Genomic DNA, 217011 nt, shown 5'->3' with positions numbered 1-217011 from the left:
AAGGAGCGACAACCATGACCGGATAACGACCGACAATCATCCCGGTCGACCGGCCAAAATGATTGTCGGTAAACCGGCCGTGCTGCTTGACGCTATCCAAAATCGCTTTTTTGACACCTCACGGTCGGTAAAAAGCTCACTTGGAAGCGGTTGCGGTTGCGAGTGCGTTGGCGTCGGCATTCCAAATACCTCTCATGAACGTGGACTAGTAGCCACATGGCGTACCCGGCAATGCGCAAAAATTGGAACGTGATGCATGAGCGCACGCCTCGAATCTAAGCCCTCAGGGTATCGCAGGTTGTCGGTTCGTTACAGTACTCGCTGCGCGCGGCTGAATGGCTGCTGTGCTTTGGAATGTGCCACAGGAGTCACGACATGGTGGCCGGCCGCTCCGGGTCGATTTCGCCTTTTGGTCGGGAGGCGAACCGCTGTTCGCGATGACCGTAGTTGTGAACGACCGGTGTCGAGGGGTTGAAGAGCCGTCCCGCCGGCAAACGACGAACGTCCGCAAAGGCCGAATAGCAGACCCGACACAATGCGGAGTTTGTTCAAGCCGGAGACCGTCGCTCTACGTCGCGATAGTACGGCGCACCTCAATCCAACTTCAGCCCGAAGTATCCCGCAACGCCCCAGGCGGAACAACAACCTTCACCCGCCCCGTCTTAACGTCATAAACCACCCCCGAGACGACGAGCCTATCGTCAAGATCCATGTTCGCGCGGACCGCAGCGACATCAATCGCCACAGCCTCATACGGATCGGTGACAGCGAGTCCATCAAGCTTATCCGCGCCAACATCGAGATGCTTCGCCAGCAAAGCGGGCGCATGCTTATAGCACCCGATGATCCCGCAATCCGTATGTTGTAGCAGCACAAGATTCCGCGCCCCATCGGGCCGACCTGCGGCCTTCGATACGACTCTCAGCACCGCGAGTGTCTCTAGCAGGTTCTTATTGACCCGCCCACCGACATTACGAATCACAGCCGCCTCACCCTGCTTCAACCCAAGCACATACGCAGGATCCACCCGAGGGTCAACACAACCCACGACGATGGTCCCCGTCGAAGGCATCATCTTCAGCTCGGGTGCGAACTCGGCGCTTACAAATTCGGCATTGCGTTCCAGCATGACATCGTTGAAGTCCATCTTGCCTGCTCCTATAAGTGACTCAAATCACACTAAGCTCAAACAATCTCCGTCTCATCGCCCATCGCAAACCCCGACCTCTCCACAACATGCAACTTCGGCTCCCGATCGATGACGAGCCCGAGCACATCCGGCCGACTGTAATGTCCTCGTGAATCCATCATCCGTTTGCGCTTATCGATCTGCCAGAAGTCCAGATCCGCGATGACTTCCCCTTCACCCTCCCTCAACGGCGCGCCCCCCAAATACTCTCCTTCAGGCGAAACAATCGCGGTAAAGCATCCGCTGGAAATCGGCCCGACTTGAGTCGTATTGGTATCGCGCAAGATCTGCTGTTGCTGCTCAGAAGTGAGCCATGCCGTAGCATTGACGACGAACGCCCCAGCCTCCAGCGCATGCTGCCGGATATTCACCGAAATCTGCTCCGAAAAAAGATCCCCAGCAAACGACCCCGGATACATGGCCGAATGAATCTCTTCCCCATCGGCCATGAGCGCATAACGGGCGAGCGGGTTGTAGTGCTCCCAGCAGGCCAACTGTCCAACCCGCCCCACAGCCGTATCAACAGCCCGCAACCCCGACCCGTCGCCCATTCCCCATACCATTCGTTCGTGATAAGTCGGCGAGAGTTTCCGACGCCGCTGCACGAGCGTGCCATCGGCATCAAACAGCAGTTGAGTGTTGTAGAGCGTCCTACCGTCGCGCTCATTGACGCCGATGGACACCACCATCCCCGCCTGCCGCGCTGCCTCGCCGATGGCACGCGTCGTATCCGAAGGCACCGTCACCGCCTGCTCCAGCAGCTTGTAATGCTCCGCCCCCATCGCAAACGGCGATTCAAGAAAGGAAAAGTACGGATAATAGGGAACGACAGTCTCAGGAAACGTCGCGAACTGAACGCCTTGTTTACCGAGTTCCAGAATCTTCCTTATGACCTTATCAACGGTCCCTTCCCGGCTATAGAGAACAGGCGCGATCTGAACGGCGGCGGCCCGAATGATTTTCGACATGGCGGCGATCCTTGTTGCTGCGAAGCGGTGAGAGAAGTGCTTGTACCTTAGCGTCGCGAGCTATTACGATCCATGTCGTTGTTGCCACCTTTCATGACATCTCCAAGCCCCAAAACCGCAGAACCGCAGGATCAACCATGCACCGTGTTGGCTTCATAGTGCCGAAGAGATTCCAGATGATGAGCCTCGCCGCCCTGACGGTGTTCGAGGTCGCGAACCTGCCGCACGGAGGCCAGAGCTACGACGTCCACGTGTTGTCTGAACACGGTGGTCCTGTCGAGTCATCGGGCGGCATGAAGCTGGAGACTGAAGCGTTCGGCGATGCCGCGTTCGACACGGTCATCGTGGGCTCGATCACGGAGATGAGCATCCCGTCATCGGCTCCCGCCGTAGTGGCTTTCGTGCAAGAGGCAGCAAGAGCATCGAGACGGATCACATCGATATGCAGCGGCGCATTCGTCCTGGCCGAAGCCGGATTGCTGGACGGCCGGCGCGCCACCATGCACTGGGCGCATGCAGCAGAGTTCAGGGCAAGGTTTCCAGACGTCATTACGCAGGAAGACCGGATCTACATCAACGACGGCCCCATCTGGACGTCGGCCGGAATGACGGCGGGCATCGATCTCGCACTGGCATTGCTCGAAAACGACCTCGGTGCGGAGACCGCGAAGAGAGTGGCGCGACTCCTCGTCATGAATCAGCGTCGTCTCGGCGGGCAGATGCAGCACTCCGCGCTACTCGACATGACGCCCAAGTCCGACCGTATCGAACTGGTCCTCACGCACATTCGCCGCAACCTGCGCAATCCGCTCACCATCGAGGAACTGGCCGACGTGGCCAACCTCAGTCCTCGTCAGTTCAGCCGAGCCTTCGCTGCCGAGACGGGGCAATCACCGGCCAAAGCCGTGGAACAGCTTCGCCTGGAAGCAGCGCGATTCATGATCGAGCAAGGCCGGCACACGATCAACGTGGTGGCGCAGGAAACGGGTTTCGCGGACCGGGAAAGGATGCGCCGCGCGTTCCTTCGCACCTTTGGTGTGCCCGCAGACGTCCTGCGCAGAAGCGCCCGGCGGGAACCGGTCACAGACAGCTAGCGAGCGTTATCACATCAATGCGCCATGGCCGCACGAGAACCCTGTTCCCCCCGAACCAGCATCCATCCCATCCCGCGCACATTCCGAATGAGCGCACGCCCATACCGCTTGCGCATTGAGTGAATGAGCACGTCGAGCGCATTGCTCTCGACTTCCTTGCCCCACCCATAAATCCGCTCTTCCAGTTGCGAGCGCGAGAGAATCGCACCAGGCCGCTCAAACAACGCATGCATCAGCGCGAACTCCCGCGCCGACAGCAACGAAGCCGCCCCATCCCTCCACAGCGTCCGATGATCGAGATCGAGTCCGATCTGTTCATCGCCGATACGCGACGTCGCATATCCCGCCTGGCGCCGCAGAACAGCACGAATGCGGGCGAGCACTTCACGCACATCGAACGGCTTGATCACACAATCATCCGCGCCGCTATCGAGGCTGCGCACACGTGCATGCGGGTCACTTGACGTCGTGAAGGTCAGAACAGGCACCTTGTTACCCGCTTCACGAGAAGCACGCAGCAAATCAAGACCCCCGCCGCATTCGAGTCCAAGATCGAGCAGCACAAAAGCGTAATAAGCCGCATGAATCGCAAGACCGCCGGCGCGCGAATCGCGCACCCAGTCGACTTGATAATCCGCTTCCTTCAGCGCACGAAAAAGGCTTTGACCGACTTGCAGATCGTCTTCAATGAGTAACACGCGCATGATGTCCCTTCTTTCCTGGCGACGGTCCGTCGCAATCAATTCAAGGAGGCTGAACAGCATCCGTTCATTCGAGATCCGAACTATGGTGAACAGACGCTTCAGAAGATGAGCCCGGCGCCGCGTTTTATTGAGTGCGATCAGTCGAGCAAGTGCAGTGTAGATCGATCATTTGTTCATGTCTGTCCTATCGAAACAGGACAGACATGCGAGGTGCATCAACCGAGCAATGCCGTCAGCGCAACGAGTTCGCGCTGCGTCGCGATGCCAAGCTTGGCAAGCGCGCGTTGCTTGTACGTCACCACACTGGCCGGAGAGAGTTCGAGCATCGCGCCCACGGTCTTCGCGGTCTCACCGCTTCCGAGCAGCTTCGCGACACAGCGCTCGCGCTCCGATAAAGCCGTATGCCACTTCACCGACACTTCCCGTGGCACGCGAGGCGTGGCGCATAGCCGTGTGTGAATGGAAACGAGCGAAGCGAGCAACTCAGTGAAGGCCCAGATGCGTGCCTTGTCCTGATCCGTGAAACAGCCCATTTCCTTCGAGCGATAGAGGCTGAGATAAGAGGTGTGCTCCACATCGGGAACGACGATGGACAACTTGTCTACCAGACCCGGCTCCACGAAGAAGCGTTCGAAATAAGCTTCATTGAAAGTGTATGCGGGCATCAGGGACCGCATCGCCGGCGTGCATGAGGCATCTCCGGAGACAGAGAATTCGCGCACCAGCGGATCTTCCCGATAGCATCCGCCGATATAGGCCTCAGTCAGTCGCGCACCAACGCCCCTGCGGCGGCTCGCAAACGCCGCCATTGCCGCATGACGCGGCTTGACGTTCACCAGTGCGCAGTGATCGATCTCGACCAGTCCTCCAAGCGCACCAATCAAGCCGATGCCGAAGTCCTCGGTGCCAGCCGAGCGCACACAGTGAGAGAAGGGAAGAATGCCTGCACAGTCTCGCGGGTTCATAAGATTGCTCATAGCCTTGAAAACGATGCCGTAGGGATCGCGCTCGAGCACCATGAGCAGATAGTCGACTGAGCGCAGGTCGTCTATCACTGGAAATGCGCGGTGCGAGCACCGCATCACTCCGTCTGAACCCGCTGGAAGCTTACTAACCGCCATATGTCCACTTGAATACCAGTGGTTCAGTGGGCGCTATCTTAAGAACGCCAATCAGGCCAGTCTTGGCGCTCTGACCCAAGAAAAGCGACGATTTCAGCACAATTTCATGATTCGGTATTCGCACGATCGTGCAACTGGTCATGGAGATGTCGCATCGCAGCAATTCAATCCGAACGTTCGGGACGGCTCGTCGTTTTTCGGCATGTGCGTGTCGCGGGCTGGATGGTTTCCGATCCCTCCGCGTGGCTGGCGCCCAACCCTCGAGGCAACCGTCACACCCATAACTTTGCGCTAACAGATGCGGCCTACATTCATGACTGGACGCTGGTTCTCACCTGAGAAAGCAGATTGATCCAATTCACCTCACTTTGGAGAAGCATCATGAATGCAACTGTGAATCTGACCAACGAGCAAGTCATCAACGACCTCATCGCGCCGCAGGAACAAGCGTTCACGCTGCCCGAAGGCATCGTCGCCGACGGCACGGACTTCGTTCCCACTGTCCAGTACCTGATGTGACCGCACGCGGGGCGCGCAGTCGCTACGACGTCATGTAGCGGCTCGCCGCCCCGCGATTCTTCCGTTCATGCGGACGCGTCGAGCGTTCGCCAGTCCGATGAAAACCACTCCCCGAATTCTCCTTGAACCGGACCTGTGCCAAGACCTCGTGCTGCCATCCTCCGGACGCAGCACCCTCATACGGACCGCCTTGCAGGAGAACATGAAAGACTCTCTGCAAAAGGTTCTGCCGCCGATTGCTCGTTTGCTGCCGGATTCGGCTGCCGGTCTTGAGGATGAAGTCGAAGGACTGGACACCGCGCGCCGCTTTTCTCCGCGTCTGTACTTCGACTACTTCACGCTGCTTCAAGGCATGGCGCAGTCGGACGGTCGTGCCGTCGCCGCGCGCTGTGCAGCCTTGCGCAGGTGTCTGCACATGCCTTACGCGGATCGCTTTGAAGTTCGCGAACGGATGGATGAAATCGCGCTGTCTTTCATGCGCGCTCACCGGACCGCGACGCTGTCCGAAGCAAGTCATCTCGCGATCGACGCTCAAGAATCCGTTACGTACCCCGGATACACCGACAGCATTCCCCGCTGGACAGCCGCATCGGCGCGCCGTCATCTCGCGACGCTGCAAATGGCGCTCGCCGCGAGCGAGCCTCATCTCGCGGACGAGCTCTCCAGTCTGGTTTCCGTCGTGCAGTTGATGCCGCAGTCGTTTTCCGCCGAAGCCGCATCGAGTCTTGCGGCGTTCGGTACGGTCCTCGTGCGGCCGCCGATGGATTCGCCCGAGAAGTCCACGCAGTTCTTCTACTTCGATCGCATTGTTCACGAGTCAGCGCATATCTATCTGAACATGCTCTTGACCTTCGATCCGCTGCTGACGAATGGAGCGGCGCTTGCCGAGTCGCCTGCACGACAGACGCTGCGGCCCTTGAAGGGCGTTCTGCATGCGCATTTCGTGTTCTTCCGTCTGCTGCATGCCTATCGGCACGCGCCGGATGCTATCCGCAACACCGAGGCGCCCTGTCCGTCGCGTGCCGAGATGGATCGCATGAGCCTGTCCGCGCTGCCGCTGTCCTTTGCTGCACGAGAGGCGGTCTATCTCGACAAGTTCATTCAGGGAGACTCGATCCTCCGGTCATCGGCGGCATTCACGCCGTGCGGCCAGCGCTTTTTCGATGCAATGACGGAGACCCTGTGTCATGTGTGATCCTCCATTGCGCGTGCTCGAGCAACGTCTCGTCGAACGCCTGAGCCAGTTGAAGCCGTATCCCGACACGCTGCTGGAGATGGGATGCGGCGAAGGCCGTACGCTGCTTGCCCTGAAGCACGGGCACAACCTGCACGTCAGTGGCGTGGACGTTCACGAGCCTTCACTGTCCGCCCTGAAGCACGCCGGCGTCGATGCACGAGCGTGCGACATGCGCAGCCTCCCATTCGAAGACAACACCTTCGACTGGGTGCTGATCGCCAACTCGCTGCACCACATTGCCAATCCGAGGGACGCCATCCGGGAAGGCGCGCGCGTGGCCCGCCACGGTCTTGTCATTTGCGAGCCATGGCTCGACCAGACGATCGCCTCGCAGCGCACGACTTACACACTATGCGAGTGGTCGAACTCACTGCTGCAAAGCTTTGGCTTCTTTCATCGCGCCGGTCTTTCCGCTGGCGAGATTCTGGAATCGATCGACTTCGCCGCAGCGTCCGCCGAAGTGCATCAGGAACTGCACATTGCACGCTGGAACGTGCAGCAATGGCTGGCGGATCTCGAGCCCTGGATCGACAAGCTGTCCCACGATCATTACCTGCGCTGGCGCCTCAATCAATTGCTCAAGACCTTGCCCGTGAGCGCGGCGACCGAAGCCGGCCAGACGATCGTCGTCATCAAAAAGGCGCCCGCGCGCGCAGACTCCTTATCTTCGTAGAGGCACTTTCCGTGAAACTTCAAAGGCAAGTCATTGTTATCGTCGGTGCGGACCGCAAGGGTTTCTATATCGGGCCGACGTTGCATGGGCGTGGTTATCAATGCGTGCATGTGAGAACAGGTCCGATGGCAGCAGACGCCGCTTCAGCGTGCCCCGACTGGTGCAGCCGCGAGATCCAGCTGACGTCGCACGATGACGCGGCAATCCTCCAACTCGTCTCCGAGCTGAAGCCCTATCAGGTCAAGGCTATCGTCGTGGCGGGGGACAGCGGCGTCATTCCTGCGAACAAGCTGGCGCAGTTCTTCGACGTTCCGTGCAATCCTGCCGGAAGTGCACGCCTGCATCGTCACAAGTACCACATGGTCGAGGCGCTGCGCCTCAATGGTGTTCCGTGCGCGGCGCAATTTCATTCGCATGATCTCGACGCCATCCTGACATGGTATGAAACGTCCGGCTTCAGGCGCGTGGTCATGAAGCCCGCGCTCGGCGCGTACTCGGATGGCGTCGGCATCTGCGAAAGCAAGGCCGAGATTGCCGCGATCTTCGAGCGCAATATCGGCCGCCTGAATGTGGTGGGCGAGACCAAGGATGAATATGTCATCCAGGAATATCTCGAGGGCCGCCACTTCGTCGTGAATACCGTGTCGGTAGCAGGGCGGCACTTCGTGACGGATATCTGGCATGAAGTGAACCATCACCGGGGCACGCAGATCATCGACGAATACGCGGACTCGGTGCGCCGCGACGCCCCCGATTTTTCCGTTCTGTCGGCCTATGTGCACGACGTTCTCGATGCCTTGCAGATCCACAACGGCGCGGCTCACACCGAAGTCATGCTGACGGCAGACGGTCCTCGTCTGATCGAAACGGGTGCGAGGCTGGCGGGTGGCATCGACTACTCGGTCGTCGAGGAATGCCATGGCTATAGCCAGGTCTCGGTACTGGCGGACAGTGTGATCGCGCCTCATCTCTTCGAGGCGAGACAGGCGGCGTGCGTGACGGCGCCCGCGCGTCATGCCCGCTTCATCTACATGAATTCGCAGTTTGCCGGTACGGTGGCCGAACAGCCCCACCTCGCGCGCTTCCTGTCCGTGCCGGGCCTCATGAGCATCAAGCTGACATTCGCAAAGGGCGCAAGGCTCGAACGAACCGGGCAGACGTTCGGACATCCCGGTTACGCGATGCTCGTCGCGGATAGCCCGCAAGAACTGGCCCGCGACTACGCTCACTTCCGCGCGATGGAAACAAGCTTCTTTTGCGAAGCCACGAACGCCGGCGCAGACTCTGAATGGGAGCACGCAGCATGAACCACACTTTGTGGCTACGGGCCGAATACAGAACAAAGGAACGTCGGACCCCGCTGATTCCCGTTCATGCGGGCATTCTGGTCAAGAACGGTTTCACGGTATGCGTCGAATCATCGGAGAAACGCATCTATCCCGATTCCGCCTATTCGGACGTGGGATGCACGCTCGTCGAAAGCGGCAGCTGGCGTTTCTCCCATCGTGACACGCTGGTTCTCGGCCTCAAGGAATTGCCGGATGCAACGTTCCCGCTGCGGCATCGGCATATGTACTTCGCGCATGCCTTTGAACGGCAGCAGGGAGCGGCCAGTCTGCTCGCACGCTTCGAACGCGGCGGCGGCTTCCTGTACGACCTCGAACAGATCAAGGACAACTTCAGCGCGCAACTGGTCACGGGCGGCGCAGGTTTTGCCGGCATGGCCGCGGCAACGGCGTGCCTCGACATCTGGAAGCAAAAGCAAGGCGTTCGCGCCGGGCGCTACCATGTGCCGGAGCAATTCACGAGCGTGAATGAACTCGTGCGTTATGCACGAGCCCTTGTGCGCGATGATTTCCGCGCGCCGCGCACGCTGGTGATCGGACATCAGGGTAAATCCGGCAGCGGCGTGACGTGGCTGCTCGACGAACTCGGACTCGCGTACGATCGCTCACCGAAAATCACGCAGGATCATCCCGAACTTCGTGAACGGCTTCACGACTACGAACTCGTCTTCAATTGCATCAAGCTGGCCGCCGATACGCCGCTGTTCCTCAACGATGCAATGATCGGCCCGCATACGAAGATCAGGTTGATCGGCGACGTGAGTTGTGAAGCAACGCATCCGCGCAATCCCATTCCGCTGTATTCGGCCCCGACGAGTTTTGCCGAGCCGGTCTGCCGCGCGAAGTCGGGCATCGAGATCATGGCCATCGATAACATTACCGCGATGCTGCCAGTGGAATGCAGTCAGATGCTGAGCGAGCAAATCTTTCCTTATCTTTGCTATTTCATGCTTGCAAGAGACGTGCACGACGCTTCGCCTTTTCAGCGCGTGGCCAAGGCATTCCACGCCGCCTGCATCGATGCGAGACGCACTGAATCGACGGCTGCCTGACGCACTTCAATGCGACGACACATACTCCGCACCATCGAACGCCGCCGGTATGGCAAAACTCTCGCGCATGCGTCGGGTTTCCGCGGCCGGCGTCAGTCCGAACAAGCGCTTGAATTCGCGATTGAACTGCGAGGCGCTGACATAGCCCACGGCCATGCACGCGGCCTCCGCCGTCAGTTCCTCTCGCACCATCAGCAAGCGTGCCTGATGGAGGCGCGTCGACTTGACGTACTGCATCGGCGAGACCTGGGTGATGGTCTTGAAATGGCTATGGAAGCTCGGCACGCTCATTCCGGCTTCCTCGGCCAGTTGCGTGACGTCGAGCGCCTGCGCATATCCGGCATGGATCATCCGCAATGACTTGCCGATCCGCCCGAACTGTCCGCGCATGGCCAGCGCCTCGCGCATCGCGCTGCCTTGCGCGCCGGTGAGCACCCTGAAGTACAACTCGCGCAGCAGGCCCGGACCCAGCACGGCGGCGTCCAATGGCCTGTGCAGCGCTTCGAGGAAGCGCAGGACGGAGCCCTGCATTGCATCGTCCATGGGCGTGGACATCATGCTTTGCGGCGCCTGCACGGCCGCCGCGACGCCCGTGCGATCGATCTCCACCGCAAGCTCCGCTGCCAGCGTGAAGTCGAGATGGAGATAGAGTGCGAGCAGGGGGCGCTCGGCGCTTGCATCGGTTTCCATGCTGAACGGCACGGGCACGGACACCGCCAGATAATGATCCTCGTCGTACAAATACAGGCGTTCGCCGAAATAGCCGCGCTTGCGTCCCTGACACACGATCACGATGCCCGGGTCATACAGGACCGGCGTGCGTGCCAGCGGCCGGTCCGAGCGCAGGATGCGCACACTGGGCAAAGTAGTGAGGTTATAGCCTTCGTCGGGCGCGAGCGAGCGCAGCAGCGCAATCGTGCGTTTGCGGCCGGATGAGGACTGATTGCTCATAGTTTTAGGCAACATAAATAGCGATTTGTGGCTGATCCGTCTCGCCAAAGCATACTATTCTGCCTACTCCGAAACACATCACGGAGAAAATATTCCATGGCATCCACCCAGAAAACCCTGCTCATCACGGGCGTCAGCAGCGGCTTCGGCCGGGCGCTCGCAGTGGAGGCGCTGGCGGCGGGACACAAGGTCGTCGGTACCGTGAGAAGTGAAGAAGCGAAGCGTGAATTCGAGGCTTTGTCTTCGAACCACAGCGCCTTCGCGCGCGTGCTGGACGTGACCGACTTCGACGCCATCGAGCCTGCTGTCGCCGAGATCGAGCGCACCATCGGTCCTGTCGACGTGCTCGTGAACAACGCCGGCTATGGTCACGAAGGCGTCATGGAGGAATCGCCGCTGTCCGAGATGCGCAAGCAGTTCGACGTCAACGTGTTCGGCGCGGTCGCAATGATGAAGGCCGTCCTGCCCTTCATGCGCGAACGTCGGCGAGGCCACATCCTGAACATCACGTCGATGGGCGGCTTCATCACCATGCCCGGCATCACCTATTACTGCGGCAGCAAGTTCGCGCTGGAAGGCATCTCCGAAGCGCTCGGCAAGGAAGTGGCGTCGTTCGGCATCGCCGTGACCGCCGTTGCGCCCGGCTCCTTCCGCACCGACTGGGCGGGCCGTTCGATGCGTCGCACGCCACGTTCCATCGCGGATTACGATGCGGTCTTCGATCCGATCCGCCAGGCGCGCGAGGAGAAGAGCGGCAAGCAACTGGGCGATCCGCGCAAGGCGGCGCAGGCGATGCTCACCGCCATCGCGTCCGGCCATCCGCCTGCGCATCTCCTGCTCGGCAGCGATGCGCTCGGGCTCGTGAGAGGCAAGCTGTCCGCCATGGAGAGCGAGTTGCGCGAGTGGGAAACCGTGACGGTCTCGACGGACGGCTGAAGCAAGCGTCACTGCCTGCCCGGTCAAAGAAATAAAAAATAATCCGGGCACGCCACAATATCTCCGTCCCCGAAACGTCATCACGGGTATGGAAACGCCGCACACCCCGAGTCCACTGCCGGAACAGGATCGTGAAATCGCAGCTGCCGTCGCCCGTGAGCGGCCGCGGCTGCGCAACTTCATTCGCCGGCGGGTGATCGATCAGGACGACGCCGAGGACATTCTCCAGGACGTGTTCGAGGAACTGGTCGAGGCCTACAGGCTGACGGATCCGATCGAGCAGATGGGCGCATGGCTGTTCCGCGTCGCGCGCAACCGGATCATCGACCGGTTTCGCAAGAAGAAGGAAACACCGCTTCCCATCGACGACAACGAGACCGATGAAGACTACCGGCTCGACCTCGCGCTGCCTTCGCCGGAAGCGGGTCCCGAAGCCGCGTACGCACGCGCCGCGCTGCTTGCAGCGCTACAGGCCGCGCTGGACGAACTGCCTGCCACTCAGCGCGATGTCTTCATCGCCCATGAACTCGACGGCCGCAGCTTCAAGGACATTGCGGCTGCGACGGGCATCGGCATCAATACGCTACTGGCGCGCAAGCGTTATGCGGTGCTGCATCTGCGTGCCCGCTTGCAGGCGTCCCACGACGATTTCGAATCTTGAACGGAAGGAGAGATGACATGAGGTTTCGCCGCAAATTTTTCGCCAAGGCAGTGCTGTTCGTGCTTTTCATCGCGGCAGTGGGCTGGGTGGTCATGCGACTGTACAACTGGGTCGTGCCGGGGCTATTCGTCGATGCCCAGATGATCGACTATCCGCGCGCACTTGGCCTGCTGGTTCTGTGCCGCATCCTGTTCGGCGGCTTTCGGGCACGCGGCGGACGCGGCGGTTGTCACGGAGGCCGGCACTGGCAACGCTGGCAGCGCATGACGCCAGAAGAACGCGAGCAACTGCGCGACAAGATGAGCGCCGCTTCGCGCGGCAATCCGGAAAGCGGTCTGTGAATCCGTCACTCGATAGATTGATACCATCGGCTCATTCACCGCTCATTCCCGCTCATGTCATCTGCTGAAGCTTCCACCCGCCGTCTGGGTCCGCTCTTCGCGCTCGGTCCGTTCCTGCGCCCTTATGCCGGGCGCTGGGCGCTCGCGTTCCTGGCGCTGCTGACCTCGGCGGGCGCGACGCTCGCCTTGCCGATGGCCTTTCGCTATCTGATCGACCGCGGTTTCGCGAGCGGCAGCCGCGCGCATATCGATCGTTATTTCATTGCGCTCTTCATCGTCTCGCTGATTCTCGCGGGCGCGACGGCGCTGCGCTTTTACTGGGTGTCATGGCTCGGCGAACGCGTGACCGCCGACCTGCGCCGCGCGGTCTACGATCACATCATGCGCATGAGCCCGCAGTTCTTCGAGTTCACGCAAACCGGCGAAGTCCTCTCGCGCCTCACCACCGACACCACGCTGATCCAGACCGTGGTCGGCACCAGTCTCTCGCTCGGCTTGCGCAACGCGCTGCTGGCTGCGGGCGGCATCGGCATGCTGGTGCTGACGAGCCCGGTGCTGTCCGGCTACATCATTGCCGTGCTGATCGTGGTGGTCGCGCCCATCGTGTTCTTCGGGCGGCGTGTGCGCCGGCTGTCGCGCGCCAGTCAGGACACGGTCGCGAACGCCAGCGCGCTGGCCGGCGAAGTGCTCAACGCAATGCCGACCGTGCAGTCCTACACGCAGGAGACGGTCGAGTCGAAGCGCTTCGGCGCGGCTGTGGAAAGGGCCTTTCAGACCGCGCTGGCCCGCATCCGCGCGCGCGCCGCGCTGACCGCCGTGGTCATCGTGTTCGTCTTCGCGGCCATCGTGTTCGTGCTCTGGCTCGGCGCACAGGCGGTGCTGGCGGGACAGATGTCGGCGGGACAGTTGTCGCAGTTCATTCTCTATGCAGTGTTCACGGCGGGCGCCGTTGGCGCGCTTGCCGAGGTCTGGGGCGATCTCCAGCGCGCCGCCGGCGCCACCGACAGGCTCATGCAACTGCTCGCTGCGCGCTCGCCGGTCACGGAGCCGTCCACGCCCGTGCCGATGCCGTCCAAAGGCGAGGGCATCCGTTTCGATCAGGTGGGCTTCTCGTATCCGTCGCGTCCGGGCATCGAGGCGCTTTCAGCGTTCTCGCTCGCGGTGCGTCCCGGTGAACACGTCGCGCTGGTCGGGCCTTCCGGCGCGGGCAAGACGACGCTGTTCCAGCTGCTGCTGCGCTTCTACGATCCGCAGTCGGGCACCATCTCGATCAACGGCGTACCCACGCGGCATCTGTCGCTCGACACGTTGCGGCAGTCGATCGGCGTCGTGCTGCAGGACTCGGTGATCTTCTCTGGCAGCGTGCTCGACAATATCCGCTACGGCATGCCCGATGCGTCGTCCGAGCAGGTGCGCCGCGCGGCGGACATGGCGGCTGCGGCGGACTTCATCGAGCAGCTTCCGGAAGGCTATGACACCTTCCTCGGCGAGCGCGGCGTGCGGCTCTCGGGCGGGCAGCGGCAGCGCATTGCCATTGCACGCGCCATTCTTCGCAATCCGCCCATCCTGCTGCTCGACGAGGCCACCAGCGCCCTCGACGCCGCCAGCGAGCGGCTCGTGCAAACCGCACTCGATAACGCCGCGCAGAACCGCACGACGCTGGTCATCGCGCACCGGCTCGCCACTGTGCAGCAGGCCGACCGCATCGTGGTGATGGAGCATGGGCGGATCGTCGCGCAAGGACGTCACTCGGAACTGTTGCGCGACTCGCCCTTGTACGCCCAGCTTGCAGCGCTCCAGTTTGGTGCAATGGCCGCCAGCGACGCCGTTTAGAACATTCCGCTAAAACTCTGCCGCTCGCGTCTCAAGTTTCTCCTGACAGGGCCGTAATGTCTGAAAATAACTTTTCAGCAGGCACTTAAGGGGATACATGTTTTCGACCATTCGTTCGCGCGTCGTCACGGCCAGCATTGCTGTGCTGGTGATCGCGCTCATTGCCAACGCCGCGCTCAGCTATACGGTCGCACGTTCCTATAACAACAAGACGATCAGCGAGAACCTGTCCGCCGTGGCGAGCGGCCATGTCAGCGGGATCGGCGAATGGATTGCGTCGAAGAAGCAGATGATCGTGTCGATCCAGGATGCGGCGCTCTCGCCGGACCCGGTGCCGCTCTTCAAGCAGATTGCAGCGGCGGGCAATTTCGTCAACGTGCTCGCCGGCTACGAGGACAAGACTTCGCTCTTCTCCGAACCCACCAAGCTCCCGCCCGACTATGATCCGCGCACGCGCCCCTGGTACACGGCGGCGGTCAGCGCAGGTGGCCCGGTAGTCACGGCGCCGTACATGGATGTATCGACGGGCAAGCTGATCGTCGCGTTCACGCAGGCGCTGAAGCGTGACGGCAAGCTCGCGGGCGTGGTCTCGGGCGCGGTCGCGATGGACTCGGTCATCGACAACGTGCTCTCCGTGCACCCGACGCCCGCCAGCTTTGCCGTGCTCGTGGACGGCAAGGGTTCGATCGTCGCGCACGCGGACCGCAAGCTGACCGGCAAGCCGCTCACGGACCTGTTCCCGGACCTGTCGGGCACGGCGTTGAAGAACCTGATCGGCGCAGCCGAGCCGCTCGATACCCACGCCGGCACGCAGGACGTGCTCGCTCATGCGCGCGCGGTGCCCGGCACGGACTGGACCCTGATCATCGCGCTCGACAAGGCCGAAGCCACTGCCGGCATGCGCTCGATGATCGTCACGTCTGCCATCGCGCTGTTCGTGATCATTGCGCTCGGCGCGCTGATTGTCGGACTGGTGACGTCGATTGCGCTCAAGCGGCTCTCGTCGATTCGCGACGCGATGGATTCCATCGGCTCGGGCACGGGCGACCTCACGCAACGGCTGCCCGCCGACGGCAACGACGAAGTCGCGCAGATCGCGCGTGCCTTCAACACCTTCATCAAGAAGCTGCATGACGTGATGACGCGCGTGCGGGATTCGAGCGAATCGGTGCGGCTTGCATCGAGCGAGATCGCGGCGGGCAATCAGGACTTGTCGGGCCGCACGGAATCGGCGGCGGCGAGCTTGCAGCAGACGGCGGCGTCGGTGGAGGAAATCAGCTCGACCATTGCGCACTCCACCAAGGCCGCCAATCAGGCCAACGTGACGGCAGCATCGGCGGCGGCGACGGCGTCGGCGGGCGGTCAGGTGGTCGGCGAGGCGATCACCATGATGACCGAGATCGAGGATTCGTCGAACCAGATCGGCTCCATCATCGGCGTCATCGATGCCATCGCCTTCCAGACCAACATCCTTGCGTTGAACGCGGCCGTCGAAGCGGCGCGTGCCGGCGAACAGGGACGCGGCTTTGCGGTGGTGGCGTCGGAAGTGCGCGGGCTTGCTGCGCGCAGCGCTCAGGCGGCGAAGGAGATCAAGAGCCTCGTGACGTCGACGGTCGATGCCGTGGCGTCCGGTTCGACCCAGGTTCGCAGCGCGGGCGAGACGATGAACGAGATTGTCGGCAGTGTGGCGAATGTCTCGACCATCATGGCAGAGATAACGGATGCGGCGAACGAGCAGACCCGCGGCATCCAGGAAGTGAACAAGGCCGTGTCCCAGCTCGATCAGATGGTCCAGCAGAATGCGGCGCTCGTCGAGCAATCGGCGGCGGCGGCTTCGGCCTTGCAGACGCAGGCGATGGAACTGGCGATGGCCGTGAGCGAGTTCAAGCTGTCGTAGTTCTGACTGACGCGTGGCATGCCGGTTGCGTGAGTCCGGCTCATGACCCTCTGACAACCACTATCAGGAGCATGAGCCATGACTACATTGACCCTCGAACAAGTCGCCGAGAAGATGGCGGACATCGACTTCGCGATGCTCTCCACGCGCGCGCTGAATGGCAACATCGCCGTCCGGCCGATGAGCAACAACCGCGATGTCCGCTTCGACGGCGACAGCTACTACTTCACGTCGGAAGAGACGCACATGGTGAAGGAGATCAAGGCGGACGCGAAGGTTGGGCTGTCGTTCACGGGCGCGACGGGCGCGGGCGGGAAGCCGCAGTTGTTCGTGGCCGTTGAAGGCAACGCCGAACTGATCCGCGAGAAGCCCGCGATGAAGGAGCACTGGAACGAAGACATCGCGAAGTGGTTCTCGGATGGCTTTGCAACGCCGGGTATCGTGCTGATCAAGGTGAGCGCCGAGCGCGTGCATTACTGGCTCGGCGAGGAAGACGGCGAGATCGTGTTGTAATTTGCGATGCAACCGCGCCATCCTTGCTGATGGCGCGGTAATTACCTGCAGGCGTTCAAGGCGTCAGCACCACCTTGATGCAGCCATCCTCCTTGTCCCTGAACGTTTCATACATCTGCGGTCCGTCCTCGAGCTTCATGCGGTGCGTGATCACGAACGACGGATCGATCTGACCTTCCTCGATACGCTTCAGCAAGTCTTCGCTCCAGCGATTGACATGCGTCTGGCCCATGCGCCACGTCAACCCCTTGTTCATTGCAGCGCCAAAAGGAATCTTGTCGATCAGTCCGCCATAGACGCCGGGAACGGACAACACACCCGCCGGCCGGCAAACGTAGATCATCTCACGCAGCACATGCGGCCGGTCGCTTTCGAGCATGACGGCTTGCTTGACGCGGTCGTAGATGCCATCGAACGAGCGCGTTGCGTGCGATTCCATGCCGACCGCATCGATGCATTTTTCCGGTCCCTTGCCTTGGGTGAGGTCGCGCAACCGGTCGAGCACGCTTTCTTCCTTGAAGTTGATGGGAATTGCACCCGCTGCCTGCGCCATGGCCAGGCGCTCGGGAACCTGGTCGATGACCACCACCTGCTTCGCGCCCAGCAGCACAGCGCTGCGCACCGCCATCTGTCCGACGGGGCCCGCGCCCCATATCGCGACCGTATCAGTCGGCTCGATCTCGCAGTTCACCGCCGCCTGCCAGCCGGTCGGAAAGATGTCGCCGAGAAAGAGCACTTGCTCGTCGGTGAGTGCGTCCGGAATCTTGATGTGTGTCTTGTCCGCAAAGGGAATGCGCACGTACTCCGCTTGACCCCCGGCATAACCGCCCGTTAAATGGGTGTAGCCGAACAGGCCGGCAGTCGTGTGGCCGAATAACTTCTCCGCCGTGTCCTTGTTGCGATTGGAACGCTCGCACACGGAAAAATTGCCGCGCTTGCATTGATCGCACTCGCCGCACGTGATGGTGAACGGCACGACGATCCGCTCGCCAATCCTCAAAGCCGTGTTGTCGTGGCCCACTTCGACCACTTCTCCCATGAACTCGTGGCCCATGACGTCGCCGTGTTTCATGCCGGGCATGAAGCCGTCGAAGAGATGAAGGTCCGAGCCGCAGATGGCGCAGGTCGAGACCTTGATGATGGCGTCGCGCCCGTGTTCGATCTCCGGATCGGGAACCGTGTCGTAGCGAATGTCTTTCTTGCCATGCCAGACGAGTGCTTTCATGTCTACCTCCTGGCGCCTTGCTGTGGATGAGAAGACTGTGCAGGATCGGGTTCGAGATCCGGATCCTTGTGATCGTGCTCGGGCGTATAGGCGCCTTCTTCCGGATGATCCTTGCCCTTTGGAACCAGGCTCGCGTCCATGTTGCCGTGTTCGCGCTGCCGTATGGTTCCGTCGGGCTTTTCATCGACATCGCCGGCGCCGAGTTCCTCGCGCCGCTGGTCGGCCCGTTCGACGGGATCGGAAGGTTCGTTGTTCATGGTCGCTCCTTCGTGGCTGTGTAAAGAAGACGGCGCCCCTCAAGGCGTCAGGCGCTTCACCACTTCGCCTTCCGCATCGAGAATCACATTCGGGCGCGGCGCGTCGGCGGTATCACTGACGTCGTAGACGATCCGCGCGTGGTCGGTGCCGCGAGGCGTAACGAGCGTCGCCATGACGTCTGCCGCGGTGGCATGCAACGTCTCCATTGCTTCCGTCGCGTAGTTCAGCGCATAGCTCGGCCAGCGGGCAAACAACGCAGGTTGATCAGCTTCTCCGGCGAGTGCCGTGTCGATCGTCTTCCGGTTAAGTTCGCTGAACTGCCTCAGCGCGTCGTTCATTGTCAGCGACAAGCGCAGACAGGTCTCGACGTTGGCGCGGTAAAAGTCAAGGCTCGGCGGGTTGAGCGTAGGTGACAGCATGGCTACTCCTGAATAAGGTCGTCGAAGCAATGCCTCGGAGGCGGCACCCGCCTCCGAGGCGCACTCTTACACCTGGTTGGCCTTGCCCGCACCGAGATCCGCACCCGTGGTCGGATCCGCCGCCGGGTCCGACGCCGTGCGCGACGCCATGGCCTGAAGCGTCTCCACATCCTGCTCCGAGACATTCACGGTCGCCAGTCCATCGCCGCCATCCACGGCCGGCTGCGGGTCTTCGATGAAGCGCCAGTCGCCGCCTTCGTTCCACGGACCGCGCATGTCTTCGCCCTTGGACATGTTGTAGTAGACGCTCGTGAACTCTGGATTGCCGGGCAACTTGCCTTGCGGGAAGTTCGGTTGAATGGAATGCAGCGCCTTCTCGAAGGACTTCTGGTGCGCGATCTCACGCGTCATCAGGAAGCCCAGCGCTTCCTTGATGCCGGGGTCGTCAGTCACGTTGATGAGGCGTTCATAGACGATCTTCGCGCGCGCTTCGGCGGCGATGTTCGAACGCAGGTCGGCGGTCGGCTCGCCGATGGTGTCGATATAGGCCGAGGTCCAGGGCACGCCCGCCGAGTTCGTCAGCGGCGCGCCGCCGCCATAGAGAATCGACGTGATATGCGAGTCATTGCCCGCGCCGGTCAGCGAGCGATACATCTCTGCCTCGGATTCAACGCCCTCGGCCAGCTGGCCCTTGGCGCCCTTGTTCAGCATGGCGACAATTGAACCGATGATTTCGAGGTGACTGAGTTCTTCAGTGGCGATATCGAAGAGCAGGTCCTTGCGGCCCGGATCGTCCTCGGCCACGGCCTGAGTGAAATAGCGGCAAGCGGCGGCGAGTTCGCCTTGCGGCCCGCCGAACTGCTCGAGCAGCAGATTGGCCAGCCCCGGATTCGGGGAAGCAACGCGAACGGTGTATTGCAAACGCTTGTTGTGCACGAACATGGCGGAAGCTCCTTATCGTAGGGACGAGCGCAGTCCTTGCGCGGACTGCGCAAATGTCGAAGATGAAAAGTGGTGCTCGAAAAATTGACCGAGAGGAGCGCCATGGCGTCACTTGCAGTCTTGCTTTCCGAGTCTCAGCGCGACGAACGTGCGCTGGCGTGATGCGGCGAGCCGCTGTTCAACGAAGATGAGCCGAGCCTTGAGTGATCGATGCTCGGTTGCATGATCAGTCGAGCAACGGTTGTGCCCGCGGATCGAGCGACCATGCATATGACATCGGTCACGCCGGGCACACTCCGCTGACCGATTCGATCGGACGTGCACTTGGAAAGAAGTACACGTTACACTTTGAATATCGCGCCCCGATGACCTGAGGATGCCACTCAGGGCGAAACAGATTCCATCGATCGACAAAGCTATCGCTTCGAATCCATGACAGACCCGAAACCTCCCCGCATTTCTTCCGGCCTCACGGCCCTCGATGACATCCTGAACGGCGGCTGGCCCGCCAGCAGGCTCTATCTGATCGAGGGCGCGCCGGGCTCGGGGAAGACCACGCTGGGTCTGCAGTTCCTGCTGGACGGCGTGGCCGCCGGGGAGACCGTGCTCTTCATCACGCTCTCGGAAACTTCTCAGGAGCTGGATGAAGTGGCGAACGCGCACGGCTGGTCGATGGACGGCATCACCGTCTTCGAGATGGAAGAAGCCGAATTGAAGCTCGGCATCGACGGCGACCAGAGCATCCTGCATTCGTGGGAGATCGAACTCGGCGAGGTGATCCGCCATATCACGGAACACGTCGAGCGCGTCAAGCCGTCGCGCATCGTGTTCGACAGCTTGTCGGAATTGCGCCTGCTCGCGCAGGACCCGCTGCGCTTTCGGCGCCAGTTGCTGTCGCTCAAGCACTTCTTCAACAACAACGCCGCCACCGTCCTGCTGATGGACGACATGAGCGCGCGCGGCATGCATGACGTCGATCTGCACAGCCTCTGTCATGGCGTGCTGACGCTGGAGCGCCTCACGCTCGACTTCGGCGTCGCGCGGCGGCGCCTGCAAGTGCAGAAGCTTCGGGGAAGCGCGTTTCGGGAAGGTTTTCACGATTTCGCGATCCGCGAGGGCGGTCTGCAAATTTTTCCGCGCCTGGTTGCGCTGGAACATCACGCCGAATTCGTCGGGGACGTCCTGCCGAGCGGCTCGGCGGCGCTCGATGCATTGCTCGGCGGCGGCCCGCTGCGTGGCACAAGCACGCTGATCACGGGCCCCGCTGGTACCGGCAAGACTACGCTGTCCCTGAAATATGCGGCGCAGGCGTGCGCACGCGGCGAGCGCTGCGTCATCTACGAATTCGACGAACGTATCGGCACGCTGCTCGTGCGTTCGAGGGGCATCGGAATCGACTTGCAACCGCACATCGATGCCGGTCTGCTGGAAATCAGGCAGGTTGACCCGTCCGAGATCTCGCCCGGCGAGTTCACGAGCCTCGTGCGTTCGGAAGTCACCCACAACGATGCGCGGCTCATCATCATCGACAGCCTGAACGGCTATGTGGCCGCGATGCCGCAGGAAAAACAGCTCATCCTGCAACTACACGAGTTGCTGTCATTCCTGAACCAGCAGGGCGTCGCGACCTTCCTCGTCAATCCGCATCAGGGTTTGATCGGGAACATGCATTCGGGCTCGCTGAACATCAGCTATATCGCCGACGCCGTCATCCTGCTGCGTTTCTTTGAAGCCGAAGGGCGTGTGCGCAAGGCGCTCTCGGTGCTCAAGAATCGCGGCAGTCTGCACGAGAGTACGATTCGCGAACTGGTCATCAGCTCGCGCGGGCTGGAGTTGAGTGAACCGCTGACGCGCTTCAACGGCGTGCTGAGCGGCACGCCCACCTACATGGGCGGTGCGGCGGGACTCGGCAAGCAGCGCGATTCGGTCCAGTTTGGCGGCGAGAACGGCGTTCCCTTGGAATGAAGGCATTCTCGCGCCTTATCGTCATCTTCGCGCGCTTCGGACGCGACGCGCAGACAGCCGAAATGCTGCTGCGCAAGCGTGCAATCGCCACGACGACCGTGCACAGCTTCGACGCGTTCGTAGAGGCTATCGATCCCTACGTGGGCGGCGTGCTGCTCACCGACGAGTCGCTGTCCGGCGCGGACCTTTCCGTGCTGGCGAACAAGCTCGACGCGCAGCCGTCATGGTCCGACGTGCCATTCATCGTTCTGACGCAGCGCAGCCGGTACGAGAGTGCGCATCATCGGCGCCTCGCGGGGCGGCTGCCGGCGCGCATGACCAACCTCGTCTATATCGAGCGGCCCGCGAGCGCGCTTGCGTTGACGAGCGCCGTCGAGGCCGCGCTCTCCGGCCGCGAGCGACAGTTCCAGATTCGCGACGAACTGCGAGCAGCGGCGACCATGAACGAACGCCTGAGCGCCGCCGAAGAGCGGCTGGCGCGCAGTCATGCCGAGCTCGAACGGCAAGTTGCAGCCCGTACGCATGAACTGCGCGAGACGAATCGCAGGCTGACGGAAGAGGTGCAGGAGCGCACGCGCACGGAAGAGGCGCTGGCGCACGCGCAAAAGATGGAAGCGGTCGGCCGGCTGACGGGCGGCATCGCGCATGACTTCAATAACCTGCTGATGGCGCTGGTCGCCAATCTCGAACTCGCGCGCCGGAAGCTGGACAGCGATCACGCCGTCCTGCCGCTGTTGAACAATGCGCTGCGCGTGACGGAGCGCGGCTCGAAGCTATCCGGCCAGCTGCTTGCGTTCTCGCGCATCCAGAAGCTGGTCCTGCAGCCGGTGGACATCGACGCACGCATGCGCGACCTCATGGACCTGGCGCGTCACTCACTCGGTGTGTCGCATACGATCGAAGCGCATTTCGCGGCGGAGTCGCACTTCGTGATTGCGGATTCGAACCAGATCGAACTTGCCATACTGAATCTCGTGAACAACGCACGCGACGCCATGCCGGGCGGCGGCGTCATCACGCTGTCCACGTCTACACGCATGCTGGACGAGCCGGACGCGGACCTGCCTTCTGGCGAGTATGTCGAGATCAAGGTGTCGGATACGGGCACGGGCATCAGCGAAGAAGCGCGGCAACGTATCTTCGATCCGTTCTTCACCACCAAGCCGGTGGGCAAGGGCACCGGGCTCGGGCTCGCGCAGGTCTGGGGGATCGCTCACCAGTGCGGCGGCACGGTCAAGGTGGACAGCGAGTTCGGCAAGGGCGCGTCCTTTTCGATTCTTCTGCCCGTCGCCGGATCGGAAAGAGAAGAGCCGGCCGGGACCCTGCCCGTAGCGGACGGGACCGCGGGGGACGCAGCGGGCGCGGAAGGGACGTCTGTCCTCATCATCGATGACGACGACAACGTTCGCGAATCGCTGGTCGCCGGCCTCGAGATGGACGCATTCGAAGTACGCGATGCGCGCAGCGGCACCGAAGGGCTTGCGATGATCGGCGAGGACTTCCCGAACGTACTGGTCGTCGATTACGCCATGCCCGCGATGAACGGCGCGGAGGTGGCACGCGCTGCGCAGAAAATCCGGCCCGGCTTGCCCGTCGTCATGGTGACCGGCTATTCGGATACGGCGGCGCTGGATGGCGTGGCGAACGCGGAAGTGCTGCGCAAGCCGTTTTCGCTGGCTGAGCTGAGCCGGCATATCGCGAGGCTGCGGCGCTCCACGGCGCGACCGTCATCGTAGTCGAAGCGATCAGGGAGGAAGCATGAGCGAAGACGGGCGAGCGTGGCAAGCGCAGGTGATCCGCGAGTTGAACGTGGCGGCAAGCTTCGCTGTCGACAGCGAACGCGAGCGCCGCATCGGCTTCCTGTGCGATTACCTGATGTCGCACGGATTGCGGACCTATGTGCTGGGCATCAGCGGCGGGGTGGATTCATCGACGGCGGGGCGGCTCGCGCAACTGGCCGTCGAACGTCTGCGCGCGCAAGCGTATGAAGCACGCTTCGTCGCGGTCCGGCTGCCGTATGGCGTGCAGCGCGATGAAGACGACGCCCGGCGCGCGCTCGAATTCATACAGCCCGACGAGACGCTCGAAGTCAACGTCAAGGGCGCATCGGATGAGATGCTCGCGGCGCTCGAACTGGGCGGCGCGCAGTATGCCGATGACTTCCAGAAGGACTTCGTGCTCGGCAACATCAAGGCGCGCCAGCGCATGATCGCGCAATACGCGATAGCGGGCGCGCGAGCCGGCGTGGTGATCGGCACGGATCACGCCGCTGAATCGCTGATGGGCTTCTTCACCAAGTTCGGCGATGGCGGCGCGGATGTGCTGCCGCTTTCGGGTCTGACGAAGCGTCGCGTGCGCGCGCTGGCGATGTCGATGGGCGCTTCGACGCAACTCGCCATGAAGGTGCCGACGGCCGATCTCGAAACGCTCACGCCGCAGCGTCCGGACGAGGACAGCTACGGCATCACCTACGAAAACATCGATGACTTCCTGGAGGGCAGGGAAGTCAATGAAGCAATCCTGACGACGATCCGCCGCTTCTACCTGGCAACGCGTCACAAGCGCGCATTGCCGGTGGAAGTCGGCGCGTAACTTTCCTTTCAGCTTTCATGTCCTTACCGCCCATTGCCCCTGATCTTTTCATCAAGCAGATCAACGAGCTTCTACCGGATAAACAGGGTTATACGCCGGACCTCGTCGTCTTCCTGACGCCGCGCGGATGCCAGGAGCCCAAAGCAACAGGATGGGACTGGCAGCCTCACTCACCCGAGACAGATGCGGCCGTCAAACAGGCATTCGAGGACATCCGGCACCTGCACGGCTTCTAGAAGCATCACGCCTGCGGCGGCTGTCCGTTCGAGGCGCTGAGCCCGCCATCCACCGGCAAATTCACGCCGGTAACGAAGCGCGCGTCGTCGCTTGCGAGAAAGGCGATGACGGCCGCGATATCTTCAGGCGTCGCCACGCGGCCGAGCGGAATGCGCTCTTCGAACTTCGCCATCAGCTTTTCATTGCCGAGCATGTCTTGCGTCAGATCGGTCGCGGTCAGGCTAGGGCAGACCGCGTTCACGCGCACGCCATCGCGGCCATGATCCATGGCGAGGGCGCGCGTGAAGTTGGTCACGGCGCCCTTGGCCGCGTTGTAGAAACTCATGCCCCAGTCGCCTCCCAGTCCCGATACCGACGACACATTCACGATGCAGCCCCGCGAATCGATCAGATGCCGGATCGCCGCACGGCAGCAATAGAACACGCCGTCGAGATCGGTGGACATGACCGCGCGCCAGTCGTCGAGCGAGGCTTCGTCGATGCGCCCTGTCGGCGCCACGCCCGCGTTGTTGACGAGGACGTCGATGCGGCCAAAGCGGTCGATGGCCGCGTCGATCAATTGCTTTGCGTCGTCGGGCTTCGAGGCGTCGAATGTGTGCACGAGCGTGCGTGCCGGATCGAGATCGCGCGCGAGGCGGTCAAGCTTCTCGCGTGTGCGGCCGGCCAGCACAACCGAAGCGCCTTCGCTTGCAAAGCGCCGCGCCGTGCCTTCGCCGATACCCGAGCCTGCGCCCGTCACGATGACGGTTTTCGCTTCAAAGCGGGCGGTGTTGTTGAAGTCGTTCATGACGGATGTGGAGAGAGGGGTGATGGAGCCTGCGGTGCTGCAAGTGTCGTTCCACTTCCGTTTCGGGTTTATTCACGAGTGACGATGACGCCTCGGCGCGCTAAGCGCCCGACCGGACGTACACGAGAATGACCGAAAGCGTCACGAGCGAGGCAAGCGTGGTGAACAGGATCGTACGTGACGTCACCTGCGCTTCCCGTCGATAGAACTCCGCGAGCATGAATGGCCCGGTGCCCGTGGGCAATGCGGCGAGCACGAGCGTCATGTTGACCATCGGCGTCGGCATCGAGAAGACTCGCGCGGCGAGCCACCATGCAAGCGCGGGTTGCAGGAGCAGCTTGGTGCCCGTGAGCAGAAGCGCACTCCGTTGTGTAGCAACCGCGGCCCTGCGCTCGGCGAGAAACAGACCCAGGCTGACCAGCGCACACGGACTTGCGGCGCCGCTCAGGAGTTTGAGGAACGCGACCACGCTATCGGGCAGCGCAACATGCGCAGCCGAGAACAACACGCCGGCCAGCGGCGAGACGATCAACGGATTCCTGCCCAGCGAGACCAGCACCTTGCTCGCGAGTTTGTGCGGCCGCCGCTCGGCTTGCAGGCTCAGTTCAATCAACACGATCGCGACGGCGAACAGCACGCATGCAATCAGGATCGTGGCGATGGTGGTCGGCGTGAGACTCTCCGGGCCGAATGCCATGAGGCACAGCGGAAAGCCCACGTAACCGGTATTCGGATAAGCGCCCGCGATGGCGTCGATGCTCGCGTCCGCGAGGTGCAGGCCGTTGATCATCCGGTAGGCGAGGATCAGCAGGAAGGTCACGCCGCCGGCGATGCTGAAGACGGCGATGAACGCGGGCTGATCGAGCTGTTTCCACGTGGCATGCGCCATCGTGTTGAAGAGCAATGCCGGCAAGGCCAGCCAGACCACGAAGCGGTTGAGTTCGGAGGCGGCCGTGGGCCCGAGCACGCCGCGCCTGCGGCAGACAAAACCCGCCAGGATGAGCGCGAAGACGGGAAGCAGGATCCCAAGCGTCGAAAGCATGATGCAGTTATCGAGAAAGAAAGAACGGAGCAAGGGTAATCCCTAGGGGAGATACAATCCAATACCGTCTTCGACCCCTTTCGAAACCTTTTTTGCATCGATGATCGATTTCAAGCGCTTGCGCTACTTCGTGGTTCTCGCCGAGACGCGGCATTTCGGGCGCGCAGCGGCGCGGCTGCATCTGTCGCAGCCGCCGCTCAGCCGGCAGTTGATCGCGCTCGAAAAGGAACTGGGCGTGAAGCTGATCGAACGCGGGCCGCGTGGCGTGACGCTGACGGCCGCCGGCGAGCGCTTCCATATCGATGCGAAAGCCGTGCTAGCCGCGCTGGAGCAGGCGCAGACGAACTGCCGGGCGGCGGCGGCGGGAACGGCGGGCGCGTTGTCGCTGGGCTTCACGATGTGCGCCGCCTACAGCGTGGTGCCCGGTTATGCGCGGCGCTTCAGCGCGGCCTGTCCCGATGTCGATGTGAGTCTTCGCGAGGTCGTCTCGAACGATCTGTCGCAGCGGGTCGTCGACGGCAGCCTGGACGCGGCCATCATGTTTCCCGGCATCTTCGACAAGAGCCTCACGACCGAGACCATCTTCTCGGAGCCGTTGTGCGTGGCGCTGCCGCGCGGGCATCGGCTGGCGAAACAGCGGCGCATCAGGATCGCGCAACTTGCGGAAGAAACCTTCGTGCTCGCCATGGAAGAAGTGGCGCCCAAGTTCAGGGCCGTCATCGACCAGCATTGCCGCTCGGGCGGTTTTGAACCGGTCGTCGGCTTCGAGGTGCAGTTGCAGCAGACCGTGCTGAGCCTCGTCAACGAGGAAGCGGGCGTGGCGCTCGTGCCGCGGTCGATGAGCAAGGCGAGGCTGGCCGGCGTCGTGTTCCGCGAACTCGTCGATGCGCCGTGCGTCGAGCAGGTGCTCGTGTGGTCGCGCGCAAATCGCAATCCCTGCCTGAAGCAGTTCATCGAGCTGGTGCAAGGGGCGGAAGCTTGAAACGGTCGAGTCCAGCGGTATGCGGCTTGCTGTGCAAGAGCTACGTCAATTTCATGGAGGTCGATATGGCCGGAGATACCGCTTACAAGCCGGGCGAAATCGTGAAGGTCTCGGGAATCTATTCCGTGGTCCACGATGACGGCAAGAATACGTTCGAAGTCACCTGTGTCGAAGGCGAGCACTTCCCGCCGACGCGCAGTGGCAAAGGCGCGCATTTCGAACTGAAGTACGGGGCGACTCATTCGCACAAGCATGACGAGTTGAAGGGCACGGAAGCGCGCAGCTGATCAACGAAGTCAGCGCAGCGATGGGGGCGGCAGCGGCAGTAGAATGATCGCCCCGCATTCGGCCGGTGCGGCTGCCGCGTGCATGTTGCCGTGCATGCCATGCATGCCGTGCTTGCGCCGAGCGCGGGACAGGTGTCACGACCTATCCCACGCCCGAGGCCCCCATCATGCTTGCCGCCATCGCCACTCTGCTCGTCTTCCAGTGTCTCGGAGAAGGGCTCTCCTACCTCTTCAGCATTCCCGTTCCCGGTCCCGTCGTCGGCATGCTTCTGTTGCTTGCCTGGATGACGCTGCGTCCCGCGCAAGCCGCCGCACTCGAAGGCACTGCGCTTGAACTGCTCCGGCATCTGTCGCTGCTGTTCGTGCCGGCGGGCGTCGGCATCATGGTGTCGGCGAGCGCGTTGCGCGGCGACGTGCTGGCCGTCGCGCTCTCCGTCGCCATCAGCACGGCGCTGGCCATCACCGTCACCGCGCTCGTCATGCGCGCGATGCTGCGGCGTCAACGCCGCTTGTCTGATCCGACCGGAGGCCGCGCATGATCCCGGCTCCCCGTTTCGGCGCAATCTGGGTCTACCTCGCGGCCACGCCGCTGCTGGGACTCACCATCACGCTGCTCGCCTATCTGATCGCGCAGCGCATCTATGCCGCGTGCCGCTTCAATCCGCTCGCCAATCCGGTGCTGATTGCCGTGGCGATCGTCGTCGTCGTGCTGAAGACGAGCGCGACGCCCTACGACACCTACTTCGACGGCGCGCAGTTCGTGCACTTCCTGCTCGGACCCGCGACCGTCGCGCTGGCGCTGCCGCTCTATCGCCAGCTGCTGAATCTGAAGCGGCTGGCGATACCCATCGTCGTCAGTCTCGTCGCGGGTTCTTTGACGGCGATCGTCTCGGCGGTGGCCGTGGCGAAGCTGCTCGGCGCATCGCATCAGTCGATCGCCTCGCTGGCGCCCAAGTCGGCGACGACGCCCATCGCGATGGCGGTGGCGAAGGAAATCGGTGGCGTGCCTTCGTTGACGGCAGTGCTGGTCATCACGACGGGCGTGTTCGGCGCGGTGATTGCGCGGGGTCTGCTCAACCTGCTGCGCGTGACCGAGGTCGAGGCGCGCGGCTTTGCGCTGGGCGTGGCGTCGCATGGGATCGGCACGGCGCGCGCCTTTCAGGTCAGCGAGGAGATGGGCGCGTTTGCGGGACTCGGCATGGGGCTGAACGGCATCCTGACGGCGTTCGTCGTGCCGGTGCTGCTGCCGTTCCTGTCGCGGCTGTTTTAACGCGGGCAGGTCCGTACGTTGCTCGGCAGTGTTTGTCCCCGCTCCGGGACGTGACGTTGTTGATGGCTTGGCCCGCGGTGTTTCAGCGGGCTTTTTTTTCGCCGGCTACCAAGAGCAATGGAAGCAGGCAGGGCACAGGCGACGTGGCATTCGCATTGCTGTCGCATCAGGACCCATGTGAATGTCAACCGAGGAGACTCTCATGAAAGCCAGCCCCGCCCTGATGACCCTGTGTGCTTCCGCGCTGATCGGCATGACGCCGCTTGCCGCCATGGCGCAAACGCAGGCCGCGAGCACCACGCAGGCCAACGATCTGCCTGAAGTCGACAAGGCGTTCGTCCAGGCCGCCACCCAATCCAGCTCCACGGAGATCGATACCGCCAAGCTCGCGACAAGCCAGTCGCAGGACAAGGACGTGAAGAACTTCGCGCATCACATGATGATCGACCATACGAAGCTGACGTTGCAGCTCAAGATGGCCGCGCCGCATGGTGTCGCGGTGCCGAAGGACAACTCGGATACCTCGGTGATCGATGCCCTCAAGCCGCTGAAGGGCAAGGAGTTCGACAAGATGTATATCCAGAAGGTCGGCGTGGAAGGACATGAGAAGGCGGTTGCCGCGTTCCAGAAGGAAGCGCAGGAAGGCCAGAATGCCGATCTCAGGAAGGCCGCTCAGAAGGCGCTGCCCACCATCCAGAAGCACCTGAAGATGGCGCAGGATCTGGCGGCCATGAAGGGCGTGCAGTAAGTCGGAGCGGTAGCGGTGACGCGTCGATGCTAGAGTCCTGATCGACGCGTTCACCTTTCTCTCTTCGATGCACAGCACGCCTTCCTCTTCGGTTTCCACTGACGTCGCCGTCATCGGTGCAGGCATCGTCGGCCTGGCGGTCGCGCATCACGTGCGCAAACTGGGCCGCAGCGTCACGCTGATCGATCGCGCCGAGCCTGCATCGCAATGTTCCATGGGCAATGCGGGCGCGCTCTCTTACCATTCCGTCGCACCGCTGGCGATGCCGGGCGTGTTGAAGAACGCCATGTCGATGCTGCGCGACGAGGACGGCCCGCTCTATCTGCCGCCGTCCTACTTGCCGCATGCAGCGGGCTGGCTCTGGCGTTTCGTGCGATCGGCGGGCGAGAGCCGCGTGCGCGAGATCGCGAGCTCGCTGAGCGCTTTCTTCGACAGTGCCGAAGCGGATCACCGTGAACTCGCGGAAGAGGCCGGTTACGCGGCCGGCCTGCGGACGACGGGACAACTGCATCTTTACCGCTCGGATGCGCAACTGGCCAAGGACGCGCTTGGCTGGGCGCTCAAGACCGAACATGGCGCGAAGCTCACGCGTTTGTCGGGCGGCGCGATTCAGGACATGGAGCCCGACGTCTCACGGGACTACACGCTGGGCCTGTTCGTCGAGAACGATCACTCGGTGCTCAATCCACACGGCTATGCGCTTGCGATTGCGCGCGCCGTCATGCAGGCGGGCGTGAGCTTCAGGCGCGCGGAAGTGAAGGCATTGCGTCCGGAGGCGCAAGGCTGGGCGCTGACCCTCGCGGACGATTCGACCTTGTTCGCGCGCGACGTGATTGTGGCCGCGGGCGCCTGGTCCACGCATTTGCTCGCGCCGCTCGGCGTGCGTGTGCCGCTGGAATCGCAACGCGGTTATCACGTCCACGTGCCGGAGAGCGGCACGCGCCTGTCCCGCACCGTTGTGCTGACCGACCGCAAGGTCTTCATCACGCCGATGGACACCGGCTTGCGCATCGCGGGCACGGTGGAATTCGGCGGACTGGTGCGGCAAGCGAATCCGCGCCGCGCGGCGTTGCTGGCGCGGCATGCGAAGGAAGGCTTGCCCGCGCTCGATCTGCTCGGTGGATCGAGCACCTGGATGGGCCACCGGCCCTGCATGCCGGACTCCATGCCCGTGCTCGGCGCGGTGCCGCGTCACGCCGGGCTATGGCTTGCTTGCGGTCACGGGCATCTCGGGCTGACGGGTTCCGCGACTACCGGGCGTCTGCTGGCGAAGGCCATTCACGGCGAGGCTGTGCCCGAACTCGATCCGTTCTCGATGTCGCGCTTCGGCGGCTAGTGACGCACGGCCCGAAGCGAAGGTTCAAGCATAAGGCGGCCCGCCGCCATCCACATACAGCCGCGTGCCGGTGACGAAACGCGCTTCATCTGACAGCAGATAGGCTACCGCCGACGCGACGTCTTCCGGCGTGCCCGGTCCATCGAGCGCGGTGAGACGCGTGGGCTCCGCGTCGTTCTGGCCCGACGCCATCGACGCGAAACGCGGCGACTGGATCGGCCCCGGCGCGACGGCGTTGACGCGCACGCCATGCGGCCCGTACTTGCGCCCGAGTCCTTGCACGAGCAAGTCGAGGGCTGCATTCACGCTCGAACCCGGAAAGTGATTCGGCGGCGGCGCGATGCCGCCGCGTCCCGAGATCGCGACGACCGCCCCCTTGCCCTGCGCAATGAAGCGCGGCAGCGCGGCGCGTAGGGGCCGCACGGAGCCGAGCAGCTTCGCGTCGATGACGCGTTGCCAGTCGGCGTCGGTGAGATCGAGGAAATCGCCGAACGCGCCGACATTCGTGCTCAGCACGAGGCCGTCCAGACGCTGGAAGCGCTCTTCGATCTGCCTGAATGCTTCGCGCACGCGCGCATCGTCGGCGACATCCACCGATAAGGGCACGACGCGCGGCAAGTCGGCGAACAGCGTGTCGTCGACATTCCGCGACGACGCCACCACATGCGCGCCCGCCTCGGCGAGCCGCCGCACGGTGGCCGCGCCGAGCGCGCCGAAAGCGCCCGTGACCCAGTACACGCGGTCTTTGAAGTGTTCCTGATCCTGACTGGACATGGTTGAAGTCACCGTGGCTGAAAGCCTGCCATGGTGCTGCGTCGCGCGAACGGAACCAACGGATGATTTTGCGAAAGCTTCCGATCCTCGCATGGCTAAGTTATCCACCCGGCTTGCCATGCCCAATGCAGCCGCGGCGCGCTTTACTTAGCAGATGAACTTGGTTGGTCGCAGGCCCGCGCGCTCCTAGTCTGTATGGCTCCGAATTCGTCGGCGCTGACCGCTGACTGTTGACCGCAGGCCCGCACATGACCACACATCTGCATTTGAACGCGTTTCACATGAATGCCCCGGCGCATTCGTGGGCCGGATTCTGGCGGCATCCGCGCGACCGCTCCCTCGAACACAACACGCTCGGCTATTGGGTCGAGCTGGCGCAGACCGCCGAGCGCGGCCTGTTCGACGGCATGTTCCTCGCCGATGTCTTCGGCATCTACGATGTCCATGGCGGCGGCGTGGACGCCACGCTGTTCTCGGCTGCGCAATCGCCGTCGCACGATCCGCTATTGACCGTGCCCGCGATGGCGCATGCGACGAAGCACCTGGGCTTCGGCGTGACGGCGAACCTGACCTACGAGCATCCGTACCAGTTCGCGCGGCGTTTCTCGACGCTCGATCACCTGACCGGCGGACGCGCGGGATGGAACGTCGTCACTGGCTATCTGGAGAGCGCGGCGCGCGGCATGGGACTCGACAAGGCGCGCGAGCACGACGAACGCTATGCGGCCGGCGAAGACTTTCTGGAGGCCGTCTACAAGCTGTGGGAAGGAAGCTGGCTGGATGGCGCCGTGGTGCGCGACAGGCGCGCGGGCAAGCCGTACACGGACCCGTCGCGCATCCGCCGTGTGCAGCATGAAGGGCCGTATTTCCGCGTCGATGGCTTCAATCTCGTCGAGCCCTCGCCGCAACGCACGCCGGTGCTGTACCAGGCCGGTGCATCCGGACGCGGCAAGGCGTTCGCGGGCAAGCATGCCGAGTGCGTGTTCCTCGAAGGCCAGACGCCCGCCATAGTGGCGGCTGCGGCGCGCGACATCCGCGCGCATGCGGTCGATGCCGGCCGCGCCGCCGACGATCTGCTGCTCTATCTCGGTGCGACCGTGGTGGTGGCGCCCACGTCGCAGGAAGCACGCGAACTGCACGCTGAATACGCGGAATACGTCGATACGCTCGGGCAACTGGCGCTGGTATCGGGATGGACAGGCATCGACTTCGCGGCCATGGATCTTGACGAACCGATCCGCTATGTGAAGAGCAACGCGCTGCAATCGACCGTCGAGAATCTGACGAAACGGGCCGGGCGGCCCATCACGCCGCGCGACATGACGCGCTTCGACCAGACCGGCGGGCGTGGACCGTTCATCGTCGGCGGTCCCGCCGAGGTTGCTGATCAGCTGATCTCATGGGCCGATGAAACCGGCGTGGACGGCTTCAACCTCCGCCGCACCGTGATGCCGGAAAGCCTGCATGCCTTCGTCGATCTGGTCGTGCCCGAGTTGCAGAACCGGGGGCGTTATCGCACGGCTTATGCCGAGGGCACCTTGCGCGAAAAGCTGTTCGCGGGCCGCGGGCCGCATCTGCGCGACACCCATCCGGGCGCGCGTTATCGCTCCATTTGAACGCGGCTTGCGAAGAAGGATTCATCATGGCAACTGTCCAGCTGCACAACGTCGTCAAGCGCTATGGCGGCGCACCCGTCGTCGATTCGGTTTCGCTCTCCGTGCGCGACGGCGAATTCCTCACGCTGCTCGGCCCGAGCGGCTGCGGCAAGACCACCTGCCTGCGCATGGTCGCGGGCTTCGTGCAGCCGGATGCGGGGTCGGTGCATATCGGCGGCGAGGACGTGACACGCGTGCCCGCGCACCGGCGCAACACGGGCATGGTGTTCCAGCAGTACGCGCTGTTTCCGCACCTGACGGTGGCGCAGAATCTCGCGTTCGGCCTGCGCATCCGCAAGCTCGCGGGCAAGGAGATCAGGACACGCGTGGCCGAGGCGCTCGCGCTCGTGCGCCTGTCCGGCTATGCCGACCGCTATCCGGAGCAACTGTCGGGCGGACAGAAACAGCGTGTCGCGCTGGCGCGGGCGCTGGTCATCAATCCGCGCGTGCTGCTGCTCGACGAACCGCTCGGCGCGCTCGACCAGAAGCTGCGCGAGGAATTGCAGGCCGAGATCAAGCGCATTCAGCGCGAAGTCGGCATCACGACGATCTTCGTTACGCACGATCAGAACGAGGCGCTCAGTCTCTCGGATCGCATTGTGGTGATGCGGCAGGGCGTCATCGGCCAGATCGGTTCGCCGCAGGAGCTGTATGACCGGCCGGTGGATCGCCATGTCGCGAGTTTCATCGGCAAGATCAATCTGCTCGAAGTCGCGGCGTCGCACGTGGACGGCAACGGCCTCCTGCATGTGAGGGCCAGGTCCTCCGGAACCTTCGAGGTCGATCTCGAAGGCCGGCCCGCGCCCCGGCCCGGCGATCCGCTGCTGCTGGCGCTCAGGCCGGAACGCATCAGGATGGGCGAAGGCGCGGCGAACCGCGTGCAGGGCCGCGTCGAACTCGCGACCTATGCCGGCGACGGCTGGTATCTCGAAGTGCGCACATCTGCCGGCGATCCGCTCATCGTGCGCACCACCGGCCGCGCCGCGCCCGCGCCCGGCGAGCATGTCGCGCTGGGCTGGGAGCGCGGCGACGGCGTCCTGCTGCATGACGAGGTGTCCGCATGAGCGACGACACGCTGCTCGTCGCGACGGAGCTCGCCCGTGCACCTGCGCAGCCCTCCCTGGAACGGCGGCGGCAGGCGGTCTATGGCGCGCTCGCGTTGCCGGGACTCGCTTTCCTCGGCGTGTTCTTCGTGGCGCCGCTGGGCTATCTGCTGGTGCTGTCGCTGCATGGCGGCGGTTCGCTGGGACGGGTCGATGACGCCTGGACTCTCGCGAACTACGTGCGCTTCCTGTCGGACGCGTACTACCTGCATATCCTGCTCGATACGCTGGGCTTCGGCGCATTGACCGCGCTGATCTGCGCGGTGTGCGGCTTTCCGTTCAGCTACTGGCTGGCGCGCACACACTCACGCTGGCGCACGCCGATGCTCTTCGTCACCGTGCTGCCCTTGCTCATCAGCGCGGTGATCCGCAATCTCGGCTGGATTCCGGTGCTGACCGAGCACGGCATGCTCAACAGCGTGCTGCTCGCGCTCGGCGTCATCAAGACGCCGCTCGAATGGATCTTCAACTATATCGGCGCGCTGATCGGCATGGTGCACGTGGAGTTTCCCTTCATGGTGCTGATGCTGACCGGCGCGATCCGCAAGATCGATCCGGCGCTCGAAGAGGCCGCCATCAATCTCGGTGCGACGCCCGCGCAAGCCTTCGTGCGCGTGGTGCTGCCGCTGTGCCGGCCCGGACTCGCGGCGGGCGCGTCGATGGTCTTCATGGCCGCGATCAGCGCGCTGGTGACACCGGGAATACTCGGCGGGCATCGCGTGATGTTCATGGCGCTCTATATCGATCAACAGATGCATAACGTACTCAACTATCCGGTCGGCTCCACCGCGGCCATGCTCACGATGTTCGCCGCGCTCGCGTCGATGTGGCTCGCGCTGCGCGTGAGCGGAGCGCGCACATGAACGCCGTCGCTTCCTTCCTGCCGAAATGGCTTCTGCGCATCGCGATCTTCGCGGTGCCGGTGTTCCTGCTGCTGCCGTTCGTCGGCATTGTCGGCGCATCGTTTTCGAAGAGCGGCGCGCTCGCGTTTCCGCCGAGCGACTGGACCCTTGCCTGGTATCGCGGCATTGCGCCCGGCTGGTACGACGCGCTGCGCTACAGCGTCTGGCTCGGCGCGGCGACCACGGCGCTCGCTACTGCCGTCGGCGTGCCGCTCGCGCTGTCGATCGTACGCGGGCGCTTCGTGGGCCGCGGCCTCGTCAATGCGCTGTGTGTTGCGCCGCTCGGTGTGCCGACCATCGTCATCGCGGTGGCGGGCTTCAAGTTCTTCATGCTGGCCGCGCAGTTCCAGGACATCGGCCTGAACGGGAACACGGCCGCCATCGTGCTGATGCAGGCCGTCTTCACGTTTCCGCTCGTGGTCCGCGCCGTGATCGCCAGCTTCGCGCACTACGACAGCGCGCTCGACGAAGCCGCGCAGAGCCTCGGCGCCACGCCGTGGCAGGTGTTCTGGCGCATCACAGCGCCGCTCATCGCACCGGGTGTGATCGCGGGCATGTTGTTCGCGTTCGTCCTGTCCTTCGACGATGTCGTCGTCGCGTGGTTCATGGGCGACCCAGGCCGTCCGACAATGCCCGTCAAGCTCTTCAACGCGATGGAAGTCGAATTCGACAACGCCATCACCGCGCTGTCCACGCTGATCGTCGCCTTCTGGGCGGTGCTCGCGCTCGTGCTCAACCGCTTCTTCCATCTCGAACGCATGTTTTCCCGGCGCTGAGTGCGCTTCATCGATCCATCCGCTTCTCTACGAAAGGCTTATTTTGAAAGTACTCGGCAAACTCGCGTTGGCGCTGGTCGCCTCTCTCTTCACGTACGTCGCGCATGCGCAAGGCGCCGACCAGAAGGACGTCGTGTTGCGTGTGTCGTCTTGGGGCGGCAAGTCCACGCAGACGCAGATCAAGTATGCGGGCGACATCTTCACCAACAAGACCGGCGTGAAGGTGCAGTTCATCGACGGGGCGTCGATCGATCACGTCGCCAAGCTGATCGCCGCGAACGGCCGCAACGTGCCCTATGACGTCGTGCTGCTCGATGGCGACGTGCGCGCGCAGGCCATCAAGGCAGGCGTGCTGCAAAAGTTCGATCCCGCGAAGGTGCCGAATACGCGCTTCGCTTTCGACGAAGCGAAGAACGCGCAAGGCTATGGCCCGGACTTCGATTTCGTGTCGGCGATCTTCGTCTACAACGCGGACAAGTTCGCGCAGGCGGGCATTCCCGCGCCGACTTCGTGGAAGGACCTGTGGAACCCGAAGCTCGCGGGACACGTCGCGCTGCCCGATCTCGCGAACGGCGCGGGGCGCGCGTTGCTGATCGAAACTTCGCGACTCAATGGCGGCGACGAAGGCAATCTCGACAAGGCCGTCGCCGAGATTGCGAAGGTCAAGGCGCGTACTTTCTGGCAGACCTCGCAGCAGGCGGAACAGCTCATCAAATCGGGCGATATCTGGCTGACCGTCATCGCCGATGGCCGCGCCTATGCGCTGCAGGACGCCTATAAGCCCGCGCGCGCGGTGCGTCCGAAGGAAGGCTCGATTGCCTTTGCTTCGACGGCGGACATCGTGAAGGGCACGCCGCATCCCGAACTCGCCGCGCAGTTCCTCAACGAGATCCATGGCGCGCTGTATCAGCTGGGCAATGCGACGGACTTCTACTACGGCCCGACCAATCGCCTGCTGACGCCGGTCATCGACGGCGATCCGCAACTGGCCGCCAAGCTCATCTACAAGCCCGAGCAGGCCAAGACGCTCTATCACCCGAACTGGGACAAGTTCTGGGCCGCGCATGAACGTGCGCAGGACCTGTGGAACCGGACCATCGTGTCGGGCCGCTAACAGGACGAGGAGCATGGCGATGAACCAGATCGACCCGGCGCATGTCGACGATGTTCCCGCGCGCCTGCACCGCGCGCTCGACATTGCGACGCCACTGCTGAAGCAACGTGCGGCGCAAGTGGACGAAGCCGCGTCTTATCCGTACGAGCAGATTCGCACGCTGCATGAGGCCGGTTTGCTCACTGCGGGATTGTCGAGCGCACGCGGCGGTGCGGACTTCGGCCGCACGACGAGCTTCGCGCATTACTTCGATACCGTTACCGCGATAGCCCGTGCATGCAGCAACACGGCGCAGTTGTTCACCGTGCAGACGGGCGCGCTGTTCTCGCTCGAACTGCTGGGCGAAGCTACGCTGGTCGATGAAGTGGCGCAGGCGGTGCGCGAGCGAGGCGCGACCTTCTGCTTCACGGCCGCCGAACCGGACGAGCGCTTCACCTATGACAACAAGCGCATCAACATCAAGTCGAGCGCCGAACGTCTCGCCGACGGCCGCTGGCGCGTGAAGGCGGAGAAGGCGTTCGCGACAGGCTCGGTGGGTTGCGGCTTCGCGCTGTTCCAGTGCGCGACAGTGAGCGCGGACCCGAACCGACCGCCCGAGTCCGTGCTGGTGGTGCTGCCACGTGAGCATGAAGCGGTGCGCGTGCTGGATACGTGGGACGGCATCGGTCAGCGTTCGACGGCCAGCGGCAGATTGATTGTCGATGAAACTATCATTGAGGCGCGGCAGATTGTCGGCAATCCGGCCAGCGTGCCGGCGGCGGCCATCTTCGCGCCGTTCTATCAGCTCGGCTTCGCGGCGATTCTCGCGGGCATCGGCGAAGCGGCGCTCGACGACACGCTGCACTTCATCCATCACGTGCAGAAGCCGACCAACGGTTATGCGCGCGCGGCCGAAGAACCGGCGCTCCAGGCGCATGTCGCGGACGTGCGCATCGCGCTCTCGGCGAGCCGGGCGCTGATTGCCGAGGCGGCGCGCAAGATGGACGCCTTCACGCGCGGCGAAGCGGATATCGCCGATGTCTTCGTTGCCGTCTATCAGGCCAAGGTGCATGCGAGCGGCAGTTCGATCGAAGCGGGATCGCGCCTGTTCCAGATCGGCGGCGCGCGCTCGGCCACTCGCAGCGTGGCGGCGGACCGGCACTGGCGCAATGCGCGCACGCTCTCGCTGCACGATTCCGTCGACAAGCAGAAGGGCATCGTCGCGCGGCATGTGCTGGGCGTCGAGCGCCCCAACGTGTCCACGCGCTGACCAGGAGGCGAACCGTGCTGCTGGCTTTCTTTCTCTCGCATTCGGCGTCGCCGCATACGGTCGGGCAATGGCGGCTGCCGCGTTCGTTCCAGGGCTATCGTTATGATCGCGCGCCGTATTGGGAGCATGTCGCGCGCACGGCGGAACGCGGCGGCATCGACACGATCTTCCTGTCCGATTCCTACTCCATCTACGAGACCTATCGCGGCGACAGCGACGACACGCTGCGCTGGGCCGTGCAGTGTCCGCGTCACGATCCGTTGCCGCTGATTTCCATCATGGCGCGCGTGACGCAGCATGTCGGCCTCATCACGACCTTGAGCACCGCGTTCCTGCCGCCGTACTGGGTCGCGCGCCAGTTCGCGACGCTCGATCATCTGACCGAAGGTCGCGTTGGCTGGAATCTCGTCACGACAGCTGGCGAGCCGGAGGCGCGCCAGTTCGGCCAGGCGCTCGATGAACACGACACGCGTTATCGCCGTGCCGATGAATATCTGCGCCTGTGCCAGACCTTGTGGGACAGCTGGGAGCCGAATGCAATCGTCGCGGATCGTGCGTCGGGCGTGTTCGCGGACCCGTCGAAGGTCGCGAAGATCGACTTCGACGGAGAGTTCTTTTCGAGCCACGGACGCTTCACCGTGCCGCGCTCGCCGCAGGGCAGGCCGCTGATCGCGCAGGCGGGATCGTCGAGTGCGGGTGCGGCCTTCGCGGGCCGTCACGCGGATCTCGTGTTCGGCTTGCGGCATTCGGCGCGCGGCATGCGCGAATTCGTCGACAAGGTGAAGGGCGCAGCCACGCAAGCCGGACGCCACGCCGATGACGTGCGCATCCTGTGGGGCATCGTGCCGATCGTCGGGCAGACGCGCGAAGAAGCGTTGCAGAAGCAGCAGGCGATTCGCAGCAACGTGACGGTGGAAGCAGGCCTGACGATGCTTTCGGCCTTTCTCAACACGGACCTTTCACGCTTCGATGCGAATGCGCCGTTTCCGGATATCGGCGGGACGAGCGGCATACGCGGACATCTTGCGACCATCACCGAGGACTTCGCGCCGGAAACGCCGCTTGGCGAGATCGCGCGGCATTTCGCGGCGGGTCAGGGGCCGCATGTGGTCGGCACGGCGGCTGAGGTGGCGGATCAGCTGGAGAAGCTGCTGGACGAAGGCGGCGGCGATGGTTTCATCTGCATCACGCATGCGCTGCCGGCCTGCATGGACGAGTTCGTCGATCTCGTGGTGCCCGAGTTGAAGCGGCGCGGTCTGCGTCCGGAGGCCTACGAACACGCGACTTTGCGTGAACGCGTGCGCGCGGGATGATGTGGTTGTTGTTGCAATTACGCCGGCACTGCGCCGGCGTAATTGCATGGATCAGAAGTATGAGAGGTTGGGCAGCGGTGTGTCGTGCGTCGCCTGCCGGCCTATCGCGAGCGCCTTGTAGATCAGCGGATTGTGCGCGGTCACCGTGCGCAATGCGCGCCAGTGCCGGTCGAGCCGCTTGCCAATGCGCGTGCTCGATGCACCACCCACTTCGAATAGTTCCCCGGCGGCACGGATGGCCAGATCATCGATGACGACCTTGGACTTCGCCGTGCTCGCGGCTGCTTGCTCGAAGGCATGCGACGAGACATCGCCGGACGCTGCGCTAGAGAAGCCGCGTTCCAGCCATTGCGTCGCTTCCAGTACGCCGACGCGCGCCAGATGCGCGACGCTTTCGAGCCGTCCGATCACGCTCAGCAACAAGGGATCGTCGCCCGGCACTTCCGCGACCGCGTGATAGAAGTTGCGTTCGCGCGACTTGAGCAGCAGCGCGGCATCCTTGACCACGCGTTGCAGCACGCCCGCCACCACCGCCGAGAGATACAACTGCGCGAACGTCGCCACATAAGGAAGCTTCGTCACGTTCTCGTTGTCGATGATCTCGTCGGGCGTCACGCGCACGTCGGTGTAGGTGGTCGTTCCGCTCGCCGTGAACTGCTGGCCGAAGCCGTCCCAGTCATCCGCGATATGGACGCCTGCGCGTGTCGCCGGCACGACGACCTTGACCGGCTTGCCTTGCGCATTGACTGCATAGACATGGATATGGTCCGCGTACAGATTGCCGGTGCTGTAGAACTTTTGGCCGTTGAGGCGCAGGCCGTCTGCGCCTTGCGTCACGGCGGTTTCGTAGTCGAAGTTGCCGACGTTGCGCTTGCCCAGTTCCGTCGCCGATGAGCCGAACGTCTCGCCGCGAGCGACACGATCGATGAAGGTCTCATAGACCGGCACGCGTGCGCGATCGATCAACAGGCCTTCGACGAAGTTCAGCGGGTTGCGGAACGCATGCGCGACGTTCGGATCGGCGGCAGCCAGATCGATGACGAAGTCGAACAACTGTACGAGCGTGATGCCCGCGCCGCCACGGTCGCGCGGCAAGCGCAAGGCGCCCAGGCGCGCGTCTTTCAGGCGCTGCATCGTCGCCTTGAAGGCGGCGGTGTCGCGGTGCGGAGTGGCTTCCTGTTCGGCAACCCACGGCAGCAATGCGCGCAGGTCGCTCAGTTCGAGTTGGGCTGTAGTCACGGTTTCAAATGAGGTAAAGGAGCTTCAGGCGGTTTCAGCGGCCACGCCGAGCGCGGCCAGCAGACGTTCGCGCAAGGCGGCGAAGGCGGGATCAGTCGGACGTCGGGGACGCGGCAGATCGATCTCGATGTCGCTGCCAATGCGGCCATGCTCCAGCATCACCACACGGTCCGCGAGCAGCAGCGCTTCATCGACGTCATGCGTGACGAGCAGCACCGTCGCGTCGTGCGCCTTCGATACCTGCGCAATGAGCCGCTGCATCTGGATGCGGGTAAGCGCGTCGAGTGCGGCGAAGGGTTCGTCGAGCAGCCAGACTTTCGGATCGCGGACCAGCGCACGCGCGAGCGCGACGCGTTGCGCCTCGCCGCCCGACAGGGTCAGCGGCCACGCATCCAGCCGGTGCGCCACGCCGACTTCCTTCAGCGCCGCGGCAATCACGGCGCGTGCATCGGGTTTGCGCAGACCCAGCGCGAGATTCTGTTCGACCGTCTTCCACGGCACCAGACGCGGTTCCTGGAACACGACGGCGCGCTTGTCGGGCACCTGGACAGTGCCGGCGGGTGCGCTGTCGAGCCGGGCCAGCATGCGCAGCAAGGTGGACTTGCCGGAACCGGAGCGGCCCAGCAAGGCGACGAAGGCGCCGCGTTCGATGTCGAGATCCAGGCGGTCGAGCACGGTGTGTTCGCCGAAGCGGCGCGTCAATTGACGCACGCGGATCAGAGGTTCGGTTGGAGTGCAGGTCGCCATGACTCAGTCCTTGATGACTGCGGGCCGCCATGCCAGCAGGCGCCGTTCGGCGGCGCGCACGAGGGCGTCGGTGAAGAGACCGAGCAGCGCGTAGATCAGCAGGCACGCCATGATGATGTCGGTGCGCATGAAGTTCTGCGCGTTGATCGCGAGATAGCCGATGCCGCTCGACGCATTGATCTGCTCGCCCACCACCAGCGAGAGCCACGCGATGCTGAGCGAATAGCGCAGGCCGACGAGAAACGAAGGCAGCGCGCCCGGCAACACGATATGGACAATCTGTTCGGTGCGCGTGAGGCCGAGCGTGCCGGCCATTTCGATGATCTTCGCATCGGCGCCGCGAATGCCCGAGAACAGATTGAGATACACGGGGATCATGCAGCCGAGCGCGACGAGCGCAATCTTGGGCGTCTCGCCGATGCCGAACCACAGGATGAACAGCGGCACGAGCGCAAGGTGCGGCAGGGTGCGGGCCATTTGCAGGAGCGCATCGACGGCGTCTTCGCCGCGTCGCGAGAGCCCGGCCAGCAGCGCGAGCCCCACGCCGAGCGAGAGTCCGATGGCGAGTCCAGTGCCCGCGCGCGCCAGCGACGCGAGCAGATGCATGCCCAGCTCGCCGCTGGCTCCGAGTTGCCATAGCGTGGCGGCGATCTGCGAAGGCGACGAGAAGCGCCGCTCGCTGACGAAGCCGGTCGTGGCGGCAAGCTCCCATGCCAGAACCAGTACGGTGGGGACCGCGAAGCGCTGCCAGCGAACCCGTGGCCTGAGCCGTGCGAGCGGCGCGCGTGGCGCATCGACGGCGATCGTTGGATGAGACATGACGAATCTCCGTGAAGGTTCAGGCGGTGGTGGCGAGCTGTCCGTCGAAGGCCGCGCTGATATTGCCGATCGACTGCTTGATCATCCCGTAGCGATAGAAGCCGTCAGCCGACTGTTGCAGCGCGCGGCGTACGTCTGCGTTGAGCGGCGCGGGCGTCGGCTTGAAGTCGGCGAGCAGGGAGCGCGCGGTGGCGGGATCGAGCTTCGTGTCCTTGACGAGCGCGGCCGCTGCCGCATCGACGTTGGCGAGCGCCCAGCGTTGCGCACGTTCGCTGCGGGCGAGGAAGTCGCGGATCGCATCGCGCTTGTCGCGCGCCGCTTTCTCGTGAACCAGCAGGAAGTTGTTGCCGCTGAAGAGGTTCGGTACATCGCTCAGATTGGCGATCGGATACGCGCCGTTCTGCTGGATGGCGAGCGTGGAGTAGGGCGCCCACGTGAGCCATGCATCGACGGCGCCGGATGCGAACGCCGGCTTCGCTGCGGTGGGATCGAGGAATACGATATTCACGTCGCTGCGCTTGAGGCCCGCTTTGTCCAGCAGGCCGTAAGTCATCAGTTCGGGGCCGCCGCCTGCGTTCACCGCGAGCTTCCTGCCCTTCAGGTCAGCCACGCGCTTGATGCCTGAATCGCGTTGCGCGAGCAGCGGAATGAAGCTCGGCGCGAACGTGATGGCGCTGACCGCGCGAGCCGGGCAGCCGGCGGCGTAGGCGAAGAGAAACACGACATCGCCGGTCTGGCCGACATCGAGCGCGTCGGCATTGAAGGCTTGCAGTTCCTGCTGGCCCGCGGGGAACTTGCTCCATTCGATTTCATACGGCAGGTTTTTGGCCTCGCCGGAGGCTTCGAGAAACGCCTTCCAGCCGATGGAGTTCATGTCGCCCACGCGCAGCACCGTCGCGGCGCGCGCCGGGCCGCCGATCATGAAGCCCGCCGCGGCGGCGAGGCCGCCCGCCATGAGCTTGCGACGGTTGCGTGATGCAGGTCGATCGGGTCTGAATGTCATGCTGTCGTCGCTCAATGTTCATAGCCAGGGTTGTGTCGATCGACGAGCCGCTTGAGAGCCTCGAAATGTTCGACGTGATAGGGACGTCCGGACCACGCCGCGCCTTCGCGCGCGTGCTCGGTGTATTGACGATGCACCCGGTCCTGCTGCTCCTGCGACAGCAGCCGCAGCGGCTTGCCGGTGGAATACGCGAGGATCTGGAAGCGCGCCGCGCGTTCGAGCAGATACAGCCGGTCATAGGCTTGCGAGACGCTGCGACCGGTGACGATCACGCCGTGATTCGCGAGGAACAGAATGCTCCTGTCGCCCAGCCGCCGTGCGAGACGCCGGCCTTCGCCGATGTCGTAGGCGAGGCCGTTGTATTCGTCGTCATAGGCGATATGGCGCAGCAACAGCAACTCCGCCTGACCGATGGGCAGCAGACGCTGATCGGCCAGACGCGTGAGCGCGGTCGTGTAGGGCATGTGGGTGTGCAGCACGGCGGCGTGGCGTACGGGATCGGCCTGATGAATCGGCAGATGAATGCACAACGCGGACTGCTCGACCACGCCTTCGCCCGCGATGCGCTGCGCATCGTAGTCGAGCGTCAGGAAGTCGCTTGCCTTGATCTCGGACCAGTGACGTCCGAAGGGCGCGACCAGAAAGCGTCCGCGCGGATCGGGCAGCGACAGCGAGAAATGATTGGCAATGCCTTCGTGCAAGTCCTGCATCACCGCGATGCGATGCGCCGCGGCCAGATCGATGCGGCCAGTGCGTTCGACCTCGGCAAGGTCTGCTTCAGCCATGCGTGTGAACTCCCTGCAGTGACGGATCGTGCAGCCGCAGGCGCGGTGAAAGTGGCGCGCGGCACTGGCACGACCATAAGTCAGCCGAAGCAGCGTTCAAACGAATGGATTGTTCGATCTATATCAGGGCGTGCGCGTCGAGCTTATGACGCGAGGATCGAAGAGGCAGGCGAGGGGAGAGGCGCGGGCGTGACGCGATCGTCATACCCGCGCTGTGCTGCCTTACTGGTTTTCAGCGCGCGTCGGTTGGGCCGACGCGTGGATCGCCTTGCGTTCCTTCGCGACCTGCTCCACCGACACCGCCGGTGCATGATTGCCCCAGCTCGTGCGCACGAAGGTCAGCACGTCGGCGATATCGCGATCGGTGAGACGTTCGGCGAATCCGGGCATCGCGTAATGCGTCGGGGCTGCCTTGGTCCACGGCATGGCGCCGCCCTGAAGCACGATATGAATCAGCGAAGCGGGATCGTCGGAGTTGACGACGGTCGAGAGCGCGAGCGTCGGGAACGTCGCGTCATAACCGCTGCCGCTCGTGCGATGGCACGCCGCGCAGTTGTCGACGAAGGTCATTGCGCCATTGCCGCGATCCGTGCCCGCACGCAACGCATGCGCTGCATCGGCGTTCGCGGTCAGCGGCTGCGACGAGGCATCCACGGGCGCGAGCGTCTTCAGGTACGCGGCGATCGCGCCGAGATCGGCATCGCTCATGTGCTGCGTGCTGTTCTCGACCACTTCAGCCATGCCGCCGAACGCCGCCGTATGCGCGGTGCGTCCGCTCTTCAGGAACGCGACGATATCTGCATCGCTCCAGCTTCCGAGACCGTCCTTTTTGTCGCCGCGCAGGTTCTTCGCGAGATAGCCGTCGATCACGCCGCCCGACAGGAAGGTGTGGCCGTCATCGGTGAGCGCCTTCTCCTGCAGGCCGACGCCGCGCGGCGTATGGCATGCGCTGCAATGCGCGAGACCTTCGACGAGATAGCGTCCGCGCGCCACCGTATCGGCGGGCAACGGCGTATCGTCGGCGATTGCGTCCGGCGCGAAGGCCATGCGCCAGAAGCGCAGCGGCCAGCGCATCGACAGCGGCCAGACGATGTCCTCTGCGCGGTTCGCCTGATTCACCGGCTGCACGCCTTGCATGAAGTACGCGTAGAGCGCCTTCACGTCCGACGGCTTGACCTTCGCGTAGGAGACATAGGGCATCGCCGGATAGAGCGACGAACCGTTCTTCGCGACGCCATGACGCACGGCGTTGTCGAAGTCCTCGACCGAATAGTCACCGATGCCGGTTTGCTTGTCGGGCGTGATGTTGGTCGAGTAGATGCGGCCGATCGGCGAATCGATGCCGAGCCCGCCCGCGAACGGCTTTCCGCCCTTGGCCGTGTGACAGGCCACGCAGTCTGCTGCCGCCGCGAGATAGCGGCCTTTCTCGATCAGTGCGCGGTCGGCGTCGCTCGCTGCTTGCGCCTGCGGCTGCGCGACCTTCGTTTCGACGCGCGGCGCGGAAGCCGGTTGCTGCGCGAACGCGAGCGCGGCCCACGCGGCGCCCGCGACGATTGCCGACGACACTGCGGTCATCGTGAGTTGTTTCTTCGTCATCGCCGTGTCCTCAAGCCTGAACCAGCGGAGCGCCAGGGTTCTTCAGGTATTGCTCGCGGATCGCCTTCGCCGAGTGATAGGCGAGTGCGGCCACGATGCCCGTCGGGTTGTAGCCCATGTTCTGCGGGAACGCGGAGGCGCCCATCACGAACACGTTCGGCACGTCCCAGCTTTGCAGGTACTTGTTGACGACGCTCGTTTCCGGCGACGACCCCATCACCGCGCCGCCCGTCGTGTGCGTGGACTGATAGACGCGGGTGTCGTAGTGCTGTCCCTTCTTGCGGATCGCGCGGAAGTACTTCTCCGGATTCATCGCCTTCGCCACGTCTTCCATGCGCGTGCCGATGTAGTCGAGCATCGCGTATTCGTTGTCGTGCCAGTCGAAGGTCATGCGCAGCAGCGGCTGGCCGTACTTGTCGCGGTAGGTCGGATCGAGATCGAGACAGGCATCGCGATACGGCATCACCGAGCCCGAGATGCCGATGGTCATGTGGCGCTGATAGGCATCGGTGACGCCCGCTTTCCAGCCGCTGCCCCAGCTCGGCGTGCCCGGAATGGTGGGCGTCTGCTTGATCGGACGTCCGCCGTAACGGATATGCCGCACACTCGCGCCGCCGACGAAGCCGAGCGGGCCGTGATCGAACTGATCGCCGTTCAGGTCGTCCATGCCGACGCCGCCCGCGCCCGTGCCGATGAACGGATTGAGCTGCGTGCCCTTGGGCAGCATCACGTTGATGGCGCCATTCATCTGATACGCGTAGTTGCGGCCGACGGTGCCCGTGCCGGTGCGCGGATCGTACGGCTTGCCGATGCCCGACAACAGCAGCAGACGCACGTTGTGCATCTGGAACGCCGCGATGATGACGAGGTCGGCGGGCTGTTCGACTTCACGGCCTTGCGCGTCGATGTACTGCACGCCCGTCGCGGTCTTGCCGTCCGCGGCGAGCAGCACCTTGGTGACATGCGAGCGCGTGCGCAGTTCGAAGTTCGGCTTCTTGAGCAGCACCGGCAGGATGGTGGTCTGCGGCGAGGCCTTCGAATACATGTAGCAGCCGAAGTCTTCGCAGAAGCCGCAGAAGTTGCACGGCCCGAGGCGCACGCCATAGGGGTTCGTGTACGGCTGCGAGGTGTTCGCGGCGGGCGCCGGGTACGGATGGAAGCCCACTTCGCGCGCGGCCTTTTCGAACAACTGCGCGCCGAGGCTGTTCTTCAGCGGCGGCGTGGGGAATTCGGAGGTGCGCTTGCCTTCGAGGGCATTGCCGCCGGCCTGGATCTGGCCATTGAGATTGCCTGCCTTGCCGGACGTGCCGAAGACCTTCTCGGCGAAGTCGAAGAACGGTTCCATCTCGTCGTAGGTCACGCCGAAGTCCTGCACCTGCATGCCTTCAGGAATGAACTTCTTGCCGTAGCGCTCTTCATAGCGCGTGCGCAGTTGCAGTTCTTCCGGAAGCATGCGGTAGTGCATGCCGTTCCAGTGGAAGCCTGCGCCGCCGACGCCATTGCCCAGCAGGAACGAACCGTTCTGACGATACGGCGTGGCGAGATCGTCGACGCCATGACGGATCGTCACGGTTTCGCCCGAGAGGTCCTGGAACAGTTCGCCGCGCACGGCGTACTTGAGCTCGTCGATGACCTTCGGATAGTTGGCGTCCGTCGGCGTATCGCGCATTGCACCGCGTTCGAGTGCGACGACGTTGAGACCTTCATCGGTCAGTTCCTGGCCGAGAATTGCGCCGGTCCAGCCGAACCCGACGATCACGCAATCGACCTTGTCTTTCTTGATTGCCACCTGCTTACCCCCGCCTGCCGTCGATCGATACCGGGCCGTACGGATACTTCACGCCCGGCTGATCGATCCAGTCCATGAAATCCGCCCGGGCACCCGGGAAGCCGATCATCTTCCAGCCCACCATGTCCTTGTTGCCGCCGTAGATCGGATCGGCCAGGAAGCCTTCCTTGGTGTTGCCGAGGAGGTAGGAGAAGAAGGTGCGCGCGGGCACGACGTCGAATTCGATCTTCGCGTGCTCCATCTCGCCGAGGACCGTTTCCTGGGTCTTGTGATCGAGTTGCGCGAAGGTCTTGCCGCCGTACTGCTTGATGCAGTGGTCATCGCAGGACTTGATGCCGTGGCGGTAGAGGTCGCGCGGCGCGAGGTTCATCTGGTAGCCCATCTCGGGCGGCTGATCCGGATGGAACGGGCCCTGCATATACCACAGCTTGCCGTGGCCATAGGGCGTTTCCATCTGCCGGTCGATGTACTCGTGCACATTGGCTGCGAGCGCGCCGGGCCCGTGATCGTCAGCGGGGATCAGGCGATCGATGGCGGCCTGGATGAAGGCCCATTCGGCATCGGTGAAATAGGTGGGGGCGTAGGCCTTGGCGCTCGCGGCGGGCGTGGCGGGCGGCGTGGTGTTGCTGCTGCAGGCGCTCTGCGTGAGCGCCGCGCCCGGGACCACGGTGGCCGCGGGCACGATGGCCAGCACCTGCCGCAGAAAGCGACGGCGCGGCTCTTTGTCGTTCGACATGCTCTATCTCGTCTTGGTCGTCTGTGGGGGATGCGTGTGGGGTCAGCCGCTTCTTTGGCGGAAGCGACTCCACGTCAGGGCGGAGCGGGGACGCGCCCGGTTTCGCGAAGTGTCGTGGACGACTGTTTTGGCTTCGCGGTTTGGCGGGCGGACTGGAATGTGTGTAGCAGGAGCGAACGGTTCTTTGATGCCTTGTTGCCTTGTTGCCTTGTTGCTTTCCCCGATCCGGCGTTCGCTTCTTTGGCGCGAAGTTTAGACAGGTCGGATGAATAAATAAACTATATGATGCTATCTTGTGGAAGATAGATTTTGTTTTTTTCATGGCGCATCCGTCGCAGAGGGCGGCAGATGCGGGTTTGAAGCCTGGGTTCACTGCAGACGCGGGTCCTGTGACTGAGGAGCAGGTTGGCCCGGCCACGTCACCGGAATGTTCCGCTCCTTCAGAAGCTCAACAACGCCCGGCCAGGACTTCGGAATGGATGGCGGTAGGGGGCCGGGGTTGCCGTTCGGCGGAAGAGTGATCGTGGCTACCGGCCCAACGCTGGTGCGCGATGCGGGCAGCAAGATCGCGGAGATTGTGGGTTCGGTGCAGCGCGTGACGGGCGTGGTGAGCGAGATATCGTCGGCATCAGAAGAGCAACGGACTGGCATCGAACAAGCCAATATGGCCGTCATGCAGATGGACGAAGTCACGCAGCAGAACGCGGCGCTCGTCGAACAGGCGTCGGCCCAGGCGCTGGCTGAACAGGCGGGGGCCTTGCGCGATGCAGTCGCGGTCTTCAGGCTGCACCGTGATTCTGTCTCGGCTGCGTAAGCGGCAGGCGATTTCCGACGTTCACGAGCGGCCGACAGGAAACTTGCAGGCATCGACCGTGTATGGCAGGCGTCAGTTAGCGCGAAGTCCACGGTCGAGCTTCCGGAACGTGGTCGCATCCGCGTGCCTGTTTCGCGAAAGCGTGATGAATGGGGATCTCGCGGCCGCCGATACGAATGAGGGCTTTCGACCCACAAGCGACCTTCGTTCGTCCGCGTCGTATGTCCGCTTAGGAACCCATCGCCGCCACCAGGTACAGACTGATCTTGAGCGTTAGAGACTTGCGAGACCGCAAGAGGTGGTCAGGCAATGTCCCCTTCGATGATCACCAGCTCGCGCTGCGACGCGCGCACTGCGAATTGCTTGGCATCCTGATAAGCGCTGCCTTCGTAGCAGGCTTTTGCCGCTTCCAGCGACGGAAACTCGACCACCACGACGCGACTCGTTCCATTCGACTCTTTTAGCGTGCTTGCTGTATCCAACGCCTTCACCGTCGCTTGATACTTTTTGGCGATCGGTTTCCACAACGCGCCATATTGCTTCTGGGCGTCCTCGTCGGTGACGTCACCGACGAATATAATCCAGTAACCCTTCATGTAACCTCCAAAAAAAAGTCCGAACTCTATCGTCACGCGTCCTGCTGCTTACCGTTCGCCCCGGGCGATGAGAGATAACTCTCGGCAGCTGTCTCGAATGTCTGCCCTGCGCGGGTGTTCCATTGCACGCTCGAGCGCGCCTTGACCCCGGGTTTGAGCCGCTGCGTATCGTCATAGTCGCGCCATGGATGAAAAAATAGCGGTTCGTCCCGATCGAGGTTCTGCAGACGCAGCGCGTATTCGTCGAGATAGCTCGCCCGCGTTGAAGCAGACACTCTGGCGGGCATCCATGCGATGAAGGGCGGCAGGACCGTAAAGCCGGTGTACGCAAGAATGCCGTTGTGGATAGGCCAAAGCACGTGCAGCATGTCCCCGTCTATTCCGTTTGGCTCGTATAACGTGCTCGCAGTACCGGTCGTAATGGAGAGCATCGCACGCTTGCCCTTGAAATGCCCCGATCCGTACTTTCGTCCGGCCGAATACGCGAAGCCGCGGCTGAATACGCGATCGACCCATCCCTTGAGAATGGCGGGCATTGAGAACCACCACAACGGAAACTGGAAAACCATCAAATCTGCCCATTCCACTTTCACCTGTTCGGTGCGAACGGTTTCGCAAAGCGAACATGCAGCGAAAGCATGCTCCTGCTCGCGCGGCAGGTCGAGATAGCCGGCATCGGCGCGTCCGCCGGCGAAGTCACTTTCGCCGAGCGCTGGCGACCACCGCATGGCATACAGATCGCTGAATTGCACTTCATGACCGGCTGACGCCAGTGTGTGCGCCGCCGCGTCCTTGAGTGCTCCGTTGAACGAGCGTGGTTCCGGGTGAGCATAGACAATCAGGACATTCATCGGTGATCCGTTCTAGTTGAGGAGTGTTGGCCACGACGCCAGGAGCGCGGCAGCCAGGGTTCGATCCGCGTGTCGCCGTTCACCACGATCAAACCTGCGCAGACCAGCACCGCGCCCAGCGCAAATGCGGCGCTCGGTCTCTCGTTTAGCAGGATCACGCCCCACAGCACCCCGAACAGAGGGGTCATGAACGACAGCACACTGAGGCGCGAAGCCAGATATCGGCGCAACATCGCGAACCAGATCAGGAAACTGCCGAAGCAGACAAATACGGTCTGGAATGCGAGACTCGACCAGAGCACGAGCGACGCATGGAAGCGTGTCTGCCCGAGCACTATGGCCGCAGGCAGCAGAATCACGAACGCGCCGGACAACTGGTAGAACAGCGTCTGCGTGGCAGGGGCTTCGCTCATGCGACTTGTTCGTACCGCGATGGTCGTCATGCCCCAAGTCACGCCACCACAGAGGCCAAGCAGATCGCCCAGCATCCACAATGCGACCCGCCCATGCTCCGGTTCAAGCATTGCGGGCACGAGAAAGGCCAGCGCGATTCCAACGAAAGCCAGGCTCATTCCGCTCCACTGCAGCCGACTCAAGCGTTCATCGGGCAATCGCAGGTGCAAACCAAGCGCCGCAAAAAGAGGCGCCGTATACAGAAACACGACCATGTGTGAGGCGCTGGTCCAGTTCAAGCCTTGCGCTACAAGCAGGAACTCGAGTGCGAAGAGGGAGCCGACCGAAACTGCCGGTGTCAGGAGCCCGCCCTTGAGCCAGCGATCTCGCGCGACGATTCGCGCATACAGAAGAACCATCGCGGCGGCGACGCCGGAACGCAATGCAAGCTGGAAAACAGGTGCCGCGTCGGCTGCCGACGCCTTGAGCGCCACCTGCTGGAGACTCCATGTCATGCACAGTCCGACCATGACTAGAGCTGCCCGACTATCCACCGCCTTCCTCATCTGCAGTATCCGGAACCAAACAGTTCACAGTATTGACTGAAACATTTGGCACGATATAGTGTAAAACTGACAAACGATCCATCGAGGACGTCAGTTCATGCAACGCGGCATCCAGGTTCCAACAGCACATGTTCGACAACCGCCTTTTACTGACCAGCTGCCGGCCCCGGTCTTTTTTCGCACGGAACGCATGCCAGCGCATGCTACGTATCCGGTGCTGCGTCACGCATGGGGCGAGTTCGTCTATTCGTACAGCGGTGTTACAGAGGTTAAGGCCGGCAATGCTCACTTCATCGCGCCACCGCACCTCGGGCTATGGATCGCTCCCGAGGTAGAACACACGGGATTCAATCATCACGAGGCCGTGCATTGCTCGGTTTATATACGCCGTGATCTGTGTCACGGCATGCCCGATGTTTCATGCGCGGTGATGGTTACGCCGCTCGTCCGCTCAATACTCGAACACCTACGCGACCTGCCCGATGGAACTAGCAACGAGCCAGGCCGCGCGCGGCTCCTGCGCGTGCTGGTCGATCAGCTTTCGGTTTGCAGGGCAACCGGCAGCTTTGTGCCACACAGCGTCAACCCGGAACTCAACACGATTTTGCAACTGCTGCGCGATGATCCCGCTGATAACCGCACCATCATCGAACTTGCGGCCATGGTCAATTTGACTGAACGTACGCTGATGCGCCGATGCCAAACCGAACTTGGCATGTCGTTGACTGAGTGGCGACAGAGGCTGCGCTTTGTTGCGGCGTTGCCTATGCTCAGGGATGGCCGCAGCGTCGAATCGGTCGCATTTGATCTGGGTTATGCCTCATCGTCGGCATTTATCGCGATGTTTCGGCGCTTAACGGGATCGAGCCCGAAGCGCTTTGTTGCATGAGTGAGTATCGGCGCGTCTTTGAAAGGCTTGAATGCAATCGTGACATTCAGGATCGCTTCTGTGCCTGCAACCGGACGCTTCGTTGAATTTCACGAGCGGCAGCTCCTGGCCGACTTCTTCGTTACGTGCGCAGCGAGGGAATTCCGCGCGGCGTTCAAGACCAATCTTTGCGTATCCAACGAACCGAAGAGATGCGTGGCGCTACGGGGACTCACCGACAGTGCAGTTTTATTGTATTGAGTCATCGCCAGCAAACACTCTTGGCCTACGCAACGCCCATTTCCTGCTCATCATGGGTGACGGACCGTTCCTAACGGACCAATCATATCGATCGCGAACCCGGCGATCGGCTGTGTGCCGCGGATTTGTCGATGGCACGGCCCCGGCATTCTCCCGCGAGCATGTTTAAACTAGGCGGACTAACGACTTGTCCGTATCATCGATCACGCTGAAAGACCGACCCGAGATCGTGGCTCTGCCAATCGGGCTTCACTCCGCGCGGGCAAGTGCCGTGCGAAAACATCGAGCGGTGATGACCATGGCGCGACTACTATCGGTGAATGTCGGGCTTCCGCGCGACATCGAGTGGAAAGGCCGCACGGTGCATACCGGCATCTGGAAAAAACCCGTGCGCGGCCGGTGCCACGTCGGACGGCTGAACCTCGATGGCGACGGCCAAGGCGATCTGGCGGGCCACGGCGGCGAGCAGCGTGCCGTCTTCGTCTACCAGATCGAATCGTCGCGCTACTGGCAGGCGGAATTGAAGCGCAACGACCTTGCCTGCGGACAGTTCGGCGAAAATTTCACGATCGAAGGACTGCCCGATTCCGATGCGTGCATCGGCGACCGCTATCGGATCGGCGGCGCGCTGTTCGAAGTGACGCAGCCCCGTGTAACCTGCTATCGCGTCGGTATCCGCATGAACGATCCGCGGATGCCCGCCCTGCTCACATCGAGCGGACGACCCGGCTTCTACTTACGCGTCCTGCAGGAGGGCGACGTGGGCGCGGGCGACGAGATCGTGAAGATCGGTGAAGCCGAAGAGCGCATGAGCGTCACGCAGGTCAATGCGCTGCTTTACTCAGCTCATCATCCGCGCGATCAACTGGAGCGAGCGTTGCGGATCGAAGCGCTGTCGCCGGGGTGGCGGCGGTCTTTTGAGGCGCTTCTCAAGGACGGCGCGAAGGGCGGAAATCCCGGGCTCGCGGCGGCAGCCGCAGCGAATGCCGCCGCACCGGGTTTCCAGCCACTCAAGGTCTCGGCAGTCAAATTTGAATCCGCCGACGTGCTCTCGCTCAACTTCAAAAATGCGGATGGTCGTCCGCTGCCACCCGCTCTACCGGGGCAATTTCTGGTGTTGCGTCTGCAGCGAACGGCCGGCGGACCGCCGCTTTTCCGCAGTTATTCGATTTCAGGCGGGCCTTCACTGGAGAGCTACCGGATCAGCGTGAAGATCGAGCCGGGTGGCGCAGCCGGGTCATATCTCCAGCACGTGCGCGTTGGCGATACGATCGACGTCAGCGCGCCGCGCGGCAGCTTCCTTCTGCAGTCGGGCGACGGACCCGTGGTGCTGCTCAGCGCGGGCATCGGCGCGACGCCGGTTCTCTCGATGCTGCACGCGCTTTCGACGGCACGCTCGACGCGGCCGGTCTTGTGGATGCACGCCGCGCGCGACGGACAGCATCATCCGTTCGCCGCCGAAGCTCGCGGTCTGATATCCACGCTCGCCCACGGACGCAGCCACGTCTGTTACAGCAAGCCTGCCTCGGGCGATCGCGAGGGAGTTGATTTCGACGCGACCGGGCGCCTCTCGCACGCGGTTCTGAGCGGGGCTGGTATCACGCGCGACGCGGACATCTATGTTTGCGGACCGTTGCGCTTCATGGACGATGTGAAAGCGGCGCTCTCCGGCATGGGCGTGGGGCCGGAACGGATTCACGCCGAAATGTTCAACGGCGGCGAATCGCTGAATCCGGGCATCGTCGGAGCGGCGAAACGCAGTCCCCATGTGCCGAAGGACGATGCCGACACGGGGCCGCTGGTGTCGTTCGCAAGGAGCGGCATTACCGCGCACTGGGATCGGTCGGTTTACCAGAGCGTTCTCGAACTGGCTGAAGCCTGCGACGTTCCCGTGCGGTGGTCGTGCCGCACGGGTGTCTGTCACAACTGCGAAAGCGGTCTGGTGTCGGGCACGGTGGCCTATGAGGCAGAGCCGCTCGACCGACCCGCCGAAGGCAACCTGCTCATCTGCTGCGCGCAGCCGGTTCGGGACATCGTCGTCGATCTGTAAGCCATCGGCAATTCGACCCGCACGGCGGAAACTTGCGAGCAACATTCAGCGCTCAGTCCGCTCGTCGGTAAGCATGCTCGACAGCATGCCCGGCGACAATTCGACCTCGCGCTCGCTGAACGGAGAGCGCGACCACGCCTTGACGCAGCGCCGCGTGCCATCGCGATAGTGCAGTGAGGCCGGATCGTCCGACTCATAGTGCGCGAGCAGCGTATCGGCGTGCGGATCATCGGTGTGAATTCGACGACCTGCGGGTAGCTCTTGCCATGCGCATCGCGATCGAGCTTTAGCCCTTGCCTATTCAACTCGCGCAACGGGCACGCCACCGCGAAGTAGTCTCCTCGGACCGCAGCCGCCGTACCGCGGAGTTTTCTCGTCGCCATCGACCGAATCTCCGCCATGCATGTCGAGATGTTGCTCACTTAATTTCGTCCACCGGCGAACGACCAAAGCAGACAATCGCCCGGCAGCCATTCGTGCGCCTTTGTCTTGCGGGGTGCGCGTCATGGATCCGTAGCCGTTAAAGGTTATTCGATGCCTGTCATCGATCACAGGAATGTGACGGTGCCTCTGCGCGTGTTGGCAGGCGTTCGCCCGCGGCGACCGTCGACCGAACTGCTGGACCCGACCCCGAGACGCCGCTCGCGCTCCAGCGGCCTGAACGACCGGTATTGAGAAATGAACGCCCCTCATTCCGTCGCGCAAGCCGGTCAAAGTTCTACGGCGTTCTACCTTGTTCGTCGCGCGCGCTCGTCACGACAATCAACACTTCGGCGTCGCTGCCGAGGCTGTGAATGCGATGCCTGACCAAGCCCGGAAACTGGGCGAAGTCACCCTGGCGCAAGATGACGGACTGATCCGCCAGTTCGATCTCAATCGCGCCCGAGAGTACGAAAAAAATCTCGTCGCCCGAATGGAACGCGGCTTCCTTCAAGTCGGCGTCTGACGAAAATCGCACGAGCAACGCCGTTGGACCGTCGCCGTCATCACTGCCGTGAGCGCGGCTAAGCGGCGCGAAATCGTAGCCGGCGCCACCCTCACGGCTGAAATTCCTGTCGCCCCTCCGCACCACGTGCACCACGCCCTGGTCTGTCTTTTCGCCGAGCAGCGTTGCCGCGGACGTGGAAAGCGCCTGCGCCACCCGCATCAGCGCAGACACCGACACGCTCTTTTCGCCGCGCTCGAAACGCGACAGATGCCCCTTGCTGATCCCTGTGCGGCTCGCGAGTTCATCAAGGGTGAGACCGCGCCGCTGCCTGAGCGCGCGCGTCAGTTCGCCAGGGTGTTGGACCTCGGAGCCAGATGCGCGCTCCGCGGGCCGTACGGCCGCGCGCCCGCGCGATTTTGCAGTCAACAAACGTTGTCTCACCGATAAACGAGGGGCCCTGTCATGCCGCCCGAGAGCGTCTTTCGAATTTATTTTGACAGGGATTTCAACGGCGATTCTAAACGAATAGACTGGCAGCACCGTGGACAACTCTGTTGTCTAACGGGCAAACCTCAGGCAAACTTCGGGCAAAAAAGGCAGCACGACGCGACAGGGAGAGGCGATGGACACAGTTGAACAGAATGCGGCAAGTCCCGCGCGGGCCAGTGCGCCGGCGGATCGGCAGATGGTGCGGGTGGCAGCGGCCTCGATGGCGGGCACGGCCATCGAAGCGTTCGATTTTCTGGCCTACGGCACGGCCGCGGCACTCGTCTTCAACAAGCTGTTCTTTCCAAGTCTGGATCCGGCGACCGGCACGCTCGCCGCATTCGGCGCGTTCGCGGCGGGTCTCTTTGCACGGCCGCTCGGCGGCATCATCTTCGGCCATTTCGGCGACAAGATTGGCCGCAAATCCATACTGATCTGGAGTCTGGTGTTGATGGGCATCTGCACGACGCTCATCGGCCTGCTGCCCACCTACGAGTCCATCGGCATCTGGGCGGCGGTCCTGCTCGTGCTGCTGCGGATCGGCCAGGGCGTGTCGTTCGGCGGCGAACTGGGCGGCGCCGTGCTGATGGCCGTCGAGCACGCGCCGGCGGGCGCGAAGTCGTTCTATGGCAGCCTGCCGCAAGCCGGCGCGCCGATCGGCATCCTGCTGTCCACTGGCGCCTTCGCGCTGGTGAACATGCTGCCCAACGCGAGCTTCATGGCATGGGGCTGGCGCATCCCGTTTCTTGCGAGCGCCGCGCTCATCGCGATCGGCGTGTTCATTCGCATGAAGGTGGAAGAGACGCCCGATTTCAAGGCCGTCAAGACCCAGCACAGGGTGGCGTCGATTCCCGCCCGCGACGTGCTCGTCTCGCACATGCGGCCGCTGTTGCTGGCGATCGGCGGCAAGCTCGCGGAAGTGACGCTGGTGTACACGATCATCGTGTTCTCGATTTCCTATGCCACCGGCAATCTCGGCTTTACCCGCGCCAACGCACTGAATGCCGTGCTGCTCGGCTCGCTCGTGCAGATCTTCACCATTCCGCTGTTCGGCTGGCTGGGCGACAGGATCGGCGCGCGGCGGCTGTATATCATCGGCACGCTGTTGCTCGCCGTGATGGCCGTGCCGCTCTTCCACGCAATGGGCACCGGCTCGCTCACGCTGTATACGCTCGCGGCCATTACGGCGCTCGCGCTGAACTATGCGATCATCTTCGGACCGCAATCGAGCCTGTATGCCGCGCAGTTTCCGCCCGAGTTGCGCTACTCCGGCATTTCGATGGGCATTCAGGTTGCCGCTGCACTCGGCGGCGGCCTCGCGCCGCTGATCGCCGCCTCGCTCGTCAAGCATCTGGGCGGTATCGGCTCGGTCGGCATCTACCTGAGCGCGCTGGGACTGATCGGCGCGCTGAGTGCCTGGCTGATGAAACCCACCTCTTCCGACTAACCCGAATGCCACTCCGGAATCCATCGCGATGATGACACTCTACGACCATCCGCTGTCCGGCAACTGCCACAAGGTCCGGATGCTGCTTGCCATGACCGGTCTACCGTATCGCAGCGAATTCGTCGACGTGCCGAACGAAGCGCATCATGCGCCGTGGTTCGGCGACATCAACCCGTTACGGCAGATTCCCGCACTGGACGATGACGGCTACCTCGTCTGCGACAGCCAGTCGATCCTTACCTATCTCGCGCACCGTCACGCGCCGCAATGGCTCGGCGATACGTCTCGAACCCATGCGCGCGTCGCGCAATGGCTGTCGTTCGCGGCGAATGAAATCGGCAACAGCCTGCAACCGGCGCGGCTGTACTACCTGCTCGGCGAGAAGGTGGATATCGAAGCGGTGAGCGCGAAGGGCAAGCGCGTGCTGGGCGTGCTCGATGCCTATCTCGCGCAGCACGCATGGCTGGCGGCCGATCGGCCCACGATCGCGGACCTCGCGTGCATGCCGTATGTCGGCCTGTCGCGCGAAGGCCATTTGCCGCTCGATGATTATCCGAACGCGACCGCCTGGATCGAGCGCATCACCGCGCTGCCCGGTTATGTCACGATGAAAGGCTTGCCGCAGCCGGCAGGCCAGCGGGCGAACTGACCAGACGAATCCGCGTATGCTCGATCAGAGCCACGCGAATCCCTGTTGGAGACTGATGATGTTGACTGAAGCAAAGCAGGCAGTGACCGAACACGCCGTCAGCGAGATGGCCGCGCGGCTGGACACGGGCAACTGGACCGAGCGCGAGAAAGTGGTGCTGACGTGCCGCATGCTGGCGATGGAAAATCACTCGGAGACGCTGGCCGGACAGATCACCGTGCGCCGCGACGACGGCACCTATCTGACCACGCCGCTCGCGGTGGCGTTCGATGAAGTCGAACCGCGCCATGTCATGCATATCGACGAATCGCTGCGCGTGATCGAAGGCGTCGGCATGCCGAATCCGGCGGTGCGGTTTCATATGTGGGTGTATCGGCGCCGGCCGGATGTGAAAAGTATCGTTCACACGCATCCGCCCTATGTCTCCACGCTGTCGATGACCGGCCGCCCGTTGCGTGTCGCGCACATGGACGCCACGCCCTTCTTCGACGATTGCGCGTTCCTCAAGGAATGGCCGGGCTTGCCGATCGCGGACGATGAAGGCGAGATCATTTCGTCGGCGCTTGGCAGCCGCCGGTCGATCCTGCTCGCGCATCACGGCTTTCTGGCGGCGACGTCGTCGATCGAGGAGACCGCCTATCTCTCGCTGCTGATCGAGCGTGCCGCGCGCAACCAGATTCGCGCGGAAACACTTGGACCGATTGCGGAACTGAACCCGGTACTGGCGAAGGAATCGCATGATTTCCTGTTGCAGCCGAACGTGGTCAAGGCGAGTTTCGCGATGTTCGCGCGGCGGGTTCTGCGTCAGGATGTCGACGCACTGAAGGCGCGCTGACCCCTGGACGATACGCATGGCGCTTTGCACTTCGCGCCAAAGCTCGATACTCGGCCCCTTCGTATGACTCTTACGTAGGGTGACCGGCCGCTCGAATGACCGTGTCGGAGCGTTGCCAAACGGCCGGAGCTGGCCAGAACCCGCCACTCCGTGAACCAGGTAAATACGCACACGACGCTATCACACACCCCAAGCCACGGCATCACGCGGCATGCATGCCAACTCAAGAGCCTCTACAGCCCGACGCGCCAGATCGAGCGACGAGCGCGCCACCGCCGACCTGAAAGTCCATCTCCGCCACGCCCTCAAAACCGCATGACCATCCCCACCCCCACGACCATCAACCCCGTCCCAATCGCTCGCATCCACCCCAACGGATGCTCCGCGACCCCAATCAACCCAAAGTGATCGATCGCAACCGAAGCCACGAGGTTCGCGCAGATCGTCAACCCGTTGAGCGTCCCGACACCGACCTTCTGCACCAAGGTCAGTCCAGCAAACACCGCGACCGCCCCCACGATCCCGCCGAGCGGTGCCCACCATTTCATGCTGCGCAGGTCATCCAGCGTGGGCAATGGCACCGGCTGAATCCAGAACATGGCAATAGCCAGAAACGTCACAAGCAGAAACGACACACTCGACGCAAGCCACGGATTGACCAACGCGCCTTTGAGTTGCCCGTTGATCGGAGCGCCTGCAGCCTGAAGAATGCCGCCAAGGATGATGAAGGGATAAATCCATGCGCTGCTCATGTTTCATGTCTCCGTAGGCAAGGCAACGATCAATGTGCAAACAAGAGCCGACATCCAAGCGCCAGAGCAAGCGCCGGAACCATGACAGCAAACCCAACCTTCAGGAACTGCATGAAGCTCACTTCCTCGCCTTCGCGTCGAATCGACGACAGCCAGAGAATTGTCGCGAGCGAGCCGGTGATCGAAAGATTCGGTCCAAGATCGACGCCGATCAGCAGCGCATCGATGACGCGTTCCGGGCTGTGCGCCTGCAAGGCCGTCGCGCTCGCGATGAGTCCGGCGGGCAGGTTATTGATCGCGTTGCTGCCGAACGCGATGACAAGCCCCGATACCGCCGCGGCCATCGGCTGATTCTGCTGGCTTGCCTGTCGCAGTAGCGCCGAGAGTTCGCGTATGACGCCCGTATGATCGAGCACCTCGACCAATACGAAAAGCCCCGCGACGAGCGGCAATACGCTCCACGATATGTCGCTGACAAGTTCCACAGGTGACTGGCGTTCCTTGATCAACACGATCATCGTCGTGAGAATGCCGAGTACCGCAGTAGGCAGCCCGAGTTGCAGATCGAATGCCGAGACGACCAGCAGCGCAACCGCCGTCACACCCATGCTCGCCAGCGTGAGTTTGCCGTTCGTGCTGAGCGGTTCAACCGGCAGATCACGCGCGCACGAACCACTCAGATTCGCGCGCTGTGTCCACCGCAACATCACGAACGTAACGATGATCGACAACGCCGATGGCAACGCAAATCGCGCAACCCATAAACCAAGCGCCGGCGTGTGATTCGCATAAAGCACGAGGTTCGCGGGGTTGGATATCGGCAGGACGAAGCTCGCCGCATTCGCGATGAACGCGCATACGTACAGCAAGGGAAGCGGTTTCGTATTCGCCTTCTTTGCAGCCGCGAACACTGCAGGCGTGAGAACGACGGCCGCCGCGTCGTTCGACAGAAAGGTCGTCACCACCACGCCCACGAGATAGACCAGCAAGAACAGCTTGCGCGGCGATCCCTTTGCGTAATTGACGGCATGCACCGCCACCCAGTCGAACAAGCCTTCACGGCGTCCGAGTTCCGACAGCAGCATCATGCCGATGAGAAACAGATAAACGTCCGTACCCTTGCCGATCGCCTGCCAGGCAAGCTGCGCGGGAATCAGCCCGAGCACGACGAGCATGATCGCGCCGGCCACGGCCCAGACTGCTTCGGGCCAGCGGAACGGCCGCAGGATCACACCGGCAGTCGCGGCGAACGCGATGCCCCATGAAAGAAAAATCGGGTTCATGTGGTCAGAGGGGCGTCGTGTGTATCGTCGCGGACAAGGCCGCAGGCTTTTTTCAATGTCGTGCCGAAGAGGAGCCACAGCGCGAGCGACCCCGTCGATATAGCGCCAAGCACGAGAAAGGCGCTCGCATAGCCGAAGTGTTGAGCCAGCACGCCGCCCAGCGCAGGACTCAGCGCCGCGCCCGCGCCTTGCACCGTCATGACCACGCCCTGACCGGCATTCACCCGCCCCGTGCCTTGCAGCAGCCGCACCACCAGCGCGGGCACCGCGACGCTCTGCAAGCCCGCGCCGATGCCGTCGAGCGCCTGAACCGGCCACACGCCCCAGGCGGTGATGAACATCGCGGCGACCAAGCCGCGCAACGGCAGCGCGAGGAACGTGATCAGGATCACGCCCCAGTAACCGATTCGCTGAATGAGTCGGTTCGCGAAACAGGCCGCGACGACCATCACGAGTTGCGCGACGACGATCGTCTGCGCGGTGAAGGCGCTCGGATCGCCCTGATGCGCCGCGACGACCGCGAGGCCATAGAGCGGCAGCATCGCTGCATTGCCGAGATGGAACATCGCAAGCGACGCGGCGAGCAGCAGCAAGGGCCGGCACGTCAGCAGGACGCGAAAGCCGCTCGCATGCTCATGCTCAGGATTCGACGCTCCCAAGCCGCCGAGCCCCCGCGCGCTGTCGTGATCGATTGCATCGCGCCGGATGAGCAGCGTCGAGATGACCATCAGCACGGCAAACACGCCGGCCAGTCCGAACACCGCGCCGAATCCATAGCGCCATCCAAGCCAGCCCGACAGCGCCGCGCCGACCACGTTGCCCGCGTGATTCGCCACCTGGTTGCGGCCGAACTGCCGGTCGAAACCCTTCTCGCGCACGATTCCCAGCGTCACGCCGGCTACGGCCGGCCCGAGCGCGGCGCCTGTGACCGCAGTGAAGATCTGCGACGCCGCCACCATCCAGTAACCATGCGATACCCACAGCACGAGCGAGGCAAGCGTCGTCATCACGCCCGCGACAACAATGATGCCGCGCTTGTGATGCGTCGCATCGACCAGCGCACCCGCCGGAGAAGTCGCGAGCATGCCTGCGATACCGCCCAGCGTCATGACCGTGCCGATCGCCTCGGGAAGCCAGCCATGCGCCTGAAGAAAGACGCCCAGGAACGGCCCGATGCCCGCCTGCACATCGGCCATGAAGAAATTCAGTCCTTCGAGCGCGTACAGTGGATTCATGGCTCACCAATGGCGTCCGTTCTTGTTGGGCCCGAGCTGCGAGCCGACGATGCCGTGCTCCGGCCAGGGTTCGACGGCGTGCGCATCGGTGCCGAGCGCCGAGTGATGCTTGAGATGCCTGTCCGCGCGACCCGTCGCCGGAAGTGCGATGGAGTCTTCGCCGCTGCGTCCGTCGGCCGTGCGCGCCGTCACCGTCAAAGGCAGGCGATAGCTCGCGGTGACAGCGGGCAGGTGCGCCTGCCAGATCCCAACTTCGCCGGCGCGTGGAGCAAACTCGATGGGAATGCCTTCGAGACTGCCGGTGACGGACACGATCTCGTCATCGGACACCAGCACGCGCACACAATGCTCGTCGGTCGGGCGCGGCACCGAGCGGCTGCGATGCAACCGCCAGTCGGATGGACGCGTAATCATGACGAACGGCCACGCGGCATCCAGCGGTTGAAACTTCCAGCTCACCACACCGCCATCGACTGCCGCCACCGAAAACCCCGGGCGACCTGCGTCTTCCTCGATCTGCCCGGTGGAACGGGTCGCGGCATAGACCACCCAGCCGTCGTTGAGCAGCTCGTTGTAGTGCGTGTGGCCGGTGTCGACCATGGCCACGTTGGCGCGTGCGAACGCGTACGCCAGTGCGTGCCCGTCGGCGATGTCGCCGGGATAGGCGTGCATGAAGACGACGGGCGGTTCGAGGTCCTGCGCGGACGACGCAAGTTCTGCTTCGAGCCACCGATAGTCCGCACCCGACAGCCTGAAGTCCGGACCGCCGCGCCCCGCCGAGATGACATCGAGGAAGATGCACCGGTGGCCGTTCACGAGGCGCGACATCGGCAGGGGCGCATTGGCGAAGGCGTTGAACGCGTCGAGGTGGCCGGGCTCGTAGTCGTGATCGCCGGGAATGGCATGGAGCGGCGGCTTCAGCTTCGACACCTCAGCGAAGATGCGATGAAACTGCTCAGGCGTTCCGTTGTTGGCGTTGTCGCCCGGCAGGAAGGCGAAGTCGACACGGTCGGCCAGATGGCGATTGACCTGCTCGATCATCGCCTTCAGATGGTCGAGGCTTTCGTAGCGGTCGTCGTTCGACGCATGAAGGTCGCCGAAATGCACCCAGCTCAACATCGCACACGCTCCTTGAATGAGGCACGGCCTCGTCAGACGGCCTGCGGTGCATCGACGAGTTCGGCGATTTCATCGACCTCGATCGTGCGCCCGTGCCGGTTCTTCACGCCATGACCCCACGCGTGAACATGCGCGCCCGGCATCAGATAAGCGGCCAGTTCCGCGGCGGCATGAGGCGGCATGCGCAAGGACGTGCCGTCGTCCAGCAACGCGCCGCGCAATTCGCCTTTCGGACCGAACAGCGACAGCACCACTTCGCCGGACGCGTCCATCGGTTTGCGTTCGACGTCCGGCTTGTGATGCGGCTTGCCGTCGTGATGCGGGCCTTCGTCAAGAATCACGGCGCCGCTTCGGGTGGTCAGTGAAACGGCGGCGATCATGTCGGCATCGCGAGGCTTGACGCCGCGCACGCGAACAAGATCGCCGAGTGCGATGTGACGCGCGATCTGTTTCGACAGATGCGGAGGAACGTGAACCTGACGCAAGCCGACGACGAGACCGTCGACTTCACCGTGCGGGTTCAACAGAAAGCGCGTGACCTTGCCGCGCGTTTCCGGAAGGCTCGTGGGGTCGATCCAATGCATGTTCATGGTCCTCCAAGTTGTGATGGGTTTGCTTCAGGGCATCGGCGCGTTGCGGTCGTAGAGCGGAGTCAGCTTGCCCGGCGAGCCGAAGGCTGTTGCCTGTAGCGCGGTGCCGTATTGATTCTTCGTGCCATAGCCTTGCGCCGATACCGTCGCGCCCGTACGCACCAGTGTCGCGAACTGTTGCGCGACGGGTGGCGTGAGTTTGATGACGGTGCCGTCGGAGAGGATCACGCCGTCGGGTTCGCCGCGCGGCGCGGTCGTGATGTGCGCCACCTGTCCTTGCGCGCTCAGAGGCGAGAGTCCTGCTCCGCGCGCGGCCCGGGGCATCGGCGGTGCGCCGCGCATCGGCGGTTCGTCGATCACTTGACGGCCCGTCTGCGTGTCGGTGATGCGCTGGGCCGCAAAGCTGCCGCCTTCCTCGCGTTGTCCGCTCACTTGCACGAGATCGCCGCGACGCACCGCCGATGTCAGTTGCGCGCTCATGTGCGGTGGAAAGCGCACGAGGGTGCCGTCGTCGGTCATGAAGCCATCGACATCGCCATCCGGATTGGTCAGGAAGCGCGCGACCGTGCCTTGCGTGGTCGTAACTGAAGCCGCATCGGCGAGCGGAGGCGGGGGAGGCGGCGGCATCGGCGCTCCGGCGACGGGCGGCGGGTTCGGCGTTTCAGCAGGTTGTGCCGCACAGCCGGCGCTCGCTGCGAGCAAGGCCGTGAGCACAGCGATTCGCAACTGGGGGTACAAGGTCGATTGCATGATTCACTCCTTTCGCGTAGCGAGGAATCATTTGCAAGGGCCATGCCACTCGCGAAACGCCCGTGGCTCAAGGTGTTCGGCGATCGAGCCGGGTGGAGGTGTCAAGCAACCGGACAGCACCTGTCCGATTGCTTGACGCTTTACGCGGAAGCCTCCGACATGCCCAGCGCCGCCATGCGCGTATAAAGCGACTGGCGGCTGATGCCGAGCCGCCGCGCCGCCTCCGCGCGATTGCCGCCGGCCGCCGACAGCGCATGAACGATCAGCGCGCGCTCCAGTTGCGCCACCGCTTGCGGCAGGGGAAGCTCGAGCAGCGCGAGGGGAACCGCTTCATCCGCGCCGTCTCGCGTCGCGACCAGAAACGCGAAGTCATCGCGCGTCAGCACTTGTCCGGGCGCCAGCGCGCTGGCCCGTTCGATCGCATTGGCCAGCTCCCGCACATTGCCGGGCCAGGCGAACGTGGCGAGCAGGCGTTGTGCATCGGCTGAAAGATGCTTGCGCGCGATATCGGTCGATGCGCTCGCCAGGAAATGCTCGGCAAGCGGCAGGATATCGGCGACGCGCTCGCGCAGCGGCGGCATGTGCAACGGGATCACGTTCAGCCGGAACAGCAGGTCCTGCCGGAACGCGCCCGTCTCGACCATCGCGGCGAGATCGCGATGCGTGGCAGCGACCACCCGCACATCGACCGTCACGATCCGGTTGGTGCCCAGCGGCGTGACTTGCCGCTCCTGCAGCACGCGCAGGAGCTTGGCCTGCATGGGGAGCGGCATGTCGCCGATTTCATCGAGAAAGAGCGTGCCGCCGTGCGCCTCCTCGACGCGTCCTCGCCGGTCGCTGTGCGCGCCCGTGAACGCGCCCTTGCCGTGCCCGAAGAGTTCGCTTTCGAGCAGTTCGTCGGGGATGGCCGCGCAGTTCACCGCGACGAACGGACCGTTCGCACGCGCCGACGCACGGTGCAGCACGCGCGCCGCGATCTCTTTGCCGGTGCCCGTTTCGCCAGTGATCAGCACGGTCGAATTGCCGCTCGCCGCGCGGCCCAGGCGCTTCTGCACCTCACGCATGGTCTCGCTCACGCCGAGGAGTTGCGGCTCATGGGATCGCGCCTCGTCGGCGAATGCGCGCGCGGCGGGCGTGTCGACCCGCGCCGACAGAATGCGTTTCAGCAGTGCGGCGATCTCGTCCCGTCCGACCGGCTTGGTGAGGTGCTCGAACGCGCCGAGCCGCATCGCGCCAATGGTGTTGTCGCTGGTTGCGTGCGCGGTGAGCATCACGACCGGCACGGTCTCCAGCCCCGGCGTGTTGCGCAGCTGCTCCAGCACGGCGAGGCCGTCCGCGCCCGGCAAACGGAAGTCAAGAAAGATGCAGTCGGGCGCGGGTCGTCCGCGCAACTGCGCGAAGGCGTCGTCGCCGGAACGCGCCTCGGACGCCGCGTAGCCGAGGTCCTGCACGGTTTCCGCGAGGCCTTCGCGGAACGCGTCGTCGTCATCGATGATCAGGATGGTCGCCATGGCATGTCGATCACAAAGCGGGTCACGTTCGCATCGTCCGCGAGGAAGGCGCGGCCGCCATGTGCCGACGCAATTTCACGCACGACGGCAAGACCGAGCCCCGATCCGTCGGGGCGGCCCGTCACGAACGGCTCGAAGATCCGCTCGCGCTCGGCGGGGCGGACGCCGGGACCATTATCGATGACTTCGAGCCTGAGCCGTTCACCGCCGTCCGCCACGGCATGGGACGCGCGAATCATCACGTTCGATCCCGACGGCGTATGCCTGAGCGCGTTCACCAGAAAGTTGTCGAGCGCGCGCGCCAGTTGCGCGGGATCGAACACCGGCTGTGTCGGGCCGGGTGCGACTTCGGCGCCGAGCGTGACCTGCCTGCTTTCAGCGTGCGATTCGTGCGTATGAACGATATCGTCGAGCCACGCGCGCAGATCGACCTCACGGGCGTGGACCGTCACCGATTGCGTCAGCGCCAGCAGGCTCGTCACCTGCAATTCGATGCGTCCTACTTGCTCGATGATCGTCTTCAACGCGGCTTCCCGACGTGCAGCATCGCCGGCCAGCGCGTTCTCGGCCTTGAGCCGCATCGCGCCCGCCGGATTGCGAATCTCATGCGCGATCTGCGCCGCCATCTTTCCGAGCGTGCTGAAGCGCTCCGCCTGTGCGAGTTGCTGGTTCAACGCATCGGCATCGCGTTTGAGGCGCTCGGCGCGCTCGTCATAGCGGTTCAGCGCATCGACGATCGGGTCGAGATCGCGCTCGCCGAAACGTTCGAGCCGCTTGCCTTGCTCGAATGCGCCGTCGGGTGCGAGCGCACGTTCCAGCCGGGCGAGGTGCCGTCGCCAGCGCCTGAGCGTCAGCGCCAGGAACAGCGCCAGCACGACGATGACGGCGAGCACGCCCGCCAGAATCGCGCTGGCCCGCTCGCCGTAGGGTCCGAGCGGCGGGCGCGCGCGCGTCAGCGTCCAGGCGAACAGGTCCGCGTGACGCGGCACCGGACAGGCGATCGCGAGCACGGCGTCGCTGCCGCTCGACACGATGTCGGACTGCAACTGCCGGGCATTCGATGCGCTCTTCAGCGCACGCAGAATCAATGGCGTCTCGGCTTCGGGAATGTCGCGCTTGACGCCGCTGCCGCCATAGGTGGGGAAGGCGTACGCAATGAAGCCGTTCGATGCATTCGATGGCGGTTCACTGGTCCAGAAGCCGCCTTCGATGCCTTCGGTCTGGATCAGCACGAGATCGAGCACGGCGTGCATCAGGTCGACGTTGGTTTCGCCGGGTCGCTGCATCGACAGGTCGTAGCGCGAGGCAACCGCGGTACAGGCGGCCGCGGCTTGCTGCTTCGCGGTCACGACGCGCTCGCCCAGCGCCGACGACAACATGAGCCACACCGCGACACTCAGCAGGCCGCAGAGCACGGCGATGAGCGTCCAGAGCGTGAGCAGCTGAGTGGAAAACGACGGTCTCGGCATGAATGAATGGACGATGTGGGATCCGATGTGGCGGACTGTATAGCAAGTCTTCTGCCAAGCGTACGGCGCGGGTTTTAAGCTCGTGCTGCCGAGATCGGTGCGACTTCGTCCACGAGATAGTCGATCAACGCGCGCGCGGCAGGCCGTGGTCCACGGCCCGGCGGAAACACCGCGTGAACCTCGACAGGGTCGAGCACCCAGTCCTCCAGAATCGCCACGAGTCGTCCGTCCGCGATCTCGTTCCGGCAGCCCCAATAGCCCACCGTCAGGATCCCCAGCCCCGCAACTGCCGCAGCCGTCGCGCCTTCGTTCACGGACGTCGCAAAGCGACCCTCGCCGCGAAACGAAACCTCGCGGCCATCCTTGCGGAGCGTCGAGCCCAGCGACGCCACGCTGGACGGCCCGAGCACGAACGCGTGGTCGCTCAGATCGGACGGTTCGAGCGGGCGGCCCGCACGCTCCAGATAACTCGGCGCGGCCACCAGCAAGCGGGCGGAACGTCCTACCAGGCGCGATCGCGCGCTGGAATCCGGCAGCGTGCCGAAGCGGATCGCCACGTCCGCACCTCCCGCGATCAGGTCCTGCCGATCGTCCGACATCAGCAGCTCGACATGCAGCGCCGGATGCAAGGCCATGAAACGGCCGATGCGCGGGATCACCTCACGAATACCGAAGCTCGTCGACAGCGCTACCCGCAACTGCCCGCGCAGCTCCGAACTGCCGCGCGCGGCATGATCCGCCTCTTCGAGCGCTTCGAGAATCGACTCGACGCGCGTCAGATAGTCCGCGCCGGCGTCGGTCAGCTTCACGGCCCGCGTGCTGCGGGTAAAGAGCGCGGCGCCGACGTCCGCTTCCAGTTCGGCGATCTGCCTTGATACCGACGGCTGGCTCAGCCCGAGTTCGCGTCCGGCCCGGCTGAAGCTCGATGTATGGGCCACCCGCACGAAGAGTCGCAAGGTCGAGAGCTTGTCATTCATTTATCGGGCGAATAAGTGAAAGTCATCCGCGCATTCTACCGGCCTGCTTGCGAATGAATCACGATGACTTCCACGCCAGCACCGGCGATTCAATCAGGAGCGGATCATGACACTGCAAACAAAACTGGATGCCTTCAAGGCGCACTTCGAGAGCAAGGTTGCACTGGCTGAAGTCGTCGAAATTTTTCACCGGACCACTGCCGAGCTGATCGCGGGCGGCCAGGCCGAACGATCGCTCAAGGTCGGCGACCTTGCGCCGACCTTCACGCTCACCACGGCCGAAGGCGAACGCGTCTCGTCGACGGACATGCTCGAACAGGGGCCGCTCGTCGTCACGTTCTATCGCGGCGTCTGGTGCCCGTACTGCAACCTCGACTTGCAGGCTATCGAGGAAGTGGCGGACGAGATCCGCGCGCTTGGCGCGACGCTCGTTTCCCTTTCGATGCAGACCGCAGCCAACAGTCTGAAGTCGCAACGCCAGAACAAGCTCAGCTATCCGATCCTCGTCGACGAAGGCGGCAAGACGGCCGATGCCTTCGGTATCCGCTTCCGGCTGCAGGACGAACTGATCGATGCGTACAAGGGCTTCAACGTCGATCTGCCCGAAATCAACGGCGAACCGAGCTGGACCCTGCCGATGCCGGCGCGCCATGTGATTGCGCGCGACGGCAAGATTGCGTACGCCGAAGTCAGCCCCGACTACACGCAGCGCCCTGACCCGAGCGAACTTGTTGCCGCGCTTCAGCGCATGAAGGAAACCGCCTGAGGTTCGCGGGACGGCAGGCATTCACGCTTGCTGACCGGCCTTCCTTTACTCATTCATTCGGGATCTGTCATGAAGCTCTATATCGCTCGCGCTACCTGTTCTCTCGCCGTGCAAGCTGTTTTCAATGAATTGAATCTTGCACCCGAGCTCGTGCATTTCGATGAAGTTGTCGGCCAGCACGAGAGCCTGGTCGCGGGTTGATGGTTGGAGACTGGCTACGACACGCCGGGCGCCTGAAGCATCGGATAGGTAAAAAGCAGAAAGTGCGCCGCGTTCAGCCCGAAGTGCGCGAGGATCGCGGCGCCCAGGCCGCCATAGCGATACGCCAGTCCATAGCCGATACCCGCGACGGTTGCCAGCACGATCCATTGCCAGCCGCCGGGAAAATGCGCCAGCCCGAACGTGAGCGCCGCCACGCATAACGCGATGACGTCCGCGTGCGCGAAGCGCTTGAGCAGGCGCGACAGGCCGCCCTGGAGATAACCGCGAAACAGGGCTTCTTCGGTCACCGTGACCAGCAGCACATTGTTCAACATGAAGAGCCACGTGGACGCAGGCAGCTTCGGCTCCCATCTGACGAGTCCCAACGCCAGCGCAAGCAGCAAGCAGACGATCGTGGTTCCGGCGACGCCTGCCACGCCTGCTTTCAACGATGCCGCCGGTGCATGGTGCGGCCGTATCCATGGACAGGCCAGCAGCAGCCAGAATCCGACGAGCGGCTTGTCCAGATTCAGGAACATCGTGAACGGCACGGCATCTGGCGTAAAACGCTCGGGTCCGATGACGCGCAGGTTATTGAAACCCGGCATCCAGTGCATGCTCAAAGCCACGGCCAGCACGATGAAGACGGTGTGCCCGGCAAAGCGCATCCACGCCTGACGCTGCGGAGCCACGGCAAATGCGGCAGCCAGCAGCAGGCCGAGCGATAGGGCGGCAAGCGGCGTGAGTTGCCCGTTGGACAATGCCGCGGCATAGCCGACGATGAGCAGACCGGGGACGAGCCATCGCGCAGCAGGCGACCACACAGCCGGCACGGCGAGAAAGAGCGCGATGAAAGGTGCGGCGACCATAAGCATGATTCGTCGAGTATGTGTCTGTCGAGACGTGAATGATGACGGCTTCGGGTGAAAACAGTGAGGCCCGGTCTCACGCCTGACCCGGCGCCGTTCTCGCAGCGTTCCATCCGAGCGCGTTGAAAATGTCGTAACGAACGATGCCCGCGTACTCGTGGAGCGCCAGATCCGTAACAGCAAGGTTGTAAGCCAGCGGCAGCAAGGATGGCATGGCGGCCACATGATCGGCGCTCACCGGTTTCGCCTGAACGCCGAAATGAGCGAAATAAAGTGCGCCGCGTTGCAGGTGGAAGCCCGACGACACCAACACCATCTCGCCCGCATCCAGATTCTTCAGAAGTCCGCTCGTGAGCTGAGCGTTCTGCCACGTGATGAATGTAAGCCTCATTTATTAGAAGCGCGTTAGATGGCTTCATCACCGCAGCGGATGAGGGCTGTTATCGTTGCACGAACGCAGAAATACCCGCCACCAGACCCTCTGCCAGCGGAAGGTTCGGGTTCGAATACGCGGCAAGGTTATCGTCGATAGCTTCTGTATTGACCGTTTTCAACACGTGATTGGCATTCGCGACGAGCATCAATTCGGCTTGCGGATTGGCGTCCCTTAGAAGAAGCGCGTCCTGCGGGTCAACCTGAACATCGCGCGTGCCCTGCACGATGAGCACCGGCTTCGAAACGTTCGCCAGAAGGGCGGTCGGCTCGACGTTCAATTCGCTCATCAAGAACTGCTGGACCCCGGGCCTGAACAGCGGCATGAGCGCCGGATCGATTCCGCCGGAATCTACGGTCTGTCCCGCCTCCAACGCGTCGAGTATCGACATGGAATTGTCCAGAACCGGCGCGTTTGCCGGGTTCGATCTCAACTGTTGCCTCAGCACCTGCCCCAGAGGCCGCCCTGCCGTGGACACCAGAACCAGACCGCACAGTTCGGCGCTTTGCTGTGCAGCCGACAATGCAACCAGTCCTCCCTCGCTATGTCCCAGCACCCATACGCAGGTCGCATCGATCCGCTTACGGATCGCCGTTACCCACGACTGGACATCTTCCGCGTAATCGTCGAGGGTGACGTCATCGGCATCGGGTATCGCCGACGCGCTGCCGTACATGCCGCGCTTGTCGATTCGAACCGACGCGATGCCCCGATCGAACAGTCCTTCCGCAAGCAGCCGATAGGTCGCCGCTTGAACGCCGAATGGATTGTTGCCGTCCCTGTCCGTCGGACCCGATCCCGGCACGATCAACACCACCGGAACATCGCTGGGCGCCGGCGACAACAACGTGCCCCTCAGCGGCCCGGCCGGCCCCGGGATTTCGATCTCCGCATGCAGCATGTCAACGCAACTGCTTGTGGAAGAACGTCGTGCCACACAAGCCGCCGTCGGGCATCAGCGCGTAGTTCGGAACGCCGCCTACGCATTGCCATCCGCTGCGCCGGTAGAGCCGTTCGGCATCGCCGCCCGTCACGGTATCCAGCACGAGCACGGACTTGCCGGCCTGACGAGCGAAGTCATCGAGTGCATCCATCAACCGCGCGGCGATGCCTTGACGCCTCGCGTCGCGGTGAACCAGCATCTTGGCTACGTCGGCGCGGTGTGGCTGGTTTTCCGGTTGCGCGACGACCAATTGCACCGTACCGAGAACCTTGCCGTCCGCGTCCTCGGCAACCAGCAGGATCCGTTCACCGCGCGTGACACCATGCGCAACGTCCGTCCAGAAGCGGACCGCGGTCTCCCTCGAGATCGGCAGCATGAAGCTGACGGAAGCGCCTCCCTCGACGCAGTCGATGAGCACGTCGGCCAGGGCATCGATGTAGGAAGCAACCTCATCGGGATGCAGGGCACGGATGTTCATGCTTTTACTCATCGGGCCCGCTCCGTAGTCAGAGAGCTTGATTGTCGACAAACATCAAGCCGTTGTCGAGTGGCCTTTCAGGGTTCAGTTGCGATGGTCGCGGTCGTCGCGGGCAGCCCCATTACTCCCCCGCCGGTGTCGAGACCGCGTGATCGAGACATGACGCCAAGGATCCCGCCACGCTCCTCACCAGTTTCTTGTCGTCTTCGAGCGTCATCGCAGCTTCCGCGCGGGTCAGGGCAAGCCGCGACTGGTGACGCGCGGCCTCGCGAAACGCGTCATCGCCCATCTGGACGAGTGCGCAAAAGGTCTTCTGCAACCGCAACTGGATCTCGACAAAAGCAGCGCCATCGCGCGCGATGACCCGAAAAGCGTCATCGAACAGATCCCGCGAGGTGAGCGCGACGACATGGACGTGATTGAACCGGGGTTCCGCGTCTTCCCGCAGACGCGGGCCCTCGGCCCACTTCGAAAGCAGTCGCGCCTGCCGCCCGATCACGTCGATGGCCGTGCCGGGGTCATTCACAGCGGGCGACAAGGCGCGGATCGCCACTTCGCTCAGAACGACCACGCCGAAACGCGGATCCTGGTCGTAGCTGCGCCGTGTGCCGATGCGTATCGCATCCCTGATTCTCTCTTGCAGGGTTTCCGCTGTCGCTTCGCCGGCTGTGCTTGCCGGACCAAGACAGGCGATCACGGAATTCGGGTAGACGAACATGCCCGGAATGGCCAGTACGAAGACGTCGCGGCCCGACCGTTCTCCCTGTGCGTTCAGTGCCGCCATATCCACGTACTGCACATACCCTGTCACACCTGCGTGCAAACGTTCGGCGCCGTCCGGAATATCGGTGGCGGGATCCTTGAGTTCCCGGCCGCCAAGAAAGGGCTCGTCGAGCCTTGCGTCGATTGCGGCCTGGGTCGCCTGCTCGACCCTGTCGGTCGTCTCGCCGACGCGGCCCAGCAGCGTGAGATGGTTGATCCAGCGCAGCAGCGCGATGACGACCAGGATGATCACGACGATCGTCATCATGAACAGCACCGAACGTCCTTGCGGCCCGTAGGCGCCGACCTTCAGCACGACCAGCGCCACCATGCTGAACAGGAACGAGCCGATGAACGTCGACAACGCGTTCTGCGTGACGCTGTCCTGAATCAGCAGGATGGTCGCGCGCGGGGTGACGGTGTTCGTAGCCGATCCATACGCCGACGTCATGATGCTCAGGGAAAACGTGGTCACGGCCAGCATGCTCGACGCCATGATCGTCAGAATGCTGTCCACCGCATCCGCGCCGATGCTGCCTGAGAACCGCCAGGGAAGATAACGCTCCGCAACGGCGGCGGCCACGGCCGCCAGCACGCCGAGAGCGCCGATGAGCGTCGCCCTTACCCATAGCTTGCGGATGAACTGCAGCAGTATCCATTGCCAGCGTGCCAAGCGCGCCTCCGTGCGACGTTGAAATCGAAATGTCGGCGTTGGAGCACGTTGCGCGCCTGCCGGGTGGAGTCGAGCCGCTCTGATGCTTGCACTCGTGTCGCGCCGGGAATCCTGTCGACGCGCACCTGAAAATATTGCGTCACACTGTGACATTTTTTACGGCTCTCGCCGCACCGTCGCATCCAGCGAAATCGCTTCGGCCATGACGTCCTTCAGCACCGGAGTCTTTCCCGCCATGCTGCCCACAAAGCGGCATGTGTCTTGCGTCCGTTGTCCGGGACATATGCCAGCGGAGCCTTGCCATGCCAGATATTGCCGTCATCACCGGAGCGAGCGCGGGCGTCGGTCGCGCCACTGCCGAAGAATTCGCACGGCGCAGTTACGACGTCGCTCTGCTTGCACGCGACGGCGAACGGCTCGAACGTGCGGCGCGCGACATCGCCGCGCGCTATGGCGTACGTGCGGTCGCGCTCGTCACCGATGTTGCGTCGGCGGAGCAGGTTCATGCCGCCGCCGATGCGGTCGAAGAACAGCTCGGACCTGTCGACGTATGGGTCAACGTGGCAATGGCGACCGTGTTCTCGCCGGTGTCGGCCCTCACGGCCGCCGAGGTGGAGCGCGGCACGCAGGTCACCTATCTCGGGCAGGTCTACGGAATGATGGCCGCGCTCAGGCGAATGCGAACCCGCAACCGCGGCACGATAGTCAATGTCGGCTCCGCGCTCGCCTACCGTTCGGTTCCCCTGCAATCGGTGTATTGCGGCGCCAAGTTCGCCATTCGCGGCTTTACCGACTCATTACGGTCGGAGATCATCCACGACGGTCTGGACATTCATCTCACGATGGTCGACCTGCCCGCCGTCAACACACCGCAGTTCGATTGGGCGTTGAACAAGACCGGCAGAAAGGCCCGGCCTGTCGCGCCCATCTTTCAGCCCGAGGTGGCCGCGCGAGCAATTTTCTTTGCTGCAACGCATCGTCGACGTCAGGTTTGGGTCGGCTTTCCGACGGTCAAGGCGATTCTCGCGAACCGCATTGCGCCCAGCCTGATCGACCGCTATCTGGCGCGCGCCGGCTACAGCGGACAGCTGACCGAGGAAGCAGCCCCCGCCGACGCGCCGTCGAACCTGTTCGAACCCGTATCGGGCGACTATGGTGCGCATGGGCGCTTCGACGCGCAGTCGCGCGAAGCCAGTTGGGAGATGTTCACCGACCGGCATCGCAACGCGTTCTGGGCAGCCGCCGGCGTCGGACTGCTGACGGGCGCGGCGCTGTTGATGCGAAAGCTGCGCGCCTGATCCGATTCGTACGACGCGCGGAAAGAATCCAGACATGAGTCGCCCACTTGAAGACTATGGCCTGATCGGGGATGGGCAGAGCGCCGCCCTCGTGAGCCGCGATGCCTCGATCGACTGGCTGTGCTGGCCACGCTTCGACGATGATGCATGCTTCGCTGCGTTGCTCGGCAGGAGTGAACACGGGAACTGGTCGATCATGCCGGTCGCCGAGCCAGGTGAACTCAAGCGCCGCTATTGTGACGACACGCTGGTGCTCGAAACGGACTTCGAGACGCCGGACGGCGCCGTCCGCATCATCGACTTCATGCCCTTGCGCAAGCGGTTTCCGTCGCTCGTGCGGATCGTGGTGGGACTGCGCGGCACGGTCCCGATGCGGTCGACGCTGCGGCTGCGCTTCGACTACGGCCTCGTGCCACCGTGGCTAAGCAGCGAGGCGGGCGGTGTCGTCGCGCGTGTCGGACCTGATCTCATCGCGGTGCGCGCGCCGATGCAGCAAACCATTCGCGACGATGCCATCGAAGCGCAATTCGACATCAGCGCCGGCGAGCGGCTCGCAATTGTGATGAGCTACGGACCCTCGCACTTGCCGCCGCCCGAACCGATCGACGCCGAAGGGGCGCTCAGCGCAACCTTGCGGTTCTGGCGCCGCTGGATCGGCCACTTTGACGACAGCAGCACGGCCTGGCCGCAAGCGACGCGTCGTTCGCTTCTGACGCTCAAGGCGCTATGCCACGGCCCGAGCGGCGGGCTGATTGCGGCGCCCACCACGTCGCTTCCTGAAGTGCCTGGCGGAGAAATGAACTGGGACTATCGCTACTGCTGGTTGCGGGATGCGAGTTTCGCGCTCGGCGCACTGCTTCGAGCAGGCTTTCACGAGGAAGCGCTCGGCTGGCGCGACTGGCTGCTGCGCGCGATTGCCGGGTCGCCCGAGCATGTACGGATCATGTATCGCGTGGATGGTTCGCGGCAAGTCGAGGAACGCGTCATCGGGTCATTGCCGGGCTACCGGAGCGCAAAGCCGGTGCGGGTCGGCAATGCGGCGTCAACTCAACATCAGATCGATGCGCTTGGCGAGGTTATCCAATGCCTTGCGCTCGCGCGGCGCGGTGGCATTCCGCCTTCGCAGCGCGAAGCCGAAGTCGCGACGCGCATCGTCCTGCATCTGGAACAGGTCTGGCAGAGCGGAGGGTCGGGCATCTGGGAATCGCGCGGGACGCCGCGCCAATACACGTATTCGAAGGTGATGGTGTGGGCGGCGTTGAACAGCTTCATTGCCACGCTCGCCGATGCCGCCACGCTTGACGCGATGACTCGTGCACGCCTTGTCGCGTTGCGAGACACGGTCAGACAGGAAGTGTTGTGTGAAGGCTGGAGCGACGGTCTCGGTTCATTCGTGCAGAGCTATGGTGGTCAGGCAATCGATGCGAGTCTGTTGCGGCTGCCCGCGGTCGGGTTCATTGCCGCGACGGAACCCAGAATGACCAGTACGATTGCGCGCGTCGAGCGGGAGCTTTCCGAAGGCGGTTTGATCCGCCGGCTCAAGGCGCCTGTCGATGCGCCTGCGGAAGGCAGCTTTCTCGCCTGTTCGTGCTGGCTCGCCGACTGCATGAGCATGCAGGGACGTCGCGACGAAGCCCTCGCGCAGTTCGAGCGCGTGTTGGCGGTGCGCAACGACCTCGGATTGCTGGCAGAAGAGTACAACGTGCCTGGCCGCCATCTCTCCGGCAACTTTCCACAGGCGCTTTCACATCTGGCGCTGGTCGACACGGCCTTGCGCCTGACCAGCAGCGCCGCCGAAAGGCCAGGTGGCTGAACTCATCAACGGAGAGGAGTTTGGCAATGACCTACGGAACCTTTCCGTCCTGGTTGCACGTTGTGTCAACAGCATCGATTGTGCTGGCGCTCGTCTGCGCCGCGATCATCGTCATCGACGAGGTCCGTCATCCGCAAAAGATGGGGGTGATGAATGCTGTGTGGCCCCTCACGGCGCTGTTCGGCTCGGTGTTATGGCTTGCCGCCTATTTCCTCTGGGGCCGCAATGTTCCAGATAGCAACGTTGCGAACGTTGACCCACCTTTCGCCGCGGCGGTATTGAAGGGGACGAGCCACTGTGGCGCCGGTTGTGCGCTCGCCGATATCGTTGTGGAGTGGGCTGCCTTCATGTTTCCGGCAATCGCTGTCTGGTTCGGGTGGCACGGCTTCTTTGCGGAAAAGACCTTCGCCGTCTGGATTCCGGATTTCCTCGTCGCTTTCCTGTTGGGCATCCAGTTTCAATACAGCAGCATCAAGCCGATGCGCGAGCTGTCGCCGCTCCAGGCGCTGCGCGCTGCGGTCAAGGCTGACATTGCGTCGATTACGGCATGGCAGCTTGGCATGTACGGAATGATGGCCGTCATCCAGTTTCGCTGGTTCAGGCGCGTGTACGGCGGGGTTGCCAGTGTGGCCAGTCCGGAATTCTGGCTGGCGATGCAGATCGCGATGCTGGCCGGATTTGCCACCAGTTACCCGGTGAACTGGTGGCTGATCCGTCTTGGAGTAAAGGAGAAGATGTGAGCGGTCGGGTGTCCCATGATGCTGCACAACCCGCTGTGGATCGCTATAAGGTGGTGTTCATGACCTCACTGCATATTTCCATGACTCATCGACCATACCGTCCAATGACCGTGGACCCGGTGAGCGTATGCCCCGCGAGCCGCGCTTGCAGCGCCGCATAGTCCAACCCGGCGGGTAGCACGCCGGGCGCAAGATCCGTTGCGGTGACAGTCAGCAGATAGTGATGCGGCGTATCTCCCACAGGCGGACAAGGACCGCGATACGCAGCGGCCTTCGTCATGTTCAAACCTACCGACGCCGGCGCGGAAATAGCGGCGCCCGCGTCCAGCTTCGACGATTCCGGCGCAAGGTTATAGGCGATCCAGTGCGTCACGCCAATGCCTTTCGGCCCGTTCGGGTCCGTAAGCGTGACCACGACGCTGCGTGTGGCGGGCGGCAGATCGTGCCAGGCGACGGGCAGGCTGACGTTCTCACCGCCGCACACGCCGGGACCGGCATAGCGCGCGGCGATGGTGCCGCCGTCTTCGAATGCGGGACTGGTCACGCTGAAGCTGGCGGCGTGGGCGGTGCAGGCGAGCATTGAACTGGCGAAGGCGGCAGCGAATGAGCGGAGGAGGGGATGTGAGGCAGTCGAATCGAAAAAGCGCATGGGTAGGGCAGAGGATCCAAAAGGCCAAATCCTATCGCCGATGCATATCCCGAGTCATTCCCGCTACAACGCGACTTTATTGCCCATAGGGTTAACAGCCCCTATCCCGATGCCTATCGCTGCCCTTCCACCTGCCGTTTCCACAAGGTCCAGGGCCGTTCCATCACGCCGAGATTCGTCTCCGTGCTGGCGCGGCCTTCGCCTTCATCGAGGTACGTCACTTCCCCACCCAATGCGATGGCCTTCTGCTGCATGCCCGCATTCAGCTCCGTATAAATCGCGCGATACACCGCGGCCGGCAACGAAGGCCCCGTCGCCACGAAGCCATGCCCGCGCATCAACGCCACGTCCGATGCCCCCAGCGTCTCCGCCAGCACACGTCCCTGCGCGCCGTTGCGCACGAGCATGTCGGTGCAGCCGAAGCAATGGCGAATATCGAACACCGGCGACCCCGTCGCGAGAAAACCCGCCATGTGATAGATGGGCCGCAGCCGCACCGACGAAGCCGCGAACGGAATCACCGAAGGCGAATGGCTGTGCACCACCGCCTGCACGTCCGGCCTTGCGCGATAGATCTCGGCGTGAATCCAGGTCTCCAGATAACGCTTGCGCGTGTCGCCGTCGACGGGCTCGCAGTCGAAGTCGAGCGTGAGAACGTCTTCGGGCTGCACGAGCTCCGGCGCCATGGACTGCGCGATCAGGAACCGCAGCGGATCGCGCGGATCGCGCACGCTGACGTGACCAAAGCCATCGAGCACTTCATGCTGCGCGAGGATGTGATTGGCGGCGGCGAGGTCGTCGAGCAGGCGCGGCATGTCGAGCGCGTCGTGCGTGACGGGAGCGGCGGTGTAGGTCGTGTTCTGCGTCATGGTCAAAACTCTGCGAGTAAAGAGAAAAGTCAGACGCGCACCGCGGCCGACATCTCGATGGGAAACAGATCTTCAGGCGCCAGCCGTCGATGGCACACGCCCTGTTCGTGCGCATAGCGCAGGAAGGCATCGAGCGTGATGCGGTTCGGCTCCGCGCCATAAGGCCAGGGATCGCCACCGAACAGCGCACGGGCTTCGTCGGCGCGCGCGTTCATCCATGGCAACGGAAAATGCGAGCAGGTGATGTCCGCAAGCCGCTGGAGACTGTTCTCCTTCGCCTGCGTGAAAGCCTTGAGCAGATTGCCGGCAATCCATCGATGCCGCTCGAACACCTCACGCCGCAGCACGATCAGATGCATGATCGGAAAGATGCCGGTCGCGCTGAAATACGCGCGCTCCACCGGCTCGAACGGTTCGAACATGCGCACGATCTCATCGCCGCGGCCAGGCGGCGGCGCGGGCGGACGCGCGCTCAGGATGGCGTCGATGTCGCCTGCGAGCAGCATCGCCGTCAATGAACGCTCGGGCACCGGCCGATACTGCACGCCCTCGGGCACGCGCACCTCGACCTTCTCACGGCGTCCCGCCTGATTCACACCGGCCTGAATCCATTCCACTTCATCGAGCGGCACGTGCTGATCGTGCGCCAGCCAGCCGCGCGAATACACCGACGCCGTCTGCGCCCACTCCGGCACGCCGATGCGCTTGCCACGCAGATCGCCCGGCCGCTCGATACCGCTCCCGCGCCGCACATACAGCGACGAGAGCCGAAACACGCGCGACGGAAACACCGGCAGTCCGATCAGCCGGTCATCGCCCTGCGAGCGCAGCGAGGCGTACTTGCCGAGCGACATCTCCGACACGTCCCACTCCTGGAAATGCGTCGTGCGATAGAAGATCTCCTCGACCGGCAGCACCGTGGGAAGCAGGTCGATGCCCTCGGCACGCACGCGCGCGTCGAGCAGGTCGCGCACGTGATCGTAGTCATTGACGGCAAGCGATAGCGTGAGCCTGGGCATGTCAGTGTCCGAAGGCGGTGGCATCGGGCAGGCGTTCCGGCCGCTCGACGAGAAAGACCAGCACGGCCGCCGTGACCAGCGACGCCGCGAGCACGGAGAACATCGCGCCAGGACCGCCGGTTGCCTGTTGCAGCACGCCGGAAATGGCCGGGCCGCACATGGCGCCGAAGCGCGCGATGCCGAAGAACACGCCGACGCCCGTGCTGCGAATCTCGGTGGGATAGCTGACGGCGACGAGATTGTTGAGCACGGTCTGCGTGCCGATCACGAACATCCCTGCGATCACGATGATCCAGAAGACCTGCACGTTCTCCAGCAATGCAAGCATGCCGATGGCGCTCGCGCCGAGCAGCCACGCAATGGACATGGTGAGACGCCGGTTGCCGGTGCGGTCGGCGACGAACCCTGAGAGCAGGCTGCCGAACGCCGATGCGAACACGAGCAGCGAACCATACGCGAAGCTATGCGAGAGGTTCTCGCCGCGCTTGAGCAGGATGGTGGGCAGCCAGCCCGAGAGTCCATACGACGAGAACAGCGAGAGCGCGCCCATGGCCCAGAAGCACAGCGTCTGACGACGAAAGCGCACAGCGAACAGCGCGCGGAACGAGCCGGCCTTCACCGTCGGCGCGGGCACGACGACTTCGGCCGTGCGAAAGTCCGCCGCGCGCGCCGGCCAGAAGCGCGTCAGTTGCGTGCGCACCTCGTCCATGCGGTTGCGGCTGGCGAGGAACGCAATGGACTCCGGCAGCACGAATTGCAGCACGACCGCGAGGGCCATCGCCAGCGCGCCGGTGAAGTACATGCTTTGCCAGCCGAAGCGCGGCATCAGCCACGCGGCGATGAAGCCCGAGCAGGTCGCGCCGCCAATCCAGCCGAGCGAAAAGAAGCCGATGGTGAAGACGTTGTTCGAACGCTTCGGCGCGATCTCGTTGATGTAGGTCACGCACATCGGCATCAGCAGCCCGAGCGCGAGGCCCATGATGAATCGCAGCACGACGAACGAGGACAGGTCGTGCGCGAAGAGGGCGATGGCGAGGCTCATCGCGCTCGATACCCACACGCCCGGCAGGATCACCCGACGCCGTCCGAAGCGGTCGCCGAACAGTCCCGAGACCGCCGAGCCGATTGCAAAGCCGCCGAGCCCGCATGACAGCAACAGGCCGATCTGGCTCGGCGACAGATGCCAGGCCGGCGTGACGTCATGAACGATGTACGACGCGTTGTAGAGATCGAAGCCGTCGTACCAGAGGATCAGCGCGAGCAGTATGGCGAGGCGAAAGTGATACGCGCCGAGCGGCGCGGCCTGCAGCGTCTCGCGCAGGTCAACCCGATTGCGCTGAGCCGGCGTGGTGTCCAGGGTCATGCGGTGTCTCCGGATATCGGTGGCCTGTCGTTCGGACCGGATGGTTCGCGACGGCCTTTGTGGTGTTCCGGAGTTCACTTTACTGATAGCCTTTATAGCTATCAATATTGAGTTTTAAAATCAATATAAAGAAGTTCGATGCTGTCTGAAGAGTGACAAAGATGAGTGACGGAAACTGGAACGACGTGTTGAGTTGCGAAGAAGCATTGGCGCGGCTGAACATCAAGGCCGCGACGCTCTATGCCTATGTCAGCCGCGGACTGGTGCGCGCAACGCCTCACGAAGACGGACGCAAGCGGCTATATCTGCGGCGCGACATCGAACGGCTCGCCGCGCGCAAACGCGGCCGCGCACCCAGCGGCGCGGTGGCGGAATCCACGCTGCGTCTGGGCGATCCGGTGCTGCATTCGGCCATCACGCAAGTCACGCCGCACGGGCCGCGCTATCGCAATCGTCTGGCCGTGGATCTGGCCAGTTCAGGGGCCGCGTTCGAATCCGTTGTTCATCTGCTGATGACCGGCGTATGGCAAAGCGGACTCGCGGTCTGGTCGCCCATGGAGACGCCGCCCGACGTGCTGCGCGTGCTGTCGGTGCATGAAGGCGGGGTGGCCAGCGGCGATATCGGCGCGTTGCTGGGCATGGTGCCCTTCGCGTTGGGCATGCAGGGACGCGGCACGCGCGAGATTACCGATGGCGGCGCGGTGCAGGCTGCGCGGCTCATGCTGCAGAGCATGGCGGGCTGCGTCGGCTTCCTTGGTCCGGAGCGCGTGTTCTGTCCGCGTGCAGCCGACGAGAGCATCGCCGGGCAGATCCTGCGCGCGGCGGGCGCGGCGGTGACGCCCGAGACGTTGCGCGCGCTTGGCACGGCGCTCGTCGTGCTCGCGGACAACGAACTGGCGCCTGCCACGTTCTCCGCGCGTGTGGCGGCATCGACGAATGCGGATATCTTCAGTTGCGTCGCGGCGGCCATCGGCTCGCATATTGGCTTTTCGACCGGCACCGGCACCGAGAAGGTCGAGACGCTGCTGTTGTGCGAACCGTTGTCGGCGCTGGAGTCGCGCGCGGATCGCGTGCGCGAGTATGGGGCGAGCCTGTTCGGCTTCAATCATCCGCTGTATGCCGGCGGCGATCCCCGCGCGGACCTGATGCTGCAGGCGGCGGCAGAAGTCGCGGCCCGCGACGGATGCGCACCGGCGGCACGCGAAAGGACCCGGCTGACGCTGGCTTTTCTCGAACGCATGCGGCACGAACTGGACGCGCAGCCTGGCGTTGCGCTGGGTCTCGTGACCTTGGCTCGGGCGCTCGGCTTGCCTGACGGCTCGGCAACCGCCATCTGGATCGTGAGTCGCACGGCCGGATGGGTCGCGCATGTGATGGAGCAGCGCACGCAGGCGTTTTTGCTGCGCCCGCGCGCGAAGTATGAAATGCCAGCTTCCGGCGATTCCGGCACGCTGGCCTGATGAAACGGATTCAGGTCGCCACTTCCAGCACGATGTCGAAGCCGGGCCGCATTTGCTCGGCCAGCCACGTGCCTTCTTCCTGATCCTTGACGAACGTGACGAAGACATCGTCCGGACGTTCCGCGTGAGGCATGGCGATGCTCCACGCACCACTGCCGTCCTTGCGCACGGTCACGTTGTACGATGCGCTCTTGCTTGTTGCAGACATGGCGCCTCCTCGAAAGGCAATCACATCGCCGTCATCGTGATGACGGCTCTCTCAGTCATTTTTTCGGTCTTCGCCGAAGATGGATGTAATTCTGCCCGAGAAGAAATGTCTGCTGGAAGTTTTTTAAGCATCAATTTCGGACGCAAGCCTGCGCGAGGGTCACGTCGAGCCGCAAATCAGCGCTCGTGATACACCGCGAGCCAGACGCTGGGCTCCGACTCATGCGTCCATGCCACGCGATGCCGGCAATGCGGCTCGATCAGGACGTAATCGCCGGGCCGCAGGTGGCGACGGCTCGCATCGGCTTCGAAGTCGAGCACGGCCTCGCCTGACAACAGCACTACCCATTCGGCGCGCGGGTCGTCGTACCAGAAGCCTTCCGGGCTGGCATGACCCATCGACACGATTCGTTCGACGGTGACGCCGGGTCCCGTCGTGAGTGCATCGACCTGTTCTTCCGCGCTGCGCTGCGTTGGCACGCTGAAAACATTTCCGCTATCGGATTGCATATCCCGGCCTTCCTCCAGATAGATCAAAAAGAATAGTGCCCCGATTGGCTTGCGCCAGCGTGCCGCGAAGCGAAAGCGATAGGATCATCACAAATCAACGTGCAATTGTTGGAATCATCTCGCGTACACCCGTCTGGATAGGGGTTGAATGTGATTGACGCACCAAATATGTGATGCGAAGATCACATCCCAACTCGCGCATGACGACGCGAATCATAAGAATTCGCCCGCGCGGCGAAGGAGACAACAGATGAGTGAGCCGGTTGCGGTCGCGGCCGCTTCATCGGCCCGTGCGCCCTTGATCCGCGTTGCCGGCGTCACCAAGAAATTCGGCGGCGTTCAGGCGCTGCGCGGCGTGAATCTGGAAGTGCTGCCGGGCGAAGTGCACGCGCTGCTCGGCGAAAACGGCGCGGGCAAGTCCACGCTCATCAAGATCCTGAGCGGCGTCCATAGCTACGACGAAGGCTCGATCGAAATCGCCGGGCAGAAGGTCGCCTTCGATTCCCCGGCCAAATCGCGCGAAGCAGGCGTGGCCGTGGTGTATCAGGATCTGAGCCTGGTCGAATCGCTTTCGGTCGGCGCCAATCTCATGCTGGGCCGCGAGCCGCGCACCCGCTTCGGACTCGTCCGGCAGCGCGAACTGATGGCGCAAGTCAGCGCCTTCCTCCGCGAACACCACATTCCTTTGGATCCCCGCGCCCCCGTGGATTCCCTGCCGTTCGCCTACCGGCAGATGACGGAAATCTGCAAGGCGCTGATGGGCGACGTGCGCGTGCTGATCCTCGACGAACCCACCTCCGCGCTCACCGGCGGCGAGGAACAGATTCTGTTCGACGCCATCCGCACCGTGACCGCACGCGGCGTCGGCGTGATCTACGTGACGCATCGACTGAACGAGGTGTTCCGCATTTCGCAGCGCGTGACCATCTTCCGCGACGGCGCCAACGCCGGCCATTTCGTCACCGCCGAGACCGACATGAAGCAACTCGTCGCGGCGATCGTCGGCCCGCGTCATGCCGCGATGCAAGCGCGCCAGGAGACGGCATCCGGCATCGCGCCGACGCAGACGCCGCCCCGCGCCGCGCCGGCAGCGAGCCCGCCGGTGCTGACGCTTTCGCACGTCAGCAACGCCCGTCTGCGCGATGTCAACCTGACGGTCCACAAGGGCGAGGTGCATGGTCTGGCGGGCTTGATCGGCAGTGGCCGCACCGAGATCCTGCAAACCATCTTCGGCCTGCTGCCGGTTCAGGACGGCCGCGTCGAACTCGACGGCCAGCCGCTCGCCGCCCACCGTCCCGCCGATGCCATCGCGCGCGGCATCGCGCTCGTGCCGGAGGATCGCCATGTGCAGGGACTCGTGCTGGATCATTCGATCGAACGCAACCTGACCTTGCCGCGCCTGCCGCATTTTTCGCGCGGCGGCTGGCTGCGCGCGCAGGCTGCTGCACAGCAGGCCGTGAGCGCGATGAAGCAGCTCTCCGTGAAAGCACCCGATGCCGCGACGCGCGTGAAATTTCTCTCCGGCGGCAATCAGCAGAAGGTGGTGTTCGCGAAGTGGAATCATCCGCGTCCGCAAGTGCTGCTGCTCGATGAACCGACCGTGGGCGTCGATGTCGGCGCGCGCGAGGAGATCTACGGCGTCGTGCGCGACGCGGCGCGCGCCGGCACCGGCGTCGTGGTGGTGTCGTCGGATCTCGACGAACTGCTGCGGCTGTGCGACCGCGTGTCGATCGTCGTGGAAAGTTCGATCCGGCAGACCATCGAACGCGGAGCGCTGCGCCACGCCGAAGAACTGCATCACCTCATCCAGACCTTGCGCACTCACGAAGAGCCTGCAACATGAACGATTCCGTCTCGCCCACGCCGCTGCCCGCCGGAGAACAGGCCGCATCGCGCCATTCGCGCGCGCGGCGCATCGCGCGCGCGCTCGTGCAGGGCGACCGGCCCTACATGCTGTACATCGCGTTCGCCGTGCTGCTCGTGGTGTTCAGCTTCGCCTCGCCGTGGTTCCTGTCGATCGACAACTTCCTCAACATCGGCCGGCAGACCGCGCTGGTGTCGATCATCGCGATCGGCATGACCTTCGTCATCATCGCGCGGCAGATCGATCTCTCGGTGGGCTCGTCGCTCGCGCTGTCCGGCATGGCGGCCGCGCTGGCGATGTCGCATGTCGGCGACAGCTGGATCATCGGCGCCATTGCCGGCATCGGCACCGGGGCGATCGTCGGCGCCATCAACGGACTGGTGACGACGCGCCTCAACATTCCGTCGTTCCTCGTGACGCTCGGCTCGCTCTCGGCGGCGCGCGGCCTCGCGCTGATGGTCACCACGACGCGCCCCGAAATCATCACCAACGACACCTTCATTTCCATCTTCGGCGAAGGCTCGATCTTGGGCGTCCCGGTGCCGATCCTCTGGACCTTGCTCGCGGTCATCGGCGGCGTGTTGCTGCTGCATTACAGCGTGTTCGGACGGCGTATTTATGCAGCGGGCGGCAATCCGACGGCCGCGCTGTACTCGGGCATCAACATCCGCCGCGTGACCACGCTCGCCTTCGTGCTGACGGGCGCGCTGGCAGGGCTTGCCGCGCTCGTGCTGTCGGCGCGATCGCATGCCGCGCGGCCGGATGTGGTGCAGGGCATGGAGCTGGACGTGATCGCCTCGGTCACGCTCGGCGGATGCAGTCTGTTCGGCGGACGCGGCTTCATTCTCGGCACGCTGCTGGGCAGTCTCATCATCGGCACGCTGAACAACGGGCTCGTGCTGCTCGGCGTGAGCTCGTCGCTGCAACTCGTCATCAAGGGCATCATCATCGTCGCGGCCGTCGCCTTCACGCGCAAATGAACACATGAGCGCAGCGCGCGCGATCCCATAAGAAGCAGGAGACGCAGTAACAAGACGACCAACGGAGGGAAGTCATGAAACATCGTCGTGGATCTGGGGCAAGGCTGGCAAGCGTCGCAGCGGCGACGACCCTGGCGCTGTGTGCATCGCAGGCATTCGCGCAGTCGTGCGAGAAGCTGCCGGTGGCGTCGATCGGGCCTGCGGGCATCGTCGGACAAGGGCCGAACGGCGAGAAGGCCGCATCGGCCGATGCCGTGAAGCTGACGGACGCCGAGGCCGCCAAGGTCAAGGCGGGCAAGTTCAAGGTCGGCATTTCGATGCAGACGATGAACCTCGACTGGTCCCAGCTGCAAGTGGCGGGCATCACGGACACGCTCAAGAAATATGGCGTGGAGGTGATCGGCACGGCATCGGCGGAATATCAGGTGGACAAGCAGATCGCCGACATCGAGAACACCATCCAGCGTCATCCGGACGGCATCATTTCGATTCCCGTCGACGGCACGGCCACGGCCGCGACCTACAAGAAGGTCTCGCAGGCGGGCATCAAGCTCGTCTTCATGGACAACGTGCCGAAGGGGCTGAAGCATCCGCAGGAATACGTGGCAATGGTCTCCGCCGACAGCGAAGGCAACGGCCAGATCGCGGCGAAGGTGCTGGCCTCGTGCGTGCCGAAGGGCGGCACGGTCGGGCTGGTGAACTTCGGCGTGGACTACTTCAGCACGACGGAGCGCACCAAGGCCGTGAACGACTGGCTGAAGAAGAACCGGCCGGACATCAAGATCAAGCAGGTGGCGTTCACGGATCCGTCGAAGGTCGGGCAGATCGCGGGCGACTTCCTCACCGCGAATCCGGACGTGAAGGGCGTGTTCGCGGTGTGGGACCAGCCCGCGCTCGATACGCTGACCTCGATGCGCGCGCAAGGCATCAACACGCCGGTGACGACGGTCGATCTCGGGCTGGAATCGGCTATCGAGATCGCGAAGGGCGGGCCGCTCAAGGCGACCGGCTCGCAGCGTCCGTACGATCAGGGCGTGGCCGAAGCCATGGCGATGATGAAGGCGCTGATCGGACAGACGCCGCCTGCGTGGATCGGCGTGCAGTCGTTGCCGGTGGTGCAGTCGAACGTGCTGGAGTCGTACAAGACCGTGTTCAAGAAAGACCCGCCGCCGCAGCTTGCGGATGCGTGCAAGAAGGCGGCGCCGGCTTGTAACTGAGGCTGAAGCACTCAGGCTGAAAGAGAGCGAAGTCCGTGCGGGCTTCGCTCTTTTGCGTTTCAGACGTGGCGCGCACGAGCCGCATCACCGCCAAGCCACCGATCACCGCTACCACCACCATCGCGGCAAGCGCGACCACGCCCGTTTGAACTCCGGCTTTGGAGCGTCAACACTGCGGCCTGCGGCGCGAGGCGCTCAATGCGCAGCCGCGATCAGGCAGTCCAGCAACGAAGCCGCCGTATTGGGCAAGTCGACGCGCCGCTGCACGACGGCGGCGGTGTCGTATCCGACCCAGTCCTCGGCCAGTTCGATGATGCGGCACTGCTCCGGCGAGAAGCGCAGTGCCACGCGCCGCGGCACGATGGCAACGCCGACGTTGTTGAACGCAAGACGGCAGATCGCATCGAGATTGCGCGCCCGCGCGCGATAGCGCATCGATGCGCCGAGTTCGCGGGCGCGCGCTTCGAGTTGTTCCTGCAGGCGGCTGCCCGGGCCCAGTCCGAGGAAGTCGAAGGAGAGGAGATCGGCGAACGTGCTGCGCGTGCCGAGCGTGTCCGCGAATTGCGGACCGCACAGTGCAACGAGCGTGTCCTGCAGCAGCGGGATAACTTCCAGCGCGCCGGTTTCGACGAAGTCGCCAATGATGCCGATCTCCGCCGCGCCGCTCGTCACCGCGAAGACGATGTCCTCGCTGTGCTGCTCTTCGATGATGAGGTCGGAGTTGGGGTTGTCGCTGAAGAACGCGGGCGCGGCGTTCTGCAGGATTTCGGAGACGGCATACGTGGTGGTGTAGAGACGCACGTTGGTGCGCAGGCGGCTCGTGAAGTTGACCAGGTCTTCGTTCATGAAGTCGACCTGCTTGAGCACCTTCACCGCGTGATGCAGCAGCACGCGTCCTGCTTCCGTGGGCACGACGCCTGAGCGCGTGCGCGAGAACAGCGGCACGCCCACCTGATCTTCCATTTGCCGGATGCGCTCGCTGACCGACGCGACGGTGAGGTGAACGCGGGTTGCCGCTTTGGTCATGCTGACCGAGTCCACGACCGCCTTGAAGATGCGTAGATCAGAGACGTCGAATCGCATTGCGCTCCTTAGGAAAAACTTGAAGTCGTTCAACTTTTTCCCGATTGTACAAGCAATGTTGAGCCTCCAGACTTCAATGAAACGCCAGAATGGATCGAACATGAACACTGCAATGGATGCTGCCGACAAGACGCTCGGGACCGTGCCCCGCAAGGTATCGGGCACGGAAGTGATCGTCGCGACGACGATCGGCAACGCGCTCGAATTCTTCGACTTCACCGCTTATAACTTCTTCGCGGTGCTGCTGGGCAAGCTGTATTTTCCGACCTTGAGCCCCTTGTTCCAGCTCGTGATGTCGACTGGAACGTTCGCTATCGGCTACTTCTTCCGGCCGCTGGGCGGCGTGCTGATCGGCGCGTATGCGGACAAGATCGGCCGCAAGGCGGCATTGACGCTCACGGTGGGCATGATGGCGCTGAGTTCCGCGCTGATCGGCCTTGCGCCGACCTATGAAACCATCGGCATCTGGGCGCCGCTCCTGATCCTGTTCTCGCGCATCCTGCAAGGCATCTCGGCGGGCGGGGAAGTCGGCGCATCGACGGCGTTGCTGGTCGAATATGCAGGCCCGCACCGGCGCGGCTTCTTCGGCAGCTTCCAGTTCGCGAGCCAGAGCCTGGGCATTGCGTTCGGTGCGATCGTCAGCGCCTTGCTGTCGCGCTATCTCGATCCGCTCGCACTCGCATCATGGGGATGGCGCACCGTGTTCCTGATGGGCACCATCATCGCGCCGGTCGGCATCTACATTCGCTTGCGCATCAACGAAACGCTGCATGTCGGGGAGACGCTACGGCAGAAGCAGACGCTCGGCGGCATCCTGCGCAGCCATGTGAAGGAGCTCACGCTCGGCACGCTGCTGACCTTCGGCGGCACCTCGGCCAACTTCATCATCCTGTTCTCGCTGCCGATCATCGCGATGAAATCGCTCGGCATGTCACAGGCCGACGCAGTCCTCGCAGGCGTCGTGACGGGTATCGCCGGCTTTGTCGTCAGCCCGCTCGGCGGCCATGTGTCGGACATCGTGGGCCGCAAGCCGGTGATCTGGATCTCGCGCGTGCTGGTGATCGTCGTGGTCGTGCCGCTGTTCGTCTGGCTGAAGCACGATCCGACGCTCGCACGCCTGCTGGTCGTCGAAGGCGTGCTCGCGGCACTGGCCGCGTTCGGCGGCGCGACCGCGATCGGCAGCATGACTGAACTGTTCCCGGCGTCCGCGCGAGCCACCGGCATGGCGATCATCTACAGCCTGGGCGTGGCGTTGTCGGGCGTGGTCGCGCAATTCGTGTCCACTTACTTTGTCGGCGTCAGCGCGGACATCATGCCCGCGGCGTGGTACGTCGTGATCTGCCTGTTCTTCACGAGCTTCGTGCTGTTCTGGCTGCCCGAGACGAAGCATTCGAAGGAAGCCGCCGATGTTGCAGCGGTCTGAAGTGTTGTCTCTCTGTTCAAGGAAAATCGATGACTTATAGCATTCTGGCCCGGTGCCGTGAAACGGGCCGTTTCGGCATGGCTATCGCAACCTACTCGGTGGCGGTCGGCCAATGGTGCGATGGCCTGCATCGTCATGCGGGCGTGACGATGAGCCAGGCGTTCGTGCGCACGACCAACAACGCGCTCGCGCTGAATCTGCTGAAGCTCGGGCATTCGGCACGCTACGTCACCGACGCGCTGGTGCGCGACGACGATTTCGCCTCCTACCGGCAGATCGGCACGATTTCGGAGGATGGACGCGCCGCCTGCCACACCGGCGAACACACGCGGGGCTGGGCAGGGCATTGCGTGGGTGACGGCTTCGTGGCGATGGGCAACGTGCTGAGCGGCGAACCGGTGGTTCTCGCGATGGCGGAAACCTACGAGCACGGCGCCGCCGAGCCTTTCGAACAGCGCCTGCTGCGCGCGCTCGAAGCGGGGCGCGATGCCGGCGGTCAGAGCAACGGCAGCAGGCCGCTGGCGGAGCGCTCGGGCGCGCTGCTGGTGAGCGCATCGGACTCGCTCGACGCCGTGAACATCCGCGTCGATCTTCATGAGCGCGCAGTGGATGAACTGAGGCGCGTGTACGCGTTCTGCAGTCAGTACGCGGACTACTATCGCTCGCGCGGCGTCCATCCGCCCGGCGCGCCCGCGCAGGAGGCGTTCGAACGGGAACGCGGAATCGCCGTGGCGAACCTTTGAGACAGCTGTTTACAAACGCCTTCTAATTCGTCAGAATCGCGCTTCGCAAATGCGAATGGTTCGCATTTGATGAACTCGACCACTGGGAATTAGATGACTTCAGCAGCGCGCGATGCCGCCAGACGCGGCAGTTGGACCTTGCGGCCCTCCACTGGTGCGGTTCTTCTGCTCTTCGCGGGCATCCAGCCCGCGCTGGCGCAGGAGAACGCCGCGCCCGCGCCCGCTGAAGCAACGCTTCCCGCCATTGCCGTGAAGGCCAAGACCGACAGCGACCAGGGCCAGCACCTGCATGACGATGTCGCGACCGGCGCGCTCGGCAACCGCTCGCAACTGGACACGCCGTATTCGACGACCATCGTCACCGGCGAGGATCTCGCTGACCGCCAGGCCAAAAAGCTCGGCGACGTCTTCGCGCAGGACGCCTCGGTGTCCGACAACAGCAACCCGTACAACGCGTGGGCGAGCTACATCACGGTGCGGGGCATGCAGCTCGACTGGCAGAACGGCTTTCGTATCGACGGTCAGCAGATCAACTCGTACGGCATCACCATGCCCTACGAGCAGCTCGAAAGCGTGCAGTTGCTGAAGGGGCTGTCGGGCTTCATGTACGGCTTCGGCGCGCCGGGCGGCGTGGTGAACTACGTGACGAAGAAGCCGCCTGTCGGCGACAAGCGGATCATGAGCGTCGATGTCGGCTATGCGTCCACCAATGTGTGGAGTGAGCATCTGGATGTCGGCGGTCGCGTGGGACCGGACAACATGTTCGGCTATCGCTTCAATGCGACACATGAGGAAGGCAAGACCTATAACGACGGCAATATCCGCCGCGACTCGTTCTCGCTCGCCGCCGATGCGCGCCTCACCCGCGATCTCACCGCCACCTTCGGCGCGTTGTATCAGGAACGTCATGCGTCGGGCATCACCACGTCGATTTCGACGGCGCAACTGACGGGCGTCGGCAATGCGCTGCCCGTGCCGCTGAGCGGCGGCAGCAGCACGCTGGTCACGCCGGACCAGCATCTGAACACCAACTTGCAGATCTACACGGCCGGCCTGCGCTACCACCTCAACCAGGACTGGACGGTCACCGCGAGCTACAGCTTCAGCAAGAGCACGCGCTATCGCAACGAAAGCACCTTCTATCTGACGGATCTGGCGGGCGACTATGACGACACGCGCTTCGAAGGCAAGGAAGGGCATCAGCTGAACCAGTGGCAGGTCATGGCGGAAGGCCTCGTGAAGACCGGGCCGTTCGCGCATCAGCTGGTGTTCGGCGCGTCTTACCAGAAGCAGACGAGCGACAACACCGCGAACTCGTTCTACGATCAGATCGGCACCGGCAATCTCTATCAGCCGAACGTCAATCGCTACGACAGCTCCGGCTTCTACACGTACCGCAACGCGGATATCGTGCAGAAGGCGCTGTTCGCGAGCGACACCATTGCGCTGACGTCACGCTGGTCCGTGCTCGGCGGCGTGCGCTTCACGAACTACGAGCAACATGGCTACGGCCTCGACGGCTCCACGACCTCGACCTATTCGAAGAACGGCGTAGCGACGCCTTCCGTTGCGCTGATGTACAAGCTCACGCCCGGCACGACGTTTTACGCGAGCTATGTCGAGTCGCTCGAGGCAGGCAACGTGGTCGGCACGACCTACGCCAACTCGGGTGCGGTGCTCAACCCGCTGCGCAGCAAACAGTACGAAGTCGGCGTGAAGACGCAAAACGAACGCTGGAGCGCGACGGCCGCGCTGTTCCGCATCGAGCGGGGCGCGCAGTACGCGAACAGCGACAACGTCTTCGTGGAAGACGGCGAGTCGGTGTTCCAGGGTGTCGAAGCCGGCACGGACGTGCGTATCGGGCGCGACTGGACCGTCGGCGGCGATGTCATGTGGATCGCGACCAAATACAAGAAGGGCTCGGATTTCGACGGCAATCGCGTGGCGGGCGCACCGGGCTTCGTCGCGGCGGCGCACGTGAATTACGCGGTGCCCGTCGTGCCGGGCCTCACGCTCGGCGCGGGCGCCAAGTTCACGGGCAATACCAGCCTGCGTCCCGCCGGCGACATCAAGGTGCCCGGCTACATGCTCTACAGTCTCGGTGCGACTTACACGACTCGGGTCGCGGGTCATACGGTCGGCGTGCGTGCGGCCATCGACAATCTGACCAACCATCGCTATTGGGAATACCAGTACGCGGACTATATCCAGCCGGGCGAGCCGCGCACGGTATCGGTGAATGCGCGGATGGAATTCTGATGAATGCTCGACCTATTCGACTGACGTAAGGCGATTAGCCACTCCCGATTGAGACGATCGAGAGCGATTGTGAGCTTCTGAAGCATGTCACGCCGGGCAAGCTTCCTTAACATGGCCTTCAGCCCGGCCATGAAAGACGCCGGATCGTGGATGCTTGTCTGGAGTTCATCATGCAGAACATCGAGCAGGTCGAGTATCTGTTTCTCGGCGGCGGCAAGGGCGGAAAATCGCTCGCGACGGAACTGGCCAAGGCGGGAAAGCGCGTTGCCGTGGTCGAGCGCGGCATGATCGGCGGATCGTGCATCAACGTGGCCTGTATCCCGACCAAGGCGCTGATCCGCAGCGCGCGGGTCGCGCATACGGTGCGGCATGCGGGTGCGTTCGGTGTCGAAGTGGCTGAGCCGCGCATCGACATGAAGCGCGTCAGCAGCCGCGTGAAGGGCGTGGTGGACGCGCTCGTCGATGTCAATCTCAACAGCTTCATTCAGGCAGGCTTCGACCTGATTCTGGGTGAAGGCCGCTTTGTCGGGCCGCGCAGGATTCACGTGGATCTCAACGATGGCGGCGTCCGCGTGCTCGAAGGCGAGCACGTGTTCATCAATACCGGCACGCATGCGGCCATTCCTTCCGTGCCTGGCTTGCGCGAAGCGGATCCGCTGACGCACGTCGAAGCCATTCGCATCGACGAAATTCCCGGGCATCTGATCGTGATCGGCGGCGGTTATATCGGGCTGGAAATGGCGCAGGCGTTCCTGCGGCTCGGCGCGCGCGTGACCGTCTTGCAGAAGGAACCGCGCGTGGCGGTGCGCGAGGACGCCGATGTCAGCGAAGCGATTGCCTCCGCGCTGAAGGAGGATGGCATCGATGTTCGCTTGAATGTCGAGATCGAGTCGGTGTCCGGGCGATCCGGCGATTCGCGCGATCCGGTGCGCGTGAAGCTCGCGAACGGAGAGCACATCGAGGGCACGCATATCCTCGCCGCGACGGGACGCATTCCGAACACGAAGGATATCGGGCTGGAACTCGCAGGCGTCGAACTCGACAGTCGTGGTTTCATCAAGGTGGATGAGAAGCTGCGGACCACGGCGTCCAACGTGTATGCGATCGGTGAAGTCGCCGGCACGCCGATGTTCACGCACGCCTCCTTCGACGACTATCGCGTGCTGAGCGCACAGCTTCGCGGCGAGGCCCGGACCACGCGCGGGCGCGAAATTCCGTATGCGCTCTTCATCGAGCCGGAGCTTGGCCGTATCGGCTTGAACGAAACGGAAGCGGCGCAGAAAGGCATCGCTGTACGTGTGGCGAAACTGCCGATGGCGGCCGTCCCGCGCGCTCGCACCAACTCGGATACGCGCGGCTTCATGAAGGCGCTGATCGCGGCCGAGTCGGACGAGATCCTCGGTTTCACGATGTTCGGAAGCGAAGCAGGCGAAGTGGTGGCAACCGTGCAGATCGCGATGCTAGGCAAACTGCCCTATACCGTACTGCGCGACGCGCCGATCGCGCATCCCACCTTGACCGAAGGCCTGAACCTGCTGTTCGCGACCGTGCCGGCGCGCATCGCGAAGTAGTGGGTAGCAGGTATCGGGCATATTGATGCATTCCACGCTTATACTGGGCGCGACGCTTTCTTCACCTCAAACGAACGGAGAATCAAACGTGAGAACCAGCCTGGCAAGCGTTGTTGCGTCACTCGTCATTGGTGTCGTCGGGGTATCGGCGGCTCCGCTCTCCTACGGTCAGGACAACGGCTCGGCCGCCACCGGCGCAGCCCCGGCCGCGCCCGCCACCAAGGCAGAAAAGAAGGCCGCGAGAAAACAGGCGCGCGCCAAGAAGAACGCCGAACTGAAGAAGCTGGAAGACGCGGGCTATAACCCCGGACGGGCCAATGACCCGAACTATCCGCAGGATCTTCAGAACGCACAGAGGAAGCTGAACTCGGGTCAATCGCAGTAAAAGTGCACAGGCGGCCGGTTCGCGTCAGGCTTTCGCGCCGCGCGGACCGCGCCGCTTCCGTGCGCGCTGATCGACGCCGACATCCACCAGCGTGAACGGCGCCTGAAACCGGCTGACCAGGAAGTCGATGAACGCCCGCGCGCGAGCCGTCTGGTTTCTCTGCCGCGCGTAGTAGACGAACAGATCGGCGGAAGGCAGGACGGTGTTGGGCAGCACGAGATGCAGCCGGCCGCTCTGCAGGTACTTCGCCAGGTCCCACTCGGACCGGATCAGAATGCCGTGGCCGTCCAGCGCCCAGCGCAGGACGATATCGCCGTCATTGCTCGACAGCGCGCCCTTGACCTTGATCGCCTCGATGTGATCGTTCACGATGTAGCGCCACACACCGTACGCATCGTCGTTTTGCCGATGGATGATGCAGCGATGATTCGCCAGATCTTCAACCCGCTCCGGTCTTCCATGCCGGTCGAGATATTTCGGCGACGCACACAGAAAGCGCCGATTGCTCATGATGCGCCGCGCGCTCAGACGGCTGTCCGGTAATTCGCCGAAGCGGATCGCCATGTCGAAGGCGCCTTCGATCAGATCGACAGGCCGGTCGGTGACTTCGAACTGGACTTCGACGCTCGGTAATTTCCTCACGAACTCGGACACGATCGGCGCAATCGTCGTTCGTCCAAAACCCAGCGTCGCGTTGATACGCAGCAGACCCTGAGGGTCGCGCGTGGCGCCGGCGATTTCCTCTTCCATCTCGCGAATCTGCCCGACGATCTGCAACGCATGGCGCAGATAGGTCTCGCCTTCCGGCGTCAGGCTCACACTGCGCGTGGTCCGGTTCACGAGACGCACGCCCAGCCGCTGTTCGATGACGCTGAGCCGCTTGGTGGCAGCCGGCGGCGACAGATCCAGTGCGCGCGCCGCACCCGACAGGCTGCGAAGCTTCGCCAGCAGGATAAAGAACTCGAAATCGCTCGCGGCTTGAGTTTCAGTATTCACTCGATGTGAAGAATGAAATGAATGGAAGTGAAGTTTAGCAGCGGTTTTCGAGGTTATGCTGGCCTCCCGTCGAATGCCCTGGAGCACGTACATGAAAATCGTCGAGATTCGCGAGAAAACCGTCCCGATCAGTTCGCCCATCCGCAACGCCTACATCGACTTCAGCAAGATGACGCTGAGTCTCGTCGCGGTCATCACCGACGTGATGCGCGACGGCAAGCCGGTCGTCGGATACGGCTTCAATTCGAATGGCCGCTATGGTCAGGGCAAGCTGATGCGCGAGCGCTTCATTCCGCGCATTCTCGAAGCCGATGCCGCCGCGCTCGTGAACGACGCGGGCGATAACCTCGACCCGCACAAGATCTGGGCGACGATGTTCACCAACGAGAAGCCCGGCGGTCATGGTGAGCGGTCTGTTGCCATCGGCACGATCGACATGGCGGTGTGGGACGCGGTCGCGAAGATCGAAGGCAAGCCCTTGTTCCAGCTGCTCGCGGACCGCTATGGCAACGGCCAGCCGGATCGCAAGGTCTTCGTGTATGCGGCGGGCGGTTACTACTATCCGGGCCAGGACCACGGCAAGCTGAAGGACGAGATGCGCAGCTATCTCGACCGGGGCTATACGGTGGTGAAGAAGAAGATTGGCGGCGGATCGCTCGACGAGGATCTGCGGCGTATCGACTCGATCCTGAGCGTGCTGCAGGACGGACAGAAACTTGCCGTCGATGCCAACGGCCGCTTCGACCTCGACACGGCCGTGCAGTATGCGAAAGCGCTCTCGCAATACGATCTGTTCTGGTACGAGGAAGCAGGCGATCCGCTCGATTTCGAATTGCAGGCCACGCTGCGCAACTACTACGACAAGCCGATGGCAACGGGAGAGAACCTGTTCTCGATGCAGGATGCACGCAATCTGATTCGATACGGCGGCATGCGCGCGGACCGCGACTGGCTGCAATTCGATTGCGCGCTGAGTTATGGACTCGTCGAATATCTGCGCACGCTGGACATGCTGCATCAACATGGCTGGTCGCGCATGCGCTGCATTCCTCACGGCGGGCACCAGATGTCGCTGAACATTGCCGCGGGCCTGGGCCTGGGCGGCAATGAAAGTTATCCGGACCTGTTCCAGCCTTATGGCGGCTTTCCGGATGGCGTCAAGGTGGAGAATGGCTTCGTGACCATGCCGGATTTGCCGGGTATCGGCTTCGAAGGCAAGGCGGATCTCATCGCTGAAATGAAGAAACTCTCGGCCTGAGCAAGACCTCAGCGACGATCACCGCCCACGCTTGTTCAGGCCACGTTGCCTTCGGTCTGAAAGACGCTCAGCGAACCATAGCGCTGCACCAGCGCGTCGTATTCGTTCGCGTCGTAGAACTGGCAGGTTCCCGACGTGAAGGCCTTCGCCGTAGCGATGCAGAACTGCACGGCCTCTGCCAGGTCACTTTCGTGATTGGCGTTGAGCGCCGCACCGGAAACCGGCGATTCCGCCGTGATGGCGACGCCGACCACCGGCGCGGCAGTCGCGACGCTCGGCTGCATGATGCTGTTGAAGTGGCTGATGCCGTTGTCGTAAGGCGTGATGTCCTGGATGGCCAGCGGGAACGTGAACGCGTGGCGGCCCGTAGTGGACTCCATGATGTCGATGAGATCGGCGCTCATTTTCAGCACGTAGCCGCTCTTCGCCGTGGGTGAAAGGGCGAAGCCGCGCTGCTTGCTGAGGTAGTTCGCCTTGGACGCGTCCACCGAAAGAATGGCATCCATGTCGGCGTCGACTTCATACTGGTTCATGGTGGCGTTCGACACCGGCAGCGCCATCATGGGCGGTGTCTTCGAGTTGTCGATATAGCCTTGCGGACTGATATGGAAGGTGACGATCACATCGCCGGGGAGGTCGTCGCCTTTGGCTTTCATGTCGGCGAGCTTGAGCGCCGCCGCAAGTCCGCTGATGGGGCCGTCCGCGTCCGAGACCATGCCGATCTGCTGCGGGCGCGCGCCCGTGCAGCCGCTTCGGCCGTTAATGCCGAGCGTGGGCGACGTTCCGCCCAAGGTCTTGCCCGTGAGGCCGGGGATCAGCACCTTGACGAAATACGTGATCCAGCTGGGCTGCGTGCCGGGCTGGTCGTCCGCCACGGACGTGCTCGTCGCGACGACACCCAGGCTTTGATAAGGGTTGAACAAGGCAACGGCGTCCGTGCCGGTGACAATCGCGCTATCCAGTAAATCGTAAGCCGTCAGAACCTGCGAAAGAGCCATTTGGATATCCTGATTGAAATGAATTCAGTCGGACAAGAAGTGCAAAACGAACTTGCACGTTTTATCCGCGATTCAAATACGAAGAGAACCCACCCATGCTCATGCAAGGGTGGACGTCAAGATAACGTATTGGCCGAAATGAATTTGTCATTAATGTTGAAGGAAGCAATGCCGGGCGAGTGTCATCGCATTGCCTTGCTTGCGTCCGTCGACAGGTGGCGGCGTTCTGCTTCCTTGAGCACGGCAGCGCTCGAGTTTCCATAGCCGATCATTTCCTGCCGCAGGCTGAGAAACAGGTTCAGCAACCGGATGGCGGAAGTCGCGTTGTAGCCGTTCTTGATCAACTTCTGTACGAGGTCGGTATGGCGCTGAACTTGTTCATTCGCGGATGCCAGGTGGGCGTCGGTGCCCTGTAGAAAAGCCTGCTGGTTTTCGCGTCCCATTGGTTCTCTCCTTTGCGGGCTTTGGCACCAGCGCGAATCTTCATATCAGCTTGCCATAGTGCTCAGCAATGGCGCTGACTGGAGCGCCCGGATGTCGCGGCAATAATGATGCCTGCTGCACGCCGTGCCAGACGACAGGGGCTCGGCAGTCAGAACCTGCTATGTTGAAAGGGTGCGTATGCCTTCCTGGCGGGAGGGATGATGGACATCGCGCTCTGGCTGCACGGCCTTGGCATGGAACGTTACGTGACGGTGTTCCGCGAGAACGCCATCGACGCCGATGTGCTGCGCCATCTGACCGCGGATGATCTCAAGGATCTGGGCGTCGTGTCCGTGGGACATCGCCGCAAGCTGCTCGATGCACTGGCCGACCTGCGTGCTCACGATGACGTCTCATGCGCGAAGTTGGGCGAGCGGCGTCAGGTGACGGTGCTGTTCGCCGATCTGTGCGGCTTCACTGAAATGAGCCGCTCGGTGGATGCGGAGGAAGTCGTCGCGGTGCTCGACCGTTACTTCGAGCAGGTAGACCGCATCGTCGAGCAGCATGGCGGTCACGTCGACAAACATATCGGCGATTCGAGCATGGCCGTGTTCGGCGCGCCGGTCTCGCATGGCAACGATGTCGAACGCGCGGTGCGCGCGGCGCTCTCGATCCTCGACGCCATGCCGGCGCTGGACCGCGAACCCGATTGGCCGCTGGCGGTACACATCGGCATTGCGGGCGGCGAGGTCGTGGCGAGCGGCACCGGTGGCGCGACCCATCGCGCGTACACCGTGACCGGCGAGACCGTCAACCTTGCCGCGCGCCTCACCGGCGCGGCCGGTCGCGGGGAAGTGCTGATCTCGGGAGGCGTGCGGCGTGCATTGGGCGAGCGTTTCGATTGCGTCGCGCGCGCGGCGCTGAGCGTGAAAGGCTTCGCGGAGCCGGTTGCGGCGTGGTGCCTTGCGGGCTTGCGGCATGCCACGCAATCCGTGCGACCGTTCGTCGGCCGCGATGACGAACTGCGCCAGTTTCGCGACATGCTCGCGGCGTGCCGGGCGAGCGGACAAGGACGGACGGTCATACTCAGCGGCGAAGCCGGGCTCGGCAAGACACGCCTGCTCGAAGAGTGGAAACGCGATGCTGCCGAAGCAGGATTTGCCGTGCATGGCGGCCTCGTGCTCGACTTCGGTGCGGCCATGGGGCGCGGCGCGTTGCAATCGATCGTGCGCGGCTTGCTCGCACTCGAAGAAGCAAGCGACGCGCAGACCAGCGGCGCGATCGAAGGCGAGGACGCGCCGTTCATCAAGGACCTGCTCGACATGCCGATGACGCTCGATGAGCGCACGGTCTTTGAGGCCATGGACAGCGCGATGCGTCTGCGTGGCCGAGCCAATGTGTTGCGCGATCTCTTGCAGCGCGCCGCGCACGAGCGTCCCCGGCTGATCTTCGTCGAAGACACGCACTGGTCGGATGTTTCGACGCGACGCGATCTCGCCATGCTGTCGGAGGCGGCGTGCGCGTGTCCCGTCATGCTGGCGATGACAGTGCGACCCGCACACGACCTGTCCTGGCCCGAAGCGTTCAGCGCGCGCGCGTTGCAGATGGATCTCGCGCCGCTCAGCGCTGACGAAGCCGAGCGAATGGCGCGCGCGTTCCCGGCGGCGTCGAAGGATGTCGCGGAGCGCTGCATGGCGCGGGCAGCGGGCAATCCGCTGTTTCTCGAACAACTGCTCGACAATGCGCAGGATGACGAGACCAGCGGCGTTCCCGGCACGGTGCGAAGTCTCGTGCAAGCGCGCCTGGACCGGCTCGATCCCGCCGACAGGACCGCCTTGCAGGCGGCGTCGGTGCTGGGCCAGTGGGTCGAGAGCGACGTGCTGGACCATCTCGTCGATGGCGCATCGGCCGCGCTGGAACCGCTCACCGCGTCACTTCTGCTGCGCCGCGAGGGCACGGGCTTCATCTTTCATCACGCGCTGATTCGCGATGCCGTCTATGACGGCCTGCTGAAAAGCCGCCGCCGCGAGTGGCATCGCCGCGCGGCACAGTGGTACGGCGAACATGACCTGATCCTGCGCGCCGAACATCTCGATCGCGCAGCGGACCGCGAGGCGCCGCGCGCATACTGCGACGCCGCGCGCGCCCAGGCGGCCGCATACCGCTACGAAGTGGCGTTGCGGCTCGTCGAACGCGGCTTGCAGCAGGCGCGCGCCGCGGCCGATCGCGTGGCGCTGGCGTGTCTGCGCGGCACGGTCCTGCATGATGCCGGCGACATGACGTCGGCGCTGGCATCGTTCGAAGCCGCGCTCGCCGATGCCGCGACGGACGCCGAGCGCTGCCAGGCGTTGATCGGACGCGCGACCGTGAAGCGGGTCATCGATGATCTCGAAGGCGCCTGGGCCGACCTCGATGAGGCCGCTCTCGTCGCGGATGCCCAGGGCTTGCTGCCGCAGGCCGCGCGCATTCATTTCCTGCGGGGCAACCTGTGTTTCCCGCGCGGCGACAGCGACGGTTGCGTGCGAGAACACGGCCAGAGTCTCGCGCTCGCCCGCGCCGCCGCCGACCCCGAACAGGAAGCGGCCGCGCTCGGCGGGCTGGGCGACGGCGAATACCTGCGCGGCCGCCTGATCAGCGCACACGATGCGTTCAGCCGCTGCATCGAGCTATGCGAACGCCACGGCTTTGGCCGGATCGAAGTCGCCAACCGCCCGATGCGTGCCATCACGGCCTGGTTCACCGGCGACGCGCGCGGCGGACTCGATGCCGCGCTGGCCAGCATCGCCGCGGCGGAGAAGGTGGGGCATCTGCGGGCGCTTGCTGTCGCGCATCACGCGGCCTGGCACTGCCTGCACGATCGCGCGGAGTGGGCGCGCGCATGGGAGCATGTCGAACCTGCGTTGCACTGCGCGCTGGAACTCAAGTCGAGACGCTTCGAAGGCGAGGCGCTGGCGCTGCGCGCCGAGTTGCAGCGCGTGGCGGGAAGGCGGCGTGAGGCGCTGGAGGATATCGACGCGGCGCTGGCTATCAGCCGGGAAACCGGCATGGCCTATCTCGGCGCGAGTTATCTCGGCACGCTTGCCCGCGTGACCCGCGATCCGGACCAACTTGACCAGGCGCTTGCGGAAGGCGAGGCCGTGCTCGCGGCCGGCGCGGTCAGTCACAATCACTTCCTGTTCCGGCGCGATGCCATCGACGCCTGTATCGATCATCGTCGCTGGGACGCCGCCCTGCATCATGCCGACGCGCTCGAAGCCTATGCTCGCCGTGAGCCGTCGCGCTTCTCCGCGTTCTTCGTGGCACGGGCGCGGGCGCTCGCGGCGGTTGGCAAGGGCACGCGAGGGCAGGCCGTGCTGAACGAAGTCGCACGTCTCGACGTCGAAGCAACAGAACTGGGCTTTCTGCTTGCGCAACGGGACATCGCCTGTGCGCTTGTCGAAGTTGAACAAAGCCGCTGAACAAGGACGCCGAGCATGAAAATGGACTGGAAGACCCGCGTCAGACTGTTCGCGCAACGGTTCTGGCAACCGACGAGCGCCTGCATGACCTGCATGCCGGGCAGCTGGCAGTTCATCACGAGCAGCGCGCACTGGGCGAACGCGCTGCGCACCGGACTGTTCACCGGGATCCTTGCGATCCTCCTGACCTTCACGCCGGCCGCGAGGCTGTTCGAAAACCGCTTCGGCAACGCGGCGCTCGTCGGCCTGCTCACGGCGATCGGCGACGTCTATGCGCACACGAGCCACTATCGTCTGCCGTTCGTGGAGCACATCATCACCGGTGTCGCTTCGGGCGTGCTGACGCTGCTCGGTTCCTACGTCTTCGAAGACCGCGCCCGCCGCGTTCGTGCGCTCTGGGCGCGCGTCTTCGCGTAGCGGTCTTCTACCAGCGCAGCAGCCTCGGCCCCAGCCACGCGCCGATCAAGGCCGGCATCAGCATGCCGGCCGCGTACCACACGCTCCAGAACGCCGGGCTCATCTCCGGGCAATGCAGGCAATACACGACCGTTGCCGTCGCGCTGGCCAGCAAGCCGGCGACGGCGCCCGCCAGCCGCAGCCGGGTAGGCGCGAGCGAGCGCATGGCCCACATCGCGGCCGGGAAGGTGGGCACGGACAGCAGCAGGATATTGAACGGACAGGTGCGCCACGTGTGGCCGAAGACGGCCGCCGCGCGCGCGGTGGGCGCGGCATGCTCGAAGACCATCCAGCCGGCGCCCCACACCGCCACGAAGGGCAGCGCGACGAGCGCCCAGGCCAGACCGGCACGCGCGCCCGGACGCCCGATGCGCGCGAGCGTAAGCAGCGCGCCGATGCCCACCGCCAGCGGAAACGCCAGCTTCGCCCAGAAGATGCCCGAGCGGGCCACTTCGCCGAGGTCGTGACGCAGCCCGAACACGAGGCTCAACAGGATCAGCGAACCCAGCGCGCCGGCCAGCAGCGCCTGCATGAAGCGGCGCGCGACCGCCGCGCGATCCACACGCGTCACTTGATTCGAGAGGAGGGAGATGAGGTCGTCGGTATTCATCGCAGTCCCCGGATTTTAGCCGCGAGCGCCTTGAGGCCGCGATGCACGCCCACCTTCACCGCCGATTCCGACAGCCCCGTGATGCGCGCCGTCTCCGTCACCGACAAGCCTTCCAGCTTCATGTGCACGATCGGCAGGCGCTGCTTGTCCGGCAGATGATCGAGCAGCTTGCCGATGTCATGACGGGCGCGGGCGGGGTCGTCGTCGGTGGCGGCGAGCAGGTCTTCGTGATCGTCGAGCGGCACGTTGAGCGCTTCGCGGCGCGCGTGGGCGCGGAAGAAGTCCATCAGCTTGTAGCGCGCGATGGCATGCAGCCAGGCCGTCAACGGTTCTTCAGGGCGCCAGGTATGGCGCGCGTTGTGCACCGCGAGCAGGATCTCCTGCACGAGGTCTTCCACGTCATCGGGCCGATGCGGCAAGCGCTTGCGCAGATAGCCGCGCAGATGCCGCGTGAGCAGTTGCAGAAAACCGCGATAGGCGGCCTGGTCGCCTTCGAGCCCGCCGGTGAGCAAGGCTTTCAGACGGATTTCGGCATCGTGCGCCATGGAGCGTGTTGAAGGGAAAGGGCTGGACGAATTGTTTCCAAGCGCCGCGCTGCCGCGTTTTGGATCGAGCGTTTCAGAATAGCCGATGGCATGGTGCGCCGCAATGGCGTTGTTCCGAATCATCTCCGGGTTCTCCTTCCCCTTTCCTTCCTGTTAGTTCGTCCGCGGCTTGCCGGGCGTTACAGGCGGCGCCGTTAATTTTTTCGCGTCCTTGTAACCGGTGCGGCACGGGCGGCGAACTAACCCACATCGGACGAAAGGGAGAACAGGCATGGACACCTTGAATGCGCCACCGAATGCATTGCGGCAGCCCGGCGCCCCGGTGCATCCGGTCTGGCTGCGCGTCACGCACTGGCTCAATGCGTTCGCCGCGCTGATCATGATGTTCTCGGGCTGGCGCATCTATGACGCGTCGCCGGTGTTCGAACGCATCGTCATTCCGCCGTCGATCACGCTCGGCGGCTGGCTGGGCGGCGCGTTGCAATGGCACTTCGCGGCCATGTGGCTGCTGGTCTTCAACGGCTTCGTCTACCTCGCGCTCAATCTCGCGAGCGGGCGCTTCGTTTCGAAGTTCTTTCCGCTGTCGCCGCGCGCGGTGCTGCGCGACCTTGGCGCGGCGTTGAGCGGCAAGCTTTCGCATGCCGACCCGCGCCGCTACAACGCGGTGCAGAAGCTGGCTTACCTCGTGGTCATCGGTGATCTGATCGTGCTCGTGCTCTCGGGGCTGGCCATCTGGAAGTCGGTGCAGTTGCCGCTGCTGCGCGAACTGATGGGCGGCTACGACCGCGCGCGCGTCGTGCATTTCTGCGCGATGGCGATCATGGCGGCGTTCGTCGTCGTGCACGTGGCGATGGTCGCGCTCGTGCCGCGCTCGCTGCTCACGATGCTGCGCGGCCATGACTGAACACGGAATCACATCATGAAGAACGAACCGAAGCGCATCGTCCAGATAGACCGCGCGGCCGTGCTGGCGGATGCCCGACGCGAACTGGACATGCCGTCGCGCCGTCTGTTCGGCAAGCGCATGCTGACGCTCGGCGGCCTGTCGCTGCTGACCGGATGCTCGATTACCGACAACGACTCCGTGAACACCTTCCTCACGGCGGTCTCGCGTCTCAACGATCGCGCGCAGGCATTGCTGTTCGATCCGCAGCGTCTGGCGCCCACTTACACCGAGGCGCAGCTCACGCGGCCGTTTCCGTTCAATGCGTTCTATGGCATCGACGACGTCCCTGCGGTGAACGGCGACGACTATCGGCTGAAGGTGGGCGGACTCATTACCGGGCAGCGCGTCTGGACCTTGCCGCAGCTCTATGCGCTGCCGCACGCGGAGCAGATCACGCGGCATATCTGCGTGGAAGGCTGGAGCGCGATCGGACGCTGGGGCGGCACGCCGTTCTCCGAGTTCCTGCGCCGCGTGGGCGCGGACACGAGTGCGAAGTACGTCGGCTTCCGTTGCGCCGACGACTACTACGAAAGCATCGACATGCCGACAGCGCTGCATCCGCAGACGCTCCTGACCTTCGAATACGACGGCCAGCGCCTGCCCGCGAAGTACGGCTATCCGATGAAGCTGCGCATGCCGACCAAGCTCGGCTACAAGAATCCCAAGCATATCGTCGAGATCTTCGTGACGAACACGTACCCGGGCGGTTACTGGGTCGATCAGGGATACAACTGGTTCGGCGGCTCGTGAGCCCCGCGCCATTCACCGGTTCCGGATGGTCCGGATGCCATGTTTGACTGACCAAGGAGAAGCAAGATGAAACGACTGATGACGGTAGTGATCGCAGCAGCCATGGCCATCGGCACGAGCGCCGCGTTCGCGCAGACGAACGATGCGATGTCGAAGGATTCCATGGCAAAGGATTCGATGTCCAAGGACGGCATGAAGAAGGACAGCATGTCGCACGACTCGATGGGCAAGGGCGGCAAGATGAAGAAGCACGACGCAATGGGCATGGGTCATCCGGCATCGGGCGCGATGTCGCAGTAACGCGGCGCAACACGGGGATCGGGCGCGTCCCGATCCTCCGCCACCCTTTGCGCGATGCGATCCCCGCTGGGTATGATCATCGAATCCCCACCGCACCAGGATCGCCGATGGCATCGAACAGCACACCCAAGCCCGCGCTTCCGGACAAGCACGATCTGGAAGCGATGTCGATTTTTCGCTATGAGTTGCGCAAGTTCCTGCGCGTCTCGGAGGAAATCTCGAACGCGGCGGGCATCACCACGCTTCAATATCAACTGCTGCTGCACGTACGCGGGTTTCCCGGACGGCAATGGGCCACGGTCGGCGAACTGGCGGAGCGGCTGCAAGCGGCGCCGAACGGCACGGCCGCATTGGTCTCGCGCTGTGAGGAAGCGGGCCTCGTGACCCGCAAGGCCGACAAGACGGATCGACGCCAGGTGCAGGTGCATCTGACGGCCAAGGGCGCGCGCTGCCTGCTCAAGCTCGCGGCCGAACACAAGGCCCATTACGGCTCGTTTCCCTGGGTGTTCGCAGCGCAGCCGACGTCATCTTGAAGCGCAGTTGTAACGCTTCCGCAAGGCACGAAGTCAGGACAGTTCCGATTTATGTCACAATGTGCCTTAAATTATCCTTTTCGTTTTCACGATGCGCTTCCCTCGATTCATCGACCGACGCACGATGCTGCGCGGCAGGCGGCTGTGGCTGCACTACGGCGTGTTCTGGCTGGGCGCGGTCGCGACCGGACTCATCGCGGTCCTGTATGCGCGGCTGATCGACTTCGGTTACGACGCCTTCCTGCGCTTGATTGCCGTGTATTGGTGGCTGCCGCTGCTGCTGACGCCCGCCATCTCCGCGCTGGCCGTGTGGCTCACGCGCCGCTTCTTTCCGGGGTCTGAGGGCAGCGGCATTCCGCAAGTCATCGCGATGCTGCACGACGGCCGCGAACTCGGCCCGCGACTGCTGACGCTGCGCATCCTGGTCGGCAAGATCGCCATTTCGTTTCTTTCGATCCTCGGCGGCTTCACCATCGGCCGCGAAGGTCCCACCATACATGTGGGCGCGGCCCTGATGTTCAGCCTGCGCCGCTTCTATCCGGCACGGTTGCGCAGCATGCGCGGCGGCGCGCTGGAACGTAATCTCGCGCTGGCGGGCGCGGCGGCCGGGCTTTCCGCCGCCTTCAACGCGCCGCTTGCCGGCGTGGTGTTCGCGATCGAAGAACTCACGCGCAGCTTCGAGCAACGCACGAGCGGCGTGCTCATTACAGCCATCATTTTTGCCGGTGTCGTTTCGCTTGCACTGCAAGGCAACTACACCTATTTCGGCACCATCGACCTGACCGGGCAGTTTCCCAATTCGCTCGCGCTGGCCGTCGTGCTCGTCGGCGCGCTCACGGGCGTCGCGGGCGGGATCTTCTGCTGGCTGCTGCTGAACACACATCGCTGGATGCCCACTTCAGTCCTGAGCTTTCGCCAGTTGCATCCCGTCGCGTTCGGCGCGGCATGCGGCCTGTTCATCGCGGTGATCGGCGTGGCCGCGAGCGGCCATACTTTCGGCAGCGGCTATGCGGAAGCGCGCGGCATGCTCGAAGGCAACACGCAGCTGGGCGTGAGCTATCCGCTGCTCAAGATGGCGTCGATGGTCGGTTCCTATCTGCCTGGCGCACCGGGCGGCTTGTTCGCGCCGTCGCTCGCGATTGGCGCGGGCATCGGCAACGCGCTGCATCTCGTGTTCGGCCACATGCAGTTGCCGATGCTCATCGCATTGGGCATGGTCGGCTATCTCGCGGCCGTTACGCAGAGCCCGATCACGGCGTTCGTGATCGTCATCGAAATGATCAACGGGCATGCGCTCGTTTTGTCCTTGATGGCAACCGCGCTCATTTCCAGTCAGGTTTCGAAGCTGTTTGCGCCGGCCTTGTATGAGGCGCTCGCCGAGAAATACATGAGCAAGCAAGCCCGCGGCACGGTCATTGCTGACTCATGATCGAGCGGGCTCTTGAGGCCTGCGCTCAAAACCCATTCAGGTCAAGGAGGGACGGATCATGAAGAAGGCAAACAGTATGCTCATCGCGGCCGTCGCCGCACTTACGCTGTCGGGCGCTGCGTTTGCACAGTCCGCCGGAGGCTCCAGCGGCGGTGGTACGTCAGGCAGCACGGCGAGCCCCGCCAATCAGGTGAATCGCGCGAACAATACAGGCGGCTATGGCACGCCGGGCATGACCAACTCTGGCAGCGGCATGGGCACGCGCGCACCGAACTCGGGTCTGCCGAGCGCGACGAACGCCAATCCGGCCGCCACGAACGCGCCGCCGACGAGCAATAACACGCTTGCCACGCCGAGCGTGAAGTCGCCTGCGGCGCAATAAGCTTCATGTAGCTTGAAGTCCGAAGCGGGTCGCGCAACGCCGCGATCCGCTTCACGCTATTGCGGCTCCGCAATGGCTCCCATGCCGATGTCCCGATTGGTTCTCCCCAACGCGCCATGCGCGTGCCTATACTGCACGCTCCCATCCGCGAGGACTTATCGACATGAGCCTTTCACTCACCATCCGCTATGCCGTTCCCGACGACTACGATGCGTGGTTGCCGCTCTGGGACGGCTACAACGCGTTCTACGGACGTTCAGGCGAGACGGCGCTGGCCCAGTCGGTCACCGACATCACCTGGGGCCGCTTCTTCGACGGCTATGAACCGATGCACGCGATGGTCGCGGAAAGCGAGGGCAGGCTTGTCGGACTGGTTCACTTCCTCTATCACCGCCATACGACGATGGCCGGTCCGATCTGCTACTTGCAAGACTTGTTCACGCTGAGTTCGGCGCGGGGCAAGGGAATTGGCCGTGCGCTGATCGAAGCGGTCTATGTCGAGGCGAAGAAGGCCAACGCGGAACGCGTCTACTGGCAGACGCACGAAACCAATGAGACCGCCATGAAGCTCTACGATCAGGTGGCGAACAGGTCGGGCTTCCTCGTGTATCGCAAGGCGCTCTGAAGACGCGTTCAGGCCGTATCGCGCGCGGTGGCCTCAAGCACGACGCCATGACGATCGCGCGCCATCTCGCGCGTCGCGTCGATTTCAGTCTGCATGCGGTCCGCGTTCCATCCCAGCGTCTGCGCGGCAATCTCCGCGACTTCCAGCAGCAAGGCATGCGTCAGCTGTCCCGAGATGGCGAGCGTCGTGCGGCGAAAGAGCAGGTCCGGGAGCCGGGTCACCATTTCGCTGCTGCACAGGTACGCAATTTCCTGCGCGGTAAGGCCCGGTTCGCTGACGAGCGGCTTGTCCGGCCCCTGTGCGCAATATGCAGCGACGCGACTCGCGGTCGTGCCATAGCGCGTCAACAGCGACTCGGCCCGCAACGCAGATACGCCATACCGCTGCACGGCTTCATCGATCCATCCGGCGCGCGCCTTCGCATCCTGCGGAAAGCCGCGTCCGCCGCCTATCGCCTCATGCCGCGTGCCTGTCTTGCGCGCGCGGCCGAGCCGGGTCAGCACGGTATCGGCCGAGGTTTCCGCGAAGCCGCGAAACGTCGTCCACTTGCCGCCGACGAGCGAGAGCACCGGCGTCTGCGCATCGGGCAGATGGTCGGCATGCATCACGTGATCGCGGCTGACGTCGCCGGGGTTCGCGGCGTCGGAGAAGGGTAGCGGGCGCACGCCGCTATACCGGAAGCGAATGTCTGACTCCCTGAGCATCACGCCTGGAAACACCTCGCGCAAGACGTTCAGCATGTAGGCCACTTCGTCGTCGTCGCAGCGGACGTTGTCGGGATCGCTCACGCGGATATCGGTCGATCCGATCAGCAGCTTGCCCATGAACGGATAGACCAGCGAGATGCGCCCGTCGTTCGAGCCGTAGTACACCATGCGTCCCTGCAACTGCTTGTAAAGCTCCGCATGGTCGACGACCAGATGCGAACCCTTCGCCCCGCCGATGTACTTCCGCTCGATGCCAAGCGCCGCATTGACGCTGTCGATCCATGCGCCACCTGCATTGACGGTCACTGCCGGTTCAACTGCGACGAGCGTGCGCGTTTCGAGATCGCGCAGCCAGACGACGCCACCTTCCGTCCGATCCACGTTCATGTAGTTCGCTGCCGCCGAACCATCGCAGGCTGCGAGCCCATCGGCGACGAGTTCGAAGTTCAGGCGCTCGGCGTGCGTGACCTGCGCGTCGTAGTACGTGGCCGTCGCCTTGATGGTCGGATCGAGCAGGGGCAGCGAGGCAAGCGAACGCGCTCGCAGTGCAAAATGGTGACGCGGCATCGTGCGATCGTGCCGCCCGAGAAAGTCGTACAGCGCGAGACCGATCTTCGAGATGATCGCGCCGCGTTCGGTGAGCTTCGCCTTCATGCCGAAGAAACGCCGCGCCGAAGCGATCAAGCCGCCGAAGTACGAATGAATCGGCAGGACCGTCTGCAGCGGCAACACGAAATGCGGCGCGTTCTTCAACAGGAGATTGCGTTCCAGCGTGGATTCGGCGACGAGACGAAACTCGCCGGTCTCCAGATACTTCACGCCGCCATGAATCAGCCGCGACGGCGCGCTGCTCGCGCCCGCGGCGAAATCGGTCTTGTCGATCAGCAGGCAGTCCACGCCCTGCATGGACAGATCGCGAAACAGCCCGGCGCCGTTGATCCCGCCGCCGATGATCAACACGCTGACCTTCGGGTTCTGCCTGAGCCGGTCGAGAAAGAAGTCGCGGCTTCGTTCGGTCATCGGTTCTTCTCCTTCTTCAATGCGCGCTTGCCGAGCGATCGAGCGACGCCCACAGCGGTTGAACGGCCTGGGCAAGTTGCGTCCACAGGCGATACGCATCGTCGAGACGGGCCTGACGCTGACGATCGGGCGTATGCGTGCGCTGCACGCGGCATGCGCGGGCGGCGGCATCGGCGAGCGATGCATACACGCCCACGCTGACGCCCGCACACAGCGCCGCGCCGAGTGCGCTGGCTTCCTGGCTTTCGGGGATATCGACGGCGACGCCGAGCGCATCGGTGAACAACTGCGCGAGCAACGGACTCGACGAGCCTCCGCCCGTCAGCCCGGCGCGCGCGGCGGGGAACGCGCTGGTCAGCGCCTCGACATGCCAGCGATGGTTGAACACCATGCCTTCGAGCACCGCGCGCGCCAGATGCGCCCGGCGATGCCACGAGCGCACGCCGAAGAACGATGCGCTCGCCGGCTCCTCGAAGGGCGAACCAAACAGGAACGGATGGAACATGACCGAACTCGGCTCGCTGAAGGCCGCTTCCACTTCGTCGCCGATCAGATCGAACAGCGAGCAGCCGCGCCGCGTGGCTTCCTGCGCCTCGTGCCGGAAGAGTTCGCGCGTGGCCCAGTCGACATTGCTCGACGACGCCGGCGAAATCGACATGTTCATCCACTGGCCCGGACGCGTGCCGTTGCGGCACGCCCAGCGCGCATCGGTGCGCGGTTGATCCGAAAGGATCTCGTTGATGCTGAACGTTCCCGCCGTGATCGAGAGCACGCCGGGTTCCGTGTTGCCCATGCCCACCGCGCTCGACGTGACATCGTGCAGCCCGCACGCGACCGGCGTTCCTTCCGCCAATCCCGTCTGCGCGGCGGCAAGTGCGCTGACCCGCCCGGCCTGCGCGGCGGACGGCACGATCTCCGGCAACGCGCCGCGCATCGCTTCGAGTCCGTAGAGCGCGAGGACATCGTCGTGATAGGTCTGCGAGCGCACTTCCGTGAACGCTGAACTGGCCTCGGTCGGGTCCGTCGCGGGCACGCCGGTCAGGCAGAGCCGCAGCCAGTCCTTGCAGAACAGCGCATGGCCGATGCGCGCAAAGCGCTCGGGCTCGTTGAGCTGAATCCATTTGAGCAGGCTCACGGCTGCATACGGATAAGGCTGCTGCCCCGTCAGCGTGAGCGCCGCATCGAGCACGCCGGCCTCGCGCCACTGTTCGCGCACGCCGAACGCGCGGCTGTCGAGCGACAGGATGCCCGGCCCCAGCGGCGTGCCCGCGGCGTCGGCGAGATAGAGACCGTCGCCATGACCCGTCACGCCGACCGCCGCAATCGACACGTCCGGCATCTGCGCCAGTGCATCGCGGATCGCGCCGCAGGCGGCCAGCCAGGTGTCGTGCATGTCGCGCTCGACATGCCGCGCGTGCGGCTGGCGCTGTTCCACACGCCGGCTACCGGTGGCGAGCGCGCGCCCGGCGGTGTCGAAGATGACCGCCTTGGTGGCCGTCGAACCGCTGTCGACGCCCAGCAGATACGTCTCCATCGTGTCTCCGAATGATTTTTGTTGCGTCGCAGCAGGGCCTGTCCGGTCTCTTCCGCCCGCGACGCTCATCTAGGGTTACTGCCGATGTTAATCGAGGTAGCACGCGAATATCGTGGGCAGACTGAAAAAAATTTCATCGCGTGGAAAAAATATCACTTCACGCAAAATGGAGAGCACATGACGAAGTCCGTCGAAAGGCGCGATGGAGATGAAAGCCTGGCGATCCGGGCGGCGTGGCTGCATTACGTCGCCGGGCAGACCCAGGCGGACGTCGCCGCGCGCCTCGGTGTGAGCAGTCTCAAGGCACACCGGCTGATCATGCGCGCCAACCAGAGCGGCGCGGTGAAGTTCTCCATCGACGGCGATGTGGCGGAATGCGTGGGGCTCGAGGCCGAACTGGCGCAGCGCTACGGTCTGAGTTATTGCGAAGTGGTGCCGGACCTGGGCGAGGACGATCTGCCGCTGCGCGCGCTCGGCGTCGCGGGCGCGCAGTGCCTGCAGCGCGAAATCATGGCGTGCCAGGACGGCGTGATCGGCATCGGTCATGGCCGGACGCTGGCGGCGGTCGTCGCGAGCATGCCGCGCATGGACGCGGGCACGGTGCGCTTCGTGTCGCTGCTCGGCGGCGTGACGCGCAAGTACACCGCCAATCCTTACGACGTGATCCATAAGCTGGCCGAGCAGACCGGCGCGGTGTCCTATGTGATGCCGCTGCCGTTCTTCGCCAACACCGCTGAGGATCGCGAAGTGCTGATGTCGCAGCGCGGCGTGCGCGAGGTCTTCGATCTCGCCGCGCACGCGGATCTGATGGTGGTCGGCATCGGCACGGCGAATGCGGAAGCGCAGCTCGTCGCGTCGCAGATGATCGAGCCCGCCGAGATCAGCGAAGTGCACGAGCGCGGCGGCCGCGGCGAACTGCTGGGGCATTTCTTCAGCGCGGCGGGCGAGTCCGTCGAAACCTCGCTGGCGGCGCGCACCGTTGCGCCCGCTCTCGCCGACGTGAAGGGCAGGCGCATCGTCGCGATTGCGGGCGGCACGTCGAAGATCGCGGCGATCCGCGCGGTGCTGAAGAGCGGCTTGCTGAGCGGACTGATTACCGACGAAGCCTCCGCGCTCGCACTGCGCGAAGACTCCGACGACGCGGAGCAAGGGTGATGAACGGCGACCTTCTGATCGGCATCGATGCGGGCACCTCGGTCATCAAGGCCGTGGCCTTCGACCTGACGGGACGGCAGATCGCCGTCGCGTCCGTGCCGAACCGCTATGCAACGAGCGCCGACGGCGCCGCGACGCAATCGCTCGATCAGACCTGGGCCGACTGCGCACAAACGCTGCGCGATCTCGGCACGAAGGTCGACGGACTGGCGCAGCGCACGCTCGCGCTGGCGGTCACGGGACAAGGCGACGGCACCTGGCTGGTCGGCGCGGACAACCGTCCGGCGGGCGATGCCTGGCTCTGGCTCGACGCACGCGCCGCCGCCACCGTGCGGCGTTTGCAGGAAGCGCCTGCCAGCTGGGCGCGCTTCGAAGCGACGGGCACCGGCCTCGCGTCATGCAGTCAGGGCGCGCAGATCGCGCACATGGCCGCGACGACGCCCGAGGTGTTGCAGCGGACCGAAGTCGCGCTGCATTGCAAGGACTGGCTGTACCTGAAGCTGACCGACGTGCGCGCCACCGATCCTTCGGAAGCGAGCTTCACGTATGGCAACTTCCGCACGCGCCGCTACGACGACACGGTGATCGACGCACTCGGCCTGACGTCGTTCCGGCGCCTGCTGCCGGAAATCGTCGATGGCACGGAAACCACGCATCCGCTCTCGGCCGAAGCCGCGGCGGCGACGGGCCTCGCCGAAGGCACGCCCGTGTGCCTGGGCTTTGTCGATATCGTGCTGACCGCGCTGGGCGCGGGCATCCACACGGAAGGCGCGGCGGGCGCGAGCTGCTCGATCGTCGGCTCGACGGGCATGCACATGCGCGCGATGCGCAACGAAGACGTGCATCTCAATGCCGAAGGCACGGGCTATGTGATCGCGCTGCCGCTGCCGGGCATGTCGGCGCAGGTGCAGTCGAACATGGCCGCGACGCTGAACGTGGACTGGGTGCTGAACCTCGCGTCGGACCTGCTGCAACAGTTCGGCACGAGCCTGTCGCATGCGGACCGGATGAAGTGCATCGATGGCTGGCTGCACGCCGGCCGTCCGGGTGCGCTCCTGTATCACCCCTATATCTCCGATGCCGGCGAGCGCGGCCCGTTCGTGGATCCGAACGCGCGCGCGGACTTCATCGGCCTGACGAGCGAGAGCCGCTATCCCGACCTGTTCCGCGCGGTCGTCGAAGGGCTCGGCATGGCCGCGCGCGACTGTTATCTCTCGATGGGCGTACCGATGCCCGAAGAACTGCGCCTCACCGGCGGCGCGACGCGTTCGCGTGCGTTGCGCGGCGTGCTCGGCGCGGTGGTCGGCGCGCCGACGCGTATCTCCACGCGCGACGAAGCCGGCGCGGCGGGTGCGGCGATGATGGCGGCCGTCGCGCTGGGCGTGTATCCCGACATGGAGGCGTGCATCGCCGAATGGGTGACGCCTTTGCTCGGCCAGCCCGAGACGCCCGACGCCGACCTCATGCAATTGTATGCGCGGCTCTTTCCCGCGTACCGGCAGGCGCGGCAGGCGCTGGTGCCGACGTGGGACGAAACTGCGCGGCTGCTGAAAGCGCGGCAGCGGCCCGAAACACTGCCCGCGAGCCTGAACTAACGTCGAACATGGAACGCTGAGATGAGCAACAACGACATGGTGGACCTGTGTGTCATCGGCGGCGGCATCAACGGCGCGGGCATCGCGCGCGATGCGGCGGGTCGCGGGCTGTCGGTGATCCTGTGCGAGAAGGACGATCTGGCGCAAGGCACGTCGTCGCGCTCCGGCAAGCTGGTGCATGGCGGGCTGCGTTATCTCGAGTACTACGAGTTCCGGCTCGTGCGCGAGGCGCTGATCGAACGCGAAGTGCTGCTCAACGCCGCGCCGCACATCATCTGGCCGCTGCGTTTCGTGCTGCCGCACAGTCCCGGCGACCGGCCCGCATGGCTCGTGCGCACCGGACTGTTTCTCTATGACCATCTCGGCGGCCGCAAGAAGCTGCCGGGCACGCGTTCGCTGGACCTGCACCGCATGCCCGAAGGCGCGCCGATCAAGGACGAGTATCGCCGGGCGTTCGAGTATTCGGACTGCTGGGTCGATGACGCGCGCCTCGTCGTGCTCAACGCGCTCGATGCCGCGCAGCGCGGCGCGCAGGTGCTGACGCGCACGGCCTGCGTGGCGGCGCGGCGCGAGAACGGCGCGTGGCGTGTCGAGCTGCGCGATACGCGCAATGGTTCCACGCGCACCGTCACCGCGCGGGCGCTGGTCAACGCGGCGGGGCCTTGGGTGTCGGACGTGATCGGCCGAGCGAACGCGCAATCGACGCGCAAGGTGCGGCTCGTCAAGGGCAGCCATATCGTTACGCCGAAGTTCTGGGACGGTCCGCATTCTTATCTGGTGCAGAACCATGACAAGCGCGTGATCTTCATCAACGCCTACGAAGGCGACAAGGCGCTGATCGGCACCACGGATGTTCCCTGGGACGGCGCGCCCGAAACCGTGCAGATTTCGAGCGAGGAAATCGACTATCTGCTGTCGGCGGTGAACCGCTATTTCAAGCATCCGTTGCGCCGCCAGGACATCGTGCAGACCTTCTCGGGCGTGCGTCCGCTCTACGACGACGGCAAGGGCAACCCGTCCGCCGTCACGCGCGACTATGTCTTCGATCTCGACGACAGCGGCGGCGCGCCCTTGCTGAATGTGTTCGGCGGCAAGATCACGACCTTCCGCAAGCTCGCCGAACATGCGCTGCAAAAGCTCCAGCCGGCCTTCCCGAAGATGGGCGCCGACTGGACCGCGTCCGCGACGCTGCCGGGCGGCGATATCGAAGGCGCGGACGTGCCGCGTTTCATGGCGTCGCTGCAGGCGGCGCACGAGTGGTTGCCGCGCCCGCTCACGCGCTACTACACGCAGACCTACGGTTCGCTGACGTCGGAAGTGCTGAACGGCGCGACCTCGCTCGCGGGTCTGGGCGAGCAGTTCGGGCCGAACTTCTACGAAGCCGAGGCGCGCTATCTGATGGCGCACGAATGGGCCGCGACGGCGGAAGACATGCTCACGCGCCGCACCAAGCACGGACTGCACATGAGCGCGGCGCAGAAGACCGCCTTCGAAACCTGGCTCGACGGCCTGATGCGCAAATCCGCCTGAACGTTACGAGACGAACATGCCCTTTACGCTTTCACTCAACACGAACCCGCTGGTGAACCGCTTCGCCGAGCCGGCGGATCTCATCGACAGCATCGCGCACGAGATGAAGATCCGCGACGTGCAGCTGACGCACGAGTTCATCAATCCGTCGTGGCCGGCGGCGGTGACGCGCCGTCTCACGCGCGAGATGCGCGCCGCGCTGAACCGCACCGGCGTGCGCATCACCTCGGGCATGACGGGACCGTACGGGCGGCTGAATCACTTCGGCCATCCGGACGCCGACGTGCGCCGCTATTACATCGACTGGTTCAAGACCTTCGCGGACATCACGGCGGATCTGGGCGGCGAGTCCATCGGTACGCAGTTCGCGATCTTCACCTATCGCGATTTCGACGACGCACAGCGCCGCGAAACGCTCATCCAGACGGCCATCGACTGCTGGGCCGAAGTGGCCGAGCACGCGAAGGCGGCGGGCCTGAAGTACGTGTTCTGGGAACCGATGTCGATCGGCCGCGAGTTCGGCGAGACCATCGACGCGTGCATGGCGTTGCAGCAGCGCCTGAGCGCCGCGAACATGGCCGTGCCGATGTGGATGATGGCGGACATCGATCACGGCGACGTCACCAGTTCCAATCCCGACGATTTCGATCCCTATGCCTGGGCCCGCGCGGTGCCGCCCGTGTCGCCGATCATCCATATCAAGCAGTCGCTGCTGGACAAGGGCGGTCACCGGCCCTTCACCGCCGAGCACAACGCGCGCGGCCGTATTCAACCGGAACCGCTGATCGAGGCGCTGCACGCGGGCGGCGGCCGCGACAACGAGATCTGTCTGGAACTGTCGTTCAAGGAACGCGAACCGACCGACCGACAAGTGGTCGCGCAGATCGCGGAATCGGTGGCCTTCTGGGCGCCGCATTTCGATACTGGCGTCGCCAGTCTCCACCTCTGAGGAACCGGCCATGTCAGGCACGATGACACAGAAGTTGATCAACGACGGCAACGCCGCCGTCGATGAAATGCTCGAAGGCATCATGGCCGCGCACGGCGATCTGTTGACCCGCAGCGAGCAGGCGCCGCGCGCGATCATCGCGCGTCACGGACCGCGCGAAGGCAAGGTGGCGTTGATCATCGGCGGCGGGTCGGGGCACGAGCCGACCTTTCTCGGCTTCGTCGGCCAAGGTCTCGCCGATGCGGCCGTGATCGGCAACGTGTTCGCCTCTCCGCCGCCGCAACCGGCCGTGGATGCGGCGCTCGCCGCACATGGCGGTGCGGGCGTGCTGTTCATGTACGGCAACTACGCCGGCGATGTCATGAACTTCGACATGGCCACCGAGATGCTCGAACTCGAAGGCGTCGAGGCGCGCACGGTGCTGACCACCGACGACATCGCCTCCGCGCCGCGCGACAAGCGCGAGACGCGCCGGGGCGTGGCGGGCAACGTGTTCATTTTCAAGGCGGCAGGCGCGGCGGCGGACCTGATGCTGCCGCTCGACGAAGTGGAGCGCATCGCGCGCCATGCAAATGCCCGCACCTACACGCTGGGCGTCGCGCTCGCGCCGTGCTCGCTGCCGCAGACGCGCCAGCCCAACTTCGAGATTGCCATCGGCGAGATGGAAATCGGCATGGGCATTCATGGCGAGCCGGGCATGCGTCGCGAAAGCCTGCGTCCCGCCGACGCCATCACCGACGAAATCATGGACGCCATCCTTGCCGAGATGAACGCGGCCCGAGGCGATCGCGTCGCGGTCCTGGTGAACTCGCTCGGCTCCACGCCGCTGATGGAGCTGTACATCCTCAACCGGCGCGTGTCGCAACGCCTGAAGGACGCGGGCCTCGTCGTGCATCGCACGCTGGTGGGACCGCTATGTACGTCGCTGGAAATGGCGGGTGCGTCGATCACCGTGATGCATCTCGACGACGAGTTGCAACGCCTGATCGATCATCCGTGCGAGTGCGCGATGTTCCAGCAGAGGACCGCATGATGCCCGCGCTGACTACCGCCGACATCGCTCAATTGTTCCGCGAACTGGCGCGCACGATCGCCGCCGCCCGCGACGAACTGTGCCGCCTCGACGGCGTGATCGGCGACGCGGACCACGGCATCGCGATGGAGCAGGGCTTCACGGCGGCATCGAAAGCCATTGATGCGCTGCCGCCCGACGCCACGCTCGCGGATCAGTGGAACGCGGCGGCGAAGGGCTTCCTGAACGCGGTGGGCGCATCGTCGGGGCCGCTGTACGCGACCGCCTTCATGCGCGCCGCGAAAGCGGCGGGCGCGCGCACCGAGTTGCCGCTTGCCGAGGCGCCCGGTTTGATCGTCGCGATGGCTGAAGGCATCCAGTCGCGCGGCAAGGCCGAGACCGGCGAGAAGACCATGGTGGACGTGTGGGCGCCCGCCGCAGCAAGTGCATCGCAAGGCATGGCGGACGGCTTGCCCGTGCGCAACATCATGCAGCGCGTGCGCGAAGCAGCGACGCAGGGCGCGGAAGCCACCAAGACGATGGTCGCCACCAAGGGACGCTCCGCGCGCCTCGGCGAACGCAGTCTGGGCCATATGGATCCGGGCGCGGCGTCGGCGTCGATGGTGCTGGCGGTCATCGCCGCCGACTGGGGCAAGCGTGACACTGAATGAACGGGCTGCATGCCAGCCACTTTGTGATTCCTTCGAGACGGAGGTGTGTCGATGAATGCAGTCGCTTCAACCAAGGGGTCGTCTTCGCGCGGCCTGCGTATCGCGATCGAAGTGATCGTGGTGCTCGTCGTGCTGGTCGCGATGGCCATGAGCACGAAGGTCGTGAAGATCGGTTCGGGTCCGGATGCGACGAGCAAGGAGTTCGAGCCCGCCGCCTACGGCGCGAAACAGTTCCCGAAGACGCAGGCCGCGATCTCGAAGCGCGCCGTCGATGCCGCGACGCTCGCCGCCGCCATCGCCAAGGATCAGGACGCGGCCGGCAAGCAGTACGGCATTGCGGGCGGCGGCATCGGGCCGGAGATGTCGGTGAAGTTCACCGGCGTCGCGGGCAACGACGACTCGGGCATCTATGACGTGAAGGTGCCCGGCCTGCCGGATACGCTCAAGATCCGCGTGCAGACCGGCCCGGCCATCAATGGCACCGATCTGCGCGACGCCACCGGCGACATCAGCTTCGGCCAGTTCACGAATCAGATCGACTATCAGAACGCGGGTTACGCGATCAACGCGGAGATGAAGAAGCAGGTCCTGTCGAAAGTCGATACGGCCAAGCTGTCCGGCAAGACCATCGAGGTCACCGGCGTGTTCCAGCTCGTCAATCCGAACGGCTGGCTCGTGACTCCCGTGAAACTGGACGTGAAATGAGCACCGCCACTCCCACTCCAACCGGCGCGGCGAAGGACAGCGTGTTGCTGTCGGCGCGCGACATCGTCAAGTCCTACGGCGGCGTGCATGCGCTGAAGGGCGTGAACTTCGAGATTCATCGCGGCAAGGTCACGACGCTGTTCGGCGAGAACGGCGCGGGCAAGTCGACGCTGATGAAGATCCTCTCCGGCGTCGAGAAGCCGACCTCCGGCGAGATCGAACTCGATGGCGCGTCCGTCGCCTTCACGTCTTCCACCGATGCCCGCAACCACGGCATCTCGATCATTCACCAGGAGCTGAGTCTCGCGCCGAACCTGAGCGTGCGTGACAACATCTTCATGGGCCGCGAGATCCGCACGCGCACCGGCGTGAACTTCGCCGAAGAGGCGCGCCAGACCCGCGAGCTGATGCAGGAACTCGAAGAAGACGTCGATCCGATGACGCTGATCCGCGACCTGCGGCTCGGCCAGCAGCAGGTGGTCGAGATTGCACGCGCGCTCTCGGTGGACTCGCGCATCCTCATCATGGATGAGCCGACGTCCGCGCTGAGCGCGTCGGAAGTCGAAGTGCTGTTCAAGGTGATCCGCGACCTGACGAGCCGCGGCGTGTCCATCGTCTACATCTCGCATCACCTCGAAGAAGCCTTGCAGGTCACGGACTACGCCGTGGTGCTGCGCGACGGCCGCATCACCGCGACGGCCGAGCGCAAGGACATCGACCTTGGCTGGATCGTGCGCAACATGGTCGGCGAGAACTTCGATCTTGGCTCGCCGCCCACGGGCTATGCGTTCGGCGAAGTGGCGCTCGATATCGACGAAGTCAGCGTCGCCGACGAATCCGGCTCCGGCGCCTCGGTGGTCGATCACCTGTCGCTGCAAGTGCGCGCGGGCGAGATCGTGTGCATCTACGGACTGATGGGCGCGGGCCGCACCGAACTGCTCGAAGCCGTGGCCGGACGAAAGCGCCTGCCCGTCACCGGCGGCACGATCCGGCTCGAAGGCGAGAACCTCGCGGGCCTGAGCATCGCGCAGCGCATCGGCCGGGGACTCGTGCTCGTGCCCGAAGACCGTCAGCGCGACGGCCTCGTGCCGACCATGAGCGTCGGCTCCAATCTGTCGCTGGCCAGCATCCGCAGCTTCGTCAAGGGCGTGCTGATGTCGCCGCCCGCCGAGCGCGAACTCGTCGGCGAGTCGATCCGCAACGTGCACGTGAAGACCTCGGGCGCGGGCGCCTCCATCCGTTCGCTTTCGGGCGGCAATCAGCAGAAGGTGGTGATCGGCAAGATGCTCGCGACCGGCCCGAAGGTGATCCTGCTCGACGAACCAAGCCGGGGCATCGACATCGGCGCGAAGGCCGAAGTGTTTCGCCTGCTCGCCGAGAACGCGAAGAAGGGCCTCGCGGTCGTCTATTCGACTTCCGAAGTGGGCGAATGCCTGAGCGTCGCGCATCGCATCATCGTCATGCGGCGCGGCAAGATTTCCGCCGAATTCGGCCCCGACGCCGACAAGGACGACATCATGGCCGCCTCCGGCGAAGCCGTGGTGGCCTGAACGCAGCACAAGGAGACATTCAACATGAACGACGCCGCCAAGACTTCCAGGTCGACTCACTCCGCATCGAACGGAGAAGGATTCGATCTCGGCCGCATGCTGCTCGAAGGACGCGCGTTCTTTGCGCTGATCGCGATCATCATCATCTTTTCATTCCTTTCGCCGAATTATTTCGCATTGGAAAACTTCCTGACGATGGCCTCGCACGTGGCCATCTACGGAATTCTGGCGATCGGCATGCTGCTCGTGATCATCAACGGCGGCATCGACCTTTCGGTGGGCTCGACGCTTGGCCTGTCCGGCGTCGTCGCGGGCTTCTTCATGCAGGGCGTCACGCTGAACCTGTTTGGCGTGGTGCTGTATCCGTCGGTCTGGGTCGTCGTGGTGCTGTGCTGTCTGCTGGGCGCGTTCATCGGCCTGGTCAACGGCATTCTGATTGCGCGCTTCAAGGTGCCCGCGTTCGTCGCGACGCTCGGCGTGATGTATGTGGTGCGCGGCTTCGCGCTGCTGATGACCAACGGCCTGACGTACAACAACCTCGGCGGCCAGGCGGACCTCGGCAACACCGGCTTCGACTATCTCGGCTTCGACCGCCTGTTCCACGTGCCCGTGGGCGTGCTGATCCTCGCCGTCATCGCGATCCTCGGCAGCATCGCGCTCAACCGCTCCGCGTTCGGCCGCTGGCTCTATGCGTCAGGCGGCAATGACCGCGCCGCCGAACTGTCCGGCGTGCCCGTGAAGCGCGTGCTCATCAGCGTGTACATGCTGTCGGGCGTCTGCGCGGCCATCGCCGGGCTGATCCTGTCGTCGCAACTGACCTCCGCTGGCCCGACCGCCGGCACCACCTACGAACTTACGGCCATCGCGGCGGTGGTGATCGGCGGGGCGTCGCTGATGGGCGGCACCGGCAACATCCGCGGCACGCTGCTCGGCGCGTTCGTGATCGGCTTCCTGTCCGATGGCCTCGTCATCATCGGCATCTCGTCTTACTGGCAGACGGTCTTCACCGGCGCGGTCATCGTCCTCGCGGTGTTGCTCAACGCCATTCAGTATCGCCGCCGCGTCAAGCGTCCCGCGCCGGGCGGCGGCCAGCTGGCTTCTCCGCAAGGCGGCAGCAAGGCATGAGCGGTACGTCCGCGAGAAGTATCACGTAGTTCTGCATCCACAACTGACTCTGGAGAGAGACATGAACATGAAGAAGAAAACGCTGCTCCTCGCCGCCGTTGCGCTGGCTGCCCCGCTGTTCGCCGCGCAAGCCCAGGCGGCGGGCGGACTCATCAGCATCATCGTGAACGATCCGGCCAATCCGTACTGGCTCGCCGAAGGCAACATCGCGGCCGCCGAGGCGAAGAAGCTCGGCTATAGCGCGAACGTCTCGGCATCGAAGGGCGACACGAACACGGAAAGCCAGCAGATCGACACGGCCATCACCAACAAGTCGGTGGCCATCATCCTCGATCCGGCCAATGCGAGCGGTTCGGTGGGCGCGGTGAAGAAGGCGGTGGCCGCGAACATCCCGGTGTTCCTCGTCAACGCGGAAATCAACCAGACCGGTCTCGCCAAGGCGCAGCTCGTCTCGAACAACGCGCAAGGCGCGGCGCTCGGCGCGCAGCAATGGGTCAAGGACGTCGGCTCGAAGGGCAACTACGTGGAACTGCTCGGCGCGCCGTCCGACAACAACGCCGCGACGCGTTCCAACGGCTACAAGTCGGTGCTCTCGCAGTATCCGGATCTGAAGATGGTCGGCTCGCAAGTGGCGAACTGGGACCGCACGCAAGGCTTCAACGCGACGCAGAGCCTGATGCAGGCGCATCCGGACGTGATCGGCATCATCAGCGGCAATGACGAAATGGCGCTCGGCGCCATCGCCGCGCTCAAGCAGTCCGGCAAGCTGAAGAGCGTCAAGGTGGGCGGCTTCGATGGCTCGCCCGCCGCCGTGGAAGCGGTCAAGGCCGGCGACCTGCAATACACGGTGCTGCAACCGGTGGCGGAGTTCTCGGCGAAGGCCGTGCAGGAAGCCGACCAGTTCCTGAAGACCGGCAAGACGGGCGCGGCGAGCGAGAAGCAACTGTTCGATTGCGTGCTGATCACGAAGGCGAACGTGTCGAAATACACCGCACCGTTCGTGCTCTCGAAGTGAGGTGACGGGTTCGGCCCGCGTCGAAGAGGGCGCGGGCCGTTCGATGAGACTTTCCGATCGGCCAGGAAATCATGTCTGAATCTTTGTTCTGGGTCGGCACGAGCTGGAAGATGAACAAGACTCTGTCGGAGGCGAGTGCCTTCGCCGAGGGCTTGCTCGCCAGTCACGACGACCCGCGTATCCAGTGCTTCGTGATTCCGCCTTTCACGGCGATTCGCGAAGTGAAGTCGATCCTCGCCGAGACCAACGTCAAGGTCGGTGCGCAGAACATGCACTGGGCCGAGCGCGGCGCGTGGACCGGCGAAATCTCGCCGCTGATGCTGGTGGATTGCGGCATGGATCTGGTCGAACTCGGCCATTCCGAGCGGCGCGAGCATTTCGGCGAAACCGATGACACCGTCGGCCGCAAGGTCGAAGCCGCCGTGCGCCATGGGCTGACGCCGCTGATCTGCGTCGGCGAGACGCTCGCCGACCGGAACGGCGGCCACGCCGAGGAAGTGCTGGCCGCCGAGGTGCGCGGCGCGCTCGCGCGTCTCACGCCTGAGCAGCAGGCGGCGCCCATCCTGTTCGCTTATGAACCGGTATGGGCGATTGGCGAGAACGGCATTCCGGCCAGCCCGGACTATGCCGATGCGCGCCAGGCCGAAATCAGCCGGGTGGCGGAAGAGATGCTCGGCCGTCGCGTGCCTTGTCTCTACGGCGGCTCGGTGAATCCGGACAACTGCGCGGAACTCGCCGCGTGCCCGAACGTGGATGGCCTGTTCATCGGGCGTTCGGCATGGAACGTCGAGGGCTATCTGGACATTCTCAAACGCGTGGCAGCGGTGCTGTGACGCCGGATGCAAGCGCCCATTCATACATCAAGGAGTTCATCATGAAGGTTGCCATTGGCGGAGACAGCGCCGGCGTCGGTCTGGCGCGCGTGCTGGCGGACTATCTGAAAGACCGCTACGACGTGTTCGAGGTATCGAACAACGAGAAGAACCCTGGCGAGTTCTACGCCGACCTGTCGGACCGCGTTGCGTCCGGCGTGGTCAGCGGCGAGTATGACCGCGCCATTCTGGTGTGCGGCACGGGCATCGGCGTCAGCATCTCGGCGAACAAGGTGCCGGGGATACGCGCGGCGCTGTGCCACGACACCTATTCGGCCGAACGCGCGGCGCTCTCGAACAACGCGCAGATCATCACGATGGGCTCGCGGGTGATCGGCCCGGAAGTGGCCAAGGCCATCGCCGATTCGTTTTTGACCAACACCTTCGATGAAAACGGCCGCAGCGCGGGCAATGTGAAGGCCATCGATCAGGTGGATGCGAAGTATCATCGTTGAACTTGCATCACCGTTTGGCCCGGCGTCCTCTCCGGCATAATGGACCATCCAGTCCAAATAAACATCGGAGAAGTCGATGCTGCTGTCTGAACAAAACGTACTGGTGACCGGTGGCGCGCGGGGACTCGGCGCGGCCATCACGGAAGCGCTGGCTCGCGAAGGCGCGGGCGTCGTCATCAACTATCGGCAGAGCGAGATGCAGGCGCACGCGCTGGCCGAGCGTCTCGGGCCGCGCGTGGTGGCCGTGCAGGGCGACGTCACCGACGCCGCTTCGGTCGCTCGCCTGTTCGACGAAGCCAACGCCAAGACCGGCCGGCACATTCATGCCGTGGTGAACAACGCGCTGGCCGATTTCAGCTTCGACGGCGACGCGCGTCCGAAGCTCGGCGACATCGAATGGACGCGCTTCCAGCAGCAGATCGAGGGCGCCGTGAAAGGCGCGCTGAACACGATCCAGGCCGCGCTGCCCGCGATGCGCGCGGCGGGCTTCGGCCGTATCGTGAATGTCGGGACCAACCTGTTCCAGAATCCGGTCGTGCCGTATCACGACTACACCGCGGCCAAGGCGGCGTTGCTGGCGCTGACGAGAACCGCATCGAACGATCTCGGGCCGGACGGCATCACGGTGAACATGGTGTCGGGCGGACTGCTGCGCACCACCGACGCCAGCAGCGCGACGCCTGAAGCCGTCTTCGACATGGTCGCGGGCTTCACGCCGCTGCGCCGCGTCACGACGCCCGCCGAATTCGCCGACGCGGTCCTGTTCTTCCTGTCGCCGTGGGCGCGCGCGGTGACGGGGCAGAACCTCGTCGTCGATGGCGGTCTGGTCAAGGGCTGAGCCAGACCGCGCGCGCTTACAGCTTCGCGTAGATCGAACTGCCCAGTGTCAGGGTCGAGTCGTTGCCTGGCGCGAAGCGGATCTCGTACAGATCGCGGCCGAAGTTGCCGGGCACTTTCACCGACATGAAGCCGCGCTCGTCCTCCAGCGGCACGATGAGCTGATAGCGCAGGTCCTCATTGCCATACAGCACGTAGCCCGGCAGTTCCGGGAGGCTCGTGAGAAAGGCAGGCTCGTTGCCGAGCACGACGATCGGCACGGCGGACGGCGCGTCGTTCGTCAGCGTCCATTGCGTGCCGAGGCGCTGTTGCCAGGCGGCGTCGAGCGCGGCGAGCGGCGCCAGTTGCTGGCCGAGCGGCAGCGTGAGATAGGCATAGCCCGCGCCGGGCACCACGCGCTTCATCAGATAGCGGAAGTTGTAGGGATTACCGCCGCTGTCGGTGCCCGTCACCACGGTGAATTGATAGGACGAGGTGGGATCGGCGCTGCTCGCCCACCAGCCGTCGCTGCGATACTGATACGCGCCGAGCTGCTTCCACACGCGCGTCTTCCCGTTCCACTGGTTCAACTGCACGCTGCCGTCCGCATTGGCGATGACCTGCAGCGGCGAGTCCGAATTGCCATAGATGCCGCCGGCCGCCGCGATATTCGGCCCCGACGCTACCGGCGCCGCCGTGGTGCCCACCTTGGGCGGAAGCGTGGCGATGGTGCCGTCTTCTTTCAGCGCGGAGAGCACCAACGCTTCCGCGATGCCGCGCGCGTCATAGCCGGAATTGCCGGTGATGAGCAGGGCCAGCTGCGCCTTCGGCACGACGAAGAACTCGGTCGAGTAGTACGCGGTGCCGCCGTCCTTTTCCCAGCCGAGCACGCCGGCGGCGCCCAAAGCCGGCTGCTGCACCGAATCCCAGCCGAGACCCCAGTGGAAATCGGGCGCGGGGTTGATCGTGAGGGTCGTGGTCTGGTCCATGCCCATCTCGGCGATGCCCGCCGACGACACCACGCGCGTTCCCTGGAACACGCCGCCGCCGAGGAACATCTGCGCGAGATTCATCATGTCGGTCGGCGTTGAGCTGAGGCCGCCGGTGGCATACGCGTTGACGAATTCCTGATACTGCGTGCCGTTCACGAAAGGATAAGAGAACGAGCCGCTCGAGGGCACGCTCGTCAGATAGCTGGAGCTCGTCATCTTGAGCGGCGCAAGGATGTTCGTCTGCACGAAATCCGCGTAGGTCTGCCCGCTGAGGGCCAGCACGAGCTGTTCGACCATCGTGAAGCCGTCGTTGCAATACACGGCCAGCTCGCCCGGCAGATGTTTCAGGTGCGTGTTGGCGAGTTCTGCTTGCGTGTCGGCTGCGTAGCCCGCCACCGGCGCGAACGTGAACAGGTTGCGGCCATTCGTTCCAGGAAACCCCGACGAGTGCGACAGCAGATGCCGCGTGGTGATCTGCGCGAATTCCGGCGAGAGCATCGTGAAGGTCGGCAGATACTTGACGATCGGAGTATCGAGCGCGAGGAGTCCGCGGTCCTGCAGGATCGCCGCCGACAGCGCCGCGAACAGCTTGCTGACCGAGCCGATGTTGAAGCGCGTCTGGGTCGTCGCGGCGGTCTTCGCCGGCACCGACGACACCCCGAAAGCCTGCTGCCAGAACACCGTATTGCCCTTGAGCATGGCGACGGAGATGCCCGCCACCGGTTCTTCCGGATCGTTGATGGCCTGCTGGATCATTTGCTGGCCCATCGCGACGGTCTGCGGATACGACGAATGATCGTCGTCGTTACTGCCGCAGCCGGGCAGCAGGGTGGCGAGCAGGCCGGCGCCGGTCATGCCGAGGAAGTGGCGGCGCTGGAGGCGAACGGGGGCTGGGTTGATGCGCTTGATGTCGGACACGGCAGTTCCTCTCACAGGGCGGAGAAATGCGGTTGGGATGGCAACGTGCGCTGCGTGACCTGGGAGAAGCTGGTGCGGCCGGGGCCGGAAAACGGGACATCGCAATTGCTGTGTTGCTTGTTCATCGTGCGCAATGCGACGGACGTCGCCGCTCGAGCGAGCAGGCGACGTCCGGTCCCTTCGATGACGCGCTTCTTAAGTCACTGCCGAGAAATATACGTTAGGAATGGGAATGAGGGTAGGTAAATGAGGGCCCCGGCCGTCAATGCCGCGTTACCGGCACTCCGCCTGATACCACTGGTCCACGAGACGCTGGGCCTGATGCAGGTCGTCCGGGTAATACGGGTCGAAGAACAGCGACGGGTTGTAGCCCGCTTCCTCAAGGGCGGCCAGTTCGCTGTCGTTGCGCGCGCGCGTGAGGGGCGCCTGGCTTTTGAGCGCGGTGAGATCCACGCATTGCTGGGGACTCAGGTGCCGGCCATTGGCGCCGGTGCCGTATTGTCCAGCGGAGGTGACGCAGCCGGCCAGCGCGACGGCCAGCGCACCGATGGTTATTGTTAGTCGTGTTCTTGACAGCTTCATGGTGCGTCTCCGCTGATGGCGCTGCCGGCAGTATGAACGATGGCCGCGCGGCCGGCAGGCGCGGCGCACGCCGGCATCGCTCTCAGGATGGATCGGCGTCAGGCTTGTCAGGCTTGCCGGGCTCGTCAGACCTGGCTTGCTCGTCCTGGACTTCGACCGGCGCCTCCGGTTCCAGCGCTCGGGCGGCATGGATGGCATCGTCCTTCTTGGCCGTCACCACCACGAAGGTATGGTCGTCCCGAGGGATTTCGGCTTTCCAGCCGGGCTTCGCAGGGGTCACTTTCACGTCTTTGCTCATGTCCGGCTCCCGTGTACGTTGAGACATTCATGGAGCATCGGGAATGCCCGCCCGGTTCGTCACGCGGGAATGATGCGTTCGCGCTTCAGGCGGTCGAACAGGTCGAAGAACGCATCGGGCGTGCTCTGATAGTCGAGAAAGCCGAGCTTGCGGCTCTTTGACATGTCGGTGAGCACTTCCATCGGGCGGCCGAGATCGGCGTCGGTATGCCACCAGGACACCAGCCGGTCGATGTCCTGCTCGGCCAGACCATGCCGCGCCGCAATATCCGTCCACTGGGCGCGCGCCTGCTGCATGCGGTTGTCGAGCGGACGCGTCTCGCCGTCGAAAGGCGCCGGCTCGATGCCGAAATACCCGGCGATGCGGTCCCACATCCAGTTCCAGCGGAACACGTCGCCGTTGACGACATTGAACGCCTCGTTGCGGGCCGGCGCGGACGTCGCGGCCCATTCGAGATGGCGGGCGAGCAGACGCGCGTCGGTCATGTCGGTGAGCCCGTTCCATTGCGCGGCCGAGCCGGGGAACACGAAGGGCGCGCCGGTTTCCTTGCACAGCGTGGCGTAGACGGCGAGCGTCACGCCCATGTTCATCGCGTTGCCGACCGCATAGCCGATGATCGTATGCGGCCGATGCACGCTCCAGCCGAAGCCATAGCGGCGGGCGGCCTCGAAGAGCCGGTCTTCCTGCTCGTAGTAGAAGTTGTCGACGGGCTGGCGGCCCTGTTCCTCGCGGAACGGCGTCGTGGGCACGCTGCCCTGGGCATACGCTTCGAACGGACCGAGATAGTGCTTCAGGCCGGTGACGAGCGCGGCATGCGACAGCGCACCGCCCGGGCCTAGCGCCGCGAGCACGTTCCCGACCATGGCGCCGTTGACGCGGATGTTCTCGGCTTCGGTCGCCTGACGCGCCCATGCAGTAAAGAAGACGTGGCTGAACTGGCGTTCCTTGAGCGCGTCCGCCACCGAAGCCGCCGACGTGAGGTCCGCCGTGATCGATTCCATGCCGGCGGGAACGGGCGTGCGGCCGCGCGACAGTCCGGCAATCGTCCAGTCGCCGCGCGCGTGAAGGTGCTCGGCGAGGTTGCGTCCGACAATACCGGTGCCACCGATGATCAGTGCTCGTTTATCCATTGCTTCTCTTGGTGTTCGGGTGGGTGAATGCGGTCGGCTCTGGCCGACGCGGGTGCGTATCGCACCAGTGTGCCGCCTCGCCGGGAAACCTGCTGACACCGCCCGATGACTCGCGCACGCCCCGTTCCACCTAAAAAACCGCTTGCAATGTATTTTGTTTGAGTATCATCGGAATACATTGAAGCCCGAACCAGATACAGAGAGGGCGGGTTTCCACCACTGAACCGAAGGCACGCACCACAAGGAGCAGTCAATGAGCGACACGCTGCATGCGCCGGGCGACGTAGCGCAGGCGCAGATGATCGAGGACCGCACTTACCGCAAGGTCACGCTGCGGCTGATCCCGTTCCTGATCCTCTGCTATGTCGCGGCCTATCTGGACCGCGTGAACATCGGCTTTGCGAAACTCCAGATGCTGAGCGACCTCCAGTTCAGCGAAACCATCTACGGCCTGGGCGCGGGCGTGTTCTTCATCGGCTATTTCCTCTTCGAGGTGCCGAGCAACCTGATGATGCAGCGCGTCGGCGCCAAAGCCTGGATCGCCCGGATCATGGTGACGTGGGCGCTCATTTCCGGCGCCTTCTTCTTCGTGCAGACGCCCACCCAGTTCTATGTCCTGCGTTTCCTGCTCGGCTCGGCCGAGGCCGGCTTCTATCCCGGCATCGTGCTCTACCTCATGCAGTGGTATCCGGCGCGCCGCCGCTCGCACGTGCTGGCCATCTTCATGGTGGGCATTCCGCTGGCGGGCATCATCGGCGGGCCGCTGTCGGGGTGGATCCTCGAAGCCTTCAATGGCTCGCACGGGCATCCGGGCTGGCGCTGGCTGTTTCTCATCGAGGCGCTGCCGTCGCTCGTGCTGGGCATCGCGGCGTTCTTCTATCTGGAGAACCGTCCGGAGAAGGCGAAGTGGCTGACGCGCGAGGAAGCCGCGATCATCGCGAATGCGCTCGACTCGGTGCCGCCCAAGCACACGCGCATCTCGCAGACGGTCGGCCAGGTGTTCCGCGACCCGCGCATGCTGCTGATGGCGCTGATCTACTTCTGCGTCATCATGGGCCAGTACGGCCTGACCTTCTGGATGCCGACGCTCATCAAGGCATCGGGCGTATCGGGCGCGCTGCATATCGGCGTGCTCTCGGCGATCCCGTTCATCTTCGGCGCGATCGCCATGGTCTCCTGCGGCCGCAATTCGGACCGTACCGGCGAACGCCGCTGGCATCTGATCGTGCCGATGCTCGTCGGCGCGGTGGGCTATGCCGTCACGGCCGGCGCGGGATCGAACGTGCCGCTCGCGTTGCTCGGCCTCTCGCTGGCGGCGGCGGGCGTGCTGACGCCCGGGCCGCTGTTCTGGGCCCTGCCGTCCGCGATCCTCGCCGGCACGGGCGCGGCGGCGGGCATCGCGGCAATCAATGCATTCGCCGGGCTCGCGGGCTTCGTGAGTCCCTATCTGATCGGCTGGCTGCGCGATCTCACGCATACCTCCGTGATCGCCATGTATGTGTCGGCGGGCGTGCTGGTCGTCGGGGCCGCGATGATCCTGCTGATTCCCGCCAAGCTCGTGAACCGCTGATTTTTCGAATCTCGCAGTAGGGAAGCCGGCATGCTGCCTTGCGCGCATGCCGGCTTTTTTTCGTCCGTAGCAGTGTGCGTTTGTATTTCTTCGTGTTATTTTATGTATTCATATAAACCGAATGGAAATACATCAAGGAGGAGAGTCATGGACTTGAACCTGAAAGGCAAATCGGCGCTGATCACGGGCGCATCGAAAGGCATCGGGCTGGCGACGGCGTGGGCATTCGCCGCGGAAGGCGTCGCGGAGCTGCACTTGGCGGCGCGTTCGGCGGATGCGCTGCATCGCGCGCAGGACGAGATCGCGACTAAGCACGGCACGCGCGTCCACGTGCACGCGACGGATCTCTCCGTCACGCAGAACGCCATCGATCTGGCGCGCGCCTGCTCGAACGCGGACATCCTGGTGAACAACGCGGCGGATTCCAGCCCCGGCCCGCTCGACAAGATGAGCGACGCGGAGTGGCGCGCGAGTCTCGACATGAAGATCTTTTCGTACGTCACGCTGACGCGCGAACTGTATGCGTCGATGAAGCAGCGCGGCAGCGGCGTGATCGTCAACGACATCGGCAATTCGGGCGAGAACTGGGACGCGAACTACATCATCGGTTCGACGGGCAATGCGGCGATGATGGCCTTCACGCGCGCCATCGGCGGCTGGGCGCTGGACGACGGCATCCGCGTGGTGGGCGTGAATCCGGGACCGGTCGCCACCGACCGCATGGTGAAGCTGATGAAGCGCCGCGCGCTCGACTGGTACAACGACGAAAGCCGCTGGGAAGAACTGTTCGACAAATATCCGGGCAAGCGTGCAGCCCGTGCCGATGAAGTGGCCGACCTGATCGTGTGGCTCGCGTCGGATCGCGCGGCCTATATCACGGGCACGATCGTGACCATCGACGGCGGCATTGCGTCGCGCCGTTCCATCATCTGAGGGGGACGACATGCGTCGATTCGAGGAACGCAACGCCTATTTCGACCGGCTCTGCAACAGCGAAGGGCTAATGTGGCTGGGCCAGAACACCAATCACTTCGAGCCGCATCCTGCCGTGCGCCAGGCCGTCATCGATGCACTCGATGGCGGCGAATACCACGCCTATGCGCCGCCGCTCGGCTTCGAGGAACTGCGGCAGCTGATCCGCGAGGACATCGGCTTGCCTGACGCGTCGGTGATGGTCACCGACGGCGCGGTGGAAGCGCTGTACAACGTCTGCCGCAACATCTGCGAAGCGGGCAAGGATTTCGTCACCACCAATCCGAGCTGGGCCTGGCCGATGCAGTTCGCCGCGCGCGCCGGTTCGCGCGTGATCGAACTGCCCATCTACTCGGCCGGCCAGCACTACAAGCTCACGCCCGCGCAATTGCGCGCGGCGGTGAACGAGAACACCGGCGTGATCTATCTGGTGGATCCGAACAATCCGCTCGGCACCTGTCATACGGAAGACGAGATTCGCGAGTTCGCGGAGATCGCGCGTTCGGTCGGCGCGTATTTCATTCATGACGCCACCTACTTCCAGTTCGCCGACAGCTTCACGCCCGCGTACCGCTTCTATCCCGAGAAGACCATCGTCACGTACAGCTTCTCGAAGTGGCTCGGTCTGGCGGGCATGCGGCTCGGCGCGGTGATCGCGCATCCGGATCTGATCGAACGCTTCGCTTCCGCGCCGCCGAACAATCTCGGCAGCAACGTGCTGTCGCAACGCGCGGCGATCGCCGGGCTGCGCACGAAGAACGATTGGTTTCCCGAGATCAACCGGCGTCAGCGGCGCAATCAGGCGGCGGTCGTCGAGGCGGCGAAGAATGTGGAAGGATTGAGCGTGCCGGTGTATCCGTCGCAGGCGAATCTGCTGGTCGTGGAAACCATCAACGCCGGCATCACGCCGGAAGCGCTGGTGGAGGCGTTCCAGGCCGAGCGCGTGATGATCCGTCAGGGCGCGTACCACACGAAGGAATTCGGGCATCGCTTCGTGAAGGTCAGTCTGACGGTGCCGGAAGCCTGGGCCGACCGCTTCTGCGAACTGCTGCCTTCGATGGTCGAGCGCGCGCGGTCCATCAAGCAGCCCGCGAATCAATTCTAACGAGGCCGGAACCGACATGCCGTATCTGAAAACCACCGACGATGTGAACCTGTACTACGAAGAAGCCGGCGAAGGCACGCCGCTCGTCTTCGTGCATGAATTCGGCGGCGACCTGCGCAGCTGGGAACCGCAGATGCGCTACTTCAGCCGGCGTTATCGCTGCATTGCCTTCGCGGCGCGCGGCTATGCGCCGTCCGACGTGCCCGACGACATCGAGCGCTATTCGCAGTCCATCGCCGCGCGCGATATCCGCGACGTGCTCGACGCATTGAAAATCGACCGCGCGCATATCGTGGGCCTGTCGATGGGCGGTTTCGCCACGCTGCACTTCGGGCTCGACTATCCGGAGCGTGCCCGTTCGCTGGTGGTCGCGGGCGCGGGCTATGGCGCGGAGAAGGCCTTCGAGGATCACTTCCGCGACGTGTCGCTGGAAGTCGCGAAGCAGTTCGAGGCGCAGGGCGCCGAGCAGTTCTCGAAGACCTATGCGCTGGCGGCATCGCGCATTGCGTTCCAGGTGAAGGACCCGCGCGGCTGGCTCGAATTCGCGACGATGCTCGGCGAACATTCGGCGCGCGGCTCGGCGCTGACGATGCGCGGCGTGCAGGCGCGCCGTCCATCCATCTATGACCTCGAAGCCCGTCTCCAGGCGATGACGGTGCCCACGCTGATCGTCGTCGGCGACGAGGACGATCATTGTCTTCAGCCCGGCATCTTCCTGAAGCGCACGGTGCCGGCGAGCGGACTCGTCGTGATGGCGAAGACCGGCCATACGCTCAATCTCGAAGAACCGGCGCTGTTCAATCAGCATGTCGCCGAGTTTCTCGCGATGGTCGAGCAGGACCGCTGGTTGCCGCGCGATCCGCGCGCGGTGCCCGCGCAGATCATGAAGACATCATGAGCGCGCCGGCACAGACCCGTGCGAGCGCGTTCGTCGATGAACAGCGTCTCGCCGGCCGGCTCGACGCGATGGCGCGCATCGGCGCCACGGAGAAGGGCGGCGTGAACCGGCAGGCGCTGTCGGCGGAAGATGCGCAGGCGCAGCGCGAACTCGTGCGCTGGGGCGAAGCGCTGGGGCTCAAGCCGTCCGTCGATGCCATCGGCAATCTGTTCCTGCGCCTCGAAGGCACGGACGCGGACGCGGCGCCGGTGATGTCGGGATCGCATCTCGATTCGCAACCGACCGGCGGCAAGTTCGACGGCGTCTATGGCGTGCTGGCCGCCTTCGAGGCCGTGGAGGCGATCATCGCTTCGGGCGTGAGGCCACGTGCGTCCATCGATATCGTTGCGTGGATGAACGAGGAGGGCTCGCGTTTTGCGCCCGGCATGATGGGGTCGGCGGTGTTTGCGGGGGCGCGTGAACTGGATCAGGTACGCGCCGTGACGGACCAGGCTGGCGTCAGCGTGGCGGCGGCGCTCGCGGACGTGCGTGAATCCTTGCACGATGTGCCCGAGCGCGCGCTGGGGCTGCGGCCGGCCGCGTTCGTCGAAGCGCATATCGAGCAAGGGCCGATGCTGGAGAAGGAGGGATTGACCATCGGCGTCGTGACGGGCATTCAGGGCAAGCGCACGTTCAAGGTGCGCGTGGACGGCGAGGCCGCGCATGCGGGCACATCCACGCGCGCGGAACGCAAGGACGCGCTGCTCGCTGCCATCGCAATGGTGCAGGCGCTGGCCGATGCGATGCACGACGCCGAGGACATCGTTAAGTTCACAGTCGGACGTTTCGACGTCAAGCCGAGCGCGCCGTCGGTGGTGGCCAGTTCGGTGGACTTCTCCATCGACTTGCGGCATCCCGACTCGGACACGCTGACGCGTCTCGGCGATCGCATCGCGCCGATCTGCGAGGCGCATGCGGGCGTGTGCACGGTGCAGGTGACGGAGCTTTCCACGGCGATGTCGCTCGACTTTCCTGAACGGATGCGCGCGGTGATCCGTGAAGCCGCGGCAAGGCTCGATCTGCCGCATCGCGACATCCTGTCGACGGCGGGCCACGATGCACGCTATCTGCACGCGGTGTGTCCGAGCGGCATGATCTTCGTGCCGTCGCATCTCGGGCTGACACACTGCGAGGCGGAATTCACGGCGTCGGCGGATCTGGCTGCCGGGACGCGCGTGCTTGCGGATGTGCTCGCCGAACTGGCTTCCTGACGGCGGGAGCGGGGCTTGCTGATTCGGCGTGCAAGGTCCGTTCGGCGTCAAAGGAGGCAAGCATGACCGCGCATCAGGATTCATCGGACGACGATGCAGAGACGTACGCGACGTTCAAGGCACTCGTCAACATGACGGCGTCGCAACTCGACAAATGGCTCGATACCGACGAGTCCCGCGAAGTTGGACAGAAGAACGACGGCGGAGAGTCGGTGGGGCACAAGTCGGGGCGGCACATCATCGAGATTCTCGGCAAGAAGAAAGCCGATCTCGGCACGGACGACTACGCGCACATGCGCAAGGTGAACGGCTATGTGAAGCGTCACCTCGCGCAGCGTCCGCATGAGGTCGAGCATTCGCATTGGCGTTACTCGCTGATGAACTGGGGACACGATCCGCTCAAATGAGCGCGCGTGCCCTCAGCCGTTCACGAACACGATGCGCTCGCGTCCGGCATCGTCATTCCAGTGGTCGGCGAGATGCGGCATCGGCACGGCTTTCGTATCCACGCGCAAGCCGCCTTCCGCCGCCGCATTCAACACCGCCTGCATGGCCGCGAACAGACGCGGCATGGCGACGCTCCCCAGGCCGCTGCCGAGCAGGCTGATCGCGCTCGATCGCAATACGGCCGCCGGCAGCGCGATCTCCTGTGCGCTCATCGAACCGATCTGCACGAAGCGCAGCGCGCGTTGTGCTTCGGATGCACGGGCGGCGGCAATCAGCAACGCCCGCGCGCTCGGCCCCCACAGATAGTCCAGCACGATATCGACGCCTTCCACGCAATGTGCTTCGAATGCGCGGCTCAGTGAGGCTTCGTCACTCTCCAGCGTGATGATCGTGTCCGCGCCCATGTCTTGCAGTTTCTCGAGCATCGCGCGATTGCGTCCCGTCGCGATGATCTTCCCCGCGCCGAGCCGCTTCGCCACCTGTATGGCAAGCTGCCCCGACGCGCCGGTCGCGCCGTTGATCCACACGGTCTCGCCGGCGACGAACTTCGCCCGCTCCGTGAGCGCCGCCCATGACGACATGCCAGGAATGGCGATGGCGGCGGCATCGATGTCGTCGATGGAATCGGCCAGCGGCAAACAATGTTCGAGCGGCACACGCGTGCGCTCGGCCATCGCGCCGAATGGCGCTACCGGACCGAAGAAGTAGACGCGCCGGCCATCGTCGAGACGGCCGGCGCCATCGACGCCCGCGACGAACGGATAGGTCTTCGACGACGAATAATGCTCGCCCGATGCCCGTCCGCGCGTCAGTCGGCTCAATGCCGAAGCGCCGACCTTCACGACGCCCTGTTCACGCGAGGCCACCGGTTCATCGAATTCAGCCCACACGGGCTGGGTGCCTGCCTGCTTGACGACTGCTGCTTTCATGCTTGTTCCTGTTTGATTGAGGTGCCGAGTTCGGCCAGCCATGCACGCAATTCGGGATCACGGATATCCAGCACGTCGAACAGGCCGAGCGCGAGCAATGCCGGCAAGGCTTCCTCGATGTCGCGTGCGGCCTCGGCGCGGCTCGCGGCACTCGCGTGCGGATCGCTCCACACGCGCGCGTTGACGAGGAACGCGCCGACCGTGCCCTTGCGGATCGTCGTGCCGTTGAGACGGGTTTCGTCGAGATGGTCGGGAAGCATCTGGCTGGCTCGCATTGCAACTGGCTCCGTGAGTGAAACAATGAAGCCGAGTCTAGACGTGCGCCCGAGGCCCGTCTCCGGTATAAAGGCCATTCGATACCGAAATCCGGCCATGAATACACCCCTGATTCGCCCCGAACTGGTGATGTCGCAGGACGGCCCGTTCCTCGCCGCCGCCGAGCTCACGCAAAGCGAGCCGCGCGAAGTGGCTTCGCACAGCCACGCGCGCGGCCAGTTGATGGGGGCGTCGAGCGGGCTGGTGTCGATTGGCGTCGATACGCGCCAGTGGGTCGTGCCCGCGGTTCATGCCATCTGGATTCCGCCGCATCGGGCGCATTCGGTGCGGTCCTACGGACCGTTCTCGGGATGGAGCGTGTTCGTGGCCGAGGCGCGTTGCGCGGCCTTGCCCGCCGAGCCGCGCGCCATTCGCGCCACGCCGCTGCTGCGTGAAGCGGTGCATCGCGCGTCGTCATGGCAGGACGACCTGCTCGATGCGGCGCGGACGCGCATCGCCGACGTCATCCTCGATGAACTCGCCGCCGCCCCCGAAGCGCCGTTTCATCTGCAGCGTCCGCGCGATCCCGCGTTGCTGAAGATCACCGACGCGCTCGCCAACGATCTCGCCGATAACCGCCGTCTCGAAGAATGGGCCGCGTGGGCGGGGGTATCGCCGCGCACGCTGAGCCGCCGCTTCATGGCCGACACCGGGCTGACCTTCGCGCAATGGCGTCAGCAGGCGCGCATGCTGCGGGCGCTGGAGCGTGTGGCCGATCGTGTCCCGGTGACGACCATCGCGCTGGAAACGGGCTACGAGAACATCAGCGCGTTCATCGACGTGTTTCGCCGCACGTTCGGGACGACGCCTGGGCGGTATCACGCAAGCGGCTGAACGCGTGAAGCTTGCCGGCGGGACGGTTCGGGATACTATCGTCGAACGGACAAGCGATGGAGGAGACATGAACCAGACGAACTGGTACGACGAGCACGCCTGTTCCCTCGATGACTTCGAACGCGACCTCGCGCAGGAAGAGGCGCATCCGCCGCGTTACGCTGCTTCGATTCAGCGAGGCATTCCGCTCTACGATTGCGCCGCGCTGGGCCGCGACCTGTCCGAACGCATGGCCTTGCAGGCTGAATGGGCCGAGGTCTTGCGCGCGGGCGCCGGCGTGCTGGTGCTGAAGCACGCCTATGCCGACACCGCCCCGATCGACGACGCCACCGCCGTCTTCGAAGACATCATCCGGCAGGAGCGCGAGCAGGGCACGAGCCGCGCGGATCACTTCGCGAAGGCCGGCGCGAACGACCGCATCTGGAACGCGCAGGAAAAACTCTGCCTGCACGCGCCCGATGTCTTCGCGCGCTACTTCGCGAACCCGATTCTCGCGTGCATGGCCGAAGCGTGGCTCGGCCCGGCGTATCAGATGACGTCGCAGGTGAATGTCGTACGGCCGGGCGGCGCGGCGCAGGAGGCGCATCGCGACTATCACCTCGGTTTCCAGACCGAAGAGGAAGTGCGCCGCTATCCCGCGCATGTTCACGCGATGTCGCCTTTCCTGACCTTGCAGGGCGCGGTGGCGCACAGCGACATGCCGGTGGAAAGCGGACCGACCAAGCTGCTGCCGTTTTCGCAGCGCTATGCACCCGGCTATCTCGCGTGGCGGCGTGCGGACTTTCGCGCGTACTTCGAGGCGCACTGCGTGCAATTGCCGCTCGAAAAGGGCGATGCGCTGTTCTTCAGCCCCGCGCTGTTCCATGCGGCGGGCGCAAACCACACGCGCGACGTGCAGCGCATGGCCAACCTGTTGCAGGTGTCGTCGGCCTACGGGCGGGCGATGGAATCGGTCGATCGCGCGCGCATGTGCGAAGCCGTGTATCCGGTCCTGAGCGAAAGCAAGTCCACGGGCCGCATGAGCGATGCAGAGATCGAGGCGGTCATCGCTTCGTGCGCGGAGGGCTATGCGTTCCCGACGAATCTCGATCGCGATCCGCCTTCGGGCGGTCTCGCGCCGCCGAGCCAGCAGGCGCTGCTGCGCGAGGCGCTGCATGAAGGCTGGCCCGTCGAGCGCTTTACCGATGCACTACGCCAGCACGCGTGGAAACGCATCACATAAAACAATCCGTAACGCGTGGGTAATGCCTCGTAAGCACTGACGAAAAGCGCATTTTTCTCAACCGATTGCTGTGCCTCGCGCCCGGAGAAGATGGCTGCCGTTGCAAGACGCAACGTCCATTTTCTTCAGGAGCGCGCAGCATGAACGTCAACAGTCCCCTCAACAGCCACGCGGTGCCGCAGACGGCGAACACGCTGCCGATCCGGCGCAACACCGAAGTCCCGGCCGCCGAAAGCATTCCCTCTACCACGACGAAGACGCCGGTGAGCAATCCCGCGCATCTCGGCAATCACGTCGATACGACCGCCTGAGCCATGCCTGCGATCGTTCGATTCGCGCTCGCGTGCGCGGCGCTCGCAGCGTGTCCGCTGACGCTCGAAGGCTGCGCGCTCGCCGCGCTGCCGTGCCGCGTGACGGCGGCGACGCTCAAGGTCGTGCCGGTGGTCGGCCACGCGGCGGCCACGCCGTTCGATGTGTGCGCCTCGGCGATTGACTGACATGAAGCGCCTCCTTCTCCCCTGCGCGCTGTTCGCCGCGATGCTGTTGCCCGCGGCAGCACACGCGCAGCAGCCGTTCGACTTTCGCGGGCTGCGGCTCGGCGTGCCGCTGGATGTATTTCGCCGCGACGAGCCCGCGCGCGCCACGCCGCCGCGCAGCGTCGCGCTGTGCGACACCGACGTCGAATCGGCGGCGCTCGGCATGGTGCTGCGCGATCCGCACAGCCTGACCATCAGCTGCAAGTGGGCGCATCGCGGCGAGGCGGGATGGCAGGCGTCGCAAGCGGTCGTCGACGGCGCTCCCGCACGCGATCACGTGCTGCGTTTCGCCGCGATGCCGGGCGATCCCGCGCCGCGTTTGTATCGCATGTCGTTCGTGATCGATGCCCGCATGGCCGACGACTTCGGCGCGGCCTTGTCGTCGCGGTTCGGTGCGGGCCGCGTCGTGCGTGCAAACGGCTACCGGACGCGTCGCTGGGAGAACGCGTCGAGCTCCATCACGCTGGAGGCGAACGGCGCGTCGGCGACGGCGCGCGTGATCTATCGCCTGAAGGCCTACGAAACCTGGTTGCGCGAGACCGACGACAAATGGCGTCTCGCCGCCTTGCATGACACCCCTTGAATCCCGGAAAGCATCGTCATGAAATTGCCAGTCTTGTTGTGCGCATGTGCGCTGTCGGCGTGTTCGTCGTCGCGGTCCATCGTCGAGATGCCGACTTATGCGCCGGCCGTCGCGCAGCCGGTCAACGTCAACACGCTCGGCGCGATCTATCAGGCGGGCAGTTCCGTGTCGCTGTACGAGACCTCGCGCGCGCAGCGTGTCGGCGACGTGCTGACCATTCGCCTCGCCGAGTCTTACTCGGGCAGCAATACCGCCGATGCCAGCGCGAGCCGCGCGAGCAGCATCAGCGCCACGGCCGCCGATCAATCGACCGGCGCGGCCGCGCGCCTTGCACGCCTCTTCAACGTGGGCTCGGCGGATACGTCGTTCAAGGGCAACGGCAGCACCCGCAACCTGAGTGCGATGAGCGGCACGCTCGCGGTGTCGGTGATCGGTACGCTGCCGGGCGGAAATCTCGTGGTCGCGGGCGACAAGATCATCGCGATGAGCGGCAATCAGGATCAGCTGCGCTTCTCCGGCATCGTCAATCCGAAGGACATCGAGGCGGGGAATTACGTGGCGTCGAACAAGGTGGCGAATGCGCGCATCGAACAGGCGGGCGTGGGCATGCTCGCCGATTCGACCACGATGGGATGGTTGCAGCATCTCTTCATGAGCGTGCTGACGTTCTGAGCTCAAGACATCGCGTCAGTGTGGCGGCCGCGCGGCAATGCGTCCCGCCGCGCTCGGATCGCCATGCGGCACGAAGATATAGCCCTGGCCCCAGACAGTCTGCACATAGCGCGGCTCGGACGGGTCGGTTTCCAGCAGACGGCGCAGCCGCCAGATCGATACGTCGAGACTGCGATCGCGATGCGCTCCCGCGCCGCGCAGATGCTCGTTCAGCTGCGCGCGCGAGAGCACGGTCATCTGATTCTTCACGAGCGTCTTCAGCAGCGCGAATTCACCCGAGCGCAGCGCGATGCGTTCGCCGTCGCGACGCAGCTCACGCGCGCTGAAGTCCATCTCGAAAGGACCGAAGCGATAGCTCGGACGCATCTCCGGCGCGCCCGGCACGAACGACGATGCGCCGTTGCGGCGTCGCAGGATGGTGCGGATGCGCGCCAGCAGTTCGCGCGGATCGAAGGGCTTGCCGAGATAATCGTCCGCGCCGAGTTCGAGTCCGATCACGCGATCCAGTACGTCCGAGCGCGCGGTGAGCAGGATCACGGGAACGTCGTCGTGGGCGTGGCGCAGTTCACGCAGCGCGCTGATGCCGTCCTTGCCGGGCATCATCACGTCGAGCACGACCAGCGCGGGCCGCAGGTTCTGCACGGCGCTTTTGAGCGCGATGCCGTCGTCCAGCACCGACACTTCGAGGCCGTGTTGCGTCAGGAAGCCGCGCACGTGTTCGCGCACGACGGGGTCGTCGTCGACCATGAGTACATGTGATGTCATGCGCCGATTCTATGTTCGGCATCGGCGGCCTGGCCATCGCGCGAAACTTTCCATTTCTTTCTGTTACGGGATTCCGGGAGTGTGACGAACGCCGCTTGCGTCCGTGGCGAAAGGCCTGACGGGCCATGGCGTGCAGGGAAGCAAGGGCGCGGCGCGTACTGCCGTAAAAATCGGTAATGTGCCGAATAAAGTGGCGCGCGCCGATTGGAATAAGCACCGAATAAAATTTCGATATGGCTACATCGGTTCTGATCGTCGACGACGATTCCGCGGTGCGCGATCTGCTGCGCCGCTTCTTTCATACGCAAGGCATCGAGGTTTCCGTGCTGCATGACGGCGCGGGGCTGCGCCGTCGGCTGGAACTGGAGCGTCCTTCCATCGTCGTTCTGGACATCATGATGCCGGATACCGACGGCCTGCGCGCGCTGCGCGATCTGCGCGCGGCGGGCGAGGACATTCCGGTGATCTTCGTGACGGGCTGCGACAGCGTGGCCGAGAAGATCGCGGGACTGCAAACCGGCGCGGACGATTACCTCGCGAAACCCTTTGATCCACGCGAACTGCTCGCGCGCATCGAAGCCGTGCTGCGGCGTCGCGCGAGCACGCCGAGCCAGCCCGAACGCTGCGCGCGCGAACGCTTCGGACGCTTCGAGGTGGACTTCGTCACGCGCGCGCTGATCTGCGGCGAGAAGCGCATTCCGTTGCGCGAGAGCGAGTTCGCGTTGCTCAAGGTCTTCATCAAGCATCCGTACAAGGTGCTGTCGCGGGTCTTGCTGCACGATCTCGTCCATCGCGACGACCTGCCGTTCCGCGACCGTGGCCTCGACGTGCCGGTGTGGCGGCTGCGTCGTCTGATCGAAGACGATCCGTCGCAACCGCGTCACTTGCAGACCGTGCGCGGACAAGGCTTTGTCTTCGTGCCCGATGGGGAAGACGCCGCACACGAACGCATCCGGACTTAAGGCGATGCGTCTGGCTGCTTTCTCGCCGCGCGTCATTGCGGATACCTTGTTCGGGCGCATGGCGCTGCTGTCGGTCTGCGTGCTGCTGGTGCTGCAGGGCGGATGGTTCGCGATGCTGCATATACAAGCGCCGCACAAGGAAGCCGATGGCTACGCACGCGCGCTGCTGATCGTGCTGGAAGCCGCGCACAACGACGTGACCCTCGGCGGCAAGCTGATGCGCGAGACGCGTGTGCATATCGTGCCGGTCTGGAACATGCCGGAGCCGCTCGAACTCCAGGATCCGCTGACGACGCGGCACGCGCATCTCGCGAAGCAGATTGCCGATGGCTTGCCGCCGGGCTCGCAGATCGCCATCGACAGCATCGGGCGCAAGATGCCGCGCCTGTGGGTGCGCTATCCGTCGAGCGCGTTCTGGATCGTCACGCCCATCGACCTGCCGCCGCCCGCGCCCATCTTCACCGAGTCCCTCGTGTTGCTGTGCGGCGCGTTGCTGCTGTCGCTGTTCGTCACCTGGCAACTGCAACGTCCGCTGGCGCGGGTCGCGCAGGCCGCGCGGCGCTTCGGCGGCGGCGAGCGTCCGGTGCCGGTGGGCGAACGGGGTCCGCGCGAGTTGCGCGATCTGATCGGTGCGTTCAACCAGATGGTGAGCAAGATCGCCGAGGCCGATGACGACCGCGCGGTCATGCTCGCTGGCATCGCGCACGATCTGAAGGCGCCGCTCACGCGTCTGTCGCTGCGCGCGACGGTGCTCGCGAAGGACGAGCGCGAACGCGCGCATTTCCTGCGCGACATCGATTCGATGACGCGCATCGTCCAGCAGTTCCTGGAGTTCGCCGCGCGTGCGCCGTCCGAAAGCGCGCCGGCGGGCGTGGATGCCTTCATCGCGGAACAGTTCGCTGCGCCCGAGGATGGCGACGATGCGCTGTTCCGGCTGTCGCTGCATGCGGGCGATGGGTTCGTGCTGCCGCGCACCTTCATCGACCGGCTGCTGACCAATCTCGTCGATAACGCGTTCGAGCATGGCGAGCCGCCGGTGGAGATCAGGACTGCGCGGCTGCGTGCCGACTGGCTGATCGAAGTGCGCGATCACGGTCCCGGCATTCCCGACGCGCAACTCGACGACGCGCTGCGCCCGTTCGTGCGGCTCGATCCCGCGCGCAGCGGCAACGGGCATTGCGGGCTGGGTCTTGCCATTGTCGAGCGTCTTGCGCGCGAACAGCAGGGCCGCTGTGAGATCGGCAATGCCGAGGGCGGCGGGCTGATCGTGCGTATCGTCATTCCCGTTCAATCAACATGATCGTCACTTCGCTCCCTCCGACCTCGCGTCGCGCCTTCCTGCGCGGCGCCGCGCTCCTCTCGACCGCATTCGGCGCGAGTGCGCTGCTGTCCGCATGCGGCGGGGGAAGCGATGAAGCCGCCGTGGCGGAGACGCCGCGCGTGGCATCGGTGGAAAATTTCCGCGACGTGGCGGGTATCGGCGATGGCTATGCCTCCGTCGATGGACGCCGTCTGCGGCGTGGCGTGTTCTATCGCTCGGGCGCGTTCACGCCCAATGACGCCGACGCCGCCACGCTGGCGCGGCTCAGTCTGCGCGCGCTGCATGATCTGCGCATGGTGGCCGAGGCTTCGCTGGCGATGGATCGCGTGCCGGCGAGTGCGGTGCGCGAGACGCATGAAGTCGCGCCGATCGACGTCGTCTCCGCGATGCCGCGCGACGCGGCGGCGGCAAGCGCATGGATGATCGATCGGCAGCGCAAGCTGGTCACGGATCCGGTGGCACGGTTGCAATTCGGTCTGCTGCTGACGCGGCTGGCGCGCGTCAGCGGGCCGCAAGTGATCCATGGCGCAGTGGGCAAGGACCGGACCGGCTGGGCGGCGGCACTGCTGCTGGCCATCGCGGAAGTGCCGCTCGACGTGATCATCCAGGACTATCTGCTGACCAACACGGCGGCCCAGCCGCAGATCGCCGCGCGCATGCAGGCGCACGCGGCGCGGCTCGGTACGGCTACGGCAATCGTGGCGCCGCTGTATCAGGCGCAGAGCGCGACGATCGAAGCCGCGTTCGACGAGATGGTGGGCAGCTTCGGCACGCTCAATGACTATCTGTCGCAAGGGCTGTCGTTGAGCGGGGACGACATCGGCATGTTGCGCGCGAAGCTGCTGGCCTGATGCCACGCGCTCATTGCATAAAAAAACGGCTCGCCTGAGACAGGTGAGCCGCAAGAGGGATCGGTACAACTCGTACTACGCAGGCAGATTAGCACCGCCGCATTGTTCCTTGAGCCGATGGAAAGATGCGGAAAGGAAGGTGCATTTCATCGTGCATTTCATGGCGCCTGCGCCACCACCATGCGCTCCACCAGCGCGTCCAGCTTCTGCCGGGCGCTGGCGAAGCGGTCCATGCTGAGGCCGTTGGTTTCATAGCGCGCGGTGACGAGGATCTGGCCGCGCCGCACCAGCGTCAGATCGATGGCGGACAGATACGACACCGGATTGCTGCTGAATGCATGCTTGTCCCAGCTCGTGGTCGCGGCATAGACGAGCATGGCCTCGCAGCCGGGCGGCGACGTGCCGGGGTTATAGACGGTCGAATTGACGCCGCGCCGCTGCAACGAGACTTGCAGGTTCGGCACGAAGTCGCCGGTCGCGACCGTCTGGTTCAGTTCGATGCAAACCGATTGCAGCGCCGCCGGCTCGCCCGTCACCGAAGTCGGCGACGAATAGTTCGACGCCACCGAAAAGCCGGCCTGCACGAGCGAGCCGGCGGCATCGGCTGCGGTGATCAGCGTCCATGTGCAGCCGGTCAGCGCGCTCGCGCCGAGGGCGAGCGTCAGCGCGAGAGAGAAGCGCCCGGGCATGGCGGTGTCGTTGTGTCAGGGTTGGCTCAGCGCACGACGCGCAGGCGCACCGTGTTCGCCCCTTCGATCGTGGCGGTGAGCGTCGTGGCGCGAGTCGTCTCCGCCGTGCGCAGGACGAAGCGCTGGCGCGTGGCGGTGTTGATGTCGTGACGCACGTCCGGGAAGCATGAGGCGATGTCCGCACCGAGTTCCTGCAACGGGTCGGCGACCACGCCGTCCGCTTGCCAGTGGGCACGCCAGCGGCAATCGTAGGTGTGCGCGCTGCCGCGACACACGCCCTGGCCCGGCGAACCGGCGGGAAGCAGCGGGCGGCCTTGCGCGAGCGTGCCGAACGACGGCGCGGCGACGATCGTCTGCAATGCCGTGCAGACGTCAGGCAGATCAACGGCCGCGGCGGGGAGCATCGGCGCGAGCAGCACGGCGGCGGCGAGCGCGCGGCCCAGCGCGAGAGTGAAGGAGCGGGTGGCGATGTGTTGAGCTTGCATGACCTGGCGTAATTGTCGAATGAGGAACAGCATCGTCGCGCATGGACGCGTGTCCCGATCCGGCGAGCAACACGCCGATTCGACAAGTTGTTTCCAGGTATTAACCGGCAGCTTCAGGCTCGAGCTCTGACGCAAACTCAAACGAACAGCGAGATGATGCCGCCGATCGTCGCCGCGGCCGCGACCCATTTGCCCGCGGTGTAGAAGCCGTTGGCATCGGTGGCCTGCACCTCGGGGCGTTCGAGGCCCAGCGCGCCATACGCGAACGACTTCACCGACGAAGGGTCGGTCGTCTGCGTCGCGGTGTCGTCTGACGAGGTGTCTGCATCAGTGCTTGTGGTATCAGCATCGGCCATGCGGCGCGGCGCGGGCGCGTCCGCGCTCACGTAGGCACTCGTGGTGGTCGCACCGGAGATCTGCATCGCTATCCTCGTCGTTATCGGTCTGGCGGACTGCAATAACGGCGAGCCGCACGCATGCTTGAACGCGCGGTCCTTTCCCTTTCTTACTTACATCGGGTGGCTTTGCACGAAGCTCTTGTACGAGTAGTACGCGGGCTTCTTCGTGGTGCCGTCGCCCTCGATCAGACCGTAGTTGCCTTCGCTGTCGTCGTAGAGCTGGAAGCCCTGGATGGACTGGATGTTGTACTTCGACGCGACGTTCACATACTGCGCCATCATCGTGTCGCCGGTGATGTACGACGCGATCTGGTTGTACGAGCCATAGTCGGGCCGCACGCCGAACTCGTTGATCCAGATGGGCTTGCCCATGTTGTGCAGCACCTGCAGCACGTCATGGCAGCCCGTGCCGCCGCAGGCGTTGGTGATGTCGCCTTCGTTCGAGTACCAGTGCCACGAGGTGATGTCCCACGACACGGTGGGATGTCCCCACGTACCGTCCGGCTGCGAGCCGTCCGCGAGCATCTGGAAGAACGCATAGTGCAGCCAGGTGCCGCCGAGCACGATCTTCGCCGAAGCATCCACCGACTTCACGCCTGCGATCATGCCGCGAATCGCGCCGCGCGCAAGCATGTACGAGCTGTTGTTGTAGTGGTTCCAGAGCACGCCGTCCACGTTGCCGTTAAGCGTCTTCGCTTCGAGTTCGTTGCCCACCTCGTAGTACGCGTAGTGATACGAACTGGCGGTCTGCTGGCCGAGCTGATAGCCGGCGTGATAGGCATCGTCTTCGCTGTTGTAGTTCAGGTTCGCCATCAGCACGGGATACATCGTCACGCCGCCATCGGCCATGACCTTCGCGACCTTGGCCAGCGCCGCCGCCGATGTCGAGCTATAGACGTCGTTGCGATAGATGGTCGCGCCGAGATCCTGGAGCTGCGCGAGCTGGGTCTGCGGACTGGTGGCGTCGTATGCGCCGCCGTTGGTGTTATGTCCGTTCATGCCGTAGAAGATCGAGCCGTTGCTCGCGGCCTTCGACGTGGCCTTGGGCGTCGCGGCCTTGCCCGTGGCGGCATCCACTGCGCTGTCGTTGCCGCCGCCGCAAGCGGCGAGCAGTGCGCTCGCGAGCATCGTGGCGATCAACGCGGCGCGTCTGGGTGTGTGAAGGGACGAGGATGTTGAAGCTTGGGTCGATGGTTTCATGAACATGAGGATGGCGAATCAAACGGTTCGAATTGAGAGCTTCCAGTTCGGCAAAGCCGCCAGTTCTATTTCGAACGGGCGTTAGTTATCCGAAGAACAACAGGCGAACGAACGCGGCTCCCGGTCGTGTGACGGGGAGTCGTGCGGTCCAGGTTGTACTGGCTTGGCTTATCCACATGCCGACGCGCATGGATCACCATGCGTTCGGGGCGCGGACGCCGCCGGGCCATATGCATGGCGAGCGGCTTGACGAGTCACGCCGAACGGATTCGACGTGACGTCGGTAACATGTGCTGTGATGGCCCGCGAGATACGTCAGATTTACTAACTAACAGGCGGATTGGGTGTGCCGTCGGAAACATTGCGGGACAACCATCGCAGCGGGGGAAAGGTTACTTCGATACGAGGTGGAAGTAAACCGGACAGCCGGAAAAAACATCTTCGTACGAAGGCGGCCGCGAAAGTTTGTTCTGTGTTTAATGGTCCTTATCGCAGTCGTTTTCATGCATCAGGCGTGATACCGATTACGTCTTTTCTCCTCATAGGAATACATGTTTCAGGGAAGTACTGGCGGTTGATAAGCAAGCGTTGGCGCGAGCAGCCATAGCAGAGTGAGCACGTGCACGGTGCTGCAGATGAACTGCGCGAACGTGAAGCCGATGACCACCCAAACGACTCGCGAGCCGCACCGCATGAGAGGCGGTGCGGCTGGTGCGAGTGCTCAGGGCGCCGCTACACCCTGCGTCTTTGGCGTGTACGAGGTATAGAAGCTCGCACCCGCCCACGCCGGCAACGCGTCGGTGACGAGCGGCGCACCCTGCGTCCAGTTGGCGCCGTCGTGCCAGTCACCATTGCCGCTGAACTTCGCGACCGCCGGATACGGATACACCGGACGCGAAGCGGTCACCTTGCTGTCGGCATCGGTCTGATAGCTCATGACCGCATTCGGCGCCGATCCCTGCTCGACCCAGCCCGTGATCTGCGACACCAGGTCGATGTTCGGGAAGCCTTCGCCGCCGCCGCAATGCCCGACGCCCGGCACCACATACAGCCGCGAGAACGCGCTGGCGTTGGCTTCGCCCATCGTCTGCTGCACGGCCTCGTAATAGCGGATCGTGAAGAGCGGCGAGATGTGCTGGTCGGCCCAGCCATGCCACAGGATCAGCTTGCCGCCCGCGTTCTTGAACGCCGAGAGGTCGGGACTCGTGGCGTCGTTGAGCGGATGGTTGGCTTGCAGATAGGTCGGATAGAAGCTCGCGTCCTGATAGCCGAAGGTATCGACGGTCGGTATAGCCGGCGATCCCGTGAAGATCAGGTTGTATGCGCCGCTCACGATCATGTAGCTGAACAGGCTCGTGACGGGCACCGCGGCGTCCGTGGAGTTCGAGGTCGGCACTTCCACGCCGATCCAGTTCGCTTCCGAGCCATATTGCGGCGAACCGCCGAGCATCGGCATGCCGGTGCTTGCATCGCTGGGGCCGCTGTAGATCTTCGTCGCGGTGGCGACTTCGGCGGCGGTGAGACACGTGCTGGTGTCGGTCGCGCTCGCGGCGCACTGGATGGTCGCGGGATTGAAGTGGCACGTGCGCGGATCGGCGAGCAGGCCATCCGGCACGCCCGCCTGACCGCCGCACGCCGCGACCACCGCCTTGTGCAGCAGCTGCGCCTTGTCGGCGTACAGGACGGCCTTGCCCGCGCTGGTGCCGGTCGTGCTGTTCGAGACCACGTTCCAGCCGTGATAGAGCGAGTTCTGAATCTGGAAGTGCGCGGCCGGCGCGCCCGCGACGATGCCGTTGTAGTCCGACGGATAACGTTGCGCCGCCATCAGCGCCTCGCGCCCGCCGTCCGAGCAGCCGACGAAGTACGAATACTTCTGCGTTTGCCCGTAATAGGCCTTGATGAGCTTCTTCGCGGCGAGCGTGGTGATGTGCTGGCCGCGATAGGCGAAGTCGGCCTGCTTCTGCGGTTCGGTGCTCCAGGACGCATCCTGTCCCGAGTGGCCCATGTCGGTGGCCGCCGTCACGAAGCCGCCCTGCTGTACGAGCGGGCAGGTGTAGCTGAAGCTGAACGAGCTTTGTTTGGTCGGATCGCTGAGATTGCCGCACAGGCCGCCGCAGCCGAGCGCGGCGAAACGCTGGGTCCACGAATCGACCGGCAAGGCGACTTCGAAGGTGTTGGCCGGCGCGAGCGTGCCCTTCACCGTGCAGAAGTTGACCGATGCGCCATTGACGGTCGCGGCCGTGACGGTCGCGGAGGTGATGGTGCTGCCTGCGCCGCCTACGTCGCTGAGATCGACGGATGCCAGTTTCGAACAGTCGGTGACGGGCTTCACGACTGTCAGCGGAGTGTTCGAAGTTGCCCCGCTACTGTCATTGCCGCCGTTGCCGCCGCACGCGGCGAGGAAGGCAGCGGCGAGGCCGCACGCGAACACCGAGCACAACGATGCGGCCCGCGCGCGCGTGGCCGCGACGAGCCTTCCGGAAACCAGAGCTCTCATGGTTCTCTCCTGAAATTTCTTGTGATGTCGAACAGCGGAAGACAGCCTGCGCGACTGTGCGTTAATGTCCGTCACTGTCTGCGCAGACTGGATGACACTGGATGTCAGAAGCGATGGATGATGCCGACACCAGCCGCGAACATGCTGCGCGAGGCCGAGGGCGCGCCCTGGAAGCCATCGCCGATGGACGCGTTCGCCGCGGTCTGACGGTTGGCCGTCGTGCCCGACGGCACCGCCAGCGTGCGGCCGTTGGCGCGCTGGAAGGCTTCGAGCGCGTAGAGTCCGGTGCGTTTCGAGAGCGAGTAATACTGCGAGAGGTTGAACTGGTGATATGAGGCGGCATCGTCGATGCCGTTCGCCTTGCTCGCCCACGTATAGCTGTAGCCCGCCGCGAAGTCCCAGGCGGCCGTCGCCTTCCAGTGCAGCACCGAACCGACTGTGTTGAACACGGCTTCGTCGGTGAAGAGCGAATTGACGCCGGGAATGTATTGCACGTTCGAATACGTGACCGAGACGTCCCACGCACTGTTGATCTGATAGCCGCCCGCGACGGCGAAGCGCTGTTGCGCCTGGGCCCGCTGGTAGCCCGCCGTGATCGCCGAGACGCCGGCCTGACCGGAGCCATCGGTGGCGCTGGTGCTGTTGATCGTGGTCGAACTGCTGCTGTAGATGCCGCCGCCGTTCGCCGCGTTGTTGATCCGCGAGAACGCCACCGTGCCGCCGATCGGGCCCTGCTGATACTGGATGGCAGCGGACCATGTCGAGCCCTGATACGCGCTGTCCGGCACGCCGGCGAGCGAATACGAGCCGCTGACGGTGAAGCCGTATAACTTCGGCGAGGTGTAGACCACCGAGTTGTTCGCCCGGTAGATGGTGTCCATGCCGTCGAGATCGCCGGGGTGCGCGCCGAAATAGCCGGTCAGCCAATTGGTCGGGCTATAGGGCGAAAGCAGCGTGTAGTACGACGCGTACTGGCGTCCCAAGGTGAACGTGCCATAGGCCGGATTGGTCAGCCCGACCCAGGCCTGGCGGCCGAACATCGCGTTGGTGAACTGCTGGCCGCCGCTGTTGATGTCGAAGCCGGATTCCAGCTGGAAGATGGCCTTGTTGCCGCCGCCGAGATCTTCGGCGCCCTTCAGCCCGAAGCGGCTGCCTGCCCAGATGCCCGAGGCCATCTTGACGTTCGAGCGCCCCGCATTGGATTTCGCGAGATTCGTCTGGCTGCTTTGATAGACGATCGAATCGTCGACGATGCCATACAGCGTCACGCTGCTCTGGGCGAATGCGGGCGCCGCGACGACCGCCGTGCCTGCGATCATGCCCGCACCCAGACGCTGCAACGGCGTCAGCTTTTTCAGTGAATGTCTCACTCTTGTATGCCCCTTCCTGGATTGTCGTTGGTGTGCATGTGCGAAGGCGGGATGCATGGTGCGCCGCACGCCTGCGGAACCGAACGTACTCCGATGGATCGGGGCAAACAGAAAGGGTTAACCAGCGGGTGAATCCGCTTGCGAGATGCGCGAGACGTGCCCGGGCCTTGTCCGAAGCGGCGCATGCGGGCGCTACGCGCGTCGCGAGCCGGATCGAAGGCGATAAACAAAACTGATGGGGTCGACAATGCTTCGCAAAGCGTGGTCACATCGTCCTTCAATCGAATCAAATGGACCTGGCCGACCGCCTCCCATGCGCGCGGCCGCGATCAGCAAAAGAGATACGACCTCATGTCCGTCGCCGGCGCGGCCGGGCAGCAGGCTGATCGGGGCTGGCGTCGGCGTGTTCGCGGATCATGTCGATCAGCGCGCGCAGCCCCGCTGGCACATGGCGGCGACCGGGATAGTAGAGACACAGTCCATCGAGCGGCGGCGTCCAGTCTTCGAGCACACGCTTCAGCGTGCCGTTGGCAAGATCGGCGCGCACGTTCCATTCGGTCAGATAGGTGAGCCCGAGGCCGGCGCGCGCCGCCGCGAGCATGAGGCCGGGATCGTCGAGCGTCAGCGCGCCCGCGCCGTCTATCCGCACGGCCTGGCCATGCTTCTCGAACTCCCATTGGTAGATGGAGCCGCTCGGCATGCGGCTGCGGATGCAGTCGTGGACGGCGAGATCGGCGGGCGTGCGCGGCGGCTTGCGGCGCGCGAAATAGGCCGGGCTGCCGACCACCGCGAAGCGCTGCCGCCGCCCGAACGGCACCGCGATCATGTCTTGCGGCACGGTGTCCCTCAGGCGAATGCCGGCATCGAAACCTTCCACGACGATATCGATCAGCCGGCCCTCGGTGACGATATCCAGCTTCATGTCCGGATAGCGCTCGAGGAACGCGATGAACACCGCCATGACCTGATGCGCCGCGCCCGCCGACGTGTTGATGCGCAGCGTGCCCGAGGGCGTGTCGCGGAAGCTGCCCGCCTGCTCCAGCGCGTCGCGGATGCTCGTGAGCGCGGGCGCCACGTTCTGCACGAACTGTGCGCCGGCTTCCGTGAGCGACACGCTGCGCGTGGTGCGGTTGAAGAGCCGCACGCCGATGCGCGCCTCCAGTCCCGCGACGGTGTGACTCAGCGCGGACGTGGACATGCTCAGGTCGCTTGCCGCCGCGCGAAAGCTGCGATGACGCGCAACGGCGAGCACCGCTTCGAGTTCGGTCATGCCGGTGGTCTTCATTATCCTGAATGGCTCAACAAGGCGTCCTTGATTGTACGGCTAGTTGAGTCAATCGACCGGCTCTATCTTGTTCGCATCGGCTTTTTTATAAAGGATCGGACATGCGAACTATCGAGCATATTTATATCGACGGCGCTTTCGTCACGCCGCATGGCGACGAGTTGTTCGAGCTCGTCAATCCCGCCACGGAACAGGTGATCGGCCGGGTGCGGCTGGGCGATGCACGGGATGCGCGGCTCGCCATTGCCGCCGCGAAACGGGCGTTTCCGACGCACTCGCAAACCAGCAAAGGAGAGCGCATCGACATGCTGAAATGCATGCACGAAGCGGTGAGTGCAAGAGAGGATGAGCTGTTCGAGGCGATCATCGAGGAATACGGCGCGCCCATATCGCGCGGACGCTGGATGGCCCGGCATGCCGCCGCCGTGCTGCTCGACGCCGCCCGCGTGCTGGAGGACTATGCGTTCGAACGCCGCGCGGGATCGGCACGGGTCGTCATGCAGCCGCTCGGCGTGGCAGGGCTGATCACGCCCTGGAACAGCAACGCGGGCTTCATCTGCGGCAAGCTTGCAGCGGCGCTGGCGGCGGGCTGCACCGCCGTCATCAAGCCGAGCGAGATGAGCGCCATGCAGACGCGCGTCGTGACCGAGGCATTGCATGCGGCCGGGTTGCAGCCGGGCGTGTTCAACATCGTCACGGGTCGCGGCGAGACGGCGGGCGCGGAGATCGGCACGCATCCGGATGTAGCGAAGCTGTCGTTCACCGGATCGACGGTGGTCGGCAAGTCAATCCTGCGCAACGCCGCCGACACGCTCAAGCGCGTGACGCTGGAACTGGGCGGCAAGTCGCCGATGATCATTCTCGATGACGCCGATTTCGACCTCGCCGTGCCGCTCGCTCTCGAAGCCGGCTTCATGAACAGCGGACAGGCGTGTATCGCGGGCACGCGCATTCTGGTGCCGCAGGCGCGCTTGCGCGAGTTCGAGGACAAGATGGCGTGCGCCGTCGCGGACGTGCAGGCAGGCGATCCGCACGATGCGCGCACGACAGTCGGCCCCATGGTGAGCCGCAAGCAATGGGAGCGCGTGCAGCGTTATATCGGCATCGGCATCGAGGAAGGGGCGCGGCTCATTGCGGGCGGCGCGGGGCGGCCTGACGGCGTGAGTGCGGGCTGGTTCGTGCGACCGACCGTGTTCAGCGGCGTGCGCAACGACATGACCATCGCGCGGGAGGAAATCTTCGGGCCGGTGCTGTCGATCCTTCCCTATCGCGATACCGAAGAAGCCATCGCGATTGCCAACGACACGCCGTATGGCTTGCAGGCGTACGTCTGTTCCGCCGATCAGGCCCGCGCCGGCGCAGTGGCGTCGCGCATCGAGGCGGGACGCGTGCTGGTCAATACGCTGACGCATGAGCCGGCCGCGCCGTTCGGCGGCTTCAAGCAATCGGGGATCGGGCGGGAGTATGGGGTGTTCGGCATCGAGGCGTTTCTGGAGCCGAAGTCGTTGCTGGGCATGAGTTGATCCAATAACGATGCAGCGGGAGCCGCGCCGGCTTCCCGCATCGGAGGGTAATCCCGAATCCGCGCTGCCTTGTCTCGATACAAAATATAAATTATATTTTCGGGCAACGGAAACCGGACCATGGAGACAACCCATGACTCAACCTTACGAGGGCCTGAAGATCCTCGACCTGACCGATGACCTCGGCCGCTACGCCACGCGTCTGTTCGCCGATCTCGGCGCGGACGTGCTGCGCGTGGAACCGCCGCAAGGCGCGAACGACCGGCGCGCGGCGCAATCGCCGGACGATCCGGCGGCGCGCTGCGAGTTCGAATTCTTCAATGCCAGCAAGTCTGCGGTCGCGCTCGACGCAAGCACGGCCGAAGGGCGCCGCGCATTCGCGGAACTGGCGCGTGATGCCGATGCGATCGTCGTCGAGCGCGGCGCGGCGTTTTATGACGCGTTCGACTGGCTGCGTGAAGTCGCGCCGCGCGCGGTGCTCGCTTCGGTGTCGCCGTTCGGCCGCACCGGCCCGCTCGCCGATGCGCCATCGAGCGATCTGGTGTTGCAGGCGGCGGGCGGAATCGCGTGGCTGTCGGGACGTCTCGACGACGCGCCGCTGCGCCTGCCCGGCTCCCAGTCCACGATGGTCACGGGCGTCTATCTGGCGGTCGCGTTGTCGGTTGCATTGTTCGATGCGCAGGCGAGCGGCGAGGGACATGTCATCGAGATCTCGGCGCAGGAGGCCATCGCGCATTCGCTGCAGAACTCGATCCAGGTCTACGACTTCGAGAAACGCATCTCGATGCGCGGCGGCGAAGGCACGCGCGACGCGAGCGAGAACGTCTTCGCCTGCAAGGATGGCTATGTGTTCCTCGCCGCGCCGCGCACGCTCGGCGTCTCGTGGAACGCGCTGTTGAAGTGGATTGAAGAGACCGGCCACGTCGCGCTGCAGGAGTTCGAGGCGCCGCGCTGGTCCGACCGTCAATGGCGCCTGACGCGCGAAGCGAAGGACGCGTTCCGGCGCACCATCGAACCATTTTTTGCACGGTTCACGAAGGACGAAATCACCCGCGAAGGGATGCAACGCAAGATCGTGCTCGGGCCGGCCTCGACGCTCCGCGACGTGCTCGCCGATCCGCAACTCGCGCATACAAATTATTTCCGCGTGCTCGACGACACGCTCACGATGCCCGGCGCGCCGTATCGCTTCTCGGAGGACGTGTGGAGGTTGTCGCCCGCGCCCGGGCTGCCCCAACGCGTGGCTCATATCGACACCGAGGAGGTGCAGTAATGCGGCAGGACCTGTTGAAGGGCATCCGCTTCGCGGATCTAACCTGGGCGGGCGCCGGCCCGTTCGGCACCAAGGTGTTCTCGGACTTCGGCGCGGAAGTGGTGAAGGTCGAGAGCATGACGCGTCCCGATTCCGTGCGCACGGCGGGTCCATTCAAGGACGGCATCGCGGGCACCAATCGCAGTGGCTACTTCGCGTCGCGCAATACGGGCAAGAAGAGCATTGCCGTCGACATGAAGACGCCTGAAGGCAAGCAGCTCGTGCTCGACCTGATCGCGCGGTCCGACGTGGTGACCAATAACTTCGGCCCCGGCGCGATGGACCGTCTCGGTCTCGGCTATGACGCGCTCAAGGCCCTGAAACCCGATCTCATCTATCTCTCGATGCCGATGTACGGCCAGGACGGGCCGCGCGCCTCGCTGCTCGGCGTGGGCATGACGATCAGCGCGGTGACCGGCATCATGATGCACACCGCCTACGATGCAGCCGAGCCCATCGGCCCGGGCACGCACTTTCCAGATCACGCCGCCAATCCGTATCACGCGGCCTTCGCGGTGCTGGCCGCGCTGCGGCACCGGCGCAAGACGGGCCGGGGCATGAAGATCGATCTGTCGCAGGTCGAATCGACGGCGAACTTCATGGGACCGTTGTTGGTCGAGGCTGCCCGGAGCGGCAAGGAGCCGCCGACCGTCGGCAACCGGCATCGCGCGCACGCGCCGCACAACATCTTCCGTTGCGCGGGGCAGGACGGCTGGGTCGCCGTCTCGGTGCTCGACGACGCGCAATGGCGTGCGCTCGCAGCGCTCATCGGCGCCACGGATCTCGCTGACGACGCCGCCCTGAAGCATGCATCAGGACGGCTCGCGCAGGTGGACCGCGTGGAAGCCGCGGTGTCCGCGTGGACCCGGGACAAGCAGCCCGCCGAAGCGGCCGCGCTGCTGCGCGCAGCCGGCGTGCCGGCGGCGGCCGTTGCGAGTTCGCGCGATCTCATCGAGGAAGACGAACAGCTCGCCGCGCGCGACTACTGGCAGCACGTGCCGCATCCGGAAGTCGGTCCGACGCTCATCAGCTCGCCGCCGTTCCTGGTCGATGGCGCGCGCATCGCGCTTGCACCGCCGCCGCTGTTTGGCCAGCACACGCAGCAGGTCTTGCGCGACGACCTCGGTCTGTCGCCGGAACGCATCCGCGAACTGGAACAACGGGAGGTGCTCAAGTGACGCAGACATCGACAAGCCGGCTGAGGCATGCGGCGGCAGTCGTGGGCATCGGCCATACCGACTGGCCCGGCGACTGGCAACGCGCGCGCCGCGATGAAAAGCCCGCCGACAGCTACGGCTACGGCGCCGCCGCCTTTCGCGCGGCACTCGACGACGCCGGCCTGACCCGCGACGACATCGACGGCCTGATCGTCGGACCGACGACGGCCTACGAGCGCATGTCGGAAGTGCTCGGCATCAATCCGCGCTGGGGCGACCAGGCCGACGCGGTGCTGTCGGTTGCGCAGGCGGTCTCGGCAATCGAAAGCGGCCTGGCCGAGACCATCGCGCTCGTCTACGGCAACGACCAGCGCACGGCGAAGATCCAGTACGGCGGCCCGCGGGCGATGGGCGGCGACATGTTCCTCTCCTACGTCTATCACGCGCCGTGGGGCATGACGTCGCAGGGCGCACTGTATGCACTGACCTTCCAGGCTTACAAGGCCGCGCGCGGTTTCGAGGATGCCGATCTCGGCCACGTGTCCGTGGCGCAGCGCGCTTGGGCCTCGATGAACCCGAACGCGGTGATGCGCAAGCCCATCACGCTCGACGATTACCTCGCGGCCAAGACCATCTGCGCCCCGCTGCGCCTGTACGACTACTGCATGATCAACGACGGGGGCGTGGCGCTGATCGTCACCAGCCGCGAGCGGGCGAAACGCGCGAAGCAGAAGCCGGTGTTCATCGAAGCCCTCGGACGGCGCGACCTGAATGCGGGCGCGACGAGTCTCGAGCCGCGTCTCACGGAGTTCTACTTGCCTGCGCAGCAGGATTGCGCGCGCCAGGCGTTCGACATGGCGGGCATAGGACCGCGCGACATCGACGTGTTCCAGGTCTACGACAGCTTCTCGGTGCATGTGCCGCTCGCGCTCGAAGGTTATGGCTATTGCGAGGTCGGCGAGGCGGGACGCTTCCTGCGCGAGCAGGGCATCGGGCCCGGCGGCGCGCTGCCCACCAACACGAGCGGCGGGCATCTGTCGGAAACCTACATGCAGGGCTGGGCGCATCAGATCGAATGCGTGCGCCAGTTGCGCGGCCAATGCGGCGAGCGCCAGGTGCGCGATGCGCGCTTTGCACACTATACGTCGGACGTGGCGGGCAAGGCCGTGTCGATCATCTACGGAAACGAGGGCTAGGACATGGACGCAGACAATCTCTCATTCCCGCCGGGCGCGGTGCTGGGGCATTACGACCTGCCCATGTGGCGAAGCATCGCCGGCCGTGCGATGGAGCTGCCGTGCTGCACCGATTGCGGCCGCTTCCACTATCCGCCGGGACCGTCGTGCCCGCATTGCCTGTCGCCTTCGCTGGTCTGGAAGCCGCTGTCGGGCAAGGGCGAAATCATCTCGTGGGTGCGTTTCGAACGCACCTATCTCGAACGCTATCCCGCGCCCTACAAGGTGATCGCGGTGCGGCTGGCGGAGGGCCCCGTGATGATCTCCAATCCCGAGCCGCTCGACGAAGCCGCGTGCGCCATCGGCGCGACAGTGCGCCTCGTGTATGCCGAACTCGACGACCACACCGTCCTGCCGCGCTTCAGGCTCGAATGAGCGCGGCGCATGACCGACCGGCAATATAAATAATATCGGAGACCCATTGTGAACGATGCAGCGTTGTCACGCGCCACCGCCAAGGTCGAGCGCCGCCTCATTCCTTTCCTGATGCTCATCTTCCTCGTGTCGTTTCTCGATCGCGCCAACGTGGGCTTCGTGAAGGGCGACCTGCAGGTGTCGGTGGGGATTTCGGAGAGTGTGTTCGCGCTCGGCGCGGGCCTGTTCTTCGTGTCGTATGCGCTTTTCGAAGTGCCGAGCAACATCATGATGCATCGCTTCGGCGCGAAGATCTGGATCTCGCGCATCATGGTCACGTGGGGGCTCGCGAGCGCCGCGCTGATGTTCACGCAAGGGCCGGTGTCCTTCTATGTGTTCCGTCTGCTGCTCGGCGCCGCGGAAGCGGGACTGTTCCCCGCGGCCATCTACTACATGGGCTGCTGGTTCCCTGACGATTCGCGCGGCAAGGCCATCGGCTACTTCTTCGTCGCGGCGCCGCTGGCGCTCGTGGTGGGCGGACCGGTGTCGGGCGCGCTGCTCAATCTCGACGGCATGATGTCGCTCGCCGGCTGGCAGTGGATGTTCCTGATCGAAGGACTGGCCGCATGCGTGGTCGGCGTATGGGCCTTCTTCTACATGGACGATGCTCCTGCGAAGGCCGCCTGGCTCAGCGACGAGGAACGCCGGGCGCTCGTCGACCGCCTCGCGCTCGAAGCGTCCACGAAGGCGCGCGAGGAAGCAGGCGGCAACTGGAAACAGGTGCTTGCCGACGGCAACGTGTGGCGCGGCGCCGTGTGCCACTTCTTCGGCCAGATGGCGTTCTATGGCGTGGTGTTCTATCTGCCGGCGCAGGTGGGCGCGCTGCTCGGCAAGACGATGGGTTTCGAGGTCGGCCTCGTGACGGCGATTCCGTGGACCATCGCGTGCATCGTCTGCATCTGGCTGCCCACGCTTGCCGACCGCATCCACCGGCATCGTGCGATCTGCATCGCGCTGTTCCTGATCGGCGGCGTTGCCCTGGCGCTCACCGCCTATGGCGCGCCGGTATTGCGGATGGTTTCCATGTGCGTGTCGTGTGCAGCGCTGCTCACGGTGTGTTCGATCTACTGGACCTTCCTGCCGCGTTGTCTTGCGGGCGGCGCGGCGGCGCTCGGCATCGGCTTCGCGAGTTCGCTCGGCATCGTCGGGGCATTCATCGCGCCGAATCTGCGCACCTGGGTGGCGCAAAGCATGGGCTCGCCGGTGTATGGGCTGTTCGCCATCGCGCTGGCCGCGATCGTCGGCGCCCTGGTCGTCTCGACGATGCGCTGGCCCGTGAACGGCGAACGCCGCCATCCCGCGATGCAGAACATGCCGTCGGCGCAACCCGTCTTCGAGAAGATCGGCGACTGAACCTCACATCAAACGGAGAAGCATTCGATGTCACGAAGTTTCGAAGCGATCAACTATGCGCGCTTTCGCCGCTACATCACCAACAGCGTGCTGGAAGAACTGCACGCGGGCATGCGCTGGAGCGAAGGCCCCGTATGGTTCGCCGATACGCAGACGCTGTTGTTCGTCGATATCCCGTCGAGCCGCATTCATCGCTGGGTGGAGGGACAGGGCGTCTCGACGTTGCGCGAGCCGTCGAATCATGCGAACGGCATGACGCGCGACCGGCAAGGCCGGCTCGTGACCTGCGAGAGCGGCACGCGCCGCGTGACGCGCACCGAGCTGAACGGCGCCGTCACCGTCATCGCGGACCGCTATCAGGGCAAGCGTCTCAATTCACCGAACGATGTCGTCGTGAAGTCGGATGGTTCGATCTGGTTCACGGATCCCGACTACGGCATCCTGAGCGACTACACCGGCGATCGCGCGGAGAGCGAGATCGGCGCATGCAATGTATATCGCTGGGATCCCTCGACGCATGAACTGACGCTCGCGTGCGAGGGCTTGTCGAAGCCGAACGGACTGGCCTTCTCGCACGACGAGGCGTACCTGTACGTCGCCGATAGCGGCCGCACGCACGATCCGCAGGGCGAGCACGCGATCTACCGCTTCGAACTGGACAGCACGGGCAAGCCCGGACGGCGCAGCGTGTTCTTTTCGGTGGAGAAAGGCGTGCCGGACGGGCTGCGCGTCGATGGGGACGGCAACGTATGGACCAGCTCCGTCTCCGATGAAGGCGTGATGTGCATCGCGCCGGACGGCGAACTGATCGGCCGCATCCATGTCCCTGAGCCCGTATCCAATTTATGTTTTGGCGGGCCGAAGCTCAACCGGCTGTTCATCACGGCGGGGCCGCGCCTGTTCTCGATCTACACCGGAACGCGTGGCGTGCCGGTCCTCTGAACGCATGCGCGCGCCTTTCATGCGGTGCGCATTCTCGAACTGGAGCAGCGATGCAAGCAAACAAGACGGGATATCAGCATTACATCGGCGGACGTTTCATCGATGCTCAGGAAGCGCTCGATGTCATCAATCCGGCCTCGGGGAAGGTGATCGGCAGCACGCCGGTGGCGAGCCGCGCGACCGTCGATGAAGCGGTGGCCGCCGCACGCGCCGCGCAACCGGCGTGGGCGAAGAGGCCGGCCATCGAGCGTGCAGGGCACGTGCGCCGGATTGCGGAGAAAGTGCGCGCAGATGCCGAGCGTCTTGCACGCATCATCAGCGAGGAGCAGGGCAAGACGCTCGCGCTGGCGAAGGTGGAAGTCGCCTTCACCGCCGACTATATGGACTATATGGCCGAATGGGCGCGGCGCATCGAAGGCGAGATCATCACGAGCGACCGGGCGGGCGAGCAGATCTTCCTGTTCCGCAAGCCGCTTGGTGTCGTCGCGGGCATTCTGCCGTGGAATTTTCCGTTCTTCCTGATCGCGCGGAAGATGGCGCCCGCGCTCGTCACCGGCAACACGATCGTCGTGAAGCCGAGCGAGGAGACGCCCATCAACTGCTTCGAGTTCGCGCGCCTGGTCGCGGAAACCGATCTGCCCGCAGGCGTGTTCAACGTGGTGGGCGGGGCCGGGGAGACCGGCGCCGCGCTCTCGGCGCATCCCGGCGTGAATCTCATCAGCTTCACAGGCAGCGTGGAGACCGGCTCGCGCATCATGGCGGCGGCTGCGGCGAACGTCACCAAGGTCAATCTCGAACTGGGCGGCAAGGCGCCCGCCATCGTGCTCGCCGACGCCGATCTCGATCTCGCCGTAACCGCCATCCGCAATTCGCGCGTCATCAACAGCGGGCAGGTGTGCAACTGCGCGGAGCGCGTCTATGTGCATCGTTCCATCGCCGCGGCATTCACCGACAAAATGGCCGCCGCGATGAAACTCACGACATTCGGCGATCCGCTGCAGGACGAGAGCGTGGACATGGGGCCGCTGATCAATCGCGAGGGACTCGCGAAAGTCGACGCGATGGTCCGCTCGGCCGTGCAGGCGGGCGCGAAGGCCGTGACGGGCGGGGCGATCTTCGCCGACGGTCCCGGCTTCCACTACCTGCCGACCGTGCTCGCCAACTGCAGCGGCGACATGGGCGTGATGCGCGACGAGATCTTCGGCCCGGTGCTGCCGATCCAGATCATCGACGATCTCGACGAAGGCATTGCGCTCGCCAACGACACGAGCTACGGGCTGACGTCATCGGTCTATACGCGCGATCTGTCGGCGGCGATGAAGGCATGCCGCGAACTCGACTTCGGCGAGACCTACATCAACCGCGAGAACTTCGAGGCGATGCAGGGTTTTCATGCGGGCGTGCGCAAGTCCGGTATCGGCGGAGCGGATGGCAAGCACGGCCTGTATGAGTTCATGCATACGCATGTGGTGTACATGCAGGCCTGAGCGGCACATTTAGGACGATTCCAGGCCGGGCCCGGTTCGTTCCGGGCCTTTATATATTATAAAATTGCGCCAGTCCGCCGGATGGGACTGGCGTTTTCCATTCCGGCAATTTCAGCATCATCATGCAAGCGGCGGCGACAGCGGCAGCGGCGCATACGACGGACGTTCGGCCGAACGGGGAGCAGCAGACATGGCGTTTTTGACGAAACTGGATCAGGTGGCGGAGAAGCTGCGCGAGCAGATCATCGCGGGTGAATATGCGCGCGGCGAGAAGCTCAAGCAGGTCGAGATCGCCGAGCAACTGGGCGTGTCCGTCACGCCCGTGCGCGAGGCGCTCAAGGTCCTCGAGATGGAAGGCTACATCGTGAGCCAGCCGCATCGCGGGCTGTGCGTGCCCGAACTCGACTACGACCAGGCCGTCGAGATCTTCATGCTGCGTCTGCTGCTCGAACGCGAACTGACGCGCGCCGCCCTCGCCAACCTGACACTCGACGGATTGAAGGAACTGAAGGCAGCCGAGGCGGAGTTCGCGCGGCTGTCTAAATCCAAGGACATCTTCGCGGCGCGTGCCGCCAATGTGCGCTTCCATTTCCGCCTGTATGAAATGGCGGAGCGCCCACAGACGCTGCAGTTCGTGCGCGTGCTGTGGGCAAAGTATCCGTTCAACTATCAGGAACAGCAGTCGGTGCGCTTCAAGCAGATAGCGAGCGAGCACGACGAATTCCTCGAACACGCGGCCGCCGGTGACTTCGAGCGCGCCGTAGATGCCATGTGCCATCACATCGAAAGCGGCTGGAGCCGGGTCGGCTCGTTGATGCTGGAGCACAAGGAAGCGCGCTGAGCTTCACTTCTTCCCCGTGATTACCCTGTAAGCCACGGGTTTGGTTTGTCTCTCTACAAAATATAAATTATATTCGTACGCGGATGAACGCTCGTCCGTGGCGCATCGCGCCAGGCGAACGATGGCACGCTCGCGACCTACAACAAGGAGACAGAAGTGCGCTGGAAATCACGCTACTGGGTGTACCTGATGCTGTTCTCGCTGTGCGCGATCAACTATCTCGACCGCGTGGCGCTCTCGGTTTCGGCGGGCCACGTCAAGGCCGATCTCGGCCTCAACAACGTGCAGCTCGGCTATCTGTTCTCGTCGTTCCTGTGGGGCTACACGTTGTTCCTGATCCCTGTCGGCCTGATGGTGGATCGTTTCGGCGCGCGTATCGTCGCATCGACGAGCATGGCCGTCTGGTCCGCCGCCACGGCGCTGACCGGGGCGGCCTCGACACTGGCGGGCGTGGCCGCGGCGCGCATCGTGATGGGCATTGGCGAGGCATCGTGCTATCCAGCCGAGGCGCGCATCATCCGCGAATGGGTGCCGCGCCAGGAACGCGCGTCGGCGATGACCTTCGCGAACTCGGGCGCGTACTTCGGTCCGGCGCTGGGTGCGGTGGTGCTGGCATGGCTCGTGTCCGCGGTCGGCTGGCGCTGGTCGTTCGCAATCTGCGGGGCGGTGGGCTTCGTGTGGCTTGCACTGTGGCTCAAGTATTTTCGCGAACCGGAAGCGGCTACCTGGCTGAGTGCTGAAGAGCGCGCGCTGATCTGCCGCGAGCGGGAAACCACGAGCCAGAGCAAGGCCGACGAAGCGCCCATCGGACTGCGCGGGCTGATGAAGAGTCCGACCATGTGGGGTCTCATGCTGACGCAAGGCACCGGCGCCTACACGCAATACCTCTTCCTGACCTGGCTGCCGAACTATCTGCAAACCGAACGCGGCATGACGCTGATGACGAGCGGCACCGCGATGGCCGCGCCGTACATCGGCTCAATGGTGATCTCGATTGCGCTCGGCCTGCTGAGCGACCGGCTGCTGACGGCGAGCGCCGTCGAAGCGGGCGGCAGGCGCCTGTTGCTCGGCGCGGTGATGCTCGGGGGCGCGGTCATTCTGCTGGTGCCGTTCGTGTCAAGCGTGGTGGTGATCCTGCTGCTCATCACGATCGCGCTCGGCAGCGTGTCGGGCGGGCTCGCACTCAACATGACGCTGCTGAGCGACTTGCTCAACTCGCGCAGCGACCTCGGCCGCGCGATGGGTCTGCAACTCGTCGGCGGCAATATATTCGGTTTCCTGGCCCCCATCGTCACCGGCTATGTCGTGTCGGCGACGGGCCATTTCGACGCGGCGTTCGCCGTCGCGGGCGGGCTGCTCGTGGTAGGCGCGCTGTCGTCGTGGCTGCTGACGCGTTCCCACATCGGCGCGCGTCGCGTGCCGGCTGCGGCCGCCGCGATGTCCGAACAGGTCGGAGGCTGACATGAGCGAGGCAAGCACGCACGCAAGCACGCACGCAACCGCAACGGAAGTCCGCCCCAACGCCCCGCACATCGCGATCCGTCCGGAATGGCTTGCGCAACATGTGGAGGATGCGCTGGAGCCGGCGCTTCCGATCATCGATGCGCATCATCATCTGTGGGAGTTGCCGGGGAAGATCTATCGCGCGGAGGATTTTGTCGGCGATCTGCATTCGGGCCACAACGTGAAAGCGACGGTATTCGTCGAATGTCACACGCACTATCGCAGCGACGGTCCGCCGGAATATGCGCCGATCGGTGAAACCGAATTCGCGCTGGGCGAGGCACGACGGGCGCAGGCGGAAATGCAGACGCAGACGCGCGTGGCCGCGGCACAGGTGGGCAATGCGGATCTTGCGCTCGGCGCGGCCGTGGGACCGGTGCTCGACCGCATGATCGAGGTATCGGAGGGAAGGCTCAAAAGCATCCGCAACATCGCCGTATGGCATGCAGACCCGAACGTGCGCGCATCGGCCGCGACGCCCCCGCCGCGACTGCTGCTGCAACCCGCTTTCAACCAGGGCATGCGCGAACTCGCGGCGCGCTCGCTTGCCTTTGACGCATGGCTCGTGCATACGCAGCTCGCCGAATTGCGCGGGCTTGCCGAGGCGCATCCGTCGACGACGATCGTGCTGAATCATGTGGGCGGGCCGCTCGCTCTCGGGCCGTATCGCGGACATCGTGCGGAAGTGTTCGACGCGTGGCACAAGGAGATGGCCGCGCTCGCGGCCTATCCGCAGGTGCACGTGAAGCTGGGCGGATTCGGCATGGCGCTGTTCGGCTTCGACTTTCACACCACGGTCACGCCGCCGGATTCCGCGCGGGTCGCGGAGGCGATCCGGCCTTATGTCGAAACCTGCATCGAACTGTTTGGCCCGGCGCGTTGCATGTTCGAGAGCAATTTCCCGGTGGACAAGGGCTGCTTCAGCTATGGCGTGATCTGGAACGCATACAAGCGGATTGCTGCGGGCCTGGACGCGCGCGACAAGGCCTCCCTGTTCCACGATACCGCCGCGCGCGTCTATGGCATCGAATAGCGCCGCCGCCGATCAGCCCTTGCGCTCCATCCAGCTGACATGCGCGCTGACCACGCGCCAGCCTTCGGGCATCTTTACCCAGGTCTGGCTTTGCCGTCCGGTACGCGGCTCGCCATCGCGACGAAACTCGATGTTGGCTACGGCGAATGCATCGCCATAAGTCGTGACCACGCGCGCTGTCACCGTGCGCGCAAGACCCTTGCCCGGCCGCGCGGCGCGAAACGCGCGGATGGCGTCGTAGCCGTACAGGTTTTCCGCTGCGCCATAGCGCAGCGTGTGCGGCGAGTCGAAGAAGAGCAGGTCGAGCATGGCGACGTCGTTGCTGACGAGCGCCTGCTCATAGGCGTCGAAGGCCGCCTCGACTTCGGCGAGCACGTCCGGACGATTGATCTCCATCATGCCAGTGCAGCGTCGAATGATGGCGCCGGCGGGCAGTACGCAAGCTGCGCCGCTTCGAGCCGGCGCGCGGCCTCGAACGCGAGGTCCTCGCGCCACGGCGCCGCAATCAATTGCACAGCGATCGGCAGGCCGCTGGCCGTGCGCATCGGCACGGCGACGACCGGAAGGCCGAGACACGATACCGGCTGCGTCAGCAGGCCGAGATTGGCCCGCACCGCGAGCGTCTCGCCGTTGATCTCCATGAATTCGTCACCGATGCGCGGTGCAACCATCGGCGTGGCGGGCGCGATCAGCACGTCGTGATGCGCGAAGAGTTCGAGTACGCGCCGCCGCAAGACAGCACGCACGCGCTGCGCCTGTACGATCCACGCGGCCGGCAATAGAGCCCCGGCGATCAGCCGGTCGCGCGACAAAGGCTCACGTTCGTCATAACGCGCGCGCAGATTCCCCGCATGCAGCTGTCCGCCCTCCGCCGCTGTGATCAGGAACGCCGCGCCGCGTGCGGCATCGGCGTCGGGGAATTCGACGGTCTGCGCCGCGCCCAGCGCCTCGGCCGCGGCATGCGAGGCGGCGCGGGCATCGTCGTTTGCATGCTCGTCGAAGTAGCCGCCCAAATGCGCGACGCGCAACGCGCCCTGCGTCTTGCGCGCCGTCTCGAATGCGCGCGCGGCACAGGCGGGGTCGAGCGGATCGGCGAACTGCAAGGCGTCGTAGACGGCCGCGAGGTCGTCGGCGTTGCGCGCGAACGCACCCATATGGTCCAGGCTGGCGACGAACGGCCAGGCGCCATGCCGCGACAGGCGGCCATACGTGGGCTTCACGCCGAACACGCCGCACAGCGAAGCCGGCACGCGCACGGAGCCGTTCGTATCGGAGCCGAGCGTCACCGGCACGAAGCCCGCCGCGACCGCGGCCGCGCTGCCGCCGGACGAGCCGCCCGCCGAGCGCGTCAGATCGTGCGGATTGCGGCACGGTCCCGCATGATGATTCTCGGTCGTGAAGCCGTACGCGAACTCGTCCATGTTGAGCGCGCCGACCAGGATCGCGCCGTGTGCGGCAAGGCGCTTCACGAGGCTTGCATCGTGCGTGGCGGGCGCGGCGTCGGCCAGCACGCGCGATCCGGCGAGCGTCGTGAGACCTTCGATATCGAACAGGTTTTTTACAGCGAATGGCACGCCCGCAAGCGGCGGCAAGGGTTCGCCGCGCGCGCGGCATGCATCGAGCGCATCCGCTTCGGCGAGCGCCCGGTCGCGCGTGATCGCGGTGAACGCATTGACATGCGGATTACCGGCATCGATGCGCGCGAGCGTCGCTTCGATCAGATCGCGCGCACTGAACGCGCCGTCCGCATAAGCGCGCGCGATGGCGAGCGCACCGTCGGGAAAGGGCTCCCGCGCGTTCATGGGCGATACACCGGCGCGGCTTCGTCGCCGGCTTCGAGGGGATAGGCGAGCACCGGTGCGGCGAGTTGCGCAATCCGCATGAACTGGGCCTTCACGCGCAGGGCGGCTTCACCGGAGAGCGCGGGAAAGTGCAGGGCGAGCGCGGCATCGGCGTAAGCGTCGAGGGCGTCGTTCGAGTCAGGAAGCATCAGGGAATGGCTCAAGGAAAAATGGAAAGACAAGCGTGTTCGTTCAACCCCTGCGTTTCGAGATCGTCCGGACGATCAGCAAGCCGCCGATCATCACCGCCAGCGACAGCAACGTGGTCATCGTGCCGAGCGCATAGATCACCGGCGTGGTGACCGAGGTCGTCAGGCCCTGCAATTCGAGCGGCAACGTATTCTGATCGCCGATGGCCTGCGAGGTGCGCGCAATCTCGTCCCACGAGAGCGTGAAGCCGAACATGCCGACGCCGATCACCGAAGGCCCGATGATCGGCAGCACCACATGCTTGAAGGATTGCCACGGGGAGGCGCCGAGGTCGCGCGCGGCCTCTTCGTAGGCAGGGTTGAAACGGTTGAACACGGCGAACATCACGAGCAGGCCGAACGGCAAGGTCCAGGTGAGATGCGCGCCGAGCGCCGACGTGTAGAGGCCCATCGAGGTGGTCCAGTTGTCGGCGAAGGATTCGAAGCCCCATGCGTTCGCGAGATATTTGATGCACGTATCGAGCAGCCGGAACGTGAGGCCGATCCCCAGCGAGACGATGATCGACGGCATGATCAAGCTCGCCACCGATATATAAAATACCGCCGTATCGCCGCGAAAACGCCGTCTGAACGCGAGCCCGGCGGTCACGGAGAACAGCACGGTGAGCACGGTCACGGCGAGCGCCAGCTTCACCGAGCGGCCGAATGCGGCCCAGATGTCGATGTCGCCCACGCCGTCGCGCAGAGCGGCGAACCAGTGCAGCGAGACGCCGCGCATCGGAAAGGTCAGGCCGCCTTCCGGTCCCTGGAAGGACAGGATGAAGATGGTGATGACGGGCCCATAGAGGAACAGCACGAAGAGCCCGAAGACCAGCGCGAGCCAGTAGAAGCTCGCCGGCCGATGTTCTCGATGCATGATGGCGCCCGCCATGTCACAGCTCCTTTCGGATATCGACCACGCGCGTCAGCGCCCACACGATCATCAGCACCACCGCCAGCAGGATGATCGCGTTGGCGGCGGCAGCGGGGAACTGCAGATAGCCTGTCTGCACCTGGATGATCTTGCCGACCGAGGCGATCTGCTGTCCGCCCATCACGCCGACCGTGAGAAAGTCGCCCATCACGATGGTGATGACGAAGATCGAGCCGATCACGATGCCGGTCTTCGAAAGCGGCAGCACCACGTCGCGGATCACCTGCCAGCCATTCGCGCCGCCGTCGCGCGCGGCTTCGAGCAGGGAGCGGTCGATCCGCATCATCGCGTTGAAGATCGGCACGATCATGAAGAACGTGTACAGGTGCACGAAGGCGAGCACCACGGAGAAGTTCGAATACAGCAGCCAGTCCAGCGGCCGCTCGACCAGATGAGCCGAAAGCAGCGCCTGGTTCACGAGGCCGTTGCGCCCGAGAAGGGGGATCCACGAGATCATGCGGATCACGTTGGAGGTCCAGAACGGAATCGTGCAGACGAGGAACAGCACGGTCTGCATCGCCGTGGTGCGCACATGAAAGGCGAGGAAGTAGGCGATCGTGAAGCCGAGCAGCAGCGTCACGGCCCATACGATCGCGCAGAACCGCAGCGTGGACCAGTAGGTCTTGAAGGTCACGCAGACGTCGGTGAGCGAGCCGCAGCCGTCGAATATCGCCGCATAGTTCTTCAGCGTGAACGCGGGGATGATCTGGTACTCGTTGAAGTCCCAGAAGCTCACGATCAACGTGATGACCAGCGGCACGATGAAGAACAGCACGAAGGTCAGCGTGAGCGGCGTGGCCTGGAGCCATGCGCTCACGCGCCGGTGACGCACCGGCGCCGGCTTCGACTGCGGGAGATAGTCGACAGAAGCCATCTTTAACGGCGCTCCTTCAGGCAGCGATGAACTCGTTCCACTTCTGGACCATGTAGATGTTCTCGTCCATCACGGCATTCCAGCAGGCAATGGCGCTCATGCGCTGGGTGTACGAGCCGCCGTCGCGCACAGTGCCGGCCTTCTCGAGCAACTGGCCGTCGGGCGCCTTGATGTCCTGCGCGGCGGGCTTGCCTTCCATCCAGTAGTCCCACTCGTAAGCCTGCATGTGGGTCTTCGCCGTGTCCGTCACCCCGGGATAGTAGCCCTGGCGCATCAGGTACGCGCCTGCCCAGCCGTCCTGGAACCAGTTGACGAACTCATATGCCGCATCGAGCTTCTTCCCTTGCAGGGAACGCGGAAAGCCGAAGCCCGATGCCCATGAACGGTAACCTTCCTTGAGCGGCTGAAACTTGCACGCGATGCCCATCGTGCGGACCTTGGTGACGGCGGGCGACCACATCGACTGGATCACGACTTCGCCCGAGGCCATCAGGTTCACGCTCTCGTTGAAGTCGCGCCAGAAGGCGCGGAACTGGCCTGCGCGCTTGGCCTCGATCAATACCTTGATGGTCTGGTCGATCTCGGCCTTCGTCATGTTGCCCTTGTCGCCGTACTTCACCTGGCCCATGGCCTCGATGGCCATCGCCGCGTCCATGATGCCGATCGCCGGAATGTTGAGCAGCGCGGCCTTGCCCTTGAACTGCGGGTTGAGCAGGTCGGCCCAGGTGCTCACCGGACGCGAGATCAGGTCCGGACGGATGCCGAGCGTGTCCGCGTTGTAGGTGGTGGGAATGAGCGTCATCCATTCGGTGGGCGTCGCGCTGAACTCGGTCGAGCGTGCGCCCTTCAAGAACATCACCTTCTTCGGCGCGGTGCCCTGGTCGCCGATCTTCTTGCCGTTCACCTCGCCCTTGGTGAGCACGGGCGTGATCTTGTCGGCGAGCTTGATGCGTTTCGCATCCATGCCCGCCAGCGTGCCGGCCGGAATCAGTTTCTTCAGCGCGAAGTATTCGGTATCGACGATATCGAAGGAATTGGGTTGCGTGATGATGCGCTTGGTGACGTCGTCGGTCGTGACCGGGATGTACTGGATCTCGATGCCCGTATCTTCCTTGAACTTCTTCGCGATCTCCGCGCTCTGGTTCACGGCCGTGCCGAGATAGCGCAGCGTGATCTTTTCCTGCGCATGCACATAGGGGAAGCCGGCAATGCCCGCCGCCGCCACCGCGCCCTTGATGAACGTGCGTCGTGAAATGCCCGTGCTCGTGCCGTTGTCTTCGCAAGCCTTGGCTTGATCGTCGTTCATTGGACTCTCCTCGAATCTGATTTGTGAAGGGCGGGTTTCATGCAGCAAGCGGATGCGCGTTCTGTTCGTCCCACCACACGGTCACGCGCGCGCCGGGGCCGGCGCGCTGCGGATCGTAGTCGGCGTCGCTCACGACCGAGACCAGTTCGGGCGAGCCGTCGAGCGGATCGAGCGTCATGCGCAGATGCGTGCCCTGATACTCGGCCTCGCGTACCGTGCAGGCCAGTCCGCCGATGCGCGACAGTCCGCTCTCGCTTGCGCTCGTGCCGGGCACGCTGCCTTGCGGCGCGATGCGCAGATGATCCGCGCGCACCGTGAAGAGCCGGCCGTGCGTGCCGAGCACGTTATGGCCGCCGAGAAAGCGCGCGACGAATTCCGTGCGCGGCCGATTGAAGACGTCGAACGGCGTGCCGCTCTGTTCGATATGACCGTGACTCATCACGACGACGAGATCGGCCAGCGCCATGGCTTCTTCCTGCGAATGCGTGACATGCACGAAGGTGATGCCCAGTTCCTTCTGCCAGCGTTTGAGTTCGGCGCGCATCTGCACGCGCAGGAATGGATCGAGTGCGGAAAGGGGTTCGTCGAGCAACAGGCAGCGCGGTTCGTTGAGCAGCGCACGCGCAAGCGCGACGCGCTGCTGCTGGCCGCCTGAAAGCTGTGCGGGCTTGCGCTCCGCATAAGGCGACATCGCGACGAGGTCGAGCAGTTCGCCCGCCCGCTTCCTGCGCGCTTCCTTCGCGACGCCGCGCACCTTGAGGCTGAAGGCGACGTTGTCGAGCGCGGAGAGATGCGGAAACAGCGCATAGCTCTGGAACACCATCGCCGTGCCGCGTGCGACGGGCTGCTCGCGCGTGACATTGCGCCCGCCGATCAGCACGTCGCCCTCGGAGAGCCATTCATGGCCCGCGATCATGCGCAGCGTCGAGGTCTTGCCGCATCCGGATGGACCGAGCAGGCAGCAGTACGCACCGCCGGGAATGCGCAAGTCGATGGCATCGACGGCGAGCGCATCGCCATAGCGCTTCGTCACGTGGACGAGTTCGATATCGGCGGGGCTTGCGTGAACCACGGTGGATGCCGGCTGAACCATGAAGGCCTGTCCTGAGTAAGAACGCGTAAAGGATGCAGCGCGCAAGCCATTGCAAGACATATGCCATTTGCGTTGCGCGGCACCATCAAGTCCTGAGGGGCGATGCCCCGCGACGCATGCTCGATAAAGCGTGTCGACGAATTGGCGCGCATATTGCACACGATTTCGTGGCGCGATCGTCGGCACGCAAGCGTGACCAGCGTGTGCGATCGAGGTGCGGATAACGTCCGCAATGGGGCATGACCTGACCAAACCGGTTCATACGGACCTGACATGAACGACTTCGAACCGTTGCAGACGCATGGGCGCTTCGGCTATCGCCCGATCCACGATGGCGATGGATATCGCTGGCCCAACGGGGCAAGTCTCGCCGTCTATCTCGGCTTCAACCTGGAGCACTTCGCGTTCGGGGAAGGACTCGGCGCGGCGCTCGGGCCGCTGTCGCCGCAACCCGACGTGCTCAACTACAGCTGGCGCGAGTACGGCAACCGCGTGGGCGCATGGCGTTGCATCGAACTGTTCGATGCGCTCGACATGCCCGCGGGCACGCTCATCAATACCTCGCTCTACGATCACTGCCCCGAGCTGATCGAAGCCTGCGCGGCGCGCGGCGACGAGCTGATCGCGCATGGACACACGAATGCGCATCGCCAGAGCGATCTCGACGAAGCCGGCGAACGCGCGCTGCTCGCGCATTGCCGCGCGCGCATGGCCGAGCGCTCGGGCGTCGCGCCAAGCGGATGGCTCTCGCCATGGATCTCCGAATCGCGCCGCACGCCTGACCTGCTCGCGGAGACCGGCTATCGCTACACGCTCAACTGGTGTCACGATGACCGCCCGGTGCGCATGGACACGCGCGGCGGTCCGCTGTGGTCCATTCCCTATCCGCAGGAGCTCAACGATCTGCCGATGATCATGGCGCGGCAGATGGACATGCGCGACTTCGCCGACATGATCGTCGACCAGTTCGACGAGATGCTCGAACAGACGCAACGCGCGCGCGAGCCGCAGGCGCTGGTGATGGGCATCGCACTGCATCCGTATGTCGTGGGGCAGCCGTATCGGTTGCGGCATCTGCGGCGCGCACTCGCGCATATCGTGTCGGCACGGCAGGACATCTGGCTCACGACGCCCGGTGCGATCGCACAACACGTCGGCACAGTGGTCCCGCGCATGGCGTCCGTTGCATGAAGCCGCGCGAAGCCAGCGCCGACGCGCGCATCTATCGCTCGATCTTCGAAGGCGTGCTGAGCCGCAAGCTCACGCCCGGCACGAAGCTGCCCGAGCCGGAACTCTGCGCGCTGTTCGGCGTGGGCCGCGCGGTGGTGCGGCGTGCGCTCGAAAAGCTCGCCTACGACGGTATCGTGGTCCTGCGGCCGAACAAAGGCGCGGTGATTGCGCAGCCGACGCGCGAGGAAACCCGCGCAATCTTCGAGGCGCGCCGCGGCGTGGAGCGCGCGCTCGTCGAACTCGCCGCGCAACGCGCGACGCCCGCCGACATCGCCACGCTGCGCGAGCAGTTGCACCAGGAGCACGAAGCCATGCATCGCTTCGATCAGCCTTCATGGGCGCGGCTCGCGAGCACCTTTCATCTGCGCATCGCGGCGCTTGCCGGCAATGCGATCCTCGAACACTATCTGACGGAGCTGGTGTCGCGCTGTTCGCTGATCGTCGGCGCGTACGAGTCGGCGGGTCATGCGCCCTGTGAACACGACGAACACACTGCTATCCTCGATTGTCTCGAAGCCCGCGACGCCGAAGGCGCCATTGCTCACATGAGCGCGCATCTGCGCGCGCTGGAGGCGCGTATCGAGACCTCGCGCATGCCGGGCGCCAAGGGACTCGCGCACCTGCTCGGCATCGATCCCGCATAACGAACCGCAGTGGAACGACATGGAAATCGACTTCGAAGCGATCACCGAATATCAGCGCTACAAGCTGATGGCGAGCCTCATCGTGCCGCGCCCCATCGCGCTCGTGACGACGCTCGGCCCGGACGGCACCGTGAATGCCGCGCCGTTCTCGATGTTCAACATGCTGGGCGAGGAGCCGCCCATCGTGATGCTCAGCATCAACCGGCTGGCGGACGGCACGTTGAAGGACACCGCGGTGAACATTCCGCGCGAGAAGGAGTTCGTCGTGCATCTCGCCGACGAAGCCATCGCGCAGCAGATGCATCGCTGCGGCGAGCGCTTTGCCGCCGACATCTCCGAACTCGACGAAGTAGGCTTCACGGCTGTTGCTTCATCGCGCGTGAAGCCGCCGCGCATCGCGCAAGCGCCGGTCGCATTCGAATGCGAATTGTGGGAGACGCTGACGACCGCGAGCCGCCATATCTTCATCGGCAAGGTGCTGATGCTGCATGCGCGCGACGAACTCATCGATCTCGAATCATGGCGCGTGCGGCTGCAACATTATTTTCCAGTCGGCCGCTTCGGCGCGAGCGACTACATCACCACGCGCGATCGCTTCCAGATGTAAGGCCCGCGTGAGCGTGTGAAAGCGTGTCAGGCCTTGCCCGCGCCGCGCATCGGCAGGCCGTTCAGCAGCGCCTTCAGGTCGTCTATGTTGAAGGGCTTGGCGAGGATCGCGAAGCCCGTGCGCCGCGCCTGTTCGAGCTGATCCGCATAACCCGTCATCAGCGTGACGGGCTGCTTCGGGCGGCACGCCTTGATCCATTCGGCGAGCTTGATGCCGTCATACGCGCCGGGCATCTGGATGTCCGAGAGCACGAGATCGAATTCGTCGCCCGCTTCCAGCACACGCAGCGCCGCATCGCCCGAAGGTTCGTGACGCGCCTGCCAGCCCAGCACTTCGAGCACCGCGCACAGGCCCGCCGCGACTTCCTCGTTGTCCTCCACCAGCAGCACCGTCGACGAGGGCGCATCGCGCGTAACGTTTGCGACGGGCGGCGCGTCGGCGGGAGTGTCGTCGTCGCCGGTCCAGTGCGGCAGATAGATGACCACGGTCGTGCCATAACCCCATGCCGAGTCGAGCCGCGCGCCGCCGCCGGCCTGCTCGGCCATCGCCTGCACTTGCGCAAGCCCGAGCCCCGTGCCGGCACCCGCGCCCTTGGTCGTGAAGAGCGGCTCGAACGCATGCTTGGCGACCTCCGGCCGCATGCCGGTGCCGCTGTCCTTGCACGAGATCACGACGTACTCGCCGCCATCCAGTCCTTCCTGTCCGTCCAGATGACGCACGTTGCTGCACTGGATTTGTAAGGTGCCGCCGTTCGGCATCGCGTCCTTCGCATTGACGGCAATATTGATGAGCGCCGAGTTCAGTTCGGTGGCATCGACGCGCACGGGCCAGGTTGCTTCCGGCACGCGCGTGTGGACGCGGATCTTCTCGCCCACCGATGCATGGATCAGCGGCTCCGCTTCCGTCATCCAGCGGTCCAGATGAATGACCTGCATCTGCAAGGGCTGGCGGCGCGCCACGCTCATCAGCCGGCGCGCGAGTGCCTGCGCGTTGACCGACGCGCGCTCCACGGCGGTCACTTCCTTCTCGAGCCCGATGAAGCGCTTGCGCCGCGCGATCTCCATGTTCGACGTGACGACCATCAGCAGGTTGTTGAAGTCATGCGCGACATTGGCGACGAGATTGCCGAGCGCGCCCATGCGCTGCATGCGGCGCGTCGTGGCCTCGGCGCTGCGGCGGAGCGCCAGTTCGCCGCGCCAGTTGAGCCACGCCGCTTCTTCCGCACGCAGCCGCCGCAACGAGAAGCCGATCAGCATCCATACCGCGATGCACGGGATCAATGCGATGGACGCAATCGACACATCGTGCCGCCACCATGCGAGCCGTACATCGTGGATCGAAAAGCCCGCCGCCGCATACAGCGGAAAGCCGCCGACGCGCCGCCATGCGGAGAGTTTCTCGTCATTGTCGAGTGGCGAGACGTAGCGCATCAGGCCCTCGGTCTTTTGCAACGCGAAGGCATTTGCGAGCACGTCGTGGCGAGCGGGCGCATTGGGTGCGGTCGGGGCGGGGAAGCGCGCGAGCACGCCGCCGTCGGCGCGATGCAGGGCGAGCGTCAGCGCAGGTTCGTTCAACGAGAGCTGGCGATAGAAATCGATCAGCGTGTCACGCCGCAATGCAATCGAGATCTCGCCGAGAAAACGCCCGTCCTTCGCGAAGCGCGACGTGAGCGTGTTGATCATGTCGGTGTTCCTGATGCGGCCGCGTTCGGGCATCGACACATGAAACTTCGAACGCGTGTCGCGCGTGGCGATGAAGTCCTCGCGATCGCCGATCGACACGTCCGGCACCGGCAGGAAGCGGCTGCTGGCGAGGAGCTTGCCGTTGCTGTCGAGTACCGAGATGGCCGCGATCTGCGGATGACTCTCGACCAGATGTCCCAGCTTGTCTTGCAGTTCCGTCTGGCTGCGCGCGATGAAGTCCGCATCGCCGCTGCCGAGCATCTCCTCGACGCGCGAGATCAGTTCGCGATTGATGCTGAAGACGGTATTCGCCTGTTGATCGATCACGCGCACGAGCCGTTGCAGCGACTCGCCGGTCTCGCTCAGCGCGCGTCCGTAAGTGTAATAACCGTACAGCGCGAAGAAGGCGACCGGAATGGCGATGGACGCGGCGAGCGCGGCAAACAGGCGCCTGCGCGCGGCGCGAAAGTCGAGAGGCGGCAGTGCGGGGAGCGGCTCCGCGGTGCCGAAGCCGGAAAGTTCTTCTGGTTCTTCCATGAAGCCAGTGCAGGCAGGTACGTTCGACAGCATGAACCGGTGGGCTCGAAGCGTCGTCGATGTTAGCACGCGCGCCTCCATGCACCCGGCACGATCATGCGTTGAAATCAGCCGCGCGCCACGGCCGTCACGCCGGCTTGCGAGGCAACATCGTCGAGGCCCTTGAGGGTATCGGCGGGAAGATAAAGGCCTTGCTCCAGCTGTGTTGCCTGCGCGCGAACTTCCTTTTCGCCGGGATAGAAAATTTCGTCGACGCCTTCCGCGCGCCGCGCCGATTTCAAGGTCTCCACGTACCGCTCCATGCGGGCCTCGAAGGCATCGAGCGGCTGGAACGCGGCGATGTTCAGCGCGATCATCAGATGCCCCACGTTGCTGCGGCCGTCCGGTACATAAGGACCGCGCACGTCGTCGAGGAAGCCGCTGCCCGACAGCACGCCGGACAGCACGTCCACCATCGTGCCGATGGCATAGCCCTTGTGCCCGGCCATCGGCAGGATGAAGCCCTTGAGGCCTTCCACCGGGTCCGTGGTCGGCCGGCCACGCTCGTCGATGGCCCAGCCCGGCGGAATGGTCTCGCGCCGCAACTGCGCCAGCACGATCTTGCCGCGCGCGACGCCCGAGTTGGCCACGTCCATGACCATCGGCGGATAGCGGCCGGCGGGCGCGGCCACCGACCACGGATTGGTGCCGATCATCTTGCCAAGACCGCCCCACGGCGCCATGTTCGGGCCGCCGTTGGTCATCGCGAGCATGATGCAGCCCGCTTCCGCGCCCATGCGCGTGAAGTACATGCACGTGCCGAAGTGATTCGAATGACGCACCGACACAGCGCCGATACCATGCGCCTTCGCGCGGCGGATTGCGTCGAGCGCGGCCGTCCGGGCGATGACGGGACCGATGCCGTCGTTGCCGTCCAGCACCGCGATCGCGCCGGCATCGACGGGAAAGGTGGGCTGCGTCACCGCTTTCATCGCGCCGGAACGCAGGCGCGCGTAGTACCAGCCGAGCCGCAGCACACCGTGCGACTGATGACCCCACAGGTCGGCCTGCACCATGGCATCGGCGGCGAGGAGCGCATCTTCGGGAGGCGCGCCCTCGGAACGGTAAACTTGCGAAACGAATGCGCGCAGCGCATCGGGATGCACGCGGACGGATGCGGCGTCGGTCATGGGCGAAGGTCTCCGTGGCGGTCGTTGGGGTGTCGGACACTCTTTAACAGGTTGAGCTTTCGTCCGCCCTGCATGGGCGCCGGGCCGCGCACGCGGGGTGCCGGCAGGCTGAGCGAAGCTTTCGCTTGCTGCGCTGCGTTTCGCCATGGTAGAAGCACCGCATCGATGCGCCGCAGAACGGCGCGCCATCAACGTGACAGGAGCATGCAGTGAGAAGGACCGCCGAAAACAAGCTCAAGGTGGTCGCAGTCCGGGTCGATCCGCAATTCGAACAACGGCTGCGACTCCTGGCAGAGGTGACGGGACGCAAGCAATCGTTCTTCCTCCAGCAGATGATCGAAAGCGGCATCGGCGCGCTGGAGGACACCTGGCTGCCGCCGGACGTGCTGGAACAAGTGCGCAGCGGCGCGTTGCCAACGCCGAAGGACAACCCCCCGACCGCCGATCTGTTCGGCACGGAGCACGCGGAGGAGACGGATTGAGGCCGGCTGAACGTGGAGGGATCGAGGCGCGCTTCGTCGCTAGCGGCGCAGTGGAAGGCGGCGGCGTGCTCGGCCGGGTCGTGTTCGGCGCGGTGAGCGGGGCGCCTCGTCTGGAAGACGGCGTGCCGACGCTCCCCCTGCATATGATCGACGACGCCCGCGACGCCTTCGCTGAAGTCTGGCGCACGGCCGGCGCAACGCGTTGCGGCAGGGAGAACGGTCTCGTCTACGGTCACGATGACTCCTTGCTCTTTTGCGCGGGCTTCATCCCGGCCGGCGCAGGCTATACGGAAACCGCGCGCCAGGCCTATGCCGATGCCTTCGCGCTGGTTCGCACGCTCGGCTTCCCGACGATCTTCCGCATGTGGAACTACATCCCGGATATCAATGGCGAGACTCCGGACGGGCTCGAGGTCTATCGCGATTTCTGCCGGGGACGCGCGCTCGCGTTCGAAGCAGAGGACGCGGGACATGCGGGCATGCCCGCGGCCACGGGCATCGGTACCTGGGGCGAGGGCGTCGGCTTCTATCTGCTCGCCTGCCGCGACGATGCCGCGCAGCACATCGAGAACACGCGGCAGATGCCCGCGTATCGCTATCCCGAGCGTTATGGTCCGAAGCCGCCGAGCTTCGCGCGCGCCACGTATCGACACGGTGCGCTGTATGTGTCGGGCACGGCGAGCATTGTCGGACACGAAACCTTGCATGCAGGCGATCTGCTGAAACAGTGGGAGGTGGCGACGGACAACGTGGCGCATCTCGTCAGCGCGGGCAATCTCGCGGCGCACGGCGTGTCGGACGGCTACACGTTGCAGGATCTCGATCAGATCAAGGTCTACTACCGGCGCGCGGAGGCTCTGCCGCAGGTGATGCAACTGGCGCGCGCGGCGTTTCATCCGCGCGCCGAGGTGCGCTTCCTCAAAGTCGATATCTGCCGGACGGATCTGCTCGTCGAGATCGAAGGGATCGCGAGGCGCCGCGGCTCACAGTGAAGCCGACTCGCGCAGCGTCTTGAGCAAGAGGCCATGCAGGCCATCGACCGCCTTCGAGCCGCGCGAATCGCGGCTGCGATAGACCGCGACCTGCATCGGCCCGAGCGGTCCCAGGCCTTCCTCGCTGCCGAGTATGCGCAGATGTCCGGGCGCGCTGCATTGCGTGAGCGCGGCCACGGCGAGGCCGCTGTCGACCGCCGCGATCTGTCCGGCGAGACTCGAGCTGTGATAGACCACCTTGTAGCGTCGTCCCTGCTGCGCCAGCGAATGTATCGCGCTTTGCCGCGCGAGGCTCGTGCTTTCATACACGGCGATCGGCAGCGGATCGCGCCGCCATAACTCGAACTGCGGCGCGCCGACCCAGACCATCGGCTCGTGAAACAGCAGCGTGCCGCGCCGCGCGTGATCGCGCGAGATCAGCGCGAGGTCCAGGTCGCCGCTTGCCACGCGCGGAATCAGCGAAGTTGACTGCTCGCACGACAACTCGATCTCCACGCCGCTATGGCGCGGCGCGAAACGCTTCAGCACGGGGGTGAGGTACTTCTCCGCGTAGTCGTCGGGCACGCCGAGGCGCACGCGTCCGGTCAGCTGCTCGCCTTGCAGCGCGACCTGAGCTTGCGCGTGCAAGTCGAGAATGCGGCGCGCGTAGCCGAGCAAGGTCTGACCGTCGTGGGTGAGTTCGAGCGTGCGCGCGCCGCGTTCGATGAGCCGCAACCCGAGCGCGCTTTCGAGCTTCTTGAGCTGCATGCTCACCGCCGATTGCGAGCGGTTGACCTCGCCGGCCGCGCTCGACAACGAACCCGCATCGACCACTGCGACGAAGCACTTGAGCCAGTCGGTTTGCAGATCGCCTTGTTTCATCGTTTCGGCTACTTTCGATTTTCGAATGGATGCCAGATGAATTATGCGCTTTTCTGACAGGTCGATGCGGACCACACTGGCTGCATGAACACCAACCAGTACATTCAATCCGCGGCGGCCAGCTTTGCGAAGCCATCCGGCGCAGTCCCCTTCGTCTTCGGCTGTGTCTTGCTGGGCACGATCGGGCTCTTCGTGCATGAGGCGCACGCTGCTCCGCTGACGGCCACATGGTTTCGCTGCGTCTTCGGTCTGGCCGGCCTGACGCTCTGGCTCGCGCTGCGCGGTCAGACGCGCTTCCTGAGGCTTGGCAGACGAACGGGGCCGTGGGTTCTGACAGCCGGCTCGCTGATGGTGCTGAGCTGGGGCCTGTTCTTCACCGCCATCGAACACATTCCGACCGGCATGGCGATCGTGCTGTTCCATGTGCAACCGGTGTGGGTGCTGGCGCTCGGCGCGGTGTGCCTCGGTGAGCGCGTCGGCAGGCGGCGCGCCGGAGCGGTCGCGGTGGCGATGATCGGCCTCGTGCTCGCGACCGGCGTCATCGGGCACGGAGTGGACGGCGAGGGGTATTGGCTCGCGGTTGCATCGTGTCTGCTGGGCGCGTTCTGCATGGCCTGCGTGACGATCATCGCGCGCCGTCTGCGTGATCTGCCCGCCGGTACGCTTGCGTGGTGGCAATGCGCGATCGGCACGTTGACGCTGTGGATCTGGCCCATGCAGCACGGCTGGCCAGTATGGGGCGCGTCATGGCTCTGGCTCGCGGGGCTCGGCGTCATCCATACCAGCCTCGCCTATAGCTTGATGTACGGCGGCATGGCGCGGCTGCATACGGGACGCATCGCTGTTCTCCAGTTTGTTTATCCGGCGGTGGGCATCGTCGTCGACTGGCTGTTGCTGGATCAGCGTCTCGGTAGCGTGCAACTGGCAGGCGTGGTGTTGATGCTGATCGCGATCGGGCTTGCTGAACAGAAGCGTCGTCGCTTGAGCAACTAACTGTCCCCCGCGCATGCGCCTTTCGAATTGCATGCGCAGAGACGTTCGATATTCAGGCAAGCAGCGCAGCCATGCGATAACTCAAGCCTTCGCGTGTTGCTCGCGGCATTGCGCATTGAACACGCGCTTCGTGGAAGCCGGATTCTTCGCCAGCTTCGCAGCGGGACGTCGCGGACGCGAGACAAGTTCGCCGCCGCAGTTCGGACATAACCCGTTCAGCACATGATCCGCGCAGTCCTTGCAGAAGGTGCATTCGAACGAGCAGATGAGGGCATCGGCGGCATCGGGAGGCAGGTCCTTGTCGCAGCATTCGCAGCCGGGGCGCAATTCGAGCATCGTGAGTCTCCTTGGGATCGACACGCAAGTGAACGCCATGCGCGCATGCGATGGCCGTCGCCGAATCATAATCGCTGACCTTCATCGGCCGAGCATTCCCGGCGCGCGGTCTTATCCGCGAATGCCGCGCACCTTCGCGTGATACTGCGCGGCGATCGTGCCGACATCGCTTGCTTCTTCGAACCCCGCACGCTTCGCCGGACGCATCTCGCCTTGCTCGCGCACCTTGCCCGGCGCGCATGCGAAGCGCTCCCGGAACGCGCGATTGAAGGTCTTCTCGCTGCCGAAGCCCATCGCATACGCAATTTCCACGATGCGTTCGTGACGATGCCGCGGCGCGACCAGACGACGCATCGATTCGTCGAGCCGACGGTCGCGGATATGCCGCGCGACGCCGCCCGCCTGATCGAACAGGGCGTACAGCGCCGTGCGCGACACGCCCAGCGCGCCGCGCAGCGTGTCCGCGCCGAGCGTCGGATCGGAGAGGTTCTGCTCGATGTAGGACAAGGCCCGCGCACGCAGCATCGGCGCGAGCCGCGGATCGTCCTTCTTCACATCCAGACTCGTTTTCGGGATCAGGCACGCGCCGAGCAGTTCGAGCGTGGCTTCGGCGGCGAGCGCGGCCTGCGCGTCGTCCATGTCGGTCGCGAGCTTCGCCAGCGAACAGAGATGCGCGGCAATCATTCCGCCGATCGGATCGTGCGCGTCCCAGCACGCGCCATGCAGCCGCGCGCCAGCCGGCATGCGTCGATCCAGCGCCGCGCGCGGAATGCTGAGCGTGAGCATCGGCGCATCGCGGGCAATGCCGACGTTTTCCACCGCCATGTCGCGGATCGCGATGCTGTTGACCGGCACGCGCTGCTCGCCATCGACGGATTCGGACGTCAGCGCGCCGCCCAGCAGGCAATGCAGCAGGTAGTGATCGACGCCGCTCGTCGCGATGCGCCGCCGCGTGCGCCGGAACTGGACTTCGTCGCCGGCGCCGTGATGCGTCATCAGCAGCGCGCCGCCCAAGTCCCAGGTGCGGATCGAGGCCCGGAACGGCACGCTGCGCGGCCGATGGATCTCGTACATCGGCTTGAGGCTCTCGCGCCAGATCTCCTCGGCGGCCTGGGCGTCGAGGAACGCACTGTCGAAGTAGAGCGGTTGCGGCATGGAAAAGGTCCGCGGCGGAGGGGCCGGGGTCTCGTTACGTATTGAATTCTTTCAGGTTTTCCGGGTTATCGGCGGTTTTAAGCTGGAGCTTAAGTGGCGCAGTGACTCTCAAAGCTCGGCGCAAGACAGCTCCGGACGATTTGGGAAGATTTTGCGGACACTTTGTCCGACGCCGACAGTTTCGCTGGGAGATCATCGCGGATACACGAACTTGAATGAACCTGAGAGACAAACCGAAAGTCCCGAGCCGACGCGCCGATAACATCCATGCAAACACTTACCGCGCGTTCCTGCGAGCGCGTGGACAAATAATGAATTTTGACGGGGTATTGGATGAAAAAGACGGCTTGGACTGCCGTAACGGCGTTGTCATTTCTGCTTGCTGCCTGTGGCGGTGGCGGCGGAGGCGGGGATAGCAGCGCGGCAGCGCAGACCACGGGTGCGACGCAATCGAGCAAGGGCAGCGGCAGTAGCGGTGGTAACTCCACCCAGACGCCGGTCGCCACGCCCACCACCGCCCCCACGAAGGATGCGGCGGCCATCGCGCTGTACTCTCCGGCGGGCGCTGCGGCGGCCCCTGCGGTAGCCACGACAGGCGACATCGTCAACGATTCCTTCGCCTATATCAACGCGCGCCGCGCGGAACTGAATCTCGGAGCGCTCGGGTACGTGTCGGCGGTGGGCGTGGCGGCGGCGAATCACGCGCGCTACATGCAGGCGGCCGGCGCCATCGGCCACTATGAGACGGCGGGGCAACCGTATTTTTCGGGCGTGAAGCCTGCGGACCGCGTCGCGGCGGCCGGCTACACCACGAATTCGACGGGAGAAATCGCGGCGGGCTATGGCGGCGGCTTCCTGAATTCGACTCAGGCGATCGAAGCCCTGTTCGACGCCCCGTTCCATCGCTCGATCTTTTTGTTCGACACGACCAGCGTGGGCATCGGCCAGGTTCCGACGACCGATCCCACCCAATACGCGACCCTGGTTGCCGATTTCGTCGACTACGTCGCGGCGACGCCGGACAACCGGCTGATCGCCTACCCGTACGACGGCCAGACGAACGTGAAGCCCTCGTGGATCGCGAACGAAAGCCCGAACCCGATGGCGCGCGTCCCGCAATACATCATGAAGAGCGTCGGCTATCCGGTGACGCTGAATGCCTCGGGCAACGGCGCGTTTTCGGACGTGCGCTTCGCGATCACCGACGCGTCCGGCAACGCGGTGCCATGCGAGGAATCCGACAATTCCAACAACGATGATTCGACCCGCCTCGCGCTGTGCGTGCCGTACGCGCCGTTGGCGGCCAATTCGAAATACTTCGTGACAGTGACCGGTTCACTGACGAACACCTCGATCACCACGCCCACTGCGTTTTCCGTGAGCTGGTCATTCACGACCGGCGCGGCGCTCGCGGCGACGACAAAGGCGCAAGGCCGCTCGCGCCTGCCCATGGTGCTCGAATGACCAAGCGGCCGTTTCGGGGGTATCGACTTCATGTGCTTGCCATCATTGATCCGGAGGACGTTGCGGCGAAACAGGCGCGCGGAGCCGTCCGCAGGGGCGGACGCTTTCACCGCGACGCAGGTCACGGGACCGTCGTCGATTGAATATCGGGAATCGCACCGCGGCTATCTGCTGCGCGTGAGCGCCAATCACGCGGGGCGGTATGTGCTGATCGTCGAGGATCCGGTGGGCGGGGAGCCGTGTCCGCTGCGCGATCTGCACGAGCCGGAGGGCCGCTTCCCGCATGATGGCTTCGCCGATCTGGCCGCGGCCATTGCCGCCGTGCCGGCCGCGAAGGACGCCATCGACGATGGTCTCAGGCGACAGAAAGCTGCCTGAGCTTCCGTGCCGGCCGATGATTGCAGGAACCGAAACGGATCGGTCGATTTGTTGCTTATTCGACCCGTGTCGGACAAATAGGAGAGAATACCGTCGACGTTCGCTAACCAGGACCGTGCTGAGCAAAGATGCATTTTGCTTTGCGGCATTCGAGAAATCCTAATAGTGGCAATCGACAAACTCTCTCACCCGACCTTGAATCCACCGGCGGCGAAGCCGGAGATCTCAACGCCGAACATCATCGTCCTGTGCGGCACGCTGATCGCGCTGGTCATGATGGGCCTGTGCGCGCTGGTGCTTTATCAGGGCCGGGTCGACGCGCTGGACCGCGCGCGCGACACCTCGCGCAACCTGGCGCTGCTCGCCGAACGCGATATCGAACGTAACTTCGAGCTGTATGAGCTGTCGTTGCAGGCGGTGGTCGAAGGCGTCGAGCGGCCGGAAGTAGCTGCGTTGCCGCCGGCGCTACGCAACGACGTGCTGTTCGACCGCGCCGCGACCGCGCGCGACCTGGGTTCGCTGCTGGTGCTGGATGCGAACGGGACCATCGTCATCGATTCGAGCAGCGTCACGCCGCGCAAGGGCAACTTCGCCGACCGCAGTTACTTCACCGTGCAGCGCGACAACCCCAATGCCGGGCTGTACATCAGCAGCCCGTTCGCATCGCGGCTGCGCGGCGGCGCGCCGAGCATCGCGCTCAGCCGGCGGCTGAAGAATCCCGACGGCTCGTTCGCGGGCATCGCGATGATCACGATCAATCTCGATTATTTCCGGACTCTGTTCGCGGGCCTGTCGCTCGGACGGCATGGCGCCGTTTCGCTCATCAGCAAGGACGGTTTGATGATCATGCGTCAGCCGTTCGACTCGCAGGTGATCGGCCGCGACATTCGCGGCGCCGACACCTTCCGGCGCTTCCGGAACGCACCGGAAGGCAGCTTCAGCGAGACTTCGTCGATCGACGGCACGCGGCGGCTCTACTTCTACCGCAACTTTCCGAAGCTGCCACTCATCATCATGGTCGCCGAAGCGGAGGAAGACATCTATGCGGCGTGGACGCGGCGCGCGATCATCATCGGCTCGTCGATGGGCGCGCTCGCGATCGGCTTCATCACGCTGTCGTTCGTGCTGGCCGCGCAGTTCCGGCGGCGGATTCGCGCGGAGTCCGAGCTGCAATTGCTGGCGCGCACGGATGGCCTCACCGGGCTGCACAATCGCCGCACGCTGGGCGAGATCCTGGATCAGGAATGGCGGCGCGCGCGGCGTACCCGGAGTCTGTTCTCGCTGCTGTTCGTCGATATCGATCGCTTCAAGGCCTATAACGACGCCTACGGCCACCAGGCCGGCGACGACGCGCTCGCGGCCGTGGCGCGCTGCATCGGCGAGAACATCCGGCGGCCGCTCGATACGGCGGCGCGCTACGGGGGCGAAGAGTTCGTCGTCGTGCTGCCGGATACACCCGCCGACGGCGCCGCGCGCGTCGCCGAGCAGATTCGCAAGGCGATCAGCGATCTGTCGATCGAGCACGCGGGCAGCGAGTTCGGCCGGGTGACGGCGAGCATCGGGCTCGCGAGCTGGAAGCCGGAACGCGACGACGATGTCAGCGCGCTCATCCGTGCCGCCGACGAAGCGCTCTATGACGCGAAGGCGCGCGGGCGCAATCGCGTGATGCGGGCGAGTCCGGGCTGAGTGTCGGGCTGAACGTCGGGCCGTGATATCAGCAATGCGCGTGATCGAACGTTCGCACGGACGCGAGCGGGTCTAGACTTTGCACCGGGTTGGCGCATCTTCGCGATGCCCGACGCGCACAAAAAGAACAGCAAAGGACGATCGACATGAGGCCGGGGATTGTCTTCAGAGAACCAGCGACGCGCCGGCAAGCGGCGCGCCGGATGCCGCCGCAGCCGTCCGCCGGTCGTCGTGCCGGATGGCTCCAGTCGTGTCGCGACAAAGCCGAGTGGATTGTCGCCATCGCTGCGCTGCTCGTGCGCAAGCGCCCATTTGCCGAACGCGACATCCGATAGCTTGATGGATGTCGAAGGCCATCGGCTCTCACCTGCCGATGTCCCGAGGCACGTCCGTGTTCGTCCCTGCTGCACGCATCAGCATGCATCGGGACGTGCGAGGCACGATCGACGACCATCAAAACAAAACGACCAGCGCCATGCCATCAGACAGCAACCCAGACCGCAACACGGAAGTTCAGCCCGACGGCCTGAGCATCATCAGCGATGAAGCCGCGTTTCTTGCATTGAAGAGCGAGTGGGATGCGCTCTGGAGCGCCGTCGAGGGGCAGCACAACCAGGCCTTCGAGGTCTGCCGTCTGTGCTGGACGCGCGTGGCCGGTCCGCGTGGCCGGCGCTTGCATTGCATCGTGGTGCGTGAGCAAGGCGAACTGGTGCTCGTATGGCCGCTCGTCAGCCAGCGCCGCCTGTTGTGGAATGTCATCGAGCCGCTCACGCCGGGCACGGCCGAACATAGCGCGATCCTCGCCCGCAGCGATGCGCGCGCGGCCATCGACGCCGCCTGGCAAGCGGCGACCCGGCAATGTCGCGGCGATGTGTTCGCCTTGCCCTACGTCGGCCGCGACACACGGCTCGACCAGCTCGCGACGCGTCATCCGGGACTCGCCGAAACCACCACCGATGTCTGCGCCACGGCGCTGCTGCGCGCCGAGCCGGACTGGGACGCGTACCGTGATTCGCTCGGCAAGCTCTCGAAGAAGAAGCCTGCCGCGCTCGAACGGCGCCTGATGAAAGAGGGCGCGCTCGAGATCCGCGAGCTCGCCGGCGACGATACCGCCGCCCACGCGCAATGGGTCGACTGGATGCTTGCGCGCAAGCGCGAATGGGCCGAGCGCTCGGGCAAGAACGGACCCTGGCTGTACTCGAAGGAATATCGCAGCTTCCTCGTCGATCTGCTCGACGGCGCGCGTGCAACGCCGCTCGGCGTGATGTTCGTGATGACGCTCGACGGCGTGCCGCTGGTCGTCAACATCGTGGGACTGGCCGATACCTCGGCGAGCGGTCTGATCGCCGGTTTCGATCCGGCTTTCTCGCGCTTCTCCCCCGGCGCGATCATGATGGCGCACTGCGTGAAATGGTGCTGGGACCATCGGCTCAATCTCGACTTCGGCGTCGGCAAGGAAGAGTTCAAGGCGTACTGGAGCCGCGGCAACGTCGACTCGACGCGCAGCTATCAGATCGCGATCTCCGGCTGGGGCCGCTTTGCCTTCCACGCGAAACTGCTGTCGAAGAAGCTCAAGGAGTGGCGTGCGAATCGCGCGCGTCGCCATGTGGCTACCGTGCCGGCCAGCGGCAGCGGCGCTGAACATCCGGCAGCATGAAACAAGCCGCGGCGTGTGAGCGCCGCGGCTTGTATTGAATGTTTCGATGCAGCATGCAAAAAGGGCGGACATGAATCATGTCCGCCCTCGTCATTTCATGCCTTCATTCACGCAGTGGGAAGGAACCACTCCGACCGGCCCGGGCGCAACACGCGCTTGACAGCACGTGCCATCGACCACACCGACTTGTGACGCTCGATCACCAGTCGCGGCTTGAGCATCGGCTTGAAGCCGCAGAGAAAGCGGAACGTGCTGGCATTGGGAATGCCGTCGAAGTCGAAGATCAGATTGCGACGCTGCGCATCCTGAATGGCTTCCCAGATCAGCACGCTGATCGCGCCCGCGTGCGCGCCGGGATCGCGCGATGAGAGCAGGTAGTAGGCAGCGTGGGAATCGAAGGTCACGCCGATCGCGGCAACCAGCTTGCCGTTGGCATCGTAGGCGCCGAGCAGATAGCCCGCGTCGCGCTCGACGAATGCCTCGACGAGCCGGCGCATCAGCTGCGTGCCATAGACGTTCGTGCGGCTGCGTACTGCGAGGTTCGCTTCATAGAACGCGTTGAACTCTTCGGGCGATTCGATGCGCCGCGCCGTCAGAAACTTCTGTCCCGTGCGGATCAGGTTGCGCGTCTTGCCGTTCAGTCCTTTCCACAAGGCTTCGATGTCCCGGTCCGGCGCGAACTGCAAGGTATAGCGCGTGGCGACGGTGAAGCCGTTGAGTCCGAAGGCGAGCGCGTCTTCGATGCGCGGATCGAGGATCTGATAGAAGCTGTCGACCTCGGGAATCTGTGCGATCAGTTCCTCGGTGATGCTGATGCGATCGAGCATCGTGCGGGTCGTATCGCCGGTCGATGGCCTGAACGCCGGGCCGAGCGTGCGCGTGAGCGGCGGCATCTTCGACGTGGTCCACCATCCCTTGCGTTGCAGCGAGTAGGGCATTTCACCCACGACCTCGTTGCCGCGGCGGACGGTGGCCGCTTGCCAGTTGCCGTCGGTCGCGAGGTCGAGCCACCAGGGTTCATGGAAGATCGAGCGGGCGGGAAGCGGGTCGGCCATGACCGTTGCCGGCGCTTCGGCCTGGACCGGCTGCGCGGTCACCTGATCGACGCGTCCTGGCGTGGTTCGAAGATCGCTTTCGAAGTGGAACTTCCTGGATGAAGTCTTGTGTTTCGTCTCGAAGCTTGGGAATTTGCCGGCGAGTGTCGATTCCATACATTCAGGACCATTATCTAGTGTTGTACGGTTCGGAACAGGTCGATACGTCGTGTAGCGCTGTTCAAGGCAACATCGGGATGCGTGGCGAAGCGCTTCAGGCAAGGACACACCTCAATGATGTGCCGGCCGACGCCGATCCCGTGTCGATGCAGTAACTGCCAATGCATGCAAGGTGTTGCCAAATGTTATCTGCTGGTGCATGGATCGATTGTTGTCGAAGCCACACGTGGTAATCGTTCGCTGAAATTGCGGCGGCGTGTGAGCCGATCGGCCCAACGCATCACGAGATCGCGCGCCTGCTTAAAGGCCTGCTTGCTCATGTAGCCCGCTTGTCCCCAACGCGTGGCGAGGACGACGAACGACGCGCTGGCATAGGCCGCCCCCGCGCTCCACGAGGTCTTGTAACGCTGTTCGCCGGGCCCGAAGTCGAAGTCCAATTGACGTTCGAAAGCCCAGCGCACGCACTCATCGACGAGCACCGTTCCCGGCGATAACTTGCGGTGCGCGAGATCGTAGGTATTGGCGACGAGGCTGACCGTACCGCTGTCGATGGCGAGAATGTTCGCGGCAATGGCTTGTCCGTCGAGCGTGAGGACGAACAGGCGAAACCCGGTGTGCGCGCCTGCATCTGTCGTGAGCAACGCGTGCCAGAAGCGCTGGCTCGCTGCGGAGAACGTCCATTGACTGTGGGACGCTTTCTCTTCGGCCCACTTGCGCTTCTGCGCGACAAACCATTCGATCAGCGCAGGCAGGCGCGCATCCGTCGGCTCGATCATGTCGATCGCAAAGGCGCCGTGCTTCGCCAGGCGCCGCTTCAGATACTCGGGCGCATTGCGCTCCCGCGCGGGGCGCGAGCGGCAATATGCCACCCAGTCGCGCTCCTCGCGCAACGCGGCAAACGGCGTGACTTCATCGACTTCGCGACGCATCATCGCGTGCTGCTTCAGGCAGGCGTGCAGCGGTGAACTCTTGCGGATGCGCCACAGCTCGAACACGTCAGCGCGGCTCGTGCGCGCGGCATGTTCCCAGACGGCTCTGACGATGGCATCGGCGTCGGGTTCGGGCGCGACGAGGATATCGCTCGGCGACTGGTTGCGCGGCGCCAGCGGCTCGGCGAAGGTCCAGCAGCGCCGCGTCGACGTGAGCAGCGGCCACACCGCGACGAGTCGTCCGTCACGCCGCGCAACGACGCAATGCAGCGTGCGCGCGGTGCCGGCATGTTCGGCGAGCAGACTGCCGTGACAATATTCGAACGACTGGAAGTAGCGGCCTTGAGCGCGCTGCGACAGATCGATCCATTCGTCGCGCAGCTGCCGCAAGGTTTCGAGGTCGCGGCAGGCCTCGATGCTGAGCGTCCGGTCCGCCGCGCGGGTGAATCCGTCTGGAAGCGTACCGCCGTCATCCGATGTGCTGTTCATGTCTCCGGCCCCTTGAGTGATTCCCCTGCCGGACGCGCAAACGTAGCGTCCCGTGCGGAGTCATTGCACTTCTCGTTGTGCTTCTCTGCTTCGATGCGAGCAGATCGGCGACCAGTTTCACGTGCACGTCTGTACCGGAATATGCGCTGGAGCACATTCCTGACAATATGTAATAAAGCGCCGGAACAGGCCTGCGGTATAGGCGCGCGGTCGGGTCATCGAGCTTGCGAGGGCGGCGGCGATGTGCTTGCCGCGCAAGGAGTTCAGGGATGTGCGACGGCGGGGTGTTTGGGCCCCTTGATGACCGTATCGAGCCAGTCCGGGTCATTTGGCGTTGATCCACTGCTCGCCATGCAGGATCATCTTGCCTCGCTCCGCCCACGTGTTCCTCTTGCTGAGGAACGTATCGCCGTAGCGAGTGGCGGGGCACACGATGCCGGCCCATGCATCGACGACCCAGCAGCCGTGATAGTCCGTCAGTCCGACGTCGTCCAGGGCCTGACGGAGTTTCGCGCCGACCAGCGTGAAGGCACGACGGCCCTCGTAGTCCACCGCATGGATCGATGCCTGCACGCCGGCGCGTCGGAGGAGGCGCGCTGCGGCGCCGCTCATTTCGCCACAATTGCCGCAGCCCCCGATCATCGGAAGGACGAAATCGGGCGGCATGGTGCCCTACACGCATTCCTGCAGCGCGCCGACCATGTTGTTGGCGGTCAAGGCGCGCTGCACGCTGGCCGGATCGTCTGGACGGACCCTGTTGGCCGACTTGAAGCCGACCTTCCAGAACGGGTTGCGGACCACGGCAAACGCCCGGCGCGAATGGATCTCGTCCGGCTCCGCGCCCTCCTGCTCGTGGTCCAGCGGCGCACTCAGGTCCAGGTCGTGACAGACCTCCCGCCACTCCGGCAGATTCGTCAGGTTCTCCAGGGTCTGCAAGCGCGACTCGAGGGCCTCCGCTTCGACCTGTCAGCCGGGTCGAAGGCGCCGACGTCCTGCATCAGCGACGGACTCGCCTGTGTCTCGTCCTGTTCCGCAATCGTGGCCAGCGTGAGCTTTGGGAGCGCGGTTCGGAGCCTGACGGGGAAACGATATATGAGGCGTTCCTGTGCGGATGTTCGGAGCCGAGGGGGCGCGGTTGAAGATTCCAGGGAAGCGGGCGTTCCGCTGACTATCGGCAACAGAAATTGACGGCGGCCGCTCCGGCACAGGCTCCACGCCGCCCTCAAGCTGTTCCTCGAACGAATTGCGTGCCCGTTGAGCAATCGTTATACTGCGTCGGCGGTCTGGCCTGACCACTCTGATTGGCCTGACCAAAATGGAAACACTCCGGCAGCTGTTCGAAAGCAAGGCTTCGGTCATCGCACCGAGGCGCTCCCAAGGAGGCGTGCTCAAGATGATGTCGTTCCATCCGTCCTTCCCGCATTCGGGCCACGCCTGCCACACCCGCTTTCCCGCCTGCCGCGCATCCCGTCACCGCCGCTGAACATCGGCGCAGTTCGCTCAACAAGAACAGCAGGAGACAACGGTATGTTCCGCACAGGAATGCTGGCCACGGCCGCGCTGGCCGCTTGCATGCTCACTCAGGCCGCGCACGCACAAGTCGCCACCGGCGACACATCGCAGAAAAAGATCGCGCTCTCCAACAGCTTCGCCGGCAATGCGTGGCGCCAGTCCATGCTCAAGAGCTGGAACGCCGTGTCGCAGCAGGCGGTGACGGAGAAGAAGGTCGCCGCCGCGCCCGCCTTCACGACCGCCGAGAATCAGGTCACCGAGCAGGCGCAGCAGGTCCAGAACCTCATCCTGCAGGGCTATAACGCGATCGTCATCGACGCCGTTTCGCCCACCGCGCTCAACGGCACCATCAAGAAGGCCTGCGCGGCGGGCGTGGTGGTCGTGTCGTTCGACGGCATCGTCGACGAGCCCTGCGCGTATCGCGTGAACTTCGACTTCAAGGGCTGGGCCGAGCAGGGCGTCGAGTATCTGGCCGGGCGGCTGAACGGCAAGGGCAACATCCTGGAAGTGCGCGGCGTGGCGGGCATTTCCGTCGATAACCTGATGCACGAAGGCGTCCTCGAAGGGCTCAAGAAGCATCCGGGCATGAAGCTGGTCGGCTCCGTCAATGGCGACTGGACGCAGTCGGTCGCGCAGAAGGCCGTCGCGGGCATCCTGCCGACGCTCCCCCAGGTGGACGGCGTCGCGACCGAAGGCGAGATGTCGTTCGGCATCGCGCAGGCCTTCAAGGCGGCCAACCGTCCCGCGCCGCCGATGATCATCGGCAGCACCTATCCCGAACTCCAGTGGTGGAACGAGCAGACGAAGAGCGGCTACCAGTCGCGTTCGCTGTCGAATCCGCCGGGCGCGGTGAGCTTCGCGTTCTGGGTCGCGCAGCAAGTGCTGGCGGGCAAGAAGCTGCCGAAGGACGTGACCATCAACGTGCCGCTGCTCGCCATCTCGCAGCAGCAACTGCCCGCGACGCTCGCGGCCACGCCGCCGGGCGGCATCGCCGACGTGACCTACACGCTGCCGCAGACGGTCGCGCTGCTCGACAAGAAATAACTGCCCGCAAGGAGTGTGTGGATGAATGACGCGCTGATTCGCTTCGAAGGCATCGGCAAGACGTTCGGCCGGGTGCGCGCGCTGGAAGGCGTGGACTTCGCGTTCGAGCGCGGCGAATGCGTGGGCATCGCCGGACACAACGGCGCAGGCAAGTCGACGCTGATGGCCGTGCTCGCGGGCGTCTATCCGCCGACGCACGGCCGCATCGAGGTGGACGGACAGGCCGCGCCGCACTACGACGCCAACGCGGCGCGCGCGGCGGGCGTGCGCTGCGTGTTCCAGGAACTGTCGCTGTGCGCGAACCTGACGGTGGCCGAGAACATGTGCATCGTGCATCCACAGTTGCACGGACGCGGCTGGCGGCGCCGCGCGACGGCGCTGATGCGCGAGACGCTGGAAGCCATCTTTCCGGGCAATGGCCTGAAGGGCAACGAACTCGTCTCCGACCTGACGCTCACGCAGCAACAGATGGTGGAGATCGCGCGCGGTTTCACGGTGACGGATACGCCGGTGCGGCTCGTGATTCTCGACGAACCCACGTCCTCGCTCGACGCCCACACCGCCGACCAGCTGCTCGCCTTCGTGCGCCAGGCGGCGGAGCGCGGCATCACGTGCGTGCTGATCACGCACATGCTGGGCGAGATCGAACGCGTGGCCGACCGGGTCGTGGTGATGCGCGACGGCGGCATCGTCAGCGTGTTGCCGCGCGAGGCGACGAGCCGTGCGTCGATCATCCAGGCGATGGGTCAGCATCTCGAAGCCGAACGCACGCCCGCCGCGCAACGCGCGCGTGCCGTGCGTGAGGCCGGGCCGCAGTTCCACTGGAAGGTCGGCGCGCGCAGGCACACGGCGATCGAGGCGGCGCGTGGCGAGATCGTCGGCTTCGCGGGGCTGGCGGGGCAGGGGCAGACCGAGGCGCTGCTGTCCATCTACACGGCCGCGACGGGTCATGGCGCGGCGCGCGCAAAAGTCGCGTTCGTCGCGGGCGACCGTGGCCGCGACGGCGTGTTCCCGGTCTGGTCGATTGCCGGCAATCTTGACCTGCGCTGGCTGCTCGGCGGCGCGCGCAGGAAACGCGGTTTGATCGACTTCGCGGCGGCGCGCGCGGTGGTGGAGGCATGGCGCACGAAGATCGGCATACGCGGCGCGTCGATGAGCGCGGGCATCCTGTCGCTATCGGGCGGCAACCAGCAGAAGGTGCTGTTCGCGCGCGCGCTCGCCTCGGACGCCGATCTCATCCTGATGGACGATCCCACGCGCGGCGTCGATGTCGGCACCAAGCGCGACATCTATCAACTCGTGCACGACGAAGCCGCGAAGGGCCGCACCTTCGTCTGGTACACGACCGAGAACGAAGAGCTGTCGCACTGCGACCGCACCTATGTGTTCCGCTCATCGGCGGTCACACGGATCCTGCACGCCGACGAATGCACGGAAGAAGCGCTGCTCGCCGCCAGTTTCCAGGAGCACGCCGCATGAGTCTCGCCATTGCTCAAGGGCGTTTGCGCGCTGCGTTGCCCGCCATCTCACTGATCGCCGTGCTGGTGCCGATCCTCGTCATGCAGCCCGCGGTGATGAGCTACTTCGGCTCGAACCTGCTGTTGAATCTCGCGGTGCCCATCGTGCTTGCGACGCTCGCGCAACTCGCGATCATCACCGTGAACGATCTCGATCTCTCGATCGGTCCGTTCGTGAGCCTGGTCGCCTGCATCGGCGCGACGCTGCTCGTGAAGCAGCCGTGGCTCGGCGTGTTGGCGCTGGCCGGCTGCGTGCTCGCGTATGCCGCCGTCGGCGCGCTGATCGAACTTCGGCAGATCCCGTCGATCGTCGTCACGCTCGGGCTTTCGTTCGTGTGGAGCGGTCTTGCCATCGTGCTGCTGCCGTCGCCGGGCGGCACGAGTCCCGCGTGGCTCGGCACGGCCATGAGCTATCAGACGCCGTGGATCGCCGCGCCCATCGTCTGGTCCGTGCTGATCGCGGCCATCGGCCATCTGCTGCTGATGCGCACCTCCGCGGGCGTGCGGATTCGCGGCGCGGGCGGCAATCCGCGCGCGATGCGCCGCTTCGGCTGGTCGCTGGTGCGCAGCAAGGCGACGCTGTACGGCGTGGCGGGCTGCTTCGGCGTGCTGTCAGGGTTGTCGCTGCTCGGCCTCACCACGTCCGCCGACGCCAATCTCGCCCTGCGCTACACGCTGCTCTCGATCGCGGCGGTGATCCTCGGCGGCGGCGAGTTCGTCGGCGGACGCGTGAGCGTGATCGGCGCGGTGCTCGGCGCGATCACGCTGACCCTGGCCGCGTCGTTCCTCGCCTTCCTCAACATCTCGGCGGACTGGCAGGTCGGCATGCAGGGCGCGATCCTGATCGTCGTGCTGTCGCTGCGCGTGCTGCTGCAACGAGGAGAACGCCGATGAATCCGCAATCCTCCAGCGACGCCGTCGCCACCTCCGCGCAAAGCGGCTGGGCGCGGCTGCGCAACATCCAGGCGCCCTGGGCGTGGTCGTTCGTGGGCGCGGTGCTGGTGTGGATCGCCATCGCCGGGATCTTCGGGCTGGGCATTGCGGGCAATGTCGCGCAGACGGCGCTCACCTACGGCGTGTTCATGGTGCTGGTCGGGCTCGGGCAGATGCTCGTCATCACCTCGGGCGTCGGCAACATCGACCTGTCCGTGCCTTCGACCATTGCGCTCGCGGGCGTCGTCGGCATGCACGCGATGCACGCCGACAACGCCCAGATCGCCACCGGCGTCGCGGCCGCGCTCGGCGTGGGCGTCGTGGTGGGCATCGCCAACTATGCGTTGATCCGCCTGCTGCGCATTCCGCCGATCATCGCGACGCTGTCTTCGAGCTTCATCATCCAGTCGGTCGCGATCACGCAGGGCCGCCAGCTCCCGCCGCCGCCGCCCGCGCTCGGGGCGTTCGCGACGGGCCGTCTGCTCGACGTGCCCTATATCGCGCTCGTGGCGCTGGCGTTGTCTCTCGCGCTTGCCGTGCTGCTGCATCGCGCGGTGTACGGACGCCGGCTTTCGGCCATCGGCCAGAACGCGCGCGCCGCGTGGCTCGCCGGCGTGAACGTGCATCGCACGCGCTGCCTCGCCTACGTGCTGTCGTCGATGATCGCGGCGCTCGCGGCGCTGCTGCTCGCGGCGGTGTCGGGCGGCGCGTCGCTCGACATGGGCGTCGAGTACATGCTGATCTCGATCGCCGTGGTCGTGATCGGCGGCACGCTCGTGACCGGCGGCAAGGCGAGCATCGCGGGCGTGTGGGGCGCGTCGATGTTCCTGTTCCTGACCAACGCCGTGCTCAACGCCGTGGGCGCGGACGCGGGCGTGCGCTCGATCGTCTATGGCGTGCTCATCATCGCGGTGACGGTCGCGGCGGGCGGCAAGGCGCTGCGCTGAACCGCACAGCTTGAGAAACCCAACCGGACGAGGAGACATGAAAGCCAGCGATATCGAAGTCCATGACCCGCGCTTCAGACTGCTGCTGCAGCCGAACGCGTTCCTGAGCAAGCTGACGGACCAGTGTCTGTGGGCCGAAGGCCCGGTGTATTTCCCGGCTTCGGACCTGCTCATCTGGAGCGACATCCCGAACAACCGCATGCTGCGCTGGGCGCCCGGCATGGGCGTGGGCGTGTATCGCGCGCCGTCGAACTACAGCAACGGCAACACGCGCGACCGCGAAGGACGGCTCGTCAGTTGCGAGCACGGCGCAAGGCGCGTCACACGCACTGAGCACGACGGCAGCGTGACCGTGCTGGCCGACAAGTTCGAAGGCAAGCGGCTCAATTCGCCCAATGACGTGATCGTCGATTCGCGCGGCGAAATCTGGTTCACGGATCCCGACTACGGCATTCTCAGCGACTATGAAGGCTATCGCGCGGACAGCGAGATCGGGCGCTGCAACGTGTATCGCGTGACGGAGGACGGGCAGGTGCGGATTGCCTGCGACGACTTCGTGAAGCCCAACGGCCTCGCGTTCTCGCCCGACGAGACGAAGCTGTATGTGGCGGACTCCGGTGCCTCGCACGACGACGCAGCGCCCCGTCATATCCGCGTATTCGACGTCGCAGCGGACGGCGCGTTGCGCAACGGCCGCGTGTTCATCGAGATGCAGAGCGGCGTGCCCGACGGCATGCGCCTCGACGAACACGGCAACGTCTGGACCAGCGCCGATGACGGCGTGCACTGCTACGCCCCCGACGGCACGCTGCTCGGCAAGATCCTGATCCCCGAAGTGGTGGCGAATCTCACCTTCGGCGGATTCAACCGCAACCGGCTGTTCATTGCCGCGACCTCGTCCGTCTACTCGCTGCACGTGGGCGTGCGAGGCGCGGGCCGCTGAGCGGCAAGCACAACCACAGGAGACTCAGCATGCATCTGCATCGACTGGCCGCGGGCCTGCTCATGACGGCACTGTCGGCATCCGCGTTCGCGCAGGTTGCCAGCGGCGACACCTCGGCGATGAAGATCGCCCTGTCCAACAACTATGCCGGCAACAGCTGGCGCCAGCAGATGCTCAAGAGCTGGTCCAATGTCGCCGATCCGGCGGTCAAGCAGAAGGTGGTCGCGGCGGCGCCGAGCTTCACCACCGCCGAGAGCCAGGCCACCGAACAGGTGCAGCAGATCCAGAACCTGATCCTGCAGGGCTACAAGGCGATCGCAGTGGACGCGGTCTCGCCGACGGCGCTCAACGGCGTCATCAAGCAGGCGTGCGGCGCGGGCGTGACCATCGTGTCGTTCGACGGCATCGCGACCGAACCGTGTGCGTATCGCATCGCCGTGGACTTCCAGGGCATGGGGCGCATGCAGGTCGATTACCTCGCCAAACGCCTCAACGGCAAGGGCAACCTGCTGGAGATCCGCGGGCTGGCCGGGGTGTCGGTGGATGACGAGATCCATCAGGGCATCGTCGACGAGCTGAAGAAGTACCCGGACATGAAGATCGTCGGGTCGGTGCATGGCGACTGGACGCAAACGGTCGCGCAGAAGCAGGTGGCGGGCATCCTGCCGACACTGCCAAAGATCGACGCGGTCGTCACGCAGGGCGGCGACGGCTTCGGCGCGGCGCAGGCGCTCAAGGCGGCCGGCCGTCCGACGCCGATCATCATCCTCGGCAACCGGCAGGAAGAACTCGCGTGGTGGGCCGAGCAGAAGAAGAGCGGCTATCAGACGATGTCGGTGACCATTCCGCCGGGGGCGTCGTCGTTTGCGTTCTGGGTCACGCAGCAGATTCTCGCCGGCAAGAAAGTGCCGCACGACATCCGCATGCCGGTGCTCGAAGTCAAGCCTGGCGAGCTCGATGCCGTGCTCGCGAAGACGCCGGCCGGCGCGCTCGCGAACAAGGAATACACGCGCGAGGAGGTGGTCGCGGTGGTGGACGGCAAGAAGTAGTCCGCCGCGTGCGGTTCGATGTGCGTGACGAAGGAACGTGACGTAACGTAACGTCGGGCACTTCGGGGGCGGCTAAAACCCGCTCCCGCTTGACCAGACGGCCTCAGCGCAGGTTGGCACGGGCTCTGCATGGTGAAAGGCGGCGCTTCATGTGCCGAAAAAAAACCATACGCTGAGACCAACCCAACATGACTGCCGAACTCACTTTCGCCGATACCGCCGCGCGCCCGAGCCAGATCGACGCGCGTTACGCGTTGCGCCATCCGCTGCAGATGGCGCTTTGTCTGCGCGGGCTGGTGGCCCGCCGGGACTTTCTGGTGGCCGGGTTCGAAGGCGGCCAGATTGTCACGCAACTCCTCGATGTCGATTCCCGCAGGGCCCGCTTCGTGTTCGACTACGGCGGCGCGCGCAGCGACAACGCCGCGCTGGCCGCTGCCGACAGCCTCACGTTTCGCAGCCATCCGGGCGGCATCCGCACGGAGTTCGACACGGGCCGCGCGACGCCGGTGAGCTTCGAGGGCCGCCCGGCCTTCGAAGCCGCATTTCCCGCACTGCTGTATTTCGTCCAGCGGCGCGAGTTTCATCGCGTGGAGACGCCGGTGGGCGAACCGTTCGTCGCGAGCGGCATCGATGCGGAAGGCGATCCGTTCGATCTCGACCTGCAGGACATGTCGCTCGGCGGCATTGCGTTGCGAACCTCCGACGCACGCTTTGCAACGCTGCCGCGCGGGACTGTCTGGAACGACGTCACGCTGCAAATGGGCGCGTTCAGCCTGGTGACGGTCAATCTCGAAATCGTCGCGCCGCGTCAGAGCATCACGCCTTCCGGCCAAACGCGCACCGTGCTCGGCTGCCGGTTCATCGAACTCTCTGGTCGCGCGGAACGCACGTTGCAGAGGGTCATTACGCAACTCGAAAGCCGTAATCTGCGCACGGCAGGGCGTTGATCCGCCTGTGCGCCGCTGGCTTCGTGGGGACGAGCCACGGTGCATTCAAGTTTTATACGAGCGCTGCAAGCCGTCGGTTTGCGGCCCTTTTCTGCGTTCCGACTTCTTCTCCCACTTGGCCGATTTGAAATGACATGCGGCTGAAAATCTGCTGGATTAATACCGGTCTTTACCGTGTATTACCAAAGTGACGCAATGGTGATTTTCTGGATCCGCAATAACACCCGTGTCACGGCTATTTTCAATATTTGGGATGAAGGTCGCGTTCCGAAGCAATTCTCCGAAGTTATCCCGCTATAAATTAATATCATTAACGGCGGCGGAGATTGGCATCGTAGACTGCGCAACGCGGGCCGGGGGTGATCGCGTCATTTTCCAGCTGTCTCGAATGAATTTCCAAAAGAAATGAATCAGCCGCGCCGTCGCGGACTCCGAATTGGAATCCTCGATCGAAATGCCCGGTAAAGCCGGCGCCTATGCGAAAATTTCGAATTCCTTTGTTTCCCTGTCATTTATCTTGCTCACGGTTTAACCGCCGTGGCAACCCGCGCTCGAACGTTTAATATGCAAACGGGTTAAGTGTTTTATAAATGGGCATTAAGTATTTTCTGAATTGGTCAGCGAAATAAACGCTGAATACGATTTTAGATTCAGGACTCGCCAAAAAATATCAAGTGGCGATCCAGCCCCATGAAAATCTCGCGAAATCGACATCTCTGTGCGTCGTGAGGTGCGCCGGCACTGCCGGTTTCATGCAAGGGTCAGGCAGGGATGCCGAATCAAAAAAGCGGTACGCGAACAGGCTTTTCGCATCAGGGGAGAAGAGTATGAACAAGTTCAGCGACATGGCGACGTTCGTGGCCGTTGTGGAAGCGGCAAGTATTTCCGAGGCCGCACGGCGGCTTGGCGCCACCAAGTCGATCGTGAGCGAGCGCATCACCCAGCTCGAACGCTATCTCGGTTGCGCATTGCTCGAACGGGGCCGGCCGCTGCGGACGACTGAGCCGGGCCTCGTGTTCTACAAGAGCGCGGTGCAGATCCTGGAGGAAGTCGAGTTCGCGGAAGAGTCGGTGCGCGATAGCCAGTCAAGCCTGCGCGGCGCGCTGCGGATCGTGGTGCCGACCAGCCTGCTGGCGTCGCACTTCGGGCCGGTCCTCACGACCTTCGCGGCAAGGCATCCCGATCTGTACCTCGACGTGGAAGCGCAGAACCGCATCGGCAACGTGCAGGACGGACAGTACGACGTCGCGATCCGGACCGGCGAGCTCCCGGATTCCCGGCTGGTAGCCCGCACGATCACGGCCAATCACACGCTGGTGTGCGCGAGTCCGGCGTATCTCGAACGGCGCGGCACGCCGACGCATCCCGGCGACCTGATTCATCACGACGGCCTCAACAACTGCAACTTCGAACCCAACGGCATGTGGAGCCTGATGATGGACGGCAAGTACCGCTCGTTCCGCATCGGCAGGCGCATGCGCGCCGACTCGGGCGCCGTCCTGCTGGAAGCGGTGCGCGCCGGGCTCGGACTCGCGATCCTGCCGACCTTCGTCGCGGCGGATGCCATCCTGGCGGGCGACGTGGTGCCGGTGCTGCAGGACTACGCGCCGTGCGGCGGTCGGATTTCGGCGGTGTATCGCAAGACGGTAGGCACGCCGCCGCGCATCAAGGTGCTCGTCGATCATCTGATCGAGGAGGTTGGCGAACCCGCCCGCTGGGACACGCAACTGATCAACTCGGGCCTCGTGCGGATTCAGGCGCGCAACACATAACTACTGTCCGGCGGAAGTCTTGAGCAATGAGCCGTGAGCTCCACAATCTGTACCGTGAGGCGGGCGGCAGCATTGCCGAAAGTCAGCGGGTCGTGGTGCGGGAAGGGTCGGTCGAGTTGCGGCTCGACGATGCCGGCGACGACGAAGTCATGCTCCAGCGTGTGCTCACGCGGCGCGACGGCAGCGTCGTCGTGCAGCTGTTGCCGGTGTCCGGGGTGGCGGAACTGATCGAATTCCGCGAGCGCGATCCGTACAGGGAAATGCTCGCGCAACGCTACCGCACCTGTCTCGACGCCATTGCCCACCGCGCGCATCCGCACGGCGCGGCGCACCATCCGGCGCACGTGTCCGAATGCACGAGCGAACTCGACGTGTCGCGACTCATGCGCGCGGTGTGCCGGCGCCACGGCGGCACGTTCGCCCTGTTCCACTGGCTCGCGGCCACGCCGGGTTCGGCGCCCGGCCGCGCCACCTACGATACCCATGTGATCCTGGCGGCGTGTTCGCCGGGCTGGCTGCAGACCTATGTGCGCCGCGTCGTGACGGACCCGGTGCTGGAATATGCGAGGAACGAGCATTTTCCGGTGCGCGGCCTCGGCACGTTCGCCGGGTCGGGCGGTTCCTGGCTGGGCGCCGAGGCCCATCAGCACGGACTGCTCAACCACGTCTTCTTTCCCGCCAATCGCGGCGGCGGCAACGGCCGCGTGTTCGGCCTTCTGCACGTCGGATCCGATGCGCCCGCGCCGCAAGGCGAGGAGCGGATCTGGCAGGGTCAACGCGAACTGCGCGGCCTGGCTGAGGAACTGCTCGACTGGCCGTCGATCCGTTTCAGCCGCACGGCGACCTTGCAGTACGGGCTCAGCGACTCCGAGCGCATCATCCTCGAGTGGATCCGGCGCGGCGGCGACGCGCGCCATGCCGCCGCCGATCTTTCCGTGACGCAGCGGCAGGTCTATCGGCTGTACAAATCGATCAAGAAGAAGCTTGGACTCGACGACATCCGCGCCTGCGCCCGCATGGCCGCCGACGTGGGCCTGCTCGGACGGTTCCGCTGAGCGGGCATGCTTCAGCCCGTGCGTCTTCCCTTGCGCGCGCGCGGTACGCCTTCGGGCTCGCCCCAGATGAGCGAGGGCATGCCCTTGAGCGCCGCATCGACGCGCTCGCACCACGCGCGCCGCAAGTTGCGCGGATAGTCGTGATGCTGGTCCAGCGAGGTGAACCGGTCCACGCGATAGGTGTCGCGCTCGTAAGCCAGCAGATCGAGCGGATAGGCCACCGAGAGATTCGCGCGCAGGGTTGCATCCATCGAGAGCAGCGCGCACTTGGCGGCTTCGTCGAGGGACAGCGCGCGCCGCGTGAACGCCCAGTCGAGCAGCGGACGGCCATGGCGCGACTCGCCGATCTGCAGATACGGCATCGCGGCCGACGCGCACACCGTGTTGCCGCTCGGATAGATCATGAAGAGCTGCGGGTCGGGTGGTGCGGCGGGCTCGCCGGCGGCGGGTGAACGGGCGGGCGGCGTCGCGGCATGCGTGCGGATCTGGCCGCCGAGAATGAAGCTGCAGTTGAAGTCGAGCTCGAACGCCTCCAGTGCCGACGTCTCGCGCCGATGCACGGCGCGCACGGCATCGGCGACCATGCCGGCAGCCGCGCGCAGCGTCGGCGCCGTCAACAGGGACGTGCTGCCGTTGTCGCAGGCGTCCTTCAGCAGGTCGACGACCGCCTGGGTCTGCGCCAGACTGCCCGCGCCGAGCAGCACCAGCACGCGCTCGCCGGGCGTTTCGAACACGGTCATCTTGCGCGCCTCGGCGACCTCCTCGACGCCCGCGCTGACGCGCGTGTCCGAGAGAAACACGAGGCCGTCGTCCACGCTGATCGCCACACAGTAGGTCATGAAATCTCCTTGAGGACGTTCACTGGAGATCGCCGCGCGTGCGGAACTCGAGGTAACGCAGCAGCGAGCCCACGGTGTGCATCAGTTCCGGCGTGAGCCGCGCGGGCGGCAACGCCTGCTCGGCCTGCCAGCCGCCGCCGGCGGCCAGGGCGCGGGCGAGTTCGATCCAGCGCGACAGTTCCGCCGGGACACCACGTACGTCCGCCGTCGCCTCGATGTTCCGCGAGGACGGCGAAGGCGAAGGCGACGCGGGCGCCTCGCCCTCATACGGATGCAGTGCGCCGAAGTGGCTGTCGTAGTGCATCGCGCCGTCGTCCAGGCTGGCTGTGCGCGAGTACTCGGACTTGCGCCCGCCCGAGCGCTCGGCGAACAGCGGCGCGCCGAACTCCGACAGACCGGGCATACCCATCGGATCGTCCGGGCCGCTGAGCAGCGTGCGGTTCACGCCGTCCTGCTGCGCGAACAGCAGCAGCGGGTCGGAAGGCAGATCCAGCAGGTCCGGCAGGGCCGTGCCGGTCAGGCTGGTCAGCGTGCTGTCCTTGGCCGTGGCATCGGTTTCCGCGGCGGGGGCAGCCGGCGCGAGATTCCAGTTGGCCGGAGCGGCGTCGCTGGCGAGCAGCGTGTACGGGCCCACCGCGATGCGATCGCCCGGCGCGATGCCCGCCCGTTCGCCCGCCGCGAGCGGCCGGTCGTTCAGCGCCACGCTCGCAGCGGGCCCCAGGTTCTCGATATGCCAGCCGTCGTCGTGGTGCAGCACCGCGTGCCGCTCGATGACCCGCGAGGCTTCGTCGGGCAGGATCAGCAGGTTGCCGTCCGCCCGGCCGATGCCCGCGCCGTCGGCGTCGCAGGTCGCGCTCAGGCGGGACGTCAGGATCTTGTTGTCGTACGCAATGGCGGTCAGTCTGAGAGGTCGCATGAGGGACTCGCTATCAGTGGTGCTGTGGTGCAAGGCGTTCACGACGGACATGCGAAGGCCTTCATCTGCGGCAGGAAGAACGGGTCGTATGCGCTGTTGCTGCGAATCGTCATCGACAGCTTGTGACCGTCCACCGTGAAGGTGGCGACAAAGCCGTCCGCGTTGCCGTTGGTCACGATGCTCGCCTGATCGAACAGGTGTTGCAGCGCCCACGGACCCTGCGCGCGGATGCCCGACGCGCCCGACGGCGTCACCACCTGCAGGCTGACCACTTCGCTGCGCGATCCGGGCCACTGCATGTTGACGGGGATCTGAGGGCCATGCGCGTAACGCATGCTCTGCCCGCCGACGTCGAGCACGAACTCCGTGATCGCGGGATCGAGGTCGAGCGGCGTGATCGAAAAGCCATACGACATCGAAGCCGCGTTGCCCGCGAAGAACACGTTGCGGATGATCGACGCATTGCGGAACGACGCCGCGAAGCCGCCGCCCGGATCGGAGTTGAACGACGCCGTGTCCGCGCTCGTCGTCATGCCGTGCGTCAGGTTCTTCTGATAGAAGTCGTCCATCAGTCCGCCTGGCGAGAACATCCGCGAAAAGTCGCTGCTCGCCACGTCATGGTTCGAATTGCGCGCGAACGGATAGCGTCCCGCGATGGTCTGCGCGCACACCGCGCCCACGCTGGAGTAGGCGCTCTTGCGCAGGTCGCGCTTCATCATGCCGTTGACCTGCGCCTCGCCGGTCTTTGAGACGTCGTTGACGATCCCCTGCATCTGCGACGGCATGCGTCCCGCCTCGGCCTTCAGCCGGTTGAACACATCGGTCTGGGGCGGCGGGTTGTTGCTGTCCACCGCGCCGTTCACCGACACCAGATACTGATACAGCCCGTCGATGGTCTTCAGCACGTCGTCGATCGGCGCCGGGCCCTTGTCGTTCACGTCGCCGGTGAGCACCAGATGCCTGAGCGACGCGAAATGATCGTCGACGATGCTCTCGGGCCGCTCGCCGGAACTTCTGCTCGTGGGCGACGATTCGTCGCCGAACATCTGCGCGAGCGACCTGCGCGCCTCGCCGATGCGCTCGGCAATGCGTCCGGTATCGCGCCGGACCTGCGCGCCGTGGCCGTCCAGCAGATCGGTCTGGCGGGCCACTGCCGTGAAGAACAGCTTGAGCGGCGAGTCGCGCGAGGACAGCGTGCGGGCAATCTGCATGCTCTGCACCAGCGACTGGCTCGGCACGACCTTGATGTCGCCGAGATAGTCGTCCCAGGTCTGGATGAAGTCGCCGAAGTACTGGCGCTTGACCGCGTCGATCAACTGGCGGCGCGAATCGCCGCTCTCCTGGCCGGCGGCGTCGGCGGGCACGCCGAGCACCCAGTGATCCTCGCGGCGCATCTGCTCGACCGCATCGTCGATGTCCTTGTTGATGTGCTCCCAGTAGCCGCTCGCGGTGAACAGCGCGGGCACGCCTTCGGTGATGGGCCGGCCGCTCTTGCGGGTCAGCACGAGGCTCGCTTCCGGACCGCCGGCGGAGGCGATCGAAATGGCCGGCGCCTTGATGGCGTCCATCTCCTTGCGGCGCAGGTAGTGGTAGGTGCGCTGCGCGAACGGCATTTGCAGCAGGCGGCTGCGCACGGTGCTCACGAGCGTGTTGTCGACCGGGAACGGCGAGGCGAGCGGTCCAAGTGCGACGAGATCCGCGAGCTGGCCGTCGATCAGCGAACGCGCCTCCTTCGTCGTGTTGCCCGGCAGCGCGCGGTTGACGTTCAGCTGCAGCCAGGCGGCGAGGAATTCGGGATCCCAGGTCTTCTGGTCGTAGAGCATCAGATAGGCCTTCAGCGCGTCGTAGGTGAATTCCAGGTCGGCGGGCGGCGCGCCCGCGAGGATGTCGTGAATGCGCACCGAGACCACCGGCAGCAGCTTCTCCCGCAAGGTCTTCCGATAGAGATCGCCGGTTGCATCGACGATCTTGTCGCCCTGGTACAGCCCCATGCGGTGACTCAGCGTCGAAGGATTCTCGACGTCGATGGCCGGACTCTCCGGCAACGCGCGTTCCATTTCGAGCAGCGGCGCGAGCGCGGTGACATCGCCGGGGGGCACTTCCAGCGGCGCGCCGCTGTAGTGATCGAGATCGGCCGTGTGCCCGGCGACATCGCGCAGGAAGGTCCGGTTGGACAGATAACTGTTGGTCCAGAGCGCGGCCAGCACGGTCAGCGCCAGGCCGGTGGCGAGCAGCGCCCCGCCGTGCATCAGCATGCGCCTGACGGTCTGCGCGCGGTTCCGGCCGGCCCACGCGCTTTCCTCCAGCAACACGTCCGGCAGCAGCCGCGCGAGGAACGTGCTGCCGTGGCGCGGCGCCAGCGCCGGCATGGCCTGATCCGCCGCCAGCCCCAGCCGTTCGCGCCGTTCGCCGAGCACCAGGTCGAGCGGCTTGCCGCCTTGCTGCGCGCTGGTGAAGTAGACGCCGCGTACCGCGAGATTCGTTTCGTATTTCGAGTGACGCGACAGTTCCCCATACCACAACGCAAGCCGTGGCCTGAGCGCGGCGAACTGCTGCGGAAACAGATAGATGTCCTGGCGCCTGCGCACGTCGGGTTCGCGGGCGAGGGTATCGGCGAGGCCATCGTTCAGGCGGTCGACCAGCGCCGCGAGTCCGCTTTCGAAGGCGACGTCCGGCGCCGCGCCCGTATCGGCGGGACGCGTCCAGCCCCACACCTGCGCGCGCGCTTCGTTCGTCAAGGCGCCGAAGGTTTCGGCGAAGCCCGCGAGACGGTCCATCTTGGTCACGACCAGATACACCGGCAACACGATCCCGGCTTCTTCCTGCATGCGCTGGAGACGCGCGCGATGCCGGGCGATCAGCTCCAGACAGTGACGTTCGTCCGCGTGCATCAGGTCGTCCACGGGCAGCGCGAGGATCACACCATTGACCGGCTGATCCGCGCGATGCCGCCGCAGCAGACGCATCAGCGGGAAACGCTCGGCGGCGCCGTCGGCGGGCGCGAGGAAGCTGCCCGGCACGTCCACCAGCACGCAGCGGTTGCCGAACCACCACGAGCAGTCTTCGAGCGGCGAAGCCGGCCCGGACGACTTCGGCTGCGCCAGCCCGGCCTCACGGATGAACGAGGTCTTGCCCGCGCCGTCCGCACCGAGCAGCGCGTACCAGGGCAGCGCGTAGACGTAATGGCCGGTGAGCCGGTCGAGCCAGCCGCGCCACGGCTTGCCGCGCTCGTGCGTGCCGCGCCTGAGCACGGCGAGGGCGTCGCGCAGCCGCTTTTCGGTCTCGCCGAGCGGCACGCGCCGTTGCCGCACCACTTCGGCGCGTTCGACCCAGCGCGTGCGCGTGCGTCCGCAGGCCCGCGCGATGGCGACGATCCAGCCGAGCCGCCAGCACAGCCAGATGGCCCAGATCAGCAGCACGGCGGCGATCAGCCACTCGCGGGCCTCGGGCGTCTCGAACGGATGCGCATTGCCGATGGCGATGAGCGAGAAGTCGTTCCAGATGAGCCAGACGACGATCAACACCAGAATCGTCACCGCCATTTCGCGGCTGAACAGCGCGTTCCTGATTCGTTGGAAAAAGCTCATTGCGCGGCTCCCTGGGGTGTGCTGTCCTGCGTGTTTCGCGGATCGCCGCCCGGTGTGTCGCCGACCTGTGAGGATGCTGCACGCATCAGCACGATCTCCACGCGGCGGTTACGCGACCGGCCGCTTGCCGTGTCGTTCGACGCGATCGGATTCGCGTCGCCGAGCCCCGCCGCCGTGATATGCCGGGTCGCCGACAAACCGTTCACCAGCAGCATCTGTTCGACGCGCCGGGCGCGCGCCAGCGAGAGCGCGTCGTTCGACGGGAATTCCTGCGTGTGCATGGGCTGGTCGTCGGTGAAGCCGTTGACGACGATGTCGCCGGGCAACTGGTTCAGCGCCCCTGCGATGCTCGCCAGCACCGGCCGGTACGCGTCCTTCTCGTTGGCCGAACCCGACGCGAACAGGCCGTCGCCGTGAATCGTCACGATGCTGCGGTCGGGCAGATCCTTGACCTCGATCAGCCCGAGGCGGCACAGGCCCTGCAGCAGGCTCGCCGCCGTCGGCGCCTTGGCGCTCGGCGCGGCGATGTCCGGCAGCCGCGCATGGCGGATCGCGGCCGCGACGACGTCGCCGCGACGATCGGCGGAACTCTTGAACGCCGTGTACATGCCGCCCGTCGCCAGCATCGCGCCGATCAGCCAGACCCACACCGGCACGCGGCCGCGCCGTCCGGTCGCGATGCGCTTGTCCGGCAGCGCATGCTGCGACAGCAGCGCGCCGTACTCGCCGCGTTGCGTGCGCAGGATCCGCAACAGCCGCTGACGGATGCCGTCGAGCTGGCTTTCTCCCTGGTCGAGCACGCGGTAACGGCCTTCGAAGCCCAGTTGCAGGCAGTAATACTGCAACTCGATCAGGTCGAGATGCGCGCCCGGGTTCTGGCACAGCCGCGCCAGCAACTGGAAGAACTTCTCGCCGCCCCAGGTTTCGCTGTGGAAGGTGACGAGCAGGCTGTGCGTGGACCAGCGCCCTTCGCCGCCCCACCGGGTCAGCGCGATCGCCTCGTCGAGCACGGTGCAGAGGCAATAGCGCGCGCCGATGATCGTCTCGACGGGAATGCCCAGCAGCGTCGCGCGTTCCTGGAACGCATGCATCTCGCTGACGAGATAGGTGCGCAAGGCCTCGAGCTCGACAGGCCCGCCGATGCGGATCTGGATAGCCGTATCGAGCAGGCTGTTTGCGGTTGCGAGCAGCGGGGTGCCGCCGCGTGCCGGGGCTTCCGGCGACGCAACCGTATCCGGAGGCGTCAGTGCCATTGCTTCTGCCATAGCGTCTTGAAGTCGGTGAAGAGTGGATCGGGGCGGCGCGCCGGGCTAGCGGTCCTGACTGCGGATCGCCCAGCATTCCATCGAGAGTCCGGGCAGGTCGCCCGCGACATGCAGCGCGAGCCCGCCTGACTTTTCGAGCTGGCCCCACAGTTCCGAGCTGGAGTCCAGTTCGAAGTAGTGGTGATCGACGTGATAGGGAATCTGGCGCGGCGCGACCGGCAGCGCGCGCAGTCCGATACCAGGCAGTTGCAGATGCACGAGATTGTGCAGATGCTCGACCGGCCCGATCTTCACCTGCGCCGGATAGCGCGTCTGCACCGCTTCGGCGGGCAGGTCCGCGCGCACCGCGAGCACGAAGGCGGCGCGGCGCAGCAGCTCGGGCGTCGGGATGCGGGCCACCCAGACGCGTTGCGCGCGCTCCTGCAACTCGATGGCCACCGCGCTCTGTTCCATCACGCTCGACAGCGAACGCCGCAGTTCGAGCATCAGCGGGCCGAACGAGCTTTGCAGGTCGTCGTGGCGATACACCGGCCACACCACCGGGCGCCGCGTCGGGCTGGTAAAGGTGCTGAGATCGCAGGCGAGCCTGAGCCAGTCGCGAAACAGGATTTCCGGATGCTGCATGCCGGCCTGCTGCACGTGCCAGGTTTCGGATTGCGCGCGGTTCACGAGGCCGAGCAGCAGGAAGTCCGCCACTTCGCCGACGCTGCCGCGCCCGGAACGCTTGAGGCGCTGTTCGAGCAGCGCGCCGCGCTGTTCGAGCAGGCCATGCAGTTCGCGCACGAGGCCGGTCAGGACCGGATGGCGGATCGCGGACAGCATCGGCGCGATGTAGTCCGGGTCGAGCGAAACGTGGTTGTCCGGGTGGCGCTCGCGCACCCGCACCACGCCGATGCCCTGCCAGTCCGCGCCGAGTTCCGACTCGGGCATCAGGCGCAGGCGCATCTTGCCGAGCTGCACGGCCGCCGGTCCGAGCGAGACCGCGACGTTGTCCGCCAGCTCGGTGTTCTGCGCGACATAGCGTGCGAGCGAGCCCTGGCTGTCCTCGTAGATCACGTCCACGGCGCCATGCTGGCGCAGCGGCGCGGCAAGCACGATGCGCTGGTCGCGCAGCGTGGCGGGAATGTCGAGCGGCGCGGGCGCGTCCTCGCCGCTGTGGAACGAGAACGGCGTGCCGTCAGGCAACACGCCCCGCGCCGACAACAACGCGATCTTGCCGATCTTGAGCGCGCCGTGATCGAGTTCGAGATCGGCGAGACCCCAGAAGAAGGGCGACGCGCCGGCCGCGCTGCGGTGCTGCACGTAGTGCTCGACGTAGCGTTCGAGTTGCTGGAAGTGCTGGGGCCGCAGATACATGCCTTCGGACCACACGACCTTGCTGTGATCGATCCATGATTCGCGCGCCCGGATAGTGTTGTTCATGATGTCTTCAACGTTTGTCGAGCGTGACCGTCACGCTCTGACGGGTGATTTCCACGGCGATCTTTTCGGTGCGGGGCGAGAACTGCCACACCTTGTAGAGATTGGTGCTCTTCGGCGGCGCGAGCGCCACGGTCTGTTTCCACAGACGCTTGTCGATCAGCCGATACCCCGCGACGATGCCCAGTTGCGTGGCGAGCGCGCCGCCCGGGCGGCGGAGCGTCCTGGTTTCGCCCGGCTGCATGATGAGTTGCTGCGTGAAGACGAGGTCCTCGCCGAGCGCGTCCTTGGCGCGGTCCTGAAGCGTCGGGAAGCTGGCCGCTTCGAAGGCCCCGGTCGACTTGAGTTCGTAGAGGCCGACGAGAATCGGCGACGGCTTGCCGGTCACGCCGAGATTGGCGTCGTCGGCGACGTGCAGCGTGATCTCGTACGGCACGTCCATGTCGCGCTGGGTGGACGCGCATCCGCACATCGCGATGGCCGCGACGACGCAGACCGCACGGTGTGCGAATCGGTTCTTCATGGATGCTCCCGGGTCACGACGCCATGTTCAGCACTTTGGTCTGGCTGGGCGAACTGCCGGTGCCCGTGGTGTTGGCGTTGTTCTGCAAGGTGGGATCGGTCATGCGCGTGGTCGGCATGCCTTGCAGCAAGACCGTGTTCGCGCCGCGCGAATTGCGTGATGAAGCGGAGACCGAGCCCGACGCCACGCCGCCCTGCGCGCCGCCCTGATCGCCGTTGGACGCCGGGATCGTGGTGCCCATGTTGTGCGCGAAGCCGCCGCCGACCATCACGTTCGTCACGTTGGGCTGTGCGGACGCGCGCTGCGAGTTGTTGTCGTAGCCCGCCGGCGTGCCGACCGGCGGCGTCTTGTTGACCGACACCGAGTCGTTGCCGCCGCCCGCGCTTGAATTCACCATCACCATGTGGGTTCTCCTGGGTTCAACCGAGATGGATCTGTTCGCCGTCGATCTTCGACAGATGTTCGGCGCTCAGCAGCACGTTGCGGCTGTGCAGCCGCATGAGCTCCGTGCTTTCGTGATCGATCTGCGCGGCGCGCACGTGATCCACTGTTTCGCAGGTGCGAAAGCTCTGCTTGCAGACCTGCACGATGTGATCGGCCAGCGTTTCCAGCGAGCGCGTCACGCTGCGCCACGTCTGCGCGCTCGCCTGCGCCACCGTCGCGCGCAGCGACAGCGTCTGCGTATGCAGCTCGGCGCGCGCGCTATCGAGCGTCATGTGGTCGGCGTGAATGGCGCAGCGCTGTGCCGCGTCGAGTTCGATATCGCGCGCGCTCGACAGCCGCAGGCCGCCCTCGGCCTCGACGATCATCGGGCGGGCCATGCGCAGCGTTGCGGGCGCGTCGCCGGGCCGCTCGATGATGGCGATCACGAAATGCCCGTGCGTGCGTTCGCGCGTGACCAGCACGGTGTCGCCGCAAGCCGGCGCGAGCAGGCAGCTGAACGCGGGCTGGCAGGCGATCACTTCGCCGTCGAGCGCGACGCCTACGGTCGCCCCGTCGTCGTCGAGCTGCTGGACACGGCCGATGCGCGGCCACTGGGCTTCGATGTGCTGCTGGGTCAACAGGTTGGCAGGATTGCTCATTGAGTGGTTCTCCGGTTATCAGGCGGCGGGCGTCCGGCTGGCGCGCCGGGACGACCATTGTTCGGCTGCGTACAGCTCTTCGTCGGCGTCGCGGGCGCCTTCCTTGTCCGACCAGGGCCGTTCTTCCGACTCCGCGCGATGGAACAGCGTGCGCTCGAAGCTGGCGTCGTCGAAGCGGGCGTCGTGCAGCGTCGCGCCCGTGAAATCCGCGGCTTCGAGACGGGCTGCGTCGAAGCGGGCCGCGCGCCCTTGCGCCTTGTGAAACTGGCTGCCGCGCAGCTGCGCGCGCGAAGAGTCGGCGTGATCGATGCGCGCCTCGCTCCAGATCGTGCCGGGCATGTCGGCGTCGCGGCACTGGATGCGCTCGGCCCGGGCGCGATAGAAGCAGGCCGAGGCTGCGCGCGCGCCGTCGAAGCGCGCGCCTGCCAGCAGCGAGCCGGGGAAACCGGTGTGCGGCAGATGCGCGTTCTCGAAGCAGACCTCGCTCATGTCGCATTCGATGAACTGGCAACGCAGCAGCGTCTGGCCGCTCAAGGCCTGGCCGCTCAGGTTGCATTCCGCGAAGATGGCGTTGTCGAACGACGCTTCGCGGAACGGCGTCTGGCGCAGGTCGACGCGATGAAAGAACACCTTGTGCAACGTGCTGGCGTTGAAACTCGCGCCCGCCACGTTGGCTTCGTCGAAGAAACTGAGCGCGAGGCGCGCATGATCGAAGACGCTGCCCGCGAGATCGCCCTTCAGGACATTCAGGCTGTCGAGTGCGGCCCGTGTGAAGCGCGCGTGCGGCGCGCGGCAATCGACAAAGCTGACGCTCTGCAGGGTCGAGGCGGACCAGTCGGCCTGCTCCATGTCGCAATTCAGGAACTGACTGCCCGTCACGCGCGCATCGGCCAGCACCGCGTGTCCGAAGCGGCAGTGATCGAACACGCAATCGGCGAACCGTGCGCCCGTCAGGTTCGCGGCGCGAAAATCCACCCGCTCGAAGACGCCGCCCGCGCAATCCATGCCTTGCAACGCAGCGCCTTCGAGCGACAACGCCCTCACCGGCATGCCGTCGCGCACCTGCTGTTCAAGGCCGAGCCGATCCATCATGCAGCCTCCGGACGCGCGCGCGGACACCAGATGACCCGCTCCTGATAGGCGTCGTCGAGACGCGTGGTGTCGTCGATCAACACGTCGCCCAGATTGGCGCGGAACAGATTGGCTTCGCGCAGATCCGCGCCGCGCAGATCGGCGGCGCGCAGCAGGGCCTCGATCAGATCGGCGCCTTGCAGGCTCGCCAGACGCAGGTCGGCACGGACCAGATAGCCGCGCTCGAAGCGGGCGTCGAGGAACGTGCAGGCTTGCAGGTCGGCGCTCGAGAAATCGCTGTTGGCAATGCGGGCGCGCGTGAAGTCGCTGCGGGCGAGATCGGCCGCGTGCAGGTTCACTTCGACCAGTTCTGCATCGGCGAAGGTGCTCGCGTGCAGCGCGCCGCACTGGAGGAAGCACGCCTTGTGCAGGCGCGCGCCGTTGAAGCACAGGCGCTGTTCGACCGGAGATTCCGTCAGGCCGAGACCGATGATGTCCGCCCCGCTGAAGTCCAGCGTCTGCGACGGACAGCGGAACAACACGAACTTGCGGATGACCGCGCGGCTGAAATCGGCTTGGCCGATCTCCTGATCCATCATGACGACGTCGCTGATGCGCGCGTCACAAAAGACGCTCGTGCCGAACCGTCCCTTGCTGAACTGCGTGCGGTCGAGCGTCGCGCCCGAGAAATCGCATTGTTCGAGATTGCCTTGTTCGATCACGCTTCGCCGCAGGCAGGCCTCGCGGAAATCGGCGGACTCGGCTTCGACGAGCGAGAGATTGGCTTCGCTCAGGTCGGCGTTGGAGAGGCGCGTGCCGCGCAACGTTGCGCGCACCAGATTGGCCTCCTTCAGACAGGCGCCGATGAAGATCGCGCCGCTCAGGTCAGCGCCTTCGAGGCTGGCGCGCGAGAGATCGACACCGGAGAGATCGAGGTCCGACAGGTCCGCTCCGGCGAGATCGGCTTCGATCAGGGATCTGCCTTGCGCAAGCGCCTGCGTCACCCAGGCGCGCCTGCTGGCCGCGTGGGCCGTCTGACCCGCGACGGGCTGCGACGGCGCGGGCCGGAAGTGCGCGGACTTCAGCTGCGTCGTGCGGCGCATGGCGAGCAGCGACGGATCGATGACCGCTCCCGGCAACTCCGGCAGCGCCGGAGGCGACGCGGGCTCGGCGGCAGCGGGCGGACGCAGGTCCGCGAGGATCTCATCGGCGCGCTTGCGCAGGTCGGCGGTTCTGCGTTCCGCGTCTTTCTCGGTCTGCTCGACGTATTCGACCAGCTGCTCGGGACGCGAGGGCATGGGCGTCGCGGGCGGAGCCGCCGGCGCGCCGAGCGCCTGCGATTCGCGCTCGAGACGGTTGAGGAACTGGCGGGCCATCGCGTTCGGTTCGCCCGGCGTCCAGGCCGAGTCGCCGCTCGCGGCAAGGTCTTCCGGGAACAGATCGCCGTCGCGCATCGCGTACAGCACGCCGCGCCGCGGATCGAGCCGGCGCGTGTGGATGTCTTCATAGTGCGCGACGGGACGCGGCTGGCCGGCGGTCTCCGCGGCCAGCATCAGGCAGGCGATATCGCTGGCATCGAAGGTGCGGATGGCCATCACGCCGTGATAGATCATCACGACCTTCTCAATGTGCGGCAGGAACCAGAGCGTCGTGAGCCGCAGCGGAATCTCGCGGCCCGGAGCGGTGTTCGTGTGCCAGGCGAAGGCGCGCATGTGCAGCGCCGGCAGCCGGCCCGCGATGCGCGCGCGCTCGGGATGCAGGTTGACGAGTTCATAGTCGCACCCGGCGGGCAGCGCGCTCAGGTCGGGGAACTGCTGGTCGGCGGGCGCGATGTTGAAGTACGCGGCATCCATGGTGCGCGGATAGCCCGGAAAATCTTCTTCGATGTAGGTATCGTCGACTTCGCCGTACAGCGCGCGACGCTGCGGCCAGGAAGAGGGCACCGGTGCGAAGCTGGCGCTGCGCACCGGTGCGTCCGATGACGTCATGAGGTCATCGATGTATTCGAGGTTCGGCAGCTTGCGTGACGAAGCTTGTGCCTGGGTCTCGGTCTCATGGCCGAGGCCGAGTGGATTCTGCGGATAGGCCGGGCCGCCATACGCCATCGTCCAGTCGAGCGGCATGCGCTCGAACGGGGCAGCCGGCCGGGGCCGGCCGTCCTGCCAGACGCGGTCGCCGGTGACACGTACCCGCTTGTTGCTCTGCGCGACCCGCAGAGCCACCTCACAGGCGTGCTGCTTGTCGCAATGCGTGCCGTAGGCCCAGGCGGTCGCCAGATACTCGGGATGCCGTTTGGGCAAGCCGAGATCCAGCGTCTGGCCGGCCAGTTCAGCACCGACCGTATTCCACAGCGTCTGCTCTCCGAGGACGCGCGGGGCGTCGCCCAGCGTTGCCATGCAGGCCACCGCAACGCCCAGCAGTTCATTGCCCTGATGACGGTAAGGGCGCGTAAGCACCGTCAGCCGGGTTGGTTTCATGATCTTCATTGCGCGTCTTCTTTCAAGGTAATGCCAGTGTCGGAACTTCATGTCGTAACCGACGGTACGCATCGACGACCCAGTGCTCGATATCGATGAGCCAAGGGTCGAGATGGACGAGCCGGTCGCCTTGAATTCGGCCCCCTTGGTCTCGAAGGAGGAGGCCCGGGCCGCGACTTCGACGCCCCGGATGCTGACGTTGACAGCGTGAAACTGTTCACGCGTCCCGGCGATGATGTCGAGCTTGTTGCCGATGCTGAGGCGGTTCTCGACGCCAGTGATGACGTTGTTGGCGACCCCGAAGGTCAGGGAGGTCGAGTGCTTCGTTTCCTGTCATGGAACGGAAACTGAGTGTGCCGGGCTCAAATGCTTGGCTGCAGGCCATCACAATCTGGGTCATGTCGCTCTTTGATAATCGGATAGTTAGTCAAACAAACGTGTTGCGAAACTTTGTCATCCTGACGGGAATACGCACACTGCATCGTGTTATTCCCGAACGCTGTCGGCCGACTGCCTGGGTCGAGCTCTGGTGACGGAACTTTCAAAACGGTTCGCATGGTTGCTGCGATCTTCACGCCCGGCATGCGCGTATGCCCGGGATGCCGGGGGACGAACTTCTGGTCGCATCGACGCGACAAGGGTGCATCCGCAGCATCATCCAGGTGAGTTTCATGACCTTCATTGCGCGTCTTCTTTCCTGGTCGGACCGGCTTCAAAACTTGACCTCGTAACCGACGGTCTGAACCGACGATCCCGTAGTCGACACCTCTGATCCGACGGTCGAGATGGACGAGCCGGTCGACGTGACCTCGCTTCCCGTGTTTTCGACGACGGAGCCGGTATTCGACACCTCGGCTCCCTTTGCACTGACGTCGAGCGTGTGGAGTTCTTCGAGCGTCCCGCCGATGACATCGAGCTTGTTTCCGATGTTGAGGCGGTTCTCAGCGCCACCGATGACGTCGTTGACGATGCCGAGCACGAGGGACGACGACTCGCCCGCGATGAGCGTGTTTTCATTTCCGTTCACCGTCAGGTTGAATGCGTGGCCATCGAGCTGCGGGGTGAAAAAGTCCTGCAGGACGGCCGGGACCTGTTGCAGCAGTTGTCCGACCGGACCCGAAGGTGCGGTCGATTGCTGCATCTCGCTGCGGGCATGGGCTTTCTTGCCGCGCTTGCCTCGTCGTGCGGCCATCGCCTGCTGCAATTGACCGGCTGAGCCTGCGCCGGCTTGCTGCTGTAACAGACGTTGCGCGCCGGATGGCGGCGGCGAAGTCGAACTGTCGCCCGAAGCGAGCGGCAAGCCCACTTCGATGGTGTGTGAGCCGGCTGTGGTGTGCGTGGTG

At 64.5% G+C, this 217011-nt stretch carries 209 protein-coding genes and 2 pseudogenes; 118 read left to right on the top strand and 93 right to left on the bottom strand.

Annotation, left to right across the window (positions count from 1 at the left end):
- Positions 1–604 precede the first annotated feature (604 nt).
- Complete coding sequence (locus QCE69_RS20925) at positions 605–1147, bottom strand: carbonic anhydrase (protein ID WP_309932701.1); 543 nt, start codon at positions 1145–1147, stop codon at positions 605–607.
- A 38-nt stretch (positions 1148–1185) separates the two neighbouring features.
- Complete coding sequence (locus QCE69_RS20920) at positions 1186–2157, bottom strand: nitrilase-related carbon-nitrogen hydrolase (protein WP_309932700.1); 972 nt, start codon at positions 2155–2157, stop codon at positions 1186–1188.
- A 137-nt stretch (positions 2158–2294) separates the two neighbouring features.
- On the opposite strand from QCE69_RS20920, the gene QCE69_RS20915 reads away from it, so the two are divergent.
- Entirely contained in the window at positions 2295–3251 is a 957-nt protein-coding gene (locus tag QCE69_RS20915) for a GlxA family transcriptional regulator (RefSeq protein WP_309932698.1), read from the top strand.
- A 14-nt stretch (positions 3252–3265) separates the two neighbouring features.
- On the opposite strand, the gene QCE69_RS20910 is transcribed toward QCE69_RS20915, so the two are convergent.
- Both QCE69_RS20910 and QCE69_RS20905 read right to left on the bottom strand, forming a co-directional pair.
- Positions 3266–3955, bottom strand: a complete 690-nt coding sequence (locus QCE69_RS20910) for a response regulator transcription factor (protein WP_309932836.1) — start codon at positions 3953–3955, stop codon at positions 3266–3268.
- A gap of 215 nt (positions 3956–4170) precedes the next feature.
- Positions 4171–5010, bottom strand: coding sequence for a helix-turn-helix transcriptional regulator (locus tag QCE69_RS20905; RefSeq protein WP_309932697.1), 840 nt, complete (start codon positions 5008–5010; stop codon positions 4171–4173).
- 447 nt (positions 5011–5457) lie between these two features.
- On the opposite strand from QCE69_RS20905, the gene QCE69_RS20900 reads away from it, so the two are divergent.
- The 5 genes from QCE69_RS20900 (at position 5458) to QCE69_RS20880 (ending at position 9903) form a co-directional block, all read left to right on the top strand.
- Complete coding sequence (locus QCE69_RS20900) at positions 5458–5595, top strand: hypothetical protein (RefSeq protein ID WP_309815055.1); 138 nt, start codon at positions 5458–5460, stop codon at positions 5593–5595.
- Positions 5596–5797: 202 nt separating this feature from the next.
- On the top strand, positions 5798–6790 hold the full coding sequence (locus QCE69_RS20895; protein ID WP_309932696.1) for an aKG-HExxH-type peptide beta-hydroxylase: 993 nt from the start codon (positions 5798–5800) through the stop codon (positions 6788–6790).
- Positions 6783–7505 carry a class I SAM-dependent methyltransferase gene (locus tag QCE69_RS20890; protein WP_309932694.1) on the top strand — a complete coding sequence of 241 codons (723 nt, stop codon included), beginning with the start codon at positions 6783–6785 and terminating at the stop codon, positions 7503–7505. Before QCE69_RS20895 ends, QCE69_RS20890 begins: the two co-directional genes overlap by 8 nt.
- Before the next feature lie 125 nt (positions 7506–7630).
- Entirely contained in the window at positions 7631–8812 is a 1182-nt protein-coding gene (locus QCE69_RS20885) for an ATP-grasp domain-containing protein (protein WP_309932834.1), read from the top strand.
- Positions 8809–9903, top strand: a complete 1095-nt coding sequence (locus QCE69_RS20880) for a hypothetical protein (protein WP_309932692.1) — start codon at positions 8809–8811, stop codon at positions 9901–9903. Before QCE69_RS20885 ends, QCE69_RS20880 begins: the two co-directional genes overlap by 4 nt.
- 6 nt (positions 9904–9909) lie before the next feature.
- Here QCE69_RS20880 and QCE69_RS20875 read toward each other — a convergent pair whose 3' ends face one another.
- A complete protein-coding gene (locus tag QCE69_RS20875) occupies positions 9910–10854 on the bottom strand; it encodes an AraC family transcriptional regulator (protein WP_309932691.1) in 945 nt (314 codons plus the stop codon).
- Positions 10855–10950: 96 nt separating this feature from the next.
- Here QCE69_RS20875 and QCE69_RS20870 point away from each other — a divergent pair, with 96 nt between their 5' ends.
- The 6 genes from QCE69_RS20870 to QCE69_RS20845 all read left to right on the top strand — a co-directional run bounded on the left by QCE69_RS20870 (position 10951) and on the right by QCE69_RS20845 (position 17035).
- Positions 10951–11790 carry an oxidoreductase gene (locus tag QCE69_RS20870; RefSeq protein WP_309922604.1) on the top strand — a complete coding sequence of 280 codons (840 nt, stop codon included), beginning with the start codon at positions 10951–10953 and terminating at the stop codon, positions 11788–11790.
- An 88-nt stretch (positions 11791–11878) separates the two neighbouring features.
- Entirely contained in the window at positions 11879–12451 is a 573-nt protein-coding gene (locus QCE69_RS20865; protein WP_309922599.1) for a sigma-70 family RNA polymerase sigma factor, read from the top strand.
- 17 nt (positions 12452–12468) lie between these two features.
- Positions 12469–12792 carry a hypothetical protein gene (locus QCE69_RS20860; RefSeq protein ID WP_309922596.1) on the top strand — a complete coding sequence of 108 codons (324 nt, stop codon included), beginning with the start codon at positions 12469–12471 and terminating at the stop codon, positions 12790–12792.
- Positions 12793–12846: 54 nt separating this feature from the next.
- Complete coding sequence (locus tag QCE69_RS20855) at positions 12847–14625, top strand: ABC transporter transmembrane domain-containing protein (RefSeq protein WP_309932689.1); 1779 nt, start codon at positions 12847–12849, stop codon at positions 14623–14625.
- 97 nt (positions 14626–14722) lie between these two features.
- The gene (locus QCE69_RS20850; RefSeq protein WP_309922591.1) at positions 14723–16522 is read left to right on the top strand and encodes a methyl-accepting chemotaxis protein; all 1800 of its coding nucleotides are present in this window, start codon (positions 14723–14725) and stop codon (positions 16520–16522) included.
- Positions 16523–16600: 78 nt separating this feature from the next.
- On the top strand, positions 16601–17035 hold the full coding sequence (locus tag QCE69_RS20845; protein WP_309922588.1) for a pyridoxamine 5'-phosphate oxidase family protein: 435 nt from the start codon (positions 16601–16603) through the stop codon (positions 17033–17035).
- A 55-nt stretch (positions 17036–17090) separates the two neighbouring features.
- Here QCE69_RS20845 and QCE69_RS20840 read toward each other — a convergent pair whose 3' ends face one another.
- The 4 genes from QCE69_RS20840 to QCE69_RS20825 form a co-directional block, all read right to left on the bottom strand.
- Positions 17091–18260: a zinc-dependent alcohol dehydrogenase gene (locus QCE69_RS20840; protein ID WP_309932687.1), complete on the bottom strand. Its 1170-nt coding sequence runs from the start codon at positions 18258–18260 to the stop codon at positions 17091–17093.
- Between the two features lie 2 nt (positions 18261–18262).
- Entirely contained in the window at positions 18263–18517 is a 255-nt protein-coding gene (locus tag QCE69_RS20835; RefSeq protein WP_309922584.1) for a hypothetical protein, read from the bottom strand.
- Positions 18518–18556: 39 nt separating this feature from the next.
- The gene (locus QCE69_RS20830) at positions 18557–18937 is read right to left on the bottom strand and encodes a hypothetical protein (protein ID WP_309932686.1); all 381 of its coding nucleotides are present in this window, start codon (positions 18935–18937) and stop codon (positions 18557–18559) included.
- 66 nt (positions 18938–19003) lie between these two features.
- On the bottom strand, positions 19004–19879 hold the full coding sequence (locus QCE69_RS20825) for a manganese catalase family protein (protein ID WP_309922578.1): 876 nt from the start codon (positions 19877–19879) through the stop codon (positions 19004–19006).
- A 432-nt stretch (positions 19880–20311) separates the two neighbouring features.
- On the opposite strand from QCE69_RS20825, the gene QCE69_RS20820 reads away from it, so the two are divergent.
- From QCE69_RS20820 to QCE69_RS20805, 4 genes are read left to right on the top strand one after another with little or no spacing between them, the layout of a single operon-like run.
- Positions 20312–21844, top strand: a complete 1533-nt coding sequence (locus QCE69_RS20820) for an ATPase domain-containing protein (protein WP_309932684.1) — start codon at positions 20312–20314, stop codon at positions 21842–21844.
- The gene (locus QCE69_RS20815) at positions 21841–23580 is read left to right on the top strand and encodes an ATP-binding protein (protein ID WP_309932682.1); all 1740 of its coding nucleotides are present in this window, start codon (positions 21841–21843) and stop codon (positions 23578–23580) included. Before QCE69_RS20820 ends, QCE69_RS20815 begins: the two co-directional genes overlap by 4 nt.
- Positions 23581–23602: 22 nt before the next feature.
- The gene (gene nadE / locus QCE69_RS20810; RefSeq protein ID WP_309922570.1) at positions 23603–24436 is read left to right on the top strand and encodes an ammonia-dependent NAD(+) synthetase; all 834 of its coding nucleotides are present in this window, start codon (positions 23603–23605) and stop codon (positions 24434–24436) included.
- Between the two features lie 17 nt (positions 24437–24453).
- Positions 24454–24672: a hypothetical protein gene (locus QCE69_RS20805; protein WP_309932681.1), complete on the top strand. Its 219-nt coding sequence runs from the start codon at positions 24454–24456 to the stop codon at positions 24670–24672.
- Positions 24673–24677: 5 nt separating this feature from the next.
- Here the strand turns inward: QCE69_RS20805 and QCE69_RS20800 are convergent, their stop codons facing one another.
- Together QCE69_RS20800 and QCE69_RS20795 are read right to left on the bottom strand one after the other, a co-directional pair.
- Positions 24678–25460 carry an SDR family oxidoreductase gene (locus tag QCE69_RS20800; RefSeq protein WP_309922568.1) on the bottom strand — a complete coding sequence of 261 codons (783 nt, stop codon included), beginning with the start codon at positions 25458–25460 and terminating at the stop codon, positions 24678–24680.
- 100 nt (positions 25461–25560) lie between these two features.
- Positions 25561–26502 (bottom strand): AEC family transporter, encoded by a 942-nt coding sequence (locus QCE69_RS20795; RefSeq protein ID WP_309922565.1) that lies wholly within the window; start codon positions 26500–26502, stop codon positions 25561–25563.
- Between the two features lie 100 nt (positions 26503–26602).
- Between QCE69_RS20795 and QCE69_RS20790 the strand changes: the two genes are divergently transcribed.
- The 6 genes from QCE69_RS20790 to QCE69_RS20765 all read left to right on the top strand — a co-directional run bounded on the left by QCE69_RS20790 (position 26603) and on the right by QCE69_RS20765 (position 31125).
- The gene (locus QCE69_RS20790) at positions 26603–27484 is read left to right on the top strand and encodes a LysR family transcriptional regulator (protein WP_309922563.1); all 882 of its coding nucleotides are present in this window, start codon (positions 26603–26605) and stop codon (positions 27482–27484) included.
- A 65-nt stretch (positions 27485–27549) separates the two neighbouring features.
- On the top strand, positions 27550–27771 hold the full coding sequence (locus tag QCE69_RS20785) for a hypothetical protein (RefSeq protein ID WP_309815517.1): 222 nt from the start codon (positions 27550–27552) through the stop codon (positions 27769–27771).
- Between the two features lie 167 nt (positions 27772–27938).
- Positions 27939–28310 carry a CidA/LrgA family protein gene (locus QCE69_RS20780; RefSeq protein WP_309922557.1) on the top strand — a complete coding sequence of 124 codons (372 nt, stop codon included), beginning with the start codon at positions 27939–27941 and terminating at the stop codon, positions 28308–28310.
- The gene (locus tag QCE69_RS20775; protein WP_309932679.1) at positions 28307–29041 is read left to right on the top strand and encodes an LrgB family protein; all 735 of its coding nucleotides are present in this window, start codon (positions 28307–28309) and stop codon (positions 29039–29041) included. The genes QCE69_RS20780 and QCE69_RS20775 overlap by 4 nt, the downstream gene beginning before the upstream one ends.
- A 223-nt stretch (positions 29042–29264) precedes the next feature.
- On the top strand, positions 29265–29789 hold the full coding sequence (locus QCE69_RS20770) for a DUF4142 domain-containing protein (protein WP_309932832.1): 525 nt from the start codon (positions 29265–29267) through the stop codon (positions 29787–29789).
- Positions 29790–29856: 67 nt separating this feature from the next.
- Complete coding sequence (locus QCE69_RS20765) at positions 29857–31125, top strand: FAD-dependent oxidoreductase (protein WP_309932677.1); 1269 nt, start codon at positions 29857–29859, stop codon at positions 31123–31125.
- Positions 31126–31149: 24 nt separating this feature from the next.
- Here QCE69_RS20765 and QCE69_RS20760 read toward each other — a convergent pair whose 3' ends face one another.
- Entirely contained in the window at positions 31150–31899 is a 750-nt protein-coding gene (locus QCE69_RS20760; protein ID WP_309922545.1) for an SDR family oxidoreductase, read from the bottom strand.
- 248 nt (positions 31900–32147) lie between these two features.
- Here QCE69_RS20760 and QCE69_RS20755 point away from each other — a divergent pair, with 248 nt between their 5' ends.
- From QCE69_RS20755 to QCE69_RS20725, 7 genes are read left to right on the top strand one after another with little or no spacing between them, the layout of a single operon-like run.
- Positions 32148–33515: an LLM class flavin-dependent oxidoreductase gene (locus QCE69_RS20755; RefSeq protein ID WP_309932676.1), complete on the top strand. Its 1368-nt coding sequence runs from the start codon at positions 32148–32150 to the stop codon at positions 33513–33515.
- A gap of 26 nt (positions 33516–33541) precedes the next feature.
- Complete coding sequence (locus QCE69_RS20750) at positions 33542–34618, top strand: ABC transporter ATP-binding protein (protein WP_309922539.1); 1077 nt, start codon at positions 33542–33544, stop codon at positions 34616–34618.
- Positions 34615–35520 (top strand): ABC transporter permease, encoded by a 906-nt coding sequence (locus QCE69_RS20745; protein ID WP_309922536.1) that lies wholly within the window; start codon positions 34615–34617, stop codon positions 35518–35520. The genes QCE69_RS20750 and QCE69_RS20745 overlap by 4 nt, the downstream gene beginning before the upstream one ends.
- Entirely contained in the window at positions 35517–36335 is an 819-nt protein-coding gene (locus tag QCE69_RS20740; RefSeq protein ID WP_309932675.1) for an ABC transporter permease, read from the top strand. Before QCE69_RS20745 ends, QCE69_RS20740 begins: the two co-directional genes overlap by 4 nt.
- A gap of 43 nt (positions 36336–36378) precedes the next feature.
- Entirely contained in the window at positions 36379–37449 is a 1071-nt protein-coding gene (locus QCE69_RS20735) for an ABC transporter substrate-binding protein (RefSeq protein ID WP_309932674.1), read from the top strand.
- A 19-nt stretch (positions 37450–37468) separates the two neighbouring features.
- Positions 37469–38698, top strand: a complete 1230-nt coding sequence (locus tag QCE69_RS20730) for an acyl-CoA dehydrogenase family protein (protein ID WP_309932673.1) — start codon at positions 37469–37471, stop codon at positions 38696–38698.
- 14 nt (positions 38699–38712) lie between these two features.
- Entirely contained in the window at positions 38713–40011 is a 1299-nt protein-coding gene (locus QCE69_RS20725; RefSeq protein ID WP_309932671.1) for an NtaA/DmoA family FMN-dependent monooxygenase, read from the top strand.
- A gap of 51 nt (positions 40012–40062) precedes the next feature.
- Here QCE69_RS20725 and QCE69_RS20720 read toward each other — a convergent pair whose 3' ends face one another.
- From QCE69_RS20720 to QCE69_RS20685, 8 genes are all read right to left on the bottom strand, one after another.
- Positions 40063–41250, bottom strand: a complete 1188-nt coding sequence (locus QCE69_RS20720) for an acyl-CoA dehydrogenase (RefSeq protein WP_309932670.1) — start codon at positions 41248–41250, stop codon at positions 40063–40065.
- A 24-nt stretch (positions 41251–41274) separates the two neighbouring features.
- Positions 41275–41997 carry an ABC transporter ATP-binding protein gene (locus QCE69_RS20715; RefSeq protein WP_309932669.1) on the bottom strand — a complete coding sequence of 241 codons (723 nt, stop codon included), beginning with the start codon at positions 41995–41997 and terminating at the stop codon, positions 41275–41277.
- Between the two features lie 3 nt (positions 41998–42000).
- Positions 42001–42816 (bottom strand): ABC transporter permease subunit, encoded by an 816-nt coding sequence (locus QCE69_RS20710; RefSeq protein WP_309922517.1) that lies wholly within the window; start codon positions 42814–42816, stop codon positions 42001–42003.
- 19 nt (positions 42817–42835) lie between these two features.
- A complete protein-coding gene (locus tag QCE69_RS20705) occupies positions 42836–43819 on the bottom strand; it encodes an aliphatic sulfonate ABC transporter substrate-binding protein (RefSeq protein WP_309922514.1) in 984 nt (327 codons plus the stop codon).
- A gap of 11 nt (positions 43820–43830) precedes the next feature.
- Positions 43831–44604, bottom strand: a complete 774-nt coding sequence (locus QCE69_RS20700; RefSeq protein WP_309922511.1) for a class II aldolase/adducin family protein — start codon at positions 44602–44604, stop codon at positions 43831–43833.
- Positions 44605–44826: 222 nt separating this feature from the next.
- Positions 44827–46200 (bottom strand): cytochrome c, encoded by a 1374-nt coding sequence (locus QCE69_RS20695; RefSeq protein WP_309932667.1) that lies wholly within the window; start codon positions 46198–46200, stop codon positions 44827–44829.
- Between the two features lie 10 nt (positions 46201–46210).
- Positions 46211–47989: a GMC family oxidoreductase gene (locus tag QCE69_RS20690; RefSeq protein WP_309932665.1), complete on the bottom strand. Its 1779-nt coding sequence runs from the start codon at positions 47987–47989 to the stop codon at positions 46211–46213.
- Between the two features lie 4 nt (positions 47990–47993).
- The gene (locus QCE69_RS20685) at positions 47994–48725 is read right to left on the bottom strand and encodes a gluconate 2-dehydrogenase subunit 3 family protein (protein WP_309922503.1); all 732 of its coding nucleotides are present in this window, start codon (positions 48723–48725) and stop codon (positions 47994–47996) included.
- A gap of 523 nt (positions 48726–49248) precedes the next feature.
- Between QCE69_RS20685 and QCE69_RS20680 the strand changes: the two are divergent.
- Positions 49249–49539: pseudogene (locus QCE69_RS20680) on the top strand (methyl-accepting chemotaxis protein); the annotation flags it as partial.
- Between the two features lie 302 nt (positions 49540–49841).
- Here QCE69_RS20680 and QCE69_RS20675 read toward each other — a convergent pair.
- The 3 genes from QCE69_RS20675 to QCE69_RS20665 are packed head-to-tail and all read right to left on the bottom strand — an operon-like array spanning position 49842 to position 51945.
- The gene (locus tag QCE69_RS20675; protein WP_309932662.1) at positions 49842–50135 is read right to left on the bottom strand and encodes a DUF1330 domain-containing protein; all 294 of its coding nucleotides are present in this window, start codon (positions 50133–50135) and stop codon (positions 49842–49844) included.
- Positions 50136–50167: 32 nt separating this feature from the next.
- Positions 50168–50986 carry an NAD(P)H-dependent oxidoreductase gene (locus QCE69_RS20670; protein WP_309932661.1) on the bottom strand — a complete coding sequence of 273 codons (819 nt, stop codon included), beginning with the start codon at positions 50984–50986 and terminating at the stop codon, positions 50168–50170.
- Positions 50983–51945, bottom strand: coding sequence for a DMT family transporter (locus QCE69_RS20665; RefSeq protein ID WP_409021216.1), 963 nt, complete (start codon positions 51943–51945; stop codon positions 50983–50985). Before QCE69_RS20665 ends, QCE69_RS20670 begins: the two co-directional genes overlap by 4 nt.
- Positions 51946–52042: 97 nt before the next feature.
- Between QCE69_RS20665 and QCE69_RS20660 the strand changes: the two genes are divergently transcribed.
- Together QCE69_RS20660 and QCE69_RS20655 are read left to right on the top strand one after the other, a co-directional pair.
- Complete coding sequence (locus tag QCE69_RS20660) at positions 52043–52834, top strand: helix-turn-helix transcriptional regulator (RefSeq protein WP_309932659.1); 792 nt, start codon at positions 52043–52045, stop codon at positions 52832–52834.
- A 427-nt stretch (positions 52835–53261) separates the two neighbouring features.
- The gene (locus QCE69_RS20655) at positions 53262–55124 is read left to right on the top strand and encodes an MOSC and FAD-binding oxidoreductase domain-containing protein (protein WP_309932657.1); all 1863 of its coding nucleotides are present in this window, start codon (positions 53262–53264) and stop codon (positions 55122–55124) included.
- 718 nt (positions 55125–55842) lie between these two features.
- Here the strand turns inward: QCE69_RS20655 and QCE69_RS20650 are convergent.
- Positions 55843–56592 (bottom strand): XRE family transcriptional regulator, encoded by a 750-nt coding sequence (locus QCE69_RS20650; protein ID WP_309932655.1) that lies wholly within the window; start codon positions 56590–56592, stop codon positions 55843–55845.
- 82 nt (positions 56593–56674) lie between these two features.
- Between QCE69_RS20650 and QCE69_RS20645 the strand changes: the two genes are divergently transcribed.
- Genes QCE69_RS20645 through QCE69_RS20635 form a run of 3 tightly spaced genes read left to right on the top strand, consistent with a single transcriptional unit; the run spans position 56675 to position 59469 of the window.
- Positions 56675–57985 carry an MFS transporter gene (locus QCE69_RS20645; RefSeq protein ID WP_309932653.1) on the top strand — a complete coding sequence of 437 codons (1311 nt, stop codon included), beginning with the start codon at positions 56675–56677 and terminating at the stop codon, positions 57983–57985.
- 28 nt (positions 57986–58013) lie between these two features.
- Complete coding sequence (locus QCE69_RS20640; RefSeq protein WP_309932651.1) at positions 58014–58634, top strand: glutathione S-transferase family protein; 621 nt, start codon at positions 58014–58016, stop codon at positions 58632–58634.
- A 58-nt stretch (positions 58635–58692) separates the two neighbouring features.
- Positions 58693–59469, top strand: a complete 777-nt coding sequence (locus tag QCE69_RS20635; RefSeq protein ID WP_309922493.1) for an aldolase — start codon at positions 58693–58695, stop codon at positions 59467–59469.
- A gap of 305 nt (positions 59470–59774) precedes the next feature.
- Here the strand turns inward: QCE69_RS20635 and QCE69_RS20630 are convergent, their stop codons facing one another.
- The 9 genes from QCE69_RS20630 to QCE69_RS20590 form a co-directional block, all read right to left on the bottom strand.
- Complete coding sequence (locus QCE69_RS20630; protein ID WP_309922490.1) at positions 59775–60221, bottom strand: DMT family transporter; 447 nt, start codon at positions 60219–60221, stop codon at positions 59775–59777.
- Between the two features lie 29 nt (positions 60222–60250).
- Positions 60251–61504, bottom strand: coding sequence for an arsenic transporter (locus QCE69_RS20625; RefSeq protein ID WP_309932648.1), 1254 nt, complete (start codon positions 61502–61504; stop codon positions 60251–60253).
- Complete coding sequence (locus QCE69_RS20620; protein ID WP_309932646.1) at positions 61501–62739, bottom strand: MFS transporter; 1239 nt, start codon at positions 62737–62739, stop codon at positions 61501–61503. The genes QCE69_RS20625 and QCE69_RS20620 overlap by 4 nt, the downstream gene beginning before the upstream one ends.
- A 3-nt stretch (positions 62740–62742) precedes the next feature.
- Entirely contained in the window at positions 62743–63858 is a 1116-nt protein-coding gene (locus tag QCE69_RS20615; protein ID WP_309932644.1) for a metallophosphoesterase, read from the bottom strand.
- A gap of 32 nt (positions 63859–63890) precedes the next feature.
- Complete coding sequence (locus tag QCE69_RS20610; RefSeq protein WP_309922476.1) at positions 63891–64442, bottom strand: hypothetical protein; 552 nt, start codon at positions 64440–64442, stop codon at positions 63891–63893.
- Positions 64443–64475: 33 nt separating this feature from the next.
- Positions 64476–65198 carry a hypothetical protein gene (locus QCE69_RS20605; RefSeq protein ID WP_309932642.1) on the bottom strand — a complete coding sequence of 241 codons (723 nt, stop codon included), beginning with the start codon at positions 65196–65198 and terminating at the stop codon, positions 64476–64478.
- A gap of 140 nt (positions 65199–65338) precedes the next feature.
- Positions 65339–66709, bottom strand: coding sequence for a sigma-54 dependent transcriptional regulator (locus QCE69_RS20600; protein WP_309932640.1), 1371 nt, complete (start codon positions 66707–66709; stop codon positions 65339–65341).
- Positions 66694–68178 (bottom strand): HAMP domain-containing sensor histidine kinase, encoded by a 1485-nt coding sequence (locus QCE69_RS20595; protein WP_309932639.1) that lies wholly within the window; start codon positions 68176–68178, stop codon positions 66694–66696. Before QCE69_RS20595 ends, QCE69_RS20600 begins: the two co-directional genes overlap by 16 nt.
- Positions 68179–68252: 74 nt before the next feature.
- Positions 68253–69155, bottom strand: coding sequence for a LysR substrate-binding domain-containing protein (locus QCE69_RS20590; protein WP_309932638.1), 903 nt, complete (start codon positions 69153–69155; stop codon positions 68253–68255).
- A gap of 106 nt (positions 69156–69261) precedes the next feature.
- Between QCE69_RS20590 and QCE69_RS20585 the strand changes: the two genes are divergently transcribed.
- Both QCE69_RS20585 and QCE69_RS20580 read left to right on the top strand, forming a co-directional pair.
- On the top strand, positions 69262–69921 hold the full coding sequence (locus QCE69_RS20585; protein WP_309932637.1) for a peroxiredoxin-like family protein: 660 nt from the start codon (positions 69262–69264) through the stop codon (positions 69919–69921).
- Between the two features lie 69 nt (positions 69922–69990).
- On the top strand, positions 69991–70122 hold the full coding sequence (locus tag QCE69_RS20580; RefSeq protein WP_309922459.1) for a hypothetical protein: 132 nt from the start codon (positions 69991–69993) through the stop codon (positions 70120–70122).
- A gap of 14 nt (positions 70123–70136) precedes the next feature.
- On the opposite strand, the gene QCE69_RS20575 is transcribed toward QCE69_RS20580, so the two are convergent.
- From QCE69_RS20575 to QCE69_RS20555, 5 genes are all read right to left on the bottom strand, one after another.
- The gene (locus tag QCE69_RS20575) at positions 70137–70991 is read right to left on the bottom strand and encodes a CPBP family intramembrane glutamic endopeptidase (RefSeq protein WP_309932636.1); all 855 of its coding nucleotides are present in this window, start codon (positions 70989–70991) and stop codon (positions 70137–70139) included.
- A 76-nt stretch (positions 70992–71067) separates the two neighbouring features.
- Positions 71068–71382 (bottom strand): YdcF family protein, encoded by a 315-nt coding sequence (locus QCE69_RS20570; protein ID WP_409017881.1) that lies wholly within the window; start codon positions 71380–71382, stop codon positions 71068–71070.
- Positions 71383–71431: 49 nt separating this feature from the next.
- Entirely contained in the window at positions 71432–72325 is an 894-nt protein-coding gene (locus QCE69_RS20565) for an alpha/beta fold hydrolase (protein ID WP_309932635.1), read from the bottom strand.
- A gap of 1 nt (position 72326) precedes the next feature.
- Complete coding sequence (locus QCE69_RS20560) at positions 72327–72845, bottom strand: GNAT family N-acetyltransferase (RefSeq protein WP_409021215.1); 519 nt, start codon at positions 72843–72845, stop codon at positions 72327–72329.
- 121 nt (positions 72846–72966) lie between these two features.
- Complete coding sequence (locus QCE69_RS20555; RefSeq protein ID WP_309922448.1) at positions 72967–74280, bottom strand: DUF2254 domain-containing protein; 1314 nt, start codon at positions 74278–74280, stop codon at positions 72967–72969.
- A 302-nt stretch (positions 74281–74582) separates the two neighbouring features.
- Here QCE69_RS20555 and QCE69_RS20550 point away from each other — a divergent pair, with 302 nt between their 5' ends.
- The 3 genes from QCE69_RS20550 to QCE69_RS20540 are packed head-to-tail and all read left to right on the top strand — an operon-like array spanning position 74583 to position 78131.
- A complete protein-coding gene (locus QCE69_RS20550; protein WP_309932634.1) occupies positions 74583–75578 on the top strand; it encodes an SDR family oxidoreductase in 996 nt (331 codons plus the stop codon).
- Between the two features lie 34 nt (positions 75579–75612).
- The gene (locus tag QCE69_RS20545) at positions 75613–77391 is read left to right on the top strand and encodes a glycoside hydrolase family 15 protein (protein WP_309932633.1); all 1779 of its coding nucleotides are present in this window, start codon (positions 75613–75615) and stop codon (positions 77389–77391) included.
- Positions 77392–77417: 26 nt separating this feature from the next.
- Positions 77418–78131 carry a DUF4396 domain-containing protein gene (locus QCE69_RS20540; protein ID WP_309932631.1) on the top strand — a complete coding sequence of 238 codons (714 nt, stop codon included), beginning with the start codon at positions 77418–77420 and terminating at the stop codon, positions 78129–78131.
- An 85-nt stretch (positions 78132–78216) separates the two neighbouring features.
- Here QCE69_RS20540 and QCE69_RS20535 read toward each other — a convergent pair whose 3' ends face one another.
- The 4 genes from QCE69_RS20535 to QCE69_RS20520 all read right to left on the bottom strand — a co-directional run bounded on the left by QCE69_RS20535 (position 78217) and on the right by QCE69_RS20520 (position 82031).
- Positions 78217–78675 carry a YbhB/YbcL family Raf kinase inhibitor-like protein gene (locus QCE69_RS20535; protein ID WP_309932630.1) on the bottom strand — a complete coding sequence of 153 codons (459 nt, stop codon included), beginning with the start codon at positions 78673–78675 and terminating at the stop codon, positions 78217–78219.
- Positions 78676–78893: 218 nt separating this feature from the next.
- Complete coding sequence (locus tag QCE69_RS20530; RefSeq protein WP_309932628.1) at positions 78894–79649, bottom strand: class II aldolase/adducin family protein; 756 nt, start codon at positions 79647–79649, stop codon at positions 78894–78896.
- A 29-nt stretch (positions 79650–79678) separates the two neighbouring features.
- The gene (locus tag QCE69_RS20525) at positions 79679–80668 is read right to left on the bottom strand and encodes a 4,5-dihydroxyphthalate decarboxylase (RefSeq protein ID WP_309932626.1); all 990 of its coding nucleotides are present in this window, start codon (positions 80666–80668) and stop codon (positions 79679–79681) included.
- A gap of 1 nt (position 80669) precedes the next feature.
- On the bottom strand, positions 80670–82031 hold the full coding sequence (locus QCE69_RS20520) for an MFS transporter (RefSeq protein WP_309932624.1): 1362 nt from the start codon (positions 82029–82031) through the stop codon (positions 80670–80672).
- 161 nt (positions 82032–82192) lie between these two features.
- Here QCE69_RS20520 and QCE69_RS20515 point away from each other — a divergent pair, with 161 nt between their 5' ends.
- Positions 82193–83491, top strand: coding sequence for a citrate synthase (locus tag QCE69_RS20515; protein WP_309922422.1), 1299 nt, complete (start codon positions 82193–82195; stop codon positions 83489–83491).
- A gap of 10 nt (positions 83492–83501) precedes the next feature.
- On the opposite strand, the gene QCE69_RS20510 is transcribed toward QCE69_RS20515, so the two are convergent.
- Positions 83502–83699 (bottom strand): hypothetical protein, encoded by a 198-nt coding sequence (locus QCE69_RS20510; protein WP_309922419.1) that lies wholly within the window; start codon positions 83697–83699, stop codon positions 83502–83504.
- A 176-nt stretch (positions 83700–83875) separates the two neighbouring features.
- On the bottom strand, positions 83876–84208 hold the full coding sequence (locus QCE69_RS20505) for a cupin domain-containing protein (protein ID WP_309922417.1): 333 nt from the start codon (positions 84206–84208) through the stop codon (positions 83876–83878).
- 250 nt (positions 84209–84458) lie between these two features.
- Here QCE69_RS20505 and QCE69_RS20500 point away from each other — a divergent pair, with 250 nt between their 5' ends.
- The 3 genes from QCE69_RS20500 (at position 84459) to QCE69_RS20490 (ending at position 88269) form a co-directional block, all read left to right on the top strand.
- Positions 84459–86051, top strand: a complete 1593-nt coding sequence (locus QCE69_RS20500) for a sugar ABC transporter ATP-binding protein (protein WP_309932622.1) — start codon at positions 84459–84461, stop codon at positions 86049–86051.
- Positions 86048–87052 carry an ABC transporter permease gene (locus QCE69_RS20495; protein ID WP_309932620.1) on the top strand — a complete coding sequence of 335 codons (1005 nt, stop codon included), beginning with the start codon at positions 86048–86050 and terminating at the stop codon, positions 87050–87052. Before QCE69_RS20500 ends, QCE69_RS20495 begins: the two co-directional genes overlap by 4 nt.
- 74 nt (positions 87053–87126) lie before the next feature.
- Entirely contained in the window at positions 87127–88269 is a 1143-nt protein-coding gene (locus QCE69_RS20490; RefSeq protein WP_309922408.1) for a substrate-binding domain-containing protein, read from the top strand.
- A 195-nt stretch (positions 88270–88464) separates the two neighbouring features.
- On the opposite strand, the gene QCE69_RS20485 is transcribed toward QCE69_RS20490, so the two are convergent.
- Positions 88465–89352 (bottom strand): LysR family transcriptional regulator, encoded by an 888-nt coding sequence (locus QCE69_RS20485; RefSeq protein WP_309932619.1) that lies wholly within the window; start codon positions 89350–89352, stop codon positions 88465–88467.
- A gap of 100 nt (positions 89353–89452) precedes the next feature.
- On the opposite strand from QCE69_RS20485, the gene QCE69_RS20480 reads away from it, so the two are divergent.
- The 5 genes from QCE69_RS20480 (at position 89453) to QCE69_RS20460 (ending at position 95733) form a co-directional block, all read left to right on the top strand.
- The gene (locus tag QCE69_RS20480) at positions 89453–90775 is read left to right on the top strand and encodes an MFS transporter (protein WP_309932617.1); all 1323 of its coding nucleotides are present in this window, start codon (positions 89453–89455) and stop codon (positions 90773–90775) included.
- 29 nt (positions 90776–90804) lie between these two features.
- Positions 90805–91518 carry a DUF1028 domain-containing protein gene (locus QCE69_RS20475; RefSeq protein WP_309932616.1) on the top strand — a complete coding sequence of 238 codons (714 nt, stop codon included), beginning with the start codon at positions 90805–90807 and terminating at the stop codon, positions 91516–91518.
- Between the two features lie 93 nt (positions 91519–91611).
- Positions 91612–93777 (top strand): TonB-dependent receptor, encoded by a 2166-nt coding sequence (locus QCE69_RS20470; protein ID WP_309932615.1) that lies wholly within the window; start codon positions 91612–91614, stop codon positions 93775–93777.
- 170 nt (positions 93778–93947) lie between these two features.
- Positions 93948–95348, top strand: coding sequence for an FAD-dependent oxidoreductase (locus QCE69_RS20465; protein ID WP_309932614.1), 1401 nt, complete (start codon positions 93948–93950; stop codon positions 95346–95348).
- Positions 95349–95436: 88 nt separating this feature from the next.
- Entirely contained in the window at positions 95437–95733 is a 297-nt protein-coding gene (locus QCE69_RS20460) for a hypothetical protein (protein ID WP_404987380.1), read from the top strand.
- 24 nt (positions 95734–95757) lie between these two features.
- Here the strand turns inward: QCE69_RS20460 and QCE69_RS20455 are convergent, their stop codons facing one another.
- Positions 95758–96729: a LysR family transcriptional regulator gene (locus tag QCE69_RS20455; RefSeq protein ID WP_309932612.1), complete on the bottom strand. Its 972-nt coding sequence runs from the start codon at positions 96727–96729 to the stop codon at positions 95758–95760.
- Between the two features lie 91 nt (positions 96730–96820).
- Here QCE69_RS20455 and QCE69_RS20450 point away from each other — a divergent pair, with 91 nt between their 5' ends.
- Entirely contained in the window at positions 96821–97987 is a 1167-nt protein-coding gene (locus QCE69_RS20450; RefSeq protein WP_309932610.1) for a mandelate racemase/muconate lactonizing enzyme family protein, read from the top strand.
- A 35-nt stretch (positions 97988–98022) separates the two neighbouring features.
- Here QCE69_RS20450 and QCE69_RS20445 read toward each other — a convergent pair whose 3' ends face one another.
- Positions 98023–98985, bottom strand: a complete 963-nt coding sequence (locus QCE69_RS20445; RefSeq protein ID WP_309922385.1) for a DUF1177 domain-containing protein — start codon at positions 98983–98985, stop codon at positions 98023–98025.
- Between the two features lie 182 nt (positions 98986–99167).
- Entirely contained in the window at positions 99168–99428 is a 261-nt protein-coding gene (locus tag QCE69_RS20440; RefSeq protein WP_309932608.1) for a hypothetical protein, read from the bottom strand.
- Between the two features lie 198 nt (positions 99429–99626).
- Here QCE69_RS20440 and QCE69_RS20435 point away from each other — a divergent pair, with 198 nt between their 5' ends.
- Together QCE69_RS20435 and QCE69_RS20430 are read left to right on the top strand one after the other, a co-directional pair.
- A complete protein-coding gene (locus QCE69_RS20435) occupies positions 99627–102866 on the top strand; it encodes an adenylate/guanylate cyclase domain-containing protein (protein ID WP_309932606.1) in 3240 nt (1079 codons plus the stop codon).
- A 15-nt stretch (positions 102867–102881) separates the two neighbouring features.
- Positions 102882–103283 (top strand): hypothetical protein, encoded by a 402-nt coding sequence (locus tag QCE69_RS20430; RefSeq protein WP_309814799.1) that lies wholly within the window; start codon positions 102882–102884, stop codon positions 103281–103283.
- A gap of 7 nt (positions 103284–103290) precedes the next feature.
- Here the strand turns inward: QCE69_RS20430 and QCE69_RS20425 are convergent, their stop codons facing one another.
- Together QCE69_RS20425 and QCE69_RS20420 are read right to left on the bottom strand one after the other, a co-directional pair.
- Positions 103291–103932 (bottom strand): DUF1109 domain-containing protein, encoded by a 642-nt coding sequence (locus QCE69_RS20425; RefSeq protein ID WP_309932605.1) that lies wholly within the window; start codon positions 103930–103932, stop codon positions 103291–103293.
- Positions 103929–104477: a sigma-70 family RNA polymerase sigma factor gene (locus QCE69_RS20420; RefSeq protein WP_309922907.1), complete on the bottom strand. Its 549-nt coding sequence runs from the start codon at positions 104475–104477 to the stop codon at positions 103929–103931. Before QCE69_RS20420 ends, QCE69_RS20425 begins: the two co-directional genes overlap by 4 nt.
- A gap of 271 nt (positions 104478–104748) precedes the next feature.
- On the opposite strand from QCE69_RS20420, the gene QCE69_RS20415 reads away from it, so the two are divergent.
- The 7 genes from QCE69_RS20415 to QCE69_RS20385 all read left to right on the top strand — a co-directional run bounded on the left by QCE69_RS20415 (position 104749) and on the right by QCE69_RS20385 (position 109442).
- Positions 104749–105381: a cytochrome b/b6 domain-containing protein gene (locus QCE69_RS20415; RefSeq protein WP_309932603.1), complete on the top strand. Its 633-nt coding sequence runs from the start codon at positions 104749–104751 to the stop codon at positions 105379–105381.
- A 15-nt stretch (positions 105382–105396) separates the two neighbouring features.
- Positions 105397–106173: a molybdopterin-dependent oxidoreductase gene (locus QCE69_RS20410; protein ID WP_309932601.1), complete on the top strand. Its 777-nt coding sequence runs from the start codon at positions 105397–105399 to the stop codon at positions 106171–106173.
- Between the two features lie 66 nt (positions 106174–106239).
- Entirely contained in the window at positions 106240–106473 is a 234-nt protein-coding gene (locus tag QCE69_RS20405; RefSeq protein ID WP_309932599.1) for a pentapeptide MXKDX repeat protein, read from the top strand.
- Positions 106474–106580: 107 nt separating this feature from the next.
- Positions 106581–107006 carry a MarR family winged helix-turn-helix transcriptional regulator gene (locus QCE69_RS20400; RefSeq protein ID WP_309922368.1) on the top strand — a complete coding sequence of 142 codons (426 nt, stop codon included), beginning with the start codon at positions 106581–106583 and terminating at the stop codon, positions 107004–107006.
- Positions 107007–107097: 91 nt separating this feature from the next.
- Positions 107098–108435 carry a chloride channel protein gene (locus QCE69_RS20395; RefSeq protein WP_309932597.1) on the top strand — a complete coding sequence of 446 codons (1338 nt, stop codon included), beginning with the start codon at positions 107098–107100 and terminating at the stop codon, positions 108433–108435.
- 58 nt (positions 108436–108493) lie between these two features.
- Positions 108494–108817, top strand: a complete 324-nt coding sequence (locus tag QCE69_RS20390) for a hypothetical protein (protein ID WP_309932594.1) — start codon at positions 108494–108496, stop codon at positions 108815–108817.
- Between the two features lie 163 nt (positions 108818–108980).
- Entirely contained in the window at positions 108981–109442 is a 462-nt protein-coding gene (locus QCE69_RS20385; protein ID WP_309932593.1) for a GNAT family N-acetyltransferase, read from the top strand.
- An 8-nt stretch (positions 109443–109450) separates the two neighbouring features.
- Here QCE69_RS20385 and QCE69_RS20380 read toward each other — a convergent pair whose 3' ends face one another.
- Positions 109451–111169, bottom strand: coding sequence for a glycerol-3-phosphate dehydrogenase/oxidase (locus tag QCE69_RS20380; RefSeq protein WP_309932591.1), 1719 nt, complete (start codon positions 111167–111169; stop codon positions 109451–109453).
- A 16-nt stretch (positions 111170–111185) separates the two neighbouring features.
- Positions 111186–112703, bottom strand: coding sequence for an FGGY-family carbohydrate kinase (locus QCE69_RS20375; RefSeq protein WP_309932589.1), 1518 nt, complete (start codon positions 112701–112703; stop codon positions 111186–111188).
- Positions 112704–112880: 177 nt separating this feature from the next.
- Here QCE69_RS20375 and QCE69_RS20370 point away from each other — a divergent pair, with 177 nt between their 5' ends.
- The 13 genes from QCE69_RS20370 (at position 112881) to QCE69_RS20310 (ending at position 126175) form a co-directional block, all read left to right on the top strand.
- The gene (locus tag QCE69_RS20370) at positions 112881–113858 is read left to right on the top strand and encodes a sugar-binding transcriptional regulator (protein ID WP_309932587.1); all 978 of its coding nucleotides are present in this window, start codon (positions 112881–112883) and stop codon (positions 113856–113858) included.
- The gene (locus QCE69_RS20365; protein ID WP_309922346.1) at positions 113858–115453 is read left to right on the top strand and encodes an FGGY-family carbohydrate kinase; all 1596 of its coding nucleotides are present in this window, start codon (positions 113858–113860) and stop codon (positions 115451–115453) included. Before QCE69_RS20370 ends, QCE69_RS20365 begins: the two co-directional genes overlap by 1 nt.
- A 21-nt stretch (positions 115454–115474) precedes the next feature.
- The gene (locus tag QCE69_RS20360; RefSeq protein WP_309922343.1) at positions 115475–116983 is read left to right on the top strand and encodes a glycerol-3-phosphate dehydrogenase; all 1509 of its coding nucleotides are present in this window, start codon (positions 115475–115477) and stop codon (positions 116981–116983) included.
- Between the two features lie 16 nt (positions 116984–116999).
- Complete coding sequence (locus tag QCE69_RS20355) at positions 117000–117932, top strand: TIM barrel protein (RefSeq protein WP_309922340.1); 933 nt, start codon at positions 117000–117002, stop codon at positions 117930–117932.
- Positions 117933–117942: 10 nt separating this feature from the next.
- Positions 117943–118965: a dihydroxyacetone kinase subunit DhaK gene (locus QCE69_RS20350; protein ID WP_309932586.1), complete on the top strand. Its 1023-nt coding sequence runs from the start codon at positions 117943–117945 to the stop codon at positions 118963–118965.
- Positions 118965–119615, top strand: coding sequence for a dihydroxyacetone kinase subunit DhaL (dhaL, locus tag QCE69_RS20345; RefSeq protein WP_309922335.1), 651 nt, complete (start codon positions 118965–118967; stop codon positions 119613–119615). Before QCE69_RS20350 ends, dhaL begins: the two co-directional genes overlap by 1 nt.
- Before the next feature lie 51 nt (positions 119616–119666).
- Positions 119667–120320: a DUF2291 domain-containing protein gene (locus tag QCE69_RS20340; protein ID WP_309814744.1), complete on the top strand. Its 654-nt coding sequence runs from the start codon at positions 119667–119669 to the stop codon at positions 120318–120320.
- The gene (locus tag QCE69_RS20335) at positions 120317–121870 is read left to right on the top strand and encodes a sugar ABC transporter ATP-binding protein (protein ID WP_309922332.1); all 1554 of its coding nucleotides are present in this window, start codon (positions 120317–120319) and stop codon (positions 121868–121870) included. The genes QCE69_RS20340 and QCE69_RS20335 overlap by 4 nt, the downstream gene beginning before the upstream one ends.
- Positions 121871–121894: 24 nt before the next feature.
- Entirely contained in the window at positions 121895–122995 is a 1101-nt protein-coding gene (locus QCE69_RS20330) for an ABC transporter permease (protein WP_309814739.1), read from the top strand.
- Between the two features lie 61 nt (positions 122996–123056).
- Positions 123057–124010, top strand: coding sequence for a D-ribose ABC transporter substrate-binding protein (locus tag QCE69_RS20325; protein ID WP_309814736.1), 954 nt, complete (start codon positions 123057–123059; stop codon positions 124008–124010).
- Positions 124011–124081: 71 nt separating this feature from the next.
- On the top strand, positions 124082–124843 hold the full coding sequence (locus tag QCE69_RS20320; protein WP_309932584.1) for a triose-phosphate isomerase: 762 nt from the start codon (positions 124082–124084) through the stop codon (positions 124841–124843).
- A 41-nt stretch (positions 124844–124884) separates the two neighbouring features.
- On the top strand, positions 124885–125337 hold the full coding sequence (locus QCE69_RS20315; protein ID WP_309814731.1) for an RpiB/LacA/LacB family sugar-phosphate isomerase: 453 nt from the start codon (positions 124885–124887) through the stop codon (positions 125335–125337).
- Between the two features lie 76 nt (positions 125338–125413).
- Positions 125414–126175, top strand: coding sequence for a 3-oxoacyl-ACP reductase (locus QCE69_RS20310; protein WP_309932582.1), 762 nt, complete (start codon positions 125414–125416; stop codon positions 126173–126175).
- Between the two features lie 16 nt (positions 126176–126191).
- Here QCE69_RS20310 and QCE69_RS20305 read toward each other — a convergent pair whose 3' ends face one another.
- The 4 genes from QCE69_RS20305 to QCE69_RS20290 all read right to left on the bottom strand — a co-directional run bounded on the left by QCE69_RS20305 (position 126192) and on the right by QCE69_RS20290 (position 130073).
- On the bottom strand, positions 126192–128000 hold the full coding sequence (locus QCE69_RS20305) for a serine hydrolase domain-containing protein (protein WP_309922905.1): 1809 nt from the start codon (positions 127998–128000) through the stop codon (positions 126192–126194).
- A 336-nt stretch (positions 128001–128336) separates the two neighbouring features.
- Positions 128337–128645, bottom strand: coding sequence for a DUF4148 domain-containing protein (locus tag QCE69_RS20300; RefSeq protein WP_404987381.1), 309 nt, complete (start codon positions 128643–128645; stop codon positions 128337–128339).
- 82 nt (positions 128646–128727) lie between these two features.
- On the bottom strand, positions 128728–128943 hold the full coding sequence (locus tag QCE69_RS20295) for a hypothetical protein (protein WP_309932580.1): 216 nt from the start codon (positions 128941–128943) through the stop codon (positions 128728–128730).
- Between the two features lie 59 nt (positions 128944–129002).
- Positions 129003–130073, bottom strand: coding sequence for an SDR family oxidoreductase (locus QCE69_RS20290; protein ID WP_309932578.1), 1071 nt, complete (start codon positions 130071–130073; stop codon positions 129003–129005).
- Positions 130074–130326: 253 nt separating this feature from the next.
- On the opposite strand from QCE69_RS20290, the gene QCE69_RS20285 reads away from it, so the two are divergent.
- The 6 genes from QCE69_RS20285 (at position 130327) to QCE69_RS20260 (ending at position 136275) form a co-directional block, all read left to right on the top strand.
- On the top strand, positions 130327–131643 hold the full coding sequence (locus QCE69_RS20285; RefSeq protein ID WP_309922319.1) for an MFS transporter: 1317 nt from the start codon (positions 130327–130329) through the stop codon (positions 131641–131643).
- A 147-nt stretch (positions 131644–131790) separates the two neighbouring features.
- Positions 131791–132576: a short-chain dehydrogenase/reductase gene (locus QCE69_RS20280; RefSeq protein WP_309932576.1), complete on the top strand. Its 786-nt coding sequence runs from the start codon at positions 131791–131793 to the stop codon at positions 132574–132576.
- A gap of 10 nt (positions 132577–132586) precedes the next feature.
- A complete protein-coding gene (locus QCE69_RS20275; protein WP_309922313.1) occupies positions 132587–133720 on the top strand; it encodes a pyridoxal phosphate-dependent aminotransferase in 1134 nt (377 codons plus the stop codon).
- 16 nt (positions 133721–133736) lie between these two features.
- The gene (locus tag QCE69_RS20270) at positions 133737–134618 is read left to right on the top strand and encodes an alpha/beta hydrolase (protein ID WP_309922310.1); all 882 of its coding nucleotides are present in this window, start codon (positions 133737–133739) and stop codon (positions 134616–134618) included.
- Positions 134615–135868 carry a M20 family metallo-hydrolase gene (locus QCE69_RS20265; RefSeq protein ID WP_309932575.1) on the top strand — a complete coding sequence of 418 codons (1254 nt, stop codon included), beginning with the start codon at positions 134615–134617 and terminating at the stop codon, positions 135866–135868. Before QCE69_RS20270 ends, QCE69_RS20265 begins: the two co-directional genes overlap by 4 nt.
- A 62-nt stretch (positions 135869–135930) precedes the next feature.
- The gene (locus QCE69_RS20260; protein ID WP_309922305.1) at positions 135931–136275 is read left to right on the top strand and encodes a DUF3140 domain-containing protein; all 345 of its coding nucleotides are present in this window, start codon (positions 135931–135933) and stop codon (positions 136273–136275) included.
- Positions 136276–136287: 12 nt separating this feature from the next.
- Here the strand turns inward: QCE69_RS20260 and QCE69_RS20255 are convergent, their stop codons facing one another.
- Positions 136288–137244 (bottom strand): zinc-binding alcohol dehydrogenase family protein, encoded by a 957-nt coding sequence (locus QCE69_RS20255; protein WP_309922302.1) that lies wholly within the window; start codon positions 137242–137244, stop codon positions 136288–136290.
- Positions 137241–137519 (bottom strand): hypothetical protein, encoded by a 279-nt coding sequence (locus QCE69_RS20250; protein WP_309932574.1) that lies wholly within the window; start codon positions 137517–137519, stop codon positions 137241–137243. Before QCE69_RS20250 ends, QCE69_RS20255 begins: the two co-directional genes overlap by 4 nt.
- A 97-nt stretch (positions 137520–137616) precedes the next feature.
- On the opposite strand from QCE69_RS20250, the gene QCE69_RS20245 reads away from it, so the two are divergent.
- The 6 genes from QCE69_RS20245 to QCE69_RS20220 all read left to right on the top strand — a co-directional run bounded on the left by QCE69_RS20245 (position 137617) and on the right by QCE69_RS20220 (position 141406).
- Complete coding sequence (locus QCE69_RS20245) at positions 137617–138393, top strand: helix-turn-helix transcriptional regulator (protein WP_309922297.1); 777 nt, start codon at positions 137617–137619, stop codon at positions 138391–138393.
- A gap of 67 nt (positions 138394–138460) precedes the next feature.
- Positions 138461–139615 carry a phytanoyl-CoA dioxygenase family protein gene (locus QCE69_RS20240; RefSeq protein ID WP_309922294.1) on the top strand — a complete coding sequence of 385 codons (1155 nt, stop codon included), beginning with the start codon at positions 138461–138463 and terminating at the stop codon, positions 139613–139615.
- 140 nt (positions 139616–139755) lie between these two features.
- On the top strand, positions 139756–139926 hold the full coding sequence (locus tag QCE69_RS20235; protein WP_309922290.1) for a hypothetical protein: 171 nt from the start codon (positions 139756–139758) through the stop codon (positions 139924–139926).
- 3 nt (positions 139927–139929) lie between these two features.
- On the top strand, positions 139930–140112 hold the full coding sequence (locus QCE69_RS20230) for a DUF6726 family protein (RefSeq protein WP_309814669.1): 183 nt from the start codon (positions 139930–139932) through the stop codon (positions 140110–140112).
- A gap of 1 nt (position 140113) precedes the next feature.
- The gene (locus QCE69_RS20225) at positions 140114–140734 is read left to right on the top strand and encodes a hypothetical protein (protein WP_309922287.1); all 621 of its coding nucleotides are present in this window, start codon (positions 140114–140116) and stop codon (positions 140732–140734) included.
- An 18-nt stretch (positions 140735–140752) separates the two neighbouring features.
- The gene (locus tag QCE69_RS20220; RefSeq protein WP_309932572.1) at positions 140753–141406 is read left to right on the top strand and encodes a flagellar basal body L-ring protein FlgH; all 654 of its coding nucleotides are present in this window, start codon (positions 140753–140755) and stop codon (positions 141404–141406) included.
- A 15-nt stretch (positions 141407–141421) separates the two neighbouring features.
- On the opposite strand, the gene QCE69_RS20215 is transcribed toward QCE69_RS20220, so the two are convergent.
- Positions 141422–142171 (bottom strand): response regulator, encoded by a 750-nt coding sequence (locus QCE69_RS20215; RefSeq protein ID WP_309932570.1) that lies wholly within the window; start codon positions 142169–142171, stop codon positions 141422–141424.
- 233 nt (positions 142172–142404) lie between these two features.
- Here QCE69_RS20215 and QCE69_RS20210 point away from each other — a divergent pair, with 233 nt between their 5' ends.
- Genes QCE69_RS20210 through QCE69_RS20200 form a run of 3 tightly spaced genes read left to right on the top strand, consistent with a single transcriptional unit; the run spans position 142405 to position 145305 of the window.
- On the top strand, positions 142405–143133 hold the full coding sequence (locus QCE69_RS20210) for a response regulator (RefSeq protein WP_309814658.1): 729 nt from the start codon (positions 142405–142407) through the stop codon (positions 143131–143133).
- 4 nt (positions 143134–143137) lie between these two features.
- Positions 143138–144433: an ATP-binding protein gene (locus QCE69_RS20205; RefSeq protein ID WP_309922279.1), complete on the top strand. Its 1296-nt coding sequence runs from the start codon at positions 143138–143140 to the stop codon at positions 144431–144433.
- The gene (locus QCE69_RS20200; RefSeq protein ID WP_309932568.1) at positions 144430–145305 is read left to right on the top strand and encodes a tyrosine-protein phosphatase; all 876 of its coding nucleotides are present in this window, start codon (positions 144430–144432) and stop codon (positions 145303–145305) included. Before QCE69_RS20205 ends, QCE69_RS20200 begins: the two co-directional genes overlap by 4 nt.
- Positions 145306–145463: 158 nt before the next feature.
- Here the strand turns inward: QCE69_RS20200 and QCE69_RS20195 are convergent, their stop codons facing one another.
- The 7 genes from QCE69_RS20195 to QCE69_RS20165 form a co-directional block, all read right to left on the bottom strand.
- On the bottom strand, positions 145464–145994 hold the full coding sequence (locus tag QCE69_RS20195) for a hypothetical protein (RefSeq protein ID WP_309922273.1): 531 nt from the start codon (positions 145992–145994) through the stop codon (positions 145464–145466).
- 26 nt (positions 145995–146020) lie between these two features.
- Positions 146021–146479 (bottom strand): hypothetical protein, encoded by a 459-nt coding sequence (locus tag QCE69_RS20190; RefSeq protein WP_309922271.1) that lies wholly within the window; start codon positions 146477–146479, stop codon positions 146021–146023.
- A gap of 137 nt (positions 146480–146616) precedes the next feature.
- The gene (locus QCE69_RS20185) at positions 146617–146901 is read right to left on the bottom strand and encodes a hypothetical protein (RefSeq protein WP_309922268.1); all 285 of its coding nucleotides are present in this window, start codon (positions 146899–146901) and stop codon (positions 146617–146619) included.
- 87 nt (positions 146902–146988) lie between these two features.
- Positions 146989–148005 (bottom strand): lipopolysaccharide biosynthesis protein, encoded by a 1017-nt coding sequence (locus QCE69_RS20180; protein ID WP_309932826.1) that lies wholly within the window; start codon positions 148003–148005, stop codon positions 146989–146991.
- 793 nt (positions 148006–148798) lie between these two features.
- The gene (locus QCE69_RS20175; protein WP_309932567.1) at positions 148799–150574 is read right to left on the bottom strand and encodes a tannase/feruloyl esterase family alpha/beta hydrolase; all 1776 of its coding nucleotides are present in this window, start codon (positions 150572–150574) and stop codon (positions 148799–148801) included.
- A gap of 104 nt (positions 150575–150678) precedes the next feature.
- Positions 150679–151893, bottom strand: a complete 1215-nt coding sequence (locus QCE69_RS20170) for a porin (RefSeq protein ID WP_309922902.1) — start codon at positions 151891–151893, stop codon at positions 150679–150681.
- Positions 151894–152293: 400 nt separating this feature from the next.
- Entirely contained in the window at positions 152294–153229 is a 936-nt protein-coding gene (locus tag QCE69_RS20165; RefSeq protein WP_309922259.1) for a LysR family transcriptional regulator, read from the bottom strand.
- A gap of 101 nt (positions 153230–153330) precedes the next feature.
- Here QCE69_RS20165 and QCE69_RS20160 point away from each other — a divergent pair, with 101 nt between their 5' ends.
- The 11 genes from QCE69_RS20160 to QCE69_RS20110 all read left to right on the top strand — a co-directional run bounded on the left by QCE69_RS20160 (position 153331) and on the right by QCE69_RS20110 (position 166029).
- Positions 153331–154752 carry an aldehyde dehydrogenase family protein gene (locus QCE69_RS20160; RefSeq protein ID WP_309932565.1) on the top strand — a complete coding sequence of 474 codons (1422 nt, stop codon included), beginning with the start codon at positions 153331–153333 and terminating at the stop codon, positions 154750–154752.
- Positions 154753–154885: 133 nt separating this feature from the next.
- Positions 154886–156025: a CoA transferase gene (locus QCE69_RS20155; protein ID WP_309932562.1), complete on the top strand. Its 1140-nt coding sequence runs from the start codon at positions 154886–154888 to the stop codon at positions 156023–156025.
- Complete coding sequence (locus QCE69_RS20150; protein WP_309932560.1) at positions 156025–157242, top strand: CoA transferase; 1218 nt, start codon at positions 156025–156027, stop codon at positions 157240–157242. Before QCE69_RS20155 ends, QCE69_RS20150 begins: the two co-directional genes overlap by 1 nt.
- The gene (locus tag QCE69_RS20145; RefSeq protein WP_309932559.1) at positions 157239–158417 is read left to right on the top strand and encodes a thiolase family protein; all 1179 of its coding nucleotides are present in this window, start codon (positions 157239–157241) and stop codon (positions 158415–158417) included. The genes QCE69_RS20150 and QCE69_RS20145 overlap by 4 nt, the downstream gene beginning before the upstream one ends.
- Positions 158418–158420: 3 nt before the next feature.
- Positions 158421–158831 carry an OB-fold domain-containing protein gene (locus tag QCE69_RS20140; protein ID WP_309922245.1) on the top strand — a complete coding sequence of 137 codons (411 nt, stop codon included), beginning with the start codon at positions 158421–158423 and terminating at the stop codon, positions 158829–158831.
- A 63-nt stretch (positions 158832–158894) separates the two neighbouring features.
- Positions 158895–160223, top strand: coding sequence for an MFS transporter (locus QCE69_RS20135; protein WP_309932557.1), 1329 nt, complete (start codon positions 158895–158897; stop codon positions 160221–160223).
- A 27-nt stretch (positions 160224–160250) separates the two neighbouring features.
- The gene (locus tag QCE69_RS20130; RefSeq protein WP_309922240.1) at positions 160251–161165 is read left to right on the top strand and encodes an SMP-30/gluconolactonase/LRE family protein; all 915 of its coding nucleotides are present in this window, start codon (positions 160251–160253) and stop codon (positions 161163–161165) included.
- Positions 161166–161215: 50 nt separating this feature from the next.
- Positions 161216–162652, top strand: a complete 1437-nt coding sequence (gene aldA / locus QCE69_RS20125; protein ID WP_309932555.1) for an aldehyde dehydrogenase — start codon at positions 161216–161218, stop codon at positions 162650–162652.
- Positions 162653–162842: 190 nt separating this feature from the next.
- Positions 162843–163493 (top strand): GntR family transcriptional regulator, encoded by a 651-nt coding sequence (locus QCE69_RS20120; RefSeq protein ID WP_309932553.1) that lies wholly within the window; start codon positions 162843–162845, stop codon positions 163491–163493.
- A 156-nt stretch (positions 163494–163649) separates the two neighbouring features.
- Positions 163650–164954, top strand: coding sequence for an MFS transporter (locus tag QCE69_RS20115; RefSeq protein ID WP_309922231.1), 1305 nt, complete (start codon positions 163650–163652; stop codon positions 164952–164954).
- Between the two features lies 1 nt (position 164955).
- Positions 164956–166029, top strand: coding sequence for an amidohydrolase family protein (locus tag QCE69_RS20110; protein WP_309932551.1), 1074 nt, complete (start codon positions 164956–164958; stop codon positions 166027–166029).
- A gap of 12 nt (positions 166030–166041) precedes the next feature.
- Here QCE69_RS20110 and hpxZ read toward each other — a convergent pair whose 3' ends face one another.
- From hpxZ to QCE69_RS20075, 7 genes are read right to left on the bottom strand one after another with little or no spacing between them, the layout of a single operon-like run.
- On the bottom strand, positions 166042–166428 hold the full coding sequence (gene hpxZ / locus QCE69_RS20105) for an oxalurate catabolism protein HpxZ (protein ID WP_309922226.1): 387 nt from the start codon (positions 166426–166428) through the stop codon (positions 166042–166044).
- Positions 166425–167831 carry an AtzE family amidohydrolase gene (locus QCE69_RS20100; protein ID WP_309922224.1) on the bottom strand — a complete coding sequence of 469 codons (1407 nt, stop codon included), beginning with the start codon at positions 167829–167831 and terminating at the stop codon, positions 166425–166427. Before QCE69_RS20100 ends, hpxZ begins: the two co-directional genes overlap by 4 nt.
- On the bottom strand, positions 167828–168019 hold the full coding sequence (locus QCE69_RS20095) for an AtzG-like protein (protein WP_309932549.1): 192 nt from the start codon (positions 168017–168019) through the stop codon (positions 167828–167830). The genes QCE69_RS20100 and QCE69_RS20095 overlap by 4 nt, the downstream gene beginning before the upstream one ends.
- Before the next feature lie 43 nt (positions 168020–168062).
- Positions 168063–168950 carry an ABC transporter permease gene (locus tag QCE69_RS20090; RefSeq protein WP_309922216.1) on the bottom strand — a complete coding sequence of 296 codons (888 nt, stop codon included), beginning with the start codon at positions 168948–168950 and terminating at the stop codon, positions 168063–168065.
- A 1-nt stretch (position 168951) separates the two neighbouring features.
- A complete protein-coding gene (locus QCE69_RS20085) occupies positions 168952–169866 on the bottom strand; it encodes an ABC transporter permease (RefSeq protein ID WP_309922214.1) in 915 nt (304 codons plus the stop codon).
- A 16-nt stretch (positions 169867–169882) separates the two neighbouring features.
- Positions 169883–171172, bottom strand: a complete 1290-nt coding sequence (locus QCE69_RS20080; protein WP_309922211.1) for an extracellular solute-binding protein — start codon at positions 171170–171172, stop codon at positions 169883–169885.
- Between the two features lie 37 nt (positions 171173–171209).
- Positions 171210–172265, bottom strand: a complete 1056-nt coding sequence (locus tag QCE69_RS20075; RefSeq protein ID WP_309922207.1) for an ABC transporter ATP-binding protein — start codon at positions 172263–172265, stop codon at positions 171210–171212.
- Positions 172266–172538: 273 nt separating this feature from the next.
- Here QCE69_RS20075 and QCE69_RS20070 point away from each other — a divergent pair, with 273 nt between their 5' ends.
- The 3 genes from QCE69_RS20070 to QCE69_RS20060 are packed head-to-tail and all read left to right on the top strand — an operon-like array spanning position 172539 to position 174746.
- Complete coding sequence (locus QCE69_RS20070; RefSeq protein ID WP_309932548.1) at positions 172539–173456, top strand: polysaccharide deacetylase family protein; 918 nt, start codon at positions 172539–172541, stop codon at positions 173454–173456.
- Positions 173453–174139 (top strand): GntR family transcriptional regulator, encoded by a 687-nt coding sequence (locus QCE69_RS20065; protein ID WP_309932546.1) that lies wholly within the window; start codon positions 173453–173455, stop codon positions 174137–174139. Before QCE69_RS20070 ends, QCE69_RS20065 begins: the two co-directional genes overlap by 4 nt.
- A gap of 19 nt (positions 174140–174158) precedes the next feature.
- Positions 174159–174746 (top strand): flavin reductase family protein, encoded by a 588-nt coding sequence (locus QCE69_RS20060; protein ID WP_309922199.1) that lies wholly within the window; start codon positions 174159–174161, stop codon positions 174744–174746.
- Between the two features lie 26 nt (positions 174747–174772).
- Here the strand turns inward: QCE69_RS20060 and QCE69_RS20055 are convergent, their stop codons facing one another.
- Together QCE69_RS20055 and QCE69_RS20050 are read right to left on the bottom strand one after the other, a co-directional pair.
- A complete protein-coding gene (locus tag QCE69_RS20055) occupies positions 174773–176965 on the bottom strand; it encodes an ATP-binding protein (RefSeq protein ID WP_309932544.1) in 2193 nt (730 codons plus the stop codon).
- 107 nt (positions 176966–177072) lie between these two features.
- Complete coding sequence (locus QCE69_RS20050; protein WP_309932542.1) at positions 177073–178134, bottom strand: Ldh family oxidoreductase; 1062 nt, start codon at positions 178132–178134, stop codon at positions 177073–177075.
- 209 nt (positions 178135–178343) lie between these two features.
- On the opposite strand from QCE69_RS20050, the gene QCE69_RS20045 reads away from it, so the two are divergent.
- Together QCE69_RS20045 and QCE69_RS20040 are read left to right on the top strand one after the other, a co-directional pair.
- Positions 178344–178616: a hypothetical protein gene (locus QCE69_RS20045; protein ID WP_309922191.1), complete on the top strand. Its 273-nt coding sequence runs from the start codon at positions 178344–178346 to the stop codon at positions 178614–178616.
- Positions 178613–179608 (top strand): FkbO/Hyg5 family chorismatase, encoded by a 996-nt coding sequence (locus QCE69_RS20040; RefSeq protein ID WP_309932540.1) that lies wholly within the window; start codon positions 178613–178615, stop codon positions 179606–179608. The genes QCE69_RS20045 and QCE69_RS20040 overlap by 4 nt, the downstream gene beginning before the upstream one ends.
- On the opposite strand, the gene QCE69_RS20035 is transcribed toward QCE69_RS20040, so the two are convergent.
- Positions 179600–180469, bottom strand: a complete 870-nt coding sequence (locus QCE69_RS20035) for a LysR substrate-binding domain-containing protein (RefSeq protein ID WP_309922185.1) — start codon at positions 180467–180469, stop codon at positions 179600–179602. The genes QCE69_RS20040 and QCE69_RS20035 overlap by 9 nt on opposite strands.
- Before the next feature lie 84 nt (positions 180470–180553).
- On the opposite strand from QCE69_RS20035, the gene QCE69_RS20030 reads away from it, so the two are divergent.
- The gene (locus QCE69_RS20030; protein ID WP_309932538.1) at positions 180554–181462 is read left to right on the top strand and encodes a DMT family transporter; all 909 of its coding nucleotides are present in this window, start codon (positions 180554–180556) and stop codon (positions 181460–181462) included.
- 81 nt (positions 181463–181543) lie between these two features.
- Here QCE69_RS20030 and QCE69_RS20025 read toward each other — a convergent pair whose 3' ends face one another.
- Both QCE69_RS20025 and QCE69_RS20020 read right to left on the bottom strand, forming a co-directional pair.
- Positions 181544–181798 carry a DUF1272 domain-containing protein gene (locus tag QCE69_RS20025; protein ID WP_309932536.1) on the bottom strand — a complete coding sequence of 85 codons (255 nt, stop codon included), beginning with the start codon at positions 181796–181798 and terminating at the stop codon, positions 181544–181546.
- Positions 181799–181909: 111 nt separating this feature from the next.
- A complete protein-coding gene (locus tag QCE69_RS20020; protein WP_309932533.1) occupies positions 181910–182953 on the bottom strand; it encodes a helix-turn-helix domain-containing protein in 1044 nt (347 codons plus the stop codon).
- A 333-nt stretch (positions 182954–183286) separates the two neighbouring features.
- Between QCE69_RS20020 and QCE69_RS20015 the strand changes: the two genes are divergently transcribed.
- From QCE69_RS20015 to QCE69_RS20000, 4 genes are all read left to right on the top strand, one after another.
- Positions 183287–184417 (top strand): CAP domain-containing protein, encoded by a 1131-nt coding sequence (locus tag QCE69_RS20015; RefSeq protein WP_309922175.1) that lies wholly within the window; start codon positions 183287–183289, stop codon positions 184415–184417.
- Between the two features lie 60 nt (positions 184418–184477).
- Positions 184478–184795, top strand: coding sequence for a hypothetical protein (locus tag QCE69_RS20010; RefSeq protein ID WP_309932531.1), 318 nt, complete (start codon positions 184478–184480; stop codon positions 184793–184795).
- Positions 184796–185017: 222 nt separating this feature from the next.
- Positions 185018–186481: a diguanylate cyclase gene (locus QCE69_RS20005; protein WP_309922900.1), complete on the top strand. Its 1464-nt coding sequence runs from the start codon at positions 185018–185020 to the stop codon at positions 186479–186481.
- A 475-nt stretch (positions 186482–186956) separates the two neighbouring features.
- The gene (locus QCE69_RS20000; RefSeq protein WP_309932529.1) at positions 186957–188138 is read left to right on the top strand and encodes a GNAT family N-acetyltransferase; all 1182 of its coding nucleotides are present in this window, start codon (positions 186957–186959) and stop codon (positions 188136–188138) included.
- Between the two features lie 107 nt (positions 188139–188245).
- On the opposite strand, the gene QCE69_RS19995 is transcribed toward QCE69_RS20000, so the two are convergent.
- From QCE69_RS19995 to QCE69_RS19980, 4 genes are all read right to left on the bottom strand, one after another.
- A complete protein-coding gene (locus tag QCE69_RS19995) occupies positions 188246–189349 on the bottom strand; it encodes a GNAT family N-acetyltransferase (RefSeq protein WP_309922166.1) in 1104 nt (367 codons plus the stop codon).
- 188 nt (positions 189350–189537) lie between these two features.
- Positions 189538–190770, bottom strand: coding sequence for a GNAT family N-acetyltransferase (locus tag QCE69_RS19990; RefSeq protein ID WP_309932527.1), 1233 nt, complete (start codon positions 190768–190770; stop codon positions 189538–189540).
- 324 nt (positions 190771–191094) lie between these two features.
- Positions 191095–191382 (bottom strand): hypothetical protein, encoded by a 288-nt coding sequence (locus QCE69_RS19985; protein ID WP_309922160.1) that lies wholly within the window; start codon positions 191380–191382, stop codon positions 191095–191097.
- A 60-nt stretch (positions 191383–191442) separates the two neighbouring features.
- A complete protein-coding gene (locus QCE69_RS19980; protein ID WP_309932525.1) occupies positions 191443–191706 on the bottom strand; it encodes a hypothetical protein in 264 nt (87 codons plus the stop codon).
- 591 nt (positions 191707–192297) lie between these two features.
- On the opposite strand from QCE69_RS19980, the gene QCE69_RS19975 reads away from it, so the two are divergent.
- From QCE69_RS19975 to QCE69_RS19935, 9 genes are all read left to right on the top strand, one after another.
- On the top strand, positions 192298–193326 hold the full coding sequence (locus tag QCE69_RS19975) for an ABC transporter substrate-binding protein (RefSeq protein ID WP_309922156.1): 1029 nt from the start codon (positions 192298–192300) through the stop codon (positions 193324–193326).
- A 21-nt stretch (positions 193327–193347) separates the two neighbouring features.
- Complete coding sequence (locus tag QCE69_RS19970; protein ID WP_309922153.1) at positions 193348–194805, top strand: sugar ABC transporter ATP-binding protein; 1458 nt, start codon at positions 193348–193350, stop codon at positions 194803–194805.
- Entirely contained in the window at positions 194802–195737 is a 936-nt protein-coding gene (locus tag QCE69_RS19965) for an ABC transporter permease (protein ID WP_309922150.1), read from the top strand. The genes QCE69_RS19970 and QCE69_RS19965 overlap by 4 nt, the downstream gene beginning before the upstream one ends.
- Positions 195734–196723 (top strand): ABC transporter permease, encoded by a 990-nt coding sequence (locus QCE69_RS19960; RefSeq protein ID WP_309922148.1) that lies wholly within the window; start codon positions 195734–195736, stop codon positions 196721–196723. The genes QCE69_RS19965 and QCE69_RS19960 overlap by 4 nt, the downstream gene beginning before the upstream one ends.
- Before the next feature lie 37 nt (positions 196724–196760).
- Positions 196761–197666, top strand: a complete 906-nt coding sequence (locus QCE69_RS19955; RefSeq protein WP_309932524.1) for an SMP-30/gluconolactonase/LRE family protein — start codon at positions 196761–196763, stop codon at positions 197664–197666.
- Between the two features lie 29 nt (positions 197667–197695).
- Positions 197696–198715: an ABC transporter substrate-binding protein gene (locus QCE69_RS19950; protein ID WP_309932522.1), complete on the top strand. Its 1020-nt coding sequence runs from the start codon at positions 197696–197698 to the stop codon at positions 198713–198715.
- Positions 198716–198903: 188 nt separating this feature from the next.
- Entirely contained in the window at positions 198904–199662 is a 759-nt protein-coding gene (locus QCE69_RS19945) for a flagellar brake protein (RefSeq protein WP_309922141.1), read from the top strand.
- An 827-nt stretch (positions 199663–200489) separates the two neighbouring features.
- On the top strand, positions 200490–201434 hold the full coding sequence (locus QCE69_RS19940; protein ID WP_309922138.1) for a LysR family transcriptional regulator: 945 nt from the start codon (positions 200490–200492) through the stop codon (positions 201432–201434).
- 26 nt (positions 201435–201460) lie between these two features.
- Positions 201461–202489 carry a hypothetical protein gene (locus QCE69_RS19935; protein ID WP_309932521.1) on the top strand — a complete coding sequence of 343 codons (1029 nt, stop codon included), beginning with the start codon at positions 201461–201463 and terminating at the stop codon, positions 202487–202489.
- Positions 202490–202500: 11 nt separating this feature from the next.
- Here QCE69_RS19935 and QCE69_RS19930 read toward each other — a convergent pair whose 3' ends face one another.
- Genes QCE69_RS19930 through QCE69_RS19885 form a run of 10 tightly spaced genes read right to left on the bottom strand, consistent with a single transcriptional unit; the run spans position 202501 to position 215677 of the window.
- Positions 202501–203328 carry a peptidase gene (locus tag QCE69_RS19930; RefSeq protein ID WP_309932519.1) on the bottom strand — a complete coding sequence of 276 codons (828 nt, stop codon included), beginning with the start codon at positions 203326–203328 and terminating at the stop codon, positions 202501–202503.
- A 19-nt stretch (positions 203329–203347) separates the two neighbouring features.
- A complete protein-coding gene (locus tag QCE69_RS19925; protein ID WP_309921927.1) occupies positions 203348–204244 on the bottom strand; it encodes an FHA domain-containing protein in 897 nt (298 codons plus the stop codon).
- A 38-nt stretch (positions 204245–204282) separates the two neighbouring features.
- A complete protein-coding gene (tssM, locus tag QCE69_RS19920; RefSeq protein ID WP_309932517.1) occupies positions 204283–207831 on the bottom strand; it encodes a type VI secretion system membrane subunit TssM in 3549 nt (1182 codons plus the stop codon).
- Entirely contained in the window at positions 207828–209084 is a 1257-nt protein-coding gene (gene icmH / locus QCE69_RS19915) for a type IVB secretion system protein IcmH/DotU (RefSeq protein WP_309932515.1), read from the bottom strand. The genes tssM and icmH overlap by 4 nt, the downstream gene beginning before the upstream one ends.
- Before the next feature lie 57 nt (positions 209085–209141).
- Entirely contained in the window at positions 209142–210518 is a 1377-nt protein-coding gene (gene tssK / locus QCE69_RS19910; RefSeq protein ID WP_309921916.1) for a type VI secretion system baseplate subunit TssK, read from the bottom strand.
- 7 nt (positions 210519–210525) lie between these two features.
- Positions 210526–211038: a type VI secretion system lipoprotein TssJ gene (gene tssJ, locus QCE69_RS19905; RefSeq protein ID WP_309921914.1), complete on the bottom strand. Its 513-nt coding sequence runs from the start codon at positions 211036–211038 to the stop codon at positions 210526–210528.
- Positions 211039–211051: 13 nt separating this feature from the next.
- On the bottom strand, positions 211052–211441 hold the full coding sequence (locus QCE69_RS19900; protein WP_309921911.1) for a PAAR-like domain-containing protein: 390 nt from the start codon (positions 211439–211441) through the stop codon (positions 211052–211054).
- Between the two features lie 16 nt (positions 211442–211457).
- Positions 211458–212120 (bottom strand): DUF3540 domain-containing protein, encoded by a 663-nt coding sequence (locus tag QCE69_RS19895; protein ID WP_309921909.1) that lies wholly within the window; start codon positions 212118–212120, stop codon positions 211458–211460.
- A gap of 18 nt (positions 212121–212138) precedes the next feature.
- On the bottom strand, positions 212139–213212 hold the full coding sequence (locus QCE69_RS19890; RefSeq protein ID WP_309932514.1) for a pentapeptide repeat-containing protein: 1074 nt from the start codon (positions 213210–213212) through the stop codon (positions 212139–212141).
- Positions 213209–215677: a DUF2169 domain-containing protein gene (locus QCE69_RS19885; RefSeq protein ID WP_309932512.1), complete on the bottom strand. Its 2469-nt coding sequence runs from the start codon at positions 215675–215677 to the stop codon at positions 213209–213211. Before QCE69_RS19885 ends, QCE69_RS19890 begins: the two co-directional genes overlap by 4 nt.
- 198 nt (positions 215678–215875) lie before the next feature.
- On the opposite strand from QCE69_RS19885, the gene QCE69_RS19880 reads away from it, so the two are divergent.
- Complete coding sequence (locus QCE69_RS19880; RefSeq protein ID WP_309932510.1) at positions 215876–216019, top strand: hypothetical protein; 144 nt, start codon at positions 215876–215878, stop codon at positions 216017–216019.
- 361 nt (positions 216020–216380) lie between these two features.
- Here the strand turns inward: QCE69_RS19880 and QCE69_RS19875 are convergent.
- Positions 216381–217011, bottom strand: a pseudogene (locus tag QCE69_RS19875) (hypothetical protein); the annotation flags it as partial.

The sequence above is a fragment of the Caballeronia sp. LZ032 genome, from assembly GCF_031451315.1.
GTDB lineage: Bacteria > Pseudomonadota > Gammaproteobacteria > Burkholderiales > Burkholderiaceae > Caballeronia.
This window is presented reverse-complemented; position numbering and strand designations above follow the sequence as displayed.

Coding starts and splice junctions, on each gene's coding strand:
- QCE69_RS19995 (WP_309922166.1), bottom strand. CDS start 189,349: ATGGAATCGACACTCGCCGGCAAATTCCCAAGCTTCGAGACGAAACAC.
- QCE69_RS20205 (WP_309922279.1), top strand. CDS start 143,138: ATGCGTCTGGCTGCTTTCTCGCCGCGCGTCATTGCGGATACCTTGTTC.
- QCE69_RS20920 (WP_309932700.1), bottom strand. CDS start 2,157: ATGTCGAAAATCATTCGGGCCGCCGCCGTTCAGATCGCGCCTGTTCTC.
- QCE69_RS20805 (WP_309932681.1), top strand. CDS start 24,454: ATGTCCTTACCGCCCATTGCCCCTGATCTTTTCATCAAGCAGATCAAC.
- QCE69_RS20170 (WP_309922902.1), bottom strand. CDS start 151,893: ATGATCGCAGGCACGGCGGTCGTCGCGGCGCCCGCATTCGCCCAGAGC.
- QCE69_RS20550 (WP_309932634.1), top strand. CDS start 74,583: ATGCCAGATATTGCCGTCATCACCGGAGCGAGCGCGGGCGTCGGTCGC.
- QCE69_RS20590 (WP_309932638.1), bottom strand. CDS start 69,155: ATGAATGACAAGCTCTCGACCTTGCGACTCTTCGTGCGGGTGGCCCAT.
- QCE69_RS20250 (WP_309932574.1), bottom strand. CDS start 137,519: ATGCGAGCCAGCCAGATGCTTCCCGACCATCTCGACGAAACCCGTCTC.
- QCE69_RS20585 (WP_309932637.1), top strand. CDS start 69,262: ATGACACTGCAAACAAAACTGGATGCCTTCAAGGCGCACTTCGAGAGC.
- tssK (WP_309921916.1), bottom strand. CDS start 210,518: ATGAACAACACTATCCGGGCGCGCGAATCATGGATCGATCACAGCAAG.
- QCE69_RS20465 (WP_309932614.1), top strand. CDS start 93,948: ATGCAGAACATCGAGCAGGTCGAGTATCTGTTTCTCGGCGGCGGCAAG.
- QCE69_RS19990 (WP_309932527.1), bottom strand. CDS start 190,770: ATGAACAGCACATCGGATGACGGCGGTACGCTTCCAGACGGATTCACC.
- QCE69_RS20240 (WP_309922294.1), top strand. CDS start 138,461: ATGAACCAGACGAACTGGTACGACGAGCACGCCTGTTCCCTCGATGAC.
- QCE69_RS20530 (WP_309932628.1), bottom strand. CDS start 79,649: ATGACGCAGAACACGACCTACACCGCCGCTCCCGTCACGCACGACGCG.
- QCE69_RS19940 (WP_309922138.1), top strand. CDS start 200,490: ATGAACAAGTTCAGCGACATGGCGACGTTCGTGGCCGTTGTGGAAGCG.
- QCE69_RS19925 (WP_309921927.1), bottom strand. CDS start 204,244: ATGCGACCTCTCAGACTGACCGCCATTGCGTACGACAACAAGATCCTG.
- QCE69_RS20485 (WP_309932619.1), bottom strand. CDS start 89,352: ATGCGATTCGACGTCTCTGATCTACGCATCTTCAAGGCGGTCGTGGAC.
- QCE69_RS20765 (WP_309932677.1), top strand. CDS start 29,857: ATGCACAGCACGCCTTCCTCTTCGGTTTCCACTGACGTCGCCGTCATC.
- QCE69_RS20230 (WP_309814669.1), top strand. CDS start 139,930: ATGCCTGCGATCGTTCGATTCGCGCTCGCGTGCGCGGCGCTCGCAGCG.
- QCE69_RS20625 (WP_309932648.1), bottom strand. CDS start 61,504: ATGAACCCGATTTTTCTTTCATGGGGCATCGCGTTCGCCGCGACTGCC.
- QCE69_RS20880 (WP_309932692.1), top strand. CDS start 8,809: ATGAACCACACTTTGTGGCTACGGGCCGAATACAGAACAAAGGAACGT.
- QCE69_RS20895 (WP_309932696.1), top strand. CDS start 5,798: ATGAAAGACTCTCTGCAAAAGGTTCTGCCGCCGATTGCTCGTTTGCTG.
- QCE69_RS20820 (WP_309932684.1), top strand. CDS start 20,312: ATGACAGACCCGAAACCTCCCCGCATTTCTTCCGGCCTCACGGCCCTC.
- QCE69_RS19970 (WP_309922153.1), top strand. CDS start 193,348: ATGAATGACGCGCTGATTCGCTTCGAAGGCATCGGCAAGACGTTCGGC.
- QCE69_RS20350 (WP_309932586.1), top strand. CDS start 117,943: ATGTCAGGCACGATGACACAGAAGTTGATCAACGACGGCAACGCCGCC.
- QCE69_RS20790 (WP_309922563.1), top strand. CDS start 26,603: ATGATCGATTTCAAGCGCTTGCGCTACTTCGTGGTTCTCGCCGAGACG.
- QCE69_RS20220 (WP_309932572.1), top strand. CDS start 140,753: ATGAAATTGCCAGTCTTGTTGTGCGCATGTGCGCTGTCGGCGTGTTCG.
- QCE69_RS20360 (WP_309922343.1), top strand. CDS start 115,475: ATGAGCAACAACGACATGGTGGACCTGTGTGTCATCGGCGGCGGCATC.
- QCE69_RS20800 (WP_309922568.1), bottom strand. CDS start 25,460: ATGAACGACTTCAACAACACCGCCCGCTTTGAAGCGAAAACCGTCATC.
- QCE69_RS20150 (WP_309932560.1), top strand. CDS start 156,025: ATGCGGCAGGACCTGTTGAAGGGCATCCGCTTCGCGGATCTAACCTGG.
- QCE69_RS19890 (WP_309932514.1), bottom strand. CDS start 213,212: ATGATGGATCGGCTCGGCCTTGAACAGCAGGTGCGCGACGGCATGCCG.
- QCE69_RS20030 (WP_309932538.1), top strand. CDS start 180,554: ATGAACACCAACCAGTACATTCAATCCGCGGCGGCCAGCTTTGCGAAG.
- QCE69_RS20120 (WP_309932553.1), top strand. CDS start 162,843: ATGGCGTTTTTGACGAAACTGGATCAGGTGGCGGAGAAGCTGCGCGAG.
- QCE69_RS20755 (WP_309932676.1), top strand. CDS start 32,148: ATGACCACACATCTGCATTTGAACGCGTTTCACATGAATGCCCCGGCG.
- tssM (WP_309932517.1), bottom strand. CDS start 207,831: ATGAGCTTTTTCCAACGAATCAGGAACGCGCTGTTCAGCCGCGAAATG.
- QCE69_RS20615 (WP_309932644.1), bottom strand. CDS start 63,858: ATGTTGAGCTGGGTGCATTTCGGCGACCTTCATGCGTCGAACGACGAC.
- QCE69_RS20035 (WP_309922185.1), bottom strand. CDS start 180,469: ATGAAACAAGGCGATCTGCAAACCGACTGGCTCAAGTGCTTCGTCGCA.
- QCE69_RS20695 (WP_309932667.1), bottom strand. CDS start 46,200: ATGACGAAGAAACAACTCACGATGACCGCAGTGTCGTCGGCAATCGTC.
- QCE69_RS20605 (WP_309932642.1), bottom strand. CDS start 65,198: ATGCAATCGACCTTGTACCCCCAGTTGCGAATCGCTGTGCTCACGGCC.
- QCE69_RS20645 (WP_309932653.1), top strand. CDS start 56,675: ATGGACACAGTTGAACAGAATGCGGCAAGTCCCGCGCGGGCCAGTGCG.
- QCE69_RS20745 (WP_309922536.1), top strand. CDS start 34,615: ATGAGCGACGACACGCTGCTCGTCGCGACGGAGCTCGCCCGTGCACCT.
- QCE69_RS20305 (WP_309922905.1), bottom strand. CDS start 128,000: ATGACCGGCGCCGGCCTGCTCGCCACCCTGCTGCCCGGCTGCGGCAGT.
- QCE69_RS19960 (WP_309922148.1), top strand. CDS start 195,734: ATGAATCCGCAATCCTCCAGCGACGCCGTCGCCACCTCCGCGCAAAGC.
- icmH (WP_309932515.1), bottom strand. CDS start 209,084: ATGGCACTGACGCCTCCGGATACGGTTGCGTCGCCGGAAGCCCCGGCA.
- QCE69_RS20425 (WP_309932605.1), bottom strand. CDS start 103,932: ATGAATACCGACGACCTCATCTCCCTCCTCTCGAATCAAGTGACGCGT.
- QCE69_RS20295 (WP_309932580.1), bottom strand. CDS start 128,943: ATGAGCAAAGACGTGAAAGTGACCCCTGCGAAGCCCGGCTGGAAAGCC.
- QCE69_RS20015 (WP_309922175.1), top strand. CDS start 183,287: ATGAAAAAGACGGCTTGGACTGCCGTAACGGCGTTGTCATTTCTGCTT.
- QCE69_RS20155 (WP_309932562.1), top strand. CDS start 154,886: ATGACTCAACCTTACGAGGGCCTGAAGATCCTCGACCTGACCGATGAC.
- QCE69_RS20430 (WP_309814799.1), top strand. CDS start 102,882: ATGAAAATGGACTGGAAGACCCGCGTCAGACTGTTCGCGCAACGGTTC.
- QCE69_RS20660 (WP_309932659.1), top strand. CDS start 52,043: ATGCAACGCGGCATCCAGGTTCCAACAGCACATGTTCGACAACCGCCT.
- QCE69_RS20495 (WP_309932620.1), top strand. CDS start 86,048: ATGAACGATTCCGTCTCGCCCACGCCGCTGCCCGCCGGAGAACAGGCC.
- QCE69_RS20740 (WP_309932675.1), top strand. CDS start 35,517: ATGAACGCCGTCGCTTCCTTCCTGCCGAAATGGCTTCTGCGCATCGCG.
- tssJ (WP_309921914.1), bottom strand. CDS start 211,038: ATGAAGAACCGATTCGCACACCGTGCGGTCTGCGTCGTCGCGGCCATC.
- QCE69_RS20375 (WP_309932589.1), bottom strand. CDS start 112,703: ATGGAGACGTATCTGCTGGGCGTCGACAGCGGTTCGACGGCCACCAAG.
- QCE69_RS20260 (WP_309922305.1), top strand. CDS start 135,931: ATGACCGCGCATCAGGATTCATCGGACGACGATGCAGAGACGTACGCG.
- QCE69_RS20090 (WP_309922216.1), bottom strand. CDS start 168,950: ATGGCGGGCGCCATCATGCATCGAGAACATCGGCCGGCGAGCTTCTAC.
- dhaL (WP_309922335.1), top strand. CDS start 118,965: ATGCCCGCGCTGACTACCGCCGACATCGCTCAATTGTTCCGCGAACTG.
- QCE69_RS20195 (WP_309922273.1), bottom strand. CDS start 145,994: ATGCCCGGGCGCTTCTCTCTCGCGCTGACGCTCGCCCTCGGCGCGAGC.
- QCE69_RS20710 (WP_309922517.1), bottom strand. CDS start 42,816: ATGTCTCATCCAACGATCGCCGTCGATGCGCCACGCGCGCCGCTCGCA.
- QCE69_RS20235 (WP_309922290.1), top strand. CDS start 139,756: ATGAACGTCAACAGTCCCCTCAACAGCCACGCGGTGCCGCAGACGGCG.
- QCE69_RS20780 (WP_309922557.1), top strand. CDS start 27,939: ATGCTTGCCGCCATCGCCACTCTGCTCGTCTTCCAGTGTCTCGGAGAA.
- QCE69_RS19945 (WP_309922141.1), top strand. CDS start 198,904: ATGACTGCCGAACTCACTTTCGCCGATACCGCCGCGCGCCCGAGCCAG.
- QCE69_RS20500 (WP_309932622.1), top strand. CDS start 84,459: ATGAGTGAGCCGGTTGCGGTCGCGGCCGCTTCATCGGCCCGTGCGCCC.
- QCE69_RS20080 (WP_309922211.1), bottom strand. CDS start 171,172: ATGAACGACGATCAAGCCAAGGCTTGCGAAGACAACGGCACGAGCACG.
- QCE69_RS20265 (WP_309932575.1), top strand. CDS start 134,615: ATGAGCGCGCCGGCACAGACCCGTGCGAGCGCGTTCGTCGATGAACAG.
- QCE69_RS20330 (WP_309814739.1), top strand. CDS start 121,895: ATGAACGACGCCGCCAAGACTTCCAGGTCGACTCACTCCGCATCGAAC.
- QCE69_RS19895 (WP_309921909.1), bottom strand. CDS start 212,120: ATGAGCAATCCTGCCAACCTGTTGACCCAGCAGCACATCGAAGCCCAG.
- QCE69_RS20185 (WP_309922268.1), bottom strand. CDS start 146,901: ATGCAGATCTCCGGTGCGACCACCACGAGTGCCTACGTGAGCGCGGAC.
- QCE69_RS20130 (WP_309922240.1), top strand. CDS start 160,251: ATGTCACGAAGTTTCGAAGCGATCAACTATGCGCGCTTTCGCCGCTAC.
- QCE69_RS20110 (WP_309932551.1), top strand. CDS start 164,956: ATGAGCGAGGCAAGCACGCACGCAAGCACGCACGCAACCGCAACGGAA.
- QCE69_RS20505 (WP_309922417.1), bottom strand. CDS start 84,208: ATGCAATCCGATAGCGGAAATGTTTTCAGCGTGCCAACGCAGCGCAGC.
- QCE69_RS19975 (WP_309922156.1), top strand. CDS start 192,298: ATGTTCCGCACAGGAATGCTGGCCACGGCCGCGCTGGCCGCTTGCATG.
- QCE69_RS20175 (WP_309932567.1), bottom strand. CDS start 150,574: ATGAGAGCTCTGGTTTCCGGAAGGCTCGTCGCGGCCACGCGCGCGCGG.
- QCE69_RS20865 (WP_309922599.1), top strand. CDS start 11,879: ATGGAAACGCCGCACACCCCGAGTCCACTGCCGGAACAGGATCGTGAA.
- QCE69_RS20370 (WP_309932587.1), top strand. CDS start 112,881: ATGACGAAGTCCGTCGAAAGGCGCGATGGAGATGAAAGCCTGGCGATC.
- QCE69_RS20215 (WP_309932570.1), bottom strand. CDS start 142,171: ATGACATCACATGTACTCATGGTCGACGACGACCCCGTCGTGCGCGAA.
- QCE69_RS20450 (WP_309932610.1), top strand. CDS start 96,821: ATGAAAATCGTCGAGATTCGCGAGAAAACCGTCCCGATCAGTTCGCCC.
- QCE69_RS20165 (WP_309922259.1), bottom strand. CDS start 153,229: ATGAAGACCACCGGCATGACCGAACTCGAAGCGGTGCTCGCCGTTGCG.
- QCE69_RS20000 (WP_309932529.1), top strand. CDS start 186,957: ATGCCATCAGACAGCAACCCAGACCGCAACACGGAAGTTCAGCCCGAC.
- QCE69_RS20245 (WP_309922297.1), top strand. CDS start 137,617: ATGAATACACCCCTGATTCGCCCCGAACTGGTGATGTCGCAGGACGGC.
- QCE69_RS20275 (WP_309922313.1), top strand. CDS start 132,587: ATGCGTCGATTCGAGGAACGCAACGCCTATTTCGACCGGCTCTGCAAC.
- QCE69_RS20025 (WP_309932536.1), bottom strand. CDS start 181,798: ATGCTCGAATTGCGCCCCGGCTGCGAATGCTGCGACAAGGACCTGCCT.
- QCE69_RS20020 (WP_309932533.1), bottom strand. CDS start 182,953: ATGCCGCAACCGCTCTACTTCGACAGTGCGTTCCTCGACGCCCAGGCC.
- QCE69_RS20470 (WP_309932615.1), top strand. CDS start 91,612: ATGACTTCAGCAGCGCGCGATGCCGCCAGACGCGGCAGTTGGACCTTG.
- QCE69_RS20410 (WP_309932601.1), top strand. CDS start 105,397: ATGAAGAACGAACCGAAGCGCATCGTCCAGATAGACCGCGCGGCCGTG.
- QCE69_RS20580 (WP_309922459.1), top strand. CDS start 69,991: ATGAAGCTCTATATCGCTCGCGCTACCTGTTCTCTCGCCGTGCAAGCT.
- QCE69_RS20840 (WP_309932687.1), bottom strand. CDS start 18,260: ATGAAAGCACTCGTCTGGCATGGCAAGAAAGACATTCGCTACGACACG.
- QCE69_RS20420 (WP_309922907.1), bottom strand. CDS start 104,477: ATGGCGCACGATGCCGAAATCCGTCTGAAAGCCTTGCTCACCGGCGGG.
- QCE69_RS20385 (WP_309932593.1), top strand. CDS start 108,981: ATGAGCCTTTCACTCACCATCCGCTATGCCGTTCCCGACGACTACGAT.
- QCE69_RS20315 (WP_309814731.1), top strand. CDS start 124,885: ATGAAGGTTGCCATTGGCGGAGACAGCGCCGGCGTCGGTCTGGCGCGC.
- QCE69_RS20540 (WP_309932631.1), top strand. CDS start 77,418: ATGACCTACGGAACCTTTCCGTCCTGGTTGCACGTTGTGTCAACAGCA.
- QCE69_RS20860 (WP_309922596.1), top strand. CDS start 12,469: ATGAGGTTTCGCCGCAAATTTTTCGCCAAGGCAGTGCTGTTCGTGCTT.
- QCE69_RS20705 (WP_309922514.1), bottom strand. CDS start 43,819: ATGACATTCAGACCCGATCGACCTGCATCACGCAACCGTCGCAAGCTC.
- QCE69_RS20630 (WP_309922490.1), bottom strand. CDS start 60,221: ATGAGCAGCGCATGGATTTATCCCTTCATCATCCTTGGCGGCATTCTT.
- QCE69_RS19955 (WP_309932524.1), top strand. CDS start 196,761: ATGAAAGCCAGCGATATCGAAGTCCATGACCCGCGCTTCAGACTGCTG.
- QCE69_RS20775 (WP_309932679.1), top strand. CDS start 28,307: ATGATCCCGGCTCCCCGTTTCGGCGCAATCTGGGTCTACCTCGCGGCC.
- QCE69_RS20685 (WP_309922503.1), bottom strand. CDS start 48,725: ATGTCGAACGACAAAGAGCCGCGCCGTCGCTTTCTGCGGCAGGTGCTG.
- QCE69_RS20085 (WP_309922214.1), bottom strand. CDS start 169,866: ATGGCTTCTGTCGACTATCTCCCGCAGTCGAAGCCGGCGCCGGTGCGT.
- QCE69_RS20395 (WP_309932597.1), top strand. CDS start 107,098: ATGCGCTTCCCTCGATTCATCGACCGACGCACGATGCTGCGCGGCAGG.
- QCE69_RS20785 (WP_309815517.1), top strand. CDS start 27,550: ATGGCCGGAGATACCGCTTACAAGCCGGGCGAAATCGTGAAGGTCTCG.
- hpxZ (WP_309922226.1), bottom strand. CDS start 166,428: ATGATGGAGATCAATCGTCCGGACGTGCTCGCCGAAGTCGAGGCGGCC.
- QCE69_RS19985 (WP_309922160.1), bottom strand. CDS start 191,382: ATGAGCGGCGCCGCAGCGCGCCTCCTCCGACGCGCCGGCGTGCAGGCA.
- QCE69_RS20415 (WP_309932603.1), top strand. CDS start 104,749: ATGGACACCTTGAATGCGCCACCGAATGCATTGCGGCAGCCCGGCGCC.
- QCE69_RS20400 (WP_309922368.1), top strand. CDS start 106,581: ATGGCATCGAACAGCACACCCAAGCCCGCGCTTCCGGACAAGCACGAT.
- QCE69_RS20845 (WP_309922588.1), top strand. CDS start 16,601: ATGACTACATTGACCCTCGAACAAGTCGCCGAGAAGATGGCGGACATC.
- QCE69_RS20925 (WP_309932701.1), bottom strand. CDS start 1,147: ATGGACTTCAACGATGTCATGCTGGAACGCAATGCCGAATTTGTAAGC.
- QCE69_RS20440 (WP_309932608.1), bottom strand. CDS start 99,428: ATGGGACGCGAAAACCAGCAGGCTTTTCTACAGGGCACCGACGCCCAC.
- QCE69_RS20490 (WP_309922408.1), top strand. CDS start 87,127: ATGAAACATCGTCGTGGATCTGGGGCAAGGCTGGCAAGCGTCGCAGCG.
- QCE69_RS20830 (WP_309932686.1), bottom strand. CDS start 18,937: ATGCTGTCACCTACGCTCAACCCGCCGAGCCTTGACTTTTACCGCGCC.
- QCE69_RS20560 (WP_409021215.1), bottom strand. CDS start 72,845: ATGAACATCCGTGCCCTGCATCCCGATGAGGTTGCTTCCTACATCGAT.
- QCE69_RS20075 (WP_309922207.1), bottom strand. CDS start 172,265: ATGGTTCAGCCGGCATCCACCGTGGTTCACGCAAGCCCCGCCGATATC.
- QCE69_RS20310 (WP_309932582.1), top strand. CDS start 125,414: ATGCTGCTGTCTGAACAAAACGTACTGGTGACCGGTGGCGCGCGGGGA.
- QCE69_RS20700 (WP_309922511.1), bottom strand. CDS start 44,604: ATGGCTGAAGCAGACCTTGCCGAGGTCGAACGCACTGGCCGCATCGAT.
- QCE69_RS20365 (WP_309922346.1), top strand. CDS start 113,858: ATGAACGGCGACCTTCTGATCGGCATCGATGCGGGCACCTCGGTCATC.
- QCE69_RS20475 (WP_309932616.1), top strand. CDS start 90,805: ATGACTTATAGCATTCTGGCCCGGTGCCGTGAAACGGGCCGTTTCGGC.
- QCE69_RS20665 (WP_409021216.1), bottom strand. CDS start 51,945: ATGAGGAAGGCGGTGGATAGTCGGGCAGCTCTAGTCATGGTCGGACTG.
- QCE69_RS20300 (WP_404987381.1), bottom strand. CDS start 128,645: ATGAAGCTGTCAAGAACACGACTAACAATAACCATCGGTGCGCTGGCC.
- QCE69_RS20885 (WP_309932834.1), top strand. CDS start 7,631: ATGGCAGCAGACGCCGCTTCAGCGTGCCCCGACTGGTGCAGCCGCGAG.
- QCE69_RS20380 (WP_309932591.1), bottom strand. CDS start 111,169: ATGACCGAACGAAGCCGCGACTTCTTTCTCGACCGGCTCAGGCAGAAC.
- QCE69_RS20405 (WP_309932599.1), top strand. CDS start 106,240: ATGAAACGACTGATGACGGTAGTGATCGCAGCAGCCATGGCCATCGGC.
- QCE69_RS20890 (WP_309932694.1), top strand. CDS start 6,783: ATGTGTGATCCTCCATTGCGCGTGCTCGAGCAACGTCTCGTCGAACGC.
- QCE69_RS20815 (WP_309932682.1), top strand. CDS start 21,841: ATGAAGGCATTCTCGCGCCTTATCGTCATCTTCGCGCGCTTCGGACGC.
- QCE69_RS20520 (WP_309932624.1), bottom strand. CDS start 82,031: ATGACCCTGGACACCACGCCGGCTCAGCGCAATCGGGTTGACCTGCGC.
- QCE69_RS20670 (WP_309932661.1), bottom strand. CDS start 50,986: ATGAATGTCCTGATTGTCTATGCTCACCCGGAACCACGCTCGTTCAAC.
- QCE69_RS20675 (WP_309932662.1), bottom strand. CDS start 50,135: ATGAAGGGTTACTGGATTATATTCGTCGGTGACGTCACCGACGAGGAC.
- QCE69_RS20565 (WP_309932635.1), bottom strand. CDS start 72,325: ATGCTGCATGCGGAGATCGAAATCCCGGGGCCGGCCGGGCCGCTGAGG.
- QCE69_RS20255 (WP_309922302.1), bottom strand. CDS start 137,244: ATGAAAGCAGCAGTCGTCAAGCAGGCAGGCACCCAGCCCGTGTGGGCT.
- QCE69_RS20280 (WP_309932576.1), top strand. CDS start 131,791: ATGGACTTGAACCTGAAAGGCAAATCGGCGCTGATCACGGGCGCATCG.
- QCE69_RS20825 (WP_309922578.1), bottom strand. CDS start 19,879: ATGTTCGTGCACAACAAGCGTTTGCAATACACCGTTCGCGTTGCTTCC.
- QCE69_RS20070 (WP_309932548.1), top strand. CDS start 172,539: ATGAACGACTTCGAACCGTTGCAGACGCATGGGCGCTTCGGCTATCGC.
- QCE69_RS20210 (WP_309814658.1), top strand. CDS start 142,405: ATGGCTACATCGGTTCTGATCGTCGACGACGATTCCGCGGTGCGCGAT.
- QCE69_RS20060 (WP_309922199.1), top strand. CDS start 174,159: ATGGAAATCGACTTCGAAGCGATCACCGAATATCAGCGCTACAAGCTG.
- QCE69_RS20575 (WP_309932636.1), bottom strand. CDS start 70,991: ATGGTCGCCGCACCTTTCATCGCGCTCTTTCTCGCCGTGCCGGCTGTG.
- QCE69_RS20620 (WP_309932646.1), bottom strand. CDS start 62,739: ATGAATCCACTGTACGCGCTCGAAGGACTGAATTTCTTCATGGCCGAT.
- QCE69_RS20355 (WP_309922340.1), top strand. CDS start 117,000: ATGCCCTTTACGCTTTCACTCAACACGAACCCGCTGGTGAACCGCTTC.
- QCE69_RS20850 (WP_309922591.1), top strand. CDS start 14,723: ATGTTTTCGACCATTCGTTCGCGCGTCGTCACGGCCAGCATTGCTGTG.
- QCE69_RS20515 (WP_309922422.1), top strand. CDS start 82,193: ATGAGTGACGGAAACTGGAACGACGTGTTGAGTTGCGAAGAAGCATTG.
- QCE69_RS20270 (WP_309922310.1), top strand. CDS start 133,737: ATGCCGTATCTGAAAACCACCGACGATGTGAACCTGTACTACGAAGAA.
- QCE69_RS20715 (WP_309932669.1), bottom strand. CDS start 41,997: ATGGCGACCTGCACTCCAACCGAACCTCTGATCCGCGTGCGTCAATTG.
- QCE69_RS20190 (WP_309922271.1), bottom strand. CDS start 146,479: ATGCAAGCTCAACACATCGCCACCCGCTCCTTCACTCTCGCGCTGGGC.
- QCE69_RS20770 (WP_309932832.1), top strand. CDS start 29,265: ATGACCCTGTGTGCTTCCGCGCTGATCGGCATGACGCCGCTTGCCGCC.
- QCE69_RS20480 (WP_309932617.1), top strand. CDS start 89,453: ATGAACACTGCAATGGATGCTGCCGACAAGACGCTCGGGACCGTGCCC.
- QCE69_RS20795 (WP_309922565.1), bottom strand. CDS start 26,502: ATGCTTTCGACGCTTGGGATCCTGCTTCCCGTCTTCGCGCTCATCCTG.
- aldA (WP_309932555.1), top strand. CDS start 161,216: ATGCAAGCAAACAAGACGGGATATCAGCATTACATCGGCGGACGTTTC.
- QCE69_RS20140 (WP_309922245.1), top strand. CDS start 158,421: ATGGACGCAGACAATCTCTCATTCCCGCCGGGCGCGGTGCTGGGGCAT.
- QCE69_RS20290 (WP_309932578.1), bottom strand. CDS start 130,073: ATGGATAAACGAGCACTGATCATCGGTGGCACCGGTATTGTCGGACGC.
- QCE69_RS20325 (WP_309814736.1), top strand. CDS start 123,057: ATGAACATGAAGAAGAAAACGCTGCTCCTCGCCGCCGTTGCGCTGGCT.
- QCE69_RS20160 (WP_309932565.1), top strand. CDS start 153,331: ATGCGAACTATCGAGCATATTTATATCGACGGCGCTTTCGTCACGCCG.
- QCE69_RS20730 (WP_309932673.1), top strand. CDS start 37,469: ATGAACCAGATCGACCCGGCGCATGTCGACGATGTTCCCGCGCGCCTG.
- nadE (WP_309922570.1), top strand. CDS start 23,603: ATGAGCGAAGACGGGCGAGCGTGGCAAGCGCAGGTGATCCGCGAGTTG.
- QCE69_RS20335 (WP_309922332.1), top strand. CDS start 120,317: ATGAGCACCGCCACTCCCACTCCAACCGGCGCGGCGAAGGACAGCGTG.
- QCE69_RS20180 (WP_309932826.1), bottom strand. CDS start 148,005: ATGCTCGCGAGCGCACTGCTCGCCGCTTGCGGCGGCGGCAACGACAGC.
- QCE69_RS20445 (WP_309922385.1), bottom strand. CDS start 98,985: ATGGCTCTTTCGCAGGTTCTGACGGCTTACGATTTACTGGATAGCGCG.
- QCE69_RS20640 (WP_309932651.1), top strand. CDS start 58,014: ATGATGACACTCTACGACCATCCGCTGTCCGGCAACTGCCACAAGGTC.
- QCE69_RS20100 (WP_309922224.1), bottom strand. CDS start 167,831: ATGAACGCGCGGGAGCCCTTTCCCGACGGTGCGCTCGCCATCGCGCGC.
- QCE69_RS20635 (WP_309922493.1), top strand. CDS start 58,693: ATGTTGACTGAAGCAAAGCAGGCAGTGACCGAACACGCCGTCAGCGAG.
- QCE69_RS20095 (WP_309932549.1), bottom strand. CDS start 168,019: ATGCTTCCTGACTCGAACGACGCCCTCGACGCTTACGCCGATGCCGCG.
- QCE69_RS20285 (WP_309922319.1), top strand. CDS start 130,327: ATGAGCGACACGCTGCATGCGCCGGGCGACGTAGCGCAGGCGCAGATG.
- QCE69_RS20610 (WP_309922476.1), bottom strand. CDS start 64,442: ATGCATTGGATCGACCCCACGAGCCTTCCGGAAACGCGCGGCAAGGTC.
- QCE69_RS20595 (WP_309932639.1), bottom strand. CDS start 68,178: ATGCCGAGACCGTCGTTTTCCACTCAGCTGCTCACGCTCTGGACGCTC.
- QCE69_RS20510 (WP_309922419.1), bottom strand. CDS start 83,699: ATGTCTGCAACAAGCAAGAGCGCATCGTACAACGTGACCGTGCGCAAG.
- QCE69_RS20525 (WP_309932626.1), bottom strand. CDS start 80,668: ATGCCCAGGCTCACGCTATCGCTTGCCGTCAATGACTACGATCACGTG.
- QCE69_RS20915 (WP_309932698.1), top strand. CDS start 2,295: ATGCACCGTGTTGGCTTCATAGTGCCGAAGAGATTCCAGATGATGAGC.
- QCE69_RS20835 (WP_309922584.1), bottom strand. CDS start 18,517: ATGAACAACGAACCTTCCGATCCCGTCGAACGGGCCGACCAGCGGCGC.
- QCE69_RS19935 (WP_309932521.1), top strand. CDS start 201,461: ATGAGCCGTGAGCTCCACAATCTGTACCGTGAGGCGGGCGGCAGCATT.
- QCE69_RS20320 (WP_309932584.1), top strand. CDS start 124,082: ATGTCTGAATCTTTGTTCTGGGTCGGCACGAGCTGGAAGATGAACAAG.
- QCE69_RS20900 (WP_309815055.1), top strand. CDS start 5,458: ATGAATGCAACTGTGAATCTGACCAACGAGCAAGTCATCAACGACCTC.
- QCE69_RS20225 (WP_309922287.1), top strand. CDS start 140,114: ATGAAGCGCCTCCTTCTCCCCTGCGCGCTGTTCGCCGCGATGCTGTTG.
- QCE69_RS20870 (WP_309922604.1), top strand. CDS start 10,951: ATGGCATCCACCCAGAAAACCCTGCTCATCACGGGCGTCAGCAGCGGC.
- QCE69_RS20435 (WP_309932606.1), top strand. CDS start 99,627: ATGATGGACATCGCGCTCTGGCTGCACGGCCTTGGCATGGAACGTTAC.
- QCE69_RS19885 (WP_309932512.1), bottom strand. CDS start 215,677: ATGAAGATCATGAAACCAACCCGGCTGACGGTGCTTACGCGCCCTTAC.
- QCE69_RS20750 (WP_309922539.1), top strand. CDS start 33,542: ATGGCAACTGTCCAGCTGCACAACGTCGTCAAGCGCTATGGCGGCGCA.
- QCE69_RS20545 (WP_309932633.1), top strand. CDS start 75,613: ATGAGTCGCCCACTTGAAGACTATGGCCTGATCGGGGATGGGCAGAGC.
- QCE69_RS20760 (WP_309922545.1), bottom strand. CDS start 31,899: ATGTCCAGTCAGGATCAGGAACACTTCAAAGACCGCGTGTACTGGGTC.
- QCE69_RS20340 (WP_309814744.1), top strand. CDS start 119,667: ATGAATGCAGTCGCTTCAACCAAGGGGTCGTCTTCGCGCGGCCTGCGT.
- QCE69_RS20855 (WP_309932689.1), top strand. CDS start 12,847: ATGTCATCTGCTGAAGCTTCCACCCGCCGTCTGGGTCCGCTCTTCGCG.
- QCE69_RS20570 (WP_409017881.1), bottom strand. CDS start 71,382: ATGAGGCTTACATTCATCACGTGGCAGAACGCTCAGCTCACGAGCGGA.
- QCE69_RS20875 (WP_309932691.1), bottom strand. CDS start 10,854: ATGAGCAATCAGTCCTCATCCGGCCGCAAACGCACGATTGCGCTGCTG.
- QCE69_RS19900 (WP_309921911.1), bottom strand. CDS start 211,441: ATGGTGATGGTGAATTCAAGCGCGGGCGGCGGCAACGACTCGGTGTCG.
- QCE69_RS20200 (WP_309932568.1), top strand. CDS start 144,430: ATGATCGTCACTTCGCTCCCTCCGACCTCGCGTCGCGCCTTCCTGCGC.
- QCE69_RS20600 (WP_309932640.1), bottom strand. CDS start 66,709: ATGGCGACCATCCTGATCATCGATGACGACGACGCGTTCCGCGAAGGC.
- QCE69_RS20065 (WP_309932546.1), top strand. CDS start 173,453: ATGAAGCCGCGCGAAGCCAGCGCCGACGCGCGCATCTATCGCTCGATC.
- QCE69_RS20055 (WP_309932544.1), bottom strand. CDS start 176,965: ATGGAAGAACCAGAAGAACTTTCCGGCTTCGGCACCGCGGAGCCGCTC.
- QCE69_RS20910 (WP_309932836.1), bottom strand. CDS start 3,955: ATGCGCGTGTTACTCATTGAAGACGATCTGCAAGTCGGTCAAAGCCTT.
- QCE69_RS20050 (WP_309932542.1), bottom strand. CDS start 178,134: ATGACCGACGCCGCATCCGTCCGCGTGCATCCCGATGCGCTGCGCGCA.
- QCE69_RS19965 (WP_309922150.1), top strand. CDS start 194,802: ATGAGTCTCGCCATTGCTCAAGGGCGTTTGCGCGCTGCGTTGCCCGCC.
- QCE69_RS20390 (WP_309932594.1), top strand. CDS start 108,494: ATGAAGAAGGCAAACAGTATGCTCATCGCGGCCGTCGCCGCACTTACG.
- QCE69_RS19950 (WP_309932522.1), top strand. CDS start 197,696: ATGCATCTGCATCGACTGGCCGCGGGCCTGCTCATGACGGCACTGTCG.
- QCE69_RS19930 (WP_309932519.1), bottom strand. CDS start 203,328: ATGACCTACTGTGTGGCGATCAGCGTGGACGACGGCCTCGTGTTTCTC.